Below are 226,961 nucleotides of genomic sequence, written 5' to 3'. Positions count from 1 at the left end.
CTGACGACGGGGGGCGGCCCGTCCGGCGAGTGCGGGGCGCCCGTCCGTCGACTGCCGAAGCCGTCCCCCTCAGGCGCCGGTCGCGCCCTAAGCTGGATCGGCGCCAGTCGAGGGGGAGGCAACGCGATGCATCCGCTGCAAGCGGACGATCCGCAGGTCATCGGGGCGTACCGGCTCCTGGGCCGGCTCGGCGCGGGCGGTATGGGCCGCGTGTACGTGGGGCGCACGGCGGGCGGCCGTACGGTCGCCGTGAAGGTCGTGCACCCGCATCTCACGGCGGACGAGGAGTTCCGCGCCCGGTTCCGGCGGGAGGTGGAGGCCGCCCGGCGGGTCGGCGGCGACTGGACCGCGCCGGTCCTGGACGCCGACCCGGAGGCCGCCGTCCCCTGGGTGGCCACCGGCTACGTGGCGGGACCGCCGCTGAGCGAGGCGGTCGGCGACACCGGTCCGCTGCCCGAGCCGTGCGTACGGGCGCTGGCCGCCGGGCTCGCGGAGGCGCTCGCCACCGTGCACGCCCTCGGCCTGGTCCACCGCGACGTCAAACCCTCCAACGTGCTGCTCACGCTGGACGGCCCGCGGCTGATCGACTTCGGCATCGCCCGTGCCGTCGACGGCACGGTGTCCCTCACCTCCACCGGCACCTCGATCGGCTCGCCCGGCTATATGTCGCCCGAGCAGATCCTCGGCCAGCCGGTGCGGGGCAGCGCGGACGTCTTCTCGCTGGGCGCGGTGCTGGCGTACGCGGCGACCGGTGCGGGGCCGTTCCCGGGGGACAGCTCGGCCGCGCTGCTGTACAAGGTGGTCCACGAGGAGGCCCGGCTCGACCCGCGGCTCACCGGAGACCTGCGTGACCTGGTCGCCGCCTGCCTGGCCAAGGAACCGGCCGACCGGCCGACCCCGGAGCAGATCGTCCGCGGGCTCGCGCCGACGGGCGGCGCCGCGGCGCTCGCCGGGCCGGGCTGGCTGCCGGGCCCTTTGGTGGAGCGGGTCAGCCGGCAGGCGGTGGCCCTGCTCGACCTGGAGGCGACGGCCCCGGTGCCGTCTCCTCCACCGCCGTCGTCGGCCGAGGCGCAAGGCCTGGGCCTGGACCAGAGCCGGTCCCCGTCGGCCGGGGTCCCGGGCCGGTCCCCGTCGGTGGGGGTTGCGGGCCAGTCCCCGTCGGTCGAGGCCCTGGGCCAGAGCCAGTCGCCGTCGGTGGGGGTCCCGGGTCTGGGTCAGGTCCCGTCGGTGGGGGTCCCGGGTCTGGGTCAGGTCCCGTCGGCGGGAGTCCCGGGCCTGGGCCAGTCCCCGTCGGCGGGAGTCCCGGGCCTGGGCCAGTCCCCGTCGGCGGGGATCCCGGGTCAGTCTTCGTCGGTAGAGGCACCGGGTCTGGGTCAGGTCCCGTCGGCCGATGCCCCGGGTCAGAGCCAGACCCCGGCTGCCGAGGCTCAGGCCCCGGCAGCCCAGGCCGAGGCCCCGGCGGTCGAGGGGCCGGGCCCGACCCAGCCTGCGGTGGGTCCGCTTCAGGCCCCGGGTCCGGGCTGGACCTCGTCGGCGGCAGGCTCCCTCCACGCCCCGTCGGGCTTGTCGTCGGTCCCGGGACAGGCCCCGCCGTCGGACTCCTCCGACTCGTCGGACTCGTGGGATTCGGTCCCGCCCTCGGCCCCGGCATCACCTTCGTCTTCGGCCCCGCCTTCGGGCCCGGCCTCAGCCCCTGCCCCTGCCCCTGCCCCGGCCGCGGATGCGGATGCGGCCCCCGCGCCGGGGGCGGGGCGACGCTCCGGCCCCGTGCCCGCTGCCGGGCTGCCCTCGGGGCTCATTCCGTTCACCGAGCCGACCGTCGGGGCGGAGGTGGCGTCGCCGGGGACGTTCGGGCCGCCCGATCCCTCGTACGGCGACCGAGGCCCCGGCGCCCCCGCACAGGCACCAGCCGCAGCCCAGGCCGCAGCCCAGGCCCACCCCCACACCCAGGCCGCGGACCATCCCCCGACGCAGCCCAGCGTGCCGCCCTCCTCCGTACCGCCCGGCGCGGCGGCCACCGAGGGGGCGGCTCCCCGCGGCGGCGCGAGCCGCCGTATCGCCGTCTCCGCCGCCATCGGCGGCAAGGACCGGCCGAAGGCGGTGAGCTGCAGCCTGGTGCTGTCCGTCGCGGGCGCGCTCGCCGTCGCCACGACCGGGGCGTTCGTCTTCGGCCTCCTGCCCGGCGGGGGTGAGGACGCGAAGGACCGCAGCGCCAGGCCGCCCCGGGCCAGCGCGGTGCCGTCCACCGGTGGCCCCGACAACGCGGATCAGGACGGCTCGGGGCCGCAGACCCCGGATCCGGGCTACACGGCGCCGGACGGTTCGACCGGCTCGGTGCCGAAGTCGTTCATCGGCACGTGGACGGGCGGCGTCAAGCAGCAGAACGGCACGCCCAACGGGACGATGACCGCGACCATCACCGCAGGGAACCCGGGCGACGTCGTCATCCGCACCCGCTACGAGGTGAAGGTCCAGTCCGTCGGCATCACCTGCCACGCCAAGTCCGAGCTGACGTCGGCCGACGGCAAGCGGATCCAACTCGTGGAGCGCACGGACGACTCCCAGCCGACCAGCGCGCTGTGCACGCACAACACCACCACCACGACCTTCGCGCTCCAGGACGACGGCACCCTGCTGTTCACGTCGCAGGACCCGGACGGCGGCAAGCCGTCGTCCCGCCTGACCAAGGACGGCGCCTGACCAAGGGGCCCGGGGTCCCGCCACGAACGGCCGGAAACGCTGGCGTACGCTGGTCAAGTCCGTCCGTAACCCCTCCGAAAGGGACGACCCGGTGACCGAGAACACAGACCTCCAGTCCGTGCTCGACCGCGCTGCCGCCGGTGGCCGGATCACCCCCGAGGAAGCACTCGACCTGTACCGCGGCGCGCCGCTGCACGCCCTGGGCGCCGCCGCCGACGCGGCCCGCCGCCGCCGGTACGCGGGCACCGAGCACATCGCGACGTACATCATCGAGCGCAACATCAACTACACGAACGTGTGTGTGACGGCGTGCAAGTTCTGCGCCTTCTACGCCCCGCCCAAGGACACCGCCAAGGGCTGGACCCGCGACCTCGACGACATCCTGCGGCGCTGCGCCGAGACCGTGGAACTGGGCGGCACCCAGATCATGTTCCAGGGCGGCCACCACCCGGACTACGGCGTGGAGTACTACGAGAAGCACTTCTCGGCCATCAAGAAGGAGTTCCCGCAGCTGGTCATCCACTCCCTCGGCGCGTCCGAGGTCGAGCACATGGCCCGGATCTCCGGTGTCTCCGCCGAGGAGGCCATCACCCGTATCCACGCCGCGGGCCTGGACTCCTTCGCGGGCGCCGGCGCCGAACTGCTCCCGGCGCGCCCGCGTAAGGCCATCGCCCCGCTCAAGGAGTCCGGCGAGCGCTGGCTGGAGATCATGGAGGCGGCGCACAACCTCGGCGTCGAGTCGACCTCCACCATGCTGATGGGCACCGGCGAGACCAACGCCGAGCGGATCGAGCACATCCGGATGATCCGCGACGTACAGGACCGCACGGGTGGCTTCCGGGCTTTCATCCCGTACACCTACCAGCCGGAGAACAACCACCTGAAGGGCCGCACCCAGGCCACGGTCTTCGAGTACCTGCGCATGATCGCGGTCGCGCGGCTGTTCCTCGACAACGTCGCGCACATCCAGGGCTCCTGGCTGACCGTCGGCAAGGAGGCGGGCCAACTCTCCCTCCACTACGGGGCGGACGACCTCGGCTCGGTGATGCTGGAGGAGAACGTCGTCTCCTCGGCGGGTGCCCGGCACCGGTCCAACCGGCTGGAACTGCTCGACCTCATCCGCAAGGCGGACCGGGTCCCGGCGCAGCGTGCGACGACGTACGAGCACCTGGTGGTGCACGACGACCCGGCGAACGACCCGGTCGACGACAGGGTCGTCTCGCACCTGTCCTCGACGGCCATCGAGGGCGGCACGGCCCACCCGGAACTCAAGCTGATCGGTACGAACTGACGCCGAGCACCGGATGAACCGACGTAGCGGACGAACCGACGTAGCGGCAGCGCCTCGATGCTGACGATCCACACCGCCGACCTGCTCGTGCCCGGCGCCGGGTGTGCGCCGCTGCCCGGCGGGGCGGTCGCCGTCGACGGCGACCGGATCGCGGCGCTCGGCCCGTACGAGGAGGTGGCCGCCGCGTATCCGCGCGCCCGGGTGCGGCGCTGGCCCGGCGTCCTCACCCCCGGGCTGGTCCGTGGCGGGGCGGCGGAGTTCCTGGAGGCCGCGTACCACCCGGACCCGCGGGAGGCCGACGCGCTGGGCACCGAGCCGGTCACCGGCGAGGCCCTGACGGCGCTCGGGATGACCGATGCCCGATGGGGCGAGAGCGCCCGGCGCGGCGTGCAGCGGCTGCTGCGCGGCGGCGTCACGGCGGTGGTCGGCCCGTTCACCCGGCCGGAGACGCGCACGGCGGTGGCGCGGTCCGGTATGGCACTGCTGTCTGAGGCGTCTGAGGCGTCTGAGGCGTCTGAGGCGTCTGAGGGCGCCGCGACCGGGGCGGGGTTCGCGGGGACGCTGGCGCCCGGCGCGCGGGCGGACTTCGCGGTCTTCGACGTCCTGGCGGAGGACGCCACGCCGGTGACCCTGGCGGAGGCGGGGGCGCGGAGCTGCGTGGCGACCGTCCTGGGGGGCCGCCTGCTGCACCGCCGCCGCTGAGGCGTGCCCGCCCCCGGTCTCGCGACAGGGCGGGGTGAGGGAGAGAAGCCCCGGCACCGGGCCCGCGAACCCAAGGGTGAACAATAGGGACGTGACCCGAGCGACTCTGGACAAGCAGCCCCACGAAGTAGCCGCGATGTTCGACGACGTCGCGGCCAAGTACGACCTGGTCAACGACGTGCTCTCGCTGGGACAGGCCCGTCTGTGGCGCAAGGCGGTGGCGCGTTCCCTCGCCGCGCGCGCGGGCGAGCGCGTCCTCGACCTCGCCGCCGGCACGGGCACCTCCTCGCTGCCCTTCATGGAGCACGGCGCCGAGGTAGTCCCCTGCGACTTCTCCTTCGGCATGCTGCGGGAAGGCAAGCGGCGGCACCCGTCGCTGCCGCTGACCGCGGGTGACGCGACCCGGCTGCCGTTCGCGGACGGGGTCTTCGACGCCGTCACGATCTCCTTCGGACTGCGGAACGTCCAGGACACGGACCGGGCGCTGCGCGAGATGCTGCGCGTGACCAAGCCGGGCGGGCGGCTGCTCATCTGCGAGTTCAGCCGTCCGACGTGGGCGCCGTTCCGCACCGTGTACACCGAGTACCTGATGCGCGCGCTGCCGCCCGTCGCGAGGGCCGTGAGCAGCAACCCGGAGGCGTACGTCTACCTCGCCGAGTCGATCCGCGCCTGGCCCGACCAGGCGGGGCTGGCCGCCCGGCTCCAGCAGGCCGGGTGGTCGCGGGTGGCCTGGCGCGACCTCACCGGCGGCGTCGTGGCGATGCACCGGGCGACGAAGACCGGCTGACGCCGGAAGGCAGACCGGCCGACGCCGGACGCGGACCGCTGACGTCGGCGTGCCGTACGCCCCCCATAGACTGCACTTGTCCCGTGCCCGGGGTGCCCGGCACGTCGCAGTCGTAACCGAGTTACCGATACCGAGTCCTCCGGGAGACCTTTCGTGAGCGAGTCCGCATCCGCCGAGAGCGCTTCCGCCGAGTCCCTCGCATCCGAGCGCACCGCCGACGTCATCGTCGTCGGCGCCGGGCCCGCCGGTTCGACGACGGCGTACTACCTCGCCAAGGCCGGTCTCGACGTCCTGCTGCTGGAGAAGACCGCCTTCCCGCGCGAGAAGGTGTGCGGCGACGGCCTCACCCCGCGGGCCACCAAGCAGCTCGTCGCCATGGGCATCGACATCTCCGAAGAGGCGGGCTGGCTGCGGAACAAGGGGCTGCGCATCATCGCGGGCGGCGTCCGGCTCCAGCTCGACTGGCCGGAGCTGGCCTCCTTCCCCGACTACGGCCTGGTCCGCAAGCGCGACGACTTCGACGAGCAGCTGGCGCGGCAGGCGCAGAAGGCCGGGGCCCGGCTGTACGAGCGCTGCAACGTGGGCGAGCCGCTCATCGACGACCGTACGGGCCGGATCACCGGTGTGCGGGCGAAGCTGGGCGAGGACAAGACCCCGGTCACCTTCCACGCCCCGCTCGTGGTGGCGGCCGACGGCAACTCCACGCGGCTGTCGCTGGCCATGGGGCTGCACCGGCGCGAGGACCGCCCGATGGGCGTGGCCGTGCGGACGTACTTCACCTCCCCCCGGCACGACGACGACTACCTGGAGTCCTGGCTGGAGTTGTGGGACCGGCGCGGCCCGCAGCCGCGGCTGCTCCCCGGCTACGGCTGGGTGTTCGGGATGGGCGACGGCACCTCCAACGTGGGGCTGGGCGTGCTCAACACCTCCGCGTCGTTCAAGGAGCTGGACTGGCGCGAGATCCTCAAGGCGTGGTGCGCCTCCATGCCCGAGGAGTGGGGCTACACCCCGGAGAACATGACCGGCCCGATCCGTGGTGCCGCCCTGCCGATGGCCTTCAACCGGCAGCCGCACTACACGCGCGGGCTGCTGCTCGTCGGCGACGCGGGCGGCATGGTCAACCCGTTCAACGGCGAGGGCATCGCGTACGCCATGGAGTCGGGCCAGATCGCGGCGGACGTGATCGTCCAGGCACAGGCCCGTGCCACCCCGGCGCAGCGGGAACTCGCCCTCCAGCGCTACCCGAAGGTCATCAAGGACACCTACGGCGGCTACTACACCCTCGGCCGCGCGTTCGTGAGGCTGATCGGCAACCCGAAGGTCATGAAGCTGGCCACCGAGCGCGGCCTCAGCCATCCGATGCTGATGCGCTTCACCCTCAAGCTGCTGGCGAACCTCACCGATCCGCAGGGCGGCGACGCGATGGACCGCGTCATCAACGGCCTCACGAAGGTGGCGCCGCGCTCGTAGCGTCGGGGCTCGCCGCGTTGGAGCTTGCGGCGTCGGTGCTCGTGATGACCGCGAAGGGCGCTCCGTGCGGATCGGCGAGGTGCGCCATCCGCCCGATGCCCTCCGCGGTCGCGGCGGGTGCCACGACCGTGCCGCCGCGCCGCTGGGCGTCGGCGACGACCGCGTCGCAGTCGGCCACTTCGAAGTAGGGGATCCAGCGCGGGGTACCGGCGGACGCCAGCGGCACGATGCCGCCGAAGGAGGTGTCCCGCCCGCCGCCGCCCCGGAACAGCACGGTGTAGGGCAGGTCGCCCATCGGCATGTCCGTGCTGTCCCAGCCGAAGACGGCGCGGTAGAAGGTCCGGGCGGCCTCCCGGTCGGTGGTGTGCAGTTCGGTCCAGCACAGGGTGCCCGGGTCGTTGACCGCCTCCAGGCCCAGGGTGTCGCCGGGCTCCCAGACGGCGAACTCCGCGCCGCCGGGGTCGGTGAACGCGGCCAGCCGTCCGGCGGTGAAGACCCGCATCGGCGCCACCCGCACCGTGCCGCCCGCCTGCTCGACCGTCGCGGCGGTCGCGTCCGCGTCGGCGGTGTGGAAGTACGGCGTCCAGGCCGGCCTGGCGCCCTCGTCGGCGAGCGGGCCGAGCGCGGCGACCGTCCTGCCGTCCTTGCGCAGGAACCCGTAGCCGCCCGCCTCGGGGCCCGCGGAGTGGAACGTCCAGTCGAAGAGCCCGGTGTAGAAGGCGGCGGCCGCCTCGACGTCGGGGGCGCCGAGATCGAGCCAGTTGGGGCTCCCGGGCGTGTAGTCGGTGGTGAGCATGGGCGCTCGCTCCTTCCGCGGATCGGCGGTGCTTCCGGGTACCCGCTGGCGGCCCGGTGTCACCCGTTCGGCAGCGGTCGCGTGGCGTGGCCGGGACGGCGATAGTGGGAGAGGGGCGTCGCGCGCGTCAGCCGCGGCGACACCGGGACCAGGGCCCTCGGGCCGACTTGCGCCGCCGTGGGCCCGGAGGAGGAAGACCATGACCACCGCCGCGGACATCATGCACCCGGGCGCGCAGTGGATCCCGGCCACGGAGACGCTGGACCGCGCGGCTCAGGTGATGCGGGAGCTGAACGTCGGGGCGCTGCCGATCAGCGACGTCAACCAGCGCATGTGCGGCATCCTCACCGACCGCGACATCGTCGTGGGATGCGTCGCGGCGGGGCATGACCCGGCCACGGTGACGGCGGGCCAGATGGCCAAGGGCACCCCGCGCTGGATCAACGCCAACGCCGACGTCAGCGAGGTGCTGCGGGAGATGGAGACCCATCGCATCCGCCGGCTGCCGGTGATCGAGAACAAGAAGCTGGTCGGGATGATCAGCGAGGCGGACCTGGTACGGCATCTGTCCGCCGAGCAACTCGCCGAGTTCGCCCATGAGGTCTACGCCGCGGGGTAGCGCTCCGCGCCGTGGGACCGTGCCGCAGCCGGACACGGGCCGGGGAACGGCGAGGGCCGCCGCCCCGGGTGGGGACGGCGGCCCTTCGTCGCGTACGGCCGCGCTCACGGCCGCGAGGGGGTACTGGGGGTACTACAGAACGCGCACCGCGCCGGTCGGCATGTCGTAGCTCATGTCGCGCACGACGACGCCGCTGCTCGGGTTCTGGGCGCCGATGAACTTGCCGTCGCCGATGTAGACGGCGACGTGGTAAGCGCTGCCCGAGCCGCCCCAGTAGAGGATGTCGCCGGGCTGCAGGGCGTTCAGCGAGACCTGGGTGCCGACGGTCGACTGGTCCTGCGACACGCGCGGCAGGCTGATGCCGATCTGCTTGAACGCGGTCATGGTCAGACCGGAGCAGTCGTACGCGGACGGGCCGGTCGCGCCGGACACGTACGCCTTGCCCACCTGCGCCTGGAGGAAGTTCAGCACCGTGGCGACGCTGCCGGTCGCGGTGGAGGAGGACGGCACCGAGGGGGAGCCGGTGGAGGGGGAGGAGAGCGAGGTGCGCTCGGAGGAGCGGGAGGCGCGCTCCTGCGCGGCCTTCTCCTTGGCGCGCCGCTCGGCTGCCTTTCGGGCTTCCTCGGCCTTGGCCTTCCGTACGGCCTCGGCGTGCGCCTTCTTGGCGGCGCTGCGGGCCTTGTCGGCGGCGTCGTCCTGCTGCGCCTGCAGCTCGTAGCCGAACGCGGCTTCCTCGGTGGCGGCGGCGGTCTGTGCGGCGGTGCTCGCCAGCGCGTCGCTGACGGTCGGCATCTCCAGCGTCGACTCGGCGGCGGCCGGCTCGGTCGCGTTGGCCTGCACCGAGGTGCCCGCCACCGCGAGGGTGAGGATGCCACCGGTCACCCCGGCGCGGAGTGCGCGCGTCGAGGACGCGGCACGGCGGGGCTTCCGGTGGCTGGGTATGTGTGCGATCGGGGACATGAGTACACGGCTATCAGGGCGCGAAGGTTGAGATCAACAAACGTGGCGTGCGCCACATTTGGCATGTACGCGGCCGAAAATCCCCCTCTCGGGGTCTGGCCGAGCCAGTGCCCGCCGTGTCCGAAATTCTCGATCATGTGCATACGCATGGCTTTTGGCGCCCCGAACGCACTCCGTGGCCGCCTATCACCATCCGGTGTGCGGCGCCAAGGTTTCGCCTGAAATCGAGATCGACAAGTAGTGGGAGCGTGGGATACCTCACGCCGCCGGGCCACCTGCCGGAATGCCCCTCAGGGTCCCGGGTGGCCCCCCGCGGGCTCGCGCTCCGGTTCACGAGCGGGTGATCAAGGCTCCGTCCCCTGCCTGGGTGGCGTCTCAATATCAGTTGACGGTGTCCATCGCGAATTTGCGTGTACCAGTCATTCCTTGATATGGCCAGACCCCTCTGACCAGGGATTCCGATGCGAAATGTCACCTCTCGCGATCACTCGGACACTTCACGTAGAAAGCTTGGCGCTCATCCGACTTCATGATCCTTCGTCAGGTGGTGGAGATCACAAAGACGTTCCCGTACCCCGTGTCGCAGATCACAGACCGGCGGGCATAGGATGCAGGCGAATCGGGCTTGTGAACTGCCTCACATAAACACGATCTTCGTGTGGTGGTGCGCTCGCCCGGCGGTCCGCCCCCGCCGCGGCGGGGACCCCACAGTCAGCGTCGACGAAGGGAGCGAGGACGGTGAACGCATACGCGCCCATCCTCGTACTGGGAGCCCTCGGGGCAGGCTTTGCGATCTTCTCCGTCTTCATGGGGTCGATCATCGGCCCCAGGCGGTACAACCGGGCCAGGCTCGACGCATACGAATGCGGTATCGAGCCGACCCCGCAGCCGGCCGGCGGTGGTCGCTTCCCGATCAAGTACTACCTGACGGCGATGCTCTTCATCGTCTTCGACATCGAGATCGTCTTCCTCTACCCCTGGGCCGTCACCTTCGACGCGCTGGGGCTGTTCGGACTCGTCGAGATGCTCCTCTTCGTGCTCACCGTCTTCGTCGCCTACGCCTACGTCTGGCGCCGCGGCGGCCTGGAGTGGGACTAGAGGGCGCCCGCCCACACGGATCTCAAGGGAGTGAGAGGGCACATCGCATGGGAATCGAAGAGAAGCTGCCGAGCGGATTCCTGCTCACGACGGTCGAGCGCACGGCGGGCCTGGCGCGGAAGTCCTCCGTCTTCGGCGCGACCTTCGGCCTCGCTTGCTGCGCTATCGAGATGATGGCCACCGGCGCCGGGCGCTACGACCTCGCCCGCTGGGGCATGGAGGTGTTCCGCGCCTCGCCACGCCAGGCCGACCTGATGATCGTGGCCGGCCGGGTCAGCCAGAAGATGGCCCCGGTGCTGCGCCAGGTCTACGACCAGATGCCGAACCCCAAGTGGGTGATCTCGATGGGCGTGTGCGCCTCGTCCGGCGGCATGTTCAACAACTACGCGATCGTGCAGGGCGTCGACCACATCGTCCCCGTCGACATCTACCTGCCCGGTTGCCCGCCGCGGCCCGAGATGCTCCTCGACGCCATCCTCAAGCTGCACGAGAAGATCCGCACCGAGAAGCTCGGCGTCAACCGCGAGCAGGCGGCCCGCGAGGCGGAGGAAGCGGCGCTCAAGGCGCTCCCGACGATCGAGATGAAGGGGCTGCTGCGGTGAGCGACTCCAACGGCGCCAACCCCCAGGGCAACGGCGTGAACCCCGAGAAGGACCTCAACGCCCAGAACCTGCCCGGTCAGCGCGGTGACCACGGCGAGGCGATCCGCGTTCAGCGGGGCATGTTCGGCGCGAACAACGGCGGCGACACCTCCGGCTACGGCGGCCTGGTGCGGTCCGTCCGGCTGCCGGGGGCCGCCACCCGCCCGTACGGGGGATGGTTCGACGAGGTCGCCGACGAGCTCGAAGGCGCCCTCGACGAACAGGGGCTGGTGCCGTCGAACGCCATCGAGAAGACCGTCGTGGACCGCGGCGAACTCACCTTCCACATCGCCCGCGAACACCTGCCGCGCGTCGCCCGCACTCTCCGCGACGACCCCGCCCTGCGCTTCGAGCTGTGCACCGGCGTGAGCGGGGTCCACTACCCCGGCGACAAGGGCCGCGAGCTGCACGCCGTCTACCACCTGCGCTCGATCACCCACAACCGGCTGATCCGGCTGGAGGTGACCGCGCCTGACAGCGACCCGCACATCCCGTCGATCGTCGACGTCTATCCGACCAACGACTGGCACGAGCGCGAGACCTACGACTTCTTCGGCCTGGTCTTCGACGGCCACCCGGCGCTCACCCGGATCATGATGCCCGACGACTGGCAGGGCCACCCGCAGCGCAAGGACTACCCACTCGGCGGCATCCCCGTCGAGTACAAGGGCGCCGAGATCCCGGCTCCCGACCAGCGGAGGTCGTACAGCTGATGTCCAACGCCACCCACGCAACGCCGCCGGCCTCCTCGCGCGAGACCACCGAGGGCACCGTCTACACCGTCACCGGCGGGGACTGGGACGAGGTCGCCGACGCCGCGGCCAAGGCCGACGACGAGCGGATCATCGTCAACATGGGGCCGCAGCACCCGTCCACCCACGGGGTGCTCCGGCTCGTCCTGGAGATCGACGGCGAGACCGTCACCGAGGCCCGCTGCGGCATCGGCTATCTGCACACCGGCATCGAGAAGAACCTCGAGTACCGGACCTGGACCCAGGGCAGCACCTTCGTCACGCGCATGGACTATCTGACGCCCTTCCACAACGAGGTGGGGTACTGCCTGGGCGTGGAGCGGCTGCTCGGTATCGAGGACCAGGTTCCCGAGCGCGCCACGATCATCCGGGTGCTCCTGATGGAGCTGAACCGGATCTCCTCCCACCTGGTCTACGCGGCCACGGGCGGCATGGAGCTCGGGGCGATCACCGTGATGTTCACCGGCTTCCGCGACCGCGAGGCGATCCTCGACCTGTTCGAGCTGATCACCGGCCTGCGGATGAACCACGCGTACGTCCGGCCCGGCGGCCTCGCCCAGGACCTGCCGCCGGGCGCGGTCGACCAGGTGCGCGCCTTCGTGAAGCAGATGCGCAAGAACCTCCCCGAGTACGACAAGCTCGCCACCGGCAACCCCATCTTCAAGGCCCGCCTGCAGGGGACCGGCTACCTGGACCTCGCCGGCTGCATGGCGCTCGGCATCACCGGCCCGATACTGCGCTCCACCGGTCTCCCGCACGACCTGCGCAAGTCGCAGCCGTACTGCGGTTACGAGACCTACGACTTCGACGTCCCCACCGCCGACACCTGCGACTCCTACGGGCGCTTCGTGATCCGCGTGGAGGAGATGCGCCAGTCGCTGCGGATCATCGAGCAGTGCCTGGACCGGCTGCGGCCCGGCCCGGTGATGGTCGCGGACAAGAAGATCGCCTGGCCCGCGCAGCTCGCCCTGGGGCCCGACGGGCTCGGCAACTCCCTCGACCACATCAAGAAGATCATGGGCACCTCGATGGAGGCCCTGATCCACCACTTCAAGCTCGTGACCGAGGGCTTCCGGGTCCCGCCGGGCCAGGTGTACACGGCGATCGAGTCGCCCAGGGGCGAACTGGGCGTGCATGTGGTCAGCGACGGCGGCACCCGCCCGTACCGGGTGCACTTCCGCGACCCGTCCTTCACCAACCTGCAGTCCATGGCGGCGATGTGCGAGGGCGGCCAGGTCGCCGACGTCATCGTCGCGGTGGCGTCCATCGACCCCGTGATGGGAGGCGTCGACCGGTGACAGAAGTGAGCCTGGGCATGCCCCAACTCCCCGCCCCGGACTACCCGGCCGACGTGCGGGACCGGCTGGAGGCGGACGCCGGGGAGGTGATCGCCCGCTACCCCGACAGCCGAAGCGCGCTGCTGCCGCTGCTGCACCTGGTGCAGGCCGAGGAGGGGTACGTCACCCGCACCGGCGTCCGGTTCTGCGCCGAGATGCTGGACCTGACCACCGCCGAGGTCACGGCGGTCGCCACCTTCTACACCATGTACCGGCGGCGGCCGTCGGGCGACTACCAGGTCGGCGTCTGCACCAACACCCTCTGCGCGGTCCTGGGCGGCGACGCCATCTTCGCGGCCCTCCAGGAGCACCTGCGGGTGGCCAACGGAGAGACCACCGAGGACGGCAAGGTCACCCTCGAACACATCGAGTGCAACGCGGCCTGCGACTTCGCGCCCGTGGTGATGGTGAACTGGGAGTTCTTCGACAACCAGACCGTCGAATCCGCCAAGCGGCTCGTGGACGACCTGCGCGCGGGGCGGACCGTGGAGCCCACCCGCGGCGCCCCCTTGTGCACCTTCAAGGAGACGGCGCGCATCCTCGCCGGATTCCCCGACACCCGACCCGGCGCGGTCGAGGCCACCGGCGGCGCGGGCCCCGCCTCCCTGATCGGCCTGCGGCTGGCCCGGGGCGAGGCGCCGCCCGGGAAGATCGTCGCGCCGCGCACCGCCGCCTCGGCCGACACCGGCACCGAGGAGGGGGAGTGATGACCATGGCTACCGCGGACGGCGGCGCCACCCGGCCAGAGGCCGGCGGAGGGACCAGCCCCGAGAAGCTGCTCGCCCCCGTCCTCTCGGCCTTCTGGGACCAGCCGCGCTCCTGGACCCTGGAGACCTACCGTCGGTACGAGGGCTACGAGGGCATGCGCAAGGCCCTCGCGATGGCACCCGACGACGTCATCGCGCTGGTGAAGGACTCAGGGCTGCGCGGCCGCGGCGGCGCGGGCTTCCCCACCGGCATGAAGTGGCAGTTCATCCCCCAGGGCGACGGCAAGCCGCACTACCTCGTCGTCAACGCCGACGAGTCCGAACCCGGCACCTGCAAGGACATCCCCCTTCTCTTCGCCAACCCGCACGCGCTCATCGAAGGCATGGCCATCGCCTGCCACGCCATCCGCTCCGCGCACGCCTTCATCTACCTGCGGGGCGAGGTCGTCCCCGTACTGCGGCGGCTGCACGAGGCCGTTCACGAGGCGTACGAAGCGGGTTACCTCGGCCCGGCCGAACGCCGCCGCGAGGCCCTCGGCCTGGACAGCCTCCCCGGCCTCGACATCACCGTGCACGCGGGCGCGGGCGCATACATCTGCGGCGAGGAGACGGCGCTGCTGGACTCGCTCGAAGGACGCCGCGGCCAGCCCCGGCTGCGTCCCCCCTTCCCGGCCGTCGCCGGCCTGTACGCCTGCCCCACTGTGGTGAACAACGTCGAGTCCATCGCGTCCGTTCCCGCGATCCTCAACAAGGGCAAGGAATGGTTCCGTTCGATGGGCAGTGAGAAGTCCCCCGGCTTCACGCTCTACTCGCTGTCCGGACACGTCACCAACCCCGGCCAGTACGAGGGCCCGCTCGGCATCACCCTGCGCCAGCTGCTGGACATGTCCGGCGGCATCCGCCATGGGCACCGGCTCAAGTTCTGGACGCCCGGCGGCTCCTCCACCCCGCTGCTCACCGACGAGCACCTGGACGTCCCCCTTGACTACGAGGGCGTCGGCGCGGCCGGATCGATGCTCGGCACCAAGGCCCTCCAGTGCTTCGACGAGACCACCTGCGTGGTGCGGGCCGTCACCCGCTGGACCGAGTTCTACGCCCACGAGTCCTGCGGCAAGTGCACCCCGTGCCGCGAAGGCACCTACTGGCTGGTCCAGTTGCTGCGCGACATCGAGGCGGGCAAGGGCCGCATGGAGGACCTCGACAAGCTGAACGACATCGCCGACAACATCAACGGCAAGTCGTTCTGCGCCCTCGGCGACGGCGCCGCCTCCCCGATCTTCTCCTCGCTGAAGTACTTCCGCGAGGAGTACGAGCAGCACATCACCGGCCGCGGCTGCCCCTTCGACCCGGCGGCGTCCACCGCCTGGGCCGACGGCCCGAAGACCTCTCACCTGGGGGTGAACGCATGACAGTGACCACCAATGCTCCCTCCTCAGGAGGCGAGGCCGCGGTGCCACCCGAGGACCTGGTGTCGCTGACCATCGACGGCATCGAGCTCTCCGTCCCCAAGGGGACGCTGGTCATCCGCGCGGCCGAGCTGCTCGGCATCGAGATCCCGCGGTTCTGCGACCACCCGCTGCTGGACCCGGTGGGCGCCTGCCGCCAGTGCATCGTCGAGGTCGAGGGCCAGCGCAAGCCGATGGCGTCGTGCACGATCACCTGCACCGACGGGATGGTGGTCAGGACGCAGCTCACCTCGCCGGTCGCCGAGAAGGCGCAGCGCGGCGTGATGGAGCTGCTGCTGATCAACCACCCGCTGGACTGCCCGGTCTGCGACAAGGGCGGCGAATGCCCGCTGCAGAACCAGGCGATGAGCGCGGGCCAGGCCGACACCCGCTTCGAGGGCCGCAAGCGCACGTACGAGAAGCCCATCCCGCTCTCCACCCAGGTGCTTCTGGACCGCGAGCGCTGCGTGCTCTGCGCCCGCTGCACCCGCTTCCAGCAGCAGATCGCCGGTGATCCGATGATCGAGCTGATGGACCGCGGCGCGCTGGAGCAGGTCGGCATCGGCGACGAGCCCTTCGAGTCGTACTTCTCCGGGAACACCATCCAGATCTGCCCGGTCGGCGCGCTGACCTCCGCGGCCTACCGGTTCCGCTCCCGCCCCTTCGACCTGGTCTCCTCGCCGTCGGTGTGCGAGCACTGCGCGGGCGGCTGCGCCACCCGTACCGACCACCGGCGCGGCAAGGTGCTGCGGCGGCTCGCGGGCAACGACCCCGAGGTCAACGAGGAGTGGATCTGCGACAAGGGCCGGTTCGCCTTCCGCTACGCGCAGCTTCCGGACCGGCTGACCACCCCGCTGGTCCGCGACCGGGAGACCGGCGAGCTGCGGACCGCGAGCTGGCCGGAGGCGCTGGCGGCCGCCGCCGAGGGGCTGGCCGCCGCGCGCGGCCGCACCGGCGTGCTGACCGGCGGCCGCCTCACCGTTGAGGACGCGTACGCGTACGCCAAGTTCGCCCGGACCGCCCTGTTCACCAACGACATCGATTTCCGGGCCCGCGTGCACAGCAGCGAGGAGGCCGACTTCCTGGCCGCGCGGGTGGCCGGCCGCGGCCGGGACTTGGACGGTACGGGCGTCACGTACAGCTCGCTGGAGCAGGCGCCGGCCGTCCTCCTCGCGGGGTTCGAGGCGGAGGAGGAGGCCCCCGGGGTCTTCCTGCGGCTGCGCAAGGCGCACCGCAAGCACGGGCAGCGCACCTTCGCGCTGGCCACCCACGCCACCCGCGGGCTGACCAAGGCGGGCGGCACACTGCTCCCCGCCGCGCCCGGCACCGAGACCGAGTGGCTCGACGCGCTCGCGGCCGCCACCGGTCTGGACGGTGACGGCCGGGCGGTGGCCGACGCGCTGCGCGCCGAGGGCGCGGTGATCGTCGTCGGCGAGCGGCTCGCGGCCGTCTCCGGCGCGCTCACCGCGGTGGTGCGACTGGCGGCCGCCACCGGCGCCGCGCTGGCCTGGATCCCGCGGCGGGCCGGGGAGCGCGGCGCCGTCGAGGCCGGGGCGCTGCCCGGGCTGCTGCCCGGCGGCCGGCCCGCCACCGACCCGCGCGCCCGGCAGCAGGTCGCCGACGTGTGGGGCGTCGACGGGCTGCCGCACACCTACGGCCGGGACACCGGCCAGATCGTCGAGGCCGCGGCGAGTGGCGAGCTCGGGGCGTTGCTCGTCGCGGGTGTGGAGGTCGCCGACCTGCCGGATCCGGCGCGGGCCGCCGAGGCGCTGGCGGAGATCGGGTTCCTGGTGAGCCTGGAGCAGCGGCCGACCGAGGTGACCGCGCGGGCCGACGTGGTCCTGCCCGTGGCGGCGGTCGCCGAGAAACCGGGGACGTTCCTCAACTGGGAGGGCCGGGCCCGGCCGTTCGAGACCGCGATCAAACCCGCCCAGGCCACCCGGCAGCACTTCCCGCCGGACGCCCGGGTGCTGCACATGCTCGCCGACGCGATGGCCGACGCCGCGGACGGGACCGGACCGGGCGGCCTGGGGCTGCCGGATCTGTCGGCCGTACGCCGCGAGATGGACCGGCTGGGGACGTGGGACGGCCCGTACCCGGCCGATCCCGTGGCGATCGGGCAGGTGCTGCCCCGCCCCGAGGAGGGCGAGGCGGTGCTGGCCGGCCACCGGTTGCTGCTCGACCAGGGCCTGCTCCAGCAGGGCGACGACGCCCTGGCGGGGACCCGGCACGCCGCGGTGGCCCGGCTGTCGGCGGCCACCGCCGCCGAGACGGGTGTGAAGGACGGCGACCTGCTCGCGGTCACCGGCCCGGTGGGCGCGGTCGAACTGCCGCTGCGGATCACGCCGATGCCGGACCGGGTCGTCTGGCTCCCGCTCAACTCCCCGCGCGGCGGCGCGTCGCGCTCGGTGAGCCACGACACCGGGGCCCGGCCCGGTGACCTCGTCCGCATCGGCCCGGCGTCCGCGACCGCGCCGGAGACCACCGAACCGGAGGTGGAAGCGTGACCGCCTTCGCCCACGCGACCTTCGCCCAGGGGGCCTTCGCCCACGCGGCACCGGCCCGCGGCGGTGTGCTCGCGGCCGAGGACCTGTCCATGTTCGGGGGCGACCCCTGGTGGCTGGTCCTGGTCAAGGCCGTCTTCTGCTTCGCCATGCTGATGGTGACGGTCCTGATCGCCATCGTCCTGGAGCGCAAGGTCCTCGGCTGGATGCAGCAGCGGATCGGCCCCAACCGGCACGGCCCGTGGGGCATGCTCCAGTCCCTCGCGGACGGCGTGAAGCTGATGCTCAAGGAGGACGTGGTCGTCAAGCGCGCGGACAAGGTGGTCTACGTCCTCGCGCCGATCGTGGCCGCGGTGCCCGCGTTCATGGCGGTCGCGGTCATCCCCTTCGGCCCGGCGGGCAACGAGGTCTCCGTCTTCGGGACCCGTACCGCGATGCAGCTGACCGACCTGCCGATCGCGGTGCTGTACATCCTGGCTACGGCCTCGGTCGGCATCTACGGCGTCGTGCTCGCGGGCTGGTCCTCCGGGTCGACGTATCCGCTGCTGGGGGGCTTGCGCTCCTGCGCGCAGATGATCAGCTACGAGATCGCGATGGGCCTGTCCTTCGCGGCGGTGTTCATCTACTCCGGTTCGATGTCGACCTCCGCCATCGTGGAGGCGCAGCAGGGGCGCTGGTACGCGGTGCTGCTGCCGGTGTCGTTCCTGATCTACATCATCGCCATGATCGGTGAGGCCAACCGCACCCCGTTCGACATGCCGGAGTCCGAGGGCGACCTGGTCGGCGGCTTCAACACCGAGTACTCGTCGATCAAGTTCGCGATGTTCATGCTCGCCGAGTACATCAACATGGTCACCCTCTCGATGGTCGCCGCCACCTTGTTCCTGGGCGGCTGGCGGGCGCCCTGGCCGATCAGCGCCTTCTGGACGGGCGCGAACCACGGCTGGTGGCCGCTGCTGTGGTTCCTGGCCAAGGTCAGCACGCTGCTGTTCGTCTTCATCTGGATCCGCGCCTCGGTCCCCCGGGTGCGCTACGACCAGTTCATGAAGCTGGGCTGGAAGGTCCTCATCCCGGTCTCCGCGGTCTGGGTGATGCTCGTCGCGACCGTGCGGGCGCTGCGCAACGAGGACTACGACTTCCACCAGATCGTGCTCTACGTGGGCGGCGGCATCGTGGCGCTCCTGCTGCTCTCCTTCGTCGTCGACGTCTTCCGGGAGCGCACCGAGCAGCGGACCGCGGCCGAGGCGCCGCCACCGCCCGCGTTCGACCCGATGGCCGGCGGCTACCCGGTGCCGCCGCTGCCCGGACAGACCCCGCCACCCGTACCGCGCCGCCGCCCGCGCCGCGACGGCGACCTGATTGTCAGTGGTGGCCCCAATACTGACAGTGACGGAAAGGAGGCCGACGGTGCCTGATTTCGAAAACCCGGTCGCGGGCTTCGGTGTGACCTTCCGGAACATCTTCAAGAAGCGGATCACCGAGCAGTACCCGGAGGAGAAGAAGCCGACGGCCCCCCGCTTCCACGGCCGCCACCAGCTCAACCGGCACCCCGACGGGCTGGAGAAGTGCATCGGCTGCGAGCTGTGCGCCTGGGCCTGCCCGGCGGACGCCATCTACGTGGAGGGCGCGGACAACACCGACGAGGAGCGCTACTCCCCGGGCGAGCGGTACGGGCGCGTCTACCAGATCAACTACCTGCGCTGCATCCTGTGCGGGCTGTGCGTCGAGGCGTGCCCCACCCGCGCGCTGACCATGACCAACGAGTACGAACTCGCCGACAGCACCCGCGCATCGCTCATCTACACCAAGGACGAGCTGCTCGCCGGTCTGCGGGAGGGCATGGTCGACACCCCGCACGCGATCTATCCCGGCATGGACGAGCAGGACTACTACCGGGGCCTGGTGGCCGAGGCGGCGCCCGGCACCGAGCGCCAGGTCGCGGTCTCCAAGGGCGAGCGGCCCCCGTCGGCCGACGCCGAGTCCGACGCCGATTCCGACGCGGAGAACGGCGCCGATTCCGACGCGGAGAACGGCGCCGATCACGATCCGAAGAAGGTGATCGACGCATGAGTCTCGCGGCGGTGGCCTCCACCGGGGAGGCCGTGCAGTTCTGGATCCTGGGGACGATCGCCGTGGTCGGCGCGCTGGGCACGGTCCTGATGAAGAAGGCCGTGCACAGCGCCCTCTCACTGGCCGGCACCATGATCATCCTGGCGGTGTTCTACCTCGCCAACGGGGCGTACTTCCTCGGCGTCGTACAGATCGTCGTCTACACCGGCGCGATCATGATGCTGTTCCTCTTCGTCGTCATGCTGGTCGGCGTCACCGCCGCCGACTCGCTGAAGGAGACGATCAAGGGCCAGCGCTGGCTGGCCGCCCTGTGCGGCCTCGGCTTCGGCATCCTGCTCTGCGCCGGGATCGGCAACGCCTCGCTGAACTCCTGGAACGGCCTGGCCGACGCCAACTCCGGCGGTAACGTCCAGGGCCTGGCCGAACTCATCTTCACCAAGTACGTCTTCGCCTTCGAGATCACCGGCGCGCTGCTGATCACCGCGGCCGTCGGCGCGATGGTGCTCACCCACCGGGAGCGCACGGAGGGCCGCAAGAGCCAGCGCGAGCTCGCCGAACAGCGGATCCGCGAGGGCACCCAGGTCACTCCGCTGCCCGCGCCCGGCGTCTACGCCCGGCACAACGCGGTGGACATCCCCGGCCTGCTGCCCGACGGAACCGTCTCCGACCTCACCGTCAGCCCCACCCTGCGCAGCCGCGGCCAGGTCCGCGACGTCTCGGGCAAGGCACTGGCCGCCCTCAAGGCCCTGGAGCAGCGCGCGGGCCAGTGGCGGCAGCAGAGCGGCCGGGGCGGCGGCGCGGCCGAGGAGACCGGCGAGGGCGAGGAGAGCAAGGGAACCAACGGCGCGCCGGGCGACAACCGGCCCGACGAGAACGGCAACGCGCGGGACGCTCAGCACTCAGGGGGAGCCGCCAAGTGAATCCGGTCAACTACCTCTACCTGGCCTCGCTGCTGTTCACCATCGGCGCGGCCGGGGTGCTGATCCGGCGGAACGCCATCGTCGTGTTCATGTGCGTCGAGCTGATGCTGAACGCCTGCAACCTGGCGTTCGTCGCGTTCTCCCGGATGCACGGCAACCTCGACGGCCAGATCGCGGCCTTCTTCACGATGGTGGTCGCCGCGGCCGAGGTCGTGGTCGGCCTGGCCATCATCGTGACGATCTTCCGCGCCCGCCACTCGGCCTCGGTCGACGACGCCAGCCTGATGAAGCTCTAGAAGGGTCGCGTACAAGTGGAGAACCTCATCGGATTGCTTGTCGCGGCCCCGCTGCTCGGCGCGGCCGTGCTGCTGTGCGGCGGGCGCCGTCTGGACCGTACGGGGCACTGGATCGGCACCGCGCTGGCCGCGGCCTCGTTCGCCGTCGGCGCGGTGCTCTTCGCCGACATGCTGGGCGCGGACGAGCACGACCGGGCCCTGCACCAGCATCTGTTCAGCTGGGTCCCGGTCGGCGACTTCCGGGCGGATGTCGCCTTCCAGCTCGACCAGTTGTCGATGACGTTCGTACTGCTGATCACCGGTGTGGGCACGCTGATCCACATCTACTCGATCGGCTATATGGAGCACGACGAGCGCCGCCGCCGCTTCTTCGGCTATCTCAACCTGTTCCTGGCCGCGATGCTGCTGCTCGTCCTCGCCGACAACTACCTGCTGCTGTACGTCGGCTGGGAGGGCGTGGGCCTGGCCTCGTACCTGCTCATCGGCTTCTGGCAGCACAAGCCCAGCGCGGCCACGGCCGCGAAGAAGGCGTTCCTGGTCAACCGTGTCGGTGACGTCGGCCTGTCCATCGCGATCATGCTGATGTTCACCACCTTCGGCACGTTCGCCTTCGCGCCGGTGCTCTCGGAAGCGGGGCAGGCGGGGGAGGGCAAGCTGACCGCCATCGCGCTGATGCTGCTGCTCGCCGCGTGCGGCAAGTCGGCCCAGGTGCCGCTGCAGTCCTGGCTCGGCGACGCGATGGAGGGTCCGACCCCGGTCTCCGCCCTCATCCACGCGGCGACCATGGTGACCGCGGGCGTCTACCTCATCACCCGGTCGGGCGCGATCTTCAACGCGGCGCCGGACGCGCAGACAGCGGTGGTGACGGTCGGTGCGGTCACGCTGCTCTTCGGTGCCATCGTCGGTTGCGCGAAGGACGACATCAAAAAGGCGCTGGCCGGCTCCACGATGTCGCAGATCGGCTACATGATCCTGGCCGCCGGCCTGGGCCCGATCGGCTATGTCTTCGCGATCATGCACCTGGTCACCCACGGCTTCTTCAAGGCCGGGCTGTTCCTCGGCGCCGGGTCGGTCATGCACGCCATGAACGACGAGGTCGACATGCGCAAGTACGGCGGCCTGCGGAAGTACATGCCGGTCACCTTCGTCACTTTCGGGCTCGGCTATCTCGCGATCATCGGCTTCCCCGGCCTGTCGGGGTTCTGGTCCAAGGACAAGATCATCGAGGCGGCCTTCGCCAAGGGCGGTACGGAGGGCTGGATCCTCGGCGGCGCGGCGCTGCTGGGCGCGGCCATCACCGCGTACTACATGACCCGCGTGATGCTGCTGACGTTCTTCGGCGAGAAGCGCTGGGAGCCGGCCCCCGACCCGGACAAGGTGCCCAGCGTCGAACCGGGCGTCGAGGCCCACCCCGGCGAGATGCCGCATCCCCACGAGGCGCCGAAGTCCATGACGATCCCGATGATCGTCCTCGCCTTCGGATCGGTCTTCGCGGGCGGCCTGTTCAGCCTCAACGACGCGTTCCTGCACTGGCTGGAGCCGGTCACCGGGCACAGTCACGGCGACTCGCCGCTCAGCGCCGCGACCGTCACCGGCGGTACCGTCGCCGTGCTGCTGGTCGGCGTCGCGCTCGCCTGGGCGCAGTACGGTCGCAGGCCGGTGCCCCGCACCGCGCCGCGCGGCGGCCTGCTCACCCGGGCCGCCCGCCGCGATCTGCTCCAGGACGACTTCAACCACGCCGTGTTCGTCAAGCCCGGCGAGTACCTCACCCGGGGGCTGGTCTACGTCGACCACACCCTCGTCGACGGAGTGGTCAACGGCACCGCGGCCTCGGTCGGCGGGCTGTCCGGGCGGCTGCGGAAGCTGCAGAACGGCTACGCCCGCACGTACGCGGTCTCGATGTTCGGCGGTGCGGCGGTGCTCATCGCCGCGACCCTGCTGATGAGGGCGGTCTGAGTCATGTCATTTCCTCTGCTGACGGCCACGGCCGTGGTGCCGGCGGTCGGCGCGATCGCCACCGCCGCCACGCCCGCCGGCCGGCGTACCGCGGCGAAGTGGACGGCGCTGGGCTTCTCGCTCGCCACGCTCGTCCTGGCGGCGGTCGCGCTGGTCCGCTTCGACCCGGACGGCGCGCACTACCAGCTCACCGAATCACACACCTGGATCAGGGACTTCGGGGTCCGCTACGAACTGGGCGTGGACGGTATCGCGGTGGTGCTCGTCGCCCTCACCGCCGTCCTGATCCCCTTCATCATCCTGGCGGGCTGGCATGACGCCGACCCCCTCGAAACCGACGGCGCCGAGGGGCGGCCCGACCGGCGCTGGCGGCCCACCCAGGGCTTCTTCGCTCTCATCCTCATGGTCGAGGCGATGGTGGTGCTCTCCTTCGAGGCCACCGACGTCTTCCTCTTCTACATCTTCTTCGAAGCCATGCTGATCCCGATGTACTTCCTCATCGGCGGCTTCGGGGACCGGGCGGGCGGCCGGACCGAGGAGGAGACCGCCACCCAGCGTTCGTACGCGGCCGTGAAGTTCCTGCTCTACAACCTGGCCGGCGGTCTGATCATGCTGGCCGCGGTGGTCGGGCTGTATGTGGCGACCGCCGACGACCTGGGCACCGGCACCTTCTCGCTCCAGCAGATCACCGAGGCCCGCGCCGCCGGGCAACTGGACTTCGGTACGGGGATGGAGCGGCTGCTGTTCCTCGGCTTCTTCTTCGCCTTCGCCGTCAAGGCGCCGCTGTGGCCGCTGCACACCTGGCTGCCGAACGCCATGGGGGAGTCCACCGCCCCCGTCGCCGTGCTGATCACCGCAGTGGTCGACAAGGTCGGCACCTTCGCGATGCTCCGCTTCTGCCTCCAGCTCTTCCCGGAGGCCAGCAGGTGGGCCACGCCGGTGATCCTGGTGCTGGCCGTGGTCAGCATCGTCTACGGCGCGCTGCTGGCGGTGGGCCAGCGCGACATCAAGCGGCTGATCGCCTACGCGTCGATCTCCCACTTCGGCTTCATCATCCTCGGCATCTTCGCGATGACCTCCCAGGGGCAGAGCGGCGCCACGCTGTACATGGTCAACCACGGGATCTCGACGGCGGCGCTGATGTTGGTGGCCGGATTCCTGATCACCCGCCGCGGCTCGCGGCTCATCGCCGACTACGGAGGGGTGCAGAAGGTGGCCCCGGTGCTCGCCGGCACCTTCCTCGTCGGCGGTCTCGCCACCCTGTCACTGCCCGGACTGGCCCCGTTCATCAGCGAGTTCCTGGTACTGGTGGGCACCTTCAGCCGCTATCCGGCACTCGGGATCGTCGCCACCGCGGGCATCGTCCTGGCCGCGCTGTACGTCCTGGTGCTCTACCAGCGGACCATGACCGGCCCGGTCAAGGACGAGGTGCGCGGCATGCCGGACCTGCGGGTCCGGGAACTCGTCGTGGTGACACCGCTGATCGCGCTGCTGCTCTTCCTCGGTGTCTACCCGAAGCCGGTCACCGAGATCCTCGACCCGGCGGTCGACCACACGCTGTCGGTGGTCGACAAGAAGGACCCCGAACCGGATCACCCCGTCACGGACGCGGGCTGGTTCCGCTACAGCCCGCAGAGCGACCATGCTCCCGGAGGTGCCAAGTGACCAGCGCTTCGGCTGTCCACAGCCTGTGGACGACGTCGGCCCAGGCGCCCGACAAGATCCCGACGCCGCATATCGAGTACGGCCAGCTCGCCCCGACGCTGATCGTCCTCGGCGCCGCGATCGTCGGCATCCTCATCGAGGCGGCCGTACCGCGCCGCAACCGCTACACCGCGCAGCTCTTCGTCGCCGCCCTCGCCCTGGCCGCGGCGTTCGCCGCGGTGGTCGCGCTGGCGGCCGGTGACTACGGCACCACCAAGGCGCGGATCGCCGCCATGGGCGCCATCGCCGTCGACGGCCCGGCGCTCTTCCTCCAGGGCACGATCCTGCTGGTCTCCCTGGTGGCGGTGTTCACCTTCGGGGAACGGCACCTGGACCCGGCGGTGCACGGCAAGCACGTCGACTCCTTCGCGGCGCAGGGCTCCGCCGTCCCCGGCGGCAAGGCCGAACGGGCCGCGGTCAAGGCCGGGTTCACCACCACCGAGGTCTTCCCGCTGCTGCTCTTCGCCGTCGGCGGCATGCTCATCTTCCCCGCGGCGAACGACCTGCTGACCCTCTTCGTGGCGCTGGAGGTCTTCTCCCTCCCGCTGTACATCCTGTGCGGGCTCGCCCGCCGCCAGCGGCTGCTGTCCCAGGAGGCCGCGGTCAAGTACTTCCTCCTCGGCGCCTTCTCCTCCGCCTTCCTGCTCTTCGGCATCGCCCTGCTGTACGGCTACGCGGGCACGCTCACGTATGCCGGGATCGCCGATGTCGTCGACGGCGAGGTCGCGCGGATCACCCCGGCGCTCGCCCAGACCATGGGGAACGACGCGCTGCTGCTCATCGGCGGGGCGATGGTGCTGGTGGGGCTGCTGTTCAAGGTCGGCGCGGTGCCGTTCCACATGTGGACCCCGGACGTCTACCAGGGCGCCCCGACCCCGGTCACCGGCTTCATGGCGGCGGCCACCAAGGTCGCGGCGTTCGGCGCGCTGCTGCGGCTGCTGTACGTGGTGCTGCCGGGCCTGCGCTGGGACTGGCGCCCGGTGATGTGGGGGGTGGCGATCGTCACCATGCTCGGCGGTGCGATCGTCGCGGTGACCCAGACCGATGTGAAGCGGCTGCTGGCCTACTCCTCGATCGCTCACGCGGGCTTCATGCTGGCCGGTGTCATCGCCACGACGGAGGACGGCATCTCGTCCGTGCTCTTCTACCTGGCGGCCTACTCGTTTGTGACGCTGGGCGCGTTCGCCGTGGTCACGCTGGTCCGCGACGCGGGCGGCGAGGCCACGCACCTGTCCAAGTGGGCGGGGCTGGGACGCCGTTCGCCGCTGGTGGCGGCGGTCTTCGCGGTCTTCCTGCTGGCCTTCGCGGGCATCCCGCTGACCTCGGGCTTCGCGGGGAAGTTCGCGGTGTTCAAGGCGGCGGCGGACGGCGGCGCGGGCGGCCTGGTGGTGGTCGGCGTCCTCGCTTCCGCCATCGCGGCCTTCTTCTACATCCGCGTCATCGTGCTGATGTTCTTCAGCGAGCCGCGCCCGGAGGGCCCGTCCGTCGCGGTGCCGAGCCCGCTGACCTCCGCGGCGATCGCGATCGGCGTTGTGGTGACCCTGGTGCTGGGCGTGGCCCCGCAGCCCTTCCTGGACCTCGCCGGTGACGCCGGAGTGTTCGTGCGCTGAGGGTCGTACGACGCGACGAGCCCCCCGGCGCGGTCGCCGGGGGGCTCGTACGCTCTGAGGCCGTGGTCAGCCGATGCCGCCCGCGGAGTCCGGCAGCTCGATGCCCGTCGGGAGGTCCGTGGGAACGTTGGTCGGGACACCGGTCGGCACGCCGCCGGTGGGCATGTCACCGGTCCGGGTGAACGTGTCGTTCTCGCTCAGCGCGTCCCAGTCGACCGTGACGGTCTTGCCGCCGTCGCTCACCGTCACCTTGCCCTTGGTGCGGTCCGTGTTGCCGTCGCTGCACTGCAGCATCAGCATGTTGTTGGAGTACGTGCCCTGGCAGAGGTGCGGGCCGGCGATCGCGGCCTTGTCGCCGGTGATGACCAGAGAGACCGGCCGGCTGCCCGCCGCCTGCGAGATGTAGGTGCCGGACGCGGTGCTGCCGTCGCCGCCCGCCGGGGCGTTCGACTGGCCGCCCGCGATCGGCGACTTCTTGTCGTCCTTGTCGTCATTGCTGCTGGAACAACCGGTGACCAGCACAGCGGCGATGAGCGCCGCCCCCGTGATCTGTGCTGCCTTGCGCACGTGTCTCTCCGTCCTTCGCCGAGCAGGAGCACGCCAAGTTAGCAGCCGATGGCTGAATCAAGTGCGGCGCCGGTCCGCTTGTCACACAGCTGGGACGATCTGTCCCCTTACCTCGCCGAGTTGTACGCGGACACCGTCCGGGCCGGGCGCCCAGGCCGTCAGCGTCACCTCGTCGCCATCCTCCAGGAACGTCCGCTTTCCGTCCGGCAGCTCGACCGGGTCGCGGCCCGCCCAGGTGAGTTCGAGCAGGCAGCCGCGCTCCTCGGGCAGCGGGCCGCTGACCGTACCGGAGGCGAAGAGGTCGCCGGTGCGCAGCGAAGCGCCGTTGACGGTCATGTGCGCCAACTGCTGGGCGGCCGTCCAGTACATGGCCGAGAACGGCGGGTGGGCGACCGGGTGCCCGTTGATGGCGACCTCGATCCGCAGGTCGAGTCCACCGGGCTCGGCGGCCGCGTCGTCGAGGTAGGGCAGCAGCGGGAAGTCGCGGGCCGGCGGGCTGGTCCGGGCCGCGTCGAACGCGTCCAGCGGGGTGATCCACGGCGATACGGAGGTGGCGAACGACTTGCCCAGGAACGGGCCGAGCGGGCGGTACTCCCAGCTCTGGATGTCCCGCGCGGACCAGTCGTTGAGCAGGGTGACGCCGAAGACGTGGTCGCGGAAGGACTCCAGCGGCACACGCTCGCCGAGCGCGGTCGGAGTGCCGACGACGAAACCCACCTCGGCCTCGATGTCCAGCCGCTGGGTGGGCCCGAAGGCGGGTGTGGTCGCGCCGGGGGGCATCCGCTGGCCCAGCGGGCGGATCACGGGCGTGCCGGAGACGACGACCGTGCCGGCCCGGCCGTGGTAACCGATCGGGAGGTGCTTCCAGTTGGGGGTGAGCGGGTCGCCGTCCGGGCGGAACATCCTGCCGACGTTGGTGGCGTGGTGCTCGCTGGCGTAGAAGTCCACGTAGTCGGCCACCTCGAAGGGGAGGTGGAGGGCGACGTCGGACAGCGGGAGCAGCAGCGGCTCGGTCGCGGCGCGCCGGGCCGGGTCGGTCAGCCAGCCGCGCAGCGCGGCGCGGACCGCCTGCCAGACGGGGCGGCCCGCGGCCAGCAGCGGGTTGAGGGTGGGGTGGGCGAGCAGTTCCGCGTGCGGCGAGCCGTGCGCGGCCGCGGCGGCGGCCAGGTCCAGGACATGGTCTCCGTAGCGGACGCCGATGCGTCGGTGATGCGGGGCGTCGGCGGTGCTGAAGACGCCGTAGGGGAGGTTGTGCGGGCCGAAGGGGTCGCCTTCGGGCAGGTCGAGCGGGCTCTGCTGCGGCATGGGTGCTGCCTCGCCTTCTCCTCGTGACCGTGGTGGCCGAACTCGGTGGCCGGGGCACAGACTACGACGCGGGGTCGAGCGCGCGCCGCCGTTGCGCGTATGGTCACGCGGCCACGCTGCGTAGCGAAAAGCGGCCGCGGCGCATGCCGTGGCGGACGCGGTGCGTAGTGAGGCGTACGCGCTGCGTATGGTTGCGCGGTTGGAATCCGTGCTTCGTGTGACCGGTGGCATAGCGGCGGGAAGTCGTGGGCGCGGCGCCGTGCGCGACGGGCCGCGCAAGCCGGGAAGGCGCCCACAGTGATCGATACCCGACCGGATACTCTGCCTTTTAGTGGAGACAGCGACACATCGACAATCCGCGTGATCGTAGGCAGACAGGAGTACCCCTCGTGACCGTCGTCGGGCCTATTGGGCTGAGCGTGCGGGACCTGACTCTGGAAGCCGACATCCAGGCCGGTTTGGCAGCTGTGGAAGAGGGCCTCATCGAGGCCACGAAGAGTGACGTCCCGTTCATAACGGGAGCCGCGCAGCACCTGTTGCGGGCGGGCGGCAAGCGGTTCCGGCCCCTGCTGGTGATGCTGGCCGCGCAGTTCGGCGATCCGCACGCGCCGGGTGTCGTCCCCTCGGCGGTCGTCGTCGAGCTGACGCACCTGGCGACGCTGTACCACGACGACGTCATGGACGAGGCCGACGTGCGCCGCGGGGTGCCCAGCGCGAACGCCCGCTGGGGCAACTCGGTGGCCGTCCTGACCGGCGACTTCCTCTTCGCGCGTGCCTCGCACATCCTCGCGGACCTGGGCCCGGAGGCGGTCCGTATCCAGGCCGAGGCGTTCGAACGCCTGGTGACCGGGCAGATCCTGGAGACGGCGGGGCCGCGGGAGGGGCGCGACCCGGTCGAGCACTACCTGGACGTCCTCTCGGGCAAGACGGGCTCGCTGGTCGCGGTCTCCGGCCGGTTCGGCGCGATGATGTCCGGCGCCGACGAGGCGGTCGTCAACATCCTTACCCAGTACGGCGAGCGGCTCGGCATCGCCTTCCAGCTCGCCGACGACGTCCTCGACATCGCCAGCGACAGCCACGAGTCGGGCAAGACGCCCGGCACCGATCTGCGGGAGGGCGTCCCCACGCTGCCCGTGCTGCGGCTGCGTGCCCAGGCCGAGGCGAGCGGTTCACCGGAGGACCGCGAGCTGTGCCGGTTGTTGGACGGCGACCTCACCGACGAGGGGCGGCACGCGGAGGTGTTGCGCCGGCTGCGCGCGCACCCGGCCCTGGAGCAGGCTCGCAGGGACACCCTCCGGTACGCGGCGGACGCTCGGGCGATGCTGGCGCCGCTGCCCGAGGGAGCCGCGAAGTCCGCGCTGGAAGGTCTCTGCGACGCCGTGGTGCACCGGGCCGGCTGACGTTCCCCTAGGGGAAGCCGTCGCTTTTGCTCGGGGAACTCGCCGTTCTCCGTGGGTCGTTCCACCTCTGGTCTCACTGCTGTCATACCGCAGGCGTACGGGAAGTTGATCCCGCGGGCTGACGCGGTAGACGTGCCGGTTTGGTGTGATTGACAGACCACCACACGGCGGATCGGGCGACAATGACCCGAGAGGTGGACGAGTGCGAGGCTGACGACCGCCGCCGAAGACGGAGGTAGAGCACATATGGCACGAATCCGACCGACACAGGTCGCCGAAGACGACCACTGGGACGACGAACAGCCGGTCCGGCGCCGCAAGGCCGTCCGGTACGCCGTTCCCGTCGCGGTGGCAGGAGTGGCGGCGGCGACGATCGGGCTCGTCCCGGCGCTCGCCGACTCCGGCGACCCCGACCTTCCGAAGATCTCCGCGGAGGAGCTCATCGGCAAGATCGCCGCATCGGACACCGAGCAGATGTCCGGCACGATGAAGATCAGCACCGACCTGGGGCTCCCGTCGCTGCCGTCGGGCCTGTCCCTCGGCGGCGGGGGAGACGCGGACGGCGCGAGTGCCTCTCCCGAGTCCAAGCTCCCCGAACTCGCCTCCGGCACCCACACCCTGCGCTTCGCGGTGGACGGCCCGGACCGGCAGCGGGTGTCCATCATCGAGGACGCCGCCGAGTACAGCCTGATCCACAACGGCGACGACGTGTGGGCGTACGACAGCGCAGCCAACGCCGTGTACCACGCCGAGGCCCCGAAGGGCGCGGAGAAGGGGGCCAAGGGCAAGCCCGCGCCGGAGCTGCCCAAGGACCTGCGGGACGCCACTCCGCAGGAGCTCGCCAAGCAGGCCCTCGCCGCCGTGGACGACACCACGGAGGTGAAGGTCGACGGCACCGCGAAGGTCGCGGGGCAGGACGCCTACCAGCTGCTGATCAAGCCCCGGGAGAGCGGCTCGACCATCGGCTCCATCCGGATCGCGGTGGACGCGGACACCGGTGTGCCGCTCAAGTTCACGCTCAGCCCCAAGGGCGGCGGCAAGGCCGCCGTCGAGATCGGCTTCACCAAGGTGGACTTCGGGAAGCCGTCGGCGGACCGCTTCGCCTTCACCCCGCCGAAGGGCGCCAAGGTCACCGAGCAGCGCGACGTGGACCGCAAGGCCGAGGAGTACGCGGAGGAGCACGGCCTCAAGCAGGGCTCGGAGACGGCCGAGCCCGCGGACTTCTCCGGGCTGAATGTCATAGGTGAGGGCTGGGGCTCGATCGCCCGGCTCGACCTGCCCAAGGAAGCCGCGTCCGGCCTGAACCTGTCCGACCTGAACCCGTCCGGCCAGGACGCGCCTTCCAAGGCCGAAGGGGCCGTCGCCGGCCTGATCGACGGCCTGGGTGACAAGGTCAAGGGCGACTTCGGCTCCGGCACGGTGTTCAGCACCCGCCTGGTCAACGCCCTGCTGACCGACGACGGCAAGGTCTTCGTCGGTGCCGTCGACAAGGACGCGCTGGTCGACGCCGCGAACGCGGCGAAGTAGCGCGAAGCGGAATGAGGTAGCGCAGTGGGGCGGCGGCCGTGCGGACCGCCGCCCTCTCGCGGTCCCTCCCACGGGCCGTGCCCTCACGCGCGGCCCGAACACCCGATATGAAGGGGAGCCCGTGGACAAGCCGTCCGCCGATGACGTGCCCGTGGCACCGGCGGCTGCCGCCTCCCGTGAGGCCGCGGCCGTGCAGACCCGCGGGCTCACCAAGCGCTATCGGGGCGGTCAGCTCGCGGTCGACTCCCTTGACCTGACCGTGCCGCGCGGCAGCGTCTTCGGGTTCCTCGGGCCCAACGGCTCGGGCAAGACGACGACCATCCGCATGCTGATGGGCCTCATCGAACCGAGCTCCGGCAGGGCCCGGCTGCTCGGCGAGCCGATGCCCCGCGCGGCCCGGAGCGTGCTGCCCCGGGTCGGGGCGCTCATCGAAGGCCCCGCGCTCTACGGCTTTCTCAGCGGCCGGGACAACCTGATCCGGTACGACTCGGCCGACCCCACCGCCGACCCCCGCACCCGCGCCGCACGCGTCGCGGCGGCACTGGACCGGGTGGGCCTGGGGGCCGCCGCGGGCAAGAAGGCGCGCGCCTACTCGCTGGGGATGAAGCAGCGCCTCGGACTCGCCGCCGCCCTCCTCCAGCCCCGCGAGCTCCTGGTCCTCGACGAGCCGACCAACGGACTCGACCCTCAGGGCATGCGGGAGATCCGCACGTTGGTGGGCGAGTTGGCCGACGAGGGCACCACGGTCTTTCTCTCCTCCCATCTCCTGGACGAGATCGAGCAGGTCTGCACCCACGCGGCGGTGATGACCCAGGGCAGGCTGGTCACCCAGGGCACGGTGGCCGAGCTGGTCGCGGCCACCCGGGGGCGGTTGTCCGTCACCACCCCCGATCCGGCCGACGCGGCCCGCGTGCTCAAGGAGCACGGCGTGACGGACCTCCTCGTACGGGACGACCAGGTCACCGGCGAACTGCCCGTGACGCGGACCGCTTCCGCCGCCGGTGAGGAGCCCGCCGTCGACCTGGCGGACATCAACGCGGCGCTGGTGCGCGAAGGGGTGCGGGTGCGCGCCTTCGGCACCGAACGGGGTTCGCTGGAGGACGCTTTCGTGGCACTGACCGGGGAGGGCTTCGATGTCGCGGGCTGAAGTGGACTGTGCGGCCGCGGCGTCGGCGCCCCGGCCAGGAGCCCGCCTGCTGTGGTCGCTGGCCCTGTTCCGCAACGAGTTGGGCATCACCTTCCGGCGCGGTCGGACCATCGCCTTGTTCGCGGTGCTCGCCGTGATCCCGATCCTCATCGGGATCGCCGTGAAGATCGAGACCAGCGACGGCGGTTCCATCGGCGGTGGGAGAGGAGCGGAAGGAGAAGGCCCCGCCTTCCTCAACCAGGTGACCAACAACGGCGTCTTCCTGGTCTTCGCCGCGCTCGCCGCGACCCTTCCGATCTTCCTGCCCATGGCGATAGGCGTCGTCGCGGGCGACTCCATCGCCGGTGAGGCCGGCTCCGGAACCCTGCGCTATCTGCTGGTCGCTCCGGCGGGCCGGACCCGGCTGCTGCTCGCCAAGTTCGTCGCGGTCCTGGCCTTCTGCCTGGCCGCCACCATGGTCGTGGCCGTCACCGCGCTGGCGGCGGGAGCCGTACTCTTCCCGCTCGGCGACGTCACTCTGATATCCGGCACCACCGTGTCGTTCACCGACGCGCTGATACGGGCCCTGGCCATCGTCGCCGTGGTCACGGTCTCGCTCGCCGGCGTCGCCGCGATCGGCGTGTTCGTCTCCACACTCAGCGGCAGCGGTATCGCGGCCATGGCGGCGACGGTGGGCCTGCTGATCACCGTGCAGATCATCGACACCATCCCCCAGCTGCACGCCGTCCACCCCTACCTGTTCCCCCACTACTGGCTGAGCTTCGCGGACCTCCTGCGTGACCCGGTGTACTGGGACGACCTGGTCAAAAACCTCGGCCTGCAAGGTCTGTACGTGGCGGTCTTCGGCTCGGCGGCCTGGGCGCGGTTCACGGCCCGCGACATCACGGCCTGACCGCGGCCGCACAGCGGCGGCCGCGGCCAGGGTCACGGGCAGGCCGCGGTCAGGGCCGCGGCCAGGTCAGGCGCGGGCTCAGAAGGTCAGCTTCCAGCTGTCGACGTAGCCGGTGTCCTGCGCGGCCACGTCCTGCACCCGCAGCCGCCACGTCCCGTTCGCGGCCTCGCTGCTCGCGTCCACCGTGTATGTGGTGATCACGTTGTCCGCCGAGTCGGAGCTGCTGGAGTTCTTGAGCCGGTAGGCCGTGCCGTCGGGGGCCAGCAGGTCGATGACCAGGTCGCCGCGCCAGGTGTGCTTGATGTCCACGCCCACCTTCAGCGTTGCGGGGGCGTTCCCGGTCCGGCCGGTGACGGAGACCGTGGACGTCACGGCGGCGCCGTTGTCCGGGACGGCGACGTCCGCGGCGTTCTCGAAGACCGTGCCCGGCGTCGTCGAGTCGTCCGCGCTCAGCGTCCAGATCGCGTGGGCGATGGCGTCGCTGTTGCGGTCCAGGGCGGTGTCGTCGATGTTGCTGGTGGTGTCGCAGGAGGAGTGGTAGCAGCGGTCGAAGGCCTGGCCCGCCGTACCGCCCCACTTCTGCGCCTGTGCGCTGGTCTTGCGGTTGCTCGCGCCGGTGAACAGCCCGCCCACCGGGATGCCGACGTTCTTGAACGACGCGTGGTCGGAGCGGCCGTCGCCCTCGGTCTCGATCTCGGTCGGAACGCCCTTGGCCGCGAACCAGTCCTTGAAGACCGCTTCGAGCCGCGGGTCGTCGTCGTAGACGAAGTAGCCGGGGTTGGGTGAGCCGATCATGTCGAAGTTCAGATAGCCGTCGATCTTGGCGCGCTCGGTGCCGGGCAGGTTGTTCACGTAGTGCCGGGAGCCGACCAGGCCGAGCTCCTCCGCACCCCACCAGCCGAAGCGCAGGTGCTTCGCGGGGTGGTGCCCTTCGCGGGCGACGGTGAGCGCGGTCTCCAGGACCGCCGCGGAGCCCGAACCGTTGTCGTTGATGCCGGGGCCGCTGCCCACGGAGTCGAGGTGGGCGCCCGCGAACAGCACGTTCTCGGTGTCGCCGCCGGGCCAGTCGGCTATGAGGTTGTAGCCGGTGCTGCCGCTGGTGGTGAACTGCTGCACCGACGTGGTGAATCCGGCGGCGTCCAGCTTGGCCTTGATGTAGTCGATCGACGCCTTGTAACCGGGGCGGCCGTGCGCCCGGTTGCCGCCGTTGGCGGTGGCTATGGACTGGAGCTGGGACAGGTGCGCCTTGACGTTGGCCACGGAGATGTCCGGGGCGGCGAGGGCGCCCGCGGCCGGGGCGGCGGAGGCCGCGTCGGGCTGTGCGCCCGCGGGGGCCGCGGTACCGGCGACCAGGGCCGCGACCGCTCCGGCCGCGACGGTGGCGCCGGCGGCCCGGCGTATCCAGGATCTTCGGGAGGTACGCCGGCCTGTGGCGCGTGAAAGGGCAGAAGGCATGGGGGGCTCCGGATTCCGAACGAGGACAGGACGGAACGAACGTGAACGTGGGGGTGGTGCACGTGCCCGTGGGGCGGTGGAGCTGTACGAGACGAACGGCGACGCGAATCGAGCGTGGTGCGGAGCGTCTGGTGCGACGAACCGTGCCGTGTACGACGAAGCGTGGAACAAGCCGTCACGGGCGTCGTACCCAACAGTTGTGCGATGTGAGGCCGATGGTCGGGCTGGTACTGACCTCGTGTCAAGAGCGACTGTCGGACGACGGTTGCCGGATATCGGCCGCTTCCGCCGTACGCGCGGCGTTCGCCGCCGCCGTGGCGGCGGCCTGGGCGGCCAGCCGCCCGCGGTGCGCGGTGTGCAGCGCGTCCCAGGTCAGCATGGCCAGGGCCAGCCATACGAGGGCGAATCCCGCCCACCGTTCGGACGGCATGGACTCGTGGAAGACCAGCACCCCGAGCAGGAACTGGAAGGTCGGCGCCAGGTACTGCATCAGCCCGAGGGTGGACAGCGGCAGTCGCACGGCCGCGGCGCCGAAGCAGACCAGCGGCAGCGCGGTGGCGGCGCCGGTGCTGGCGAGCAGCAGCGCGTGGCCGAGGCCCTCGGAGGCGAACGTGAGATCGCCGTGTGCGCCCGCGAAGATCAGGAAACCGAGGGCGGGCAGGATCTGGACCGAGGTCTCGGCGGCGAAGGACTCCGGTCCGTCGAGCCCGACCCGCTTCTTGACCAGGCTGTAGGTGCCGAAGGTGAACGCGAGGGAGAGCGCGATCCAGGGCAGTCGGCCGTAACCGATGGCCAGGACGACCACGGCGGCCGTGCCGACGCCGACCGCCGCCCACTGCACGGGCCGCAGCCGCTCACGCAGCAGTACGACGCCGAAGGTGATGCTGACCAGCGGGTTGATGAAGTAGCCCAGGGCCGTCTCGACCACGTACCCCGCGTTGACCGCCCAGATGTACAGGCCCCAGTTCGCGGTGATGACGGCGGAGGCCAGGACGATGGCGGCCAGCCGCCGCGGCTGTCGCAGCAGCGTGGGGATCCAGGACCAGCGGCGCAGCACCAGCAGGACGACGAGGGCCACGGCAAGGGACCAGGCCATGCGGCAGGCGAGGATCTCGCCGGCTCCGGCGGGCTCCAGGAGCGGCCAGTACAAGGGGAAGAGCCCCCACAGGCCGTAGGCGCCGAAGCCGTAGGCGAGTCCTGAACGCTGCTCACTCCGCTGCTTCATACGGGACCTCCCCTTTGCGCGTGCTGACCCTGCTGAAGGTAGCGCCGAGGGGGCCAGAGTGTCATTCCCGTACCGGCATACGGTCATGACAGTCGGTTGTGCGTGCATATGTACGGACAAAAGCGGGTGCCCGGTGGAAGGCCTGTGAGGGCTTCCACCGGGCACCCGCTCGGGCCGGCGCGCGCGGGCGGGCGGCTCAGCCGACCACCGTCCAGGTGTCGCCGCCCGCGAGCAGTGCGGCCAGGTCGCCCTTGCCCTTCTGCTCTATCGCGGCCTCCAACTGGTCCGACATCTGGGTGTCGTAGACGGGGCGGTCGATGCTGCGGAAGACCCCGATGGGCGTGTGGTGCAGGGTGTCGGGGTCTGCCAGGCGGGACAGCGCGAACGCGTTGGTCGGCGAGGCCGCGTGGGCGTCGTGGACCAGGACCTGCTGTTCGTTCTCGGCGGTCACCGGCACGACCTTGAGGTCACCGGTGGCCTGATCGCGCACCACGCCCTTGCTCCCGTCCGCGCCGAAGCGGATCGGCTGGCCGTGCTCGAGGCGGATGACCGCGTCCTGTGCCTGGTCCCTGTCCTTCAGGACTTCGAAGGCGCCGTCGTTGAAGATGTTGCAGTTCTGGTAGATCTCCACCAGGGCGGTGCCGGGGTGGGCGGCTGCCTGCCGCAGCACCTCGGTCAGGTGCTTGCGGTCGGAGTCGACCGTACGGGCGACGAACGACGCCTCGGCGCCGAGCGCCAGCGACACCGGGTTGAAGGGTGCGTCGAGCGAGCCCATCGGCGTGGACTTGGTGACCTTGCCGACCTCGGAGGTGGGGCTGTACTGGCCCTTGGTCAGACCGTAGATCCGGTTGTTGAACAGCAGGATCTTGAGGTTGACGTTGCGGCGCAGGGCGTGGATGAGGTGGTTGCCGCCGATGGACAGGGCGTCGCCGTCGCCGGTGACGACCCATACGGACAGGTCGCGGCGGGAGGACGCCAGCCCGGTGGCGATCGCGGGGGCGCGGCCGTGGATGGAGTGCATCCCGTAGGTATTCATGTAGTACGGGAAGCGGGAGGAGCAGCCGATGCCGGAGACGAAGACGATGTTCTCCTTCGCCAGGCCGAGTTCGGGCATGAAGCCCTGGACCGCGGCCAGGATGGCGTAGTCGCCGCAGCCGGGGCACCAGCGCACTTCCTGATCGGACTTGAAGTCCTTCATGGACTGCTTGGCTTCCGCCTTCGGCACCAGTGAGAGCGCCTCAGTCATCGATGGCCTCCTTAAGGGCCTGTGCGAGCTGCTCGGCCTTGAACGGCAGGCCCCGTACCTGGGTGAGGGAGTGGGCGTCGACCAGGTACTTCGCCCGCAGCAGCGTCGCGAGCTGGCCCAGGTTCATCTCCGGGACGACCACCTTCTCGTAACCCTCCAGCGCCTCACCGAGGTTCCGCGGGAAGGGGTTGATGTGGCGCAGGTGCGCCTGCGCGATGGTGCCCCCCGCGGCCCGGATGCGGCGGACGGCCGCGGTGATGGGCCCGTATGTCGAGCCCCAGCCCAGCACCAGCACCTTGGCCCGGCCCTCCGGGTCGTCCACCTCGACGTCGGGGACGTCGATGCCGTCGATCTTGGCTTGGCGGATCCGGACCATGTGGTCGTGGTTGGCCGGGTCGTAGGAGATGTTGCCCGTGCCGTCCTGCTTCTCGATCCCGCCGATGCGGTGCTCCAGCCCAGGGGTGCCCGGCACTGCCCAGGGCCGCGCCAGGGTCTGCGGGTCACGCTTGTACGGCCAGAACACCTCGCTGCCGTCGTCCAGCACGTGGTTCGGTCCGGTGGCGAACCGCACCCGCAGGTCGGGCAGTTCGTCGATCTCCGGGATCCGCCACGGCTCCGAACCGTTGGCCAGGTACCCGTCCGACAGCAGGAACACCGGGGTCCGGTACGTCAGCGCGATCCGGGCGGCCTCCAGCGCCGCGTCGAAGCAGTCCGCCGGGGTGCGCGGCGCCACCACGGGCACCGGCGCCTCACCGTTGCGCCCGTACATCGCCTGGAGCAGATCGGCCTGCTCCGTCTTGGTCGGCAGACCGGTCGACGGGCCGCCGCGCTGGATGTCCACCACCAGCAGCGGAAGCTCCAGTGAGACCGCCAGCCCGATGGTCTCCGACTTCAGCGCCACGCCCGGGCCGGAGGTCGTGGTGACCGCCAGCGCACCGCCGAACGCCGCGCCCAGCGCCGCGCCGATCCCGGCGATCTCGTCCTCCGCCTGGAAGGTGCGCACACCGAAGTTCTTGTGCTTCGACAGCTCGTGCAGGATGTCCGAGGCCGGGGTGATCGGGTACGACCCCAGGTACAGCGGCAGATCCGCCTGCCGGGAGGCGGCGACCAGTCCGTAGGACAGGGCCAGGTTCCCGGAGATGTTGCGGTACGTGCCGGGCGGGAACGCCTTGGTCGCCGGGGCCACCTCGAAGGAGACGGCGAAGTCCTCGGTGGTCTCGCCGAAGTTCCACCCCGCGCGGAACGCCGCGACGTTCGCCTCGGCGATCTCCGGCTTCTTGGCGAACTTCTTGCGCAGGAAGCTTTCGGTGCCCTCGGTGGGCCGGTGGTACATCCACGACAGCAGGCCGAGCGCGAACATGTTCTTGCTGCGCTCCGCCTCCCTCCGGGTGAGCCCGAAGTCCTTGAGCGCCTCGATGGTCAGCGTGGTCAGCGGCACCGGGTGGACGCTGTAGCCGTCCAGCGACCCGTCCTCCAGCGGACTGGTGTCGTACCCGACCTTCGCCATCGGACGCTTGGTGAACTCGTCCGTGTTCACGATGATCTCCGCGCCCCGCGGCACATCGCCGATGTTCGCCTTGAGCGCGGCCGGATTCATCGCCACCAGCACGTTGGGGGCGTCCCCCGGGGTGAGGATGTCGTGGTCGGCGAAGTGCAGCTGGAACGATGAGACACCCGGCAGGGTCCCGGCAGGGGCGCGGATCTCCGCCGGGAAGTTCGGGAGCGTCGACAGATCGTTTCCGAAGGACGCCGTCTCCGAGGTGAACCGGTCGCCGGTGAGCTGCATACCGTCACCCGAGTCGCCCGCGAACCGGATGATCACCCGGTCCAGGCGGCGGACCTCCTTGGTGCCGTCCGGCTGCCGCTGTCCCCCGACGAGTGCAGCCCCGTCCGTCGGCTCGGTGGGCTCGGCCTGTTCGGCCGACGTACTGACCTGGCTGGTCACTGCTTCGGACCTCCTTAGAGGCGGCGGTTCCTTATGTCGGCACCTACCGGTTGTCCCATGGCCATCGTACGTCGGTAAGGGTGCCCTTCCCTGGGAAGATCGCATCGTGGACGCCCTCATCCGGCCCCTTTATGTCCCGGTTCGTGGCGGCTTGCCCGTGTGTGGGTCTGTGAGTCCAGCGGCGCTCGTGTCTCGGTCTTTGGACTCACGACCGGTCTTCGAGCGCGCGCTCCTGCCCGCTGACCACCGGTGATGGCTCCACGAGCGCCGGTCAGGACCTGAGATACGTCAGTACCGCCAGCACCCGCCGATGATCACCGTCGCTCGGCGACAAGCCGAGCTTGAGGAAGATGTTGCTGACGTGCTTCTCGACGGCCCCGGGGCTGATCACCAGCTGCTTGGCGATCGCGGAGTTCGTCCGGCCCTCGGCCATCAGGCCCAGGACCTCCCGCTCCCGCGGGGTGAGCGCCGCCAGGACATCCTGCTTCCGGCTGCGCCCCAGCAGCTGCGCGACGACCTCCGGGTCCAGCGCCGTACCGCCCTCGGCGACGCGCACCACAGCGTCCACGAACTCCCGCACCTCGGCCACCCGGTCCTTGAGCAGATAGCCGACCCCCCTGCTGCTGCCGGCCAGCAGCTCCGTGGCGTACTGCTCCTCCACGTACTGAGACAGCACGAGCACCCCCAGCCCCGGGTGGTCGTGCCGGAGCCGCACCGCCGCCCGCACTCCTTCGTCCGTATGGGTCGGGGGCATCCGCACGTCGGCCACCACCACGTCCGGCAGCGCGCCCTCGTCGGCCAGCTCCCGCACCGACTTCAGCAGCGCCTCCGCATCCCCCACACCTGCCACGACGTCGTGACCCCGGTCGGTCAGCAGCCGGGTCAGGCCCTCCCGAAGCAGCACCGAGTCCTCGGCGATGACCACCCGCAACCTGTCCTCCACGATTTCTGGCCCCCATTTTCCGGTTCGTGGGGTCCAGCATTCCAGCATTCGGACGCGGGCGGCGCGCCTGTGGACAACGGCGGGTCTGTGGACAACGGGCTCAGCCCCACCACGGAAGCTCCGCCGTCACCGTGGTCGGTCCGCCCGGCGGTGAGACGACGACGAGGAGGCCGTCGACCGCGTCCAGCCGCTCGGCGAGCCCCGCGAGGCCGGACCCCTGCCCGGACCCGGCTCCCCCCTGCCCGTCGTCCGTGACCTGGAGCATCATCCGGCCCTCCGACCGCCACACGTCCACCCCCGCGCTGTGTGCCGCGCTGTGCTTGCTGATGTTCTGGAGCAGCTCGGAGACGGTGAAGTAGGCGATGCCCTCGATCGCCGGGGCCGGACGCTCGGGCAGATCCACCGTCACCGTCACCGGCACCGCGCAGCGCGCCGCCAGGGCGGACAGGGCCGGGCCCAGGCCGCGGTCGGTGAGGATCGCGGGGTGGATGCCGCGGGCGAGGTCGCGGAGTTCCTGGAGGGCGAGTTTCACTTCGCCGTGGGCTTCGTCGACCATGCGGGCGGCGGCGTCGGGGTCTTCCAGGAGCTTCTCCTTGGCCAGGCCCAGGTCCATGGCGAGGGCGACGAGCCGGGCCTGTGCGCCGTCGTGGAGGTCGCGTTCGATGCGCCGCAGGTCGGCGGCGGCCGTGTCGACCACCGTCCCCCGGTCCGACTCCAGCTCCCACACCCGCGTCTCCAACCGGGACGGACCGAGCAGCGCGGACACCATCAGCCGGTCGACGGAGGCGAGCGCCCGGATCAGCCACGGCGTCGCCAGCACGACCAGCAGCCCGATGGCGCTGGTGGCCGCGATCTCGAACGGCGTGTCGACGTAGAAGCTGTGGCTCTCGCCGTCGTCGAAGAGCTGGATGCCGGGCTCGTCGGTGTACCGGGGTATCACCCAGTGCCACAGCGGATAGGTCAGCGTCGCCCAGCCGTACGCCCAGAACGTCAGCGCGACGACGAAGGCGAAGACCGCCCAGGGGAAGTGGACGATCGCGTACAGCGCGTGCCGCCAGGACGTGCCGCTCTTGAGCAGCGTGCCCACCCAGGAGATCAGTCCGCTCCTGCCGCTCCTGCGGTGCCGGGACCGGACCGGCTCCGGCTCGGCCACCTCCAGCCGCAGCAGGCCACGGGCGCGGGCCCGCTCCACCACCCCCAGCCCGCGGCAGCCCGCGAGCGCGGCGCCGAGCACCGGCACTCCCAGGAAGGTGATCAGCAGACCGGCGCCCAGCGAGAGCATCGCGACGGCGTAGGCGAAGGTCAGGATCGCCACCGGAAGGCTGATCAGGAGATAGAGGAACTCACGCCAGGTGCGACCCTCGAAGGGGGCGCGCAGCACCGCGGGAACCGCACGGCTCCCGGCCTCCGCGCCGTATCCGTAGTCGCTGGATCCGCTGGCCATCGCTTCGCCGTCCTCCACGTACGGGGGTGGTGTCGGCGCACCGGGGTACGTCACCGGGGTGCGCCGCCCGACACCGGGGTGTTCCGGCGTCGTACATCAAGGCTCTCGGACGCGGACCGGCCGGACCATGAGGCCGGTGGGACTCTTCATAGGGGGGTTAGCCCCACCCCCCTCCGTGGGTCACTGCCGGTGCGCGGGAGGCTCCGGCGCCCGGTCCCGCCAGGGCAGCTCGGCGGTGATGGCCGTCGGTCCGCCCACGGGGGAGTCGACGACGAACTGCCCGCCGACCGAGCCGAGCCGCTCCGCCAGCCCCGCGAGCCCGCTGCCCCCCGCCGTCGTCGCGCCGCCCCGCCCGTCGTCCCGTACCTGGATCAGCAGCCGGTCCTTTGTCCGCCACAGCTCCACCGAGGCGGACTTCGCCGCGCTGTGCTTGCTGATGTTCTGGAGCAGCTCGGAGACGGTGAAGTAGGTGATGCCCTCGATCGCCGGGGCCGGGCGGGCCGCCAGTTCGACCGAGACCGCCACCGGGACCGTGCAACGTGTGGCGACCGAGGACAGGGCCGGGCCCAGGCCGCGGTCGGTGAGGATCGCGGGGTGGATGCCGCGGGCGAGGTCGCGGAGTTCCTGGAGGGCGAGTTTCACCTCGCCGTGGGCTTCGTCGACCATGCGGGCGGCGGCGTCGGGGTCTTCCAGGAGCTTCTCCTTGGCCAGGCCCAGGTCCATGGCGAGGGCGACGAGCCGGGCCTGTGCGCCGTCGTGGAGGTCGCGTTCGATGCGCCGCAGGTCGGCGGCGGCCGTGTCGACCACCGTCCCCCGGTCCGACTCCAGCTGAGCGATCCGCCGCTCCAACTCGTCGGACGGAGAGAGCAGCCCGCGCACCATCGCCCGGTCCACGTTGGTCAGGCCGCGGGCGATCCACGGAAGTACTGGCCACAGGACAAACAACCCCACGGCGACGACCGCGAACGTGGCCACGCCCCACGGCAGCCGTACGACGGCGTACAGGGTGCTCCGCCAGGCGACCGGGTCCTTCAGGCTGGTCCACAGCCAGGGGAAGAAGCCGCCGTTCTCGCGGTGCGGCAGCCGACTGGGCTCGTCCACGTGCACGCGCAGGAGCACTCGGGCCCGGCGCCGTTCGAACGCGCCGAACAGCCGGGCGCCGCCCAGCCCCAGCGCGACCAGTGGCAGGCCGACCACCGTTATGGACAGCCCCACGCTCGGAAGGAGCCATATGCACACATATATGAAGCCGATGAGGGCCACCGGCAGATTGCCGAGGAGATGCGCGATCTCCCGCCAGGTCTGCGCGGGCAGCGCGAGCGCGGGCGGTCTCGGCAGCCGATCGGCGGCGGTCCCCCCGCGGTTCTCGCCGGGGATTCTGCCGGTGGTCTCAGAGGAATGTGAGCGGGCGGTCATGCACGCAAGACTGCCTGGCCTGCGAGTTCGGCGCCATGGGGTTCGCGGGGTGCCCGAAAGGGGGGCTATCCCCACCGCCCGCGGACCGGACGGTCAGCGGGGCGCGGCGGCCCCCAGGCTGGCGGGAGCACCGCATGCCGGACAGGCGGTCCACCCGCGATCGGCAGGGCCTAGACTCCCGTGCGTACGGATCGTCGGACACCTCGTATCGACGAACAGCAGGCCAGCAGGCAAACCAGGGAGCGAGGGGCGACGTGCCGGAGGCGACGACCGTGCGCACCACGACGGGTGCCCACCATGTCCAGCTCGCGGCCGACTACTTCCACAGTTACTCGGTAGTCGGCCTGATGGGCGTCGTCGGCGTGCTCTTCGTCGCCGTGGCCTTCGGCGCCGGACGGCTGCTGCGGCCGGCTGTGCCGACGCCCGAGAAACTGCTCACCTATGAGTGTGGCGTGGACCCGGTCGGCGAGGGCTGGGCGCACACCCAGATCCGCTACTACGTCTACGCCTTCCTGTACGTGATCTTCGCGGTGGACGCGATCTTCCTGTTCCCCTGGGCGACGGTGTTCGCCGCGCCGGGCTTCGGCGGGACGACGCTGGTGGAAATGTTCCTCTTCCTCGGCTTCCTCGCCGTCGGCTTGCTGTATGCATGGAAGAAGGGCGTCCTCGCATGGACGTGAGTCCCATGAACCCCGTGAGTCCCGTGAACCCCGCGACACCGGCGACCTCCGCGTCGCCGGCGACCCCGGCCGCGCCCGAGCTCCTGCCCGAACCCAGGAGGCTCGGCGTGCTGTCCCGGCTCGCCCCCGAGCCGATGAAGGTCGTCCTCAACTGGGGACGCCGCTACAGCCTCTGGGTCTTCAACTTCGGCCTCGCCTGCTGCGCCATCGAGTTCATCGCGGCGTCGATGGCCCGCCACGACTTCATCCGGCTCGGTGTGATCCCCTTCGCGCCGGGGCCGCGCCAGGCCGACCTGATGATCGTCTCCGGTACGGTCACGGACAAGATGGCGCCCGCGGTGAAGCGGTTGTACGAGCAGATGCCCGAGCCCAAGTACGTGATCTCCTTCGGCGCCTGCTCCAACTGCGGCGGTCCGTACTGGGACTCGTACTCGGTCACCAAGGGGGTCGACCAGATCATCCCGGTCGACGTGTACGTTCCGGGCTGCCCGCCCCGGCCCGAGGCGCTGCTCCAGGGCATTCTCAAGCTCCAGGAGAAGATCGCGAACGAGTCGCTGGGGCAGCGGTACGCGGCTGGGGGCACGGCGGGCCGTCCTTCCGGCGCGGCGCTGCGCAGCGGCCTGGTCGCGCCGCCTCCGGCGCCGGGTGCTTCGGCGCCGGGTGCCTCGCTGCCGGGTACGCAGTCGGCGCCTTCTTCTAAGGAGGGCGAGCGATGAGCGCACCTGAGGAGCGACCGGAGAGAGCTGCGGCCGCCGCCGGCGAGCCGGACGCGGGTGCGGCCGCCGCCCAGCCGGACGGTGCTGCCGGCGCGGCCGCCCTCGAAGCGGACGGTGCGGCCGCCGCGCAGCCGGTCGTGGGCTGGCTGCCCGCACCCGCCGACGAGATCTTCGGCGAGGGGGCCACGGCCGACGAGTCGTACGACCTGCTGACCGTCGACGTCCCCGCGAGCGCCTGGATCACCGCCCTGGAGGCGGCCCGTGACACGCTCGGCTGCACCTACTTCGACTGGCTGAGCGCCGTCGACGAGCCGGGCACCGGTTTCCGCGTCGCCGCGCACGTGGTCGCGCTCGCGGAGCCGGGGGCAGCGGCAGGGAAGCCTGCCGTGCGCCGACTGCTCGTACGGACGACCGTGCCGCACGACGCGCCCTCGCTGCCCACGGCCATCGGCGTGTACGCGGGTGCGGCCTGGCACGAGCGCGAGACGTACGAGATGTTCGGCGTCACCTTCACCGACCACCCCCACCTCGTGCCGCTGCTGCTGCCCGAGGGCTTCGAAGGGCACCCGCTGCGCAAGGACTTCGTGCTGGCGGCGCGGGTCGCCAAGGCGTGGCCGGGGGCGAAGGAGCCGGGCGAAGCGGATCACGGCGGCCCCAAGCGGCGCCAGATGCTCCCGCCGGGTGTGCCCGACCCCAACGAGTGGGGTCCGCTCAAGGGCCAGCTGCCGCCCGCCCCGGCGCGTCCGGCCCGTGCGGCCCGTGGCCCCCGGGCGGCGGGTGCCGCCGCGGGAGCGGCGGCGGGCGACCGCCCGGTACGTCGTGCGCGCAGCGCGAGCGCGGGATCGGCCAGTCAGAGGGGCGAGGCCGACGGCGCGGCGACCGCGGCACCGGAGGCTGCTGCCGGAGCCGCTGCTGCTGCCGGAGCCGGAGCCACGGCAGTGCCCCGGCGCGCCCGCAGCGCGAGCGAGGGGTCCACGAGTCAGCGCGCCGGTGCCGAGCGGCCCGCGCGGCGGGCCCGCAGCGCGGGTGAGGGCTCGGCCAGCCAGCGGGCGGAGGGCACGGCCGCGACGCCGGACGCCGTGGTGCGGGCCGGCGCCGCCGCGCCGGACGCGACGCCGTCGGAGGCCGCCGCCACGGAGGCCGGGGCCGCTGCGGCGGAGAGCGCCGGGACCGCGGCGCCGCGCCGTACGCCCGGTGCCGGTGAGGGCTCGGCGAGCCAGGCCGCGGACGCGGCCGCCCGGCGCCCGGCAGCGTCGCGTACGCGCTCGTCCGACGCGCCCTGGCACCACGCGCGCCCGGCGTTCGACGCGAGCGAGCCGAAGCCGAAGCCAGAGGCGGACGACGCGCCCCCCGCCGCGGACGCGCCCCCCGCCAAGGAGGCGAAACCCGCGGAGGCGAGTGGCCCGGACCGTGCCACCGCCGCTGCCGGCCCCGCCGAAGCGAGCGATGCGGCCAAGGCCGCTGATACCGGAACCGGCGACTCCGCCGCGACCACCGGTACGGCCGAGAGCGACCGTACGGCCGGGGACACCGCTACCGATGACACCGGCGGCACCGTCGACAGGACCGGCACCGATGACGCCGGCAGCGCAGCCGACACGACGGCTGCCGGTGACGGCGGCGGCACCGCCGGCGAGACCGGCACCGCCGAAACCGACCGCACCGTCGATACCGCGGGCACCCCCGACGACACCGCCGACCCCGCCGATACCACCGGCACCGCCGACACCACCCGGACCCACGACGGAGGCGACACGTGAACGACGTCCTCGACGTCGCGCTGCGACTGCTCGCCGTCTTCCTCGTCTTCCTGGTGTTCCCGCTGGTCGTCGGGCAGACCGAGCACAAGGTCATGGCCCATATGCAGGGCCGTCTCGGGCCGATGTACGCCGGCGGGTTCCACGGTTGGGCCCAGTTGGTCGCGGACGGCGTGAAGTTCGCGCAGAAGGAAGACGTCGTGCCCGCCGGGGCCGACCGGCGGATCTTCCAGCTCGCGCCCGCCATCGCGCTCCTGCCGTACCTCGTCGTGCTCGTCGCCATACCGCTCGGCCCCGACAACGCCGTCGGCCAGTTCGTGGACGCCGGGATCTTCTTCGTCCTCGCCGTGATGGGCGTGGGTGTGCTCGGCTCGCTCATGGCCGGGTGGGCCTCGGCCAACAAGTTCTCGCTGCTCGGCGGCCTGCGGACGGCCGCCCAGCTCATGGCGTACGAGCTGCCGATGCTGCTCACCGCCGCCTCCGTGGCGATGGCGGCCGGTACGGTCTCGCTGCCCGGGATCCTCGACGCGTTCGAGTGGTGGTGGGTGCCCTGGCAGATCGTCGGCGGACTGGTGTTCTTCACCGCCGGGCTCGCCGAGCTCCAGCGCCCGCCGTTCGATGCGCCGATCGCCGACTCCGAGATCATCTTCGGCGCCTACACCGAGTACACCGGGCTGCGCTTCGCCCTGTTCCTGCTCGCCGAGTACGCGGGCATCGTCGTGCTGTGCGCGCTGACCAGCGTGCTCTTCCTCGGCGGGTGGCACGGTCCTTACCCCGACGGCCTGGGCTGGCTGTGGATGCTGCTGAAGACCGCCGTCCTGGCCTTCGTGGTCATCTGGCTCCGGGTGACCTACCCCCGGCTGCGCGAGGACCAGCTGCAGAAGTTCGCCTGGACCGTCCTCATCCCGCTCGCACTCGCCCAGATCGCCCTCACCGGCGTCGTCAAGGTGGTGATCTCCTGATGGCCATTCCCGGATCCGGCCTGGCCAAGGGCCTGGCCGTCACCCTGCGCACGATGACGCGCAAGACGCAGACCGTGCAGTATCCGGATGTGCAGCCCGAGCTGCCGCCGCGTACACGCGGTGTGATCGGGTTGTTCGAGGAGAACTGCACCGTGTGCATGCTCTGTGCGCGCGAGTGCCCGGACTGGTGCATCTACATCGACTCCCACAAGGAGACGGTGCCGCCCGCCGCGCCGGGTGGGCGTGAGCGCAGCCGCAATGTGCTGGACCGCTTCGCCATCGACTTCTCGCTCTGCATGTACTGCGGTATCTGCATCGAGGTGTGCCCCTTCGACGCGCTCTTCTGGTCACCGGAGTTCGAGTACGCCGAGACGGACATCCGCGACCTCACCCACGAGCGTGACAAGCTCCGCGAGTGGATGTGGACGGTGCCCGCGCCGCCCGCGCTGGACCCGCGTGCCGAGGAGCCCAAGGAGATCGCCGCGGCCCGCAAGGCGGCGGAGAAGCTCGCGGCGCAGGAGCAGGCCGCCGAGCAGCAGGCCGTCGAGCAGGAACAGTCCGCCGAGCAGCCGCGGGAGGGCGACGCGTGACCATCGCCGCCGCACAGCACGGCTTCCTCTCCCCGACCGGTGTGGAGATCGTCTTCCTGCTCGTCGCCATCGCCACCTTCGGCGCCGCCGTCATCACCGTCACCACCAGGCAGCTGGTGCACGCCGCCCTGTGGCTGGTGGTGGCGCTCGGCGGGATCGCCGTGGAGTACCTCCTGCTCACAGCCGAGTTCATCGCCTGGGTGCAGGTGCTGATCTACGTCGGTTCCGTGGTGGTCCTCCTCCTGTTCGGACTGATGCTGACCAAGGCGCCGATCGGCCGGTCACCGGACGCCGATTCCGGCAACCGCTGGGCCGCTCTGACGGTGGCCGTCGCCGCAGCGGGCACCCTGGTCTGGGTGGTCGTGGACGCCTTCCGGTCCACCTGGATCAACGTCGAGGGGGCGGTGCAGGGTTCCACCGCGGTCACCGGCGAGGGGTTGTTCCGGCACTGGGTGCTGCCCTTCGAGGCGCTGTCGGTGCTGCTGCTCGCCGCGCTGGTCGGCGCGATCGTCCTGTCCCGCAAGACCGACAAGACCGATAAGGCCGGCGAACGCGGCAAGGAGAAGCGCTGATGCACCTCGCCTACCCGGCCGTCCTCGCCGTCCTGCTCTTCTGCACCGGCCTGTACGGCGTCCTCGCCCGGCGCAACGCGATCCTGGTCCTGATGTCGGTCGAGCTGATGCTCAACGCCGTCAATCTCAACCTCGTCGCCTTCGACGTCTGGCTCCGCGACACCCTGCACGCGGGTCAGGCGCTGACCCTGTTCATCATCGCCATCGCCGCCGCCGAGATCGGCATCGGCCTGGCCATCGTCCTGCTCGTGTACCGCAACCGCGGCACGGCCGACGTCGACAAGCTCACCGACCTCGCCGAGGAGTCCGAAGCCGCGCGGGCGGCCGACGGCGACCGCGCGCAGGAGAAGGCCGAGGCCGCCGCGTGACGACCACGACCACCGCCGTCCTCGTTCCGCTGCTGCCCTTCCTCGGTGCCCTCGCGGGCCTGCTGCTGGGCCGCCGCGCTCCCGGCTTCGTGCGGCCCCTGGCCGTGCTGCCGACCCTGGCCGCCGCCGCGCTCGCGGTCGTCGTCGCCGTACGGCAGGGCGGGGGAGCGGGGATCCACGCCGCCACCCGGCTCACCGACACCGGCTCGATCCCGATCGACCTCGCCCTGCACGTCGACGGCTTCGCCGCGCTGGTCGCGGTGCTGGTCGGCGTGGTCGCGACCTGCGTGCAGATCTACTCCACCGGCTATCTGCGCGACGACCCCCGCTACCCCTCGTACGCCGCGCTCGTCTCCCTCTTCACCTCCGCGATGCTGCTCGTCGTCTACTCCGACGACCTGATGGTGCTGCTGGTGGGCTGGGAGATCATGGGCATCTGCTCGTACTTCCTGGTCGGCCACTACTGGGAGACGGCGGCCGCCCGCTCCGCCTCGCTCAAGGCCTTCCTGGTCACCAAGCTCGGCGACGTACCGTTCCTGATCGGCATCTTCGCGCTCGCCGCCGACGCGGGCACGTTCCGGATCAGCGTCATCTACACGCGGCTGACCTCCTCCGTCTCCGACTTCCAGCTCGACCACCCCACCCTCGTCGCCCTGCTGCTGCTGGCGGGGGTGGCGGGCAAGTCGGCGCAGTTCCCGCTGCACACCTGGCTGCCCGACGCGATGGCGGGCCCCACCCCGGTCTCCGCCCTGATCCACGCCGCCACCATGGTCGCTGCGGGCGTCTACTTCATCGCCCGGCTGCTGCCCGTCTTCGCCGCCTCCGCCGCCGCGCTCGTCGTGCTCGCGGTCGTCGCGGCCGTCACCATGGTCGGCTCGGCGCTCGCCGCGCTCGCCCAGGACGACATCAAACGGGTCCTCGCCTACTCGACCATCGGCCAGCTCGGCTACATGACCGGCGCACTGGCCGTGGGCGACCGCGGCGCGGCCGTGTTCCACCTGATCAGCCATGGTGCGTTCAAGGCGCTGCTCTTCCTCGCCGCGGGCGTGATCATCCACGCGGCAGGTACCAACTCGCTGTCCGCCATGGCGCGGATGGGCGGCGTCGCCAAGAAGGCCCCCGACGCGTACTGGACGCTCACCATCGGGCTGCTCGCGCTCGCCGCGCTTCCCCCGTTCAGCGGCTTCTTCTCCAAGGAGGCCGTCCTCGGCGCCGCCGAGCACACCGCGCTCGGCCATGAGCACGGCGTCCCCGCCGGGGTCGGCTGGACCGTCCTGGTCGCCGGGCTCGCCACCGCCCTGCTCACCGCCGGGTACGCCGCCCGCCTGTGGCTGCTGGCCGGCGCGCCCGGCCACCCCGCCGGTACCGGCGCGCCCGCGGGCACCGCCGACATCGCCGGGGCCGCCGTCGCGCCCGAAGAGCCACAGGCCGCGCACCCGGCCCGTATCCCGGTCGTCATGAACGCCGTGCTGTGGGTGCTCGCGCTCCCCGCCCTCGCCTCCGGCCTGCTCTTCGGCGTCCTCCCGGACTGGTTCGACGACCGCTCGCTCGCCCCGACCCTGGCCACCTCCGTCCTCGGCACCGGCCTCGCCCTGGTCGGCGCCCTCGTCACCTACGCGGCCTGGCGGCACACCACCGCCCTGGCCGCCCGTGTCCCGCTCGGCCCGGTCATGGTCCCGCCCGCCGCCGAGCCCGCCGTCACCGAGGCCGAGGCCATCGCCGGACACGACCAGGTCTACGGAGCCGCCGCGCCGCCCGACCCCGCGGACCCCGGCCGCCTCCTGCTGGGCCCGCTGCACCGGCACGCCGCGACCGGCTTCCACCTCGACGCCGTGTACGCCGCGCTGTTCGTCCGCCCCGTACGCGCGGCCGCCGGCCTCGTGCGGTTCCTCGACCGCGAGGTCGTCGACACCTACGTACGCGGCGCGGGCACCGCGCCCCGCCTGCTGGGCGAGGCCGTCCGCCGCGCCCAGACCGGCAATGTGCAGACCTACCTCAGCGCGCTGCTCGCGGGATCCCTCGTCCTGGCCGTCGCCGCCGTCCTCGTCGCAGCCGGAGCCTGACCCGTGAACCACATCGCCATGCAGCTCCTCCTCGCGGCTCTCGTCGTGCTTCCCCTGCTCGGCGCCGTCGCCGCCCTGCTCCCCGCCCCGCCCGGACTCAAGGGCCGCGACCCCGACCAGGCGGTGCTGCGGCACGGCGTCACGGTCACCGGCGCCGTACTGGCAGCGGCCATCGCGCTGGCGGTCGGCTTCGACCATGACGAGTCGTCCCGGATGCAGGCGCAGACCGACATCAGCTGGATCCCGGCACTGGACATCCGCATCCACCTCGGTGTGGACGGCGTCTCGCTCCCCCTCCTCGTGCTGACCGCGCTGCTGACCTTCCTCTGCGCGGTCTACAGCTACAGCTCACCCCCGCGCGGGCAGGGCACCAGCCCGAAGGCGTTCGTCGCCCTGCTGCTCGTCCTGGAGTCCGGCACCCTCGCGAGCTTCGCCGTCCTCGACCTGATGCTGTTCTTCCTGGCGTTCGAGATGGTGCTCATCCCGATGTACTTCCTCATCAACCGCTGGGGCGGCGAGGACCGGGAGCGCGCCGCCTGGCGGTTCATCCTCTACACGCTGCTCGGCTCGGTCGTCATGCTGCTCGGCCTCCTCCTCGTCGGCATCAAGGGCGGCACGTTCGACATGGTGGCACTCGCCACTGACAACGGGGCCGGCCTCAGCCACACCACGCAGCTCATCGCGGTCCTCGCCATCGGCGTCGGGCTCGCCGTGAAGGCCCCGATGTGGCCGCTGCACAGCTGGCTGCCGGACGCCCACACCGCCGCGCCGACCGTCGGCTCCGTCCTGCTGGCGGGCGTCCTGCTCAAGATGGGCACCTACGGCTTCGTTCGGATCGTGCTGCCCATCGCCCCGGAGGGTGCGCACACCTTCGCCCCCTACCTCGCGGCCTTCGCGGTCGTCGGGATCATCTACGGGTCGCTCGCCTGCCTGGCCCTGGCCCGCACCGGCGCCAAGGGCGACCTCAAGCGGCTCATCGCGTACTCCTCGGTCGGCCACATGGGCTTCGTCCTGCTGGGCATCGCCACCCTCACCCCGACCGGCGTGAACGGCGCACTGTTCGCCAACATCGCCCACGGCCTCATCACCGGCCTGCTGTTCTTCCTGGTCGGCGCGGTGAAGGAGCGCTGCGGCAGCACCGACCTCGACGAGCTCGCGGGCCGCACCGGCGCCGCGCTCTACGGCCGCGCCCCCCGCCTCGGCGGGCTGCTGGTCTTCGGCGCCGTCGCGTCCCTCGGGCTGCCGGGGCTCGCCGGGTTCTGGGGCGAGATGCTCGCCATGTTCGGCGCCTACGAGCCGGCCGAGGGGCTCAGCCGCCCGGCGTTCCTCACCTACCTCGCCGTCGCCGCCTTCGGCACGCTGCTGACCGCCGCGTACATGCTCGTCGTCGTACGCCGCGTCTGCATGGGCGACGCGGACGGGATCGGGGCCGGAGCGGCCGCCGGGGGCGGAGCCTCAGACGGCGGCACGCCTTCCGGACCCGCCGCTTCCGGACCCGCCGCCTCCGGAAGCGGCGCGGCCGGCACGGCACCGGCCCGCGCCCTCCCCGACGTACGCGCCCACGAGTTCGCCGCCTGGACCCCGCTCGTCGTCCTCACCGTCCTCGCCGGACTCTGGCCCGCGGCCCTGATCGGCCTCAGCGACCCGGCCGTGCAGCAGCTTCTCGCAGGAGGCCACTGATGACCGCAAGCACCGTCAGTGCCGCGAACCTCGTCCAGTCCGTCGACTGGCTCGCGATCGCCCCGCCCACCATCGCCGCCCTGGCCGGGCTCGTCGTCCTCGTCGCCGACCTGTTCCTGCCCGAGCGCAACAAGCCCCTCCTGGGCTGGATCTCGGTCGGCAGCCTGGTCCTGGCCGGGCTCGCGCTGCTGCCACTGCTCGACGGCGACCGCCGGACCTTCTGCCTGACCACCAGCGGCGACGGCGACGTGTGCTCCTATGTGGCCGACGAGTTCACGCTCGCCATCCAGTTGCTGGTGCTCGGCGGAGCCCTGCTCACGGCCCTGCTGTCCATCAACCCCGTGGCCGATCAGAAACTCCCCGCGGGCGAGTTCTGGTTCCTGCTGCTGTCGGCCGTCGCGGGCGCGGCGCTGCTGCCCGCCTCCCGCGACCTCGCCACCCTCGTCGTCGCCCTCGAAGTGGCCTCGCTGCCGGCGTTCGCGCTGGTGGGCATGCGGCGCGGCGACCGCCTCTCCTCCGAGGCCGCCCTGAAGTTCTTCCTGTCATCCGTGACCGCGACCGCCGTCACCCTCCTCGGCGTCAGCTTCGTCTACGCCGCCACCGGCAGCATGCACCTCACCGAGGTCGCGGACGGCCTCACCCACGTCGACCCGCGGCTGGAGACGCTCGCCCAGACCGGCGTCGCCCTGACCCTGGTCGGCTTCGCCTTCAAGACGGCGGCCGTGCCGTTCCACTTCTGGGTGCCCGACACCTACGTGGGCGCGCCGCTGCCCGTGGCCGCCTACCTGTCCGTCATCGGCAAGGCCGTCGGCTTCACCGGCATCATCCTGGTCACCGTCATCGCCTTCCCGGCTTACGACGACGTGTGGGGCCCCGCCGTGGCGGTCCTCGCCGCCCTGACCATGACGGCGGGCAACGTCGCAGCCCTGCGCCAGCGCCCCGAGCGCGCGCACAGCGCCGTACGGCTGCTCGCGTGGTCCTCCGTCGGCCAGGCGGGCTATCTGCTGGTGCCGGTGGCGGCCGCCGGATACGCCGACAGCTCCGGCGAGGCGACGCACGCGATCGGCTCCACCGTGGCCTACGCGCTGATGTACGCCGCCGTGAACCTCGGCGCCTTCGCGGTCGCCGCCCTGGTGGCCCGTACGAGCGCCGCCAACCGGATCAGCGACTACCGGGGCCTGTACGCGACCCGGCCGCTGGCCGCGCTGGCCCTCGGCTTCTTCCTGCTCTGCCTGGCGGGGCTGCCGCCGGGCATCATCGGCCTGTTCGCCAAGGTCACGGTGTTCTCGGTGGCAGTGGACGCGGGGCTGGGCTGGCTGGCCGTCGTGATGGCCGTCAACGTGGTGATCGCCCTCTACTACTACCTCCAGTGGACGGCGGTCCTCTTCCGCGGCAGTGAGGCGACCGAGGCGACCGAGGCCGCGGCCGGGACCGGTGCCCCGGCCGCGGAGACCGGCGCCCCCGCCCAGGTGGCCGTACGGCCGGGCATCCCCGCCCCCCTCACCTCCGCCATCGGCCTGGCGGCCGTCGTCGGCGTCGTCCTGTCCGGAGCACCCCAGCTCGTCCTGCGCTTCGCCTCGGGCACGCTGCTCTGACCCGGCACCAGGGCCTCACCCCGATGGCGTAATCGCACCCACGGTGCACAAGGGAACTAGTGCTCCTCATCTGGCGTTGACCAGATCAGGAGGGTCCACTGGAAGGTGGATGGACCAGGCAAAGGGTTCCCCTGCCGCACCATTTGGAGGGCGTACCGTGCACCGTCGGCACAATGGGCTCAAGACGGCCGTACTCCTTGGGGGACTGTCCGCGCTCATCATCGTGGTCGGCAGTCTCTTCGGCCGTACGGGCCTCGTCATCGCGGTCCTGGTAGCGCTGGCCACCAACGCGTACGCCTATTGGAACAGTGACAAGCTGGCGCTGCGCGCCATGCGCGCCCGCCCCGTGAGCGAGTTCGAGGCCCCCCAGCTGTACCGCATGGTGCGCGAGCTCTCCACCGCCGCCCGCCAGCCCATGCCCCGGCTCTACATATCGCCCACGGACGCGCCGAACGCCTTCGCCACCGGCCGCAACCCGCGCAACGCCGCCGTCTGCTGCACGGAGGGAATCCTGCGGATTCTCGACGACCGGGAGCTGCGCGGCGTCATCGGGCACGAACTGAGCCATGTCTACAACCGGGACATCCTGATCTCGTCGATCGCGGGCGCGCTCGCCTCCGTCGTGATGTTCCTGGTGAACTTCGCCTGGCTGATTCCCATAGGCCGCTCGGACGACGACGAGGGCCCCGGCATCTTCGGCATGCTGCTCATCATGATCCTCGGACCGCTCGCCGCGGCGCTGATCCAGATGGCCGTCAGCCGCTCGCGGGAGTACGAGGCCGACGCCTCCGGCGCCCAACTCACCGGCGACCCACTGGCGCTGGCCAGCGCCCTGCGCAAGCTGGAGGCCGGTACGAAGGCCCGGCCGCTGCCGCCCGAGCCCCGTCTGGAGACCGCCAGCCACATGATGATCGCCAACCCGTTCCGGCCGGGTGCCGGCATGGCCCGGCTGTTCTCCACCCACCCGCCGATGGCCGAGCGGATCGCCCGGCTCGAGCAGATGGCGGGGCCCCGGCCGTGAAGACACTCCTCAACCTGATCTGGCTGGTCCTCTCGGGGTTCTGGATGGCGTGCGCCTACGTCGTCGCCGGGCTGATCCTCTGCGTCACCATCATCGGCATCCCGTTCGGCATCGCGGCATTTCGGATCGCGGGCTTCGCGCTGTGGCCGTTCGGGCGCACGGCGGTGCCGCGGCGCGACGCGGGCGCGCCCTCCTGCGTCGGCAACGTCCTGTGGCTGGTGCTGGCGGGCTGGTGGCTGGCCCTCGGCCACGTCATCACGGGCCTCCTGCTCTGCGTCACCATCATCGGCATCCCGCTGGGGCTGGCCAACTTCAAGCTGATCCCGATCTCGCTGGCCCCACTGGGCCACGAGATCGTCAGCACCGGCGAGCGCTTCGGAAGTCGCTGACCGGGATTCTCCGCCGCGGGCGGCTCACTCCCGGTGGCGGCCTCTGGTGATCAGCCAGGTGCCGCCGACGATGAGGGCGGCGAAGACCGCGAGCCCGGCGCCCTGGGCGACGAGCAGCCACATCCGGTCGCGCAGGGGCAGCGTCCCGTTCAAGGTCACCTGGAGCGAACCGACGGCGAACGCGATGGCCGCCGTGAAGACCGCGACGAGTTCCACGGCCCGGACGGTCGATGACCGCACGGTGTGCTCCAGCTCTCTGCGGGCGGCCTCCCCACGCTCCCAGCGAAGCTGCTGCTCAGCGGCCCACACCGCGCGCAGCCGCCCCTCCTGGATGTCGTCCCGCAGCTTCCGGTACTGCTCCTGGAGCAGCTCGTGGCTCACTCGGCTGCCTATGGCGGGCAGCAGCCGCAGGGCCTTGTCGATGCTCTCCAGCGCGGCGTCGTGCTGGGCGCACTTGTGCTGTCCGGCGGCGAGCCGGAAGCGGAAGATGTGGTCACCGGGATAGGCGGCGACGGCCTGCTCCGCGTGCCGGAGCAGCAGCTCCCCGTTTCCGTCGAACGGGGAGGCGCAGGCCAGGCCGTTGAGGCAGATGTCGACCACGTGCCGGGTGCGCCGCGGGTGGTCCCATGCCTGGCCGAGCAAGTCGATGGCGTGCTCGGCGGTGATCGCCCGGCTGCCGAACGCGGCGAAGGACCGGAGCGCCGTGAAGAGGGGGTCCTCGCGGTGCGCCCCCACCGCCATGGCCGGCAGTGACGACTCGAGGAACGTGTGGAGTTCGTCGTACCAGAAGTTCGAGCGCAGCTTGCCCGCGTGGTAGAGCGTCACGAAGTAGGCGGTGTCGCAGGAGGAGCCGTCGCGCGCCACGATCTCCTCGGTCGCCTCGGCGAGTTCACCAAGGGATTCCACCGTGTGCCGGGTGATGAAGGCGTATCCGAGCGACCACTTCTCCCTGACCTCCGTACGGTGTCCTTCGGCCACATGCCCGGCCAGCCACCGGGCGCACTCGGCGGCGGTGCGGACGCCCGGGCGGTCGAGGAACCTGCGCCGCCAGTAGCGGTCGGCGCAGATGAGGTACGGGTCGGTGGCGAAGTCGGACGACGCCACGTCGAAGGGCGGCTCCGTGCCCCCGTCGATCAAGGCGGCGGCCACCTCTTCGCAGACGCGGTCCAGCTCCCGGGAGTCGGACGGTGTCACGCGGTCGAGCATTGCGGCAATCGATGCGGCGTCCATGGCTCCCCCACCTCGCGCGGCGCACTGTGCTCACTTACCTATCACGGCGCCGCTGACCCCTGGCGCATTAGGCATATCATCCGACCATGCGTGTGGATGTGGTGACGGCGGTGCATGCCCCGTACGCCGCCTTCCTGCCCACCGCCTGGGAGTCCCTCTGCGCGCAGAGCCACTCCGACTGGGGCTGGCTCGTCCAGGTCGACGGTCCGTACGACGAGGTGCTGGACGCCCTCTCCGCGTGCGGCGCGGCGCGTGACGCGCGGGTGCGCGTCGAGGTCAACCGGACCAGCGAGGGCCCCGCCGTGACGCGCAACGTCGCCCTCGGCCGCGGCACCGCGCCGCTGGTCCAGAACGTCGACGCCGACGACCTGCTCGAACCCGACGCACTCGCGATCCTCGCCGACGCCCTGGCCGCCCACCCGGCGGCGGGCTTCGCCCTCGGCCACGCCCGCGACCTGCTGCCCACGGGCGAGCTGCGAGACCACGCGCTGCCGGTGCCCGCGGGCGTGCTGGCCCGCGGCGCCCTGCTGGCCGACTGGGCGACGGAACCCGGCGCGTACCGCCTGCCCGTGCACCCCGCCGGAGTCATGTGGCGGCGCTCGCTGCTGCTCCGGATCGGCGGCTGGTCCGCACTGCGCGGCATGGAGGACACCGGAACGCTGATGGCGGCCTCGGCCATGGCGCCCGGCGTCCTCCTCGACGCCCCGACCCTGCGGTACCGCAAGCACCCCGGCCAGTCCTCGGCGCAGACCTCGGATTTCAGCGGGGGGGGGGCATCAAATCGCGCTCGTACGGCAACGGGCCGCGGCCCTGGGCGAGCTGCCAGCGTGGTCCGAGTGAGGATGCCGGCCCTGAGCGGACGCGGCGTACACGGGGCACACGGGGCACACAGCCGATACAGCAGCCAGGACCCCGTCAGCCCATGCTGACGGGGTCCTGGCTGCTGGCGGCGGCATCGCTCCGGCGCCGGTGTTCTCACCTGTAGTTCACGAACTGCACCGCGAAGTCGAGGTCCTTGCCCTTGATCAGGGCGATCACGGTCTGAAGGTCGTCCCGGCTCTTGGAGGACACCCGCAGCTCGTCGCCCTGCACCTGCGCCTTGACGCCCTTCGGGCCCTCGTCGCGGATGATCTTGGCGACCTTCTTCGCGTTGTCCTGCGAGATCCCCTCCTGCAGCGTGGCGAAGATCTTGTATTCCTTGCCGGAGGCCTGCGGCTCGCCCGCGTCCAGCGCCTTCAGCGAGATCCCGCGCTTGACCAGCTTGGACTGGAAGACGTCGAGGATCGCCTTGACCCGCTCCTCGGAGTTGGCGCGCATCTCGATCCGCTCGCCCGACCATGCGATCGAGGCGCCGACGTTCTTGAAGTCGTAACGCTGGGAGATCTCCCGGTCCGCCTGGTTGAGGGCGTTGTCGACCTCCTGCCGCTCGACCTTCGAGACGATGTCGAAACTGGAGTCGGCCATCTTGTAGTTGGCTCCTCGTGCATAGATCGGTCAGGGGTGCGGCCCGCTACGGATACGGTCCGCACGGCCAGCCTAGCCACCTCGACCCCGATCCCCCCGCGATCAACCCGGTGGCGAAGCACCCCCGGTCATCGGGTATGGTTTACGACGTCGCCAGGGAGTCCCGACGCAAGAACGGAGATCCTGGCCACGTCCCAGGCGGTGTGCCCGAGTGGCCAATGGGAGCGGACTGTAAATCCGTCGGCTTAGCCTACCCAGGTTCGAATCCTGGCGCCGCCACAGGAACGCAAAACGGCCCCTGGCCTGCGGAAACGCAGACCAGGGGCCGTTTGCGTGGGTGGTTCTCGATCCTCGACCGACTGCCGCCGAGGGGCGCGGTGTGGACGAGGCGTGGACGACGGACGGCCTGAACGGTGCTCGGCATGGGCAGTGCGGAGGGGAGCCAGGCCGCGCCGGTGCGGCCCGGCCCGGACCGAGAGGATCACCCAACGTGCCGACCTTCACGTCGCGTGCCCGCGCCGCCACCATCGGAGCGGTCTTCGCCCTCGCCGCGGCCGCGCCGGTCACCGCGTACGCCGCGCTGGACGAGGACTCCGCCCCGGCGAAGGCGGCCGTCGCCCCGCCGGGCAAGCCGTACGTCGAGACGCGGCTGTTCTTCGGTACCCAGCGGCCCGACGGGGGACCGGCCGTCACGGACAAGCAGTTCCTCGAATTCGTCGACCGCGAGGTCACGCCGAGCTTCCCGGACGGGCTCACGATCCAGAACGGGCGGGGGCAGTGGCGGGACCGGAACGGGGTGGTGGAGCGGGAGCGGTCCTACGAGCTGATCCTGCTCTACCCGGTCACCGAGGCCCGGGTGCGGAACCCCGAGATCGAGGGAATCCGGGACGCGTACGAGCGCGAGTTCGCGCAGGAGTCCGTGGCCCGCCTCGACGAGACGGCCCGGGTGGACTTCTAGGGCCGCCCCACGCGTGGGTCCGGGCGGGCGCTCCCGCGGGCTGGACCCCCGCATCTGCGGCCCGCACCCGCGGGCCCGTAGGGCCCGCCGACCCGGTAAGGCCCCGCGGATCCGTAAACCCGCGGACCCGTGAGGCTCGCGGACCCGTAAGCCCCGCGAGCCCCTCCCCGACGGCCGTCGTCAGGCCGTCGCCATCGCGCGCACCGCGTCCGTCACCGGCTCCGTGCCCCCGATCAGCTCCAGCGTGCGGCCCGCCGTACGGGGCTCGTCCAGCAGCGCGGCCAGGGTCGCGGCCACGTCGTCGCGTGTGACGTCGCCCCGCCCGGTGCGCTCGGCCAGCGCCACCCGCCCGGTGCCCGGGTCGTCCGTCAACCGGCCCGGGCGCAGGACCGTCCAGTCCAGCCGGGAGCGGGACCGTACGTCCTCGTCCGCGGCGCCCTTGGCGCGCAGGTACGCGGTGAACACCGGGTCCGCGCCCTCCGGCGCGTTCGGGTCCGCGCCCATCGAGGACACGATGAGGTACCGCGGTACACCGGCCTTCTCCGCCGCGTCCGCGAACAGCACCGCCGCCGCGTGGTCCACCGTCTGCTTCCGCTGGGCGCCGCTGCCCGGCCCGGCGCCCGCCGCGAAGACGACCGCGTCGGCGCCCTTCAGATGCCGCGCCACGTCCTCCACCGACGCCGTCTCCAGGTCGCACACGACTGGTTCGGCCCCGGCCGCCAGCAGGGCGCCCGCCTGCCCCGGCCGCCGGATGATGCCCGCGACCTCGTCCCCGCGCCCGGCGAGCAGCCGCTCCAGCCGCAGCGCGATCTGACCGTGTCCTCCAGCGATGACAATGCGCATGATCCCGACCGTACGCTGTGCAACCCTGACCGCCACTCGTGAGTCTGCTCTTGCGACCAGACGACACGAGGAGTCCCCCATTAGCGCCGTACCCGTTCTCCGCTCGACACTGACCGCCGCCGGGTGCGCCGCCGCGCTGGTCGCCGGCGCCGCCGCGTGCGGCGTCATGGAGAAGATCTCCGCCGGTAACAAGCTGGAGAACGCCACCGAGAAGCTCGGCGAGCGCGAGTCGCTCGCCGTGGAGTTCGACATCGACGCCTCCGCCAAGCAGCTCATCGCACTGTCCGGGAAGGGGCCCGACGCGGAGCCGCTGACGCCGGAGGAGGCGAAGCTGATGGCCGGGCTGCGGGTCACACTCGCCGTACAGGCCAGGAAGCCGATCGCCGAGGCGGGGGAGAAGGACATCATCGGCACCCGGCTGGCGATCGCCGGGCCTGACGGGGACCTCGCCGAGTACCGGCTGATCGGCAAGACGGCCTACTACCGGGCCGACATCAAGGCGCTCGGCGAGTTGAGCGGGCAGCCCGTGCCGAGCGCCGAGGAGATCAGCGGCCGACTGCCCGAGAGCGCCGCCGAAGGCGTACGCAAGATCCTCGACGGCGAGTGGATCAAGATCGACATCCGCAAGATGGAGTCCTTCACCGACGGCATGGAGAAGGCCCAGCGCGAGGCTGACGAGGACGACGAGGCCGGCGGGGACGCCGCGCCGTCCGGACCCGGCGACGTCGACGCCGAGACCGGCGAGAAGATGCTGAAGGCCGTCAAGGGCGTGTTCAGCCGTGAGGTCACGATCAAGGACGAGGGTAGCCGGGACGGGGCGACCCACCTGGTCGCCAGCGGCTCCGCGCGGACCCTGCTGACCGGTGTCGTCAACGAGCTGCGGCCGATCGTCGAAGACCTTCCGGGCGGCAGCCGGAGCCTGCCGACGGCCAAGGACCTCAAGGAGCTGCCGGACAAGAAGGTCTCCATCGACTTCTCGGTCAAGAACGGTGAACTGGCCGGCGCCACCACCGATATCGCGCCGCTCATCGATGAGTACGACAAGGGCGACAAGCTGCCGCTGACGTTGACGTTCGGCGACGCCGGGAAGATCGGCGCCCCCTCCGGCGCCACGGAGATCGACTTCGGCGACCTGCTGGGCCTGGCCCCGGGCATGACGCCCGAAGAGTCCATCAGCGGCGAGAACTACGAGATCGGTCCGGACGGGACGGTCGACCCGGAGGCGAACGAAGACACCGGCGGCAACGGCCTCACAGGTCTGGAGATCGACGCCGACGAGCTGGACGCCGTGGAGGACGGCGGAGTCTGACGCCGCCGATTCGCGCTGCGCTGCCTGACGGTGCCGGTATCCGCCGCGCCGCCTGGCGTTGCTGATTCGCGCCGCGCTGCCTGACGGTACCGGTACCCACCGCGCCGCCCGGCGTTGCCGATTCGCGCCGCGCTGCTTGACGGCGGCGATCCCCCGCCGCGACGCCTGACGCCGATCCCCGCCGCCCCGCCCGGCCCCGGCTGAACGCCCCTCAGGCCGCCCTGCCCGCAAGCGGTTTCGGCGTCCGCGCTCACGCGCCGGCGCCGCCCGCCGCGGCATCGCCCTCGCCGCCGTCCCCGCTCTTCGGGCGCGTCTGCCGCGGCAGGTCCAAGGCGACCGCGACCGCCGAGTCGCAGTACTCCCGCACCGCGCTGGTCCGCGCCACCACCCGGCCCCGGTGCACCACGATCCGGCTGTACGCGAGTGACAGCACCCCCGCGATGCCGTCCCCGCGTACCGCCAGCAGTTCCGCGGGGAAGCCCGCCTCCACCCGCACCTCCGGCAGCCCCATCGCCGCCCGCGTCCGCGCGGAGACCGCGGCATACGCCTCCTCGGGGCGCAGCTCCCCCCACGAGGCCAGCAGGAACGCGGCCTCCAGCGGGTCGCCGCGCCCCACCGGGTTCGCGGCGTCCCGCAGCGCGCCGCTGCCCGCCGCGACCCGTACCCCCGCCGCGCGCAGCAGCCGCACCGGTGCGCAGCGGGCCTCGCCCGTGCCGCGCGGGCCCGGCTCCTCCAAGCCGCCGCAGTCGCCCTGCGGCAGGCACACGACCGTGACGTCCCCCGCCGCGAGCTGGTCCGCCACGCGCGCCGCGATCGGGTGCGGCAGTCGGCCCAGTCCCCCGCACGGGCCGATGGTGACGCCGGTCCGCAAACCTCCCGCCATGGCGGCGAGCCGGGCCAGGCGCGCCGGGTCGGCGCCGTCGGTGTGCAGGTCGACGGCGCAGCCGTGCTCGGCGGCGATCTCCAGTACGGCCTCGGCGTGACCGGCGGGGTCCGGGTCGAGGTCGGGGCAGCCGCCGATGACCGTCGCGCCCGCCCGCACCGCGTCCCGGAGCATCGCAAGGCCGTCCGCGCCCGCCGCGCCGGTCAGCACCCGGGGGACGGCCACCGCGGTCAGGTCGGCCAGCCCGCGCAGCGCCTGGCGGGCCTGGAGCACCGCCTCGAGGGAGCGCAGCCCGTAGACGTCGCCGATCCGGACGTGGGTACGCAGCGCCGTCGCCCCGTGGCCCAACTGGAGCAGCGCCGCCTCGGTGGTGCGGCGCTGGATGTCCGTGGGGGAGTCCGGGAGCGGGCCGTCGGCGTCCGCGGTGAGCGCGGTGTCGCAGTGGGCGTGCGGCTCGGCGGGAGCGGGCAGCAGCAGATAGCCCTTGAGGTCCACCCGCGGGCCGAACGCGGTGAGGCTGCCCGCCGTGCCGACGGCCTCGATACGGCCGCCGCTGAGGCGCACGTCCACCGTTCGGCCGTCGGCGAGCCGGGCGCCGCCGAGCACCAGCACGCCGCTTTCGGGGGCTGCGCCGTCGCTCCGGGAGGGCGGGCGCGGTCGCTGTGGCTGTGGCTGGCTGTCAGGCATCGCGCTCCTGGATTTCGCGGGCGTACGCGGAGCGCGGGGGTGGCGCTGGCGGCGCATACGCAGCCAAGATCACTCAGTGTTCCCCGAGCCTAGGGCGCGGCGGGGGCGGCTTCGAGGAGGAGCCGAATAGTCGTACCGGTGTGGTGCGCGAGACGGGAGAAGGTCCCTGTTGGGGGCGGCGGCATACGGATTTCACCTTCGGCGGCCGACCGTGTAATGTCTTCATCGCTCGCCCCAATAGCTCAGTCGGCAGAGCGTCTCCATGGTAAGGAGAAGGTCTACGGTTCGATTCCGTATTGGGGCTCTGATGTGAGAGGTTTCCCGCCCGGTTCGCCGGGCGGGGGATCCGATCGCATCGCAGCGGTGTAGCTCAGTCGGTAGAGCAAGCGGCTCATAATCGCTGTGTCACCGGTTCAAGTCCGGTCACCGCTACTGACAGTAGCCGATTGCGGGCTCGGTCCTTCGATCGGCTACTCTTTTCTGCGTTAACCCATCCGTTCGTCAAGGAGCACTCACGTGGCTGCCACCGACGTCCGCCCGAAGATCACGCTGGCCTGCGTGGAGTGCAAGGAGCGGAACTACATCACCAAGAAGAACCGGCGCAACGACCCGGATCGTCTTGAGATGAAGAAGCACTGCCCGCGTTGCAAGGCGCACACCGCGCACCGCGAGACGCGATAAATCAGTCTCATTCACGAGGCCGTCCCCGACCGGGGGCGGCCTCGTGGTGTTGTGGGTTCGGGTTTGGGCGCCGCCTGCCGCCCGCGGCCGGTCCATCATGCTTTGATCACACAGCAGAACCTGTTTCCCAGGAGGTGCCGAGCCGATGGCGCTCGACCATTCGTTCGTCGGGCGGACGTACCCGCCCTCCCGGCCTTATGAGGTCGGCCGGGAGAAGATCCTCGAATTCGCCGAGGCGATCGGCGACCCGAACCCGGTCTACACGGACCCCGAGGCGGCCCGCGCGTGCGGCCACCCCGACGTGATCGCCCCGCCGACGTTCCCGTTCTCGGTCACCACCAAGGTGGCCCAGTCGGTCGTCGAGGACCCCGAACTGGGCCTGGACTACAGCCGTGTCGTCCACGGTGACCAGCGGTTCGTCTACACCCGCCCGATCCACGCCGGTGACCGGCTCGCCGTCACGGCCACCATCGAGGACATCAAGACCCTCGCGGGCAACGACATCCTGCTGGTCCGCAACGACCTGCACGACGAGAGCGGCGAGCACGTCGTGACGGCGTACGTGAAGCTGGTGGCGCGAGCCGCCGAGGGGGAGTGACGCACCGATGACGGCCAAGGTCTCCTACGACGACGTCGAGGTCGGCACCGAGCTCCCGGGCCGGTCCTTCCCCGTGAACCGCGCCACACTCGTCGCGTACGCGGGCGCCTCCGGCGACTTCAACCCGATCCACTGGAACGAGAAGTTCGCCAAGGAGGTCGGCCTGCCGGATGTCATCGCGCACGGCATGTTCACCATGGCCTCCGCGATCCGCGTGGTGACCGACTGGACCGGTGACCCGGCCGCGGTCGTGGACTACGGCGTGCGCTTCACCCGGCCGGTCGTGGTGCCCAACGACGACAAGGGCGCGGTCATCGAGGTCAGCGCCAAGGTCGCGGCGAAGCTGGACGACGACGCCCGTACGGTCCGCGTGGACCTCACGGTGACCAGCGACGGGAAGAAGGTGCTGGGCCAGTCCCGCGCCGTCGTCGCCCTCGCCTGAGGCGACCGGAGCCGGGCCGGACGCCGGGTCCCGGACACGAGGCCGAGTCCGGGACCCGGGGCCGGGCCCCGGTCTTGGCGGCCGGAACCGGGCCCCCGCCCGCCCGAAGCCCGGCCCCGCTCGCGCCCTCTCGTACTCTTGAGCGCGTGCAGGAACTCCATGACGCCCCGCTCGCCCCGCTGACGACCTTCCGGCTCGGCGGCCCGGCCACCCGACTGATCACGGCGACCACCGACGACGAGGTGATCGCCGCGGTGCGCGAGGCCGACGAGTCCGCCACCCCGCTGCTGGTCATCGGCGGCGGCAGCAACCTCGTCATCTCCGACAAGGGCTTCGAGGGCACCGCCTTGCGCATCGCCACCCGCGGGGTGCGCCTGGATGGCACCCGGCTGGAGCTGGCCGCGGGCGAGAACTGGTCGGACGCGGTGGCCCGCGTGGTGGAGGCGGGGCTGGCGGGCATCGAGTGCCTGGCCGGTATCCCCGGCTCGGCCGGTGCCACCCCGATCCAGAACGTCGGCGCGTACGGCCAGGAGGTGGCCGACACCGTCACCGAGGTCGTCGCCTACGACCGCCGGGCCGGCGAGGTCGTGGTGATCCCGAACGCCGACTGCGGCTTCTCCTACCGGCACAGCCGCTTCAAGGCCGCCCCCGACCGCTACGTCGTGCTGCGGGTCCGGTTCCGGCTGGAGGACGCGGGCGGGCTGTCCGCGCCGATCAGGTACCCGGAGACCGCGCGCGTCCTGGGCGTCGAGGCCGGCGACCGGGTCCCCGCGGCGGTCGCCCGCGAGACCGTGCTGAGGCTCCGCGCGGGCAAGGGCATGGTGCTCGACCCCGGGGACCACGACACCTGGTCCGCGGGCTCCTTCTTCACCAACCCGATCCTGACCGAGGACGAGTACGCCGCGTTCCTGGAGCGGGTCGCCGGGCACCTCGGCCCGGACGTCACCCCGCCCGCGTTCCCCGCGGGGGACGGGCTGACCAAGACCTCCGCCGCCTGGCTGATCGACAAGGCGGGCTTCACCAAGGGCTACGGCTCCGGCCGGGCCCGTATCTCCACCAAGCACACCCTCGCCCTCACCAACCGCGGCGAGGCCACCACCGAGGACCTGCTCGCGCTGGCCCGGGAGGTCGTCGCGGGCGTGGCGGCGGTCTTCGGCGTCGCGCTGGTCAACGAGCCGGTCACGGTGGGCGTCAGCCTCTGAGCCCTTCCGGCTCGCCTTGGCGGGTACGGTGCGGCGCGAGGACGTGCGGCCGGCGCGCGCTCGGTTCGTCGTGACCGGGGGCTTCCCCGCGGCCGTGCGCTCGGTTCGTCGTGACCGGGGGCTTCCCCGCGGCCGTGCGCTCGGTTCGTCATGGCCGGTGCCTCTCCCGCGAGCCGGGCGGCCCGGGCCTCCGGGCAGGGACGGCGTGTGATCGCCACCGACGGCGTTCCCCTCACCCCCGCCGGCAGCGCGCGTGAGATACCCCGGCACCGACCGGGCGCCGCACCGCGTCATGGCCGGTCACCGGCCCCGCGATGCCCGGCCGACGGCCGCCACCAGCGCCACGTCCGGCTGTCAGCCCTCCGCCCGCGGCCTCCCGTCGGCCAGCCACGCGTCGACGTCCGCCAGCAGCCGAGCCCGGACCCCCTCCGGGGCCGCGGACCCGCGGACCGACTGCCGCGACAGCTCCGCCAGCTCCTCGTCGGTGAAGCCGTGGTGCTCGCGCGCCAGCTCGTACTGCGCGGCCAGCCGGGAGCCGAACAGCAGCGGATCGTCCGCGCCCAGCGCTATCGGCACCCCCGCCTCGAACAGCGTGCGCAGCGGCACGTCCGCCGCCTTCTCGTAGACGCCGAGCGCCACATTGGAGGACGGGCACACCTCGCAGGTCACCCCGCGGTCGGCCAGCTCGCGCAGCAGCCGAGGGTCCTCCGCGGCCCGTACGCCGTGCCCCACCCGGGCCGCCTCCAGATCGTCCAGGCAGTCCCGGACGCTGGTGGGCCCCGACAGCTCCCCGCCGTGCGGGGCGGCCAGCAGACCGCCCTCGCGGGCGATGGCGAAGGCCCGGTCGAAGTCGCGGGCCATGCCGCGCCGCTCATCGTTGGAGAGCCCGAAGCCCACGACGCCGCGGTCACGGAAGCGCACCGCGAGCCGGGCCAGGGTCCGCGCTTCCAGCGGATGCTTCACCCGGTTGGCCGCGACCAGGACCCGTATCCCGATCCCGGTGTCCCGGGCGGCGGTCTCCACCGCGTCCAGGATGATCTCCATGGCCGGGATCAGCCCGCCCAGCCGGGGGGCGTACGAGGTCGGGTCGACCTGGATCTCCAGCCACCGGGAGCCGTCCGCCGCGTCCTCCTCGGCCGCCTCCCGCACCAGCCGCCGGATGTCCTCCGCCTCCCGCAGGCAGGACCGCGCGATGTCGTACAGCCGCTGGAAGCGGAACCAGCCCCGCTCATCGGTGGCGCGCAGCTGGGGAGGTGCACCGCCGCTCAGCGCCTCCGGCAGGTGCACGCCGTACTTGTCGGCGAGCTCCAGCAGGGTGCCGGGCCGCATCGATCCGGTGAAGTGCAGATGCAGATGGGCCTTGGGCAGCAGGCGCAGATCTCGGCTGACGGGAGGATTTCCAGAGGACCGCAACATTCCCAGATCTTGCCGCATCCGGGGCCCGGGCCGGTAGCTCTTTCCCTGGACGGGCGGTTGTCCGCGTGTGCGTACGACACACGCGCGCGTACGGGAAACACGCAGGCCCCCGGCCGGTGGGGCCGGGGGCCTGCGGAGAGCAGGGGCGTCAGCCGTCAGGCGCGCGCCTCGCCCAGCAGCTTCTGGATCCGCGAGACACCCTCGACCAGGTCCTCGTCCCCGAGCGCGTACGACAGCCGCAGATATCCCGGCGTGCCGAACGCCTCGCCCGGCACCACCGCGACCTCGGCCTCCTCCAGGATCAGCTCGGCCAGCTCGACCGAGCTCTGCGGCCGCTTGCCCCGGACCTCCTTGCCGAGCAGCCCCTTCACCGACGGGTACGCGTAGAACGCGCCCTCGGGCTCGGGGCACTCCACGCCCTCGATCTCGTTCAGCATGCGCACGATCGTCCGGCGGCGCCGGTCGAAGGCGGACCGCATCTCCGCGACGGCGTCCAGGTCGCCGGAGACCGCCGCGATGGCCGCGCGCTGGGCGACGTTGGAGACGTTGGACGTGGCGTGCGACTGGAGGTTGGTGGCGGCCTTGACGACGTCCTTCGGGCCGATGATCCACCCCACGCGCCAGCCGGTCATCGCGTACGTCTTCGCCACGCCGTTGACCACGACGCACTTGTCGCGCAGCTCGGGGAAGAGCGCCGGGAGCGAGACGGAGGCGGCGTCGCCGTAGACCAGGTGCTCGTAGATCTCGTCGGTGAGCACCCACAGGCCGTGCTCGACGGCCCAGCGGCCGATCGCCTCGGTCTCGGCCTCGCTGTAGACCGCGCCGGTCGGGTTGTTCGGCGAGACGAACAGGACGACCTTGGTCCGCTCGGTGCGGGCCGCCTCCAGCTGCTCCACCGACACGCGGTAGCCGGTGGTCTCGTCGGCGACGACCTCCACGGGCACGCCGCCCGCGAGCCGGATCGACTCGGGGTAGGTGGTCCAGTACGGAGCCGGGACGATGACCTCGTCACCCGGGTCGAGGATCGCGGCGAACGCCTCGTAGATGGCCTGCTTGCCGCCGTTGGTGACCAGGATCTGGGAGGCGTCGACCTCGTAGCCGGAGTCGCGCAGCGTCTTGGCGGCGATCGCGGCCTTCAGCTCGGGCAGGCCGCCCGCCGGGGTGTAGCGGTGGTTCTTCGGGTCGCGGCACGCCTCCACGGCGGCTTCGACGATGTATCCGGGGGTCGGGAAGTCCGGCTCGCCCGCGCCGAAGCCGATGACCGGTCGCCCGGCGGCCTTCAGGGCCTTGGCCTTGGCGTCGACGGCGAGCGTGGCGGACTCGGAGATCGCTCCGACACGGGCCGATACCCGGCGGTCGGTGGGGGCAGAGGCAGAAGGAGTGGCAGCGCTCATGAGGGCATCGTCCCATCCCCGCGCGAGGCCCGGCACACGGGTTTCACAGGTCGGGAAAAACGTCTTTCACGGGTCGGCAAACGGATCACGTTCGACGCCCGGCCGCTGAGCACGTACACTCATGCGTCGTTGGCCTCTGACAGAGCCGCCCGCCTCGCACACACCGTGCTGCGGGTCGGATGCGGTAAGTTGGGGGAAGCCACAAAGGGTCGTAGCTCAATTGGTAGAGCACCGGTCTCCAAAACCGGCGGTTGGGGGTTCAAGTCCCTCCGGCCCTGCTACACGCATCGAGATCAGGGTGCGTGCTCGCGTACGAATATGCACCGCTGTGCGGCCGGGCTGGACGCGGCACGGCCACGACCCGGATTCAGGTGAGGACGAGTGACGGAAGCCCTTGGCTCCACCGCGACGCCTGAAAGCGGTCGTCCCGACGATGAGGTGGCGGCCAAGAAGGCCCGTCGCGGAGGGAAGCGCGGGAAGAAGGGGCCGTTCGGTCGCCTCGCACTCTTCTACCGCCAGGTCGTGGCGGAACTGCGCAAGGTCGTCTGGCCCTCACGCAGCCAGCTGACGACGTACACCACTGTGGTGATCGTCTTTGTTGTCATCATGATCGGTCTTGTTACCGTGATTGACTATGGATTCAGTCAGGCCGTCAAGTACGTCTTCGGCTGATCCCGCGTAAGGGCGGCTCGGTGCGAGCTGCCCCTTCCGCACGTTCCACACCTCAGTTGAAGCCAGGAAGAAGCAGCCACCGTGTCTGACCCGAACGTGAACGACGCCGTCGAGTCCGTCGAGTCCGCCGAGGACGAGCTCGACATCGTCGAGGCGGCCGACGAGGACCAGGCCGAGGCTGCCGACGCCGAGGCGGGCACCCCGGCCGAGGAAGCCGCCCTCCACAGCGAGGACGAGGAGCAGCCGGCCGAGGCCGAGTCGTCCGACGAGGACGCCGAGTCCGCCGAGGCGGAGGAGGCCGAGGTAGCCGAGGAGACCACGGTCGACCCGGTCGAGGCCCTGCGCGAGGAGCTCCGCACCCTCCCCGGCGAGTGGTACGTCATCCACACCTACGCGGGCTACGAGAACCGCGTGAAGACCAACCTCGAGCAGCGCGCCGTCTCGCTGAACGTCGAGGACTACATCTTCCAGGCCGAGGTGCCGCAGGAAGAGGTCGTCCAGATCAAGAACGGCGACCGCCGCACCGTCCGCCAGAACAAGCTCCCGGGCTACGTGCTGGTGCGCATGGACCTCACGAACGAGTCGTGGGGCGTGGTGCGCAACACGCCGGGCGTCACCGGCTTCGTCGGCAACGCCTACGACCCGTACCCGCTGACCCTGGACGAGATCGTCAAGATGCTCGCCCCGGAGGCCGAGGAGAAGGCCGCCAAGGAGGCCGCCGCGGCCGAGGGCCGGCCGGCGCCGAGCCGCAAGGTCGAGGTCCAGGTGCTGGACTTCGAGGTGGGCGACTCCGTCACGGTCACCGACGGCCCGTTCGCGACGCTCCAGGCGACGATCAACGAGATCAACGCCGACTCGAAGAAGGTCAAGGGCCTCGTCGAGATCTTCGGTCGCGAGACCCCGGTCGAGCTCAGCTTCGACCAGATCCAGAAGAACTAGCCCGTACATCGCACTTCCGGCCAGGTCAGGCAGGCGTCATCGCCTTCCTGACCTGCTCGGTTTCAGGCCTCGCCGCGATACCCGTTATCGTGGTGCGGTATGCCTGCTCGCAGGCAAAAAACCTCTCACTAGGACCCGGAGAGAGCAATGCCTCCCAAGAAGAAGAAGGTCACGGGGCTGATCAAGCTCCAGATCCAGGCCGGTGCCGCGAACCCGGCTCCGCCGGTCGGCCCCGCGCTGGGTCAGCACGGCGTCAACATCATGGAGTTCTGCAAGGCCTACAACGCTGCGACCGAGTCGCAGCGTGGCATGGTCGTGCCGGTGGAGATCACGGTCTACGAGGACCGTTCCTTCACCTTCGTCACCAAGACTCCGCCGGCCGCCAAGCTGATCCTCAAGGCCGCGGGTGTGGAGAAGGGCTCCGGCGAGCCGCACAAGACCAAGGTCGCCAAGATCACCCGCGACCAGGTCCGCGACATCGCCACCACCAAGATGCCCGACCTGAACGCCAACGACCTGGACGCCGCCGAGAAGATCATCGCCGGCACCGCCCGTTCCATGGGCATCACGGTCGAGGGCTGACAGCCCCCACGCGGCGTCACCGCAGAACCGGCGCCGTAGACCTCTGTGGCAGGGCCAGGCGCTGGCCCGGACCACGACTCCACACCTGCTGTGCGGCAGAGCCGCACGGTGATACTCCACAGGAGCAGAAGTGAAGCGCAGCAAGACTCTCCGCGCTGCGGACGCCAAGATCGACCCGGAGCGTCTGTACGCCCCGCTCGAGGCCGTCCGTATCGCCAAGGACACCTCCGCGACGAAGTTCGACGGCACCGTCGAGGTCGCCTTCCGCCTGGGCGTCGACCCGCGCAAGGCCGACCAGATGGTCCGTGGCACCGTCAACCTTCCGCACGGCACCGGCAAGACCGCCCGGGTCCTGGTCTTCGCGACCGGTGACCGTGCTGCGGCCGCGGAAGCCGCGGGCGCCGACATCGTCGGCTCCGACGAACTGATCGACGAGGTCGCCAAGGGCCGTCTGGACTTCGACGCCGTCGTCGCCACCCCGGACCTCATGGGCAAGGTCGGCCGCCTCGGCCGCGTGCTCGGTCCGCGTGGTCTGATGCCGAACCCGAAGACCGGCACTGTCACCCCGGATGTCGCCAAGGCCGTCACCGAGATCAAGGGCGGCAAGATCGAGTTCCGCGTCGACAAGCACTCGAACCTGCACTTCATCATCGGCAAGGTCTCGTTCGACGAGACCAAGCTGGTGGAGAACTACGCCGCGGCGCTGGAGGAGATCCTCCGTCTGAAGCCGTCGGCCGCCAAGGGCCGGTACGTCAAGAAGGCGACCATCACCACCACGATGGGCCCCGGCATCCCGGTCGACCCGAACCGCACCCGCAACCTGCTGGTCGAGGACGAGGCCGTCTGATCGGCACCGTTCAGGTCTGACGTCGGGCCCGGAATCTCCCTGGAGGTTCCGGGCCCGACGTATTGCGCCGCCCGCGCGGTCGGCCGGACCCTGGAGTCCGGCACCACACGCCACCACGGGGTATCAGGGGGGAACTGTGCGTAGTACGCGTACCAGCGTCCGGCTCGCGGCTGTCGCGGGGGGAATCGTGCTGACCGTCGGACTCACCGCCTGCGGGTCCGAGGACGGCGGCGAGAAGGGCTCCGGCGGCGGCGGGACGGCCAAGGGCGGCAGCGTGCTGGCCGCGCTCCGGCTGGCCTCGGAGCGCACCGGCGAGCAGCACTCGGCCAAGGTCGACGGCACGACCGCGGTCGGTCCGGCCACCTCCGTCATGAAGGGGTCGATGGACTGGACCGACGGTATGCGGGCCAACATGATCATCACCCAGCGCGGCGGCCAGATCGACTCCTCGCCGCTGGCCGGCAAGCCCCTCGAGGCCCGCTACACACCGGACGCGATGTACATGAACCTGGGCGACGACTTCGCCGCCGCACCGGAGTCCGGGGGCAAGCACTGGGTGAAGTACGACTACGCCACCCTCACGAAGCAGGCCGGCGCCGCGGGCAAGTTCTTCAAGGACCAGATGCGGAACACCGACCCGGCCCGCGCGGTGCAGCTGCTGGTCGCCACCGGCAAGGTCAGGAGCGTCGGCGAGGAGCGGGTGCGCGGCGTCACGGCGACCCACTACACCGGGACGGTCAAGGTCGCCGACCTGGCCGGGATGCAGTCCGAGGAGCTCACCGGGCAGGACCTGGAGGACCTCCAGGACCAGCTGGAGCAGGCCGGCATGGAGACCGAGACGATCGATCTGTGGATCGACGGGGACGACCTGCTGGTCAAGAAGCGGGAGCAGGCCCAGGGCAGCGATGGCGCCTACGACGCCACGGTCTACTACTCGGACTACGGCACGGCCGTCGCCGTTGAGGAGCCGCCCGCCTCGGACACTCTCGGCTTCGAGGACATGCTGCCCCAGCAGAGCTGATTTGCCTGCCCTGAACCGTTCGCGTACTCTTCCACAGAAGCCAAAGACCGCTGGTCGTTGCCGTGTGCTCGCAAGAGGCGCGGTGGCCGAAGGATCCGCTGAACCGCGGACGACCCGCGCAGGTGACTGTGGATGTGCTCCCGGACAGTTCCGTAAGGATTCCGTCTGGTCGAGCCACGCCCCGAGCGCCTGCGCCGGGGCGTTTCGTTTACCCCAGCCCCTTCCGAGCGGTCCTCATCACCCGGAAGGAGGCCGACGCTCTATGGCAAGGCCCGACAAGGCTGCCGCGGTAGCCGAGCTCGCGGAGCAGTTCCGCAGCTCGAACGCCGCCGTGCTGACCGAGTACCGGGGTCTCACCGTGGCGCAGCTCAAGACGCTGCGTCGTTCGCTCGGTGAGAACGCCCAGTACGCCGTGGTGAAGAACACGCTGACCAAGATTGCGGCCAACGAGGCCGGGATCACGCTCGAGGACCAGCTCTTCGCTGGTCCGACGGCCGTCGCCTTCGTCACCGGTGACCCGGTGGAGTCGGCGAAGGGTCTTCGTGACTTCGCCAAGGACAACCCGAACCTCATCATCAAGGGCGGTGTCCTTGATGGTAAGGCGCTGTCCGCCGATGAGATCAAGAAGCTTGCGGACCTCGAGTCCCGCGAGGTTCTGCTCTCCAAGCTGGCCGGTGCCATGAAGGGCAAGCAGTCTCAGGCTGCCTCTGTCTTCCAGGCGCTGCCGTCGAAGCTCGTCCGCACCGTGGACGCTCTTCGCGCCAAGCAGGACGAGCAGGGCGGTGCCGAGTAATTCGGCTCGCACATTGACCGCCGCCTGAGGCGGCGGTCGAAGCGGGCCGAACGTACGCCCGCCGACATGTAACTCCGGCACCAGCCGAATTAGTGGAAGGATCGCCCATCATGGCGAAGCTCAGCCAGGAAGACCTGCTCGCGCAGTTCGAGGAGATGACCCTCATCGAGCTCTCCGAGTTCGTGAAGGCGTTCGAGGAGAAGTTCGACGTCACCGCCGCCGCTGCCGCGCCGGTCGTCATGGCCGGTGGTGTCGCCGGTGGCGCCGCCGCCGAGGCCGCCGAGGAGAAGGACGAGTTCGACGTCATCCTCACCGGCGCCGGCGAGAAGAAGATCCAGGTCATCAAGGTCGTGCGTGAGCTGACCTCCCTGGGCCTGAAGGAGGCCAAGGACCTCGTCGACGGCACCCCGAAGCCGGTCCTCGAGAAGGTCGCCAAGGACGCCGCGGAGAAGGCCGCCGAGGCCCTCAAGGGCGCCGGCGCCTCCGTCGAGGTCAAGTGACCTCGGTAAGTCTCTGACTTACGCCCACCGCGCCGCACAGCGGCGACGGCGGTGGGAGCACCCCCCGGCGGTGGCCGGGGGAGGAAGGGCGATCACCCGTCTGGGTGGTCGCCCTTCGGCGTTCCCGCGACGGCTGCGTTGCCTTCGCGGCACCGGGAGGTATGGTGATCTTCGTTGCCCGCCACCGCGCCACTGTGACGATCTCGCGGTGGTGGAGGGCCTTGACGAACGGCACGCAGCGCGCAATTCTCAGGACGCGACACCAGACCCGATCCCGAGTTCGAGGCATGGATCGCCGGCGGAGTGGGCAGTATCGGGATGCACCTTCCGGAGGAAGAGGTGGGAGCAGCGCACCGGTCTTGGAAGACCCTGCCCTGGACATCAGTGGGCCAAGTGGCTACACTGACCCTTTGCGCTGCCTGTTAGCTGCCCTCTGCCCGTCACCAGGGGCATGCCCACCGTTGAGCACAGCCGATTGAAATGCCCTGACCTGGGATTTCCCTCCCTGTGGTCGCGATGGGACCGGTACGCGCGTAGTGAGTCCGAGCCCTCGGAAGGACCCCCTCTTGGCCGCCTCGCGCAACGCCTCGACCGCCAATACGAACAACGGCGCCAGCACCGCCCCGCTGCGCATCTCCTTTGCGAAGATCAAGGAACCTCTCGAGGTTCCGAACCTCCTCGCGCTGCAGACCGAGAGCTTCGATTGGCTGCTCGGCAATGCCGCCTGGAAGGCTCGCGTCGAGGCTGCGCTGGACAGTGGTCAGGACGTCCCCACCAAGTCCGGACTGGAGGAGATCTTCGAGGAGATCTCCCCGATCGAGGACTTCTCCGGGTCGATGTCGCTGACCTTCCGCGACCACCGTTTCGAGCCGCCGAAGAACTCCATCGACGAGTGCAAGGAGCGCGACTTCACCTACGCCGCGCCGCTCTTCGTCACCGCGGAGTTCACCAACAACGAGACCGGTGAGATCAAGTCCCAGACGGTCTTCATGGGCGACTTCCCGCTCATGACGAACAAGGGCACCTTCTGCATCAACGGCACCGAGCGTGTCGTCGTGTCGCAGCTGGTCCGCTCGCCGGGCGTCTACTTCGACAGCCAGATCGACAAGACCTCCGACAAGGACATCTTCTCCGCCAAGATCATCCCGTCCCGGGGTGCCTGGCTGGAGATGGAGGTCGACAAGCGCGACATGGTCGGTGTCCGTATCGACCGCAAGCGCAAGCAGTCCGTCACCGTCCTGCTCAAGGCGCTCGGCTGGACCACCGAGCAGATCCTCGAGGAGTTCGGCGAGTACGAGTCGATGCGCGCCACCCTGGAGAAGGACCACACCCAGGGCCAGGACGACGCGCTGCTCGACATCTACCGCAAGCTGCGTCCGGGCGAGCCGCCGACGCGCGAGGCCGCGCAGACGCTGCTGGAGAACCTGTACTTCAACCCCAAGCGCTACGACCTGGCCAAGGTCGGCCGCTACAAGGTCAACAAGAAGCTGGGTGCGGACGCTCCGCTCGACGCCGGCGTGCTGACCACGGACGACGTCATCGCGACGATCAAGTACCTGGTCAAGCTGCACGCGGGCGAGACCGAGACGCTCGGCGAGAACGGCACCTCGATCGTCGTCGAGACCGATGACATCGACCACTTCGGCAACCGCCGTCTGCGCAACGTCGGCGAGCTCATCCAGAACCAGGTCCGTACGGGTCTGGCGCGTATGGAGCGCGTCGTGCGTGAGCGCATGACCACCCAGGACGTCGAGGCGATCACGCCGCAGACCCTGATCAACATCCGGCCGGTCGTCGCCTCCATCAAGGAGTTCTTCGGCACCAGCCAGCTGTCCCAGTTCATGGACCAGACCAACCCGCTGTCGGGCCTGACCCACAAGCGCCGCCTGTCGGCGCTGGGCCCGGGTGGTCTCTCCCGTGAGCGGGCGGGCTTCGAGGTCCGTGACGTGCACCCCTCGCACTACGGCCGCATGTGCCCGATCGAGACGCCGGAAGGCCCGAACATCGGTCTGATCGGCTCGCTCGCCTCGTACGGCCGGGTCAACGCCTTCGGTTTCGTCGAGACCCCGTACCGCAAGGTCGACGAGAACGGTGTCGTCACCGAGACGGTGCACTTCCTCACCGCCGATGAGGAGGACCGCTTCGTCATCGCACAGGCCAACGCGCCGCTGACCGACGACAACCGGTTCGAGGAGGCCCGCGTCCTGGTCCGCCGCCGCGGCGGTGAGATCGACTACGTGGCGCCCGCCGACGTGGACTACATGGACGTCTCGCCGCGCCAGATGGTGTCGGTCGCGACCGCCATGATCCCGTTCCTCGAGCACGACGACGCCAACCGCGCGCTCATGGGATCGAACATGATGCGCCAGGCCGTTCCGCTGATCAAGGCCGAGGCGCCGCTGGTCGGCACCGGCATGGAGTACCGCTGCGCGGTCGACGCCGGCGACGTCATCAAGGCCGAGAAGGACGGTGTCGTCCAGGAGGTCTCCGCCGACTACGTGACGGTGGCCAACGACGACGGCACGTACACCACCTACCGGGTGGCCAAGTTCTCCCGCTCGAACCAGGGCACCTCCTTCAACCAGAAGGTCGTCGTGGACGAGGGCGCGCGGGTCGTCGAGGGCCAGGTGCTCGCCGACGGTCCGTCCACCGACGAGGGTGAGATGGCGCTCGGCAAGAACCTCCTGGTGGCGTTCATGCCGTGGGAGGGCCACAACTACGAGGACGCGATCATCCTCAGCCAGCGTCTGGTGCAGGACGACGTCCTCTCCTCGATCCACATCGAGGAGCACGAGGTCGACGCCCGTGACACCAAGCTCGGCCCCGAGGAGATCACCCGGGACATCCCGAACGTCTCCGAGGAGGTCCTGGCCGACCTCGACGAGCGCGGCATCATCCGCATCGGCGCCGAGGTCATCGCCGGCGACATCCTGGTCGGCAAGGTCACCCCGAAGGGTGAGACCGAGCTGACCCCGGAGGAGCGCCTGCTGCGCGCGATCTTCGGTGAGAAGGCCCGTGAGGTCCGTGACACCTCGCTGAAGGTGCCGCACGGCGAGACCGGCAAGGTCATCGGCGTCCGCGTCTTCGACCGCGAGGAGGGCGACGAGCTGCCGCCGGGCGTGAACCAGCTGGTCCGCGTCTACGTCGCGCAGAAGCGCAAGATCACCGACGGTGACAAGCTCGCCGGCCGCCACGGCAACAAGGGCGTCATCTCCAAGATCCTGCCGGTCGAGGACATGCCGTTCCTGGAGGACGGCACCCCGGTCGACATCATCCTCAACCCGCTGGGTGTCCCGTCCCGAATGAACCCGGGGCAGGTCCTGGAGATCCACCTCGGCTGGCTCGCCTCCCGCGGCTGGAAGGTCGAGGGCAGCGAGGAGTGGATGCAGCGTCTGCAGGCGATCGGCGCCGACGACGTCGCTCCCGGCACCAACGTCGCCACCCCGGTCTTCGACGGTGCGCGCGAGGACGAGATCGCCGGTCTCTTCGAGTCCACGATCCCGAACCGCGACGGCGACCGGCTGGTGCAGCCCTCCGGTAAGGCCCGGCTGTTCGACGGCCGCTCCGGCGAGCCGTTCCCGGACCCGATCTCGGTCGGCTACATGTACATCCTCAAGCTGCACCACCTGGTGGACGACAAGCTGCACGCCCGGTCCACCGGCCCGTACTCGATGATCACCCAGCAGCCGCTGGGTGGTAAGGCTCAGTTCGGTGGCCAGCGCTTCGGTGAGATGGAGGTGTGGGCGCTGGAGGCTTACGGCGCCGCGTACGCCCTCCAGGAGCTGCTGACCATCAAGTCCGACGACGTCACCGGCCGTGTCAAGGTCTACGAGGCGATCGTCAAGGGCGAGAACATCCCGGAGCCCGGCATCCCCGAGTCCTTCAAGGTGCTCATCAAGGAGATGCAGTCCCTGTGCCTCAACGTGGAGGTGCTGTCCAGCGACGGCATGTCCATCGAGATGCGTGACACCGACGAGGACGTCTTCCGCGCTGCGGAGGAGCTCGGCATCGACCTGTCCCGGCGCGAGCCGAGCAGCGTCGAAGAGGTCTGACGGGAGTCCGGCGGCCTTTGCGAAAAGGCCGCCGGCCCCAAGACCCCCGTTTCAGACCCCTAAGACTTACAACCCTGAGAGGGATTGACGCATAGTGCTCGACGTCAACTTCTTCGATGAGCTCCGGATCGGTCTGGCCACCGCTGATGACATCCGTCAGTGGAGCCACGGCGAGGTCAAGAAGCCCGAGACCATCAACTACCGCACTCTGAAGCCCGAAAAGGACGGACTCTTCTGCGAGAAGATCTTCGGTCCGACCCGGGACTGGGAGTGCTACTGCGGTAAGTACAAGCGTGTCCGCTTCAAGGGCATCATCTGTGAGCGCTGCGGTGTCGAGGTCACCCGCGCCAAGGTGCGCCGTGAGCGGATGGGCCACATCGAACTGGCCGCTCCCGTCACCCACATCTGGTACTTTAAGGGCGTTCCGTCGCGGCTGGGCTACCTGCTCGACCTCGCCCCGAAGGACCTCGAGAAGGTCATCTACTTCGCCGCCTACATGATCACGTGGGTGGACGACGAGCGCCGTACGCGCGACCTGCCCTCGCTGGAGGCCCACGTCTCCGTCGAGCGCCAGCAGATCGAGCAGCGCCGCGACGCCGACCTGGAAGCCCGCGCCAAGAAGCTCGAGGCCGACCTGGCCGAGCTGGAGGCCGAGGGCGCCAAGGCCGATGTGCGCCGCAAGGTGCGCGAGGGCGCCGAGCGTGAGATGAAGCAGCTGCGCGACCGCGCGCAGCGCGAGATCGACCGCCTCGACGAGGTGTGGAACCGCTTCAAGAACCTCAAGGTCCAGGACCTGGAGGGCGACGAGCTGCTCTACCGCGAGCTGCGCGACCGCTTCGGCACGTACTTCGACGGGTCGATGGGTGCCGCGGCGCTGCAGAAGCGCCTGGAGACCTTCGACCTCGAGGAGGAGGCCGAGCGCCTCCGCGAGATCATCCGTACCGGCAAGGGCCAGAAGAAGACCCGTGCGCTCAAGCGCCTCAAGGTCGTCTCCGCCTTCCTGCAGACCCGCAACAGCCCCAAGGGCATGGTGCTGGACTGCATCCCGGTGATCCCGCCGGACCTGCGTCCGATGGTGCAGCTGGACGGTGGCCGCTTCGCGACCTCCGACCTGAACGACCTGTACCGCCGTGTCATCAACCGCAACAACCGCCTGAAGCGGCTTCTCGACCTCGGCGCGCCCGAGATCATCGTGAACAACGAGAAGCGCATGCTCCAGGAGGCCGTGGACGCGCTCTTCGACAACGGCCGTCGTGGTCGCCCGGTCACGGGCCCCGGCAACCGTCCGCTGAAGTCGCTGTCCGACATGCTCAAGGGCAAGCAGGGTCGCTTCCGTCAGAACCTGCTCGGTAAGCGAGTCGACTACTCGGCGCGTTCCGTCATCGTCGTCGGCCCGCAGCTGAAGCTGCACCAGTGCGGTCTGCCCAAGGCCATGGCGCTGGAGCTCTTCAAGCCGTTCGTGATGAAGCGCCTGGTGGACCTCAACCACGCGCAGAACATCAAGTCGGCCAAGCGCATGGTCGAGCGCGGCCGCACGGTCGTGTACGACGTGCTCGAAGAGGTCATCGCCGAGCACCCGGTGCTGCTGAACCGTGCGCCCACCCTGCACCGTCTGGGCATCCAGGCCTTCGAGCCGCAGCTGGTCGAGGGCAAGGCCATCCAGATCCACCCGCTCGTCTGCACCGCGTTCAACGCGGACTTCGACGGTGACCAGATGGCCGTGCACCTGCCGCTGTCCGCGGAGGCCCAGGCCGAGGCCCGCATCCTGATGCTGTCCTCGAACAACATCCTCAAGCCGGCCGACGGCCGTCCGGTGACCATGCCGACCCAGGACATGGTGCTGGGCCTGTTCTTCCTCACCACCGACGAGGAGCAGCGCGAGGTCAAGGGCGAGGGCCGTTCCTTCGGCTCGACCGCCGAGGCGATCATGGCGTTCGACGCCCGCGAGCTGTCGCTCCAGGCGAAGATCGACGTCCGCTTCCCGGTCGGCACCGTCCCGCCGCGCGGCTGGACCCCGCCGGTGGCCGAGCAGGGCGGCGAGGCCGACGGCTTCGGCCCGGACCTGTGGCAGCAGGGCGACAGCTTCCGGCTGCGTACCACCCTGGGCCGGGCGCTCTTCAACGAGCTGCTGCCCGAGGACTACCCGTTCGTCGACTACTCGGTGGGCAAGAAGCAGCTCTCCGAGATCGTCAACGACCTCGCCGAGCGCTACCCGAAGGTCATCGTCGCGGCGACCCTGGACAACCTGAAGGCGGCCGGTTTCCACTGGGCCACCCGGTCCGGTGTCACCGTCGCGGTCTCCGACATCGTCGTCCCCGAGGCCAAGAAGGCCATCGTCGCGGGCTACGAGGCGCAGGACGAGAAGGTCCAGAAGCAGTACGAGCGCGGTCTGATCACCAAGGACGAGCGCACGCAGGAGCTCATCGCGATCTGGACCAAGGCGACCAACGAGGTCGCCGAGGCGATGAACGCGAACTTCCCCAAGACGAACCCCATCTTCATGATGGTTGACTCGGGTGCCCGAGGAAACATGATGCAGATGCGGCAGATCGCCGGTATGCGCGGTCTGGTGTCGAACGCGAAGAACGAGACCATCCCGCGGCCCATCAAGGCGTCGTTCCGTGAGGGTCTGACCGTGCTGGAGTACTTCATCTCCACCCACGGTGCCCGTAAGGGTCTCGCCGACACCGCGCTGCGTACCGCCGACTCGGGCTACCTGACCCGTCGTCTGGTCGACGTCTCGCAGGACGTGATCATCCGCGAGGAGGACTGCGGCACCGAGCGCGGCCTCAAGCTGGCGATCGCGGCCAAGGGCGCTGACGGCGTGCTGCGCAAGACGGACGACGTCGAGACCAGCGTGTACGCGCGCTGCCTCGCCGAGGAGATCGTCGTCGACGGCAAGGTGCTGGCCCCGGCCGGTACCGACCTGGGCGACGTGCTCATCGACGAGCTGGTCCGGCACGGCGTCGAGACGGTCAAGACCCGCTCGGTCCTCACCTGCGAGTCCGCCGTCGGCACCTGCGCCATGTGCTACGGCCGCTCGCTGGCGACCGGCAAGCTGGTGGACATCGGTGAGGCGGTCGGCATCATCGCCGCCCAGTCCATCGGTGAGCCCGGTACCCAGCTGACGATGCGTACCTTCCACACCGGTGGTGTGGCCGGTGACGACATCACCCAGGGTCTGCCGCGTGTCGTCGAGCTCTTCGAGGCCCGTACGCCCAAGGGTGTCGCCCCGATCTCGGAGGCGGCCGGCCGTGTCCGGATCGAGGAGACCGAGAAGACCAAGAAGATCGTCGTCACCCCGGACGACGGCTCCGACGAGACGTCCTTCGGCGTCTCGAAGCGTGCCCGTCTGCTGGTGGGCGAGGGCGACCACGTCGAGGTCGGCCAGGCGCTGACCGTGGGTGCCACCAACCCGCACGACGTGCTGCGCATCCTCGGCCAGCGCGCCGTCCAGGTGCACCTGGTCGGCGAGGTCCAGAAGGTCTACAACTCGCAGGGTGTGTCGATCCACGACAAGCACATCGAGATCATCATCCGGCAGATGCTGCGCCGGGTGACGATCATCGAGTCCGGCGACGCGGAGCTGCTGCCGGGCGAGCTCGTGGAGCGCTCGCGCTTCGAGTCCGAGAACCGTCGTGTGGTCACCGAGGGCGGTCACCCCGCCTCCGGCCGTCCGCAGCTGATGGGTATCACCAAGGCCTCGCTGGCGACCGAGTCGTGGCTGTCGGCGGCGTCCTTCCAGGAGACGACCCGGGTGCTCACCGACGCGGCGATCAACGCCAAGTCGGACTCCCTGATCGGCCTCAAGGAGAACGTCATCATCGGTAAGCTCATCCCGGCCGGTACGGGCCTGTCCCGCTACCGCAACATCCGGGTCGAGCCGACCGAGGAGGCCAAGGCCGCGATGTACTCGGCCGTCGGCTACGACGACATCGACTACTCGCCGTTCGGCACTGGCTCCGGCCAGGCGGTGCCGCTGGAGGACTACGACTACGGTCCGTACAACCAGTAAGGCGTTTCAGCCATGACAAGGGCGGCCACCCGCGAGGGGGGCCGCCCTTGTCATACTCTGGTGCCCTGGTGTGTCCTGCCCGGGGTGCTTTTGTTTTGACCGGAGCCGGTGCTATAGGTACGCTCTGACCTTGTGCCTGGGGTGTGCCCGGGTCCTTGTGTGTGCTCCCTCGGCTGAACGCCGGGAGAGCCGGGAACACGGGATACCGAGACTGAGACGCCGCCTCCCACATACGGATGTTCCGTTCCACGGGAAACGTATGGGGACCGCGACACACCCGACCGCGTGGGTCGGAGAAACCCCAGGTTAGCTTTACAGAGACGGCACACAGAAACCGGAGAAACGGTGCCTACGATCCAGCAGCTGGTCCGGAAGGGCCGGCAGGACAAGGTCGAGAAGAACAAGACGCCCGCACTTGAGGGTTCCCCTCAGCGCCGTGGCGTCTGCACGCGTGTTTTCACGACCACCCCGAAGAAGCCGAACTCGGCCCTGCGTAAGGTCGCGCGTGTGCGTCTGACCAGCGGCATCGAGGTCACTGCTTACATTCCGGGTGAGGGCCACAACCTGCAGGAGCACTCGATCGTGCTCGTGCGTGGCGGTCGTGTGAAGGACCTGCCGGGTGTTCGTTACAAGATCATCCGCGGCTCCCTCGACACGCAGGGCGTCAAGAACCGCAAGCAGGCTCGCAGCCGCTACGGCGCCAAGAAGGAGAAGTAAGAATGCCTCGTAAGGGCCCCGCCCCGAAGCGCCCGGTCATCATCGACCCGGTCTACAACTCTCCTCTTGTCACCTCGCTGATCAACAAGATCCTGCTGAACGGCAAGCGGTCCACCGCTGAGCGCATCGTCTACGGCGCCATGGAGGGCCTGCGGGAGAAGACCGGCAACGACCCGGTCATCACCCTCAAGCGCGCGCTGGAGAACGTCAAGCCGGCGCTCGAGGTCAAGTCCCGCCGTGTCGGTGGCGCCACCTACCAGGTGCCGATCGAGGTCAAGCCCGGCCGCGCCTCCACCCTCGCGCTGCGCTGGCTCGTGGGCTACTCCCGCGCCCGTCGCGAGAAGACCATGACCGAGCGCCTGATGAACGAGCTGCTGGACGCCAGCAACGGTCTGGGCGCCTCCGTCAAGCGTCGCGAGGACACCCACAAGATGGCCGAGTCCAACAAGGCCTTCGCGCACTACCGCTGGTAGTCGCTACCCCATCGAGAACCGAGAGAAGACTGAAGCCTTATGGCTACCACTTCACTTGACCTGGCCAAGGTCCGCAACATCGGGATCATGGCCCACATCGACGCGGGCAAGACGACCACCACCGAGCGGATCCTGTTCTACACCGGTGTCTCTTACAAGATCGGTGAAGTCCACGACGGCGCTGCCACGATGGACTGGATGGAGCAGGAGCAGGAGCGCGGCATCACGATCACGTCTGCCGCGACGACCTGCCACTGGCCGCTGGAAGACGTTGACCACACCATCAACATCATCGACACCCCGGGCCACGTCGACTTCACCGTCGAGGTGGAGCGTTCGCTCCGCGTGCTCGACGGTGCGGTGACGGTGTTCGACGGCGTCGCCGGCGTTGAGCCCCAGTCCGAGACCGTGTGGCGTCAGGCGGACCGCTACGGCGTTCCGCGTATCTGCTTCGTCAACAAGCTGGACCGCACCGGTGCGGAGTTCCACCGCTGCGTCGACATGATCGTCGACCGTCTGGGTGCGACCCCGATCGTCATGCAGCTGCCGATCGGCGCCGAGGCGGACTTCAAGGGCGTTGTCGACCTGGTCCGGATGAAGGCTCTGGTGTGGTCCGCCGAGGCCACCAAGGGCGAGATGTACGACGTCGTCGACATCCCGGCCACGCACACCGAGGCCGCCGACGAGTGGCGCGGCAAGCTGCTCGAGACGGTCGCCGAGAACGACGAAGAGATGATGGAGCTGTACCTGGAGGGCCAGGAGCCCACCGAGGAGCAGCTGTACGCGGCCGTGCGCCGTATCACCATCAACTCCGGCAAGGGCGGCGGCACCACCGTCACCCCCGTGTTCTGCGGCACCGCGTTCAAGAACAAGGGCGTGCAGCCCCTGCTCGACGCGGTCATCCGGTACCTGCCGTCGCCGATCGACATCGAGGCGATCGAGGGCCACTCGGTCAGCGACCCGGACGAGGTTGTCGTCCGCAAGCCGTCCGACGAGGAGCCGCTGTCGGCGCTGGCGTTCAAGATCATGAGCGACCCGCACCTCGGCAAGCTCACCTTCGTCCGCGTGTACTCCGGACGCCTGGAGACCGGCACTCAGGTGCAGAACTCGGTCAAGGGCAAGAAGGAGCGCATCGGCAAGATCTACCGTATGCACGCGAACAAGCGTGAGGAGATCGAGTCGGTGGGTGCCGGTGACATCGTCGCCGTCATGGGCCTGAAGCAGACCACCACCGGTGAGACGCTCTGTGACTCCGCGAAGCCGGTCATCCTGGAGTCCATGGACTTCCCGGCCCCGGTGATCGAGGTCGCCATCGAGCCGAAGTCCAAGGGCGACCAGGAGAAGCTGGGTATCGCCATCCAGCGCCTGGCCGAGGAGGACCCGTCCTTCCGCGTCAAGACTGACGAGGAGACCGGCCAGACCATCATCTCCGGTATGGGCGAGCTGCACCTCGACGTGCTGGTCGACCGTATGCGCCGTGAGTTCAAGGTCGAGGCGAACGTCGGTAAGCCGCAGGTGGCCTACCGCGAGACCCTCCGCAAGGCGGTCGAGCGGCTCGACTACACGCACAAGAAGCAGACTGGTGGTTCCGGCCAGTTCGCGAAGGTGCAGATCGCGCTGGAGCCGCTCGAGGGCGATGGCTACGAGTTCGAGAACAAGGTCACCGGTGGCCGGGTCCCGCGGGAGTACATCCCGTCCGTGGACGCGGGCTGCCAGGAGGCCATGGAGTTCGGCGTGCTCGCGGGCTACCCGCTGACCGGTGTCAAGGTCACGCTGCTCGACGGCGCGTACCACGAGGTCGACTCCTCCGAGATGGCCTTCAAGATCGCCGGTTCGATGGCCTTCAAGGAGGCCGCCCGCAAGGCCAGCCCGGCCCTGCTCGAGCCGATGATGAAGGTCGAGGTCACCACGCCCGAGGACTACATGGGCGATGTGATCGGCGACATCAACTCCCGCCGTGGACAGATCCAGTCCATGGAGGACCGCAGTGGCGCCAAGCTGGTCACCGGCCTGGTTCCGCTGTCCGAGATGTTCGGCTACGTCGGAGACCTGCGCAGCAAGACCTCTGGCCGCGCCAGCTACTCCATGCAGTTCGACTCCTACGCCGAGGTTCCCAAGAACGTCGCCGAGGAGATCATCGCGAAGGCCAAGGGCGAGTAACACTTCGTTGCCATCCCCTTTAGGCTGGAGCTAAAGGCATCGGGGCATACCGTCACAGACCGCACCAGCGGTCTGTGACGGGGCCCCGGCCGCCGGCCCCCAGAAACGAATACGGCGAAGGGCATCCCCCTCGGGGTCCTGGCCGGTTCGGTAAGACCACCTGAACCCATCCGCAAAGTGTGGATGCGTACAGAACCACTCCACAGGAGGACCCCAGTGGCGAAGGCGAAGTTCGAGCGGACTAAGCCGCACGTCAACATCGGCACCATCGGTCACATCGACCACGGTAAGACGACTCTTACCGCGGCGATCACCAAGGTGCTGCACGACGCGTTCCCGGACCTGAACGAGGCTTCGGCGTTCGACCAGATTGACAAGGCTCCTGAGGAGCGTCAGCGCGGTATCACCATCTCCATCGCGCACGTCGAGTACCAGACCGAGTCGCGTCACTACGCGCACGTCGACTGCCCCGGTCACGCGGACTACATCAAGAACATGATCACCGGTGCCGCTCAGATGGACGGCGCCATCCTCGTGGTCGCCGCCACCGACGGCCCGATGCCGCAGACCAAGGAGCACGTGCTCCTGGCCCGCCAGGTCGGCGTTCCGTACATCGTCGTCGCCCTGAACAAGGCCGACATGGTGGACGACGAGGAGATCCTGGAGCTCGTCGAGCTCGAGGTCCGTGAGCTCCTCTCCGAGTACGAGTTCCCGGGCGACGACGTCCCGGTCGTCAAGGTCTCGGCGCTGAAGGCGCTCGAGGGCGACGCCGAGTGGGGCCAGTCCGTCCTGGAGCTCATGAAGGCCGTCGACGAGTCGATCCCGCAGCCGGAGCGCGACGTCGACAAGCCGTTCCTGATGCCGATCGAGGACGTCTTCACCATCACCGGTCGCGGTACGGTCGTCACCGGCCGTATCGAGCGTGGTGTCCTCAAGGTCAACGAGACCGTCGACATCATCGGCATCAAGACCGAGAAGACCACCACCACGGTCACCGGCATCGAGATGTTCCGCAAGCTGCTCGACGAGGGCCAGGCCGGTGAGAACGTCGGTCTGCTGCTCCGCGGCATCAAGCGCGAGGACGTCGAGCGCGGCCAGGTCATCATCAAGCCGGGCTCGGTCACCCCGCACACCGAGTTCGAGGCGCAGGCCTACATCCTGTCCAAGGACGAGGGTGGCCGTCACACGCCGTTCTTCAACAACTACCGTCCGCAGTTCTACTTCCGTACGACTGACGTGACCGGTGTTGTGACCCTCCCCGAGGGCACCGAGATGGTCATGCCGGGTGACAACACCGAGATGAAGGTGGAGCTCATCCAGCCTGTCGCCATGGAGGAGGGCCTGAAGTTCGCCATCCGTGAGGGTGGCCGGACCGTGGGCGCCGGCCAGGTCACCAAGATCACCAAGTGACCTGGGCCCCTCCTGCCCGATAGGGGGCAGGGAGGGATGCTCCCCGGAGCACTGCGACCTGGGCCCCGCCCGCCGGAGACGGCGGGTGGGGCCCAGGTCTTTGTCGTACTCGAATCGGTTACGCGTTCGAGGTGGGCCGCGGCCGCCAGATCCAGGGCGTGGCGGACGCCGACTGGGCCACGACGCACAGCAGGTTCGGGCCGCCCGGCAGCAGTACGGGGGTGCCGACCGGGACCAGGCGGGCGGGGGAGCGCAGCGGCCGGGTGCCCGGCGCGGTGCCGTAGCGGAGCAGGGCCTCGCCGTCGAGGGACCGGCTGAGCAGGAGCAGGGTCTTCTTGCCGTCCGGCGCCCGGACGGTGTGCGCGGAGACCGGACCGTACCCGTCGAAGTGCCGCAGTTCGGCCGGGGCGGTGGGCCGGGCGGGCGCCACGGTGTGCACGGTCGGCAGGGCGGCCGCGGGGGTGCGGTAGACCACCGCGATCCCGCCGTCGGGGGTGAGGGCGGCGCCGGGCTGGTTGCCCGCCACCGGCAGCCCGCTCCGCGGCCGTGCCAGAACCGGGCCGTTCGGCGTGTCCTGGGCCCAGTGGTGCACGCTGTCGCGGCCGCGGGCGAAGACCTGGACCCGGTCCTCGGCGTCCAGCAGCACGGTCAGCCCGTCCTGGATCTCCTCGCCGCCCAACTGCTGCCACGGCCCCCACTGACCGCTCCTGTCGCGGACGCGGGTGGCGATGCCCTTGCCCGCGGTGCGGACGAAGAGGTGGACGCGGCCGTCGGGGGTCGCCACGGCGGCCGGGGCGCCGACGCGGCGGCCGTGCTCCGGGTCCGCGTCCGGGGTGCCCAGGGACGTCCACGGCCTGAACGCCCCGCCCGGGGTGCGCTCCTCCAGGACGACGATCTCGCGGGTGTTGGGGCGCCCCTGGCCCTGCAGCTCGGAGAAGCGCAGGGCGAACAGCAGCTGGCGGCCCACGGTGTCCTTGACGGCGGCCAGCGCGGGGGCCAGCGGCCCGCCGCCGAGGTTGCGCGGCGCGCCGAACCGCCCGCTGCCCCGGGAGGTCTCCTGCCAGCGGACGGCGCGGGTGCCCAGGACGCCGTAGGCGATGAGCCGGCCGTCGCGGTCGGTCTCCGGCACGGGCAGGGCGCCGGGGTAGCGGTAGTGGGTGGAGCGGATCCAGCGCTTGCGGTTGAGCAGCGGCCGGTTGCCGCCCTGGCTGTAGTCGCCGCAGCCGGCCTGGTTGCCGCACTCCCAGTCCGGGGCGCCGCCGTAGGCCCGGATGGGGCGGGCCTTCTCGCCCACCACCTGCTTGGGCAGGTTGTCCGGCCAGCGCTGGTTGTAGTAGCCGCGGAAGGCGGTGGTGACGAAGCGCGGCGCGCGGCCGTCCCGCCGGGAGGCGTCCGCGACCCACTGCGATATCGCCTTCCAGGTGAACAGCGCGACGGGGGTGTGGTCGCGGTGGTCGGAGCAGCCCGGCTGGTCGTTGTCCCTGGGGTGGGCGGCGTCGTGGACCTGGAAGTCGGGGTCCGGGTCGAGGGTGTGGATCACGGTGGGCCGGACCCGGTCCATGATCCCGGCGAGGACGTCGACGAGGGTCGCGTGGTCGTACGTCACCGTCTCCTGGAGCGGGGAGCCGGTGGCGACCAGGGTCTGCGCGTCGACGCCCGGCACGTCCCACAGATGCGGGAGCCGGACGCCGCCCTCGGAGAGCATCGCGATGTTCAGGAAGATCAGCTGGACCTTGCGGCGGCCGTTGGCCAGCACGTTGGCCTCGGCCCGGACACCGCCGGGGAGCTCCATGACCGACCGCTGCCAGCGGGCGAAGCGGTCCAGGCCCAGCATCTCCGCGTAGGCCTGGCGCAGCCCCTGGTGGCGGGCGGAGGAGTAGCCGGCCTTGTCGGGCTCGGGTACGGGGCCGCCGTGGACCCGGTTGATGCCCGCGGCCTCGCCCGCGGTGACGTAGACGCACACGACCGGGGTGCCGGCGCGCATCAGGTGGGACGCGTCCGGGTTCATGAAGTACAGGTCGTCGTCGGGGTGGGCGAGGACCTGGAGCAGAACCGCGTCCTCTTTGCCGGTGACGGGGGTGAAGGGCTCGGCGGCGAGTGGGTCGACCGCGCGGACCGGCGCGGTGGGCTTGGGGTCCGTCCGGGTGGGGGAGACCCCGCAGCCCGCGGCGGTGGCGGCCGTCATCGCGGCCAGCGCCGCCAGGGTGTGGCGGCGGGTAAGCGCGAAACGCGGCGCGGCGCTCGGCGGCGTGGGGGCGTCGCCCCGTAGATCTTCAGCCATCTGGGTGACCCCGTCCCGTTGTGCAGCACGCAGTCCCCGGCTGCTTCCATGTGATAAAGGACGGTCCGTGATCTTCACAGGTTGCCTGGGTCCGTGATATTGATCGATCACGAAATGATCAAGGCGTCGCCCGGATGGGCTGGTTTGACAAGCGCGCCCGGGCGGGTACCTTCTTCGGCCGCGATTGGCGCGGCTTCCGGCCCGTATGGCACACTGTTCAGGTTGCTCGGTTGAGTGCCGATGCTGCGCGCCTCCCGCCGGGAGGACTGGAAGCGAGTCCCGCAGTACTCGTCGCCCCTTGTCAGGGGCGGAAGTACGGGAATCTTCCGGGAAGTGTCAGCGGGGCCCCAGCCAGGCACTCGGTGGGTGTCTTTCCCCCACAGCCCCCTTCACCAGGGAATCTCTCCAGGGAGATTTACAAGAAGGGGTGCGACACGCCCGACCGCGTGGGTCGGAGAAAGACAGCTGCTTTTCATTAAGCGCAGCGCACCGGGTTCCAGAGCGTTACGAGAGACAGGACTACGAAGTAGCCATGGCGGGACAGAAGATCCGCATCCGGCTCAAGGCCTACGACCACGAGGTCATCGACTCCTCGGCGAAGAAGATCGTCGAGACGGTGACCCGCACTGGTGCGTCGGTCGCGGGCCCGGTGCCGCTGCCCACTGAGAAGAACGTGTACTGCGTCATCAAGTCGCCGCACAAGTACAAGGACTCGCGCGAGCACTTCGAGATGCGCACGCACAAGCGCCTCATCGACATCCTCGACCCCACGCCGAAGACGGTTGACTCGCTGATGCGTCTCGACCTGCCGGCGGGCGTTGACATCGAGATCAAGCTCTGAGGTGACGCGCGAGATGGCTAAGCAGATCAAGGGCGTCCTGGGCGAGAAGCTCGGCATGACGCAGGTCTGGGACGAGAACAACCGCGTCGTCCCGGTGACCGTCGTCAAGGCCGGTCCCTGCGTCGTTACCCAGGTCCGTACCGCTGACACGGACGGCTACAACGCCGTTCAGATCGCCTTCGGCGAGATCGACCCGCGCAAGGTGAACAAGCCCCTCAAGGGCCACTTCGCCAAGGCCGACGTCACCCCGCGCCGCCACCTGGTGGAGCTGCGTACCGCTGACGCCAGCGAGTACACGCTCGGCCAGGAGGTCACCGCCGAGGTGTTCGAGTCCGGTGTCAAGGTCGATGTGACCGGCACCAGCAAGGGCAAGGGCACCGCCGGTGTCATGAAGCGCCACGGCTTCAAGGGCCTGGGCGCCGGCCACGGCACCCAGCGCAAGCACCGCTCGCCGGGCTCCATCGGTGGCTGCGCCACCCCGGGCCGCGTGTTCAAGGGCCTGCGCATGGCCGGCCGCATGGGCAACGAGCGGGTCACCACCCAGAACCTGACCGTCCACGCCGTTGACGCGGAGAAGGGCCTGCTGCTCATCAAGGGCGCGGTTCCTGGTCCGAACGGCGGCCTCGTCCTGGTCCGTACCGCGGCCAAGGGGGCCTGAGGTAACCGATGAGCACCATTGACATCCTTTCGCCGGCAGGCGACAAGGCCGGGACCGTCGAGCTCCCCACGGAGATCTTCGACGCGCAGGTCAGCGTTCCGCTGATCCACCAGGTCGTCGTCGCGCAGCTGGCCGCTGCCCGCCAGGGCACGCACAAGACGAAGACTCGCGGCGAGGTCCGTGGCGGTGGCAAGAAGCCGTACCGCCAGAAGGGCACCGGTCGCGCCCGCCAGGGTTCGACCCGCGCGCCGCAGTTCGCCGGCGGTGGCGTCGTGCACGGTCCCGTGCCGCGCGACTACAGCCAGCGCACCCCGAAGAAGATGAAGGCCGCCGCCCTGCGCGGTGCCCTCTCCGACCGGGCGCGCCACGACCGCATCCACGTGGTGACCGGCGTGGTGGACGGCGACATCTCCACCAAGGCCGCCAAGTCCCTGCTGGGCAAGATCAGCGAGCGCAAGAACCTGCTCCTGGTCGTCGAGCGCTCGGACGAGGCCGCGTGGCTGTCCGCCCGCAACCTGCCCCAGGTGCACATCCTGGAGCCGGGCCAGCTGAACACGTACGACGTGCTCGTCTCCGACGACGTGGTCTTCACCCAGGCCGCCTTCGAGTCCTTCGTGTCTGGCCCCAAGGCCGCTCAGACTGAAGGGAGCGAGGCCTGATGTCTGAGGCCACGATCACCAGCAAGACCTACTCGGACCCGCGCGACATCCTCGTCAAGCCGGTCGTCTCCGAGAAGAGCTACGCGCTGCTGGACGAGAACAAGTACACGTTCATCGTCGACCCGCGTGCGAACAAGACCCAGATCAAGCAGGCCGTCGAGGCGGTCTTCAAGGTCAAGGTCACCGGGGTCAACACGATCAACCGGCAGGGTAAGCGCAAGCGCACCAAGACCGGTTTCGGTAAGCGCGCTGACACCAAGCGCGCCATCGTGACCCTTGCCGAGGGCAACCGTATCGACATCTTCGGCGGCCCGGTCTCCTAACGGAGTCCGAGTCGTCCGGAATCGGACGAGGACTGAGAAATGGGTATCCGCAAGTACAAGCCGACGACCCCGGGCCGTCGTGGCTCCAGCGTCGCCGACTTCGTCGAGATCACGCGGTCCACGCCGGAGAAGTCGCTGGTCCGCCCGCTGCACAGCAAGGGCGGTCGTAACAACGCCGGTCGCATCACTGTTCGCCACCAGGGTGGCGGTCACAAGCGTGCGTACCGCGTCATCGACTTCCGCCGTCACGACAAGGACGGCGTCCCGGCGAAGGTCGCTCACATCGAGTACGACCCGAACCGCACCGCGCGCATCGCGCTGCTGCACTACGCGGACGGCGAGAAGCGCTACATCATCGCCCCGCGTGGCCTGTCGCAGGGTGACCGGATTGAGAACGGCCCCGGCGCCGACATCAAGCCCGGCAACAACCTGGCGCTGCGCAACATCCCGGTCGGTACGACCATCCACGCCATCGAGCTGCGGCCCGGCGGCGGCGCGAAGTTCGCCCGCTCCGCGGGTGCCTCCGTGCAGCTGCTGGCGAAGGAGGGCGCCATGGCCCACCTCCGTATGCCGTCGGGTGAGATCCGCCTGGTCGACGTCCGCTGCCGCGCCACCGTCGGCGAGGTCGGCAACGCCGAGCAGTCGAACATCAACTGGGGCAAGGCCGGCCGTATGCGCTGGAAGGGCGTCCGCCCGACCGTGCGTGGTGTCGTCATGAACCCGGTCGACCACCCGCACGGTGGTGGTGAGGGCAAGACCTCCGGTGGTCGCCACCCGGTCTCGCCGTGGGGTCAGAAGGAGGGTCGTACTCGTTCTCCCAAGAAGGCGAGCAACAAGTACATCGTCCGCCGCCGCAAGACGAACAAGAAGCGCTAGGAGCGGGTTTAGATGCCGCGCAGTCTCAAGAAGGGGCCCTTCGTCGACGACCACCTGATCAAGAAGGTGGATGTCCAGAACGAAGCCGGCACCAAGAACGTCATCAAGACCTGGTCCCGCCGCTCGATGATCGTCCCGGCCATGCTCGGCCACACGATCGCGGTGCACGACGGCCGCAAGCACGTCCCGGTGTTCGTCACCGAGTCGATGGTCGGCCACAAGCTCGGCGAGTTCGCGCCGACCCGCACCTTCCGCGGCCATGAGAAGGACGACCGCAAGTCGCGTCGTCGCTGATCTGCGGAAAAAGCGAAGACCAATGACTGACACCGAAGGGACAACCATGGAAGCCAGGGCCCAGGCGCGGTACATCCGCGTCACGCCCATGAAGGCCCGCCGCGTGGTGGACCTCATCCGTGGCATGGATGCCACGGAGGCTCAGGCGGTCCTGCGTTTCGCCCCGCAGGCCGCGAGCGTGCCGGTGGGCAAGGTGCTGGACAGCGCCATTGCCAACGCCGCGCACAACTACGACCACACCGACGCCTCCACGCTGGTCATCAGCGAGGCGTACGTCGACGAGGGCCCGACCCTGAAGCGGTTCCGGCCGCGTGCCCAGGGCCGCGCCTACCGGATCCGCAAGCGGACCAGCCACATCACCGTGGTCGTCAGCAGCAAGGAAGGAACCCGGTAATGGGCCAGAAGGTTAACCCGCACGGGTTCCGGCTCGGCATCACCACGGACTTCAAGTCCCGGTGGTACGCCGACAAGCTGTACAAGGACTACGTCAAGGAAGACGTCGCCATCCGCCGGATGATGACGAAGGGCATGGAGCGGGCCGGCATCTCGAAGGTTGAGATCGAGCGCACCCGTGACCGCGTCCGCGTCGACATCCACACCGCCCGGCCGGGCATCGTCATCGGCCGCCGCGGCGCGGAGGCCGACCGTATCCGCGGCGAGCTGGAGAAGCTCACCGGCAAGCAGGTCCAGCTGAACATCCTCGAGGTCAAGAACCCCGAGGTCGACGCTCAGCTCGTGGCCCAGGCCGTCGCCGAGCAGCTGTCCTCCCGCGTCTCCTTCCGTCGTGCGATGCGCAAGAGCATGCAGAGCTCGATGAAGGCCGGCGCCAAGGGCATCAAGATCCAGTGTGGTGGCCGTCTCGGCGGCGCCGAGATGTCCCGCTCGGAGTTCTACCGCGAGGGCCGTGTGCCCCTGCACACGCTCCGCGCGAACGTCGACTACGGCTTCTTCGAGGCCAAGACCACCTTCGGCCGCATCGGCGTCAAGGTGTGGATCTACAAGGGCGACGTGAAGAACATCGCCGAGGTCCGCGCCGAGAACGCCGCCGCCCGCGCGGGCAACCGCCCGTCGCGTGGTGGCAGCGACCGCCCGGCCCGTGGTGGCCGTGGTGGCGAGCGTGGCGGCCGTGGCCGCAAGCCGCAGCAGCAGAGTGCCGCTGCCGAGGCCCCCAAGGCCGAGGCCGCTGCCGCTGCTCCGGCTGCTGAGAGCACCGGAACGGAGGCCTGACCGACATGCTGATCCCTCGCAGGGTCAAGCACCGCAAGCAGCACCACCCCAAGCGGTCGGGTATGGCCAAGGGTGGTACGGAGCTGGCGTTCGGCGAGTACGGCATCCAGGCCGTCACCCCGGCGTACGTCACCAACCGCCAGATCGAGGCGGCCCGTATCGCGATGACCCGCCACATCAAGCGTGGCGGCAAGGTCTGGATCAACATCTACCCGGACCGCCCGCTGACCAAGAAGCCCGCCGAGACCCGCATGGGTTCCGGTAAGGGTTCGCCGGAGTGGTGGATCGCGAACGTCAAGCCCGGTCGGGTGATGTTCGAGCTGTCCTACCCGAACGAGAAGACTGCGCGTGAGGCGCTCACCCGCGCTGCTCACAAGCTCCCGATGAAGTGCCGGATCGTGCGGCGCGAGGCAGGTGAGTCGTGATGGCGGCCGGTATCAAGGCGTCCGAGCTGCGTGAGCTGAACAACGAGGATCTCGTTGCGAAGCTTCGTGAGGCCAAGGAAGAGCTGTTCAACCTCCGTTTCCAGGCGGCGACCGGACAGCTTGAGAACCACGGCCGGCTGAAGGCCGTCCGCAAGGACATCGCCCGGATCTACACCCTGATGCGGGAGCGCGAGCTCGGCATCGAGACGGTGGAGAGCGCCTGATGAGCGAGAAGAATGTGACTGAGAAGACCGAGCGCGGCTTCCGCAAGACCCGTGAGGGTCTGGTCGTCAGCGACAAGATGGACAAGACCGTCGTCGTCGCCGTCGAGGACCGCGTCAAGCACGCGCTGTACGGCAAGGTCATCCGCCGTACCAACAAGCTCAAGGCGCACGACGAGCAGAACGCCGCGGGTGTCGGCGACCGCGTCCTCCTGATGGAGACCCGGCCGCTGTCCGCGACGAAGCGCTGGCGCGTCGTCGAGATCCTCGAGAAGGCCAAGTAATTCCCGGAGGGGTTTCCCTCCAGGACAGTTCCGCCAGGCTCGGCAGGGGCTGCTGACGCAGCCCCTGCCGGGAACCGGCAGACGATCAGGAGATAGACGTGATCCAGCAGGAGTCGCGACTGCGCGTCGCCGACAACACTGGTGCGAAGGAAATCCTTTGCATCCGTGTTCTCGGCGGTTCCGGTCGCCGCTACGCGGGCATCGGTGACGTCATCGTCGCCACCGTCAAGGACGCGATCCCCGGTGGCAACGTGAAGAAGGGCGACGTCGTCAAGGCTGTCGTCGTGCGCACCGTCAAGGAGCGCCGCCGCCCCGACGGCTCGTACATCCGCTTCGACGAGAACGCGGCCGTCATCCTCAAGAACGATGGCGACCCCCGCGGCACCCGTATCTTCGGCCCCGTGGGCCGTGAGCTGCGCGAGAAGAAGTTCATGAAGATCATCTCGCTCGCGCCGGAGGTGCTGTAACCGATGAAGATCAAGAAGGGCGACCTGGTCCAGGTCATCACCGGTAAGGACAAGGGCAAGCAGGGCAAGGTCATCGAGGCCTACCCCCGCGAGGACCGGGTCCTGGTCGAGGGTGTCAACCGGGTCAAGAAGCACACCAAGGCCGGTCAGACCGCCCGTGGTTCCAAGACCGGCGGCATCATCACGGTCGAGGCCCCGATCCACGTGAGCAACGTTCAGCTCGTCGTGGAGAAGGACGGCAACAAGGTCGTCACCCGAGTCGGGTACCGCTTCGACGACGAGGGCAACAAGATCCGCGTTGCCAAGCGGACCGGTGAGGACATCTGATGACTGCCACCACCAACGCGCCGCGTCTCAAGACGCGCTACCGCGAAGAGATCACCGGCAAGCTGCGTGAGGAGTTCTCCTACGAGAACGTCATGCAGATCCCGGGTCTGACCAAGATCGTGGTCAACATGGGTGTGGGCGACGCCGCCCGCGACTCCAAGCTGATCGAGGGCGCGATCCGCGACCTCTCCACGATCACCGGCCAGAAGCCGCAGGTCACCAAGGCCCGTAAGTCCATCGCGCAGTTCAAGCTGCGTGAGGGCCAGCCGATCGGTGCCCACGTCACCCTCCGCGGTGACCGCATGTGGGAGTTCCTGGACCGCCTGCTGTCGCTCGCGCTGCCGCGCATCCGCGACTTCCGTGGTCTGTCGCCGAAGCAGTTCGACGGCCGGGGCAACTACACCTTCGGTCTCACGGAGCAGGTCATGTTCCACGAGATCGACCAGGACAAGATCGACCGCGTCCGGGGTATGGACATCACCGTGGTGACCACGGCGACCAACGACGACGAGGGCCGTGCCCTTCTGCGTCACCTCGGCTTCCCGTTCAAGGAGGCGTAAGCGAGATGGCGAAGAAGGCTCTGATTGCCAAGGCTGCTCGTAAGCCCAAGTTCGGTGTGCGTGCGTACACCCGCTGCCAGCGCTGCGGCCGTCCGCACTCCGTCTACCGCAAGTTCGGCCTGTGCCGCGTGTGCCTTCGTGAGATGGCTCACCGCGGCGAGCTGCCGGGCGTGACCAAGAGCTCCTGGTAATTCCCCCTAACAGGGAGAAATCAGGACTCTCGGTAAGCATCTGGACGGCGGGGGCCCACCTCCACATCCCGTAGGCTTGTGGGGTTGGGCGCCCGCCGCCCGAGACCGTCTTACTACGCCGTAGGTCCCCGCGCCGCACCCGTCCCGACATCGATCGGGGAGAGGGATGGCGCACATAGGAAACCCCGGCGAGAGAGGCCGAAGGCCAATTCATGACCATGACTGATCCGATCGCAGACATGCTCACGCGTCTGCGTAACGCGAACTCGGCGTACCACGACACCGTCGTGATGCCGCACAGCAAGATCAAGTCGCACATCGCGGAGATCCTCCAGCAGGAGGGCTACATCACCGGCTGGAAGGTCGAGGACGCCGAGGTCGGCAAGAACCTCGTCCTCGAGCTGAAGTTCGGCCCGAACCGCGAGCGCTCGATCGCCGGCATCAAGCGGATTTCGAAGCCGGGCCTGCGGGTCTACGCAAAGTCCACCAACCTGCCGAAGGTCCTCGGCGGCCTGGGCGTGGCGATCATCTCCACGTCCCACGGTCTCCTGACCGGCCAGCAGGCGCAGAAGAAGGGCGTGGGTGGGGAAGTCCTCGCCTACGTCTGGTAGTCGGGAACGGAGGAAAAGCTAATGTCGCGAATCGGCAAGCTCCCCATCCAGGTTCCCGCTGGTGTGGACGTCACCATCGACGGTCGCACGGTCGCGGTGAAGGGTCCCAAGGGCACCCTCACGCACACCGTCGCCGCGCCGATCGAGGTCACCAAGGGCGAGGACGGCACCCTCAAGGTGCTGCGCCCGAACGACGAGCGTCAGAACAAGGCCCTGCACGGCCTGTCCCGCACGCTGGTGGCGAACATGATCACCGGCGTGACCCAGGGTTACAGCAAGGCGCTCGAGATCAGCGGTGTCGGCTACCGCGTCCAGGCGAAGGGCTCCAACCTGGAGTTCGCCCTGGGCTACAGCCACCCGATCGTCGTTGAGGCCCCCGAGGGCATCACCTTCAAGGTCGAGTCCCCGACCAAGCTCAGCGTCGAGGGCATCGACAAGCAGAAGGTCGGCGAGGTCGCCGCCAACATCCGCAAGCTGCGGAAGCCCGACCCGTACAAGGCCAAGGGCGTCAAGTACGCGGGCGAGGTCATCCGCCGCAAGGTCGGAAAGGCTGGTAAGTAAAGCCATGGCATACGGTGTGAAGATCGCCAAGGGCGACGCCTACAAGCGTGCCGCCATCAAGCGTCGCCACATCCGCGTCCGCAAGCGGATCAATGGCACGCCGGAGCGTCCCCGTCTGGTCGTGACGCGGTCCAACCGCGGCATCACCGCCCAGGTCATCGACGACATCGCGGGCCACACGCTGGCCTCGGCGTCGCACCTGGACGCGTCGATCCGCGGTGGCGAGGGCGACAAGAGCGCCCAGGCGAAGAAGGTCGGTGCCCTGGTCGCCGAGCGTGCCAAGGCCGCCGGTGTCGAGGCCGTCGTGTTCGACCGCGGTGGCAACCAGTACGCCGGGCGCATCGCCGCTCTGGCGGACGCCGCCCGCGAGGCCGGGCTGAAGTTCTAAGCCCCGGTTCCGGAGCTAGCGGACGTAACAGAGAGAGGTAATTCCAATGGCTGGACCCCAGCGCCGCGGTGGCGGCGCCGGTGGCGGCGAGCGGCGGGACCGTAAGGACCGGCGGGACGGTGGCGCTGCCGCCGAGAAGACCGCCTACGTCGAGCGTGTTGTCGCGATCAACCGCGTCGCCAAGGTTGTGAAGGGTGGTCGTCGCTTCAGCTTCACCGCGCTGGTCGTGGTGGGCGACGGTGACGGCACCGTGGGCGTCGGTTACGGCAAGGCCAAGGAGGTGCCGGCCGCCATCGCCAAGGGTGTTGAGGAGGCCAAGAAGCACTTCTTCAAGGTCCCCCGGATCGCCGGCACCATTCCGCACCCGATCCAGGGCGAGAAGGCTGCGGGCGTCGTCCTGCTCAAGCCGGCTTCCCCCGGTACCGGTGTGATCGCCGGTGGCCCGGTGCGCGCCGTGCTGGAGTGCGCGGGCATCCACGACGTGCTGAGCAAGTCGCTCGGTTCGTCGAACCCGATCAACATCGTGCACGCCACGGTGACGGCGCTTCAGGGTCTTTCGCGCCCCGAGGAGATCGCCGCCCGTCGTGGCCTGCCGCTCGAGGACGTCGCTCCCGCCGCTCTGCTGCGGGCGCGTGCCGGGGTGGGTGCGTAATGGCTCGCCTCAAGGTCACGCAGACGAAGTCGTACATCGGCAGCAAGCAGAACCACCGCGACACCCTGCGTTCGCTCGGCCTCAAGCGGCTGAACGACGTGGTTGTCAAGGAGGACCGCCCCGAGATCCGCGGCATGGTGCAGACCGTCCGCCACCTCGTGACGGTCGAGGAGGTCGACTGACATGGCGGAGAGCAAGCCGCTGAAGGTTCACAACCTCCGGCCCGCCCCGGGCGCCAAGACCGCCAAGACCCGTGTGGGTCGTGGTGAGGCGTCCAAGGGTAAGACCGCTGGTCGTGGTACCAAGGGTACGAAGGCCCGTTACCAGGTTCCGGAGCGCTTCGAGGGTGGGCAGATGCCCCTCCACATGCGTCTTCCGAAGCTGAAGGGCTTCAAGAACCCGTTCCGCACCGAGTACCAGGTCGTGAACCTGGACAAGCTGGCCGCGCTCTACCCGCAGGGTGGCGAGGTCACGGTGGCCGACCTGGTCGCCAAGGGTGCGGTGCGCAAGAACGAGCTCGTCAAGGTGCTGGGCACCGGCGAGATCACCGTGGCGCTGCAGGTGACCGTGGACAAGGTCTCCGGCTCCGCCAAGGAGAAGATCGCCGCCGCCGGCGGCACCGTCACCGAGCTCGTCTGAGCCCGATGCGCAACCGGCCGGGGATGCCCCTGAAATGGGGCATCCCCGGTTGGTCGTTCCAAGGGGGGCATGGTCGCCGGTAAGGTGGCGTGCGTTGTTACCTTCCGCGTGGACTGTGTCCGCGCGGTTGTTGGCTGATTTGTATTCGTCGATCCTCAAGACCGTCACCTCTCGCGCTATGCACGCGGGAGCCGCAGGAGGCACCGTGCTCACCGCGTTCGCCCGGGCGTTCAAGACGCCCGACCTGCGCAAGAAGCTGCTGTTTACGCTGGGCATCATCTTGTTGTACCGGTTCGGGACGCACATCCCGGTGCCGGGAATCGACTACAAGAGCGTCCAGAAGTGCATGGACGAGGCGGAGGCCAATCAGGGCCTCTTCGGCCTGGTGAACATGTTCAGCGGTGGTGCGCTGCTGCAGATCACCATCTTCGCGCTCGGGATCATGCCGTACATCACGGCGAGCATCATCCTCCAGCTGCTGACGGTGGTCATTCCGCGCCTCGAAGCCCTCAAGAAGGAGGGCCAGGCCGGCCAGGCGAAGATCACGCAGTACACCCGTTATCTCACCGTCGCGCTGGCGATCCTCCAGGGCACCGGTCTGGTGGCCACCGCCCGCAGCGGTTCGCTCTTCTCCGGCTGCACCGTGAGCGGGGACATCGTCGCCGACCGGTCCATCTTCGCGACCGTCACGATGGTCATCACGATGACCGCGGGCACCGCGGTGGTCATGTGGCTCGGTGAGCTGATCACCGACCGCGGCATCGGGAACGGCATGTCCATCCTGATGTTCGTCGCCATCGCCGCGGGCTTCCCGTCCGGGCTGTGGAGCATCAAGCAGTCGGGCAAGATCATGGACGGCTGGCTGGAGTTCGGCCTGGTGATCGCCTGCGGTCTGGCCATGGTCGGCCTGGTGGTCTTCGTCGAGCAGGCGCAGCGCCGGATTCCGGTGCAGTACGCGAAGCGCATGATCGGCCGCCGTTCCTACGGCGGTACGTCGACCTACATTCCGCTGAAGGTCAACCAGGCGGGTGTGATTCCCGTCATCTTCGCGTCGTCGCTGCTCTACATCCCGGCCCTGATCGTGCAGTTCAGCGGATCCGACGCGGGCTGGGCGAACTGGATCGAGCGGAACTTCACCACCGGCGACCACCCGGTTTACATCGTCACGTACTTCCTGCTGATCGTCTTCTTCGCGTTCTTCTATGTGGCCATCTCCTTCAACCCCGAAGAAGTTGCCGACAACATGAAGAAGTATGGTGGCTTCATCCCGGGTATTCGGGCTGGTCGTCCCACTGCGGAGTACCTGAGCTACGTGTTGAACCGCATCACGTGGCCCGGCTCTCTCTATCTGGGGTTGATCGCCCTGGTGCCCACGGTGGCACTGGTGACGCTCAACGCCAATCAGAACTTCCCGTTCGGCGGTACCAGCATCCTCATCATCGTGGGCGTCGGCCTGGAGACCGTGAAGCAGATCGAGAGCCAGCTTCAGCAGCGACACTACGAAGGGTTCCTCCGCTGATGCGAATCGTCCTCGTCGGGCCTCCTGGGGCTGGCAAGGGTACGCAGGCCGCGTACCTGGCCAAGAACCTCGCCATCCCGCACATCTCCACGGGCGACCTCTTCCGGGCCAACATCAGCCAGGGCACCGACCTGGGCAAGCAGGCCAAGGCGTACATGGACGCCGGCGACCTGGTCCCCGACGAGGTCACCATCGGCATGGCCAAGGACCGGATGTCCCAGCCGGACGCCGTGAACGGCTTCCTGCTCGACGGCTTCCCGCGCAACGTCTCGCAGGCCGAGGCGCTGGACGAGATGCTGCGGTCCGAGGACATGAAGCTGGACGCGGTGCTGGACCTGGAGGTCCCCGAGGACGAGGTCGTCAAGCGGATCGCCGGTCGGCGTATCTGCCGCAACGACTCCAGCCACGTCTTCCACGTGACGTACTCGGCACCCAAGCGCGAGGGCGTCTGCGACGTCTGCGGCGGCGAGCTCTACCAGCGTGCCGACGACTCCGAGGAGACGGTCCGCAACCGCCTGGACGTGTACCACACCCAGACGGAGCCGATCATCGACTACTACAAGGCCCAGGACCTGGTCGTGACGATCTCGGCGCTGGGCAAGGTCGCCGAGGTGACCGAGCGGGCCATGGAGGCCCTGCCGGACAAGGACAAGGGCCAGGCGGCCTGAGCCCCTAGCCGGCCGGACGGCCGCGGTGCCCCCAGGGGCGTCGCGGCCGTACTGTTGAGAAAGGCCGCGTCCGGCGGGCGCCGGGCGGCCGAACACCAGCGAGCGTTGGAAGGCACCCCCATGGTGGAGATCAAGAACCCGGAGCAGATCGCGAAGATGCGCGCGGCCGGGCTGGTCGTCGCGGCCATCCACCAGGCGTGCCGCGAGGCCGCCGTGCCGGGGGCCACCACCAAGGACCTGGACGACGTCGCCCGCAAGGTGATCGCCGACCACGGCGCGAAGTCGAACTTCCTGGGGTACGGCGGGTTCCCCGCCACCATCTGCACCTCGGTGAACGAGGTCGTGGTGCACGGCATCCCCGACCGGGAGACGGTGCTGAAGGACGGCGACATCATCTCGATCGACGCTGGCGCGATCATCGACGGCTGGCACGGCGACGCCGCCTTCACCGCTTTCGTGGGCACCGGTCACGCTCCGGAGCTGCACGAGCTGAGCCGGGTCACCGAGGAGTCGATGTGGGCCGGGATCGCCGCGGTCCGCAAGGGCAACCGGCTGGTCGACATCTCCCGGGCCATCGAGGGCTACATCCGCCGGCAGCCGCTGCCCGCCTCCGGGAAGTACGGGATCATCGAGGACTACGGCGGCCACGGCATCGGCAGCGAGATGCACATGGACCCGCACCTGCTGAACTACGTCTCGCGCAAGCGCGGCAAGGGCCCCAAGCTGGTGCCCGGCTTCTGCATCGCGATCGAGCCGATGGTCAGCCTCGGCACGGCGAAGACCCACGTCCTGTCGGACGACTGGACCGTGAAGACGGACGACGGCACCTGGTCCAGCCACTGGGAGCACTCGGTGGCGCTGACCGAGGAGGGCCCGCTGGTGCTGACCGCCGTGGACGGCGGCAAGGCGAAGCTGGCGGAGTACGGCATCGAGGCCGCGCCCGACCCTCTGGCCTGATGAGCCGCGCCCTGTAGTGGGCCGCATCCTCTTGCTTAATGATCTTCCGATCCGGGCATGCTGCCCCGGATTCGTGTTTCGGGACGCCCTGACGTAGACTGACACGTCGGCTCACGTATGCCCTTCGGCATGCCGTGAGCTGATCAAGGTAGCCGATCCCGAAAGCAGGACATGGCCAAGAAGCAAGGCGCCATCGAAATCGAGGGCACCGTGATCGAGTCTCTGCCGAACGCTATGTTCAAGGTGGAGCTGCAGAACGGTCACAAGGTCCTCGCGCACATCAGCGGCAAGATGCGCATGCACTACATCCGCATCCTGCCCGATGACCGGGTGGTCGTGGAGCTGTCTCCGTACGACCTCACCCGCGGACGGATCGTCTACCGCTACAAGTAGATCTCACGACCCGGAGAACCTCACATCCCATGAAGGTCAAGCCGAGCGTCAAGAAGATCTGCGACAAGTGCAAGGTGATCCGCCGCCACGGCCGGGTCATGGTCATCTGCGACAACCTGCGCCACAAGCAGCGCCAGGGCTGACGCACGCCGACCGACCTGCACTTTTCGCAGTTCTTCGCGCGACGCGAGCAAACACGTACATACGCAGCGCCCGTCCAGCCACGGCTGGCGACACCTCCGGCGGGGGCCGGAGACCCGGGAGAGCGCCTCACTGCCCGTAGTGGCGGGGCGTGGCCGGGATCGGTTCTGCGGAAGACCCCCGAACACCAACAGGAGCCATTGAATGGCACGCGTTTCAGGTGTTGACATCCCGCGCGAAAAGCGTGTGGAGGTCGCCCTCACCTACGTCTTCGGTATTGGCCGCACCCTGGCCAAGGAGACCCTCGCCGCCACCGGCGTCAACCCGGACACCCGCGTTCGCGACCTGGCCGAAGAGGACCTGGTCAAGATCCGCGAGTACGTGGACGCCAACATCAAGACCGAGGGTGACCTCCGTCGTGAGGTTCAGGCCGACATCCGCCGCAAGGTCGAGATCGGCTGCTACCAGGGTCTGCGTCACCGCCGTGGCCTGCCGGTCCACGGCCAGCGCACCAGCACCAACGCCCGCACCCGCAAGGGCCCGCGTCGCGCCATCGCCGGCAAGAAGAAGCCGGGCAAGAAGTAGTCCACAGCGGACGCACTGCGGTGTTCCGGGGGCGACCTCCGGATCTCCGCACAGTTAGCGGTCCAGCTGTAGGACCGACCACCTCCACAGGAGATAGCGAAGCTTATGCCTCCGAAGGGCCGTCAGGCCGGCGCCAAGAAGGTGCGCCGCAAGGAGAAGAAGAACGTCGCCCACGGGCACGCTCACATCAAGAGCACGTTCAACAACACCATCGTCTCGATCACCGACCCGACCGGGAACGTGATCTCTTGGGCCTCTGCCGGCCACGTCGGCTTCAAGGGCTCGCGCAAGTCGACTCCGTTCGCCGCGCAGATGGCCGCCGAGTCGGCCGCCCGCCGCGCGCAGGAGCACGGCATGCGCAAGGTCGACGTGTTCGTCAAGGGTCCGGGCTCCGGCCGTGAGACCGCGATCCGCTCGCTCCAGGCCACCGGCCTCGAGGTGGGCTCGATCCAGGACGTGACGCCGACCCCGCACAACGGGTGCCGCCCTCCGAAGCGGCGCCGGGTCTGATCACCCCGCTGATCTAGGAGACAAATAAACAATGGCGCGTTACACCGGGGCCGACTGCAAGCGTTGCCGTCGGGAGAAGCAGAAGCTCTTCCTCAAGGGGAGCAAGTGCGAGAGCGCGAAGTGCCCGATCGAGATCCGTCCTTACCCCCCGGGTGAGCACGGACGCGGGCGCACCAAGGACAGCGAGTACCTCCTCCAGATGCGTGAGAAGCAGAAGGCGGCGCGTATCTACGGTGTCCTGGAGAAGCAGTTCCGTGGCTACTACGCGGAGGCGAACCAGAAGACCGGCAAGACCGGTGAGAACCTGCTTCGCATCCTCGAGAGCCGCCTTGACAACGTGGTGTACCGGGCGGGCTTCGCCAAGTCCCGGGACCACGCCCGTCAGCTGGTGCGGCACGGCCACTTCACCGTGAACGGCGTGAAGACCGACATCCCGTCGGCCCGCGTCGCCGTGAACGACATCATCGAGGTCCGCCCGAAGTCCCGGACCCTGACCCCCTTCCAGGTGGCTCAGGCCGAGGCGGGCGAGCGCACGGTGCCGGCGTGGCTGGAGGCCATTCCGTCCCGGCTGCGGATCCTCGTGCACAACCTGCCCGAGCGCCAGGTGATCGACACCCAGGTGCAGGAGCAGCTGATCGTCGAGCTCTACTCGAAGTAGTAGGGGTCACGGTCTCGGGCGGTATGGCGCGATTCCTCGTAGTCGCGCCGTACCGCCCGTACCCTTGTCAGTGCCGACGGCGTCAAATAGCGGGCGCCGCAAACTGAAGGAAAAGCAGCATGCTTATCGCTCAGCGTCCCTCCCTGACCGAAGAGGTCGTGGACGAGTACCGCTCCCGGTTCGTGATCGAGCCGCTGGAGCCGGGCTTCGGCTACACCCTCGGCAACTCTCTGCGTCGTACGCTCCTCTCCTCGATCCCCGGTGCCGCTGTCACCAGCATCCGGATCGACGGGGTCCTGCACGAGTTCACCACCGTGCCGGGCGTCAAGGAGGACGTCACCGACCTCATCCTCAACATCAAGCAGCTGGTCGTCTCCTCGGAGCACGACGAGCCGGTCGTGATGTACCTGCGCAAGCAGGGTCCGGGCCTGGTCACCGCCGCCGACATCGCCCCGCCGGCCGGTGTCGAGGTGCACAACCCCGACCTGGTCCTGGCCACGCTGAACGGCAAGGGCAAGCTGGAGATGGAGCTGACCGTCGAGCGCGGTCGCGGCTACGTCTCCGCCGTCCAGAACAAGCAGGTGGGCCAGGAGATCGGCCGGATCCCGGTCGACTCCATCTACTCGCCGGTGCTCAAGGTCACCTACAAGGTCGAGGCGACCCGTGTCGAGCAGCGCACCGACTTCGACAAGCTGATCGTCGACGTCGAGACCAAGCAGGCCATGCGGCCGCGCGACGCCATGGCGTCCGCCGGTAAGACCCTGGTCGAGCTGTTCGGCCTGGCCCGCGAGCTGAACGTCGACGCCGAGGGCATCGACATGGGCCCGTCCCCGACGGACGCCGCGCTCGCCGCCGACCTGGCGCTGCCGATCGAGGAGCTGGAGCTCACCGTCCGCTCCTACAACTGCCTCAAGCGCGAGGGCATCCACTCCGTGGGTGAGCTCGTCGCCCGCTCCGAGGCCGACCTGCTCGACATCCGCAACTTCGGCGCGAAGTCGATCGACGAGGTCAAGGCGAAGCTGGCCGGCATGGGCCTGGCCCTCAAGGACAGCCCGCCCGGATTCGACCCGACCGCCGCCGCCGACGCCTTCGGCGCCGACGACGAGGGCGACGCCGGGTTCGTCGAGACCGAGCAGTACTGACACTTCCGGCGGGCACCCGCCCGTCGGTAACTGACACCGGTACCTGACACGGCCGGTGCAGATCACAAGGAGAAACCATGCCGAAGCCCGCCAAGGGTGCCCGTCTGGGCGGCAGCGCCGCGCACGAGCGTCTGCTCCTCGCGAACCTCGCGAAGTCGCTGTTCGAGCACGGCCGCATCACCACGACCGAGGCGAAGGCCCGCCGCCTGCGTCCGGTCGCGGAGAAGCTCATCACCAAGGCGAAGAAGGGCGACATCCACAACCGTCGCCTGGTGCTGCAGACGATCACGGACAAGGGCATCGTGCACACGCTCTTCACCGAGATCGCTCCGCGCTACGCCGAGCGCCCGGGTGGCTACACCCGGATCACCAAGATCGGTAACCGCCGTGGCGACAACGCCCCGATGGCGGTCATCGAGCTGGTCGAGGGTGAGATCGCCAAGAAGGCGACCGTCGCCGAGGCCGAGGCCGCGACCAAGCGCGCGGTCAAGGAGGCCGAGGAGACCAAGGCGGACCTGACCAAGGACGAGGCCGCCGAGGCCCCGGCCGAGCCCGCCGCGGAAGCGGCTGGTGACAGCGCGAAGGACGCCTGAGCCTGAGCTGTCTCAAGGCACGAGGTACGGGCCCGCTCCCAGCTTCTGGGGGCGGGCCCGTTCCGCATGTTCCGCAGGGAAAGGATCATCACGTGAGCGACCACCCGGCACCCGGCTTCGTCCGGATCCGGCTGGACCTGTCCTACGACGGCAAGGACTTCTCCGGCTGGGCCAAGCAGCGCGGGCAGCGCACCGTGCAGGGCGAGCTGGAGGACGCGATCCGTACGGTGACGCGCTCGTCCGAGACCTATGAGCTGACGGTCGCGGGGCGTACCGACGCGGGTGTGCACGCGCGCGGCCAGGTCGCGCACGTCGACCTGCCCGAGGGGCTGTGGGCCGAGCACCAGGACAAGCTGCTGCGCCGACTGGCCGGGCGGCTCTCGCACGACGTGCGGGTATGGCGGGTGGCCGAGGCGCCGGCCGGCTTCAACGCCCGCTTCTCGGCGATCTGGCGGCGTTACGCCTATCGGGTGGTGGACCAGCCCGGCGGTGTCGACCCGCTGCTGCGCGGCCACGTGCTGTGGCACGACTGGCCGCTGGACGTGGCCGCGATGAACGCCGCCTCTCAGCCGCTGCTGGGGGAGCACGACTTCGCGGCGTACTGCAAGCGGCGCGACGGCGCGACGACCATCCGCACCCTGCAGAACCTGAGCTGGGAGCGGGGCGCGGACGGCGTCGTCACGGCGACGGTGCGGGCCGACGCGTTCTGCCACAACATGGTGCGCTCGCTGGTCGGCGCGCTGCTGTTCGTGGGCGACGGGCACCGGCCGGTGGACTGGCCGGGCAAGGTGCTGGCCGCCGGGGTCCGGGACTCCGCGGTGCATGTGGTACGGCCGCACGGGCTGACGCTGGAGGAGGTCGGCTACCCGGCCGACGACCAGCTCGCGGCCCGTAACCGGGAGGCCCGCAACAAGCGGTCGCTCCCCGGGGCCGCGGGCTGCTGCTGACCGCCGGGCCCGGCTGGATCAGCCGGGCCGGTCAGGCCTCCTCGCTGGTGATCGCCAGGTTGCTCGCCTTGGTGAAGTACGGGCGGCAGCCGCCGGCCGCCGGGTACAGGTCGGTCTTGTTGCGGTCGACGATGTCGCCGATGAGGCGGGCGACGCGGATCGGATCGGCGGGGTCCCGCGTGCCGTCAGCCAGCGTCAGGTCCCACACGGCGCGGCCGTGGAGCTCCTTGTACGGGACGGTGAACCGGAAACCCCGGTCGGCGAGGAGGGTGACCGGCGCGGTGACGGGGCCGTCAGCGCCCTTGCGCGGGGTGGCGACGGCGACGGCGCCGTCACCCAGCCGGGCGGCGGCCCCGTGCAGGGTGCCCTCCACCGTGAGCTCGTCGGCGGTCGCGTGGAGGTCGCGGGCCTCGGCGTGCGCGGGGCGGTGCCAGGTGCGGACCGCGAGGTAGCCGTCGACGGTGGGATACGGAACCCACCAGGCGAACGGGGTGCCGGGCAGCGGCTCGAGGGCCACCAGGCCGCGGCCCTCGGCGTAGCGGGAGACGACGCGCCGGCGGGCGCGGTCACCGGGGCGTACGACGTGCAGATCCCAGCGGCCCTCGGCGAGGCCGCCCTCGGCGGACAGGGCCGTGCGGTCGAGCACGGCCGTCCAGGGCGCGTCCGACCCCTTCCCGCCGTCCGGCCGCCGGAGCGGGAGGCGTATCCGGTCTCCCTGGCCCCGGCGGGTGAGGGTGAGTTCGAGGTCGGTGCCGTGCAGGCCGGCGGGCTCGACGAGGACGGTCAGGTTCCCGTCGGCGTCGGCCCGGCAGGACGCCACCGGGCGCAGCGGAGGCTGTCTGCGGATCAGCTGCTTGACGGCCGACTTCAGGGTCGCGGCCAGCGGTTGCCGGGGCGCGCGCGGCGGGCGCCGGTCGGCGGGGGCGGTCCCGCGCCGCGCGAACAGCTCGGCCAGGAGCCGCTCGTACGTGGCGGCGACCCGATCGGGCGCGTAACGCCCGGCCGCGGTGCGGGCGGCTTCGCCCATGGTGCGGCGCAGCTCGTCGTCCTCGATCAGCCTGAGGAGACCCGCGGCGATGGCGTCGCGGTCGCCGTTGGCGACCAGGAGTCCGTCCTCGCCGTCGGTGATGATCTCGCCGGGGCCGTGCGGGCAGTCGGTCGCGAGGACCGGTACCCCGCAGTGCATGGCCTCCACGATCGTCATGCCGAAGGACTCCTCGCGGGAGGTGACGGCCGCGATGGAGCCCTTGGCCCATTCGGTCTCGATGGGGGAGTGCGCTCCCATGAGGGTGATGTGCCCGGCCAGGCCGAGGGTGTCGATCTGGCTGCGCAGCGCCGCCTGCTGCGGGCCGCGGCCGTAGATCCTCAAACGCCACTGCGGGTGCCGGGCGGCGACGGTGGTCCAGGCGTCGACCAGCAGGTCGTACCGCTTGACGGGGATGAGCCGGCCGGCGGCGACGACGAGTCTCGCGCTGCCGTCGGAGGGCTCGACCGGGGTGGCGGGCACGGCGTTGGGGATGCCGACCAGCCGGGTGCCGATGTCGGGCAACTCGGCCCGGTGGGTGGCCGCGTCGGCCTCGGAGACCGAGGTGAAGGCGTCCAGGCGGGGGATGGCGGCGTCGCAGGCGGCGCGGATGTCGGCCTTGTGGGTGCTGTAGAGCCGGTGCTCCTGGCCGATCCGCAGATAGCGGTCGGTGCCGAACTCGGCGAGGTAGATCACCAGTCCGGGGCGGGTCGCGATGACGGCGTCCGCGTCGGTGGCGGCCAGATACGCGGCGACGCGTTCGTCGGTGAGGGCGTTGAAGTTCTTGGTGCCGTTCGCCTCGGCCGCGGGGACGTGGGCGGTGGGACGGGACAGCCCGGGGTCGCGGGCGTCGCTGGACCGGGCTCCCGGGCGCCGTTCGATGAGCGGGACGATCGTCACGGCCTCGTGCAGCGGGAGGCTGGGCGAGGCCGCCGTACGCATCACGGAGACGATCTCCACGGTGTGCCGGGCCGCCAGTGCGCCGGCGAGGTTGAACGTGGAGCGGATGGTGCCGCCGATGCCGTAGGCGTTGTGCAGAAGGAAAGAGATCTTCATCGTGGTGTGCCGCGCCGTGGTGCGGTGTGGCGCGCTCTCCTCTCCGGAGCCTCGGGCTGCCTGGGGTTGTCCTGATGGTTTCCGGGGGACGTCCGGGCGGGGTCGGGACGGTGTCCGGTCGGTCGGTAAGACCGGCAGGGACGGCGAAGGTTGCCTGTTTCGCCATGTGTTGGGGGAAGGGCCACATCTGGGGGCGGAGGGGCAACCTCCGGGTGTTTTCCGCCGTCACAGGGTCGGACTGGTCTGTTTCGGACAAGGCTGGGGCGTCTGGCTGGATCGTGACGGTGTCGTGATCGGGGGCCGGGCAACTTTGGTCGCCGCCGGGCTGTCCAGTAATCACTGGTCGGCAGCGTCTGCCCGCTCCTGGAAGGCGCGGACCACCTGAGTGAGAGAGCGATCTGAGATGCGCGGGAACGTGAACAAGTCGGTGGCGCGCGTCGTGCTGGCGGCCGCGGTGGCGGCGACGCTGGGTACGGCGACGGCCTGTGAGGACTCCAAGGACGAGAAGCCGGCCGGCAAGGGCTCGCAGAAGCCCGCCGTCACCGAGGCGCACAAGCCGCTGGACAAGGCCGGGCTGGAGCAGGCCACGCTGGCCGAGGCCGACGTCAAGGCCAAGGGCTACGCGATCAAGGAGATGTCGAAGGCGGAGCTGGCCGAGGGTGGCTCGGCGAAGGCGGACAAGGCCGCGTGCCAGCCGGCGGTGGCGCTGCTGGGGACGAAGTTCTCCCCGGAGCCGACCGATTCGGTCTTCCGGACCCTCGGCAAGGGGGACTTCAAGACCAAGCAGAGCTTCTCCGGCATGCTGCGGGTCTCCGCCTACGCTCCTGGCGGCGCCGAGGCGACGATCGCCGGCCTCAAGAAGGCCGTGGAGGAGTGCGAGGGCGGCTTCACCGCCACCGACGGCACCGGCGAGAAGCAGAAGTTCACGGCGGTGACCGCGCAGTCGGCGGAAAAGCTGGGCGACGAGGCGCTGGCGTTCGACATGTCCGGCGACGGCCTCAAGTTCAGCGTCAAGGCGGTGCGCTCCGGTGCCCATGTGACGGTGCTGATGGGCCTCAACATGCTCGACCCGATGAAGTCGCAGGTCCCGCAGGAGCTGGTGGCCGCGCAGGTGGCCAAGCTGGAGAAGGCGATCGCCAAGAACGAGGGCTGACGACCGCCGCGGACCGCTCTGACGCCACGTCAGTTATGTGAGCGATGCGGGTGGTTGGGCGGTGGCGATCACTGGGGTGTCCGGCGCGCGGCGGCGCGCCGGACACCCTGCGTAACTCCGGGGGTAGTCACCGAGCGTGACAGAAAGTGCGACATATCGGACATTGGCGTAGTTTCTTGTCACGTCAGCTTCGCTCGCCGAGCGAAAGTGCCGATATGAGGAGGCATTGATGCTTGCTCAGAGGACAACCCTCATCGCAGACCCCCCCGAAATGAAGGCCACTCACGCGCTGATGGTGGAGCCGGAAACCACGATCAGCGACGCTCCGCTCTACTCCCCGGAGGCCAAGGGCGCACTGCTGCTGCTCCTGCTGCTGTCGCCGAAGTCTCCCAAGGAGCCGAGGGACAAGTGAGTGCTGAGCGAGTCGGCGTCACTCGACGCCCGCACGGTAGACCGGCTCCTGCGACGGGGCGCCGCTGATGGGCTCCGCTGAAGGGACCGCTCGTGCGGTCTACGCCGAAGCGACCGCCGCCTTGGCACGTCGTGTCCTCGATGCCCTCCGGGGTGTCGGGGGCACGGCTGTGCTCGCCGAGTTCGTGGACGGCAGCGCCGATCCGAAGGCGGCGCTCGCCGCCGTGCGGGTCATCGGCGCGGACGTCCTCGCCCCGCACGCCCTGACCGGTGCGGCGGTGCACCCGCAGGACGCGACGGCCATCAGCCAGGCCGCCGCCGTCTTCCCCGCCCCGGTCTACGCGTCGCCGCCACCGCGCGGGCCCGTCGAGGACTGGGCCGTCGCCTGGCGCGACTGGGCCACCGCGCGGCTGCTCGCCCGGCACGGCGCCGCCGCGCCCCAACTCGCCCCACCCGAGAGCTGCCCCGCCCTCACCCACGCGGATCCCTGGCGGCCATGGGCGGCCACGATGGCCCGGCTGTCGCCGCTGAGCCTGCCCGGAGTCGACGGCCCCGTACGGGACGCCGCCCTGCGCAACCCGGTCGCGCTGGCGCGTGGTGCCACCCGCGCCCTGCTCCGCCGCGACTACCCGACCGCCGCCCGGCTGGCCCGGTGGCTCGCGGCGGTCCACCACGAAGGCGTCCCCTTGCCGCTCGACCCCGCGACGTATCTCGACCACATCGCGCTGCACACCGGCGACGGCCCGCGCCTGGCCCTCGACCTCGCGGTGGCACGCGAGTTGCTCGGCAACCGGATGAGGGAGGACCGATGACGGCGTCCGTCACCGCCATCGCCCACCAGGTCGCCGTCAAGGCGCTCGGCTGGCTGCACAGGCACTGCGAGTTCGGCGCGCTGCCGCCCGACACGACCGCCGACCTGGGCGACCCGAACAGCGTCTACAAGCCGCTCGGGGAGACCGCCCTGGCGGGCTCCCTCGTGCTGCGCGAGTCCGCCGCCGGCAGCGCCGAAATCCAGGCCGCGCGGGAGCTGTTGGACTTCAGCTGGGTACAGCTGCGCGAGGGCGACATGCTCTACGAACGCCAGCTGCGCCACCAGCTGATGACCGACCCGCTGGAGACGTACGCCCACTTCGCGCGCTCCGGCTACCGCCACGAGGGCATGGAACGCCTGCTGCGGCACAATGCCGGACTGCGCTCCGTACGCGCCATCGAGCACATGCCCAACCGCAAGTTGGCGGTCGCCAACGCGGCCCGTGTCGCGCGGATCGACTACGACGTCGACTGGGTCCGGCTCACCCAGGCCACCTGGCTCGGCGCCACCCCCGAGCCCTGGGCCATCGACTGGATGACCGCGTACTCCGTGACGCACACGGTCTTCCACCTCACGGACTGGGGCGCCCGTCCGGAAGGACTGCCCCGGCAGATCTCCCGCTACCTCTCGACGTGGGTGCCCGTCTGGATCGACATCTGGCGGGAGGTCGCCCAGTGGGACCTGGTCGCCGAGCTGATGATCGTCGGCTGCTGCCTGCGGGAACCCGTCTGCGACCCGGAGACCTGGGCGCTGCTGGCAGAGGTCCAGCACGAGGACGGGCTGCTGCCGCGGGACGGAGACCCGGTCTCGGAGGACCCGGAACAGCGGTTCAACGACCACCAGCACACCGCCGTCGTCGCGGCCGTCGCGGGGACCATCGCCGTCTCGCGGACCCTGGCCGGGGCACCGGCCCCGGACCGTGACGCGCCCGACCACGGGGCGGAGCCCGGCGGCCCCGCATGAGGCGGTCCGGCGCGGGTGCGCGGGGCGTCCGCGGTACGCGATCTGGTGCTGGTGCTGGTGCGGGTGCCGGGGTGGGGCCGGGGCCCGGCCGTGGAGCGGGTCCGGACTTCGCTCGCCTGGTGGGCCTGGACCCCGCCTGTGGAGCGGATCCGGACCCCTCCCGTGGGACGGCTCCGGACTCCGCCCGCATGGCGGCCCTGGACCCCTCCCGCGCGTCTGACCCGGCCGGCGGCGGTGCGGCGGGTCCGGTCGGTGCCGGCGGTGCCGGGGGGCGGTTGCTGGCCGTGCTGGCCGCCGCCGCGCCCGGGGCCAGCACCGTCGTGGTCGTCGCGCGCCAAGGCGGACGGCGGGTGGTGGCCGTCACCGGCACCACCGCGCACGACGGCGCCGCCCGGGCCGCCGACCCGCATACGCGCTTCGAACTCGGTTCCGTCACCAAGACCTACACCGCGCTGCTGCTGGCCGACATGGTCGCCCGCGGCGAGGTCCGCTACACGGACCCCATCGCCCGCTTCCTTCCGCGTGGTGCCGTGCCGCCCGGACCGGGCAGCCGGATCACCCTGCTGCACCTGGCCACCCACACCTCCGGCCTGCCCCGGCTGCCGCGGGGCTTCCTGCGGCGGGCGGTGCCCCTGTGGTGCGCCAATCCCTACGCGGGGTTCGGCACCGGCGACCTGCTGGCGGCGCTCGCCCGGACCCGGCCGGACCCGGCACCCGGCACCCGGGTGCGCTACTCCAACTTCGGGGTCGGACTCCTCGGGCTGCTCCTCGCCCGCGCCGCCGGGGCCGGGTTCCCCGAGCTCCTCACCGACCGCGTCCTGGCCCCGCTGGCCCTGAGCCGCACCGGCTGCGCCGACGACGAGAGCCAGGCGACGGGCTACTGGCACGGCCGCCCCCGCCCGAGCTGGCGCATCCCGGGCCTGGCCGCCGCCGGTGCCGTCCGCTCCACCGGTCACGACCTGCTGCGCTACCTGGAGGCGCTGCTCGCCCCGGACACCGCGGCGGGCGGCGCCCCCGGTTCACTGCGCGCCGCGCTCGCCGACGTGGCCCGCCCCCGGCTCGCCGTACGCGCCGGCGGCGACCGGATCAGCCTGCTCTGGAACGTACGGCGGCGGCCCGGCCACGACGTGTACTTCCACTCCGGCGGTACGCGGGGCTTCGTCTCGCTCGTCGGGTTCAGCCCGCAGCGGGACGTGGCGCTCGCGGCCGTGGCGAACACCTCGCCCACGCTGGACGGGAGGTTCATCCAGCGCGCCTACCTCGCGCTGCGCGACCTGGCCGCGGACCCGGCCCCGGACGGCAGCGCGCTGGGCCTCGACGACGGCGTCCTGGGCCTCGGCGGCGGCGCCCTGGCCCCGGCCTAGCCGCCCGCGGCGGCGGCCGCCGCCGACGCCTGGGCGTTGCCGCGCGCCAGGATGCGGCGGAAGGCGTAGTCGGAGACGTCCCGCCCGGCCTGGGAGGCATTGGGGTCGGTGGAGGACGCCACGTCCTTGCCGGAGGTGTAGCCGGCGATGGTGAAGTAGGCGTAGCGGCCGATGGCGTTGGCGCTGGCGATGCAGTTCGCCCGGCGGCAGAAGGTGGGCACGCCGCCGCCGGGCAGCGACGCGACGTTCGGCTTGGCGTCCTTCTTCGCCTTCTCGGCCGCCGCCTTGTCGTCGAACACGGCGATGCCGACGGTGACCGCGACGCCGTCCTTGGTGTACGTCGCGCGGAAGAACCGGCGGCAGCCGTTCTCGTTGAGCACGCCGCCGAGCGCGCCCTGCGCCGCCGTCGCACAGCTCTTGGTGGCGCTGGTGAGCCCCTTGTCGTACGAGCGGTCGTTCGCGGTCGCCTTCGCGTCGGGGAAGAGCGTGCGGTCGCTGAGCGGGGCCTTGTCCTTCTTCGCGCTGGAGAGGATGTCGACCGGGTTGGGCGGGGCGGGCGGGGCCACGTCGGAGAAGCTCGGCTCCGGCGTCCCGGGCCCGCTCGGCAGTGCCTCGGGCGTCGGCAGCCCGCTGGCCTTGTCGGAAGCGCTGCCCTGGCCGTCGCTGCTGACCACGGCCGTGGCCACGATCGCGGCGACGGCCCCCGCCGCGAGGACGCCACCGCCGATCAGCAGCCACTTGCGGCGCCGGCCGCGGCGGGCGCTGTCGTCGGCGAGCGCCGCCCAGTCCGGTGTCGGCGGCTGAGACCCCCCAGGCCCGTACGGCCCCCCTTGCCCAAAGCTCATGGCGCGCATCTTAAACCGGTTGGTTCCGGGCCGGGTGCCCCGGAAGAATCCCCCCTCATGGGGCATGTCGAGGCGGCACATCTGGAGTACTTCCTGCCGGACGGGCGGGCACTGCTGGGCGATGTGTCGTTCAGAGTCGGGGAGGGCGCCGCGGTCGCGCTGGCCGGCGCCAACGGCGCGGGCAAGACGACGCTGCTGCGGCTGATCGCGGGGGAGCTGCGGCCGCACGGCGGATCGGTGACGGTCAGCGGCGGGCTCGGCGTGATGCCGCAGTTCGTCGGGTCCGTACGGGACGAACGCACCGTGCGCGACCTGCTGGTATCCGTCGCGCCCGCCCGCATACGGCAGGCCGCGGCGGCCGTCGACGCGGCGGAGCTGGCGATCATGACGCGGGACGACGAGGCCGCCCAGATGGAGTACGCGCAGGCGCTCAGCGACTGGGCGGAGGCCCGCGGCTACGAGGCCGAGACGGTGTGGGACATGTGCACCACCGCCGCGCTGGGGGTGCCGTACGAGCGGGCCCAGTGGCGCCAGGTGCGCACGCTCTCCGGCGGCGAGCAGAAGCGGCTGGTGCTGGAGTCCCTGCTGCGCGGCCCCGACGAGGTACTGCTGCTGGACGAGCCGGACAACTATCTGGACGTCCCCGGCAAGCGCTGGCTGGAGGAGCGGCTGCGCGAGACGAAGAAGACCGTGCTGTTCGTCTCCCACGACCGGGAGCTGCTGGCCCGCGCCGCGGAGAAGATCATCAGCGTGGAGCCGAGCCCCGCCGGGAGCGAGGTGTGGGTGCACGGCGGCGGCTTCGGCACGTACCACGAGGCCCGCAAGGAGCGCTTCGAGCGGTTCGAGGAGCTGCGGCGGCGCTGGGACGAGAAGCACGCGCAGCTCAAGCGGCTGGTGCTGGACATGCGGCAGTACGCGGCGCGCAGCGACGAGATGGCCTCCCGCTACCAGGCGGCCAAGACCCGGCTGCGCAAGTTCGAGGAGGCCGGGCCGCCGCCGGAGCCGCCGCGCAGGCAGGAGATCACCATGCGGCTGGCGGGCGGCCGCACCGGCGTGCGCGCCGTCACCTGCCAGGCGCTGGAGCTGACCGGCCTGATGCGCCCCTTCGACCTGGAGGTCTTCTACGGGGAACGGGTCGCGGTGCTCGGCAGCAACGGCTCCGGCAAGTCCCACTTCCTGCGGCTGCTGGCGGGGGACACCGAAAATCCAGTCGCGCACACCGGCGCGTGGAAGCTCGGCGCCCGCGTCGTACCCGGCCATTTCGCCCAGACCCATGCCCACCCGGAACTGGAGGGCCGCACCCTCGTCGACATCCTGTGGACCGAGCACGCCAAGGACCGCGGGGCCGCGATGAGCGCCCTGCGCCGCTACGAGCTGGAGCGGCAGGGTGACCAGCGCTTCGAACGCCTGTCCGGTGGTCAGCAGGCGAGGTTCCAGATCCTGCTGCTGGAGCTGGCGGGGACGACGGCGCTGCTGCTGGACGAGCCGACGGACAACCTGGACCTGGAGAGCGCGGAGGCGCTCCAGGAGGGGCTGGAGCGGTACGAGGGCACGGTGCTGGCGGTCACGCACGACCGCTGGTTCGCCCGCTCCTTCGACCGCTTCCTGGTCTTCGGTGCGGACGGCCGGGTTCGCGAGGTCCCGGAGCCGGTGTGGGACGAGGCCCGGGTCGACCGGAAGCGGTGACGTGCGGCCGGTGGCGTACGGGGGAACAGCAGGTCGGGCGCGCTGGTGTGCGACCCGTTTTGACCCGTCCGGGGGCGGGCCGGTATTCTGCCAGTTCGTTATGCGTATTGGCTTGCTCGTTCTCACGTGAGAGGCCGTTACGCCGGTCCACCGGGCCGATGACCAGCGGCTACCACTCGGTTTGCGTCACCGAAGTGCGGCCAAGGCTGTCGTGATCGTCCGGGTGGCCTTGTCAGGACCCATCTCACTGAAGAAGCGAAGGCTACGACCGTGCGTACGTACAGCCCCAAGCCCGGCGATGTCCAGCGCCAGTGGCACGTCATCGACGCCCAGGACGTCGTCCTCGGCCGTCTGGCCTCGACGGCCGCGTCCCTCCTGAGGGGCAAGCACAAGCCGGTGTACGCGCCCCACGTCGACATGGGTGACTTCGTCATCATCATCAACGCCGACAAGGTGCACCTGTCCGGTAACAAGCGGACCCAGAAGCTGGCCTACCGCCACTCCGGTTTCCCGGGTGGTCTGCGGTCCGTCCGCTACGACGAGCTGCTCGACAAGAACCCCGAGAAGGCCGTCGAGAAGGCCGTCAAGGGCATGCTCCCGAAGAACACCCTGGGCCGTCAGATGCTCTCGAAGCTGAAGGTCTACGCAGGCTCCGAGCACCCGCACGGTGCTCAGCAGCCGGTCCCGTTCGAGATCACCCAGGTCGCGCAGTAGTCCCGGCCACCCCCTAAGACGAAAGAAATCTGAGGAGAATCGTGGCTGAGATCACCGCCGAGACCCCGGTCGAGACCCCGGTCGAAGAGTACGAGGGCGACCACACCTTCGAGTCCGAGGCGACCGAGTACTCCAGCGAGTCGCTCGCGGGCCGCTTCGGCGAGCCGCAGCCGGGCGCCGGCACCGGCCGTCGCAAGAACGCCGTGGCCCGTGTCCGCATCGTGCCGGGCAGCGGCAAGTGGAAGATCAACGGTCGCACCCTTGAGGAGTACTTCCCCAACAAGGTGCACCAGCAGGAAGTCAACGAGCCGTTCAAGGTTCTGGAGCTCGACGACCGCTACGACGTCATCGCCCGCATCGCGGGTGGCGGCGTCTCCGGCCAGGCCGGTGCGCTGCGTCTGGGCATCGCCCGCGCCCTGAACGAGGCGGACGTGGACAACAACCGCGGCGCGCTGAAGAAGGCCGGGTTCCTGACCCGCGACGACCGCGCCACCGAGCGTAAGAAGGCCGGTCTGAAGAAGGCCCGCAAGGCGCCGCAGTACAGCAAGCGCTAATCGCGGCTTCTGCTCTGCACCGACGCCCCGGCGGCACACACCGTGCTGCCGGGGCGTTCGGCTATCGGGGCCGGGGAGCGTATACCTGTACGTAAGGCCCCGGTTCACGGCACGACACCTTTCTCCCGGGGGCTACCCGTACCCCCGCGCAATTCGGAGGACAGCAGTGGGACGACTCTTCGGTACGGACGGTGTGCGCGGCGTCGCCAACGCCGACCTGACGGCGGAGCTGGCGCTCGGCCTGTCGGTCGCGGCGGCGCATGTACTCGCCGAAGTGGGCACGTTCGAGGGCCATCGGCCGCTGGCGGTGGTCGGACGGGATCCACGCGCGTCCGGGGAGTTCCTGGAGGCCGCCGTGGTGGCGGGGCTGGGGAGCGCGGGTGTGGACGTCCTGCGGGTGGGTGTGCTGCCGACCCCGGCCGTGGCCTATCTGACCGGGGCGCTCGGCGCCGACCTGGGCGTGATGCTCTCCGCCAGCCACAACGCGATGCCGGACAACGGTGTCAAGTTCTTCGCGCGCGGCGGCCACAAGCTCGCCGACGAGCTCGAGGACCGTATAGAGGAGACCTACCGGGCGCATGCCTCCGGTGAGCCGTGGGACCGGCCGACCGGCGCGGGCGTGGGCCGGGTGCGGACCTACGACGAGGGCTTCGACAACTACGTCGCGCACCTGATCGGCGTACTGCCCAACCGCCTTGACGGGTTGAAGGTCGTCATCGACGGGGCGCACGGTGCGGCGTCCCGCGTCTCTCCGGAGGCGTTCGCGCGGGCCGGTGCCGAGGTCGTCACCATCGGCACCGACCCGGATGGCCTCAACATCAACGACGGCTACGGTTCCACCCATCTGGACCAGCTCAAGCGCGCCGTCGTCGAGCACGGCGCCGACCTGGGCGTGGCGCACGACGGGGACGCCGACCGCTGCCTGGCCGTGGACCACACCGGCGCCGAGATCGACGGTGACCAGATCCTCGCCGTGCTCGCGCTCGCCCTGCGGGAGGCCGGCGGCCTGCGCGAGAACACCGTGGTCGCCACCGTCATGTCGAACCTCGGCTTCCGGCTGGCGATGGAGCGCGAGGGCGTCGGGCTGGTGCAGACGGCGGTCGGCGACCGCTATGTGCTGGAGGAGATGAAGCGCCACGGCTACGCGCTGGGCGGTGAGCAGTCCGGGCACGTCATCGTGCTGGACCACGCCACCACCGGCGACGGCACGCTGACCGGTCTGATGCTGGCGGCCCGGGTCGCCGCCACCGGCCGCCCGCTCGCCGAGCTGGCCGGGGTCATGGAGCGGCTGCCGCAGGTCATCATCAACGTGCCGGACGTGGACAAGTCCCGGGTCGGCTCGTCCGCCGAGCTGAGCGCCGCCGTCCAGGACGCGGAGCGGGAACTGGGCGCCACCGGCCGGGTGCTGCTGCGGCCGTCCGGCACCGAGCCGGTGGTCCGGGTCATGGTCGAGGCGCAGGACATCGACCAGGCCCGGTCGGTGGCCGGGCGGCTCGCCGACACGGTGAAGTCCGCGCTGGGCTAGTCCGTTTCCTCGGCCGCCGGGCGGGCTACCGCCCGTCCGGCGGCCGAGCACCGGGGCCGAGCCCGGTGAGGAAACGTCACAGCTTGCGCAGCGAGAGGCGCTGGACCTTGTGGTCCGGGCCCTTGCGCAGCACCAGCGTCGCCCGGCCCCGGGTCGGCGCGACGTTCTCCTCCAGATTGGGGCGGTTGACGGTGCGCCAGATCATCCGGGCGTAGTCCAGCGCCTCCTCCTCCGAGACCTGGGTGTACTTGCGGAAGTACGAGAACGGGTCCTGGAAAGCGGTCTCACGGAGCTTGCGGAAGCGGCCGAGATACCAGCGTTCGATGTCCTCGGTCCGCGCGTCCACGTAGACGCTGAAGTCGAAGAAGTCGGCGAGGCCGACCCGGGTGCGGCCGTCGGTGCCCGGCAGCGCGGGCTGGAGCACGTTCAGGCCCTCGACGATGAGGATGTCGGGGCGGTGCACGGTCAGCCGCTCGCCCGGCACGATGTCGTAGATCAGATGCGAGTAGACCGGCGCGGACACCTCCTCCTTGCCCGCCTTCACGTCGGCCACGAACCGGGTCAGCGCCCTGCGGTCGTAGGACTCGGGAAAGCCCTTGCGGGACATCAGCCCGCGCCGGTACAGCTCGGCGTTGGGGTAGAGGAAGCCGTCCGTGGTGACCAGCTCCACGCGCGGGTGCTCGGGCCAGCGGGCCAGCAGCGCCTGGAGCAGCCGGGCGGTGGTGGACTTGCCGACCGCGACGCTGCCCGCGACCCCGATGACGAACGGCGTGCCGGGCTGGGCGCCGCTGCCCTTCGTGGTACCGCCGAGGAAGGTGTTCAGCGCGCCGCGCAGGCTGCCGGTCGCGGCGACGTACAGATTCAGCAGCCTGGACAGCGGCAGATACACCTCCCGCACCTCGTCGAGGTCGATGACGTCGCCCAGGCCGCGCAGCCGCTCCACCTCCGCCGCGGTCAGCGGCAGCGGGGTCTTGTCTCTCAGCGCGCTCCACTGCGCGCGTGACAGGTCCACATACGGACTCGACTCGGTGCGCCGCTGCGTCGTGCGCGCTGGAGAGCTGATCACCCCTTCATTGTCGGGGCTGCGCGGACACCGCGGGGCGTGGGGTCGGTCACGCCCGGGGAGCCCGGTTCACTCCGACGGCGCAGGCCCGCTTGGCGCGCCGAATGTCAGTGGTGTGGGTCACAGTGGAGGGGTGCGGCCCTGGCGGTCGGGATGCGGGAGGTCCACCCATGACGTACGCGATACAGGCGGAGGGCCTGGTCAAGCGGTTCAAGAAGACCGAGGCCCTGGCCGGGGTGGATCTCGCGGCCCGCACGGGGACGGTGCTAGGCATGCTGGGGCCCAACGGCGCGGGCAAGACGACCGCGGTGCGGATCTTCGCCACGCTGCTGCGGCCCGACGCGGGCCGGGCGGCGGTCGGCGGGCACGACGTGCAGCGGGAGGCGGGCCTGGTCCGCTCCATGGTCGGGCTCACCGGACAGTACGCGGCCGTGGACGAGAACCTCACCGGCACGGAGAACCTGCTGATGATCGGCCGCCTGCTGGGCATGCCGCGGCGCTCCGCCCGGAGGCGCGCCGCCGAGCTGCTGGAGCGGTTCCAGCTGAGCGACGCGGCGGGCCGGGCCACGAAGACGTACTCCGGCGGCATGCGGCGGCGGCTGGATCTCGCGGCGAGCCTGGTCGGCCGGCCGCGGGTGCTCTTCCTGGATGAACCGACCACCGGACTCGACCCGCACAGCCGCGGCGAGCTGTGGGACATGCTGCGCGGGCTGGTCGCCGAGGGCGCGACGGCGCTGCTCACCACCCAGTATCTGAACGAGGCGGATCGGCTCGCCGACGACATCGTGGTGATCGACAAGGGCCGGGTGATCGCCGAGGGCACCCCGGACGAGCTCAAGCGGCAGGTCGGCGGCCAGGTGCTGGAGGTGCGGCCGCTGCACGCGGCCGATCTGGCGGCCACCCACGGGCTGCTGGCCGAGGCCGCGGGCCCGCAGACCCGGATCGAGGGCGAGCTGGTCACCGCCCCGGTGGGTGACCCCGCGCTGATGCCCGCCGTGGTGCGGCGGCTGGACCAGGCGGACATCGCGGTGGCGGAGCTGGCCCTGCGCCGCTCCAGCCTGGACGAGGTGTTCCTGGTGCTGACGGGGCACCGCCCGGAGCCGGAGAACGATGGCGGGAACAGGCCGGGCCCGGGCGGCAGGCCGGGGCAGGGAGGCGCGCGGGACGGGTCCGCCGACTCCCGGGGTGCCGACTCCGGGCGTGCCGACTCCGGGGGTGGCTACGAGGCGGTGGGGAGCGCGCCGTGACCGCCGCGCCGGCCGTGGCGGCCACCGCGCCGCTCTCGGCGGGCGGCCGGGTGCGGCCGCTGGCCGCCCTGCGCCAGACCGGCACGATGGCCTGGCGGAGCCTGGTGTCGGTCAAGCACAACCCGCTGGAGCTCGTCGACTACAGCATCACGCCGATCATGTTCGTGGGCTTGTTCGCCTTTGTCTTCGGCGGGCAGATGGCCGGGTCGCCCAAGGCCTACCTCCAGTACGCGCTGGCCGGGATCATCGTCCAGAACACCCTGTTCATGAGCATGTACACGGCCATGGCGCTCAACTCCGACCTCACCAAGGGCGTCTTCGACCGGCTGCGCAGCCTCCCCATCGCCCGGTCCGCGCCGCTGCTGGGCCGGATCACGGCCGACCTGTGCAAGCAGCTGTGGGCGATGCTGCTGATGATCGGCCTCGGCATGCTGCTGGGGTTCCGCATCCATCGGGGCGTCGGGGGCCTGCTGCTCGCGGCGCTGATGCTGGTCACCTTCGCGGCCGCGGTGTCATGGACCGCCGTCCTCATCGGCATGCTGGCGGGCGACCCGGAGAAGGTGCAGGTCTTCGCGTTCACCATCATCTTCCCGATCACGTTCACCAGCAGCGCGTTCGTGCGGGTGGAGACCATGCCGAACTGGCTCCAGGTGTGGGTGGACGTGAACCCGGTGACCCATCTGGCGGACGCCTTCCGGGCCCTGCTCATCGGCGGCGAGGTCGCGGCCCCGGTGCTGTGGTCGCTGGCGTGGGCGGCGGGGATCACCGCGGTGTTCTGCCCGCTGGCGATGCGGGCGTACCGGGCGCGGCTGTAGGCGCCGGCGCGCGGCCTTAGGGTCAGCCCGGCAGGATGCCCTGGGTCGCCTGCGCGGGGACCGTGACGGAGGCGTCCGGTACGGGGGCCTTCACCGCGACACCGAAGTCGGACAGGTCCATCGTGATCCTGAGGGTGGTGCCGCCCATGTGGCAGGACATCCGGGCCCGCACCAGCCGCCCCTGCCCGTCCACCCACGCGTCGGCGACCACCGGCAGGTCCTGGCCCTGCTTCTGCCGGAGCGCGTCCACCTTGGCGCGGACGGTGGCCGCCAGCCGCATCGACACCGTGTTGTGGTCCAGCGTGCCGGTGTAGTGGGTGGCGGTTGCCCGGCCGACCTTCTCGGTGCCGACCTTCGCCACCTCGCGCATCGTGGAGATCTGGCGCAGCACGTGCTCGGGGTCGTTGACGGGGGCGCGGAGCAGGTAGTGGGCCTCGGCCTTGTCGCGGTCGATGACCGCCCACTTCTTCTTGCCGAGGTTGCCCAGCGGCTGGAGGTACACCTTGCCGCCGCCGAAGACCTCGTCCATGTGGTCGATCGCGCCGCCGGGGAGGTCCACGGACAGCCGTCCCCTGTCCCCGGCCAGGTCGAACGGCCCCGCCACCGAGATCGTGAACTTGCTGCCCTCGCTGGCGAGCTGGATCTTCTCGGCTATGCGCGCGGTGCCCTTGCCGGTCTTCGCGGTGGCCCTGCTGACCACGGTGTCGGGCACCTTCACGGGCCGCTCGGCGAGCGTCGGCGTCCCCTTCGGCTTGCCCTCGTCCTCCGCGCCCGCGGAGCACGCCGTCGCCGAGGCGAGCACGGCTGCGGCGAGCAGAGCGCTGGTGGTGCCGGTGGTGGTGGAGCGGCGCACAATTCCCCCAGGAGGACGACGGACTCGGCCATGGGCCGCACGCGCGCATTATGCACCCCACGGATGGCACAAGGGCGGTGGCCACCGGGTCACCGGGTGGGCCGTACGCTGCCTGCATGTGCGGAATCGTTGGTTACGTGGGAGGGCAGTCCGCCCTCGATGTCGTCCTCGCCGGGCTGAAGCGGCTCGAATACCGCGGCTATGACTCGGCCGGGGTGGCGGTGCTCGCGGACGGCGGGCTCGCCGCCGCCAAGAAGGCGGGCAAGCTCGCCAACCTGGACAAGGAGCTGGCCGACCGGCCGCTGCCCACCGGCGGCACCGGCATCGGCCACACCCGGTGGGCCACCCACGGCGGGCCCACGGACGCCAACGCCCACCCGCACCTGGACAACGCCGGGCGGGTCGCGGTCGTCCACAACGGCATCATCGAGAACTTCGCCGCCCTGCGCGCCGAACTGACCGACCGCGGGCACGAGCTGGCGTCCGAGACCGACACGGAGGTCGTGGCGCACCTGCTGGCCGAGTCGTTCTCCTCCTGCGGCGACCTCGCCGAGGCGATGCGGCAGGTCTGCCGCCGGCTGGAGGGCGCGTTCACGCTCGTCGCGGTGCACGCCGACGCCCCCGACGTGGTGGTCGGCGCGCGCCGGAACTCGCCGCTCGTCGTGGGCGTCGGCGAGGACGAGGCGTTCCTCGCCTCCGACGTCGCCGCGTTCATCGCGCACACCCGCGAGGCGATCGAGCTCGGCCAGGACCAGGTGGTCGAGCTGCGCCGGGACGGGGTGACGGTCACCGACTTCGGCGGGGCGCCCGCCGACGTCCGGCACTACCACGTGGACTGGGACGCCTCCGCCGCCGAGAAGGGCGGCTACGACTACTTCATGCTCAAGGAGATCGCCGAGCAGCCGAAGGCCGTGGCCGACACGCTGCTGGGCCGGATCGACGCGTCGGGCTCGCTGTCGCTGGACGAGATCCGCATCCCGGTCTCCGTGCTGCGCGAGGTCGACAAGGTCGTCATCGTGGCGTGCGGTACGGCGTACCACGCGGGCATGATCGCCAAGTACGCCATCGAGCACTGGACGCGCATCCCGTGCGAGACGGAGCTGGCCAGCGAGTTCCGCTACCGGGACCCGATCCTGGACTCCCGCACCCTGGTCGTCGCCATCTCGCAGTCCGGCGAGACGATGGACACCCTGATGGCGCTGCGGCACGCCCGCGAGCAGGGCGCCAAGGTGCTCGCCATCTGCAACACCAACGGCTCGACGATCCCGCGCGAGTCGGACGCCGTGCTGTACACGCACGCCGGTCCCGAGGTCGCCGTCGCCTCGACCAAGGCGTTCCTCACCCAGCTCGTCGCCTGCTACCTGGTGGCCCTGTACCTGGGCCAGGTGCGCGGCACCAAGTGGGGCGACGAGGTCCAGGCGGTGATCCGCGAGCTGTCGGAGATCGGCACCCAGGTGGACCAGGTGCTGGAGACGATGGAGCCGGTACGGGAGCTGGCGCGCTCCCTCGCCGGCAAGAACACCGTGCTGTTCCTGGGCCGCCACGTGGGCTACCCGGTCGCCCTGGAGGGCGCGCTCAAGCTCAAGGAACTGGCGTACATGCACGCCGAGGGCTTCGCGGCGGGCGAGCTGAAGCACGGCCCGATCGCGCTGATCGAGGAGGACCTGCCGGTGGTGGTCGTGGTGCCGTCGCCGCGCGGGCGGTCCGTCCTGCACGACAAGATCGTCTCCAACATCCAGGAGATCCGGGCCCGTGGCGCCCGCACCATCGTCATCGCCGAGCGCGGCGACACGGCGGTGACCCCGTACGCCGACCACCTGATCGAGATCCCGCCCACCCCGACCCTGCTCCAGCCGCTGGTGGCGACCGTGCCGCTCCAGGTCTTCGCCTGCGAACTGGCCACGGCCCGTGGCAACGAGGTGGACCAGCCGCGGAACCTGGCGAAGTCGGTGACGGTGGAGTGAGGCCGGGAACGCGTACGGGGGCGGGTACGGCGTGATCATCGGGGTCGGGATCGACGTCGCCGAGATCGACCGCTTCGCGGACGCGATGGAGCGGACGCCGTCCATGGCGGCGCGGCTGTTCGTGGAACGGGAGCTGTTCCTGCCCAGCGGTGAGCGGCGCGGCATCGCGTCGCTGGCCGTCCGCTTCGCCGCGAAGGAGGCCGTGGCCAAGGCCCTGGGCGCACCGGGCGGCCTGCACTGGACGGACGCCGAGGTGGTGACGGAGGACACCGGCCGCCCCCGCCTCACGGTCCGCGGCACGGTGGCGGCACGCGCGGAGGAACTGGGCGTACGGCACTGGCACGTCTCGCTGAGCCATGACGCGGGGGTCGCGTCGGCGGTGGTGATCGCGGAGGGGTGACGCCTCCCGGCGTGGGCCTGCGGTGTCGCCTCCCGGCGAGGGGCCGTGGGGGCCCACCGGGGCGCCGCCGGGAGGGAACTCCCACCCGGCCGCAGCCGCGAGGACGGCGGGAGGGGGCGCGTCGGGGTGCCCCCGCAGCGCGGCGAACATCTTGCCGGCGACCCTGCGGATGGGCAGTAGGTTCGCCGACCGAGGAGGTACCCCTGGGGGCACCCCCAGCGGCCGCGCTGGGGGAGGTCCCGACCCAGCCGACCACCGCAGGCGCACCCGTGCCACGGACTGGGGAGGGAACCCGGCGGGGTCAGGCCGAGGCGACCTCCGCCCACGCGTCGCCGAGTGCCGTGGCCACCTCGTACGCCGTGATCGGGGCGCCCTGTCGGCCCGTGGCGCGGCGGGCCGCCAGGCCGTGCAGATACGCGCCCGCCGACGCCGCTTCGCGCGGGTTCAGGCCCGTGGCCAGCAGCGAGCCCGTCAGCCCCGACAGCACGTCCCCGCTGCCCGCCGTCGCGAGCCAGCCGGTGCCCGTCGGGTTGACCCGGACCGGGCCGCCGTCCGGGGCGGCGACCAGCGTCGTGGAGCCCTTGAGCAGCGCGGTGGCGGCGAAGCGGTCCGCCAGCGCCCGCACCGACCGCAGCCGGTTCGCCTCGACGTCCTCGCGCGAGGTGCCCAGCAGCGCCGCAGCCTCCCCGGCGTGCGGGGTGAGCAGCGTGGGCGCCGTCCGCCCCATGTCGCGCGGCAGCAGCCGCAGCCCGTCGGCGTCGACGAGTACGGGCACGTCGGAGGCCAGGACGTCGTCCAGCGCCTGCCGCGCGACCGCGTCGTCGCCGAGCCCGGGGCCGACCACCCACGCCTGTACGCGCCCCGCCTTGTGCGGCGGTCCGGCGTGGACGAGGGTCTCGGGGAACCGGGCGATCACCGCGTCCGCCGCCGGGCCGACGTACCGCACCGCCCCGGCACCACCGCGCAGCGCGCCCGCGACGGCGAGTACCGCGGCACCGGGGTAGCGCGCCGAACCGGCGACCACGCCGACCACGCCCCGCCGGTACTTGTCGCTCTCGGGCTCCGGCCGCGGCAGCAGCTCGGCGACGTCCGCATGGTGGAGCGCCTCGACGTCCGGGGCCGACGGCAGCCACGGTGCGAGCCCGATGTCGATCAGCCGCAGCGCCCCGGCGTGCTCGTGCGCGGGGTCGATGAGCAGGCCCGGCTTGTACGTGCCGAAGGTGACCGTCATATCGGCGCGGACGGCGGCGCCGGGAGCCTCGCCGCTGTCGGCGTCCACGCCGCTGGGCAGGTCGGTGGCCACGAGGATGCCGCGTACGGCCCGCACCAGGCGCTCGGCGTCGGGCCGCAGCCCGCCCCTGCCGCCGATGCCGACGATGCCGTCGACGACGAGGTCGGCGCGGCCGACGGCGGTGAGTGCGTCGAGGGAGTCCGCGGGCACGCCGCGCCCGCCCGCCGCCCGCAGGGCCCGCAGCCCGCCGCTGTGCGCCCGCTCCGGCGTGAGCAGCACGGCGGTGACCCCGGCGCCGCGGCGGGCCAGCCGCGCGCCCGCGTAGAGGGCGTCGCCCCCGTTGTCGCCGCTTCCGACGAGGAGCGCGACCCGCGCCCCGTAGACGCGGCCCAGCAGCTCGGCGCAGACGGCCGCCAGCCCGGCGGCGGCCCGCCGCATGAGCGTGCCCTCCGGCAGCCGGGCCATCAGCGCCCGCTCTGCGGCCCGTACGGTCTCGACGCGGTAGCCAGTCCTCATGGGCACCAGTGTCCCCAATGGCCCACGCCCGGTCTCGCGATTGCCGCGTTGCCGGGCGTCGCTCAGCGAAGGGGAAACACCGTGGTGGCGGGAGAAAACGACCCGCCCGGGCCCGAGGACGCCCGGGTCGGGGGTGGGTGGCCGCCGCGCCCTGAGACACTGGCTGGGATGACTACAAACTCCGGAGCTAGTGCATCCGCCCCCGCCCCCGGCGTGCCGGCCGCCTCCGGCGAGCCCGCTCCGCGTGCCCGCGCCGAGATCGACCTGGCCGCGCTGCGGGCCAACGTCCGGGCGCTGCGGGAGCGGGCGTCGGGCGCCGAGCTGATGGCCGTGGTGAAGTCGGACGCGTACGGGCACGGCGCGGTCCGGTGCGCCCGCGCGGCGCGGGAGGCCGGGGCGGGATGGCTGGGCACCGCGACGCCCGAGGAGGCGTTCGCGCTCCGGGCCGCCGGCGACCGGGGACGGCTGATGTGCTGGCTGTGGACGCCCGGCGGGCCCTGGCGGGAGGCCATCGAGGCGGACATCGACGTGTCGGTCAGCGGGATGTGGGCGCTGCGCGAGGTCATCGCCGCCGCCCGCGCCGCCGGCCGCACCGCCCGGATCCAGCTCAAGGCCGACACCGGCCTGGGCCGCAACGGCTGCCAGCCCGCGGACTGGGCGGACCTCGTGGCGGCCGCCCGCGCCGCCGAGGCCGAGGGCACCGTGCGCGTCACCGGCCTGTGGTCGCACTTCGCCTGTGCCGACGAGCCCGGCCACCCCTCCATCGACGCCCAGCTCACCGCGTTCCGGGAGATGACCGCGTACGCCGAGGGCCGGGGGCTCGCCCCGGAGGTCCGGCATCTCGCCAACTCCCCGGCGACGCTCACCCTCCCGCAGGCGCACTTCGATCTCGTACGGACCGGGATCGCCTGCTACGGCATCTCGCCGATCCCCGAGATCGGCGCCCCCGCCGACTTCGGTCTGCGCCCGGTCATGACGCTCACCGCGGCCCTCGCCCTGGTCAAGCGGGTGCCGGGCGGCCACGGTGTCAGTTACGGCCACCACTACACCACCCCCGGCGAGACCACCCTCGCCCTCGTTCCCGTCGGCTACGCGGACGGCATCCCGCGCCACGCCTCGGGCACCGGCCCGGTGCTCGTCGCGGGCAAGTGGCGGACCATCGCGGGCCGGGTGGCGATGGATCAGTTCATCGTGGACCTGGGCGGCGACGCCGCCGCGCCCGGCGACGAGGCGGTGCTCTTCGGCCCCGGCGACCGCGGCGAGCCGACGGCCGAGGACTGGGCCCGCGCCGTCGGTACGATCGCGTACGAAATCGTCACCCGGATCGGGACCCGGGTGCCGCGCGTCTACGTCGACGAGCGCTGAGACGTCCGCCGGCACGGACGTCGGGACGTCGTTCTGAGGCGGCCGCCGAAGGCACGGGCGCACGGGCACGGGCACGGGCACGCGAGCATGGGGACGTGAAGGGCATGGGCGACACCACGGCCGGAGCGCCGGCGGCGAACGGCGGCTGGCGGCGCGGCGCGGGCCTCGCCGGCGCCGCGCTGGGCGTCGTCGCGGCGGGCGCGGCGGCCGGTGTCGCGCTGGAGCGGCTGACGGTCGGCCGCGACGTACGGCGCAAGGCGCGGCTGGCGCTGGACGCGGCGGGCCCGTTCGGCACGCTCCGCGGCACCCCGGGAACGGTGCTCGCCGACGACGGCACCGAGCTGTACTACGAGGTCGAGGAGGGCCCGGCGCCGGAGCCGCCCGCGCCGTCCCTCACCTCCCGGATCTTCGGCCGCCGCGCCGCCCCCGCCCCGCCCACGGTGGTCTTCAGCCACGGCTACTGCCTCGCCCAGGACTCCTGGCACTTCCAGCGCGCGGCGCTGCGCGGCGTCGTCCGCGCCGTCTACTGGGACCAGCGCAGCCACGCCCGCTCCGGTCGCGGCCACACCCAGCTCGACACGCGCGACCCGGTGAGCATCGACCAGCTCGGCCGCGACCTGAAGGCCGTCATCGACGCGGCGGCGCCTGATGGCCCGCTGGTCCTGGTGGGCCACTCCATGGGCGGCATGACGATGATGGCGCTGGCCGCCCAGTACCCGGAGCTGGTGCGCGAGCGCGTCGCGGGCGTCGCCCTCGTCGGCACCTCGGCGGGCGAGCTCGGCGAGGTCAGCTTCGGGCTGCCGGCGGCGGGCGTGAAGGCGGTCCGCCGCGTACTGCCCGGTCTGCTCAGGGCCCTCGGCTCGCAGACGGAGCTCGTCGAACGGGGCCGCCGGGCCACCGCCGACCTCTTCGCCGGGCTGATCAAGCGCTATTCGTTCGGATCGAAGGACGTGGACCCGGCGGTGGCGCGGTTCGCGGAGCGCCTCATCGAGGCGACCCCGATCGACGTGGTCGCGGAGTTCTACCCGGCGTTCGTGGAGCACGACAAGTCGGAGGCGCTGGCCGTCTTCGACGGGCTGCCGGTGCTCGTGCTCGCGGGCGACAAGGACCTGATCACCCCCAGCGAGCACAGCGAGGCCATCGCGGAGGCCCTGCCCGGCGCGGAGCTGGTGATCGTCCCGGACGCCGGGCACCTGGTGATGCTGGAACACCCTCAGCTGGTCGACGCGCACTTGGCCGACCTGCTCGCCCGGGCGGGCGTGGCCGCCGCGCGGGCGGCGGGTGCGGGTGCGGACGGGACGCCGGGGGCGGGCGGTCAGCCGCGGTCCGGGCGTGCGGACGGCGCCCGCCCGGCCCACGGCTGATCCGGCCTTCGGCCGGTCCGGCCCACGCCTGGTCCGGCCCACGCCTGGTCCGGCCCACGGCTGATCCGGCTCACACTTGGTCCGGCCCACGGCTGATCCGGCTCACACTTGGTCCGGGTCACAGGCGACCTCACCCAACGGCCGATCCCGCCCGCGACTGATCCGGCCCGCGGCCGCCGCCCCGTCCGCCGCGGCCTCCGCGGGCCGCCGCGTCCCCGTACCATCGGCGGGTATGAACGACCCGCGCACCGCACCGACGCTCGCCACTTCCACCGCCGCGGCCGTCACGGCCCGGCTCTCGGTCAGTACGGCCGAGGAGATGCGGGATCTGGGCCGCAGACTCGCGAAGCTGCTGCGCCCCGGTGATCTGGTTCTGCTCACCGGTGAGCTCGGCGCGGGCAAGACGACGCTCACCCGCGGTCTCGGTGAGGGGCTGGGCGTACGCGGCGCCGTCACCTCGCCGACCTTCGTCATCGCACGCGTCCACCCGTCCCTGGGCGACGGTCCGCCGCTGGTCCACGTCGACGCGTACCGCCTCGGCGGCGGCCTGGACGAGATGGAGGACCTCGATCTCGACGTGTCGCTGCCGGATTCGGTGGTGGTCGTCGAGTGGGGCGACGGCAAAGTCGAGGAGCTGTCGGAGGACCGGCTGCACGTCGTCATCGAGCGCGCGGTGGGCGCGGCCGCGGGCACGGAGGCGGCGCATCTGACCGACCCGAACCCGGACGACGTACGCGAGGTGACGGTGACCGGCGTGGGCTCGCGCTGGACGGCGGCGGACCTGTCCGTCCTGGCCGGGTGACGGCCGCGCCACCCGAACAGCTCTCTCATAGTTTCCGACAAGCCGTCGGCAAGATGTTGCGCGCACGGTACCGGCCGTGGTCACATGGAGTGAGAGAGCGGGTTAGGTGTGCCTAACTCTCGACTCCGAACAGGAGGCATCTATGTCGGCGCAGAAGCCCTCCGCCGCCGTGCCGACCGGGCGAGGCGAGCAGCCGTCGATGCGTGATCTGCTGGCGTCCTGTGCGGCGGCCAACGCGGTCTCCACGCCGCCCGAGGAGCAGACGGAGCCGGTCGAGGAGTGCCGCGACCGCGATGAGGAACGGGCGCCGCGCAGCGCCGAGCGGGACGCCGCGTAGCGCTTGCGGGACGACGAGAGTCGCTTGCGGGACGACCAGGGCCGCTTAGAGGGCGACCACGGACGCTTACGGAACGACGACGACCTTGGTCTCGTTCGTCGCGAAGTCCCACATCGCCGAGCCGTCCTCGCGGCCCTGCCGGATGCCGCCCGTCTTCTTCCGCGCGTTCGGATTGGGCGTCGAGCCGTCCAGCGCCGAGCTGAACCCGAACACTATCCCGTTCGCCTGGTGGAAGATCACGACGTGCTCGACCTGCACGCCGTCCGAGCCGACGAGGCCCGCCGACCGCGAGGTGACGCCGTACGCGCCGGGCTCGGGGTCCACCGAGCTGGGCGCGACCTTGAAGGTGCGCAGCGCCCGTTCGTCAGCGCCGACCAGCCACACCCGCTTCGCGCCCACCGCGTAGACCACGCGCCGACCGGTGCCGGAGTCCGCGGGCACCTTCTTCGCGTCCCGCCCCTCCTTCCCCTTACCGCCGTCCTTGGGGCTGCTGCTGCGGGAGTCCGAGCGGGCCTGAGTGGGATGGTCCGGGGCGGTCGCGTTGGCCTGGTAGGCGAGGAAGCCGACGGCGGCTATCGCCGCTGCGGTGAGTGCGGCCACGGCGGTTCCGGTGCTGCTGCGTGCCACGGCTGTGCCACCTTTCGTACGACCGTATTCCCGTATCCCACATCTCGTCACCGCGACCGTAGCACCCCACCCCTCGCCGTTCCGGCGCCCAAGTGCCGGACGGGCCGGAAAATCCAGCCCGTTGGGGTCGCCCGGACGGCCCCGGGGGAGAGCGCGGGACCGGCGGCCCGCCGCGCGCCGTAGGCTGGTCCCGTGCTGCTGCTCGCCCTTGATACCGCCACCCCCGCCGTCACCGCCGCCCTCCACGACGGAACGCAGGTCGTCGCCGAGTCGAGTCAGACCGACGCCCGCCGCCACGGCGAGCTGCTCCTGCCCGCCGTGGACCGCGTCCTGCGGACGACGGGACACGCCCTGGCCGACGTGACCGGCGTCGTCGTCGGCGTCGGACCCGGGCCGTACACCGGGCTGCGCGTCGGCCTGGTCACCGCCGCCACCTTCGGGGCGGCGCTCGACGTCCCCGTCCACGGGCTGTGCTCGCTGGACGGCATCGCGTACGCCGCCGGGCAGGCCGGCCTGACCGGGCCGTTCGTCGTCGCGACGGACGCGCGCCGCAAGGAGGTCTACTGGGCGCGGTACGACGACCCGCGCTCGCGCGCCACCGAGCCCGCGGTGAACCGCCCCGCCGAGATCGCCGAGCGGTTCCCCGAGATCGCCGAGCTGCCCGCCGTCGGCGCGGGCGCGCTGCTGTACCCGGACTTCTTCGGCGACGTGCCGGCGGGCATGCCCGAGCACCAGTCGGCGGCCGCGCTGGCGGCCCTGGCGGCGGAGAAGCTGGCCGCCGGTGAGTCGGTGGAGTCGGGCGGCTTCCTGCCGGACCGCCCGCTGTACCTGCGCCGCCCCGACGCGCAGGTGCCGGCGAACTACAAGGTGGTCACGCCGCGGTGAGCGACGCAGCGGACGGAGAAGCGGGCACCTCCCAGCCGTCAGGGCTGGGGGAGGGCGAGGAGACACGGTGACCGTCGTACTGCGCGAGATGCGCTGGTGGGACATCGAACCGGTGCTGGTGCTCGAACACGACCTGTTCCCCGAGGACGCCTGGTCGCGCGGCATGTTCTGGTCCGACCTGGCCCACGCCCGCGGCCCGGACGCGAACCGCCGCTACGTCGTCGCGGAGGACGTCACGGAGGAGGGGGAGCGCCGGGTCGTCGGCTACGCCGGGCTCTCCGCGATCGACGGCACCGGCGACGTGCTGACCATCGGCGCCGCCCGCGACCACTGGGGCACGGGCCTTGGCGCCCGGCTCCTGACCGCCCTGCTCCAGGCCGCGACCGCCTTCGAGTGCCACGAGGTGCTGTTGGAGGTGCGCGTGGACAACACCCGCGCGCAGCGCCTCTACGAGCGCTTCGGCTTCGAGCCGATCGGCTTCCGCAAGGGCTACTACCAGCCGGGGAACGTGGACGCGCTGGTGATGCGGCTGGGGGATCCGGCGAGCGCCCCGCGACCCGCGGCACCGTCCTCCGCCGCCTCCGGCCCCACGGCGGGCCACACCCCCATCCCAGGAACGCACGGAACACAAGGAACCCACACCCATGGCTGACGAACCTCTCGTTCTCGGCATCGAGACCTCCTGCGACGAGACCGGCGTGGGCATCGTGCGCGGCCACACGCTGCTCGCCGACGCCGTCGCCTCCAGCGTCGACGAGCACGCCCGCTTCGGCGGCGTGGTCCCCGAGGTCGCCTCCCGCGCGCACCTGGAGGCGATGGTCCCCACCATCCAGCGCGCCCTGAAGGAAGCCGGAGTCGCCGCCTCCGACCTGGACGGCATCGCGGTAACGGCGGGCCCGGGGCTCGCGGGTGCCCTGCTGGTCGGCGTCTCGGCGGCCAAGGCGTACGCGTACGCGCTGGGCAAGCCGCTGTACGGGGTGAACCACCTGGCCTCGCACATCTGCGTCGACCAGCTCGAACACGGCGCGCTGCCCGAGCCGACGATGGCGCTGCTGGTCAGCGGCGGTCACTCGTCCCTGCTGCTCGCACCGGACATCACCGCCGACGTCCGCCCGCTCGGCTCCACCATCGACGACGCCGCGGGTGAGGCGTTCGACAAGATCGCCCGGGTGCTGCACCTCGGCTTCCCCGGCGGTCCAGTCATCGACCGGATCGCGCGCGACGGCGACCCGGCCGCGATCGCCTTCCCGCGCGGCCTGACCGGTCCGCGCGACCCGGCGTACGACTTCTCCTTCTCCGGCCTCAAGACGGCGGTCGCGCGCTGGATCGAGGCGAAGCGGGCGGCGGGCGAGGACGTGCCCGTGGCCGACGTCTCCGCGTCCTTCCAGGAGGCGGTCGTGGACGTGCTCACCCGCAAGGCGGTCCGCGCCTGCAAGGACAACGGCGTCGACCACCTGATGATCGGCGGCGGCGTGGCGGCCAACTCCCGGCTGCGGGCGATGGCGGAACGGCGCTGCGAGGACGCGGGCATCACGCTGCGCGTGCCGCGGCCGAAGCTGTGCACGGACAACGGCGCGATGGTGGCGGCGCTCGGCGCGGAGATGGTGGCCCGCAACCGGCCCGCGTCGTCGTGGGACCTGTCGGCGGACTCCTCGCTGCCGGTGACGGAGACCCACGTACCGGGCCACGACCACGGCCATGACCACCACGACCACGACCACTTCCACGAGCTGAGCAAGGACAACCTGTACTCATGAGGGGCACGGCATGACCGTCGCGCTGATGTGGGAGGCGCGGGCGGCGCAGGACCGGGGCGCGGAGCTCCTGGAATGGGCCAGGAGGCAGGAGCTGGCCCCCGCCCCGTCGCGCCGTGAGACGTTCCGCGCGCCCGAGGACCGGGTCCTGGTCGTCACCTGGTGGGACGCCGCGTACGACGCCGAGCTGCCGGAGCTCCCGGAGCCTCCGGAGGGACTGGCCCGCCGGGCCGTGCACCGCTGGCGGTTCGAGCAGGTCTGACGCCCCACCCGCGGGTGCGCCGGGGCCGGGGTGGACACTTGAACGGTGACCGCTCCCCTGATCGAGCCCGCACCGCGAGCACAGACCGCACCGCAGCCACCGGAGCTGCCGCAGCTGGCACGGAGATACCTGGCCCCGGGCCGGGCCCTGGGCCTGTGGCTGCTGACGGCCCTGCTGGTCCTGGGCTGCGTCCTGGCCGTGCCGGGCGTCGGCTACATGTCGGAGGGCGAGCCGTTCGGCGTCGTCGTGGGCGCGGTGTTGCTCGGCATCGCCCTGGCGCTGGCAGTCCCCTCGGTCCTCATACTGGCCGACGGGATACGCGAGGAGGCCGACGCCAGGGACCGCCTGCACGACGAGGCCGCGGCAGGTGACGCCGTGGCGGTCACCGCCTGGCACACCCCCGCCCGCGCGCTCTTCTGGTTCCTGCCGTCCTTGGTGCTGTGCTGCACGGGCCTCGCCCTGGCCGGCACCCTGGTCGTCTCCGGATCCGGTTCCGACGCGATGTACCCCGCGGTCCTGGCCATCACCGGCATACTCACCACCACGGGAGCCCTGGGCCTGCTCAAGTCGGTCGACTACTACCGCCTGGTGGCCCGCCGCCTCACCGGCTGACCGGGTGCCCCAGCAGCATGGTCGGAGCCCCCGCCACCCGGGTGAGGATGACCGTGCAGGAGTTCGCTCCGTCGAGCTTCAGCTTTCTGCGCAGCTCCTCCGGCTCCACCGCCGACCCGCGCTTCTTCACCGTCACCACGCCCACCCCGCGCTCCCGCAGCAGCGCCTTCAGCCGCTTGACGTTGAACGGCAGCACGTCGGTGATCTCGTACGCCGACGCGTACGGAGTCGGCACCAGCCCGTCCGCCGTCACGTACGCGATGGTCTCGTCGATCAGCCCGCCGCCGACCTCCTCCGCCACCTCGGCGACCAGATGCGCGCGGATCACGGCGCCGTCCGGTTCGTAGAGGTAGCGGCCCACGGGGCGTACGTCCGGGTCCGGCAGGCCGCGGCCGGTGAGCGACACGCCCTGGGGCAGCAGCGTCGCCCGGCGCGCGCCCGGCTCGGCGCCGAACCACAGGACGGCCTCCTTCACGTCCCCGCCGTCCGAGACCCACTCCGCCTCGGCGTCGTCGGGGATCGCCTCGTGCGGGATGCCCGGCGCGATCTTGATGGCACCGAAGTCGGCCGCGCGGGCCGTCTCCACGGCCCAGGACAGCGGCGGTGAGTACGCCTCCGGGTCGAAGATCCGGCCCCGGCCGCCGCGCCGGGCGGGGTCGATGAACACGGCCTCGTACTCCTTGGCCCCCGGGTACGTCGTGACGTCCGCGCACACGGCGTGCAGCAGCTCGGACACCCCGAGCGCCTCGGCGTTGGCCCGCACGACCGCGCAGGTCAGCGGGTCGCGATCGACGGCAGGGACGACGAAGCCGCGCGCGGCGAGCGCGAGCGCGTCGCCGCCGATGCCGCAGCACAGGTCGAGGACCTCCACGGGCCCGTGGTCGGCGAAGCGTTCGGCGCGGTACCGGGCGACCGACACCCGGGTGGACTGCTCCAAGCCGTTGGGGGTGAAGTACATGCGGTACGCGTCCGCGCCGAACTTCGCCTCCGCCCGCTGCCGCAGCCGCGCCTGGGTCAGCGCCGCCGAGACCAGCTCGGCCGGGTGGTCGCGGCGCAGCCGGGTCGCGGTGGCCAGCTCGCGGGCCGGGTCGTAGTCCCGGAGCGCGGCCAGCAGCTCCTGTCCCTCGGGGGAGAGCAGTCGGTCGAATGCGTCAACGTCCACCCGCCCATTGTCCCCGTCCGGAACCTTGCCCAGGACCGGGCCGTTGCCCCAGGTGGATGGGGGTCGCGGAGCGCCGAGGGGGCGCGCGGCGGCGCCGACGCGCCCAGCAGGTTGGCACTCTAGTTGACTGAGTGCTAACCGCGTCCTAGTCTCAGGGCTGGCACTCCGCACCATGGAGTGCCAACACAGCGACGGGCAGGTCCGGCACCCGCGACGACGGATCGACCTGGTCGCCACCTCAGACAGTTAACCCCGTGAGATCTCCGAAGGGGGAGGTCGGATCGTGACGACCGCCAGCTCCAAGGTTGCCATCAAGCCGCTTGAGGACCGCATCGTGGTCCAGCCGCTCGACGCCGAGCAGACCACGGCCTCCGGCCTGGTCATTCCGGACACTGCCAAGGAGAAGCCCCAGGAGGGCGCTGTCCTGGCCGTGGGCCCGGGCCGCTTCGAGAACGGCGAGCGCCTGCCGCTCGACGTGAAGGTCGGCGATGTCGTGCTCTACAGCAAGTACGGCGGCACCGAGGTGAAGTTCGATGGCGAGGAGTACCTCGTCCTCTCGGCCCGCGACGTGCTCGCGATCGTCGAGAAGTAATTCACCGAAGTTGCTTTTGAAGTGCGCCCCTGGTTCCCGCTCTGACACGGACGGGGCAGGGGCGCAGTTCGTTTCGCGCGATGCCGGCCGCTGCCAGGGCGGCCGCCGATCGCAACGAGAGGACTGAATCGCTCCCATGGCGAAGATTCTGAAGTTCGACGAGGACGCCCGTCGCGCCCTTGAGCGCGGCGTCAACAAGCTTGCCGACACCGTGAAGGTGACGATCGGCCCCAAGGGCCGCAACGTCGTCATCGACAAGAAGTTCGGCGCCCCGACCATCACCAACGACGGTGTCACCATCGCCCGCGAGGTCGAGATCGAGGACCCGTACGAGAACCTGGGCGCCCAGCTCGTCAAGGAGGTGGCGACCAAGACCAACGACATCGCGGGTGACGGCACCACCACCGCCACCGTGCTGGCCCAGGCGCTGGTCCGCGAGGGCCTGCGCAACGTCGCCGCGGGTGCCTCCCCGGCCGCGCTGAAGAAGGGCATCGACGCCGCCGTCAAGGCCGTCTCCGACGAGCTGCTCGCGACCGCCCGCCCGATCGACGAGAAGTCCGACATCGCCGCCGTCGCCGCGCTGTCCGCCCAGGACCAGCAGGTCGGCGAGCTGATCGCCGAGGCGATCGACAAGGTCGGCAAGGACGGTGTCATCACCGTCGAGGAGTCCAACACCTTCGGTCTGGAGCTGGACTTCACCGAGGGCATGGCCTTCGACAAGGGCTACCTCTCGCCGTACTTCGTCACCGACCAGGAGCGTCTCGAGGCCGTCCTCGACGACCCGTACATCCTGATCCACCAGGGCAAGATCTCCTCCATCCAGGACCTGCTGCCGCTGCTGGAGAAGGTCATCCAGGCCGGTGGCTCCAAGCCGCTGCTGATCATCGCCGAGGACGTCGACGGCGAGGCGCTGTCCACGCTGGTCGTCAACAAGATCCGCGGCACCTTCAACGCGGTGGCCGTCAAGGCCCCGGGCTTCGGTGACCGCCGCAAGGCGATCCTCGGTGACATCGCCACCCTCACGGGTGCCACCGTCATCGCCGAGGAGGTCGGCCTCAAGCTCGACCAGGCCGGTCTGGACGTGCTGGGCACCGCCCGCCGGGTCACCGTCACCAAGGACGACACCACCATCGTCGACGGTGCGGGTAACGCGGAGGACGTGGCCGGCCGCGTCGCGCAGATCAAGGCCGAGATCGAGGCCACGGACTCCGACTGGGACCGCGAGAAGCTCCAGGAGCGCCTCGCGAAGCTGGCCGGCGGTGTCGCCGTGATCCGCGTCGGTGCCGCCACCGAGGTGGAGCTGAAGGAGAAGAAGCACCGTCTGGAGGACGCCATCTCCGCGACGCGCGCCGCGATCGAGGAGGGCATCGTCTCCGGCGGTGGCTCCGCGCTCGTGCACGCCGTCAAGGTGCTGGAGGGCAACCTCGGCCTCTCCGGCGACGAGGCCACCGGTGTCGCCGTGGTCCGCCGCGCCGCGGTCGAGCCGCTGCGCTGGATCGCCGAGAACGCCGGCCTCGAGGGCTACGTGATCACCGCCAAGGTGGCCGAGCTCGACAAGGGCCAGGGCTTCAACGCCGCGACCGACGAGTACGGCGACCTGGTGAAGGCCGGCGTCATCGACCCGGTCAAGGTCACCCGCTCCGCGCTGGAGAACGCCGCGTCCATCGCCTCCCTGCTGCTCACCACCGAGACGCTCGTGGTCGAGAAGCCGGCGGAGGAGGAGGCCGAGGCGGGTCACGGCCACGGCCACGGCCACTCGCACTGACCCCCGGTCAGGGCCCGAAGAACAAGGCTGAGGCCCGGACTTCCCCTCGGGGAGTCCGGGCCTCGCCCGTGTCCGGGGACGTCAGGCCTTGTCGCCCACTTTCGCCTCGCCCGCTCTCTTGTCGCCGTAGTAGCGGCCGTGGTTGGGCGAGATGCGGGGCATCGCACCGCGCGGAGCCAGCTTGAACAGGCCCAGCATCGTCTTGTACCGCAGATCCGGGACGGACAGCGTCTTCCCGCGCGCGAAGTCCTTCAGCGCGATCCTGACGAGCCGGTCCGGCTCCAGCCACATCCACTCCGGCACCTCGGCCATGACCATCCCGGCCCGCTCGTGGAACTCCGTCCGTACGTAGCCGGGGCACACCGCCATCGTCCGTACGCCGCTCGTCGCCAGGTCCTGGGGCATGCCCTGCGTGAACTGCACGATCCACGCCTTGCTCGCCCCGTACGTGCCGCGCGGTAGGTACGCCCCCGTCGACGCGACGTTGATGACCCCGCCGCGCCCCCGCTCACGCATGGGGACGATGGCCGCCGTGGACAGCCGCAGCACCGCCTCGCAGTGCACCTTGAGCATCCTCAGCTCGTCCGACAGGGGGACGTCGAGATAGGTGCCGCGGTTCGCGAAGCCCGCGTTGTTCACCAGCAGCTCGACGGGGCGCTTGGAGTCCGACAGCCGCTTCTCGACGGATGTGATCCCGCCGTCCTGCGCCAGGTCCGCGCGCAGCACCTCCGCCTCCACGCGGTGCCGGTCATGCAGCTCGGCGGCCTGCTCCCGGAGCCGTTCCTCGTTGCGCGCCACCAGCACCACGTCGTAGCCGTCGGATGCGAGACGGCGGGCGAAGGCGGCGCCGATCCCCGAAGTGGAACCCGTGATCAGTGCAGTCGTCATAGAACGCACGGTAGCCACGTCGTCGCGCACCGGCATCCGGAGGCGGGATCAGCGCCCCGGGTCCGCCGCGTGGCCGGCCGCGTACTTCCGGGCCCGCTCCGACTCCTCGGCGGGCAGTGCCGAACCGGCCGCCAGCACCCGCGGCAGCAGCGTCCGCTCGGTCGTCAGCGCGCGGAACAGGAACGACACGGTCACCTCGTGGTCCGGCCGGTGAACGATCTCGACCGGATCCCCGGCCTGGATCTCGCCCGGCTCGACGACCCGCAGATACGCGCCGGGCGCGGCCGCCTGGGTGAACCGCTTCATCCAGCCGCGCTCGCCGAGCCAGCCCGCGAACGTACGGCACGGGATGCGCGCCGTGGCGACCTCCAGGACCACAGCGCGGCCGATCCGCCAGCGCTCGCCGATCAGCGCGCCGTTCACGTCCACGCCGAGGGTGGTGAGGTTCTCGCCGAACACGCCGTTGGGCAGCTCGCGCCCCAGGGCCTTCTCCCAGCCGTCCAGGTCCTCGCGGGCGAAGGCGTACACGGCCTGGTCGTCGCCCCCGTGGTGGCGCAGGTCGCCCACCGTGTCTCCCGCGACGCCGCTGCCGGCCGTCCCCTTGGGCCCCGGCGCGGCCACGGCCACCGGTCGGGTGACGGGGCGCTTGTCGATGCCGGTGAACTCGGCGCTGGTGTAGTCGGCGGAGTGCGGGCGGCCCAGGTTCACGGAAAGCAGCTGCATGAGGGGCACCGTAAGGGACACAGGACCAAAGGGGCGAACTGACTTTTCCGGTTGACTCCAAGCAAGGCTTATGCTCGGAGCGTGATCGAGGCTCGTCATCTCCGGGTGCTGCGCGCTGTGGCCGCCACCGGCTCCTTCTCCGCCGCGGCGCGGGAACTGGGCTGCACGCAACCCGCCGTCAGCCAGCAGATGAAGGCCCTGGAGCAATCCGCGGGCACGCCGCTGCTGGTGCGTACGGGCCGCGAGATGCGGCTGACGGAGGCGGGCGAGGCGCTCGTACGGCACGCCGCGGGCATCCTCGCCGGGCTGACGGCCGCCGAGGAGGAGGTCGCGGCGCTCGCCGGGCTGCGGGCGGGCCGGGTCCGGTTGGCCTCGTTCCCCAGCGGCAGTTCGACGCTGGTCCCCTGCGCGCTGGCCGGGATGCGGGCCGCACACCCCGGCACCCGGGTCTCGCTGGTCGAGGCCGAGCCGCCGCGTTCGGCGGAGATGCTGCGGGCCGGGGACTGCGAGATCGCGCTCGCCTTCCGGTACCCGGAGGTGCGCGGCTCGGATCCGGCGGCGGAGGCGGAGTGGGACGACCTGGTGGTGCGACCGCTGCTCGCCGACCGGCTGGTGGGCGTCGTCCCGGAGACTCACCGGCTCGCCGGGGCGGGTCCGGTGGGCATCGCGGAACTGGCCGGGGAGTCGTGGATCGCGGGCTGCCCGCGCTGCCGCCGCCACCTGGTGGAGGTCTGCGAGGGCGCGGGCTTCACCCCCCGGATCGACTTCGCGACGGACGACTACCCGGCGGTCATCGGCTTGGTGGCGGCCGGGCTCGGGGTCGCGGTGCTGCCTGAACTGGCGCTGGAGTCGGTACGGGCCAAGGGCGCCGCGACGGTGCCGGTGGAGCCCGTCGTACAGCGCGAAGTCGTAGCGCTCACGCTGCCGGACCTGGCCCGGGTGCCGGCGGTGGCGGCGATGCTGGACCGCCTGGAACACGCGGCCCGCCGCTGACCCGCGTCGCCCTATTCGTCCAGTCCGTCGGCGGGGCGGCGGAGAGGGGCGGGGCAGCGCAGAAGAAACGTTTCCTCACTCGCGCGCGTCACTCGCGCACACCGGACCGCGCGCGGCGCAGCCCTCGGCCCCCGCCTGCACGGCGCGCACCGCGCCGTCACGTCTTCTGCGCGCCGGACGCGGCGATGACCCGGTGCCGGGCGCGCCCCATGAGCTCTTCTCGCTCGTCCTCGGTGAGTCCGCCCCATACGCCGTAGGGCTCCCGTACCGCCAGCGCGTGCGCCGCGCACTGCGCGCGCACCGGGCAGCGCATGCAGACCTCTTTCGCCGAGGACTCCCGGGCGCTGCGGGCCGCGCCGCGCTCGCCCTCGGGGTGGAAGAAGAGTGAACTGTCGACTCCGCGGCACGCGGCGAGGAGCTGCCAGTCCCACAGGTCGGCGTTGGGACCGGGAAGTCGGGAGAAATCGGCCATTGCTTCTATCCCCTCGATGCGAACGGGTGTGGCCGCGGTGCTCACGACCGTACATCCGCTGTGTAAGCAGATGAAAATATGACTCATTGCGAATCTAGCCACACATGGCGTCAGATGGGAAGCAAGGTCGCCAAATGCCACTCATCGGGGCATGGCGGAGGAACGGGGCGACGCGAGTGGTGAAGCGGTTCCGTGTCCGCGCCCTCACGTAGAGTGTCGAAGGCGGCCGCCGAAGCCCGTAACTCTTTCGGGTGACCGTCGTTGAGAGTGCGAGGCGGTTGATGGATGAAGCTCTCGGACGGGCGTCCGAGGCGGTCAATCGCTCAGGTGACGATACGTACAGCCTGGAGGCACAAGGTGACGCTCATCAGCTGCGGAGGGCGGCCATGACATCCGTCCTCGTCTGCGACGACTCCCCGCTTGCCCGAGAGGCGCTGCGTCGCGCGGTCGCGACCGTGCCCGGCGTCGAGCGCGTGACGACGGCGGCCAACGGCGAGGAAGTCCTCCGCCGCTGGGGCGCCGACCGCTCGGACCTGATTCTGATGGACGTACGGATGCCCGGGCTCGGCGGCGTCGAGACCGTGCGTCGGCTGCTCTCCGCCGACCCCGGCGCGCGCATCATCATGCTGACGGTCGCCGAGGACCTGGACGGGGTCGCGCTCGCGGTCGCCGCCGGCGCGCGCGGCTATCTGCACAAGGACGCGTCCCGCGCGGAGCTGCGCGCCACCGTGACCCAGGCGCTCGCCGACCCCACCTGGCGGCTGGCCCCGCGTCGGCTGCGCTCCGCGGAGATGGGCGCCGCCCCGACGCTCACCGCGCGGGAGATCCAGGTGCTGGAAGGCATGAGCCACGGCCGGTCGAACGCGGAGATCGGCCGCGAGCTGTTCCTCTCCGAGGACACGGTGAAGACGCACGCGCGGCGGTTGTTCAAGAAGCTCGGCGCCTCCGACCGGGCGCACGCGGTGGCGCTGGGCTTCCGCTGGGGCCTGGTCCGCTGATCTCTCCGTGGCGCGCAACGCGATGCGGTCGCGGTGCGCGCCACCTTTGGTCGCGGTGGTCGCGGCGGAAAGCCGCTGCTCAACGGCCGCGGCGAACGGGCGCCGACGTGCACCACGGTGGGTGACGGAAGGGGCCGTACGCCGAAACCTCACCGGATGCCGCATCCTTGAGGTGTGACTCCTCCCCGGCTGAGACCGCGGCATCTCGCTCGGTCAGAGACCTCACGACGGACAAGCGCTGTTCGAGGCCGCGTGGCACGGGCAGAAGCTACCGGTGGAGTCGTGAGCACGGGGCGGGTATACCCGAAAGGGGGAGGCGCGGGACGTGAGTGCGAAAACACCGACACGTAACGGTTCGGTGCACAACCTTGAGGCCGGTGCCGTAGATCGTGAGCGGCCGAGGCACCATGGACCGATGCGCGACGACGAGAACCTGGGGTCGCCCACGGCCGCAGCGGGCCCAGGGGACATCGGTTCCCTCGTCCGGCGCGCAGTCGAGGGCGACGAGCGCGCCACACACGACTTGCTCGCCCGTGTGCACCCGCTCGCCCTGCGCTATTGCCGTACCCGGCTGTCCCGGCTGCCGGGTGACGCCCGGCACTTCGTGGACGACCTGGCGCAGGAGGTGTGCCTCGCCGTGTTGTGCGCGCTGCCGCGCTACCGCGACACGGGGCGTCCCTTCGAGGCGTTCGTCGTGGCCATCGCCGCCCACAAGGTCGCCGATCTGCAGCGGGCCGCCATGCGGCACCCCGGCAGTACGGCGGTGCCGTCGGACGAGATGCCGGAGCAGCCGGACGACTCGCTCGGCCCGGAGGAGCGGGCGCTGCTGAGCAGTGACGCCGAATGGGCCAAGAAGCTGCTGGCCAACCTCCCGGAGAACCAGCGCGAGCTGGTGCTGCTGCGGGTCGCGGTCGGGCTCACGGCGGAGGAGACCGGACAGATGCTGGGGATGTCGCCGGGCGCGGTGCGCGTCGCCCAGCACCGTGCGCTGAGCAGGCTGCGGGCGCTCGCCGAGCAGTGAGCCCCTGACGACCGGCCGTCAGGCTCGTGTGAACGTACGACGTCGTCGGAACGTACAAGTGACGGGGCCCTCATCAATCGTGGAATGAGCCACCGGCGGAGGCCGTTAGCATGGGAGTCCGCGCTGGGGCAAGACCATTTGGAAGGGTGTCATGACTGACAACGTCGACGGGGTGCCTGAGAAGTTCGCGATGCTCGGGCTGACGTACGACGACGTGCTGCTGCTGCCGGGCGCCTCCGAGGTGCTGCCGAACGCGGTCGACACCTCGTCCCGGATCACCCGGAACGTACGGGTCAACATCCCGCTGCTCTCCGCGGCGATGGACAAGGTCACCGAGTCGCGGATGGCCATCGCGATGGCCCGTCAGGGTGGCGCGGGAGTCCTGCACCGCAATCTGTCGGTCGAGGACCAGGCCAACCAGGTCGACCTGGTCAAGCGGTCGGAGTCCGGCATGGTCACCGACCCGATCACCGTCCGCCCGGACGCCACGCTGCATGAGGCGGACGCCCTCTGTGCGAAGTTCCGGATCAGCGGTGTGCCGGTGACGGACGCGGCGGGCAAGCTGCTGGGCATCGTCACCAACCGCGACATGGCCTTCGAGCTGGACCGCAGCCGCCAGGTCCGCGAGGTCATGACCCCGATGCCGCTGGTCACCGGCAAGGTCGGGATCTCCGGCGAGGACGCGATGCAGCTGCTGCGCCGGCACAAGATCGAGAAGCTGCCGCTGGTCGACGACGCGGGCCTGCTCAAGGGCCTGATCACGGTCAAGGACTTCGTCAAGGCCGAGCAGTACCCGAACGCCGCCAAGGACGCGGAGGGCCGGCTGATCGTCGGTGCCGCGGTCGGCGTCGGCGACGAGGCGTACGAGCGGGCCCAGGCGCTGGTCGAGGCCGGTGCGGACTTCCTGGTCGTGGACAGCGCGCACGGCCACAGCCGCGGCATCCTCGACATGATCGCCAAGATCAAGTCCAACATCTCGGTCGACGTGGTCGGCGGCAACGTCGCCACCCGCGACGGCGCCCAGGCGCTGATCGACGCGGGCGTGGACGGCGTCAAGGTCGGCGTCGGCCCGGGCTCCATCTGCACCACCCGGGTGGTCGCCGGTATCGGCGTCCCGCAGGTGACCGCGATCTACGAGGCCGGCCTCGCCTGCCAGGCCGCTGGTGTGCCGCTCATCGGCGACGGCGGTCTGCAGTACTCCGGCGACATCGCCAAGGCCATCGCCGCCGGCGCGGACACCGTGATGCTGGGCAGCCTGCTGGCCGGGTGCGAGGAGTCGCCGGGCGAGATGGTCTTCATCAACGGCAAGCAGTTCAAGTCCTACCGGGGCATGGGGTCGCTGGGCGCGATGCAGTCGCGTGGCCAGGCCCGTTCGTTCTCCAAGGACCGCTACTTCCAGGACAACGTGCTCTCCGAGGACAAGCTGGTCCCCGAGGGCATCGAGGGCCAGGTGCCCTACCGCGGCCCGCTGTCCTCCGTCGCCCATCAGCTGGTCGGTGGCCTGCGTGCCTCGATGGGGTACGTCGGCTCGGCGACGGTGCCGGAGCTGAAGGAGAAGGGCCGCTTCGTGCGGATCACGGCGGCCGGGCTCAAGGAGAGCCACCCGCACGACGTGCAGATGGTGACCGAGGCGCCGAACTACTCGCGGCGGTGACAGACCGCCTACGCGTGGCGGACCGACCGCGTGGCGGACCGACTGCGCGTGGCGGTATGCGGCGGTATGCAGCCGTTCGCGGACCGTTTGTATGACCGGAAGCCCGTGGCTGTGGACAGCCACGGGCTTCCGCACGCCCGTCGGGGATACTGGACGGGCAGACACAAGAGGGAAAGGCCACACACGTGACTGAGATCGAGATCGGGCGCGGCAAGCGCGGCCGCAGGGCGTACGCGTTCGACGAGATCGCCGTCGTCCCCAGTCGTCGTACGCGGGACCCCAAGGAGGTCTCGATCGCCTGGCAGATCGACGCGTACCGCTTCGAGCTGCCGTTCTTGGCCGCGCCGATGGACTCGGTGGTCTCGCCGCAGACCGCGATCCGCATCGGTGAACTGGGCGGGCTCGGGGTGCTCAACCTCGAAGGTCTGTGGACGCGGTACGAGGACCCCGAGCCGCTGCTCGCGGAGATCGCCGAGCTGGACGAGCGGACCGCGACCCGCCGGATGCAGGAGATCTACGCCGAGCCGATCAAGGAAGAGCTGATCGGGCAGCGCATCAAGGAGGTGCGCGACTCGGGCGTGGTCACGGCCGCCGCGCTCTCCCCGCAGCGCACCGCCCAGTTCTCCAAGGCCGTGGTGGACGCGGGCGTGGACATCTTCGTGATCCGCGGCACGACGGTCTCGGCCGAGCACGTCTCCGGCGCCGCCGAGCCGCTGAACCTCAAGCAGTTCATCTACGAGCTCGACGTCCCGGTGATCGTCGGCGGCTGCGCCACGTACACCGCGGCGCTCCACCTGATGCGCACGGGCGCGGCCGGTGTGCTGGTCGGCTTCGGCGGCGGCGCCGCGCACACCACCCGTAACGTGCTGGGCATCCAGGTCCCCATGGCCACCGCCGTGGCCGATGTCGCGGCCGCCCGCCGGGACTACATGGACGAGTCCGGCGGCCGGTATGTGCACGTCATCGCCGACGGCGGCGTCGGCTGGTCCGGCGACCTGCCGAAGGCCATCGCGTGCGGCGCGGACGCGGTCATGATCGGCTCCCCCCTGGCCCGCGCGACGGACGCCCCCGGCCGCGGCCACCACTGGGGCATGGAGGCGGTCCACGACGAGGTCCCGCGCGGCAAGCGGATGAACCTCGGCACGGTCGGCAGCACGGAGGAGATCCTCCTCGGCCCGTCGCACACCCCGGACGGCTCGATGAACTTCTTCGGCGCGCTGCGCAGGGCGATGGCGACGACCGGCTACAGCGAGCTGAAGGAATTCCAGCGGGTCGAGGTCACGGTGGCCCCGGCGGCGGACCACGGCAAGCGGTGAGGTTCTGACGGACGGTTGTCCGGAAACGGTGAGGGCCCGACCACGGGGTGGTCGGGCCCTCACCGTTGTCGGCTGGTGTGCAGGATCGTTTCTCTATAGGATCTCGCGGGTTGATCTTGAGCGGGGTGTGATGCCTCGCCCACGTGCCGTGACCAAGGCGCGTGCGTAAGAGAAGGGGGAGATCCGGCATGAAGAAGCTGGTTGTGCGAAGCGTTGGTTCGCTGTCCGTGGCTGCGGCCCTGGTCGCGGGCGCGTTGACGTTTGCGGCTCCGGCGCAGGCCGACACCTACAAGTGCCAGGAAGTGCTGAAGAGCCGTGGCTACCGGGTCGGGCAAAAGGCCACGCAGGCATGCAAGGCGGCTGAAGCTAACGATTTGGGGTTGGGTCAGATGACCTGTATCACGCAGCTCAAATGGCTCGGCGTTAAGGAGGATCACGCCAGGTTTGCTTGCTCGTACGGTGCTAAGTAACTGAGCAGCAGCAGGAGGCCGTTGTGCCCCCTCTGGTTCGTGACGGCGAGGGGCCCCGACCGCGGATGCGGTCGGGGCCCCTCGCCGTTGGTGCTGGTGCCGTGTCAGCCGCGCTCGCCGACCTTCTTGGCGACACCGAAGGCAGCGACCGGCGACAGGGCCATGAAGATCCAGGTCATGGCGTCGGCGTCTTCCTTCCACCCATCGAACAGGCCATTGGCGCCAGGGGCGTCGACCAGCGGGGTGTTGAAGTGCTCGAAGAAGAGCTTGAACGCGGACGGGGCCTCGCTGGAACCGAGGTTCTTCTCGATTACCTCCTGCGGCACACCCTGCTTCTCCGCGGCGTCCACGATGTTGGACATCCAGTCGCTGGAGACCATGGCGTAGCCGTACAGCTCACCGAAGAACACGCCGACCAGAGCCAGCACCGCGCCAAGCACCCACAGGCCCTGGTTGCGGCCGCCGAACTTGGCGACCACGAAGCCGACGAGGGCGCCGAGGGCGACACCGGCGTACGCGAACTGCGTGATCTCCGGCTGCTCGCCGTCCGTGTCGGCCACGGCGCTCATCAGGAACGCGTACAGGAACCCGCCGACGACGGCCGCGACGATGCCGAGGACGATCGCCAGACCGGCGTTGCCCTGCTGCGGGGCCGGGGGCGGGGGCGGGGGGAAGCCGCCGCCGTACGGGGCCTGCGGCTGCGGCTGGCCGTAGCCCGGCTGCTGGGGCTGCTGCGGGTAGCCGTACCCGCCCGGCTGCTGAGGCGGCTGCTGCCAGTTCTGGCTCATGACAATCCCCCGGGGATGAAGGTGATGGGCCGCGCTCCGGGGACAGATGCTGCTTGGAGGCGGCGGAAAGTGCGTACCTCAAGCTAACAGGAGGGCATGACAATCCAACAAGTCACGTCTGGCGTCCGTGACACGGCTGGGACCGGACGGAGACAAGCCGTCCCTTATATGGGGATTATGTGGGCCTATTCGGCGAGGGGCTTCGCCACCAGGTAACTCTCCACACTGGCAACGGCGTAGAACATCAGATCGTTCCTACTCGGCGCCTCCTCTTGTCAGTAGTCGGTAATCAGCCGGAAGCGCCGGGTCGGAGTGTCCGCCGCGGCGGCTCCCCGGGCGGACCGCGGGCGTGATCATGGACGCACGCTAGCAGCGCCGTAGCTCCTTGGGGTGAGGTCGTCGGTGACAGAGGGGACGCCGGGCGCGAAGTGGAACCGGGCATAAGCAATAATCTCAACTTATGGCGCAAAGTAAGTCGTTCACCGGACGGGACATGGGTATCGACCTCGGCACCGCGAACACGCTGGTGTACGTACGGGGGAAGGGAGTGGTGCTCAACGAGCCGTCGGTCGTCGCGGTCAACGCGGTCGACGGAAGCGTGTTGTCGGTCGGCTCGGAGGCGAAGGAGACGATCGGCAGGACCCCCTCGCACATCGTCGCGGTCCGCCCACTGCGAGACGGAGTGATAGCGGACTTCGAGATCGCCGAGCGGATGTTGCGTTACTTCATCAAGAAAGTGACCGGCAGTCGGCTGCTCGCCCGGCCCCGCGTCGTCGTCTGCGTGCCCTCCGGCATCACGGGCGTCGAGCGGCGCGCGGTCATCGAGGCCGCCTCACAGGCCGGGGCGCGACAGGTGCACCTGGTCGAGGAGCCGATGGCGGCCGCGATCGGTGCGGGGCTGCCGGTCGGCGAGCCGACCGGCAGCATGGTCGTGGACATCGGCGGCGGCACGGCCGAGGTCGCGGTCATCTCGCTCGGCGGGATCGTCACGGCGCGCTCGGTCCGCACCGCAGGCGACGCGATGGACGCCGCGATCACCGCGTACGTGAAGAAGCAGTACGCCCTCGCCATCGGGGAGCGCACCGCCGAGGAGATCAAGATGCGCATCGGCTCGGCCGCGCCCGGCGGGGCCTGGACGGCGGCCGGGCTGGCCGAGCAGCCGGAGTCCCGGCACGTGCGCCTGCCGGAGACGGACGGCGCGGGCGGCGACCCGGAGCAGACCCAGGGCCTGCTGCCGCCGGAGCGTTGCACGGTTCGCGGTCGCGACCAGGTGACCGGGCTGCCCAAGGTGCTCGAACTGACCGCCGACGAGGTGCGGCACGCGTTGGCCGAGCCGGTGGACGCGATCGTCGAGGCCGTCCGCGCCACGCTGGACGAGACCCCGCCCGAGCTGGCCGGCGACATCATGGACCGCGGCATCGTGCTGACCGGTGGCGGTGCGCTGCTGCGCGGGATGGACGTCCGGCTCAGCCGCGAGCTGGACATCCCGGTGCTGCTCGCCGACGACCCGTTGGACTGCGTGGCGGTCGGCACCGGCCGCTGCGTGGAGAACTACGCGGCGCTCCGAACGGTGCTGGACGCCAAGCCGCGCATGGCGGCCGGCACGGCCCGCGGGTAACCGGTCGGTGCCCCGGCGTCGCGCGCGTGCCCGACGCCGCGCGTCGGGGGCCGTCGCTCTGCCGGGTGCATCGCGGGCTGTCCCACCGCCGGGTGCATGTGCGCTGTCGCCTTTGCCGCGCGGTCTTCAGGGCTTCCCGGGCCTGCCGTCGGGCGTGGCGTGTTCGCCGTGCGCCGGGCCGCCGTTGAGGGGGTACTCCTCGTTGCCCGGGCGTGCTTCCCGCCTTCAGGGCGTGGGCTTGGTCCTCGTGCTCGTAACCCCGCCTGGGCGCGCCCGCTGGCCTTCCAGCCGGTCCGGTGCTTGAGGACAGAGACGACAGAGTGGGGAAGGGAGGGCGGGTTCGGGGGCAGAACCGTGGAGGCGGAGCAGCCGGTCGTGCGGGGCGCGTTGTCCGTGCGACGCGCTGGCGTACGCCACGCCCTGTCGGCGCGTCACCCACGGCGCGGCCCGCGCCGAGCGACACGCCGTGCGCGTTTGCCCTCGTCGGCGCGCTCTGGGGGCGAGGGGTCGGCCATGCTCGTTGCGTACGGGTCGCGGGTGGTTCCGTGCGGGACGTCCGCGGGAGGGCGAGGCCGAGGAGACAGCGTGGCGCGGGTCGGGGTGTGTGCGCGGGCCGGGGCGGTCGCCCTTGCCCTCGCCCTCACGCTCCTGGCCTGCGGGCCCGCCGTACCGGCCGCCCGGTCCGGTGTGTCCGGGGCACACATGCCGCGCGGGGGCCCGCACCCCGTGGCCGCCGCGCCCCGGGACGAGCCCCCGTATCCCGTACGCGTCGGCATCAGGGCTGTCGCGCCCGTCGTGGCGGGGGAAGGGGACGAGGTCGTCACCGTCAGCGGGACCCTCACCAACACCTCCCGCGCGGACATCGCCGGTGCCCACCTGGGGCTTCGGGCCGGTTCGGGTGGGGCGGTCGGCACGCGGAGTGGGCTTGCCGCCGTGGCCGCGCGGACCACCCTGGTCCGCGCGGACGGGGCGGAGATCAGCGGGCACACGGTTCCCGTCGACCGTTTGCGCGCCGGGGCCGAGGTCGGCTTCCGGCTCTCCGCGCCCGTCGCCGAGCTCGGCCTCGGTGCGCCCGGTGCGTACGCCGTGACCGTGGCACTGACCGGCCGCGGCGGCGCCGTACGCGGCGTGGCCCGTACGTATCTGCCCTGGTACCCGCGGGACACGGGGGCCGAGCCGCTGCGCACCACGGTGCTCTGGCCGCTCACCGACGTCCCGCACATGCAGGCGCTGAGCCTGGGGACGGGCGGTGGCGCCCAGCCGGTCTTCCGCGACGACGTCCTGGCGGACTCCCTCGCCGCGGGCGGGCGGCTGCGGCGGATGGTGGAGGCAGGAGGCGGCCGGCCGGTCACCTGGGTGATCGACCCGGATCTGATCGTCCAGGCGGAGGCGATGGCGGACGGCTACCGGGTCGCCCGTACCCCGGACACCACCGACCCCCGGGACAGCGTCGAGGGCGGCGGGGCGGAGGCGGCGGCGAGTTGGCTGGAGGCGCTGAAGGAGGCCGTGGACGGGCGGGAGGTCGTCGCCCTTCCGTACGCGGACCCCGATCTCGCCGCGCTCGCCCACCACGGGCGCGAGGACCTGGCGCGGCAGGGCGGGGAGGTCCGGCAGGGCGGGGAGGGTGAGGCGGTCGTCGACGGCAAGGCGGTCGTCGACGAGGCGCTGGACACCGATGCCCGTCAGGACCTCGCCTGGCCGGAGGGCGGCGCGCTGGACACCTCGGTGACCGCGCTCGCGCGGCGGCTCGGCCTGCGATCGGTGCTCGCCTCCGGGCAGGGGCTGATCGGCGGGCCGGACGACTTCGGCCGCACCGACGACGCCTCGGTGACGCTGAACGACCGCGCGGGTGGTGGCGTTGGCGACCGTGCGGGGGGTGGCGTTGGCGACGGCGCTGGTGGGGGCGTGGGAGACCGTGCGGGTGGTGTTGGCGACGGCGTCGGTGGTGGTGTGGGCGACCGGGCGGGTGGTCGTGTTGGCGACGGCGCTGGTGGGGGCGTTGGGGGCCGCGCGGGTGGTGGTGTTCGCGACGGCGTCGGTGGTGGTGTGCGCGACCGCGCGGGTGGCGGCGTGGGCGAAGGCGCCGGTAGCGGCGTCGGCCCGGCGCGCCCGGAGCTCACCGCGCTCACCTACGACACCACACTCACCGGCCTGCTCGCCGAAGTGCCTCCGCGCGTGGCGCCGACGGCCCGGCAGCGGCTGCTCGCCGAGTTCCTCACCGCGGTCCGGGAGGCTCCCAACGCTCCCCGCAGGCTGGTCGTCGTACCGCCGCGCAGGATGTCCGGGGCGGCCGCCCGCGCCCTGTCCGACGCCCTGGCGGACGCGGGGAAGGCCGGTCTGCTGGAGCCGGTACCGCTGGCCACCGCGTTGCGGGATCCGGCGCCCGGCCGCGCCCGCCCCGCCGCCGTCGCGGCGTATCCGGCCGCGCTGCGCGCCACCGAGTTCCCGGCCCGGCGGCTGGGGGAGGTGGCCGAGGGCGGGCAGCGGCTGCGGCGGCTCGCCCGGGTGCTGACGGACCCGTCACACACCGACACCTCCGTACGGGCCGCGCTGGCGCGCGCGGTGTCGACGGGCTGGCGCGGGAAGCCCGCCGCGAACCGGGCCTATGTACGCGGCGTGACGGGGTTCCTGGCCGCGTCGACGGCGTCGGTGCGCCTCGTGCCCAAGTCGACGGTGACCGTGGCCGGGGACTCCGCGACCATCCCGGTCACCGTCGAGAACGGGCTCCAGCAGCCCGTCGATGACATCGAGGTACGGGTGGTCTCCAGCCGTCCGGAACGGGTGACGGTGCGGGACGGGGCGGTGACGGTACAGGTGTCACGGGCGGCGAGCCGCACCGTACGGGTGGAGGTCGGCGCGCACGCCAACGGCCCCGTCCGGCTCACCGCCCAGCTCTACACCGCATCGGACGGCAAGCCCTGGGGCAGGCCCATCTCGTTCACCGCCGATGTCCGCGCGGTCGACTCCGGCGCCGTCGCGATCGTCGCGATCGGGGTGCTGCTCATCGTGCTGGCCGTGGTGTTCCAGCTGGGCAGGGCGCGCCGGCGGCGGGCCGCGGCGAGGGGAACGGCTCGGCGGTTGGCCGCCGAGCTGCGACTGCGAAGGCGGCGGGTCGCCGAACGGGGGATGTCCGGGCAGCGGCTCGGCGAACGGGGCGCGTCCCGGTGGCGGGCCGCCGACCGGGGAAAGCCGCCACGCCGCGACTGCTGAACCACTCGCCGGGTATGCCGCGATCCGTGAGTCGCTCGTCGGGTATGCCGCGATCCGTGAGTCGCTCGTCGGGTATGCCGTGACCGATGAACGGCTCGCCCGGTATGCCGCGACCGATGAACCAGTCGCCGGGTACGCCGTGATCGGTGCGTCGCTCGTCGGGTACGCCAGGACCGGTGGCCCACCCGCTCCGTACAACCCGGCAGCCGCCCCACCGCCACCCCCGCGCCGCGCCCGCCGGCGCCGGAGCGCGCCCGCCAGTAGCACCAGCAGGACCAGGAGTGCCAGCGCACCGCCCGCCGCCCACGCGGCGGTGGTGGTGCCGGAGCGCACCGCCTCCCAGCTGCCGCCGAGCTGGAATCCGGCCAGTCCGCAGCCGACGGCCCAGACGATCCCGCCGACGGCGTTCCACAGGAGGAAGCGGCGGTACGGGACGCGGGCGGCACCGCTGAGCGCGGGCACCAGGGTTCGTAGCAGCGCGACGAACCGGGCGGCGACCAGCGCGGGGCCGCTGAGCCTGCGCACCAGCGCCTCGACGCGGGCGACGTCCTCCGGTGCCACCAGGCGCCGCGGCAGCCGCGCCGCCATCGGGTGGCCCCATCTGCGGCCGATGCCGTAGCCGATGCTGGGGCCGATGATCGCGCCCAGCGCGGCGGCGAGCAGAACGGAGGCCAGTGGGGCGCGGCCGAGCTGGGCGAGTGCGCCGCCGATGAGCACGGTCGACTGACCGGGCAGCAGGACGCCGGGGAAGGCCGCGGCTTCCAGGGCGGGGACGAGGAAGACCAGAACGAGCACGCTCCACCCCGGAAGGGACAGCAGCAGATCGCTCAGCCATTCCGTGGCGCCCATGGCGGTACCTCCTCGCCCGAGGTACCTCGCGGTACCTCACTGATGGCCGATACCGATTAATTCATCTGGCACTGAATTTTACACCCGTTCGAGGGACCCGGCAACGGCACCATCCGGCCCAAGCGCGCCACCGGCTGCCTAGGCCGACTCGCGGCGCCGAAGCGGGCCGTCAGTGGGAAGCTGTCAGTGGGAAGGCGGGCTGCCCCCAGTCGTCGAAAGCGGCCGCCGGCGGCCAAGAGCGGCTTGCCCCCGGATTACCGTCTCCTCGCAGCGGAACGCCGCCCCCTCACAGCCGGTGCACCATGCCCGCCGGGGTCGTCCCCCGCGTGTCCAGCAGTAGCTGCGCTTTCACCGCGAGCCCCTGTAGGTCGTACGCGCGGTGCTGCTGGAGCAGCACCGTGAGGTCGGCCACGGCCGCCGCCTCGTACAGCGCGTCGGCGCGCGGCACCATCTGGCCGTGCACCCGCCACTGCGTCACGTACGGATCGTGGTAGCTGAGCAGCGCGCCCAGTTCCGCCAGCCGGCGGGCGATCTCGTGCGCGGGTGAGCCCTCCTGCACGTCCACGTCCGCCTTGTAGGTGACGCCGAGAAGCAGTACCCGCGCGCCGCGCGCCGACTTGCCGTGCTCGTTGAGCAGGGCCGCGGCGCGCTGGGTGACGTAGCGCGGCATCCGCTCGTTGATCTCCTGCGCCAGCTCCACCATGCGCGGCGCGTCGCCGAGGCCGCGGCCGGAGTGCGGCTGGCGGCCCGGGTCGATGGGGACGCCGTGGCCGCCGACGCCCGGTCCCGGCCGGAAGGCGTGGAAGCCGAACGGCTTGGTCTCGGCGCACCGTACGACGTCCCACAGGTCGATGCCGAAGTCGTGGCAGAACACCGCCATCTCGTTGACCAGTGCGATGTTGACGTGCCGGTAGTTGGTCTCCAGCAGCTTGACGGCCTCCGCCTCGCGCGGGCCGCGGGCCCGGACCACCTTCTCGGTGAACCGCCCGTAGAAGGCGGCGGCCGCTTCCGTACACGCGGGCGTGAGACCGCCGATGACCTTGGGGGTGTTGGCGAAGCCGTAGGCGCGGTTGCCCGGGTCGAGGCGGGTGGGGGAGTAGGCCAGATGGAAGTCGCGCCCGGCGCGCAGCCCGGAGCCCAGCTCCAGGATGCCGCGCAGGAACTCCTCCGTCGTGCCGGGATGCACGCTCGACTCCAGCACGACGGTGGTGTGCGGGCGCAGCCGCCCCGCCAGCACCCGGGCCGCCTCGCCGACCGCGCCGAGGTCCGGCGCCCGGTCCTGGCCGAGCGGGGTCGGGGCGCAGATCACGGCGGTGCGGACCCGGCCCAGCTCGGCCGGGTCGGTGGTGGCCGTGAAGCCGCCGGAGGCCATCCGGCGGACGTCGGCGGCGGACAGCGAGCCCTCGACCGGCGGCCGGCCGGCCTGGAGTTCGCCGACGGGGTGCGGATCGGTGTCGTAGCCGACGGTGGCGATGCCGACGGCGGTGGCGGCCTGGGCGAGCGGCAGGCCGAGATGGCCGAGTCCGATGACGGCGAGATCTGCGGGCATGGCGTCGTGCCGTCCTTCCCGGGGACGATTCCGGATGGCGCAAATGAAGACTAAGCGGAAATATGACTCGTATTCAGTATTGGTGGTCGGTGTTGGCACGCGTATTGGTCGGCGCGCGCATGGGTTGGCGCGCGTATTGACGGTCGGTTGCGGCGCGGGGTCACGCGGAGTCACCGCGCCCGGCGCGGGCTGGCCGCCCGTCCGGGGCGCCGCCAGAATCGACGAAGAGCTGGTGTGACCGCGATCACTACGGGAGGCAGCGGTGAGAACACCGACCCTGGGACCGGCCGAGCGCGACGCGGCACTGACCCGGATGGCCGAACGGGAGTTGGACGTCCTGGTCGTCGGCGGCGGCGTGGTCGGCGCGGGCACCGCGCTGGACGCCGCGACCCGCGGACTGGCGACCGCTCTGGTCGAGGCGCGGGACTGGGCCGCGGGCACCTCCAGCCGATCGAGCAAGCTGATCCACGGCGGCCTGCGCTACCTGGAGATGCTGGACTTCGCGCTCGTACGGGAGGCGCTCAAGGAACGCGGGCTGCTGCTGGAGCGGCTCGCCCCGCACCTGGTCCGCCCGGTGCCCTTCCTCTACCCGCTGCAGCATCTGGGCTGGGAGCGGCTGTACGCGGGTACCGGCGTGGCCCTGTACGACGCCATGTCGGTCTCCTCCGGGCACGGCCGCGGCCTGCCCGTCCACCGCCATCTCACCCGCAAGCGCGCGCTGCGCGTCGCCCCCTGCCTGCGCAAGGACGCCCTGGTCGGCGCGCTCCAGTACTACGACGCGCAGATGGACGACGCCCGCTTCGTCACCACCCTGGTGCGCACCGCCGCCTCCTACGGCGCCGATGTCGCCAACCGGGCCCGCGTCGTCGGCTTCCTCCGCGAGGGGGAGCGGGTGGTCGGCGCGCGGGTGCGCGACCTGGAGCAGGGCGGTGAGTTCGAGGTCCGGGCCCGCCAGGTCGTCAACGCCACCGGCGTGTGGACCGACGACACCCAGGCGATGATCGGCGAGCGCGGCCAGTTCCACGTACGGGCCTCCAAAGGCATCCACCTCGTCGTTCCCAAGGACCGCATCCACTCCACCACCGGCCTGATCCTGCGCACCGAGAAGAGCGTGCTGTTCGTCATCCCCTGGGGCAGGCACTGGATCGTCGGCACCACCGACACCGACTGGGACCTGGACAAGGCGCACCCGGCCGCCTCCAGCGCCGACATCGACTACCTGCTGGACCACGTCAACGCGGTGCTGGCGGTGCCGCTCACCCGCGAGGACGTGGAGGGCGTGTACGCGGGCCTGCGCCCGCTGCTGGCCGGGGAGTCGGACGCCACCAGCAAGCTGTCGCGCGAACACACGGTGGCGCACCCGGCGCCCGGCCTGGTGGTGGTCGCGGGCGGCAAGTACACGACGTACCGGGTGATGGCCAAGGACGCCGTCGACGAGGCGGTGCACGGCCTGGACCGCCGGGTGGCCGACTGCTGCACGGAGGAGGTGCCGCTGGCGGGCGCGGAGGGCTACCGGGCGCTGTGGAACACCAGGGCCCGGCTGGCGCAGAGCTCCGGCCTGCACGTCGCACGGATCGAGCACCTGCTGGGCCGCTACGGCTCCCTGACGGAGGAGATCCTGGAGCTGATCGCCGCCGAGCCCGCGCTGGCCGAACCGCTGACGGGCGCGGACGACTATCTGCGTGCCGAGGTCGTCTACGCCGCCTCCCACGAGGGCGCCCGCCACCTGGACGACGTACTGACCCGGCGCACCCGGATCTCCATCGAGACCTTCGACCGGGGCACGCGCTGCGCCCGCGAGGCGGCGGAGCTGATGGCGCCGGTGCTGGGCTGGGACCGCGACCGCGTCGAGCGGGAGACCGAGCACTACGAGAAGCGGGTGGAGGCGGAGCGCGAATCGCAGCGGCAGCCGGACGATCTGACGGCGGACGCGGCACGTCTGGGCGCGCCGGACATCCAGTCCGTCTAGCCGGTTCGGCGCGGACATCCAGTCCGTCTGGCCGGCCGGACATCCGGCCCGTCTAGCCGTTTCGGCGGGTGGACCGGGTCGGTGGGGCCGCCGCGTCGCCCGGCTCGCAGAACTCGGCGCGCAGCAGTGCCCGTTCCGCCTGGGGGCCCGCGCCTGTGTCGGTGTTGAGCCGGTAGGCCAGTACATGCCGCCCGGTGCGGTTGCTCACCACGAGCGCGGACGAGCCGTTGATGACGCCGTTGTGGCCCCACAGGATTCCGCAGGCCAGGGGGATCGGAAACAGCCCCATGCCGTACTGGTCGTATGTCCCGGTGGTGTCCAGCATCAGCTTCAGCTGCCGCGCGCCGAGCACCTCCCCGCCCAGCAGCGCGCCGTAGAACCGGGTCAGGTCGTCCAGGGTGGAGACCACCTCGCCGGCGGCCCCCGCCGAGGACGGGTTCAGCTCGGTGACGTCGCGCGGCGCGCCGCCGCCGGTCGCGGTGTACGCGCGGCCGTGCGGCGCGGGCAGGGTGCTGCGGGTGCCGGGGAAGGAGGTGCCGCGCAGGCGGAGCGGCTTGATGATCCGGCGCCGGATCTCGTCCGCGTAGCCGTGCCCGGTGACCTTCTCGATCACCATGCCCAGCAGCACGTAGTCGGTGTTGGAGTAGCGCCAGCCGGTGCCGGGTGGGGCGAACGCCGGCGGGTGCGCTAGCGCGGTCCGCACCAGCGCCTCCGGCGTACGGGTGTCGAACCGGTGCCGGGCGAAGCCCTCCCCGAACAGCTCCCGTGCCAGTGTCCGGTCCCCGGTGTAGTCGAACAGCCCGCTGGTGTGGTTGAGAAGCTGACGAATCGTGATGTTCCGGCTGTCGGTGTGCGCGCCGTTGGCGCTCGCGCTGCCAGGGCGCTCGTCGCCGGCGTTCCCGTCGCTGGTGTGGCCGCTGTCGGCGCTCCCGCCGGCGGTGTGCCCGTCATCGGTATGACCGCTGCCGCCGTGCCCGGCATCCATGCGCACGCCGTCGCCGTCATCGTCGCCCCGGCCCTGCGCGCTCGGGCCGCCCAGTACGCCCGGTAGATGGCGCCTCACCCGGTCGTCCAGCCCCAGCCGGTCCTCCGCCGCGAGCTGGAGGACGACCGTCGCCACGAACGTCTTGGTCAGACTGCCGCCGCGGAAGTGGTCCGCGCGCCGGACACCGCGCCCGCTGCCGACATCCGACGCACCGGCCGCCGTGTAGCGGGTGCGGCCGGCGGCCCGTACCAGCACCGCGCCGCCCGGTGCCCGGCTCACCGTCAGCATCCGCCGCAGCTGCCCGGACAGGTCCGCGCCGCCGAGCTCCGGGGCACGCTCCCCGTACGGCAGCGTCTGCGGCCTGGTGCCGGAAGGCCCGGCGTCGAAGCCGCACCCGGCAAGTGCCGCCGTCAGCGCCGTCGCCAGAGCCACGGTGAAGGCGGTTGTCAGGAGGGCGGTGAGCGCCGCCCGGTGCCGGATCGCCACCGCTCCACCCCCGTCTCTCGGCCCGAGGTCAATTCCCCGATCCTGCCAGGTCCTTCCGTGCCCGCTCCACCGCCCCCGGACCCGGGACTTCCGCCGGTCCGCGGATGGGGGACAATGGGCGCCCTGCCAGGGTGGGTTAGGTCGCAGAAGTTCAGAGGGGTCGCATGTCGGAGGCGGAGCAGACGCAGGACACCACCGGGCGCCTCCTCGCAGGGCGGTACCGGCTCGGGGAGGTCCTCGGCCGGGGCGGCATGGGCACGGTCTGGCGGGCCGTGGACGAGACCCTGGGCCGCACGGTCGCGGTCAAGGAACTGCGGTTCCCGTCCAGCGTCGACGAGGACGAGAAGAGGCGGCTGATCACGCGGACGCTGCGCGAGGCCAAGGCCATCGCCCGGATCCGCAGCAACGGGGCCGTCACGGTCTACGACGTGGTCGACGAGGACGACCGGCCGTGGATCGTCATGGAGCTGATCGAGGGCCGCTCGCTCGCCGACGTCGTACGCGACGACGGCCCGCTGACCCCGCACCGGGCCGCCGAGGTCGGCCTGGCCGTCCTCGACGTGCTGCGCGCCGCGCACCGCGAGGGCATCCTGCACCGCGACGTGAAGCCGTCCAACGTGCTGATCTCCGACGACGGCCGGGTCGTGCTCACCGACTTCGGCATCGCCCAGGTCGAGGGCGACCCGTCGGTCACCTCCACCGGCATGCTCGTGGGCGCCCCGTCCTACATCTCCCCGGAGCGGGCGCGCGGCCACAAGCCGGGGCCGCCCGCCGACCTGTGGTCGCTGGGCGGACTGCTGTACGCGTCGGTGGAGGGTGTGCCTCCGTACGACAAGAGCACGGCCATCGCCACCCTCACCGCCGTGATGACCGAGCCCCTGGACCGGCCGAAGAACGCCGGTGCGCTGGAAGAGGTCATCTACGGGCTGCTCACCAAGGACCCTGATCGGCGGCTGGACGACGCGGGTGCGCGGGCGCTGCTGACGGACGCGCTGGCCGCGTCGGAGAACGGGTCGGGCGAGCGGCTCGCCGCGGAGGCCACGCGGACCATGGCGTTGCCGTCCACGCCGCCCCCGCCGCCCGCGCACGCGCCCGGGCAGCCGACCGCCGGACCGGACCCGGCCGATCGGGTGCGCGGCGCCCTGCGGTCGGTCCGCAACGCGGCGGCCGCGCAGCCGAAGCCCGCGCAGCCGAAGCAGGCCAAGCAGCCGAAGCTCGTGAAGCAGCCGAAGCCGGCGAAGCAGCCGAAGCCGCCCAAGGCGGCGCCGACCGCCTCGCTGGGCGCCCCGCCTGCACCGCCGCGGGCCTCGATCACCGACGTGGTGCCGCGCCGCACCCTGGTCATCGTCGCGGTCGTCGTGGCGCTCGCCGTCCTCGGCACGGTGCTGGCCTTCGCGCTGGGTGGCGACGGCGAGGGAGACAGCGGCAAGAAGGCCCCCCAGGGCACCTCGGCCGGGACCGGCAGCACCGGCGGGGACGGGAAGAAGGACACCGGCACGTCGGGTACGCCGCAGGAATCCGGTCAGAACGGCACGGGAGCGGACGGCACCGGAGCGGACGGCACCGGGCAGGGCGCGGACGACGACGAGGGCGACGACGCCGGCGACGACGGAGCCGAGAAGGCGGACGAAGCGGCTCGCAAGAGCCCGCTGCCGGATGGCTACCGGCGGCTCACCGACGACCGGCACCACTTCGCGATGGCGCTGCCCGAGGGCTGGTCCGGGCACGCGATACCGAACTACAGCGGGGGCCGCATCTACCGCGGTGACGCCGAGTTCCCCCGGATACAGGTCGACTTCAACGACAGGCCGAAGTCGGACGCGGCCGCCGCCTGGCGCGCCGCCGAGCCGGGCGCCAAGAGCACCATGTCCGGGTACCGGGGCCTGGGGATCGACCCGCTCGACTGGCGGAAGTACCCCACCGTCGCCGACTGGCGGTTCGAGCGGAATCAGCGCGGCGAGACGGTGCGGGTGCTCAACCGCGGCTTCAAGGTGGACGACGACCACGGCTACGCCATCATGATCACCTGCGAACGGGGCAAGTGGGACGAGGAGGAGTGCCGGACCCTCCAGAAGACGGCGTTCCGCACGTTCCGGGTCGTGGACTAGCCCCCCGCGCCAACCGCGGCCGCAGCAGGGCTCGGTCGGCGGACACGCGCGGACAGGCGCGGACACTCCACTCGGCATCCCCGGCTCCGGCACGTATCGTGAGAGGCCTTGAACCGGACTCGGCCGCAATAGGCTCGCAAGAGACAGAAAACCGACCGGAATTGACGCGGTGGCCGGGAAGCGCGAGGGGGTGAGGCGTCGTGGACGACTACGCGGGACGGATACTGGCCGACCGCTACCGTCTGCCGCTCCCCCCGTCCGACGCGCACGAACCGGCCGAGACGCGCGCGTTTGACACCTACAGCGGGCAGGAAGTGCTGGTCCGGCAGATACCCCTGCCAGAGGTGGTCGAGGCGGAGGTCTTCGAGGCGGAGGTGGTCGGCGACCCGGGGCACCGCCCCGGCGGTGGCCGCTTCCCGCGGACCGTCCGCGCGGCGCGCGGCAGTGACGACCCGTTGGTACGGCGGGCCATCGACGCGGCGACCACCGCCGCCGCGATCCCCGACCATCCGCGCCTCGAGCAGGTCTTCCACGTCTTCGCCGAGGCCGGAAGCCTGTGGATCGTCAGCGAGTTCGTGGCCGGGCGGCCGCTCGCCGCGCTCCTCGCCGAGCGACCGCTGAGCCCGCACCGCGCCGCCGAGATCGCCGCGGACGTCCTGACCGCGCTGCGCGCGCTGCACGCCCACGGCTGGATCCACCGCAACATCACCGCGCGTACGGTCCTGATCTGCGATGACGGCCGCGCCATGCTGACGGGGCTGGCGGCGGGCGCCGCGCAAGAGGCCCTGTGCGGGTACGACCCACGCCCGGCCGAGCCGTTGCGGCCGCTCTCCCCACCGCCGTCCACGAGGCCTGAGCCCGCCGCCGCGCCACCCGGGCGGGCGGAGATGCCCGGCCCGGCCGGTGACGCGCGCGGGTCGCTGCACCGCGACCGGGACTCGGCGGGCGGCAGGCCCGGCGGCCCGGCAGTCGGCGGTACGGCTGTCGGCAGTACGGGCGGCGGTACGGCTGTCGGCGGTACGGGCGGCGGTGCCCCGCCGGCCCCGCGCGCCGAGGCCGTCGCACGCCGTCCCGTCGGCTCAGCCGCTGGCCGGGAGCCCGCTGACGAGCGAGCCGCCGCACGGGCTGCCGAGCGGGCCCGGGAGGCGCGGACCGTCGTCGTCGGCGCGGTCACCGAGCGCTGGGCGCCGGAGCAGGCCGGGACCCCGCACGCGAACGGAGCGCCGGTGGCCCCCGTCGGCCCCGCGACCGACCTCTGGGCGGTCGGCGCGCTGCTCTTCCGGGCCGTCCAGGGCCGTGCCCCGTACCCCGAGGAGAGCGCCGCGGAACTGGTGCGGCTGGTGGGTTCCCACCCGCCCGCGTACGCCGACGAGTGCGGCATGCTGCGCCCCGTCGTCGAGGCGCTGATGCGTCGGAACCCGGCGGAGCGGCCCGACTTTGACGAACTGCGCGGCTGGCTGTGCGCGGTGATCCGTACCGCGCCGGAGCCGGATGTCGGCAGCCGCACGGTCGTGGTCCCGGCATCGGGCGCGAGCGGACCCTCCGACCCGGGACGGCTGCCCGTCGTGCGCCGCCGCGGCTGGCTGGTGCGCCGGGGCTGGGGCAGGCGCCGGGGGGCGGCCGTACCGGTCGGCCCGCACGGGCGGCACAAGCGCGGCCGGTCGCCGCACGATGAGCGCGTCCGCGAAGAGCCTCGGGCGCACCGCGAGCCCAGGCCGCCCCACGAGCCGCGTGCGCCCCGAGTGGCGCGCGGTCCCCGCGAGCCCAGGCTGGGGCGGGAGGGCGGCCCGCGCAACCTCGGCCGGGTGCTGCTCCTGGCCATCTTGCTGTTGCTGGTCGCGGGCGTGGTGTTCGCGATGCTGTTCATGCCCAAGGCAGAGCAGGACGAGGGGAAGCGGCGCACGGGCTCGGCGGGCTCGTCGACCTCGGCCACCGCGCAGGGCCACGGCTCCACGAAGGCCGGGGGCGGCGAAAAGGCCGGGGGAGGCGAGAAGGGCGAGGGAGACGCGAAGGGCGAAGGCGCCGCCACGTCACCGCAGTCCACCCGGCGCGCCGACCTGGCCGAGGGGTTCGCCGTCCGCGAGGATCCCGCGGGCTTTCAGGTCGCGGTCCACGAGACGTGGCAGCGCCGCCCCGAGAACCCGCGCGGCCAGATCCGTTACGTCGGCGGCGCGTTCGAGCTGATCGTGGTGCCCGGACGGGACGAGGTGGCCGACTTCGGCGCCGACCCGATGGCCTACCAGCAGTCCGACGAGCCCGAACTGGCCGCCTACCGCTCCGCCTCCTGGACCTCGGTCTCCGGGCTGCGCCGGACCGACGTCGGGCAGACGGCGATGGCGGAGGGCGAGTTCCGGTGGCGGGACGGCAGCGGTCGCGAGCTCTGTGCGCGCAACGCCGCGATGCTTCTGAACGGCCGCTACCACGTCGTCCAGGTGATCGGCCCGAGCGACGAACACCGCGCCGTGGCCCGCTTCGCCGAGCAGGCGACGGCGACGTACGTCGCCGCGGACTGACCCGCGTACGTCGCCGCGGACTGACCCGCGTACGTCGCCGCGGACTGACCCGCGTACGCCCATCGCCGACTGACCCGCGTACGCCCACCGCCGACCGTCCCGCGTACGCCGACCGCCGACCGTCCCGTGTACGGGGCCCCGTCACCCCCCGAACCGCTCCCGCAGCTTGTACTTGATCACTTTGCGCAACGTGTCGTTGCGCGGCAGCCCCTCCACCACCTCCAGCCGTTCCGGAAGCTTGTGCCCGGCCAGGCCCGCGCCACGCAGATACGCGGTGACGGCGTCGAGGGTGAGCGGCGCGGCGCCTGGGGGCTGTTCGACGACGGCGCAGACCAGCTCGCCGCGCACCGCGTCCGGCAGCCCTATGACGGCGGCGTCGCGCACGTCCGGATGCGCGTACAACAGCTGCTCGATCTCCTTGGCCGAAATGTTCTCGCCCTTGCGGATGATGACGTCCTTGGCGCGGCCGGTGAGCACGAGATACCCGTCCTCGGTGACGTGCCCGAGGTCGCCGGTGCGCAGGAAGCCGTCGGCGTCGAACGCCTCGGCGGTCTGGGCGGGGTCGAGATATCCGGCGCAAACGGCCTCCCCGCGCAGCCGGATCTCTCCGTCCTCGCCCGCGGGCAGGACCGCGCCGTCCCGGCCGGTGACCCGGATCTCCATACCGGCCGGCGGCCGTCCCTCGGTGGTGGCGAGCCGGTCCGGTGGGTCGTCCGGCGCCCCCATGGTGATCATGGGTACCTCGGTCATGCCGTAGCCGTGCGTGAGCCCGCACCCCAGCTCGCGCACCACCTCGTGGTACAGCTCCGGCGGCTTCGGGGCGCCGCCGCCCGCCAGCAGCCGCAGGGCGGGCAGGACCGGTCGCCCGGGGCACTCGCGCTGCTCGGCCAGGAACATGGTGTAGAAGACGGTGCTGCCGCCCGCGATCGTGACGCCGTGCCGCCGGTACGCGTCGAGTGAGCCGGGCAGCGCGAAGTGCTCCAGCAGCATGGCGGGGAAGCCGCACAGCAGCAGCATCACGATGTAGTCGGCCCCGCCCACATGGGCGTACGGAAACGCCATCGACCCCACGTCGTCCGGCCCCGGGCGCAGTGCGCGGGCCAGGCAGGACCCCGCGGCGATGAGGCTCCGGTCGGTGTGCAGCACGCCCTTGGGGTCGGCGGTGGTGCCGGAGGTCCAGTAGATCCAGCGCGTGGCCACGCCGTCGGCCGGTGGTGGCGGCAGCAGCGCCGGATCGCCTTCGGGCAGCGCGTCGTACGCCTCGAAGACGCGGGGCGGTGCGGGCAGCCGGGCTGCGAGACGGTGGGCCATGGCGGTGTGGTCGAAGCCGCGCCAGGTGCCGGGGACGGCGAGGAACTCCGCCCGCGCCGCGCGCAGCGCGAATCCGGCCTCGTGCTCGCGGTACGAGGGGATCAGCGGGCTCTGGACGGCGCCGAGCCGTGCCAGTGCCAGGGAGAACACGACCGTCTCGATACGGGTGGGGAGTTGCCAGGCGACACGGCTGCCGGGGCGCACGCCCAGCGCGGACAGCCCGGCGGCGGTCCGCTCGGCGCGGGCGCGCAAGGCACCGAAGCTCACCCTCCGGTCGTGCCGGGCCGAGTCGGCGGCCTGGAGGAGAGCGGTGGCGTCCGGGGTGCGTTCGGCGCGGCGGTCCAGCAACTCCCACAAGGTCCCCGAGGCGTCGAATGCGGCAGCGGTGCCCTGTCCCCGCGCGCTGTCGGGCATGGCGGCCTCCAGTGAGCTGACGAAGAGTCAGATTGGGTGGGGAAGCGTAGGGCTCCGCGCCTTGTCGGTCCAGGGGTCGCGAGCTAGCCTCGAAGAAGAGAATCTGACAGATCGTCAGAATTCCTGGCGTCGCAGGTACTGGACCAGCAGTACCGGTGATCAAGAGCAGCAGCCGAAGGGATGGGCGATGAAGCAGCCGCTGCCGCGCATCGTGAGCGTCGACGACCATGTGATCGAGCCCGCGCACCTCTTCGAGACGTGGCTGCCGGCCAGGTACCGGGACCGGGGCCCGCGCCCGCTGACCGCGGGCATCGGGGAGCTGGCGTACGTCGGCGGGAAGTACCGGATCACCATGGACCCGGACGGGCGGCCCACCGACTGGTGGATCTACGAGGACCTGAAATTCCCGTACAAGCGCAACATCGCCGCCGTCGGTTTCTCCCGGGACGAGATGACCCTGGAGGGGATCACCCGTGAAGAGATGCGGCGGGGCTGCTGGGACCCGAAGGCCCGGCTGGCGGACATGGACCTCAACCATGTCGAGGCGTCGCTGTGCTTCCCCACGTTCCCGCGGTTCTGCGGCCAGACCTTCGCCGAGGCGCACGACAAGGAGGTGGCGTTGGCGTGCGTGCGGGCCTACAACGACTGGATGGTGGAGGAGTGGTGCGGTGACAGCGGGGGCCGCCTGATCCCGCTGTGCCTGATCCCGCTGTGGGACGTCGACCTCGCGGTCGCGGAGATCCGCCGGAACGCCGCCCGCGGGGTGCGGGCCGTGACCTTCAGCGAGATACCGACCTACCTCGGCCTGCCGAGCATCCACAGCGGCTACTGGGGCCCGTTCTTCGCCGAGTGCGAGGCGACGGGCACGGTGGTGTGCATGCACATCGGGTCCTCCTCCCAGATGCCCGCCGCCTCCCCCGACGCACCGACCGCCGTCCAGGCCACGCTCAGCTTCAACAACGCCATGGCCTCGATGACGGACTTCCTCTTCAGCGGCGTCCTGGTCCGCCACCCCCGGCTCAAGCTCGCCTACAGCGAGGGGCAGATGGGCTGGATCCCGTACGCGCTGGAGCGCGCCGACGACGTGTGGGAGGAACACCGCGCATGGGGCGGGGTCCGCGACCTGATCCCCGAGCCCCCGTCCACCTACTACTACCGGCAGATCTACTGCTGCTTCTTCCGCGACAAGCACGGCATCGCGTCCCTCGACACGGTCGGCGTCGACAACGTCACCTTCGAGACCGACTACCCGCATGTCGACTCCACGTTCCCCGACACCGAGCGGGTCGCGCTGGACCACGTACGGGATCTGGACGACGAGACGGTCCACAAGCTGATGCGCGGCAACGCGATCCGGATGCTGGACCTGGACCTGGACCGGAACCCAGGGCGGAACCCGGACCCGGAACGGAATCCAGGGCGGAACCCAGAACGGAACCCGGCCCCGGACCCAGAACCGGCCCCGGAACCGGACGCGGGCCGCCGATGGACCTGACGTACACCGAAGCGGAGGAGGAGTTCCGGGCCGGGCTGCGGCTGTGGCTGCGGAAGGCGCTGCCCACCCTGCCTCCCAGGCCCGCGCCCGAGGACTGGCCGGCGCGCCGGGCGTACGACTGCGGCTGGCAGCGCATGCTGTACGACGCCGGATACGCCGGACTCCACTGGCCCACGGAGGCGGGCGGGCAGGGCGCGACCCCCACCCAGCACCTGATCTTCCTGGAGGAGACCGAGCGGGCGGGTGCCCCCTATGTCGGCGCCGGCTTCGTCGGGCTGCTGCACGCCGGACCCACCGTCATCGCCGAGGGGACTGCCGGGCAGCGCGCGCGCTGGCTGCCGCCGATCCTGCGCGGCGAGCAGGTGTGGTGTCAGGGCTTCTCCGAACCGGAGGCCGGGTCCGACCTGGCGGCCCTGCGCACCCTCGCGGTGCGCGACGGCGACCACTACCTGGTGACGGGCAGCAAGATCTGGACCTCGCACGCGGAGATCGCCGACTGGTGCGAACTGCTGGTCCGCACTGACGCCGACGCGCCGAAGCACCGGGGGATCAGCTGGCTCGCCATGCCGATGGACGCGCCCGGGGTGACGGTACGGCCGCTGCGCACCCTCGCCGGGACCGCGGAGTTCGCCGAGGTGTTCCTGGACGAGGTGCCGGTGCCCGTCGCCAACCGGGTCGGTGCGGAGAACGACGGCTGGCGCGTCACCATGGTGACCCTGTCCTTCGAACGCGGCACCGCCTTCGTCGGCGAGGTGGTGGCCTGCCGGCGGGTGCTGGGCGAACTGGCGCGGGCCGCCCGGGCGAACGGCCGATGGGACGACCCGGTCCTGCGGCGACGACTGGGGCGGCTGGCGGCCGACTTCACCGCGCTGTGGCGGCTGACCCAGTGGAACGTGAGCGAGGCGCAGCACTCCGGCGGCGTACCGGGCGTCGGCGGCTCGGTGTTCAAACTGCGCTACGCCCAGGTGCGGCAGGAGCTGTACGACGCGGCGGCCGCGGTGCTGGGCCCCCAGGCGCTGGACGCGGGCCAGCCATGGACCGCGGACCGGTTGTCGTCGCTGTCGTACACCATCGCCGCCGGCACGACGCAGATCCAGCGGAACATCGTGGCCGAGCGCATCCTCGGCCTGCCGAAGGGGCGGTGAACCGCCATGGACTTCCGGCTGGACGAGGACCAGCGGGCGCTGCGCGCGGGCATGCGCGACCTGCTGGCCCGGCATGGCGTGCCCGCCGCGCGGGAGCCGTTCGGGCCAGCGGCGGAGGGCGGCGACGGAACGGTCCGCGCGTTGTGGCGGGAGCTGGGCGCGGCGGGGTTCTTCGCCCTGCGGCTGGCCGAAGCCGACGGCGGTGTCGGGCTGGGACTGCCCGAGGCGGCACTGGTCTTCGAGGAGGCGGGACGGGCGCTGCTCCCCGGCCCACTGGTCGCCACACATCTGGCGGCCGGCGCGGTGCCGGGCGCGGCCGAAGGCGACACGCTGGTCACGGCGATGGACCTGGGCCAAGCACGCGGTGATCCGGACCGGGACGTGCTCGTGGAGCACCTGAGCACCGCCGACGTCGTTGTCGCCGTGGACGGCGCGCGTGTGTGGACACTGCCCGCGTCCGTGGTGCGGAGCGCGGCGCGGCCCATACGGTCCGTCGATCCCGGCACCCCCTTGGCCGCGGTGTCACTCCGCTCCGTCCCGCCCTCCGCCACGCTCTCCGCCATGCCGTCCTCCGCCGCGCCGTCTTCCGTGTCGCGCGGGCCGAAGGAGGCCGGGGCGGCCGCGGGCCCCGGAGCCGCGGCCGGGCGGTTCCGGGCGGGGGCCGAGCTGCTGAGCGCCGCCCAACAGCTCGGCAGCGCCACCCGTACCGTCGAGACGGCGGTGGAGCACGCGCGGCGGCGCACTCAGTTCGGCCGGTCGATCGGCTCCTTCCAAGCCGTCCAGCATCTGTGCGCGGAGATGCTGGTACGGGTGGAGGTCGCCAGGGCCGCCGTGTACGCCGCCGCCGTCCTGGGCGCCCCGGAGGAGACCGCGGCGGCCGGGCTGCTCGCCGACGAGGCCGCGGTCCGTAACGCGCGCGACTGTCTTCAGGTCCACGGAGGCATGGGTTTCACCTGGGAATCGGATGTCCATCTGCACCTCAAACGGGCGTGGGTTCGGGCTGAGCTGTGGCGAACGGCCGCCGAGGCCGAAGAGCACCTCGCCGCAGCGCTCTTGACAGGGCAAGATGTCGGATTTGATAGGTAAGAGGCGTAAATGTTGCGGTGGCGGGGTGGTATCGGCGGTGTCCGTTTCTTACGGGATGCTCTCGGGCCCGCCAGGTCACCGAGCGTTGATATCGCGTTGTGTCCTAGGTGTGACTCGTTACAGGGGGGAGTCGGGGGTGGCCTCGGGTACCCTCCGTTGGGTGCGAGTGGTTCCGAGGCGCAGTGATACCGGAGTGGCCGTTGAGGTCGCGCCGGAATATCGAATGCGCCCCGCTCGCGCAGGGTGGAAGGGCGCGGTGCCCCGCTGTTCGACTCCCCGCAGTGCGCGTCGCACAGCCATCGGTGCGCGTACTCCTAAGCGCTGGTATATGCCCGAAGCGCTTGTTGGGGTGACTGTACGTCAACCATGCTGTCCCGGAAGGGAGTCACGGTCCGTGATCCTTTCGAGGCGTGAGGCGATGTGTCCGCCGGTTCGGATGGTGTGAACGGTGCAGGTGCTTCAGGTGCAGTTGGAGGTCCGGCCCGACCCCGCGGAGGTGGGGCGTGCCCGGCGGTGGGCCCGTTCGCGGCTCACCGGGTCCGGGATAGGTGCGGACGAGCCGCTCGCTGAAACGCTCATCCTGCTGATTTCCGAGTTGGTCACCAACGCTGTCGTGCACACGGGCTGCCCCGCCGTACTGCGGATGCTGCTGCCCGAGCCCGTGCCGAACGGGCGGCCCCTGCCCGCCGGAGGTACCGCGGGAGCCGAGGCTGTGGTCTGCACGGTCCGGGTCGAGGTCGTGGACGTCAGCGCCCGCGCGCCCCGGCAGCGGCACGCCGACGAGGCCGCCACCAGCGGGCGCGGCCTGGAACTGGTCGACGGGCTGGCCGACCGCTGGGGCTGGCAGCGTGAGGGCACCGGCAAGCGCATCTGGTGCGAGATCGACCGCAGCGAACCACTGCTGGCGGCGGGCGCCTACGAACCGTCCTACCCCGCCGCGAACCGCGTCTGAGCAGGCAAGTCCAGACCAGGTGTTGACGTGTGGTGCACGTCTGATCACTCTAGGACGCAGCGATTCGTCGCGAGGGGACGCCGAGGCCCCTGGGACCTCATGTCCGACAGGGCTCTTCCTCGGCGAGTGCGGGTCGCGACCCGACGCGGATACAGGGCATCGGCGTCGGGATCGGGCGGCGGCGCGCGGTGCCGTGCTCGGGGTGCGCATCGGCGTGCCGCCGCCCGACCGGCCCGCCCGCCCCCTCGGGTGGACGCTGCCCCTGCCGCGTGCCGGGGTCACAGGATCGCGACGGGGGCGACCGGGGCCCCCGCCCCTCCGGCGAACGGCTCGGGCGTGGCGGACAGCAGGAACACATGGCGCCGCTCGGCCGCACACACCTCCGACAGCTCCTCCAGATTCCAGTTCTGCCCCTGCGGCATCCCCATCTCGACGAGATGCAGCGCGTGCACGCCCAGCCACAGCCCCTCGATCTCCGGCGGGAAGATCTCGAAGGTGAGCGTGTCGTTGGCCACGGCCGCCACGTCCCGGGCGTGGAACCACTCGGGTGTGCGGATCGACAGGCCGGGGGAGGGGAACGCGTACGTCTCGCGGTCGCCCTCCAGATAGCGCTGGATCTGCCCGGTCCGCACGAGCACGATGTCGCCGGAACGCACCCGCGCCCCGGCCAGTTCCTCAGCTGCTTCGAGGTCCTCGGGGGTGACGGCACGCCCGCCCGGCAGGCGGCTGTGGCCACGCGCGCGGGCCACGTCCAGCAGGACGCCGCGCGAGACGATGTGCCGGGCGGTTTCGATCCCGCTGAACCTGGCGCGGCCGTGGGCGGTGACGGAGTCCGCGGGGCGGCCGTTGTAGATCTTCCCGGAGTGCGAGACGTGCGTCAGGCCGTCCCAGTGGGTGCCGGCCTGGAGTCCCATCGTCACCGCGTCGTCACTGGTCGCCACCGTGCCGGGGCCGAAGGGCTCGGTGTTGATCGCGATCATGGTGTGCAGGGGGTTGATCCGCCCCGGGATCATGCCGGTCTGGATGCCGTCCTGCCGGAGCGGAACGGCGAGCGGGACGCGACGGCCGCGGGCCACTGTCGCGGCGGCCGCCCGGACCGTCGCATCGGTGATCAGGTTGAGGGTGCCGATCTCGTCGTCCTCTCCCCAGCGACCCCAGTTGTTGACGCGCTTGGCGATGTCGTGGAACGCGGGCGGCAGTGACATGGACCCTCCTCGCTTCGGGTTCGGATTCCCGGTTCCCGGTTCCCGGGTTCGGGTTCGGGTTCGGGCTCGGGTTCGGTTCGGGTTTCGGGCGGGGCCGGGGGCTTGTGCTCGGCCCGGGTCTGCCCAAAAATCTAACGGACCGTCAGATACTCCGGGAGGGGACCGGACGTGGGCAGCTTCTTGGCAGGCAAGGTGGTCGCCGTCACCGGGGCCGGGCGCGGTATCGGGCGGGCCGTCGCGCTCGCCTGCGCGGCCGAGGGCGCGAAGGTCGTCGTCAACGACTACGGGGTCGCCGTCGACGGCGGCGAACCCACCAGCGAGATCGCGGCGGCGGTGGTCGAGCAGATCGAGTCGGCGGGCGGCGAGGCCGTGGCCGTCGCGGACGACGTGTCGACCATGGCGGGTGGTGAGCGTGTCGTGTCGATGGCGCAGGCCCGGTTCGGCCGCGTCGACGGTGTGGTGTGCGCGGCCGGCATCCTGCGTGAGCGGATGCTGTTCAACATGACCGAGGAGGAGTGGGACCCGGTCGTCGCCACCCACCTGAAGGGCACCTTCACCGTCTTCCGTGCCGCGGCCGCCGCGATGCGCCGCCAGAGGTCCGGCACCCTCGTCGGCTTCACCAGCGGCAACCATCAGGGCAGCGTCGCCCAGGCCAACTACGCCGCCGCCAAGGGCGGGGTCATCTCTCTGGTCCGCAGCGCCGCCCTCGGGCTGCACAAGTACGGGGTGACGGCGAACTGCGTCGCGCCCGTGGCCCGCACCCGGATGTCGGCCGGAGTGCCCATGGAACTCAAGGAGATCGGCGAACCGGAGGACGTCGCGCCCCTCGTCGTCTACCTGCTCAGCGACCGCGCCCGAACGGAAGGCATCACCGGCCAGGTCTACACGGTCGCCGGCCCCAAGATCGCGGTCTGGGCGCAGCCGCGCGAACTGCGCGCCGGGTACGCGGATGGCGCCTGGACCCCGGAGAGGATCGCCGACTTCCTGCCGGGCACGGTCGGCACCGACCCGATGCCGATGCTGGCCCGGCTCGACGCGATGGCCGCCGCAGCGGCGGAGGGGCAGCGCCCCAACGCGTAAGACCCCGGCCCGTGACCGGACCCCGCCCCTCGGCGCCCACCCCCACACGGTGGGCGGGACAGCCCGAGCCGACCCCCGCGGGGCGCACCGGGCAGCCCGAGCGGGCCGTCGAACGGCAGGCAGGGCAGCGCGAGCGGGCCCTCGCCCGCCAGGCACGGCAGGGCGCGCGGGCACCCGCGTGGCAGGTGAGGCAGGGCGAGAGGAGATGTCGTGGACTTCGCATTCGGCCCGGAGGACGAGCGGTTCCGCCACGAGGCCTGCAGTTGGCTGGAGGGACACCGCCCCGGTGAGGCGTCCCTCCAGGGACGCCGAGCCTGGGAGCGGGAACTGGGCGCCGCGGGCTGGATCGGCCTCGGCTGGGACCGCGGCCACGGCGGCTACGGCAACCGGGCCGCGACCCTGACCCAACAGGTCGTCTGGGCGGAGGAGTACGCCCGCGCCCAGGCCCCCGCCCGGCTCGGCCACATCGGCGAGAACCTGCTGGCCCCCACCCTGCTCGCCTTCGGCGACGAGGCGCAACGCGCCCGCTTCCTGCCGCCCGTGGCGCGCGGCGACGAGCTGTGGTGCCAGGGCTACAGCGAGCCGGAGGCCGGTTCCGACCTCGCCGCGCTGCGCACCACCGCCGTCCGCGACCCCGCCGACGGCGGTTACCGCGTCACCGGGCAGAAGATCTGGACCTCGCTGGCGGGCGAGGCCGACTGGTGTTTCGTCCTGGCGCGTACCGAGCCCGACTCCAGACGCCATCACGGACTCTCCTTCCTGCTCGTGCCGATGGACCAGCCGGGTCGCATCGAGATCCGACCGATCCGGCAGCTGACCGGAACGGCTGAGTTCAACGAGGTGTTCTTCGACGGCGCGGCCGCCCGCGCCGACCACCTCGTCGGCGGCGCGGGCCATGGCTGGCGCGTCGCCATGGGCCTGCTCGCGGTGGAGCGCGGAGTCTCCACGCTCGCCCAGCAGATCGGCTTCGCCCAGGAGCTGAGCCACGTCGTACGGCTGGCCCTGCGGACCGGCACCGCACACGACCCGGTGCTGCGGGACCGGCTCGTACGGCAGTGGGCCGAGCTGCAGACCCTGCGCTGGAACGCCCTGCGCACCCTCGGCGCCACCGGTGACCAGGGCGCGCCCAGCGTCGCCAAGCTGCTGTGGAGCGGCTGGCACAAGCGGCTTGGCGAACTGGCGGTGCAGGTGCGCGGCGCCGCGGCGGCCCTCGGCCCGGCGGACTGGGCCGAGGACGGGTCCTACGAACTCGACTCCCTCCAGCGGCTGTTTCTCTTCAGTCGCGCCGACACCATCTACGGCGGCTCGGACGAGATCCAGCGATCCGTCATCGCCGAGCGTGTGCTGCACCTCCCCAAGGAACCCCGCCCCGACGCGCACCGGCCGGGGCCGCCGCCCGTGCCCCCGTCCCGGTCGCCGACCGCGCACCAGAAGGGCTCACCGGCATGACCAAGACCTACGGCCTGTGGATCGACGGCTCCTGGCGCATCCCCGCCCGGGGCCACTACCCGGTCATCAACCCCGCCACCGAGCAGCCGGTCGGCCACGCCCCCGACGCCGCCCCGGCCGAGGTCGCGGCCGCCGTGGAAGCCGCCCGCACCGCCCTTCCTCTCTGGTCGCGCACCGATCCGCGGGAGCGCGCCGCCGTCCTCGATCGTGCCGCCGCCCTGCTGACCGGGCGCGCCCCTGAGCTGGTGCCGCTGCTCCAGGCCGAGACAGGCGCGACGCTGCGCCTGACGTCCCGCATGCAACTGCCCACCGCCGTCGACCGCTTCCGCCGCTACGCGCGCGGAGCCGTCGAGCCCGCCACCGTCCCACTCGCCCCGCACCCGGTGGGAGCCACCCCGCTCGCCCCGGGTGGGCTGATCGGCGCGGCCGCCGTCCGCCGCCCGATCGGTGTCGTCGCCTGTATCACCTCCTACAACTTCCCGCTCGTCAACCTCGTGGGCAAGGCCGCACCCGCCCTCGCCATGGGCAACACCGTCGTCGCCAAGCCGGCCCCGCAGGACCCCCTGGCCTGCCTGGAACTCGGCCCGATCCTCAAGGAGGCCGGGCTGCCGGACGGTGCCTTCAACGTGGTCACCGGATCGGGCCCGGACGCGGGCGCGGCGCTCGTCGCGCACCCGGACACCGACCTGGTGAGCTTCACCGGATCCACCGCCGTGGGAAAGCGGATCGCCGAGACCGCGGGGCGGTCGATGAAACGCACCCTGATGGAGCTGGGCGGCAAGGGCGCGGCCATCGTCCTGCGAGACGCCGACGACACGGTGCTCAGGTCGGCGGTCGCGGGGGTCGGCTCGGTCTGGTCCTTCCACAGCGGACAGATCTGCACGGCACCGACCCGTGTGCTCGTCCATCGATCGCTGTACGAGCGGGTCGTCACCGATCTCCGAGATTACGCTGAGTCACTGACAATCGGGGACCCTGTGGATAACTCCACGATCGTCGGCCCGCTGATCTCCGCCGCGCAGCGCGACCGCGTCGAGGGCCATGTCGCGGGAGCCCGCGAGCAGGGCGCGCGCATAGCCACCGGTGGCCACCGCCCCGACCTCAAGCCCGGCTTCTACGCCCCGCCGACCCTCATCACCGACGCCGACCCGGCGATGACCGTCGCCCAGGAGGAGATCTTCGGACCGGTCGTCGTCGCTCTTCCCTTCGACGACGAGGACGAGGCGGTCCGGATCGCCAACGGCACCCCGTACGGCCTCTACGACTACGTCTTCAGCGCCGACACCGGCCGCGCCTGGGCGCTCGCCGCCCGGCTGCGCAGCGGCAACGTCGGCATCAACACCGTGCAGCGCCACCCCGAGACGCCCTTCGGCGGCTTCAAGGACAGCGGAGTCGGCCGGGACGGCGGATCGTTCGGGCTGCACGCCTACTCCGAACTCCAGTCGGTCGTCTGGACGTCCTGACCGCCACCACCCGAGCGGTCCCGGGCCGACCCCATGGACCCCCCCGGCCAACAGGAAAGAGGAGAAAGGCCATGAGAGGAGTCGTCTTCGACGGCAGAGCGCCCCGGCTCGCCGACGACCTGGAGGTGCGGGCCCCCGGCCCCGGCGAGGTCCTGGTGGCCGTGGCCGCCGCCGGGCTGTGCCACAGCGACCTGTCGGTGCTCGACGGCGCGATCCGCTTCCCCACCCCCGTCGTCCTCGGCCACGAAGGCGCGGGCGTGGTCGAAGCGACCGGCCCCGGCGTCACCCATGTCGCCCCCGGCGACCACATCGCACTCTCCACCCTCGCCAACTGCGGCACGTGCGCCGACTGCGACCGCGGCCGCCCCACCATGTGCAGGTCCGCCATCGGCAGGCCCGGGCGGCCGTTCACCCGGCGCGGCGAGTCGCTGTACGCGTTCGCCGCCACCTCCGCCTTCGCCGAACGCACCATCGTCACAGCCGTCCAGGCGGTGCGGATCCCCACGGCCATCCCGCTGACCTCGGCCGCCCTCCTCGGATGCGGCGTACTCACCGGCGTCGGGGCCGTGCTCAACCGCGCCCGAGTCGACCGCGGTGACACCGTCGTCGTCCTCGGCGTCGGCGGCATCGGACTCAACGTGCTGCAAGGGGCCCGGATCGCCGGAGCCCTGACCGTCGTAGCCGTCGACACCAACCCCGCCAAGGCGGAGCCCGCCCGCCGCTTCGGCGCCACCCACTTCATCGACGCCTCCGCCGAATCCGACACCTTCGCCGCGGTCCGCCGCATCCTGCCGACCGGGGCCGACCATGTCTTCGAGTGCGTCGGCAGCACGCGCCTCATCCGGCAGGCCGTCGACCTGCTCGACCGGCACGGCCAGGCGGTGCTGCTCGGCGTCCCGGCGGGCACCGCCGAGGCGTCCTTCCTCGCCACGTCCCTCTTTCTCGACAAGTCGATTCTCGGCTGCCGGTACGGCTCCTCCCGTCCCCAGCGCGACATCACGCTGTACGCCGAGCTCTACCGCGACGGCCGACTGTTGCTCGACGAACTCGTCTCCGCCACCTATCCGGTGGCCGACTTCGCGAAGGCGACGCAGGACGTACGCGACGGACGGGTGCTGCGCGCGGTGCTCACGTTCTGACGGCGCCGAAGCCCCGGCCCGCGCCCCTGCCTCCGGCGGAAGCGGAACGGAACGTCCGACGGTAGGCGGTGGGGGAGACGCCGAGTGCCGCCTGCAGGTGCTGCCGCATCGACGCCGCCGTACCGAAACCGGCGTCCCGCGCCACCTGGTCCACCGACAGGTCGGTGGACTCCAGCAGATGCCGCGCCCGCTCCACCCGCTGCCGCACCAGCCACTGGCCGGGGCTGGCCCCCACCTCCTCACGGAACCGGCGGGTGAACGTCCGCACGCTCATCGACTCCTGCTCGGCCAGCTCGCGCAGGGAGATCGGCCGGTCCAGCCGTTCCAGCGCCCAGGCGCGCGCCGACGTCGTGGTCGCCAGCTGTGGTTCGGGGACGGGACGCTCGATGTACTGCGCCTGCCCGCCGTCGCGGTGCGGCGGCACGACACTGCGCCGCGCGACCTCGTTGGCGACCGCCGCCCCGTGGTCGCGGCGCACCACGTGCAGGCACAGGTCGATGCCCGAGGCGACCCCGGCCGAGGTCAGCACATCGCCGTCGTCGACGAACAGGACGTCGGGGTCGACCTTGACGGAAGGGAAGAGCCGCTGGAAGTGGTCGGCGCTGTTCCAGTGGGTGGTGGCGGGGCGGCCGTCGAGCAGCCCGGCGGCGGCCAGTACATAACTTCCCGTGCAGATCGACATCATGCGCGTGCCGGGCCGGATCCTCGCGAACGCGGCGGCCAGCAGCTCGCTCAGCCGCCCCTCGCGGTACACGGGACCGCGCTCATAGGAGGCGGGAACCACGACGGTGTCCGCGCCGGCGAGCACCTCGGGCCCCAGCTCCACCATGATGGTGAAGTCGGCGTCGGTGCGCACCGGCCCGGGCTCCGGCGTGCACGTGACCACCTCGTAGAGCCGCGTGCCCTCGGGCGACCGGGCCTTGCCGAAGATGCGGTACGGGATGCCGAGCTCGAAGGGGATCACCCCCGGCAGCACGAGGACGACGACCCGGTGCGGGCCGCCCCGGCGCGGCCCGGAGCCTGGCCGGCGCGGTGTACCGGCCTCTCCTCCGGCTGCGCTCGCCTCGCCCCTCCCCGCGCTCGCCTCGTCCCCGCCTGTGCTCGCCTCGTCCCGTGGCATACGGTCCCTCCCGCTCCGTAAGGGCCGTCCAGCGTAGCTCCTGCCGTGGCCCGATCCTGATGAATGCTGGCCCACCGGCCACTCGTCCGGGGCGTGACCGCTCCCGATCCTGGTCCGGTGACGCAGACAGCCCGGCTTCCCGAAGAGCGTGACCGCACGCCCGAACACCGCTCCCGCGCGGCGCGCCGACACCGCACATGGCCGTTGCACCGTGCCTGGTGGGTGGCGGCCGTCGCCTTCGTGACCATCATCGGCGCGGCCGGATTCGCGTCGCTGCCGGGCCTGCTGATCGAGCCGCTGCACGAGGAGTTCGACTGGTCCCGCGGCACCATCGGGTTCGCGGTCTCCGTGAACCTCGCCCTCTACGGGCTCACCGCGCCGTTCGCCGCCGCGCTCATGGACCGCTTCGGCATCCGCAAGGTCGTCGCCTGCGCGCTTACGGTCATCGCCACGGGCGCCGTCCTCACCGTCTTCATGACCGAGAGCTGGCAACTGGTCCTGTGCTGGGGTGTGCTCGTCGGCCTGGGCAGCGGCTCCATGGCACTCGCCTTCGCCGCGACGGTCAGCGAGCGGTGGTTCGTCAAACGGCGCGGCCTGGTCACCGGCATCCTCACCGCGGCGGGCGCGTCCGGACAGCTGGTCTTCCTGCCGTCGCTCTCCTGGATCGTCGACCATTACGACTGGCGCCCGGCCGCGGTCACCGTGGCGCTGGCCGCGCTCGCCGTCGTGCCCTTCGTATGGCTGCTCATGCGCGACTACCCGGTGGACGTGGGTCTGGTGGCGTACGGTGCCGAGGGGCCGCCCGCGCCGCGTCCCGAGCCCCGCCGCGGCGCCGCCAGGCGCGCCGTGCGGGCGCTCGTGGAGGCTTCCCGGACCGGCACCTTCTGGCTGCTGGCCGGCACCTTCGCCATCTGCGGCGCGACCACCAACGGACTGGTCAAGACGCACTTCGTACCCGCCGCACACGACCATGGGATGGCGGTCACGGCCGCGGCCGGGCTCCTCGCGGTCGTCGGGGTCTTCGACATCATCGGAACCATCGCCTCCGGCTGGTTCACCGACCGCTTCGACGCGCGGCGGCTCCTGGCTGTCTACTACGCGCTGCGCGGCCTGTCCCTGATGTTCCTGCCCATGCTGATGTCCGACCACGTCCACCCGCCGATGGTGCTCTTCATCGTCTTCTACGGACTGGACTGGGTCGCGACCGTGCCGCCCACCATCGCCCTGTGCCGTGAGCAGTACGGCGCCGACAGCGCGATCGTCTTCGGCTGGGTGCTCGCCTCCCACCAGGTGGGCGCCGGCCTGGTCGCCTTCCTCGGCGGTGTCGCCCGGGACAACTTCGGTTCGTACGACGTGGTCTGGTACGCCTCGGGCGGACTCTGCGCGATAGCCGCGCTGATGGCGCTGGTGATCAGGCGGCGAGACGCCGAGGAGGCGGGGGCGGTGCCGTTGGCGGCCTGACGAGAGCCCCCCCCGTTCGGCGGACTCAGTCCCGCCGGGGCGTGAAGGTGCCGAACGAGCCCCGATGGAAGAGCAACGGCCCGGGCTCCGCGGCGGCTTCGTCCGTACCGAGGGCCTCGACCCGGCCCACGACGACGAGGTGGTCGCCACCGGTGTGCACCGCGTGGATCGTGCAGTCGATCCATGCCGGTACGCCGTCGAGCAGCGGCGACCCGGTCGCGGCCGACGGCCCGTGCGCCACCCCCGCGAACTTGTCGGGCCGCCGGGCCCCGCTCACCGCGAAGGCGCGGCACAGTTCCCGCTGCCCGGCGCCCAGGACGTTGACGCAGAAGACCCCGGCGCGGGCGATCCGCGGCCACGTGGTCGAGGTGCGGGCGACCATGAACGCCACCAGGGGCGGTTCGAGGGAGAGCGAGGTGAAGGACTGGCAGACGAATCCGGCCGGACCGGCTTCCCGCGCCGCGGCGGGGGCGGTGACGACGGTGACGCCGCTGGCGAAGTGCCCGAGGACGCGCCGGAACTCGGCCGGATCCGGTGGCGGGCGCTCGTCCTCGCGCACGGCGCGCAACGCGGGCGGCGGCAGGGGAACCAGGGCCTGCGGATCGGCCGCCGCGACGCCGTACGCCGTCGGTGCCGCCGTACCGACGGACGTCAGGTAGCGCACGGCGGTGGCGGCCATTGCGGCATGTCCCATCATGCCGTCCATTGAATCTGATGGTTCGTCAGATAGGAAGCGGGTGGTGCGGGCCGGTGGTCAGTGGCCGTGGAAACGAGGGGTGCGGCGTTCGACGAAGGCCGTGACACCCTCGCGGGCGTCGGCCGTGCTCATGTTGATCTCCTGAGCCGCGGCCTCGGCGGCGAACGCGGCTGTCCGGTCCGCCTCCAGCGAGGCGTTGACCAGCTGCTTGGTGAGGGCGACGGTGCGGGTCGGGCCGGCGGCGAGGCGCTCGGCCCACGCCCGTGCCGTCTTCGCCAGTTCGCTGTCGGGGACTACGCGGTTCACCAGCCCGAGCCGCTCGGCGTCGGGGGCGGACAGCGCGTCGCCGAAGAACATCAGCTCCTTGGCCCGCTGCGGGCCGACCAGCCGGGGGAGGAGATACGCGCCGCCGCCGTCGGGCACCAGCCCGCGCCGTACGAACGCCTCGACGAACACGGCGGATTCGGCGGCCAGCACCAGGTCGCAGGCGAACGCGAGATGGGCGCCGAGTCCGGCGGCGGTGCCGTTGACCGCGGCGATGACGGGCTTCTCGCAGTCGAGTACGGCGGCGATGAGCCGCTGCGCGCCGAGCCGGATCGTACGGGTCACGTCGCCCGCGATCCGTTCCCGCCGCCCGGCGCCGCCCGTGCCGTCCCGGTCGTGGTCCGCGTCGTTCGCACCGCCCGCGGCTCCGCCGCGCAAGTCGGCACCGGCGCAGAACCCGCGGCCGGTGGCGGTGAGGACGGCCACCCGGACGGCCGGGTCCGCGGAAGCTTCGCCAAGCTGCCAGATCAGGTATTCCCGCTGGTCAGGGGTGATGGCGTTGAGGACTTCCGGGCGGTTGAGGGTGATCCAGGCGACGCCGTTGTCAGTGGCGTGCCGTACAACGGAGTCAGGCGGTTCTTCGGGGGAGGAGCCGCCGTGAGAGGGGGTGCCGGACATGGGGGAGTCGGGCATGGGGCCGCCGGTCGTGGAGCGGTTGGGCGCGATGTCGTCTGACGTGGGGCGGTCGGGCATGGGGCCGTCGGACGTGGGGCGGTCGGGCACGGAGTCGTCGGACGTCGGGCGGTCGGGCATGAGAGTGCTCCGTTTCGCGGGGCGCTGGTGGCGGAGGTGGCGGACGCGCCGCGCGGCCCGCGCGCGGGCGCCCGTCCCGTATCGGGCGGGGATCCGTCGCGGGCCGGCCGCCGACCGGCTCGGTCCGGCGGCACGACCAGGACGGGCGAGTCCGGCGTACCCTTCAGCGGCACACCGCGAGCGCATCCAGTGCCACCGCGCCCTGCCCGCGCGGCAGCACCATCAGCGGATTGACGTCCAGCTCGGCGAGGTCGTCGCCGAGTTCGAGGGCCATCCGCTGGATCCGCAGGACGACTTCCACCAGGGCGTCCACATCGGCCGGGGGAGCGCCCCTGACACCGCCGAGGAGCGCACGGCCCCGCAGCTCGCCGAGCATCGCCCGCGCCTGGTCCTCGCCGAACGGCGGCACCCGCACGGCCACGTCGTTCAGCACCTCCACGAGCACGCCGCCGAGCCCGACCGTCACCGTGGGGCCGAAGAGGCTGTCGTGGCTGACCCCGACGACCATCTCCACGCCCCGCTCGACCATCTGGCAGACCAGGACGCCGTCCAGTTCCACGCCCTCGTAGCGGGCGATGTCGACGAGCTCGCGGTAGCCGTCGCGGACCTGGCTGGCGGAGGTCAGTCCGATCTTGACCAGGCCCAGTTCGGTCTTGTGGGCCAGTTGCGGGGCCGACGCCTTCATGACGACGGGATAGCCGACGAGACCCGCCGCGCGCACGGCCGCGGCGGCGCTGGTCACCAGTTGTTCGCGGGGGACGCGGATGCCGTACGCCCGCAGCAGTTGCTTGGCGGCGTGCTCGCTGAGCCGTGTCCCCGGGCTCAGCAGCGCACGCGCCTTGCGTGCCGAGGGCGATGGGGTGCGCGGTGCGTCGTCGAAGGGCGAGCGGTATCCGGAGGCGAAGCGGTGGTGGCCGAGGTAGGCGCGGACGGCCGTCACGCAGTTGGCGAAGGTACGGAACGTGGCGACGCGGGAGGAGCCGAGCAGCGTGGTGCGGTAGGCGTCCTCCGTGCCGAGCGGCGAGCCCCACACCACGCACACCAGCTTGTCCGTCTGCTCCGCCGCGTCCACCAGATCCTGCGCCAGCTTGTCGCTCAACGGCGGGAACGGGCCGGTGATGGGGCAGACCAGCACGCCGATGCCCGGGTCAGCCAGCAGCGCGTCGATGATCTTCCGGCCGCGCCGGTCGCCCACCGGGTGCCCGCCGTTGTCCACCGGGTTGGCGACGCTGAGATCGTCTGGTATCCACTGGTGGAGCTCGGCCTGCTTGGCGGCGGAGAGCGTGGGCAGCGGGAGGCCGGCGGCCGCCGCGAGATCGGCGAAGTGGGCGCCGGTGCCCCCGGAGATCGAATAGACGGCGACTCCTTCGGCGCGCGGTGGCCGGGCGCGGGCGAGCAGGGCCGCGGTGTCCTGGAGTTCGTCCAGGCCGTCCACCCGGATCACGCCGAACTGCCGCATGGCCGCGTCCACCACCGCGTCCGAGCCGGTCAGTTTGCCGGTGTGGGAGGCGGCGGTGCGGGCGCCGGTCTCGGTGCGGCCGACCTTGACGGCGATGACGGGCACCTTGGCGCGGGCGGCGCGGTCGGCGGCCAGCAGGAAGCGGCGCCCGTCCTTGAGCCCTTCCACATACATGGCGATCGCCCCGACCTCGGGCCGTGAGGCGAAGTAGGAGAGGAAGTCGGCGGACTCCAGATCGGCCTCGTTGCCGGTGGGGGCCCAATGGCTGAGCCGGATGCCGAGCTCTTGGAGGGTGAAGACGGGGCGGCCCTGGTGACCGGACTGGGTGATGAGGGCGATTGCCGGTCCGTCCAGGTCGTTGCGGAACCGCTCGAAGGCGTTGAGGTTGGTGTTGGGCCCCAGCAGCCGCAGCCCGGAGCGGTGCACCGCGTCCGCCAGCCGGTCCTGCGCGGCGGCGCCCTCCGGGCCGGTCTCGGCGAAACCGGAGGCGAAGGCGACGGCGAACCGCACCTTGGCCTCGGCCAGTTCCTCGATGAGCGGGAGGGGGTCCTTGACGAGCAGCACGGCGAGGTCGATCTGCCCGGGCAGATCGGCGACGGACGGACGACAGGGGAGGCCGAAGACGCTGGTGCGGGTGGGATGTACGGGATGGACGCGGGCCCCGACGCGGTCGGCCCAGTCCAGGAGTTGCCGGGTGACGCCGGTGTTGGGGCGGCCTTCGGCGTCGGAGGCGCCGACGATGGCCACTGCTTCGGGGCGGAACAGCCGGTCCAGGCCGGGTACGGGGGAGTGCAGCGGGCGGCCGCTGACGTCCAGGTCACCGGTCGGCTCGGCCATGTCGTGGACGCGGACGGCGGGGCCGGGATGTTCGCCGCACGCGACGACGCGGGCATGACGGGAGTTGGTGGTGAGGGTGCCGTGAGTCGATCCAAGCATCGTTCTCGCCCACTCCTGCTGGTCGGCCGAATAGGTGACGCTTGGTCAGGTTACTGAACTGACGGCCCGTCAGGAATGGGGTGTGCGGTGTCGGTTGCCCGGCGGCCGGGGGCGGCGCGGCCTGGGAGTGAAGGCCCGAGGGGTACCTCGGGCGCAGGTGCCCCGGCATGCGCGGACGGCGGCGGCTCAGCCTCGCCCGGCGCCTGCCGCCGCCGTGCGGGCGACGGCCCTGGCGATCCTGCGGGCGTCGATCGCGAGCTCGCGCAGCGTGCCGCTCACCGGGTCCGTGTAACCAGTGAAGTGCAGTCCGGGGGCGGAGGCAACGGTGCGTGGGCCGTGTGCGCGCGGTCGGCCGTGGTCGTCCAGTACCGCCAGGTGTCCGACCAGGCCGGCCAGTCCGGGCTCGTAGCCGGTTGCCGCGATGATCGCCTCCGGGGTGATCCGCTCGCCGTCCGCCAGCAGCACCTTGTCCCCGTCGAGCGCCTCGACGGCGGCGACCACCTCCACCCGGCCCGACCTCACCGCGGCGATCAGGCCGGTGTCCAGGACCGGGTACGCGCCCTGCCGTGCCCGCGAGTGCAGGCCGGTCGCCGGCCGGGGCAGCCCCTGGGCGGCCAGGTCGGGCACGGTCGCCCTCGCCAGCGTCCGCGCTGTCCCGTCCGCGAGCCGCCTGGGCAGCCGTCGCCCCAGGGCGCAGGCGGACTGGGCGGACCAGCCGGCCGCCGACCGGCGCAGTATGTGCGGGGTGGTGCGGACCGCGAGCCGTACCCGCGCCGCGCCGCCCTCGGCGAGGTCCACGGCGATCTCCGCTCCCGAGTTGCCCGCGCCGGCCACGAGGACGTCCATGCCGCGGTACGGCCCCGGGGCGCGGTAGTCGCGGGCGTGCGCCAGGGGGCCGGTGTAGGTGTCGCGGCCGGGCCAGTCCGGGAGTCGGGGGGTGTGGTTGCGGCCGGTGGCGACGACCACGGTGGGGGAGACCAACTCCCGCCCGCCGGTGGCCCGCAGCAGCCATCCGGCGCCGCCCGGGGCCCGTTCGACGCGCGAGACGGCCACTCCGGTGACGACCTCCAGGCCGTGGTGGTCGGTGTACCGCTCCAGGTAGCGGACGAGGTCGTCGCGGGCGACCCACCGCCCGTACGACCGGGGGATCGGCAGCCCTGGGAGCGCCGACCGGCGGCGAGTGGTGTGCAGGCGCAGCCGGTCGTGGTGCCCCCGCCAGGACGCGCCGACGGCGCCGGACCGCTCCAGCACCATGGTGCGTATGCCGCGCTCGGCCAGCGCCGCCGCGGTGGCCAGGCCGCCGGGCCCGCCGCCGATCACATAGACGGGGGCGGGATACGGGTGCGATTTGTCGGCCATGGGAGTGAGCGTAGTCGGGTAATTGACGGGTATCGGTCAAAACGATTCCGAATCGGTTGCGGATGGGTCACGGGTCGTCACCCCCTTGTGTCGCCGCGCCGGCATCCGCTGAACTGACGTGCTGTCAGGAACCGTCGTGAGGGAGGTCCCCTTGAGCGCACGCCCACCCGAGTCGAGCGCACGCCCCGCCGAGCGGCCGCGTCGCGACCTGCCCGCGGCCGACGCCTTCACGCGCCGCTACTGGGACGCCGCCGCCGACGGCCATCTGCTCATCCGGCGCTGCGCGGCCTGTGCCCGCGCCCACCACTATCCGCGCCCGTTCTGCCCCCACTGCTGGAGCGACGACGTCCGCTGGGAGCGGGCGTCCGGCACGGCCACCCTCTACACCTGGTCCGTAGTGCACCGGAACGACCTTCCGCCCTTCGGTATCCGCGTGCCCTACACCGCCGCCGCCGTCGATCTCACCGAGGGGCCGCGCATGATGACCGAGGTCGTCGACTGCGCCGACGCGGACCTCCGGATCGGCATGGAGCTGCGGGTGGCGTTCCGGGTGCAGTCCGCCGACCCCCCGGTGACGGTTCCCGTCTTCCGTCCGGCCCCTGGCTGAAGGGGAGAGAGGGCGATCAGTCCCGTCCGAGGATGATCGTCCCGGACGAGCAGAACCAGCCGCCCGTGCCCGACGCGACCGCCAGCCGCGGCAGCGCGCCGTCCGCCTTCCGTACCTGCCGCTCGCCCGCCTCGCCGCGCAGCTGCCGTACCGCTTCCACCAGCAGGAACAGCCCCCGCATCCCCGGATGGCAGGCGGACAGGCCGCCGCCGTCGGTGTTCACCGGCAGGGTGCCGGTCAGGGTCAGGCGGTCCCCTGCCGTGAACGCGCCGCCCTCGCCCTTGGCGCAGAAGCCGAGGTCCTCCAGGGTCACCAGGGTCATGTAGGTGAAGGCGTCGTACAGCTCGGCCACGTCGATGTCCTCCGGCCGGACGCCCGCCCGCCCGAAGGCTGTCCGGCCCGACCGGGCCGCGGGGGAGACCGTGAAGTCCGCCCACTGGGACATCGCCGTATGGGAGACGGCGGTGCCCGAACCCAGCACCCACACCGGTGCCTTCGCCGTGTCCGGTACGCACTCCTCCGCCGCAAGCAGCACCGCGCACCCGCCGTCGGACCGGATGCAGCACTGGAGCTTGGTGAACGGATCGGCGATCAGAGGCCCACCGAGCACCTCATCCACAGTTATCGGAGTGCGGAACATCGCTTCCGGATTGCGGGCGGCGTTGGCGCGCGCTTGCACCGCGACACCGGCGAGCTGCTCCAGAGTGGTGCCGTACTCGTGCATGTGGCGGCGGGCGGCCATGGCGTACTTCGCGATCAGCGTGTGTCCGTACGGGACTTCGAACTGGAGTGGTCCGTCCGCGCCGAAGGAGAGGTCGGCGGTGCGGCGGCCCGCCTTGAGGTCGGCGCGGGCGGTGGAGCCGTAGACCAGGAGGACGGCACGGGCGTGGCCGGCGGCGATGGCGTCGGCCGCGTGTGCGGCCATCACCTCCCAGGTGGCGCCGCCGAGGGAGGTGGAGTCGGCCCAGGTGGGCCGCAGTCCCAGGTAGTCGGCGACGTCGGCGGGCGCCAGGGTGCCGAGTCCGGCCGACGCGAACCCGTCGACGACCGACCGCTCCAGGCCGGAGTCGGCGAGGGCGCGGCGGGCGGCCTGGGCGTGCAGGGCGTAGGCGGTGGTGCCTTCGACGCGCCCGCAGTCCGCGAGGGCGACGCCGACGACGGCCACGCGCCGCTGCCCGCCGCCGCTCCCGCCCCCGGCGTCGCCGCGCCGGTTCTCGACGCGCCTCCGGCCGCCTCCGGCCGGGCTCCCCGGCATGCCGTCCTCTGTGGTGTCCGCGTGTATGGCGTCGGCGTCAGGCATGAATCTGACGGTACATCAGTTCCGTTGTGGGTGAGGGCTGGGAAAGCGCGGTCCACCTCTCTAATATGACGGTCCGTCAGGTACCGGAGGTCGGTCGGGATCGGGAGGAGCTGCCGATGGACGCCGCGTTCACCGAGGAGCAGGACGAGATCCGCCGCACCCTGCGCGAGCTGCTCGCCAAGCGCTGCGGCCCCGACGACGTCAAGGCGGCGGTCCGTACCCCCGCCGGATATGACACCGCGCTCTGGCGGTTGCTCGCGCGCCGGCTCGGCCTGCCCGGGCTGGCCGTCTCCCAGGAGTACGGCGGGGCGGGCTGCGGCCCCACTGAGCTGGCGCTGGCCTGTGAGGAGACCGGGCGGGCGCTGCTGCCGTCCCCGCTCCTGGCCACCGCCGTCCTCGCCGCGCCGCTCGTCGCCGCCCTCGGCAGCCCGGCGCAGCGCGCCGCGCTGCTCCCGGGAATGGCGGACGGCACGCTGACGGCCACGCTGGTGGTGTCCGGCGCCACGCTGCCGGAGGCGCTCGGCCTCGCGGGACCGCGCCCCGAGGACTGGGCGGGCGGCGGACGCGCGGGAGGCGTCCAGGCCCGCAGGACGGCGGACGGCTGGCGGCTGTATGGGCAGGCGGACCAGGTCCTCGACGGGCACAGCGCCCAGCTGCTGCTCGTCGCCGCGCGTACGGGCGGCTACACCCGTGGCCGGACATCCCTGTTCGCGGTACGGGCGGGAGCCCCCGGACTGGTCCGCGTGCGGCGGACCGCGCTGGACGAGACCCGGGCGCAGGCGCGCGTCGAACTGCGGAACGTCCCCGCGGAGCCACTGGGCGACAGCGCCGCGTGCGCCTCGGCGACCGGCGCCGCCGCCCTGGCGCCCGCTCCCGGGACGCCCTCGGCCGGCCCGACGCCCTCGACGGGCCAGGCAGGCGCGACAGACCCGGCTGACGCGACGGGCCCGACGGACGCGGCAGGCCCGGCGGGCGCCACGGGCCCGGCGGCCGCGAGGGGCACGAGGCACGCGAAGGGCCCGGAGGCGGCGTACGGCACGGCCACGGCGGACACGGGGGTGGCCGCGGCCCTGGCCCGACTGGGCGGGACCGCCGGCGCGGCGCTCGCGGCGGAGGCCGTGGGCGCGGCGGACCGGGCGCTGGCCCGCACCGTCGAGTACGTACGGGTCCGTCGGCAGTTCGGCCGCGCCATCGGGTGCTTTCAGGCCGTCCAACACCGTCTGGCCGATCTGTACGTCCAGGTGGAAGCAGCCCGCTCCGCGGCGTATTACGCGGCGTGGTCGGGCACCGCACCGGCGGGCGGCCTCGCGCTCGCCCAAGGGCTGGAAGCACTGCGCGCGGTGGCGGCCGAGACCGTGCAGTTGCACGGCGGCATCGGCTTCACCTGGGAGCACGACGCGCACCTGTTCTTCAAACGCGCGGCGTCCGACGAGCTGCTGTTCGGGCCCGTACACCGGCTGCGGGGCTGGGCGGCGGAGCGTGCGGGACTGTTCGCGGGGGGCCACGGAGGCGACGAGGACCGGACCGCGGTGGTGGTGGTCTGATGGCGCGCACAGGGCATACGCCGCGTCCCGGGGCCACGGGACGCAAGCGCCTGCTGGGGTTGGTGCAGCGGATCTCGGCGAGCCGGGCGTTCGCGAAGGTGGCGCCGTACGTCGTCCCGGCGGTGGACCGGACCGTGCACCGGCTGACGCGGGGCCGGGTGCTGCCCGCCGCCGCCCTGCTGCCGGGAGTGGTGCTGACCGCGACGGGAGCGAAGAGCGGGTTGCCCCGGCGGACGCCACTGGCCTGCATGCCGGAGGAGGACGGTACCTGGGTGCTGGTCGGCAGCAACTTCGGACGCCCGGGCGAACCCGCGTGGACCGGCAATCTGCTCCGGCACCCGGACGCGGAGATCAGCTGGCGGGGCCGCGACATCCCGGTGCGGGCGCGGCTGCTGGAGGGCGCGGAACGGGAGGCGGTCTGGGCCGAGGTGCTGCGCTTCTGGCCGCCGTACGGGATGTACCAGGCGAGGGTGGAGCGCCGGATCCGGATCTTCCGGCTCACCCCGCGTGACGGCCACCCCGCGTAGGCGACGGGTTCCGGTCTGTACGCGGTGGGGCGAGCCGGGCAGTACTGCGGTGCACGCGGTGGGTGACAGGGCTGTCCGCGCTGGGCGATCCGCAGCCGTGATGACAGGACTTGGAGCTGCGGGAGATCGCCGATCGAGGTGTCGGGGTCGTCCGTGCCGGACCGTGCCGCGAGCTGCGCCGGGCCGACCCCTACCCGCCCCCCGGCATACGAAGTCAGCGCGTCAGGCGGTCACTTCGGCTACTTCGTCGGCTTCCTGCCGGTGATCCCCAGGTGCACCAGGAGTGCCAGGCTCGGCTTGAGCTCCGCCTGCTTCACGCCCCAGCTCTGGAAGCCCTTCTGGTGCGAGGCGACCGCGGCCAGCATCGCCACCAGCGAGCCCGCGACCGCGGCCGGGCTGACGTCCTTGTCGACGCGCCCCTTGGCCTGGAGCTCCTTGACGGCGTCCGTCAGGGAGTTCGTCACGGCGTTGAGGATCTTCATGCGGATCTTGTAGAACCGCTTGTCGCCCTCGGCCGCGCCGAGGTCGACCACCCGCAGGATCGCGTCGTGCTTGCGCCAGAAGGCGAGGAAGCCGTCCACCAGCTCCTCCGCCGTCTGCGAGCCGGACTTGCCGGCCCACGAGCGCCCGGCGACCAGATCGGTGAGCGCCGCGCCCTCCTTCGCCATCTCCTCCGCGAGCTCGAGGACCGCGCCCTCGACATCGGGGAAGTACTGGTAGAAGGTCGCGGGCGACGTACCGGCCTTGCGCGCGACATCGATGACCTTCACGTCGCGGTACGGGGACGAGCTGAGCATCTCGCTGAGGCAGTCGAGCAGCTTCTGCCGCGTCGCCTGCCCGCGACGCCCGGCGACCCGTCCGTCGACGGTTCGAACTTGTCCTGTCATGTCGTCAGCTTACCGAGGGGTGATCAGAGCGCTATTCGACTGCGTGCAAATGGGGTTCGGGGCCCGGGCCCCGGCTCGCACCGCTGTGAACAGGCAGTTCCGGGTGGTGTACGGAGCGGGGTCGGGCGCGGTGTTTCGGCGGTGGCCGGGCGGCCCCACGCGCGTCGCGTGCCGAGGAAATCCGATTATCCACAGCCTGTGGACAGCGTCGGTGGACAAGGTCCTTACGGCACGGCTCCACGGCCACCCCGACCGGGCCGCAGAAATCCCCACCGAAAGGCCGCGGAATGGCTGCAGAAAGGCCGAGGAGGCGCCGCGGAAAGGCCGCAGAGGGCCGCGGCGGGGCCGGGCAGGGCCTGCGGAAGGGCGGAAACCGCCATCCCCCATTAGCGTGGCGACCAGGAGCATCCTCGCGTACGGGAGGGCCGGACCCATGGCGGCATTCCAGGAAGGCGTGCCCTGCTGGACCGATGCGACGCTTCCCGACGTCGAGGCGGGCAAGCGGTTCTACGGGGAGTTGTTCGGCTGGACCTTCGAGCCGGGCGAGGTGTCGCACGGCTTCTACGTGCAGGCGTTCCACGAGGGCAAGAACGTCGCCGCGCTCGCCCCCAAGCCCGACGGCCGGATGCCCACGGTGTGGAACATCTACCTCGCCGCCGACGACGCCGCCGCGACCGCCGCCCGGATCCGCGACGCGGGCGGCCAGGTGATCATCGCCCCTGTGCCGGTGGGGGACTTCGGCACGATCGCGACGGCCGCCGACCCCGGCGGAGCGGTGTTCGGCCTCTGGCAGGCAGGCAGCCACGGCGGCTTCGAGAAGCAGGGGGAGCCCGGCTCGTACATCTGGACCGAGGTCTACACCCGCGACAAGGGGGCCGTGGACGCCTTCTATACGGAGGTCTTCGGCTACGGCACCCAGTCCGTGGCGCCGTCGCGGTCGCAGCCGGAGTCCCCGCCGGAGGGCGCGGGCGGTGGATTCGACTTCCTCATCTGGTCCCCGGCCGGGCAGCCTGTGGGCACGGACACCGCGATCGGCGGCCGCGCCGTCCTCGGCGGCGACGTTCCGGCCGAACTTCCCGCCCACTTCCTGGTGTACTTCGCCGTCGCGGACTGTGACGGCGCGGTGCAGGCGGTGCGGCGGCTGGGAGGCCGTCTCGTCGCCGGGCCGCAGGACACGCCGTACGGCCGATTCGCGATCGTGGTCGACAATCAGGGCGCTGATTTCGCCGTTGTCGAGACTCCCAAAGCCGCATAGCATCACGGATCCCTACGAACCGAACGCGTCCGGGTCCGGTACGTATCCACTGCGTATCCGCCGATGACATGACGAATCGGCCCCGGGTTCGCAACCGTCGCCTTCGCCAGAGAGAATGCAGGTTGCGTGCCGCCGGTTGGTTTGTCGGTGAGACGCGGCATGGGGCTGTTAATTTCGAGCCCTACGGGGAGGTGGCAGGCAAGTGGTGGAGCAGCTGACGCAGCACGACCCGAGGCGGATCGGCCCTTTCGAGGTGCTGGGCCGGCTCGGTGCGGGCGGCATGGGTCTGGTCTATCTCGCGCGTTCGGCGTCCGGCCGGCGGGTCGCGATCAAGACCGTGCGGACCGAGCTCGCCGAGGACCAGCTGTTCCGGGTCCGGTTCACGCGTGAGGTCGAGGCGGCCCGCGCGGTCAGCGGTTTCTACACCGCGGCCGTGGTCGACGCCGATCCCCGGGCTCCCGTCCCCTGGCTCGCCACGGCCTACGTGCCCGCGCCCTCGCTCGAAGAGATAGTGAACGAGTGCGGGCCCCTGCCCGCCCAGGCGGTGCGCTGGCTGGCGGCCGGGGTCGCCGAGGCGCTCCAGTCCATCCACGGCGCGGGCCTGGTCCACCGCGACCTCAAGCCCTCGAACGTCCTCGTCGTCGAGGACGGGCCGCGGGTGATCGACTTCGGTATCGCCTCCGGTGTCTCCAACACCCGGCTGACGATGACCAACGTCGCCGTGGGCACCCCTGCGTACATGTCACCCGAGCAGGCCCGTGACTCACGCAGTGTGACCGGCGCGAGCGATATCTTCTCGCTCGGCTCCACCCTGACCTTCGCCGCCACGGGGCACGCCCCGTACCACGGCGCGAACCCCGTCGAGACGGTGTTCATGCTGCTGCGCGAAGGCCCCGACCTGTCCGGCCTCCCGGACGAGCTGCGGCCGCTGATCGAGTCCTGTATGCAGATGGAGGCCGACCGGCGGCCCAGCCCCGCCGACCTCCAGTCGCAGCTCGCACCGCACCTCTTCTCCGGGAGCGACGACAGCGGCACCGCCTCCGCGTGGCTGCCTCCGGGCGCCGTCGCGCTCATCGAGAGCCGCAGGGGCGGGCGGTCCGCCGCCCCGCGCCCCGCGCCGCGCTCCGGCGCCGCGGGTCCGCGCGCCGGAGGCTCCGGCAGCGACCGGCCCGCGCCGCCGCAGCGCCCGCCCAGTCACCCGCAGGGCCCCGACGGCGGGCGGGGTGGACGGCACGGCGCCGGGGCGCCCGCGGGCGGCTCGGGCTGGGAGCCGGCCGCCGCTGACCCGCGCGGCGGCCTGCGCCAGCCGGCGGCCGCGAGCCCGGCGAGCCAGGTCAGCTCCGCCAGCCCGCCCGGCCGGCACGCGGCGCAGCCCGCGGCGCACGGCCCCGCGTCCCACGGCCCGGGGGCGCCCGGACCCGGTTCCCACGGTCCGCACTCCCACGGCCCGGGCTCCCAGGGGCCGCACGCGCAAGCCCCGCACGCGCACGCCCCGGGCCCCCACGGCCCCGGGCCGCACGGTTCCGGTTCCCACGGTCCGGGGCCCGCCGCGGCCCCGGTACCGGCGGCCGCGGCGGCCGACTCCGCCGTCCGGCTGGCAGGCTCGCAGGTGTCGATCGGCCCCGGTCCGCGCGTCGCCGACACCCACGAGCCGCAGTCCCGGCACGAGCCCCCCGCGCCCGGTACCCACTGGGTGCGCCCGCCCGACGGAGGCGGCCCCGCGGCCTCGGGTGTGCCGCCGCAGCCCGCGCCCCCCGGCCCCATGCCGGACGCCGCTCCGGCGGAGCCGCCGGGACCGGCACGCTGGCGCCCCTGGCGGTTCCGGATGTCCAACGACGTCTGGGGCACCCCGGCCGTCGCCGGCGATCTGCTGTACGTGACGTCCTTCGAGGTGCACGCGCTGGACGTGGCCACCGGCCGCCGCCAGTTCAAGACCCGCGACGTGGCGTGGGCCATGGCCGTCGCGGACGGCCGGATCCACGCCTCGGACGGCCCCACGCTGTACGCGCTGGACGCGGCGGACGGCGCCGAGCGCTGGCGGCTGTCGATGGACGGCTGGGTGTACTCCCTGAGGGTCGACCGCGGCACGGTCGTCACCGGCACCCGCGGCGGCGGCGTCCAGGCCTGGGAGGCGGCCAGCGGCGAGCTGCTGTGGGAGATGCAGGGCGCGCAGACCGACTTCGAGACGCCCGAGTCGGGTCCGGCCATCCACGACGGCACGGTGTTCGTGTGGTCGGACGCGCGGCTCCGGGCGCTGGAGGCGCGTACGGGCGCCGAGCGCTGGTCCTATCCCGTGGGCGACGCGGCGTCCTGCGGCGGCGTCCCGATCCGGCTGCTCGCGGCTCCCGACGGCGTGGTCTACGTCGCCGCGGGAACGCGCGTGCTGGCGATCGACATCGCGCGCGGTGACGTGCGCTGGAGATTCGAGGCGCCCGCGGTGTTCCTGTGCGCCCCGGCGTACGCGCCGGGCCCGGCGGTCACCGGCGGCGGCGTCTACATCGCCGACTACCTGGGCACGGTCTACGCGCTGGACGCGGCCAACGGGCGCGACCGGTGGCGGATCGCGACCGAGTCCCGGCAGTCGATCGAGCCGGTGCTGGTCGCCGACGGATCCGTGCACCTGGGCAGCGGCAGCGCGCTGTACACGCTGGACGCGGTCACCGGCACGCCCAGGTGGCGCTTCGCGGCGGGCGGCGAGGTCATCGGAACGCCGGTCGTCGCGGACGGCCGACTGCACTTCGGCTCGGCCGACCACTGCCTGTACACCGTGGACGCGGCGGGCGGGCAGCTGCGCTGGAAGCTGGCGACCGGCGGCGAGATCACCGGCTCCCCGGTGGCCTCCGGGGGCGTGGTCTACGCATGCAGCAAGGACCGCTGCGTGTACGCGCTGGACGCGGCGAAGGGCACCGGTCAGTCCCGCCCGGCGCGTCCGTAACACGGATCAGACATCCGTCCCAGTACCGCGGACGTGACTTGGGGGTAGGGAACCCCGTTGGCTAGGGTGGCGTGCACTCGTCAACTGGATCGCGGTTGGCCTGATCATGCCTGTACAACGGGGGGAATTCCATGCGAAGCCGTGCTCTGCGCCTGTCCGCCGCCACCCTGGTCGGCGTGCTCGCCGTGACCGGTCTGGCGACTGGCTGCAAGAAGAGCCGAGGCGGTGACAGCCACGGCTTCGGCGGCGGGGACCACGGGGGAGTCAGCGAGGGCGTCACCGGCGGCGACATCCCCACCGGCATGCCCACCGGCATTCCCACCGATCTGCCCAGCGGCGTGCCCACGGGCATGCCGAGCGACGTCCCGCCCTACACGCCGTCGCCCAGCTACTCCCCGCCCGCGACCTACAACCCGGACGCCATGTCCGAAGTGGACGCCAGCAACTGCGACTACGACGAGTCGAGCGGTCAGCTCAAGTACGACGTCACCATCACCAACACGGACACCACGCGGAGCTTCACGTACAGCATCTCGGTCAGCTGGACCCAGGGCAGCGGTCTCGTCGGCTACTACAGCAAGACCATCACCGTCCTGCCGGGGTCGACCAGGACGTTCACGGCGGCGGACACCTCCACGTCCTACGACAAGTACAAGTCGTCCAGCTGCGAGGTCAGCACCGCGACCAAGTCCCCGGCCTGATCCTCACCGCACCCTGAACTCCCGGCGGCGGGCGGCGAACAGCTCCGCCTGCCGCTCCGGCGGCAGGTTCCCCAGCGCGATCAACTGCGGGGCGTGCGCCAGCGCCTGCGCCCGCGCCGCCTCCCGAGCCGCCCACGCCGCGCGAACGGTCCCCTGGACCGCCTCGGTCGGGTATCCGGCGATGACGGAGGCGGCGCGCACCGCGGCCGGGAGCGCCTCGCCCGCCGCCGTGACCTCGCTGACCAGGCCCGTCTCGTACGCCCGGCGGGCGGAGATCCGCTCGGCCGTGCCCATCAGGGCCATGCGCGCCACCTCGCCGATCGGCATGCGCTGAGCCATGGCGACGGCCTCGTACGCGCTGACCATCCCGTAGCTGGTGTGCGGGTCGAAGAAGGTGGCGTCCTCGCCCGCCACGATGAACTCCGACTCACCCAGCAGATAGAACGCTCCGCCGCAGGCCATCCCGTCGACGGCGGCGACCACCGGCTTCCACAGGTCGTTCGCCTTCGGGCCGATGGCCAGCAGCGGGTCGTCGATCGCGTACGGGGACGGCGGCTGGGGCACGGACGCGGACCGGTCCAGGCCGGTGCAGAACGCCCGCTCACCCGCGCCGGCCAGCACCACCGCGCGCACCGCCTCGTCCCGGCGCAGCCGCCGCCACACCGCCGCCAGCTCCTCGGCCGTCTCCAGATCGATCGCGTTGAGCCGCGCGGGCCGGTCGAGGGTGACGACCGCGACGCCGTCGGCCGCCTCGCAGGTCACGGTCACGGCCGCTCCAGCAGCCAGCGCGGCACGGTCACTCCGCGCGGCGGCGTGTGGAACACGACCTTCACCGGGGCGCCGATCCGGATCCGCGCCGGGTCGACCGAGTCCAGCGGCGCGTCGGGCGCGGCCACCAGGTTGCCGACGAGCCGGATGCCCGCGGCGTCGGCGAGCTCGACGAGGACCACGGGGTACGGCGCCTGTGCGGCGTACGCGGGCAGCAGCGGTGGATGGGGCACCACATACGACCAGATCCGGCCGCGTCCGCTCGTCCGGCGCCAGGCGCTCGCGAACGACTGGCAGCGCGGGCAGCAGGGCCGGGGCGGGAAGCGCGGCACCCCGCAGCCGGCGCACGCCTGGACGCGCAGCTCGCCGCGGGCCGCGTACTCCCAGAACGGCGCCCCGTCCTCGTCGGGGACCGGCGACAGCAGGGCGTTGTCAGTGGGGTCGGTCACGATGGTGGTCATGAGCGCTCAACTCCTCAGCAGCAGGGCCGAGGTGGGGACCCCCTCGCCCGCGGTGACCAGGCACGTGGCGGCGTCCGGGACCTGCGCGGTGCTGGTGCCGCGCAGCTGCCGGACGCCTTCGGTGATGAGGTTGAAGCCGTGGACGTACGCCTCGCTGAGCCCGCCGCCGCCGGTGTTGAGCGGCAGCCGCCCGCCGATCTCCAGGGCGCCGCCCTCGGTGAAGGCCGCGCCCTCGCCGCGCCCGCAGAAGCCGTAGCCCTCCAGGGAGAGCGGGATGAGCGGGGTGAACGCGTCGTAGATCTGGGCCACGTCCACGTCCTGCGGCCCGAGGTCGGCGGATTTCCACAGCTGCCGGGCGGCGGTCCACGCGGGGCCGGTGAGCGGGTCGTCGGACCAGTAGTTGACCATCCCGTGCACCTGCGCGGGCAGGCCCTGGGCGGCGGCGTGCACGTACACCGGCTGGTGGCGGCAGTCGCGTGCCCGCTGGGCCGAGACCACGACGCAGGCGAGCGCCCCGTCAGTCTCCAGGCAGTTGTCGAACAGGCACAGCGGCTCGCTGATCCAGCGCGCCGTCATGTACATCTCGCGGGTCAGCGGCCGCTCGTACATGACTGCGGCGGGGTTCTGGTTGGCCCGGTTGCGGCAGGCCAGCGCGACATTGAACAGGTGGTCGCGGGTAGCGCCGTACTGGTGCATATAGCGGCGGGCCAGCAGGCCGATCTCGTCGACCGGGCGCAGCAGCCCGAAGGGGCGGGTCCACTGGGCGGGGGTGGGCAGCTGTGCGCGGGTGTCGGTCCAGGGCCGGGGGCCGCTGCCGCGCTTGCGGGACCGCCAGGCGACGCCGACCCCGGCCTGTCCGGTGGCGATGGCGGCGGCGAGGTGGGCGACGGTCGCGCAGGAGCCCCCGCCGCCGTAGCCGACCTTGCTGAAGAAGGTGACGTCGCCCGCGCCGATCGCCTTGGCGAGCTCGACCTCGTCGGTCTCCTCCATGGTGTACGAGGCGAGGGCGTCCACCTCGGACGGGGGGATCCCGGCGTCGTCCAGCGCGGCCAGGACCGCGCGGCAGGCCAGGGTCTTCTCGGACTCGGCCAGGTGCCGGGCGAATTCGGTCCGGCCGATGCCGACTATGGCTGTCGCGTCCTTGAGGGCTGCCCCCATCGCCCACCTCCGTGGTCGGGCCGCAGGTGCTGACAGCCGGGAAGGCTACCGCTAATCTGACGGTCAGTCAGCTAGTGTGTCGCGGCGGACCCGGGGAAGCTCCCGATGGGGACGCCGCGGGCCGAGGGGAGCCACCGGTGGGGGAACACGCGGCACCGAGGACCGTTCCGCGCCTCGTCCGCTGGGCCGCGCGGCGGTACGGCACCGCCGAGGCCGTCGCCGAAGGCCGCGGCCGACTGACCTACGCGGCACTCGGCGAGCGCGTGGACCAGGCCGCCGCGGGCTGCGTCGCCGCCGGGGTGCGGCCCGGCGACCGGGTCGCCGTCTGGGCGCCCAACACCACCGACTGGATCGTCTGCGCGCTCGGCGCCGTGTCGGCCGGAGCCGTGCTCGTCCCGGTCAACACCCGCTTCAAGGGCGCCGAGGCGGCCGAGGTGCTGCGCCGTACGCGAGCCACCGCTCTCTTCGTCACCGGCACCTTCCTCGGTGCCTCCTACGTGGCGTCGCTGCGCCGGGCGGCGGGGGAGGGGCCCGGCCGCGGCCCGCTGCCCGGGCTGCCCCATCTGCGCGAGGTCGTCGTCCTGTCCGGTGACGCGCCGGAAGGCTTCCGCACCTGGAAGGAGTTCCTCACGGCGGGCGCGCGCGTGCCGTCCTCCGCCGTGCGGGCCGCCGCCGACGCCGTACGGCCCGAAGACCCCTCCGACATCACCTTCACGTCCGGCACCACCGGCCACCCCAAGGGCGTGGTCATCACCCACGGGCAGACCCTGCGCGTGTACGCACAGTGGAGCGAACTGGCGGGCCTGGAGCGCGGCGACCGCTATCTGATCGTCAACCCCTTCTTCCACACCTTCGGCTACAAGGGGGGCGTGATCGCCTGCCTGCTGCGCGGCGCGACGATGGTGCCGCAGCCCGTCTTCACGGCGGAGACGGCGCTGGCCAACATCGCGGCCGAACGCGTCAGCGTGCTGCCGGGGCCGCCCACCCTCCACCAGTCCATCCTGGACCATCCGGCCCGCGGCGCCCACGATCTGTCGACGCTGCGGCTGGTGGTCACCGGCGCGGCCGTGGTCCCACTGGAACTGGTCAGGCGCCTTCGCTGCGAACTGGGTGTGGCCACCGTGCTGACCGCGTACGGATTGACGGAGGCGTCCGGCACCGTCACCATGTGCCGCCGCGGCGACCCGCCCGACGTCATCGCGCGCACCTCCGGGCGGCCCCTTCCGGGTACGGAGGTGAAGGTGACCGCACCGGACGGCCGGGAGGTCCCGGCAGGCACCCCGGGGGAGGTCCTGGTCCGGGGCTACCACGTCATGTCCGGCTACTTCGAGGACCCGGACGCCACCGCGCGGGCCGTCACGCGGGACGGCTGGCTGCGCACCGGCGACATCGGCGTCCTGGACGAGCACGGCAATCTGCGGATCACCGACCGCGTCAAGGACATGTTCGTCGTGGGTGGGTTCAACGCCTACCCGGCCGAGATCGAACGGATGCTGGCCCGCCACCCGGACATCACCGACGTCGCGGTGGTGGGGGTTCCCGACCCCCGGCTGGGCGAGGTGGCCAAGGCGTACGCCGTGCGCCGGCGCGGCGCGCCGCTGACCGCCGACGACCTGATCGCCTGGGCCCGGCGCGAGATGGCCAACTACAAGGTGCCCCGGCAGGTGGAGTTCGTCGCCGAGCTGCCGCGCAACGCGAGCGGAAAGGTGCTCAAGGCACGGCTGCGCACGCTCGGCTGACGGCACCGTCGAAGCCGAGCGGGGCCCATGCCGCTCTGCGTCTGCGAACGCGCACGGGGCCGGGGGATTCCCCCGGCTCCGGCTGCGCTGTGCTCCCGAACCTAGGCGGCGTGAGCGTCCTGCGGGGTGGCTGCGGCGCCGTCCGCGTGGTGGTCGTTCACTACGTACGTTCCCGTCTCTGCGTGGCTGTCGGCCAGTGCGGGCGCTGCCGAACCGGCGGCGAGCGCTGCCGCGAAGGCTATGGCGACCAGGGCTTTTTTGGGGCGAGTCATTCCAACTCCTAGGTGGGGAGCAAACATATGGTTTGCGAATCGAAACCAAGGCCAATGGTATGGGAGTTAGTGCGTGAGCGCTCCTGATTGGAGCAATTCGTGCGGTGTGCGTACCAGAGCAGTTCGATCCCCCGAGGGGACCGGCTGCGGTGACTCCCCCTCCAAGTCACCGTCGCCGGTCCCCGGCTCCCCCGGTGCGATGCGGTTCCGCGGCGGCTACGCCTGGCCGCTGTCCGCGTGGCTGTCCTGCGTGACGGCCGTGCCGTCGGCGTGGCTGTCCGCCGGCTTGGTGGTCACCCCGTCCGCGTGGCTGTCCTTCGGCTTCACGACGGGCTTGTCGGCGAGCGGCTTGACGCCGATCCCGTCGGCGTGGCTGTCGAGCGGCTTGATGGTCGCCCCGTCGGCGTGGCTGTCCAGCGTGGCGAGGTTGGCGCCGTCGGCGTGGCTGTCCAGCGGCCGGTAGGCGTCGGACGAAGGCTTCTTGTCCGTCATGGGGCTCAACTCCTGTGACTGTGGTTGTCAGGGCGCAGAACCCGCCCGGCGACTCCCCCGTGGGTCGCCGGACGGGCTTATTTTCAGGGCCGCTCACCCTAACGGTGGGGCCTGACAACCGACCCGTCTGCCCCCCGCGGGGACGGATCGACTGCCTTAAGGCTGCCGGGTGGCGATAAACGATTGATGAACGCTCCGCTCGCGTTCCGCTACGCGGCGGCCGCGGGCGTCAACAGCAGGCGGACGTCTTCCGCCTCTGCCGCGTTCAGGCGCTCGTGGATGGCCAGCGCCTCGCGCCAGCAGGCCCGGGCGCGGTCGGGCTGCCCGAGGGCGTCGAGCGCCTTGCCCAGCACCGTCAGCACCGTGCCGCGGCGCCATTCACCGCCGATGAACCGCAGTGCCAGGGCCTGTTCGGCGTGGGTCGCCGCCTCCGCCGGGCGATCCGCCGCCAGGTGGACCTCGGCCAGCCGGGCGTGCGTGGACCCCTCCCAGAGGCGCTGCCGGTTGTCGTGGAACAGCGCCAGCGCCTCGGTCAGCTGGACCATCGCATCGGCGTGCCGGTCCGCGTGCAGCAGTGCGAGGCCGAGCGCGTAACGGCCGTTGGCGACCCGCAGCGCCATCCCCAGGCCGCTGTAGATCTCCGTGCCCTCGGCGGCCAACTCGATGGCGCTGTCGGTGCGGCCGGTCGCCGCGTGCACCCTGGAGGTGTTGCAGAGCACGCTCGCCACGCCGGGCAGGTTGCCGTCGGCGCGGAACGCCTCGAGCGCCTGGCCCAGGTACTCCTCGGCGTCCTCGTACCGCTTCTGGTACAGCGCGATGATGCCGCGGTCGTTCGGCGATTCGCAGGCGGGAACGGGATCTTCCGCCGCCAGCGCCAGGAGCATGGCGCGCCGGGCCTCCTCCTCCGCTTGCTCGAAGCGGGAGGCGAACCGGTTCATGTGGGCGATCCTCAGCCTGGCGCGGCCCTCGGCACGCGGGTCCTCGGCGGCGTGCGCCGCGTCCCTTACGGCCAGTGCCGCCACCTCGTACTGCCGGGAGTTGGAGCCCGACTCGGCCAGGTCCGTGGCGGCGAGGAGCAGATCGACCGCGCGCCGCAGTGTGGCGCCGCGGGCGCACTGCTTGACGCATGCCAGCAGGCAGTCGGCCTCCGCGAACAGCCAGTCCAGGGACTCCTTGCGGTCGGCGAAGTCCAGCCCCGGGTAGCTGGTGGGCTCCAGGTGGTCCACCAGCCGGTCGCCCGGCCGCTCCAGAGCGAACACCCGGGCCGCGCTGGCCAGATAGAAGTCCAGCAGCCGCGACCGCGCGGCGTCCCGCTCCGCGGGGGGCTGCTCGTCCCGCTCGGCGCAGGCGCGCGCGAACAACCGCACCAGGTCGTGGTAGCGGTAGCGGCCCGGCGCGGCGGACTCCAGCAGGCTGGTGTCCACCAGCGACTCGAGCAGGTCCTCGGTGTCCGCGACGCCCATGTCGAGTACGGCAGCGGCGGCGGCCAGCGAGATGTCGGGACCGTCCGCCAGCCCCAGCAGCCGGAAGGCGCGGGCCTGCTGCGGTTCCAGCTGGCCGTAGCCGAGTTCGAAGGTGGCCTTGACGGCGAGGTCGCCGGCGCGCAGCTCGTCCAGCCGGCGCCGCTCGTCCGCGAGCTTGCGGGCCAGGACCGACACCGACCAGGTGCGGCGGGACGCCAGCCGGGAGGCGGCGATCCGGATCGCCAGCGGCAGGAAGCCGCAGGCGGCCACTACGTCCATGGCGGCGTCCCGCTCGGCGTTCACCCGCTCCCGCCCGACGATGCGGGTGAACAGGACGAGCGCCTCCTCCGGGCTCATCACGTCCAGGTCCACCAGATGGGCGCTCTCCAGGTCCACCATGCGGTTGCGGCTGGTGACCAGGGCCGCGCAGCCGTCGGCGCCGGGCAGCAGCGGACGCACCTGGGCGGCGTCCCGGGCGTTGTCCAACAGGGCCAGGATGCGGCGGCCGTCCAGGAGGGAGCGGTAGAGCGCGGCGCGCTCCTCGACGCCGTCGGGGATGGCGTTGTCCGGGGTGCCGAGGGCCCGCAGGAAGGAGCCCAGGACGGCCTCCGGCTCGGCGACGACCGGGCCGGTGCCCTGGAGGTCGACGTAGAGCTGGCCGTCCGGGAAGTGGTGCCGCGCGGCGTGCGCCACATGCACGGCCAGGGTGGTCTTGCCGACGCCGCCGATCCCGGCGACCGCCGACACGGCCATGACGCTGCCCTCGCTGCTGCCCAGCTGCTCGCTGAGCTCCTGTACGAAGGCGGCCCGGCCCGTGAAGTCCGCGACGGTCGCGGGCAGCTGGGCGGGGCGCACGAACGTCGCCCCGGCGCCGGAGTGCTCCGCGACGGCGCTGGCGGGCGCGGCCAGCTCGGCGTCCGCCTGCAGGATGCGCTGCTGGAGCTCGGAGAGCTCCGGGCAGGGATCCACCCCCAGCTCGTCCGCCAGCAGCCGGCGGGTGTCGGCGTAGACGGCCAGCGCCTCCGCCTGCCGCCCACTGCGGTACAGCGCCAGCATCAGCAGCTCGCGCAGCCGCTCGCGCAGCGGATGGGCGGCGGTCAGCGCGGTCAGCTCCGAGACCGCCTCCGCGTGGTGGCCGAGCTCCAGGTCCAGGTCGAGCCGGGTCTCGATGAGCGAGCGGTGCCACTCCTCCAGACGGGCGCGCTGGGTCTCCGCGTACGGGCCGGAGAGGCCGGCCAGCGGTTCGCCGTCCCACAGCGCCAGTGCCTCGCCGATCAGTTCGCGGGCCCGCTCCCGGTCACCGGAGTGCCGTGCCTTGTCCGCCTCGGCGGCCAACTGCTCGGCCACTTCGGTGTCCAGGGCGCCCATGCCGGTGCGGATGGCGTAGCCGCCGGACTCGCTCACCAGGGCCTCCGCCTCCGCCCCGAAGGCTTTGCGGAGCCGGGAGGCGTACGTACGCAGCGCCGCCACCGCCGCCTGCGGCGGCTCCTCGCCCCACAGCCCGTCGACCAGTTCCGGGGCCGTCGCGGTGCGCCCGCCGCGCAGCAGCAGGGCCGCGAGCAGCGCACGCTGCTGCGGTGAGCCGAGGCCCAGCGGTTCCTCGCCCCGCCAGGCCCGGACCGGTCCGAGCACGGCGAAGCGCAAACGCGGCCCGTGCCCCTTGTCGCCGGTCATGGTCTCCCCCTGCCTGTGCCTGCCAGTCGCACCGGTCAGTTTGCCTTGTCCATGCCCCCTGCGTCAGTAGGGGCCGGTGCTCTCCACAAGGCCCGCCAGAGTTGTCCGAACTCACACAGCTGGCGGCTCGTCAGTTTTATGCCAGGAAATCGATTCTGTTCCGTTTAGCAGGCGCGGGTACGGCGGTTGGGGCCGTCCGGAGGAGCCGTCCGGCGGGCGGTCCGGGGCCCTCGAAGAGCCGGTGCCGGTGGCCGTGCCGGACAGCAGTTCCCGCACCTCGTGCTGCTCCGGCGACCCCAGGTGCTCGTAAATGGCGAGCGCTTCGTCCCAGCATGCGCGCGCTCGGTCGGTCTGTCCGATGGCGTCAAGCGCTCTGCCGAGCAGTGTCAGGAAGGCGCCACGGCGCCACGCGCCGCCCATGCCGCGCAACGCCAGTGCGCGCTCGGCGTGTTCCGCGGCGAGCGCCGGACGGTCCGCCAGTAGAAGGGTTTCGGCCAACCGGTAGTGCGTCATGCCCTCCCAGAGCTGCTGGCGGCACACTCTGAAAATGCCCAGAGCGCCGGTCAGTTGGGTCACGGCCTCGTCCGGGCGGCCCGCCCGGGTGAGCGCGATGCCCAGGGCGTACATGCCGTTTCCGAGCCGCAGTGAGACCCCAAGCCTCCGGTAGATGGCCAGCGCCTGCTCGATCATCTCCAGCCCGTCCTGGGTGCGTCCGGTGTTCAGCCGGGTCCTGGCCAGGTTGGACAGCGCGCTCGCCTCGCCGGGCTCGTCGCCGATGGCGCGGAAGGCGCGGAGCGCCTGGGCGAAGCACTCGGCGGCGTCCTGCTGCCGGTTCTGGTTCAGGGCGATGATGCCGCGCTGGTTGTACATCCGCCCGATGAGCGGATCGGCGGCGGCGCGCCCCAGCTCGATGGCCCCGCGCAACTCGCGGTCCGCCTCCTGGAACCGCCCGCCGAAGTTGCACAGGTGCCCCAGGGTGGAGCGGGCGCGCCCCTCGGCGCGGGCGTCCCGGGCGGCCTGCGCCGCCTCGCGGACGGCCCGGGCCGCGGCCTCGTACTGACGGGACTTCGCGCCCGACTCGGCGAGGTCGAGGGCGACGATGAGCAGGTCGGCGGTCCGGCGCAGCATGGGTGCGCCGACGCACTGCCGGGCGCACGCGATCAGGCTGTCGGCCTCGGTGAACAGCCAGTCCAGGGCCTGTGCGGGGGTGGTGAAGGCCGGCCCGCGCCGGGCGGTGGGCGCCAGATGCTCCACGGTCGGGTCGCCGGGGCGCTCCATCGCGTGCACCCGGCCCGCCGTGGCGAGGTAGAAGTCCAGCAGCCGGGAGAGCGCCGCTTCCCGCTCGGCGGGCCCCTGGTCGCGTTCGGCGCACGCGCGGGCGTACAGGCGCACCAGGTCGTGGAACCGGTAGCGGCCGGGCACCGCCGACTCCAGCAGGGAGATGCCGACCAGGGAGTCCAGCAGCCGCGCGGTGGCGTCGGTGTCCATGTCGAGTACGGCAGCGGCGGCGGCGAGCGAGATGTCGGGGCCGTCGGCGAGGCCGAGCAGCCGGAAGGCGCGGGCCTGCTGGGGTTCCAGCTGGCCGTAGCCGAGTTCGAAGGTGGCCTTGACGGCGAGGTCGCCGGCGCGCAGCTCGTCCAGTCGGCGCCGCTCGTCGGCGAGCTTGCGGGCCAGGACGGAGACGGTCCAGGTGCGGCGGGCGGCCAGCCGGGAGGCGGCGATCCGGATCGCCAGCGGCAGGAAGCCGCAGGCGGCCACCACCCGCCTGGCCTCCTCGCGTTCGACGTCGGCGCGCTCCTGCCCGACGATGTGCGCGAAGAGCGCGTACGCCTCCCGTGGGCTCATCACGTCGAGGTCGACCAGGTGGGCGCTGTCCAGGTCGGACATCCGGGCCCGGCTGGTGACCAGCGCGGCGCAGCCGTCGGTGCCCGGGAGCAGCGGGCGGACCTGCGCGGCGTCGCGGGCGTTGTCCAGCAGCGCCAGGACGCGGCGGCCGCCGAGCGCGGAGCGGTAGAGCGCGGTGCGCTGCTCCACGCCGTCGGGGATCGCGGCGTCGGGGGTGCCCAGGGCGCGCAGGAACGAGCCGAGGACGGCCTCCGGTTCGGCGGGCGAGGAGCCGGTGCCCCGCAGGTCGATGTAGAGCTGGCCGTCGGGGAAGTGCGCGCGGGCCTCGTGCGCGACATGGACGGCCAGCGCCGTCTTGCCGATGCCGCCGGTGCCGGCCACGGAAAGGACCGCGGGCGTGCCGCCGCGCACGGAACCGAGCCGGGCGCTGAGCTCGCCGACGACGTCCGTGCGGCCGGTGAAGTCGGCGACAGTGGCGGGCAGCTGCGCGGGCCGTACGGGCGCCGCGGGGGAGGGCGGCGCGGCGGGCGCGCCGGCGGGCCGGGCCAGGTCCGGGTCCCGGCGCAGGATGCGCTGCCGGGTCTGGGTGAGCCGCTCGCCGGGGGCGATGCCGAGTTCGGCCGCGAGCAGCCGGCGGGTGTCGGCGTAGACGGCCAGGGCCTCCGCCTGCCGCCCGCTGCGGTACAGGGCCACCATGAGCAGCTCGCGCAGCCGCTCGTGCAGCGGGTGCGCGGCGGTGAGCGCGGTGAGCTCGGAGACGGCGTCGGCGTGCCGGCCGCGCTCCAGCGCCAGGTCGAGCCGGGCCTCGGCCAGGGCGAGATGCTCGTGCGGGTGCTCCCGCGTGTGGGCTTGAGGGCGGTCCTGCGGGCGGTCCTGGGCGCGTTCGGGCGCGTGGGCCGCCGCGTGGTCTTCCGCATGGTCGCGTCGGCGCGCCTGGAACGGTCCGGTGCCGGTGTGCGCCCCGGTATCCCCGTGCGCCCCGGTCCCCTCGTCGGCCCCGTCGGCCCCGGGGGCGGCATGCGCCCCATGGTCCTCGCCGTCCGGGTGGCCGCCGGCCGGGCCGAGCGCCGTGGAGTGCGGCGGTCGCCTGTGCCCCTGCCCCTTGTCCTGGGCCATGGTTTCCCCCTGCGCGTACTTTCTCGCTGCGCTGGCCAGTCTGCCCTGCCGGGCCCGTCACGTCAGCACGGATGCGCGTGAGTACGTACCGGGAAGGGGTGGCGACTCAGAGCTGACGCATCGTCAGATCGGCGCTACGGTGGCACCCATGGAGAGCTTCCCGGAGATCATCTCGGTGGACGACCACACGGTTGAGCCCCCGCACGTCTGGCGGGACCGCCTTCCGTCGAAGTACCGCGACGTGGGCCCCCGCGTCGTCCGCGCCCCGCTGAAGGACCTCACCTTCGTGGGCGGCAGGTTCGCCCCCGTCATGGGCGGCCCCGGGGACGAGGGGCCGCTCGCGGACTGGTGGGTCTACGAGGACCTGCGCCGCCCCCTCACCCGGCTGGACACGGCCGTCGGCTACGACCGGGACGAGGTCAGGCTCGAAGCGATCACCTTCGAGCAGATGCGGCCGGGTTCGTTCTCGGTACCGGAGCGACTGGCCGACATGGACCTCAACCATGTCCGCTCCGCCCTGTGCTTCCCCACCTTTCCGCGTTTTTGCGGACAGACGTTCACCGAGTCCAAGGACCGCGAACTCGGGCTGCTGGGGGTGCGGGCGTACAACGACTGGATGGTGGAGGAGTGGTGCGGGCCGCAGGCGGGCGGGCGCCTGATACCGCTGACCCTCATCCCGCTGTGGGACCCGGAGCTGGCCGCCGCCGAGGTGCGCCGCAACGCCGCCCGCGGGGTGCGGGCCGTCTGCTTCTCGGAGATCCCGCCGCGCCTGGGACTGCCGTCGGTGCACACCCGTGCCTGGGACCCCTTCCTCGCGGCCTGCGAGGAGACCGGCACCGTCGTCGCCATGCACATCGGCTCGTCCTCGCGGATGCCGTCCACCTCGGCGGACGCGCCCCCGGCGGTCGGTTCCACCATCACCTTCGCCAACTGCTGCTTCTCGCTGGTCGACTGGCTGATGTCCGGGATCTTCGACCGCTTCCCCCGGCTGCGGATCATGTACGCGGAGGGGCAGATCGGATGGATCCCGTACATCCTCGAGCGCGCGGACGTGGTCTGGGAGGAGAACCGCGGCTGGGGCGGGGTGGCGGACAAGGTGCTGCGACCGCCCTCGGAACTCTTCGCGGAGCACGTCTACGGCTGCTTCTTCGACGACCCGGTGGGGCTGCGCAACCTCGACGCGATCGGGGTGGGAAACGTGCTGTACGAGACCGACTATCCGCACTCCGACTCCACCTGGCCCCGCTCCCGGGAGGTCGGCGAGGCGCAGATGGCGCACCTGCCGCCCGAGACCGTGGAGCGGATCGTCCGGGGCAACGCCGTCGAACTCCTGGGGTTGACCGAGGACGGGCTCTGGGCGGGCCCCTGACCTGACCGGCCCGTACGCCCGTCCGGGTGGCGGGCCGCGGTGGTGTCCTCCGCGCGGGCGTGGCCTTCGGCGCGTGCCCGTCCCTGGCGTCCCATGATGGCCGTATCGGACATACGTAGCCATCTGGAGGCGTCCATGGGCTGGTCGGCACGGCGGGGAAGGGGGGCCGCGCTGTCCGCCTGCGCGCTGCTCATGGCGCTGGCGCTGACGGCCTGCGGCGACGGAGACGGAGACGGCGAGGAGCCGGAGCGGACCCCGACGAAGACGGCCACCCCGTCGCCGTCCCCGACCGGGACCCCGGACCCCGCGGACTTCGTCGCGAAGATCGACAACCCGTATCTGCCGCTCGCGCCCGGCACCACGTTCCGCTACCAGGGCGTCGGTGACGAGGGGCAGAAGGAGGAGGGCGTCGTCGAGGTCACCCGGCAGACCAAGGAGATCCTCGGGGTGCGCACCACCGTCGTACGGGACACCGTCCGGGAGGACGGCGAGGTCGTCGAGGACACCTTCGACTGGTACGCCCAGGACCGCGACGGCAACGTCTGGTACTTCGGCGAGGCCTCCAAGGACTTGGAGGGCGGCAAGGTCGTGAGCACCGAGGGCTCGTGGCAGGCGGGCAAGGACGGCGCCGAGCCCGGCATCGTCATGGAGGCCCACCCCAAGGCCGGGGACGTCTATCGCCAGGAGCACGCCAAGGGCGTGGCCGAGGACATGGGCGAGGTGCTCGGTCTGGACGAGGAGGTCACGGTGGCGTACGGCAAGTTCGACCGCGTGCTGAAGACCAAGGACTTCACTCCGCTGGAGCCCGACGTGGTCGAGCACAAGTTCTATGCCCGGGGCGTGGGTCTCGTGCGCGAGGAGGCGGCCGAGGGCGGCAAGGGGCACCTGGAACTGGTGGAGGTCACCCGCCCCTGATCCGGGTTCGCCCGCCCCGCCTATTGTCTGATGGTCCGTCAGATACCACGATGGCGGACGTCGGGCGCGACCGAGGGAGGCTGCGTGGGCGGCAAGGGCAAGGGCAAGGGCAAGGGCAACGGCAGCGGCGGCCGCGGCGGTAGCGGCAGCGGCAGCGGCAACCGCGGTAGTGGCGATAGCGGCGACACCGGCAGCGGTGACGGCGGCGGCATACGGGTTCTGCCACGGGACCGGCTCAGCTACGGCATCCAGCTCCCGGTCCAGTCGCAGAGCACCCTCTACGCCGAGTCGTGGGAGGCCGGGGCGGGGCCCGCCGACCTGGTCGCCGTCGCCCGCGCGGCCGACCGCCTCGGCTTCGCCTACGTCGCCACCTGCGACCATGTGGGCGTGCCGCGGCGGCTGGCCGCCGCCATGGGCACCGTCTGGTACGACCCGGTGGCCACCCTGGCGTATCTCGCCGCCGCCACCGAACGGGTGCGGCTGCTCAGCCACGTCGCCGTCGTCGTACTGCGCCACCCGCTGCTCACCGCCAAGCAGTACGCCACCCTCGACCGGCTCTCCGGCGGGCGGCTGATCCTCGGGGTGGGCGCCGGGCACGTGGCGGAGGAGTTCGCGGCGCTGGGGGTGGACTTCGACCGGCGCGGAACGCTGCTGGACGAGACGGTCGACGCGCTCAAGGCGGGACTGGGCCCCGAGGAGTTCTGGGAGTTCCACGGCGAGCGCCTGGACGTCTCCGGCCTGGGGCAGGCGCCCCGCCCCGCCCAGCTGCCGCGGCCCCCGCTGTGGGTCGGCGGATCCTCGCCCGCCGCGCTGCGCAGAGCGGCGGTGCGCGGTGACGGGTGGCTGCCCCAGGGGGACCCGCGGGACCGCCTGCCGGAGCTGATCGCCCGGCTGCGCGCCCTGCGCGAGCGGGCCGGGATCGCCGAACCCGCCGAGATCGGCGCCATCGCCGAACCCTGTTACGTCGGGGCGCCGCGCTGGCGGGTCGGCCGCCGGACCCTCGCCGGACCCGGCGAGCGGATCGCGGAGAGCCTGCGTGCGTACCGGGCGATGGGCGTGGACCAGGTCCAGGTGCGCTTCCGCAGCCGCGACAGGGGTGAACTGACCGACCAGATGGCGGCGTTCGCCGCCGAGGTCGCCCCGCACCTGACCGACTAGGCGGAGACCTGGGGGCGGCGCCCCCAGGGCACATCCAAGGGCCGCAACCTCAGGGAGGCAACGGTGGGCAAGCTCGAGGGACGCGTCATCCTCGTCACGGGCGCGGCGCGCGGCCAGGGCGCGGCGGAGGCACGCCTGTTCGCCGCGGAAGGCGCACGAGTCGTACTGACCGACGTCCTGGACGGCCAGGGCGAGGCGCTGGCCGCGGAGCTCGGCCCGGACGCGGCGGCCTACGTCCACCTCGACGTCGGCGCGGAGGACGACTGGGCGGCCGCCGTCGCCGCCGCCAAGGCCCTCTTCGGCAAGATCGACGGACTGGTCAACAACGCCGGCGTGCTGCGCTTCAACGAGCTGGTGAACACCCCGCTGGAGGAGTTCGAGACCGTGGTGCGGGTCAACCAGGTGGGCGCGTTCCTCGGGATGCGGGCGGTGGTCCCGGAGTTGGCCGCGGCGGGCGGCGGGACGATCGTCAACACCGCCTCCTACGTCGCGCTGTCGGGCATGGCCTTCCTCACCGCGTACGCCGCGACGAAGGCCGCCGTCGTCGGGATGACCCGGGTGGCGGCGATGGAGCTGGCCGGGCGCGGCATCCGGGTCAACGCGATGTGCCCGGGAGCGGTGGACACGGCCATGACCAACCCGGCCCTGCTGGACCCGGGTGCGGGCCCCGCCGTCCCTGCCGACGCGGCCGAGGCGCCCCAGGCCGCCGAAGCCGCGGACGGGCTGTACCGCAAGCTCGTGCCGCTCGCCCGGATCGGCCGGCCCGAGGAGGTCGCCCGGCTGGCGCTCTTCCTGTCCTGTGACGACTCCTCGTACATCACCGGCCAGCCGTTCGTCATCGACGGCGGCTGGCTCGCGGGCGTCTCCGTACTCTAGAATCTGACGCATCGTCAGATTAGGCTCGGTTGTCAGACCGCTTCGCGTCACTCGTAACCCCCAGGAGCGACCGTGGAATTCGGGATCTTTGTCCAGGGATACGTACCGGAGAGCCGGCGGCGGGCCGACCCGGAAGCCGAGCACCACGCGCTGATCGAGGAGACCGAGTACGTCATCCAGGCCGACCGGTCCGGCTTCAAGTACGCCTGGGCCTCCGAGCACCACTTCCTGGACGAGTACTCGCACCTGTCGGCCAACGACGTCTTCCTCGGCTATCTGGCGCACGCCACCGACCGCATCCACCTCGGCTCCGGGATCTTCAACCCGCTGCCGCAGGTCAACCACCCGGCCAAGGTCGCCGAGAAGGCCGCGATGCTCGACCACCTGTCCGGCGGGAGGTTCGAGTTCGGCACCGGGCGCGGCGCCGGCAGCCACGAGGTCCTCGGCTTCCTGCCGGGCATCACCGACATGGACCGCACCAAGGAGATCTGGGAGGAGACGATCGCCGAGTTCCCCCGGATGTGGCTCCAGGAGGAGTACGAGGGGTTCTCGGGCACGCACTGGTCGCTGCCGCCGCGCAAGGTGCTGCCCAAGCCGTACGGCCGCGCGCACCCCGCCATGTGGTACGCCGCCGGGTCGCCGTCCTCGTACGCCATGGCGGCCGAGAAGGGCCTCGGCGTGCTGGGCTTCAGCGTGCAGAAGGTCTCCGACATGGAGTGGGTGGTCGACTCGTACAAGACGGCGATCGAGCGGGCCCGGCCGGTCGGCGGCTTCGTCAACGACAACGTCATGGTGACCTCGACGGCGATCTGCGCCGAGACCCATGCCAAGGCCGTGGAGATCGCCGTCGGCGGCGGACTGCACTACCTCCAGTCGCTGCTCTTCCGCTACCACGACACCTTCCCCCGCCCCGACGGCATCCCCGAGTGGCCGCAACTGCTCCCCGAGTACACCGAGGAGGTCGTTGAGCTGCTGATCGCGGAGGAGCTGATGATCTGCGGCGATCCGGACGAGGTGTTCCGGCAGTGCGAGCGCTGGGAGCGGGCGGGTGCGGACCAGCTGTCCTTCGGGCTGCCGATCGGCATCGGTTACGAGGACACGCTGAACACCATCAAGATCATCGGCGAACACGTGATTCCGAAGATCGACACCGACCCGGTGCACCGGACGACCCGGTTCCGCCAGACGGCGGGCTGACCGGGGCCGGCGCGGCGGGGCCGGGGTCATCAGGCGCGAGAAGGGAGTCCGGCCATGCTCGACCACCTCATCCGCGGAGCGACGCTCGTGGACGGGACGGGCGCACCCGCCCGGGTCGCCGATGTGGGGCTGCGCGGCGGGCGGGTCGCGGTCGTCGCGGCACCGGGCGAGGTGGGAGAGCCGGCCCGCGGCGCCGAGGACGCGACCGGGCTGGTGCTCGCCCCCGGCTTCGTCGACCCGCACACGCACTATGACGCCCAGCTGTTCTGGGACCCGTACGCCACCCCCTCCATGCACCACGGCGTCACCACCGTCGTGGGCGGCAACTGCGGCTTCACCCTCGCACCGCTGCATCCGGACCGCCCCGAGGACGCCGACTACACCCGCCGCATGATGAGCAAGGTCGAGGGCATGTCGCTGGCGGCGCTGGAGCGGGGCGCCCCCTGGAACTGGTCCTCCTTCGGCGCGTACCTCGACGCCCTGGAGGGCCGGATCGCCGTCAACGCCGGGTTCATGGTCGGGCACTGCGCACTGCGCCGCCATGTGATGGGCCCGGACGCCGTCGGCGGCCGGCCGGACCAGGCGCAGCTGGAGCAGATGCTGGCACTGCTGCACGAGGCCATGGACGCCGGGGCCTGGGGGCTGTCCACCACCCAGTCGGGCACCCACTCCGACGGCGACGGCCGCCCGGTCGCCTCCCGGTACGCGGGGCCCGACGAGCTCATCGCGCTGTCCCGGGCGGTCGGCGAACACGAGGGAACCCAGCTGGAGGCCATCGTCCCCGGGTGCCTGGACCGGTTCGCGGACGAGGAGATCGACCTGCTGGTGGCGATGACCGCGGCCGCCGGACGCCCGCTGAACTGGAATGTCCTCACCATCGACGCGGCCGTGCCGGAACGGGTGCCGCGCCAACTGGTGCCCAGCGAGCGGGCGCGGCGGGCGGGCGGGCGGATCGTCGCGCTGACCATGCCGATCCTCACTCCCATGAACATGTCGCTGGGCACCTTCTGCGCGCTCAACCTCATCCCGGGGTGGGGCGAGGTCCTCGGGCTGCCGGTGCCGGAGCGGATCGCCCGGCTCCGCGACCCGCGGGTGCGGGCGGAGCTGCTGCGGCGTGCCCGGGGCCCCGAGGCCGGGGTGTTCCGGCGGCTGGCGGACTTCGACCGGTACGTCATCGGCGACACCTACACGCCCGCCAACGCGGGACTGACCGGCCGGGTCGTGGCGGAGATCGCCGCCGAGCGGGGGCAGGACGCCTTCGGCACCCTGGTGGAGATCTGCGCCACCGACGAGCTGCGCACGGTGCTGTGGCCGATGCCGACCGACAACGACCCGGACAGCTGGGAGCTGCGGCGGCGGACCTGGGAGCACCAGGACGTGCTGCTGGGCGGCTCGGACGCCGGGGCGCACCTGGACCGGATGTGCGGGGCGCCGTACACGACGCGTTTTCTCGGCGACTGCCTGCGGGGGCGCCGGCTGGTCGGCCTGGAACGCGCCGTACGGATGCTGACCGACGACCCGGCGCGGCTGTTCGGGCTGCGTGGGCGCGGCCGGATCGCCCCGGGCCGCCACGCCGATCTGGTGCTCTTCGACCCGGAACGGATCGACGCGGGCCCGGCCACGCTGGTGCACGACCTGCCGGGCGGCGGTCCGCGGCTGGATTCGCGGGCGGTGGGCGTGGTGAGCGTGCGCGTGGGCGGTGTGGAGACCGTACGGGACGGCGCGGTGACCGGCGCGATACCGGGCCGGGTGCTGCGGTCGGGCCGCGACACGGCGACAGGAAAAATTTGATTCAGGGCAAAACGGGCAGTGCTGCGGTTCTCGTATCGCGGAAGAATGCGGGAATGCCTTGCGAAGGTGTGGCCGTCCCGTCCATTTCCTTTGCATTGCTTGATCGAGTGCCGGTTTCCCTGGGTAATTCAAGGAAAAGCTTTTCGGATTCAAGTATTCCGGATGTGGAAACCGCAGCATTTAACGTCCTGTTCATGGTTGATGTGGAAGCGCGGCCGCAGGCTGGAGACGCGGTACCGGGAGTCGGCGACGGTGCCGGCGATGTGCGTGCCAAGGGGCTCAGCGGCAACTCGGTGGGACTGGTCGGCAGCGCCGTCATCGGCATCTCGACCGTGGCCCCCGTCTACTGCCTCACCTCGACGCTCGGCCCGACGGTCGGCGAGGTCGGGCCGCAGATGCCCGCCGTCTTCCTCGCCGGGTTCCTGCCGATGCTGCTGGTCGCCTTCGCGTACCGCGAGCTGAACAAGGCCGTGCCGGACTGCGGCACCTCCTTCACCTGGACGGTGAAGGCGTTCGGCCCGCGTGTCGGCTGGATGTGCGGCTGGGGCCTGGTGATCGCCACGATCATCGTGCTCTCCAACCTCGCCGGCGTCGCCACCTCCTTCTTCTATCTGCTGCTCGGCGAACTCACCGGCAGCGGTTCGGTCGCCGCGCTGGACGACAACAAGCCCGTCCACGTCCTCACCACCCTCGTCTTCATCGCCGTCGCCACGGCGATCAGCTACCGGGGCATGACCGTCACCAAAGGCGTGCAGTACGCGCTGGTCGGACTTCAGCTCGCGGTGCTCGCAGTCTTCGCCGTGCTCGCCGTGGCCAAGGCCCGCTCCGGCGACTTCGCGGGGTCCATCGACTTCTCCTGGACCTGGCTGGACCCCTTCGCCATCGAGTCCTTCTCGGCGTTCACCGCCGGCCTGTCACTCTCGATCTTCATGTTCTGGGGCTGGGATGCCTGTCTGACGGTCAACGAGGAGACCCAGGGCAGCGAGAAGACCCCCGGCCGCGCCGCCATGCTCGCCATGGCCGTCCTGATCGCCTCGTACCTGCTGACCGCCGTCGCCGCCCAGATGTTCTCCGGCGTCGGCACCAAGGGCCTGGGCCTGGGCAACCCCGACACCTCCGGCAACGTCTTCGCCGCCCTCGCCGACCCCGTCATGGGCACCGCCCTCGGCGTGCTGCTCTTCGTCGCGGTCCTGGCCTCCGCGGCCGCCAGCCTCCAGACCACGTTCATCCCGGTCGCCCGCACAGTCCTGGCGATGAGCGCCTACCAGGCGCTGCCGCCCTCCTTCGCCCGCGTCCACCCCCGCTTCAAGTCCCCCGGCAGGGCCACCGTCGCGGCGGGCATCGCCACCGGCGTCTTCTACGCCGTGATGACCTACCTCAGCGAGAACGTGCTCATCGACACGATCTACGCGCTGGGCCTGATGATCTGCTTCTACTACGCCATCACCGCCTTCGCCTGCACCTGGTACTTCCGTGCCGAGCTGCGCCGTTCCGCACGCGACCTGTTCCTCAAGGGCGTCCTCCCGGTCCTCGGCGGACTGCTGCTCGCGGCCGTCTTCTTCAAGACGCTGATCGACATCCGGGATCCCGCGTACGGCACCGGAAGCTCCGTCCTCGGCGTCGGCTCGGTCTTCGTCATCGGCGTCGGGCTGCTGCTCCTCGGCCTGGTGATCATGCTGGTGATGCAGCGCCGCAGCCCGGCGTTCTTCCGCGGCCAGGTGCTGGCCCGATCCACCCCGGCGCTCGTCGTCGAGGACTGACGCCGGACCGGCGGACGGGCCGGACCGGCAAGGGGCCCAGGGCCGCACCGCCACCCGGCGGTGCGGCCCACGGCCCGCCCGCCGCCCCCGCTACGCCTCACCCAGGAAGATCGGGTTCGTCAGCGCGGCCATCGGACCCGGTATCCCGGACGCGCCGCCGTCCGCCGCCGCGTGCCGCACCTCCGCTCGCACATACGCCGCGTACGAGGCAGTGGTCCGCCATTCCACCGCGCCGGACCCGGACGGCGGCAGGGCCGCGGTGAACAGCTGGCCCTGGTCGGTGACGAAGCGCACCGAGCAGTCCGCCCCGACGCCGGAGACCTCCAGCCGGACCGTCACCGCCTCGTCGCGCCCGACCCTCAGGCGTCCGCCGATGTCCGCGTGCCGCCCCGGGCCACCGGTCGCCGAGAACGCCAGCCCGACCGCGGCGGACTCCGCTATCCAGCACCGGCCGGCCCGGATGCCGTCCTGGATCGCGGTGCGCGACAGGTCGTCGGCGAGCACCACGGTCTGCGGCATCCCCACCACCTGCGGTTCCCGGTGGGCGTCGCTGTGGCCCACGGCCGGCAGCCAGCGACCGCCCGAGCGGACCGAGGCCACCAGGGTGTTGTCCCACTCCGCGATCGTCACCTCGTCATCGGGAGTGAACGTGCTGTTCCACACCTCGACCGCGTCGGCCTCGTTGAACCCGAACTTCCAGTTGCAGCCGACGCAGGTGCCGTGCGGGTGCGCCGGGATCACCAGCCCGCCCGCCTGCCGGATCTTGCGCGCGTACCGCCCGAAGGCGTTGTCCCGGGCCCGGTAGCGCCAGTCGATGAAGACCCCGGGATCGGTGCCGAGCGCCACCACGTGGCCGTTGCGCGTGGTGACCTCCTCGCCGGTGAGAATCAGCAGGTCATCGCCCCACAAGCCCTCGAACGCGCCATGGCTGGAGGTGGTGTTGTGCTCGGTGGTGGTGATGAAGTCCAGCTTGGCGGCGCGCGCCGCGGCCACCAGCTCGGCGGGGGTGCGCTTGCCGTCCGAGTGCACCGTGTGCAGATGGCTGTCCCCGCGGTACCAGGCACGCCCCCGCCCCCTCGCGCGCTGCGGCGGATACACCGGCCTCGGGGTCTCGCCCTGTTCCCCGAACCGCAGCGTCACCGTCACCTCGTACGCCAGACCCTGCGGCGCGACCGTGTACGGGCCGAGCACGACATGCCAGGTCCCCGCGTTCACCGGACCCGCCAGATACCCGGGCGTCGCCTCCTCGGCGCTGATCGCGAACGCCGTACGGGCCCCGCCGGACCAGCCGCGGAAGCCGCGCCCGCCCAGCTCGTTGCCCCGCTCGTCGAATATCCCGATGTCGCAGGCGTTCCCCTGGGTGCCGGGCGGTACCACGGGCTTGTCGTAGCTGTAGGAGACGGCGATCTCCCGGACCCCGCGCGGCACCTCGACCGGCAGATAGACGAAGTCCGGCGACCCGGTCGGCAGATGCCCGCGGACCGTCCGCGTCCGCTCGTCCCGCGCCCCCGCGCCGTCCTGGTCCTCGGCGTGGGCGAACGTCACCGGGTCGAGTGTCAGCGCCCCCGCCGCACCCGCCAGAGCCGAAAGCCTGAGTACATCGCGTCGTCGCATCCGTGCCCCCCAGAGTCGGAAGTGCCGCGTGACACTGTTGTACGCCCACGCGACGCGAAGCGAAACGCCTGTGGATAACCGGGTGACGGTGCGAGAACATGCCCGGACCGGTGCGAGAACATGCACGCGACCAGCACCGTCCCGCTCCATCAGGCCCCTCGCGGAGGTGTCCACCCGGCATGCGGATCTCCACCACCATCTTCCTCACCGACGAGACCATCCGGCCCGTCCGACTCGCGCACGAGCTGGAACAGCGCGGCTTCGCCGCCCTCTACCTCCCCGAACACACCCACATCCCCGTCAGCCGCGACACCCCCGCCCCCGGCGGGGGACCGCTGGCCCGCGCCTACGGCCGCACCCTCGACCCCTTCGTCTCCCTCGCCCAGGCCGCCGCCGTCACCACCCGGATCGGCCTCGCCACCGGCATCACCCTCGTCGCCCAGCACGATCCCATCGCCCTCGCCAAGCGCGCCGCCACCCTCGACTTCGTCTCCGGCGGACGGTTCACCCTCGGCGTCGGCTTCGGCTGGAACGTCGAGGAGGCCGCCGACCACGGCGTCCACTGGCCCGCCCGCCGCCGCCTCGTCCGCGACCGCATGGCCCTGATGCGGGCGCTGTGGGCCGCCGAGCCGACCGCCTACGAGGGGGAGTTCGACTCCGTGAGCGCCAGCCACGCCCACCCCAAACCGGTACGGAACCGGCAGCCCGGCGACCCGCTCACCGGCCCCCGCACCCTCCTCGGCGGCGCCGCGGGGCCGAGGCTGTTCGCCGACGTCGCGGCCCACGCCGACGGCTGGCTCCCCGTCGGCGGCCGCGGACTGACCGAAGCCCTCCCGCGGCTGCGCCGGATCTGGGCGGACGCCGGCCGCGACCCGGCCGCGCTGGAGGTCGTCCCGTACGCCGTACTGCCGTCTCCGGGCAAGCTCGCGCACTACCGGGACCTCGGCATCGCCGAGGTGGTGCTGCAACTCCCGCCCGGCGACGACACCGAGGTCCTGCGCACGTTGGACGCGTACGCGCAGTACCTGTGACCGGGGGTGGGTTGCGGCTGCCGGGCCGCCGCGCCCCTATTCCCGGACAGGGCCCGGTCACGCGTGATCAGTCGCACAGATCCGCCGCCCCGGCGGAGCCGCCCGTGTCACAGGCCGCTCGTATCCTCGGAGGATGACCACGAGCGCACAGGGACCCCACACGTCCGCCCCCACCGCCAACGCCATGCGGCGTGCGCTCAAACGCGCCCGTGACGGAGTGGCGCTGGACGTCGCCGAGGCCGCGGTGCTGCTCCAGGCGCGCGACGAGGACCTGGTGGACCTGTGCGCGTCCGCGGCCCGGGTGCGGGACGCGGGCCTGGAGGCCGCGGGACGCCCCGGCGTCATCACGTACTCCAAGAGCGTCTTCATCCCGCTCACCCGCCTCTGCCGCGACAAGTGCCACTACTGCACCTTCGCCACCGTCCCCGGCAAGCTGCGCCGCGCGGGCCACGGAATGTTCATGTCCCCCGACGAAGTCCTCAGCATCGCCCGGCGCGGTGCCGAACTGGGCTGCAAAGAGGCGCTGATCACGCTCGGGGACAAGCCGGAGGAGCGCTGGCCCGAGGCGCGCGAGTGGCTGGAGGCCGAAGGGTACGACGACACCATCGCGTACGTACGGGCCATCTCGATCCGGATCCTGGAGGAGACCGGACTGCTGCCGCACCTCAACCCCGGCATCATGTCCTGGACCGACTTCCAGCGGCTCAAGCCGGTTTCCCCGTCCATGGGGCTGATGCTGGAGACCACGGCGACACGGCTGTGGAGCGAGCCCGGCGGGCCGCACTACGGCTCACCCGACAAGGAGCCCGCCGTCCGGCTGCGGCACCTGGAGGACGCGGGCCGCAGCTCCGTCCCCCTCACCAGCGGCCTGCTGATCGGGATCGGCGAGACGTACGAGGAACGCGCCGAGTCGCTCTTCGCGCTGCGCCGCGTCTCCCGCGCTTACCACGGCATCCAGGAACTCATCATGCAGAACTTCCGCGCCAAGCCGGACACGGCGATGCGCGGCATGCCGGACGCGGAGCTGGACGAACTCGTCGCCACCGTCGCCGTCGCCCGGCACATCATGGGCCCCTCCGCCTGCCTCCAGGCACCGCCCAATCTCGTCGACGACGAGTACGCGCGGCTCATCGGCGCCGGCATCGACGACTGGGGCGGGGTCTCCCCGGTCACCCCGGACCACGTCAACCCCGAGCGCCCCTGGCCCCAGATCGAGGAGCTGGCCGAGCGCTCCGCCGCCGCCGGCTTCGAGCTGCGCGAACGCCTGTGCGTCTACCCGGAGTTCGTGCAGCGCGGCGAGCCCTGGCTGGACCCCCGCCTGCTGCCGCACGTCCGCGCCCTGGCCGACCCGGAGACGGGCCTGGCGCGCGAGGACGCCGTGGTCGAGGGCCACCCCTGGCAGGAGCCCGAGGATGTGTTCGTCGCCTCGGGACGTACGGACCTGCACCACACCATCGACACCGAGGGCCGCACCGGCGACCGCCGCGACGACTTCGACGCCGTGTACGGCGACTGGGACGCGCTGCGGGAGGCGGCGGCCCCCGGCATGGTCCCGGAGAGGATCGACGCGGACGTCCGCGTCGCCCTGGCCCAGGCCGCCGACGACCCCACCAAGCTCACCGACCCGCAGGCCCTGGCCCTGCTGCACGCCGAAGGACCGGCGCTCGACGCCCTGTGCCGGATCGCCGACGACCTGCGCCGCGCGACCGTCGGCGACGACGTGACGTACATCGTCACGCGCAACGTCAACTTCACCAACGTCTGCTACACCGGCTGCCGGTTCTGCGCGTTCGCCCAGCGCAGGACCGACGCCGACGCCTACAGCCTGTCCCTGTCCCAGGTCGCCGACCGGGCGCAGCAGGCGTGGGACGTGGGCGCCGTCGAGGTGTGCATGCAGGGCGGCATCCACCCGGACCTGCCCGGCACCGCGTACTTCGACATCGCGCGCGCGGTGAAGGAACGCGTCCCGGGGATGCACGTCCACGCCTTCTCCCCGATGGAGGTGGTCAACGGCGCGACCCGCACCGGGATGTCCATCCGCGAGTGGCTGACGGCGGCGAAGGAGGCGGGCCTGGACACCATCCCGGGGACCGCCGCCGAGATCCTGGACGACGAGGTGCGCTGGGTCCTCACCAAGGGCAAGCTGCCGACGGCCACGTGGGTCGAGGTGGTGAAGACCGCCCACGAACTGGGCATCCGCTCCTCGTCCACCATGATGTACGGCCATGTGGACCAGCCCCGCCACTGGCTGGGGCACCTGCGCCTGCTCGCCGAGATCCAGCAGGAGACCGGCGGCTTCACGGAGTTCGTGACGCTGCCGTTCATCCACACCAACGCCCCGGTCTACCTGGCGGGCATCGCCCGCCCCGGCCCGACCACCCGGGACAACCGCGCGGTCACCGCGATGGCGCGGCTCCTCCTCCACCCGCACATCACCAACATCCAGACCAGCTGGGTGAAGCTCGGCGCGGACGGAGCGGCGGAGATGCTCCGCTCCGGTGCGAACGACCTGGGCGGCACGCTCATGGAGGAGACCATCTCCCGCATGGCGGGCTCGTCGTACGGCTCGTACCGCTCGATCCGGGACCTGATCGCCATCGCCGAGGCGGCGGGCCGCCCGGCCCGACCCCGTACGACGACGTACGGCGAGGTCCCAGCCGAACGCCGGCAGGCGGCACTGGCCTCGGACGGACATCTGCCGGAGCTGCTGCCGGTGCTCGACTGACGCCTGGTGGCTGGGAACCCGGATGCCGGTGCCGGACAGGAGGGGGGTGACGCCCCCTCCACCAGCCAAAGGTTGACGCTTTGCCAGACACCGTCATACGTGGCCACGCGCCGCGCACGACCGACCGCGCACGCCCGGCGGCCCGCACGACCGACCGCGCACGCCCGGCGGCCCTACCGTCCCGGCTGCCCTCGCTCACCGGCCTCCGCTGGATCGCGGCAGCGACGATCTTCGGTTACCACGTGATGCTGGAGTCCGGGTTCTTCGCCGACAAGCAGGCGCGGGGCGTACTGGAGGTGCTTTTCTCCGGCGGACGCTCCGCCGTCTCCTTCTTCTACGTACTGTCCGGATTCGTCCTCACCTGGTCGGCCGGCTCCACCGTCGCCAAGACCGGCTTCTGGCGCCGGCGGTTCGCCAGGATCTACCCGAGCCACTTCGTCACCTTCCTGGCGGCGGCCGCGTATCTGTCGTGGGCGGGCAGGGACCTCGATCCCCAGCAGGCGATCGCCAACCTCACACTCACCCAGTCGTGGCCGGACGACCGCACCTATTGGTGGAGCTACAACGGCGTGTCCTGGTCGCTGAGCGTGGAGTTCTTCTTCTACCTCACCTTCCCCTTCCTCCTGCCCTTCCTCTCACGTCTGCGCCCGGCGTGGTGGTGGGCCACCGCTGCCGCCTGCGTCGCCGGCGTCATCTGCCTGCCCGTCGTCGCCACGTGGCGGAGCGAACCGACCGTTGGCGGCGACGCCTTCTACGCCGTCTACCAGTTCCCGCCCGCTCGTCTCCTGGAATTCGTGCTGGGCATGGTGCTGGCTCTCCTCGTACGGGACGGACGCTGGCGCGGCCCCGGGATCGTCTGCTCGACGGCGGTATGGGTGGCCGGGCTGCTCCTGACCCGGGAGATCGTCCGTGTCACCGACGAGCCCCTGCTCGCCTGTGCGGCCACCGGCATCGTCGGATGCGCCCTGCTCATCCCGGCGGCCGCCCGCGCCGACGCGGAAGGTTCCGTCTCGGTGTTCCGAACTCCGCGGCTGGTCCGGATGGGCGAGGTGTCCTTCGCGTTCTATCTGGTGCACGAACTGGTCCTTTCACCGCCGTCACCCTGTTCGGCGGCCACCCCGGGCTCGCGACGACACCGGCGCTGGCACTCACCGCGGCCTGCTTCTGCACTGCCCTGGTGCTCGCGGTCCTGCTGCACGACCACGTGGAGAAGCCGTGTGTGCGGTTGTTGACGCGGAAGCGGCGGTGACGACGCTGACCCCGTCCACACGCTCATGGTGCGTGCCCAGGCACCCGAGTAGCGTGCTCGCTGCGAAGAGACCGGCGGCGCACCGAGGCCAGCCAGTCCTCCACGCGCGCGGTGTCGGGGTCCTCCGGCAGGGGGCTGTGCGCGAGGGCCTGGTCGAGGCGCGTGGCGAGCTCGTCGCGCCAGGCGCAGACCTCGTCCCACGGCGTCTCGCCCCGGCGCACGGCGAGCAGCCGGTCGCGGTGCGGCCCGACGTCGACTTGGACGGTGCCGCTCTCAAGGAGCGTGGCGCCGCTTGCCAGCAGGCGCAGCAGATGCATGACGTGCTTCCAGCGCGGCTCGCCCTCCCGTTCCCGCCGCGCCCGCGCCTTGGCGAACTGGGACTGCGCGTAGCGGGCGTAGGTCTGGTGGGCGCGGCGGGAGAGGAAGGCGGGGGAGAGCTCCCGCAGTTCGGCACCGAGCGACGTGCACCGTTCGACGAGAGGGCTGTGCAGGACTTCGAGAAGGTTGGGATTCGCGGACAGGGCCAGCTCGCAGAACCGCTCCACCTCCCAGCTGAACTGCTCGGGCAGCGGGCCGTCCACATGAGTGGGCGGCTTGCTGATGCGCCAGAAGTCCTCGGTGGGCGCGACGTACACCCCGCGTCGATCGACATCCGATGCGGCAGTGGCGAGCCCGAACGCCCGCGAACCCACGACCACCGACAGGATCGTGTGCCGCTCGACCAGGTGCTGCTGCCGCCGTGACATGCGGATCATCTTCGGCGAGGTCGGGATCGCGGGGCCAATGGATTTCGTACGACCTCTCGATGTGTATTCCGTACGAGACCTCTCGATCTGGCTACACGCCGCAGAACTCCGCTTCCAGGAGCGGCGTCGTGTCCGTGCGCCAGGTCATGTCACCGTTCACATTGGCCGCGAAGGAGTGGCGGCCGTCCGGTGTCGCCATCGCGACGGTCGAGGAGCCGTGGACGCCACCGGTGTGCCCCATGACCCTCACCCCGCAGGACAACTCGCGCTCCATGACGCCGAGTCCGTAGCGCAGCTCCGGCAGCTGCTCGTGGACCGGGACCGTCGTCCTCATCTCGTCGAGCTGCTTCGGCGGCAGCAGCTTGCCGCGGAGGAGGGCCGAGTAGAAGCGGTTCAGATCCGCCGAGTCCGAGATCATCTCGCCCGCCGCGCCGGCGAAGGACGGATTGAGCTCCGTCACGTCGTACCGCGTGCCCGCCGGATCGCCGGACAGCCTTTCGTATGCTCGGCTGCTGGGTGCCGGGACGGTGGTCGAGGTGCCGGGCACGGAGGTGCCGCGCAGTCCGAGCGGCCTGATGACGCGGTCGCGGATCTCGTCGGCGTACGGGTTGCCCGTCACCTTCTCGATGATCATTCCGGCGACGATGTAGTTGGTCTTGGAGTAGTTCCAACCCTTGCCGGGCTCGAAGGCCGGGCTGTGGCGCATGGCCATCCGCACCATCTGTTCCGGGGACCATGTGTCGTAGCGATGCTGGAGGAAGCCTTCGCTGTAGACCTTCTCCTGGAACTCTGGATCGGTGTTGAGGTCGAACAGCCCGCTGGTGTGGTTGAGGACCTGCCGAACAGTGATCTTGTCGCCGTCGTTGCCGTTGCCCTCGACGACACCGGGCAGCCACCGCCCGATCGTGTCGTCCATGTCGATACGACCCTCGGCCTCCAGCTGAAGGAGCACGGTCGCGATGAACGTCTTGGTGACGCTGCCGACCCGGTAGTGGTCCCGGTCGCCGCGCGGAGTCCCCTTGTCGAGGTCGCCGAGCCCCGAAGCGGCGTTCCACGTCGCGTACTTGCCGTGGCCCTTGGCCTGCGCGGTCACACCGACGGCTCCAGCCTTGACGATGTCGTCCATGGCCGCCTGAGTCCGCTCGTGATGCGTGGCTCCCGGCGGTGCCGCCAGGGCTGGACTCGTTAACGCCACCGCCATGACCGTTGCCGCGACGGCCGCTGCCGCCAAACCCCTGCGTATGACCATGTGTTGCCCCCCGTTGATGAATGCCGACTGCCGACTGGTTGACAGACGTAACTTACGTGCCCGGTGGCGCTGACCGGCTGGAGATGGCGATGTTGATCAATGTGGAGAGAGTAATGAGGACTGCCCGTGTCCTAGTCCCGCCGTAGCGTCTGCTCCATGAGTACGGCAAATACCTCCGCACCCACGTTCCGCTACTCGGCCGTCACCTTCGACTGCCCGGACCCCGCCGACCTGGCCCGCTTCTACGGCGAGGTCCTCGGCCTGCCCGTCGTCTTCTCCACTGACGACTTCGTCCTGCTCGGCCAGGAGGGCGGGGCCGGACTGGGGTTCAACCGGCTGACCGACTACCGCCGTCCCACCTGGCCGGCTCCTTCCCAGGAGAAGCAGGCCCACATCGAACTGGGCGTCGATGACTTGGATGCCGCCCAGGCCCGACTGCTCGCCTTGGGAGCCGTCAAACCCGAATTCCAGCCGGACCCCAACCGGTGGCGAGTCCTGCTGGACCCGGCAGGCCACCCGTTCTGCATCTCCACCCTGGTCTGAGCGCGATCCGCACCCCCATGACCAGGGTCTGTCCGACGGATCACGCGGTCGTAGGCTCCAGGGCATGCACAGCACCCTGACGGAGCACGCCCGGTGTCTCTACGGAGACGAGCACCGACCGACGCCGGAGTGCGGCCTCGAACACGATGAGCACTCCTTCGTCGAGGCGCTGACCTTTGCTGATGCAGATTCGATCCTCGCCATGCTGCGTGAGCTCTGACCGCAATTGGTTGACGGCTATCTGCCGGTCCGGATCCGGAATCTGGCCTATCGACTGGTGCTCTTGCAGCGGCCGGACGAGCCGGCACTGATGCGAGAGGCCGCCCAGAGTCTGTGGCTGCACGACCCGGACTGGGATGGCATCGCAGCGGACCTGACGAAGCGGGCCGCCGCCCTGGAAGCGGGCTGACCTCGCGGCTGCGCGCCAAGATGCCGCCCGTACCGGACCGTACGCCTCCGCGCCGCGCGCCCCGGCTCATGGAGTGCGCCGTCTGCCGGGCGCCCGGCCGGGCCGAAGCGCTTCCCGGTGGTGTGTGCCGGGAGTGCCGTGGTGAGGTGGCCGGTCCGTACCCGACGCCCGGTGGCCCGGCCGCCGTCGACGTGCGTCGGTACGCGGCGGGTATCCGCGCCGGGATGCGGGGTCGGCCCAAGGAACTGCTCAAGGAGCTGCCCAAGGAGTTGCCCGGCCCCCACCGGCCCGAAGGCCGCCGCCGCTCGGCGACGGTCCAGACGGTCTAGGGGATGGTGAACGTGCTGCCCGGCGCCGCGTAGTCGATCGGGCCGTCGTAGCGCTTCGCGGCGCGGGACACCGCTTCCTCCGGTGTGAGGAAGGGGCCGACGTGCGTGACGATCAGGTGCCCGGCGCGGGCGGAGTGTGCCGTCTGCCCGGTGTCCTCGGGCGTGTGGTGGACCTGTTCGCCGTCGTCGAGGGCGGCGGCGCTCTCCGCCTCGCACAGCAGGACGTCGCAGTCCTCCGCCAGGGTCGTCAGGTTCGCGCAGGGGGCCGTGTCGCCGGAGTAGACGAGTGAGGCTCCGTGGCCCTCGACGCGCACCGCGAAGGCCGGGATTCCGTGGGCGACCGTCCTGCTGGTCAGCGTGAGGCCGCCGACCTGGGCGCGGTGCCCGTCGTGCAGCTCCTGGACGGCGAAGGCCGACTCGATGGGGCTGCGTACCGACGTGTTGGTGAGGAAGTGCGCCAGCCGGTCGGCGATGCCCGGCGGGCCGTACAGCGGGATCGGTGCCGTGAGTTCCACATCGGCGTACAGGGCGCCGTAGTAGGCGGTGAGCAGATCCGCGCTGTGGTCGGCGTGCAGGTGGGAGATCCAGATCCCGTCGAGCCGGTCCAGGGTGGTGTGCCGCAGCAGCGCGGCCAGGGTCCCGGTGCCGGCGTCCAGCCACAGCCTGGTGTCCGCGGTCGACACCAGGTAGCCGGAGCACGGGTTGTCCGGCGCGGGGTAGGGCGTGGCGCTGCCGAGAACGGTGAGGTCGAAGGCGTGATTTCTCATCGGCGCAGCCTAGGGGCCGCTCATCGGCGCAGCCTAGGGTTCGCTCGTTGGCGCAGCCCAGGGTCCGCGCGGCGGCCCGCGTCATGACGTCATTCACATTCATCGCCGGGCTCTGGCCCGTTCTCCTCGGTCCATTACAGTGCTCGCCAGTTCGAGACCGTACGAAGGGCTACGGAGAGGAGCGGGGTCGTGACCGCAAGCGCCGGCGCTGCGGCCGCCGTGTGGGGCCGTGCCGAACAGCAGGACTTCCGCAGCCGGGTGCGTGGCTGTCTGCTCGGCGGGGCCATCGGGGACGCGCTCGGCGCGGCGATCGAGTTCCTCTCACTCGCGGACATCCGGCAGGGCCACGGGCCCTCGGGCGTCACCGACTTCGTCCCGGCGTACGGAAGGCGCGGCAGCGTCACCGACGACACCCAGATGACGCTGTTCACCGTCGACGGGCTGATACGGGCCCAGGTTCGGCGCGACACCGGCGCCTGGCATCCACCCACCGACGTCCACTCCGCGCACCGCCGCTGGTACGCCACTCAGCGCGACTGGGGGCCCGACGAGCGCAAGGAGGACGACGGCTGGCTGGCGCGCGAGGAGTGGCTGTACGCGCAGCGCGCGCCCGGCCGGGCCTGTCTGTCCGGGCTGGCCGACGCGGCCATGGGCACCCTCGACAGTCCCAAGAACCCCGACTCCAAGGGCTGCGGCGCGGTCATGCGGTCCGCGCCCTTCGGCCTGCTGGTGGGCTGGGAGCCCCAGTTGGTCTTCCAGCTCGCCATCGAGTGCGCGGCCCAGACCCACGGGCATCCCACCGGCTATCTCTCGGCCGGTGCCTTCGCGCTGATCGTGCACGGGCTCGCGCGCGGCGAGGACCTGGACGGCTCCGTTCAGCGCGCCCTGGTGCACCTGGCGACCCGGCCGGGGCACGAGGAGACGGCGGACGCGCTCAAGCACGCCCTCGGCGCCGTACGGCAGGGGCTGCCGACGCCCGAGCGGGTCGAGTCCCTGGGCGAGGGCTGGACGGGAGACGAGGCGCTGGCGATGGGCGTGTACTGCGCGCTGGTCGCCGAGGACGTACGCCACGGCCTGCTGCTCGCCGTCAACCACGGCGGGGACAGCGACTCCACCGGCTCCATCTGCGGCAATCTGCTGGGCGCGCTGCACGGCGAGACCGCGCTGCCGCCGGCCTGGCTGGCCGAGGTGGAGGGGCGCGCCACGATCCTCGAACTCGCCGACGACTTCGCGATGGAGATGACCCAGGGGCCGGCGCTGCACGGGCCCGCGTCCTCCGCCCCGGCCTGGCTGGCCCGCTACCCGCGCGCTTGATCCGGAGCCCGGACGGTCAGCGCAGCGCCCTCGCCAGGCGGCGCAGCCCCTCCCCGATCTCCTCCGGGGTGTGCGTCACGAACGACAGCCGCAGTGCCGCCGGGTCCGGGTCGCCCGCGAAGAACGGCGCCCCCGGCACGTACGCCACGTCATGCCGCACGGCCACCCGTAGCCGGTCCGTCGCGTCGTGCCCGTGCGGCAGGGACGCCCAGACGAACATGCCGCCTTCCGGTTCGTTCCAGCGCGAACCCTCCGGCAGCGCCTCGGGCAGGCCCGCGAGCAGCGCGTCGCGGCGCTCGCGGTACGCGTCGCGCACCCGCCCCAGGTGCGCCCCCAGGTCGGCGTCGGCCAGATAGCGGGCGACCGCCAGCTGCACGACGGTCGGGGTGTGCAGGTCCGCGGCCTGCTTGGCGACGACGCAGGCGCGGCGCAGCGCCGCCGGGGCGCGCAGCCAGCCCACCCGCAGTCCGGGGGACATGGTCTTGGAGTAACTGCCGATCAGGACGGTGCGGTCGGCTGCTTCCGGGTACGAGGCTATCCAGGGCTGCGGCTCGCCGCTGTACCGCAGCTCCCCGTACGGGTCGTCCTCGACGATCCACAGCCCGTGCCGTTCCGCGACCGCCGCGACCGCCCGCCGCCGCTCGGCGGGCAGTGTGCGACCGGTGGGGTTCTGGAAGGTCGGGATCGTGTAGAGCGCTTTGGGCCGGTGGGCGGTGACCAGCTCCGCAAGCGCCACAGGGTCCAGGCCGTCGTCGTCCGACGGCACCGGCACGACTCGCGCGCCCGCGAGCCCGAAGCACTGCAACGCCGCGAGATAGCTGGGGTTCTCCACCAGGACC

At 71.6% G+C, this 226,961-nt stretch carries 205 protein-coding genes, 4 tRNA genes and 1 pseudogene (1 of these 210 cut by a window edge); 157 read left to right on the top strand and 53 right to left on the bottom strand.

Features of this window, described 5'->3' with window-relative positions:
* Positions 1-126 precede the first annotated feature (126 nt).
* The 5 genes from ACQUSR_RS13670 (at position 127) to ACQUSR_RS13650 (ending at position 6,950) form a co-directional block, all read left to right on the top strand.
* Positions 127-2,700, top strand: coding sequence for a serine/threonine-protein kinase (locus tag ACQUSR_RS13670; RefSeq protein ID WP_431042839.1), 2,574 nt, complete (start codon positions 127-129; stop codon positions 2,698-2,700).
* Between the two features lie 91 nt (positions 2,701-2,791).
* Complete coding sequence (gene mqnC / locus ACQUSR_RS13665) at positions 2,792-3,991, top strand: cyclic dehypoxanthinyl futalosine synthase (protein WP_431042838.1); 1,200 nt, start codon at positions 2,792-2,794, stop codon at positions 3,989-3,991.
* A 57-nt stretch (positions 3,992-4,048) separates the two neighbouring features.
* Positions 4,049-4,693 (top strand): imidazolonepropionase-like domain-containing protein, encoded by a 645-nt coding sequence (locus tag ACQUSR_RS13660; RefSeq protein ID WP_431042837.1) that lies wholly within the window; start codon positions 4,049-4,051, stop codon positions 4,691-4,693.
* Between the two features lie 91 nt (positions 4,694-4,784).
* Positions 4,785-5,480, top strand: a complete 696-nt coding sequence (locus tag ACQUSR_RS13655; RefSeq protein WP_431042836.1) for a demethylmenaquinone methyltransferase — start codon at positions 4,785-4,787, stop codon at positions 5,478-5,480.
* Positions 5,481-5,633: 153 nt separating this feature from the next.
* Positions 5,634-6,950: a geranylgeranyl reductase family protein gene (locus tag ACQUSR_RS13650; protein WP_431042835.1), complete on the top strand. Its 1,317-nt coding sequence runs from the start codon at positions 5,634-5,636 to the stop codon at positions 6,948-6,950.
* Here the strand turns inward: ACQUSR_RS13650 and ACQUSR_RS13645 are convergent.
* Positions 6,925-7,746, bottom strand: a complete 822-nt coding sequence (locus ACQUSR_RS13645; RefSeq protein ID WP_431042834.1) for a VOC family protein — start codon at positions 7,744-7,746, stop codon at positions 6,925-6,927. The two genes, ACQUSR_RS13650 and ACQUSR_RS13645, sit on opposite strands and share 26 nt — an antisense overlap.
* A gap of 199 nt (positions 7,747-7,945) precedes the next feature.
* Between ACQUSR_RS13645 and ACQUSR_RS13640 the strand changes: the two genes are divergently transcribed.
* On the top strand, positions 7,946-8,365 hold the full coding sequence (locus ACQUSR_RS13640) for a CBS domain-containing protein (RefSeq protein WP_431042833.1): 420 nt from the start codon (positions 7,946-7,948) through the stop codon (positions 8,363-8,365).
* 132 nt (positions 8,366-8,497) lie between these two features.
* Here the strand turns inward: ACQUSR_RS13640 and ACQUSR_RS13635 are convergent, their stop codons facing one another.
* Positions 8,498-9,325 carry a C40 family peptidase gene (locus tag ACQUSR_RS13635; protein WP_431042832.1) on the bottom strand — a complete coding sequence of 276 codons (828 nt, stop codon included), beginning with the start codon at positions 9,323-9,325 and terminating at the stop codon, positions 8,498-8,500.
* 738 nt (positions 9,326-10,063) lie between these two features.
* Between ACQUSR_RS13635 and ACQUSR_RS13630 the strand changes: the two genes are divergently transcribed.
* The 14 genes from ACQUSR_RS13630 (at position 10,064) to nuoN (ending at position 26,365) form a co-directional block, all read left to right on the top strand.
* Positions 10,064-10,423, top strand: a complete 360-nt coding sequence (locus ACQUSR_RS13630) for an NADH-quinone oxidoreductase subunit A (RefSeq protein ID WP_431042831.1) — start codon at positions 10,064-10,066, stop codon at positions 10,421-10,423.
* Positions 10,424-10,470: 47 nt separating this feature from the next.
* Entirely contained in the window at positions 10,471-11,025 is a 555-nt protein-coding gene (locus ACQUSR_RS13625; protein ID WP_304463304.1) for a NuoB/complex I 20 kDa subunit family protein, read from the top strand.
* Positions 11,022-11,777 carry an NADH-quinone oxidoreductase subunit C gene (locus tag ACQUSR_RS13620; RefSeq protein WP_431042830.1) on the top strand — a complete coding sequence of 252 codons (756 nt, stop codon included), beginning with the start codon at positions 11,022-11,024 and terminating at the stop codon, positions 11,775-11,777. Before ACQUSR_RS13625 ends, ACQUSR_RS13620 begins: the two co-directional genes overlap by 4 nt.
* Entirely contained in the window at positions 11,777-13,114 is a 1,338-nt protein-coding gene (locus ACQUSR_RS13615) for an NADH-quinone oxidoreductase subunit D (RefSeq protein ID WP_431042829.1), read from the top strand. Before ACQUSR_RS13620 ends, ACQUSR_RS13615 begins: the two co-directional genes overlap by 1 nt.
* 17 nt (positions 13,115-13,131) lie before the next feature.
* Positions 13,132-13,860 (top strand): NADH-quinone oxidoreductase subunit NuoE, encoded by a 729-nt coding sequence (gene nuoE, locus ACQUSR_RS13610; RefSeq protein ID WP_431047563.1) that lies wholly within the window; start codon positions 13,132-13,134, stop codon positions 13,858-13,860.
* The gene (gene nuoF, locus ACQUSR_RS13605) at positions 13,860-15,269 is read left to right on the top strand and encodes an NADH-quinone oxidoreductase subunit NuoF (RefSeq protein ID WP_431042828.1); all 1,410 of its coding nucleotides are present in this window, start codon (positions 13,860-13,862) and stop codon (positions 15,267-15,269) included. The genes nuoE and nuoF overlap by 1 nt, the downstream gene beginning before the upstream one ends.
* Complete coding sequence (locus ACQUSR_RS13600) at positions 15,266-17,812, top strand: NADH-quinone oxidoreductase subunit G (protein WP_431042827.1); 2,547 nt, start codon at positions 15,266-15,268, stop codon at positions 17,810-17,812. The genes nuoF and ACQUSR_RS13600 overlap by 4 nt, the downstream gene beginning before the upstream one ends.
* A gap of 89 nt (positions 17,813-17,901) precedes the next feature.
* Positions 17,902-19,224, top strand: a complete 1,323-nt coding sequence (gene nuoH / locus ACQUSR_RS13595; RefSeq protein ID WP_431047561.1) for an NADH-quinone oxidoreductase subunit NuoH — start codon at positions 17,902-17,904, stop codon at positions 19,222-19,224.
* The gene (gene nuoI, locus ACQUSR_RS13590; RefSeq protein ID WP_431042826.1) at positions 19,217-19,879 is read left to right on the top strand and encodes an NADH-quinone oxidoreductase subunit NuoI; all 663 of its coding nucleotides are present in this window, start codon (positions 19,217-19,219) and stop codon (positions 19,877-19,879) included. The genes nuoH and nuoI overlap by 8 nt, the downstream gene beginning before the upstream one ends.
* Positions 19,876-20,799 carry an NADH-quinone oxidoreductase subunit J gene (locus tag ACQUSR_RS13585; RefSeq protein WP_431042825.1) on the top strand — a complete coding sequence of 308 codons (924 nt, stop codon included), beginning with the start codon at positions 19,876-19,878 and terminating at the stop codon, positions 20,797-20,799. The genes nuoI and ACQUSR_RS13585 overlap by 4 nt, the downstream gene beginning before the upstream one ends.
* Positions 20,796-21,095, top strand: a complete 300-nt coding sequence (gene nuoK / locus ACQUSR_RS13580) for an NADH-quinone oxidoreductase subunit NuoK (RefSeq protein WP_304463312.1) — start codon at positions 20,796-20,798, stop codon at positions 21,093-21,095. Before ACQUSR_RS13585 ends, nuoK (ACQUSR_RS13580) begins: the two co-directional genes overlap by 4 nt.
* Positions 21,096-21,110: 15 nt before the next feature.
* On the top strand, positions 21,111-23,051 hold the full coding sequence (gene nuoL, locus ACQUSR_RS13575; RefSeq protein WP_431042824.1) for an NADH-quinone oxidoreductase subunit L: 1,941 nt from the start codon (positions 21,111-21,113) through the stop codon (positions 23,049-23,051).
* 3 nt (positions 23,052-23,054) lie between these two features.
* Positions 23,055-24,716 carry an NADH-quinone oxidoreductase subunit M gene (locus tag ACQUSR_RS13570; protein WP_431042823.1) on the top strand — a complete coding sequence of 554 codons (1,662 nt, stop codon included), beginning with the start codon at positions 23,055-23,057 and terminating at the stop codon, positions 24,714-24,716.
* Entirely contained in the window at positions 24,713-26,365 is a 1,653-nt protein-coding gene (gene nuoN, locus ACQUSR_RS13565) for an NADH-quinone oxidoreductase subunit NuoN (RefSeq protein ID WP_431042822.1), read from the top strand. The genes ACQUSR_RS13570 and nuoN overlap by 4 nt, the downstream gene beginning before the upstream one ends.
* 66 nt (positions 26,366-26,431) lie before the next feature.
* Here the strand turns inward: nuoN and ACQUSR_RS13560 are convergent, their stop codons facing one another.
* Both ACQUSR_RS13560 and fahA read right to left on the bottom strand, forming a co-directional pair.
* Positions 26,432-26,932: a hypothetical protein gene (locus ACQUSR_RS13560; protein ID WP_431042821.1), complete on the bottom strand. Its 501-nt coding sequence runs from the start codon at positions 26,930-26,932 to the stop codon at positions 26,432-26,434.
* 81 nt (positions 26,933-27,013) lie between these two features.
* The gene (gene fahA / locus ACQUSR_RS13555; protein ID WP_431042820.1) at positions 27,014-28,237 is read right to left on the bottom strand and encodes a fumarylacetoacetase; all 1,224 of its coding nucleotides are present in this window, start codon (positions 28,235-28,237) and stop codon (positions 27,014-27,016) included.
* Positions 28,238-28,626: 389 nt separating this feature from the next.
* Here fahA and ACQUSR_RS13550 point away from each other — a divergent pair, with 389 nt between their 5' ends.
* From ACQUSR_RS13550 to ACQUSR_RS13535, 4 genes are all read left to right on the top strand, one after another.
* Positions 28,627-29,637 (top strand): polyprenyl synthetase family protein, encoded by a 1,011-nt coding sequence (locus ACQUSR_RS13550; RefSeq protein ID WP_431042819.1) that lies wholly within the window; start codon positions 28,627-28,629, stop codon positions 29,635-29,637.
* A 246-nt stretch (positions 29,638-29,883) separates the two neighbouring features.
* The gene (locus tag ACQUSR_RS13545; protein WP_431042818.1) at positions 29,884-31,164 is read left to right on the top strand and encodes a LolA family protein; all 1,281 of its coding nucleotides are present in this window, start codon (positions 29,884-29,886) and stop codon (positions 31,162-31,164) included.
* A gap of 145 nt (positions 31,165-31,309) precedes the next feature.
* Positions 31,310-32,311: an ABC transporter ATP-binding protein gene (locus ACQUSR_RS13540; protein WP_431047559.1), complete on the top strand. Its 1,002-nt coding sequence runs from the start codon at positions 31,310-31,312 to the stop codon at positions 32,309-32,311.
* On the top strand, positions 32,298-33,203 hold the full coding sequence (locus tag ACQUSR_RS13535) for an ABC transporter permease (RefSeq protein WP_431042817.1): 906 nt from the start codon (positions 32,298-32,300) through the stop codon (positions 33,201-33,203). Before ACQUSR_RS13540 ends, ACQUSR_RS13535 begins: the two co-directional genes overlap by 14 nt.
* Before the next feature lie 78 nt (positions 33,204-33,281).
* On the opposite strand, the gene ACQUSR_RS13530 is transcribed toward ACQUSR_RS13535, so the two are convergent.
* The 7 genes from ACQUSR_RS13530 to ACQUSR_RS13500 all read right to left on the bottom strand — a co-directional run bounded on the left by ACQUSR_RS13530 (position 33,282) and on the right by ACQUSR_RS13500 (position 42,877).
* Positions 33,282-34,658: a M28 family metallopeptidase gene (locus ACQUSR_RS13530; RefSeq protein WP_431042816.1), complete on the bottom strand. Its 1,377-nt coding sequence runs from the start codon at positions 34,656-34,658 to the stop codon at positions 33,282-33,284.
* Between the two features lie 241 nt (positions 34,659-34,899).
* Complete coding sequence (gene rarD / locus ACQUSR_RS13525) at positions 34,900-35,883, bottom strand: EamA family transporter RarD (protein ID WP_431042815.1); 984 nt, start codon at positions 35,881-35,883, stop codon at positions 34,900-34,902.
* A gap of 196 nt (positions 35,884-36,079) precedes the next feature.
* Positions 36,080-37,129, bottom strand: a complete 1,050-nt coding sequence (locus ACQUSR_RS13520; RefSeq protein ID WP_431042814.1) for a 2-oxoacid:ferredoxin oxidoreductase subunit beta — start codon at positions 37,127-37,129, stop codon at positions 36,080-36,082.
* A complete protein-coding gene (locus ACQUSR_RS13515) occupies positions 37,122-39,074 on the bottom strand; it encodes a 2-oxoacid:acceptor oxidoreductase subunit alpha (RefSeq protein WP_431042812.1) in 1,953 nt (650 codons plus the stop codon). Before ACQUSR_RS13515 ends, ACQUSR_RS13520 begins: the two co-directional genes overlap by 8 nt.
* Before the next feature lie 271 nt (positions 39,075-39,345).
* Positions 39,346-40,005 (bottom strand): response regulator transcription factor, encoded by a 660-nt coding sequence (locus ACQUSR_RS13510; RefSeq protein WP_431047558.1) that lies wholly within the window; start codon positions 40,003-40,005, stop codon positions 39,346-39,348.
* Positions 40,006-40,117: 112 nt separating this feature from the next.
* Positions 40,118-41,461: a sensor histidine kinase gene (locus tag ACQUSR_RS13505; protein WP_431042811.1), complete on the bottom strand. Its 1,344-nt coding sequence runs from the start codon at positions 41,459-41,461 to the stop codon at positions 40,118-40,120.
* Positions 41,462-41,641: 180 nt separating this feature from the next.
* On the bottom strand, positions 41,642-42,877 hold the full coding sequence (locus tag ACQUSR_RS13500; RefSeq protein WP_431042810.1) for a sensor histidine kinase: 1,236 nt from the start codon (positions 42,875-42,877) through the stop codon (positions 41,642-41,644).
* A gap of 254 nt (positions 42,878-43,131) precedes the next feature.
* Here ACQUSR_RS13500 and ACQUSR_RS13495 point away from each other — a divergent pair, with 254 nt between their 5' ends.
* The 12 genes from ACQUSR_RS13495 (at position 43,132) to ACQUSR_RS13440 (ending at position 55,270) form a co-directional block, all read left to right on the top strand.
* The gene (locus ACQUSR_RS13495; protein WP_431042809.1) at positions 43,132-43,557 is read left to right on the top strand and encodes an NADH-quinone oxidoreductase subunit A; all 426 of its coding nucleotides are present in this window, start codon (positions 43,132-43,134) and stop codon (positions 43,555-43,557) included.
* Positions 43,558-43,562: 5 nt separating this feature from the next.
* Positions 43,563-44,273: an NADH-quinone oxidoreductase subunit B gene (locus ACQUSR_RS13490; protein WP_431042808.1), complete on the top strand. Its 711-nt coding sequence runs from the start codon at positions 43,563-43,565 to the stop codon at positions 44,271-44,273.
* Complete coding sequence (locus ACQUSR_RS13485; RefSeq protein ID WP_431042807.1) at positions 44,270-46,033, top strand: NADH-quinone oxidoreductase subunit C; 1,764 nt, start codon at positions 44,270-44,272, stop codon at positions 46,031-46,033. The genes ACQUSR_RS13490 and ACQUSR_RS13485 overlap by 4 nt, the downstream gene beginning before the upstream one ends.
* A complete protein-coding gene (locus ACQUSR_RS13480) occupies positions 46,030-46,992 on the top strand; it encodes a complex I subunit 1/NuoH family protein (protein WP_431042806.1) in 963 nt (320 codons plus the stop codon). Before ACQUSR_RS13485 ends, ACQUSR_RS13480 begins: the two co-directional genes overlap by 4 nt.
* Positions 46,992-47,582 carry a NuoI/complex I 23 kDa subunit family protein gene (locus ACQUSR_RS13475; protein ID WP_431042805.1) on the top strand — a complete coding sequence of 197 codons (591 nt, stop codon included), beginning with the start codon at positions 46,992-46,994 and terminating at the stop codon, positions 47,580-47,582. The genes ACQUSR_RS13480 and ACQUSR_RS13475 overlap by 1 nt, the downstream gene beginning before the upstream one ends.
* A complete protein-coding gene (locus ACQUSR_RS13470) occupies positions 47,579-48,154 on the top strand; it encodes an NADH-quinone oxidoreductase subunit J family protein (RefSeq protein WP_431042804.1) in 576 nt (191 codons plus the stop codon). The genes ACQUSR_RS13475 and ACQUSR_RS13470 overlap by 4 nt, the downstream gene beginning before the upstream one ends.
* Positions 48,154-48,522 carry an NADH-quinone oxidoreductase subunit NuoK gene (nuoK, locus tag ACQUSR_RS13465; RefSeq protein WP_431042803.1) on the top strand — a complete coding sequence of 123 codons (369 nt, stop codon included), beginning with the start codon at positions 48,154-48,156 and terminating at the stop codon, positions 48,520-48,522. Before ACQUSR_RS13470 ends, nuoK (ACQUSR_RS13465) begins: the two co-directional genes overlap by 1 nt.
* On the top strand, positions 48,519-50,585 hold the full coding sequence (locus ACQUSR_RS13460) for an NADH-quinone oxidoreductase subunit 5 family protein (RefSeq protein ID WP_431042802.1): 2,067 nt from the start codon (positions 48,519-48,521) through the stop codon (positions 50,583-50,585). Before nuoK (ACQUSR_RS13465) ends, ACQUSR_RS13460 begins: the two co-directional genes overlap by 4 nt.
* Before the next feature lie 18 nt (positions 50,586-50,603).
* Complete coding sequence (locus ACQUSR_RS13455) at positions 50,604-52,265, top strand: complex I subunit 4 family protein (RefSeq protein ID WP_431047556.1); 1,662 nt, start codon at positions 50,604-50,606, stop codon at positions 52,263-52,265.
* A complete protein-coding gene (locus ACQUSR_RS13450; RefSeq protein WP_431042801.1) occupies positions 52,265-53,860 on the top strand; it encodes an NADH-quinone oxidoreductase subunit N in 1,596 nt (531 codons plus the stop codon). Before ACQUSR_RS13455 ends, ACQUSR_RS13450 begins: the two co-directional genes overlap by 1 nt.
* Before the next feature lie 157 nt (positions 53,861-54,017).
* Positions 54,018-54,881 carry a zinc metalloprotease HtpX gene (gene htpX / locus ACQUSR_RS13445; protein ID WP_431042800.1) on the top strand — a complete coding sequence of 288 codons (864 nt, stop codon included), beginning with the start codon at positions 54,018-54,020 and terminating at the stop codon, positions 54,879-54,881.
* Positions 54,878-55,270 carry a YccF domain-containing protein gene (locus ACQUSR_RS13440; protein ID WP_431042799.1) on the top strand — a complete coding sequence of 131 codons (393 nt, stop codon included), beginning with the start codon at positions 54,878-54,880 and terminating at the stop codon, positions 55,268-55,270. Before htpX ends, ACQUSR_RS13440 begins: the two co-directional genes overlap by 4 nt.
* A 24-nt stretch (positions 55,271-55,294) precedes the next feature.
* On the opposite strand, the gene ACQUSR_RS13435 is transcribed toward ACQUSR_RS13440, so the two are convergent.
* Positions 55,295-56,464 (bottom strand): hypothetical protein, encoded by a 1,170-nt coding sequence (locus tag ACQUSR_RS13435; protein ID WP_431042798.1) that lies wholly within the window; start codon positions 56,462-56,464, stop codon positions 55,295-55,297.
* A gap of 122 nt (positions 56,465-56,586) precedes the next feature.
* On the opposite strand from ACQUSR_RS13435, the gene ACQUSR_RS13430 reads away from it, so the two are divergent.
* Positions 56,587-57,429, top strand: a complete 843-nt coding sequence (locus ACQUSR_RS13430) for a glycosyltransferase (RefSeq protein WP_431042797.1) — start codon at positions 56,587-56,589, stop codon at positions 57,427-57,429.
* Between the two features lie 46 nt (positions 57,430-57,475).
* On the opposite strand, the gene ACQUSR_RS13425 is transcribed toward ACQUSR_RS13430, so the two are convergent.
* A complete protein-coding gene (locus tag ACQUSR_RS13425) occupies positions 57,476-57,964 on the bottom strand; it encodes a YajQ family cyclic di-GMP-binding protein (RefSeq protein WP_431042796.1) in 489 nt (162 codons plus the stop codon).
* Positions 57,965-58,161: 197 nt separating this feature from the next.
* Between ACQUSR_RS13425 and ACQUSR_RS13420 the strand changes: the two genes are divergently transcribed.
* Both ACQUSR_RS13420 and ACQUSR_RS13415 read left to right on the top strand, forming a co-directional pair.
* A tRNA-Tyr gene (locus ACQUSR_RS13420) sits at positions 58,162-58,243 on the top strand.
* A gap of 211 nt (positions 58,244-58,454) precedes the next feature.
* The gene (locus ACQUSR_RS13415) at positions 58,455-58,922 is read left to right on the top strand and encodes a DUF3574 domain-containing protein (RefSeq protein WP_431042795.1); all 468 of its coding nucleotides are present in this window, start codon (positions 58,455-58,457) and stop codon (positions 58,920-58,922) included.
* Positions 58,923-59,102: 180 nt separating this feature from the next.
* On the opposite strand, the gene ACQUSR_RS13410 is transcribed toward ACQUSR_RS13415, so the two are convergent.
* The gene (locus tag ACQUSR_RS13410) at positions 59,103-59,765 is read right to left on the bottom strand and encodes an NAD(P)-binding oxidoreductase (protein WP_431042794.1); all 663 of its coding nucleotides are present in this window, start codon (positions 59,763-59,765) and stop codon (positions 59,103-59,105) included.
* 166 nt (positions 59,766-59,931) lie between these two features.
* Here ACQUSR_RS13410 and ACQUSR_RS13405 point away from each other — a divergent pair, with 166 nt between their 5' ends.
* Complete coding sequence (locus ACQUSR_RS13405) at positions 59,932-61,074, top strand: hypothetical protein (protein WP_431042793.1); 1,143 nt, start codon at positions 59,932-59,934, stop codon at positions 61,072-61,074.
* 250 nt (positions 61,075-61,324) lie between these two features.
* On the opposite strand, the gene ACQUSR_RS13400 is transcribed toward ACQUSR_RS13405, so the two are convergent.
* Entirely contained in the window at positions 61,325-62,644 is a 1,320-nt protein-coding gene (locus ACQUSR_RS13400; RefSeq protein WP_431042792.1) for an amidohydrolase family protein, read from the bottom strand.
* 231 nt (positions 62,645-62,875) lie between these two features.
* Between ACQUSR_RS13400 and ACQUSR_RS13395 the strand changes: the two genes are divergently transcribed.
* The 6 genes from ACQUSR_RS13395 to ACQUSR_RS13370 all read left to right on the top strand — a co-directional run bounded on the left by ACQUSR_RS13395 (position 62,876) and on the right by ACQUSR_RS13370 (position 65,567).
* Positions 62,876-62,948: transfer RNA gene (locus ACQUSR_RS13395), tRNA-Thr, on the top strand.
* A 55-nt stretch (positions 62,949-63,003) separates the two neighbouring features.
* Positions 63,004-63,076, top strand: a tRNA-Met gene (locus ACQUSR_RS13390).
* 84 nt (positions 63,077-63,160) lie between these two features.
* Positions 63,161-63,325: a 50S ribosomal protein L33 gene (gene rpmG / locus ACQUSR_RS13385; RefSeq protein ID WP_087927546.1), complete on the top strand. Its 165-nt coding sequence runs from the start codon at positions 63,161-63,163 to the stop codon at positions 63,323-63,325.
* 145 nt (positions 63,326-63,470) lie between these two features.
* Positions 63,471-63,923, top strand: coding sequence for an FAS1-like dehydratase domain-containing protein (locus tag ACQUSR_RS13380; protein WP_431042791.1), 453 nt, complete (start codon positions 63,471-63,473; stop codon positions 63,921-63,923).
* 7 nt (positions 63,924-63,930) lie between these two features.
* Positions 63,931-64,365, top strand: coding sequence for a MaoC family dehydratase (locus tag ACQUSR_RS13375; protein WP_431042790.1), 435 nt, complete (start codon positions 63,931-63,933; stop codon positions 64,363-64,365).
* 146 nt (positions 64,366-64,511) lie between these two features.
* Positions 64,512-65,567: a UDP-N-acetylmuramate dehydrogenase gene (locus tag ACQUSR_RS13370; RefSeq protein ID WP_431042789.1), complete on the top strand. Its 1,056-nt coding sequence runs from the start codon at positions 64,512-64,514 to the stop codon at positions 65,565-65,567.
* A 354-nt stretch (positions 65,568-65,921) separates the two neighbouring features.
* On the opposite strand, the gene ACQUSR_RS13365 is transcribed toward ACQUSR_RS13370, so the two are convergent.
* Together ACQUSR_RS13365 and ACQUSR_RS13360 are read right to left on the bottom strand one after the other, a co-directional pair.
* Complete coding sequence (locus ACQUSR_RS13365) at positions 65,922-67,001, bottom strand: adenosine deaminase (protein ID WP_431042788.1); 1,080 nt, start codon at positions 66,999-67,001, stop codon at positions 65,922-65,924.
* A 137-nt stretch (positions 67,002-67,138) separates the two neighbouring features.
* A complete protein-coding gene (locus ACQUSR_RS13360) occupies positions 67,139-68,377 on the bottom strand; it encodes a pyridoxal phosphate-dependent aminotransferase (RefSeq protein WP_431042787.1) in 1,239 nt (412 codons plus the stop codon).
* Positions 68,378-68,582: 205 nt separating this feature from the next.
* Between ACQUSR_RS13360 and ACQUSR_RS13355 the strand changes: the two genes are divergently transcribed.
* The 14 genes from ACQUSR_RS13355 (at position 68,583) to tuf (ending at position 86,558) form a co-directional block, all read left to right on the top strand.
* Positions 68,583-68,655, top strand: a tRNA-Trp gene (locus ACQUSR_RS13355).
* A gap of 103 nt (positions 68,656-68,758) precedes the next feature.
* The gene (gene secE / locus ACQUSR_RS13350) at positions 68,759-69,049 is read left to right on the top strand and encodes a preprotein translocase subunit SecE (protein ID WP_431042786.1); all 291 of its coding nucleotides are present in this window, start codon (positions 68,759-68,761) and stop codon (positions 69,047-69,049) included.
* 81 nt (positions 69,050-69,130) lie between these two features.
* Positions 69,131-69,988 (top strand): transcription termination/antitermination protein NusG, encoded by an 858-nt coding sequence (nusG, locus tag ACQUSR_RS13345; RefSeq protein WP_431042785.1) that lies wholly within the window; start codon positions 69,131-69,133, stop codon positions 69,986-69,988.
* A 147-nt stretch (positions 69,989-70,135) separates the two neighbouring features.
* Positions 70,136-70,570 (top strand): 50S ribosomal protein L11, encoded by a 435-nt coding sequence (rplK, locus tag ACQUSR_RS13340; protein ID WP_030412999.1) that lies wholly within the window; start codon positions 70,136-70,138, stop codon positions 70,568-70,570.
* Between the two features lie 130 nt (positions 70,571-70,700).
* Positions 70,701-71,417 carry a 50S ribosomal protein L1 gene (rplA, locus tag ACQUSR_RS13335; protein WP_431042784.1) on the top strand — a complete coding sequence of 239 codons (717 nt, stop codon included), beginning with the start codon at positions 70,701-70,703 and terminating at the stop codon, positions 71,415-71,417.
* 136 nt (positions 71,418-71,553) lie between these two features.
* The gene (locus ACQUSR_RS13330) at positions 71,554-72,438 is read left to right on the top strand and encodes a hypothetical protein (RefSeq protein WP_431042783.1); all 885 of its coding nucleotides are present in this window, start codon (positions 71,554-71,556) and stop codon (positions 72,436-72,438) included.
* A 262-nt stretch (positions 72,439-72,700) separates the two neighbouring features.
* A complete protein-coding gene (gene rplJ, locus ACQUSR_RS13325) occupies positions 72,701-73,231 on the top strand; it encodes a 50S ribosomal protein L10 (protein ID WP_304463354.1) in 531 nt (176 codons plus the stop codon).
* Positions 73,232-73,341: 110 nt separating this feature from the next.
* Positions 73,342-73,731 (top strand): 50S ribosomal protein L7/L12, encoded by a 390-nt coding sequence (rplL, locus tag ACQUSR_RS13320; RefSeq protein WP_431042782.1) that lies wholly within the window; start codon positions 73,342-73,344, stop codon positions 73,729-73,731.
* Positions 73,732-74,297: 566 nt separating this feature from the next.
* A complete protein-coding gene (gene rpoB / locus ACQUSR_RS13315; protein ID WP_431042781.1) occupies positions 74,298-77,783 on the top strand; it encodes a DNA-directed RNA polymerase subunit beta in 3,486 nt (1,161 codons plus the stop codon).
* A 94-nt stretch (positions 77,784-77,877) separates the two neighbouring features.
* Complete coding sequence (locus tag ACQUSR_RS13310; RefSeq protein ID WP_431042780.1) at positions 77,878-81,798, top strand: DNA-directed RNA polymerase subunit beta'; 3,921 nt, start codon at positions 77,878-77,880, stop codon at positions 81,796-81,798.
* A 345-nt stretch (positions 81,799-82,143) separates the two neighbouring features.
* A complete protein-coding gene (gene rpsL / locus ACQUSR_RS13305) occupies positions 82,144-82,515 on the top strand; it encodes a 30S ribosomal protein S12 (RefSeq protein ID WP_003948652.1) in 372 nt (123 codons plus the stop codon).
* A gap of 2 nt (positions 82,516-82,517) precedes the next feature.
* On the top strand, positions 82,518-82,988 hold the full coding sequence (gene rpsG / locus ACQUSR_RS13300; RefSeq protein WP_431042779.1) for a 30S ribosomal protein S7: 471 nt from the start codon (positions 82,518-82,520) through the stop codon (positions 82,986-82,988).
* A gap of 39 nt (positions 82,989-83,027) precedes the next feature.
* Positions 83,028-85,148, top strand: a complete 2,121-nt coding sequence (fusA, locus tag ACQUSR_RS13295; RefSeq protein WP_431042778.1) for an elongation factor G — start codon at positions 83,028-83,030, stop codon at positions 85,146-85,148.
* Positions 85,149-85,364: 216 nt separating this feature from the next.
* Complete coding sequence (gene tuf, locus ACQUSR_RS13290) at positions 85,365-86,558, top strand: elongation factor Tu (RefSeq protein WP_431042777.1); 1,194 nt, start codon at positions 85,365-85,367, stop codon at positions 86,556-86,558.
* Positions 86,559-86,676: 118 nt separating this feature from the next.
* Here tuf and ACQUSR_RS13285 read toward each other — a convergent pair whose 3' ends face one another.
* Positions 86,677-88,839 (bottom strand): PIG-L family deacetylase, encoded by a 2,163-nt coding sequence (locus tag ACQUSR_RS13285; protein WP_431042776.1) that lies wholly within the window; start codon positions 88,837-88,839, stop codon positions 86,677-86,679.
* Between the two features lie 532 nt (positions 88,840-89,371).
* Here ACQUSR_RS13285 and rpsJ point away from each other — a divergent pair.
* From rpsJ to truA, 32 genes are all read left to right on the top strand, one after another.
* Complete coding sequence (gene rpsJ / locus ACQUSR_RS13280) at positions 89,372-89,680, top strand: 30S ribosomal protein S10 (RefSeq protein ID WP_003948644.1); 309 nt, start codon at positions 89,372-89,374, stop codon at positions 89,678-89,680.
* Between the two features lie 13 nt (positions 89,681-89,693).
* Positions 89,694-90,338: a 50S ribosomal protein L3 gene (gene rplC, locus ACQUSR_RS13275; RefSeq protein WP_135338449.1), complete on the top strand. Its 645-nt coding sequence runs from the start codon at positions 89,694-89,696 to the stop codon at positions 90,336-90,338.
* Positions 90,339-90,346: 8 nt separating this feature from the next.
* Positions 90,347-90,997: a 50S ribosomal protein L4 gene (gene rplD / locus ACQUSR_RS13270; RefSeq protein ID WP_431042775.1), complete on the top strand. Its 651-nt coding sequence runs from the start codon at positions 90,347-90,349 to the stop codon at positions 90,995-90,997.
* Positions 90,997-91,320: a 50S ribosomal protein L23 gene (gene rplW, locus ACQUSR_RS13265; RefSeq protein ID WP_431042774.1), complete on the top strand. Its 324-nt coding sequence runs from the start codon at positions 90,997-90,999 to the stop codon at positions 91,318-91,320. Before rplD ends, rplW begins: the two co-directional genes overlap by 1 nt.
* Before the next feature lie 39 nt (positions 91,321-91,359).
* On the top strand, positions 91,360-92,196 hold the full coding sequence (gene rplB / locus ACQUSR_RS13260; protein WP_431042773.1) for a 50S ribosomal protein L2: 837 nt from the start codon (positions 91,360-91,362) through the stop codon (positions 92,194-92,196).
* 12 nt (positions 92,197-92,208) lie between these two features.
* Positions 92,209-92,490, top strand: a complete 282-nt coding sequence (rpsS, locus tag ACQUSR_RS13255) for a 30S ribosomal protein S19 (RefSeq protein ID WP_014178772.1) — start codon at positions 92,209-92,211, stop codon at positions 92,488-92,490.
* A 46-nt stretch (positions 92,491-92,536) separates the two neighbouring features.
* Positions 92,537-92,884: a 50S ribosomal protein L22 gene (rplV, locus tag ACQUSR_RS13250; protein WP_009997296.1), complete on the top strand. Its 348-nt coding sequence runs from the start codon at positions 92,537-92,539 to the stop codon at positions 92,882-92,884.
* The gene (rpsC, locus tag ACQUSR_RS13245) at positions 92,884-93,717 is read left to right on the top strand and encodes a 30S ribosomal protein S3 (protein WP_431042772.1); all 834 of its coding nucleotides are present in this window, start codon (positions 92,884-92,886) and stop codon (positions 93,715-93,717) included. Before rplV ends, rpsC begins: the two co-directional genes overlap by 1 nt.
* A 5-nt stretch (positions 93,718-93,722) precedes the next feature.
* Positions 93,723-94,142 (top strand): 50S ribosomal protein L16, encoded by a 420-nt coding sequence (rplP, locus tag ACQUSR_RS13240; protein WP_014178774.1) that lies wholly within the window; start codon positions 93,723-93,725, stop codon positions 94,140-94,142.
* Positions 94,142-94,366: a 50S ribosomal protein L29 gene (gene rpmC / locus ACQUSR_RS13235; RefSeq protein WP_055470928.1), complete on the top strand. Its 225-nt coding sequence runs from the start codon at positions 94,142-94,144 to the stop codon at positions 94,364-94,366. Before rplP ends, rpmC begins: the two co-directional genes overlap by 1 nt.
* Positions 94,366-94,647 (top strand): 30S ribosomal protein S17, encoded by a 282-nt coding sequence (gene rpsQ / locus ACQUSR_RS13230; protein ID WP_109281737.1) that lies wholly within the window; start codon positions 94,366-94,368, stop codon positions 94,645-94,647. Before rpmC ends, rpsQ begins: the two co-directional genes overlap by 1 nt.
* A 98-nt stretch (positions 94,648-94,745) precedes the next feature.
* Positions 94,746-95,114, top strand: coding sequence for a 50S ribosomal protein L14 (gene rplN, locus ACQUSR_RS13225; RefSeq protein ID WP_055718836.1), 369 nt, complete (start codon positions 94,746-94,748; stop codon positions 95,112-95,114).
* A gap of 3 nt (positions 95,115-95,117) precedes the next feature.
* Positions 95,118-95,441 (top strand): 50S ribosomal protein L24, encoded by a 324-nt coding sequence (gene rplX, locus ACQUSR_RS13220; protein ID WP_304463371.1) that lies wholly within the window; start codon positions 95,118-95,120, stop codon positions 95,439-95,441.
* Complete coding sequence (rplE, locus tag ACQUSR_RS13215) at positions 95,441-96,001, top strand: 50S ribosomal protein L5 (RefSeq protein ID WP_431042771.1); 561 nt, start codon at positions 95,441-95,443, stop codon at positions 95,999-96,001. The genes rplX and rplE overlap by 1 nt, the downstream gene beginning before the upstream one ends.
* 5 nt (positions 96,002-96,006) lie before the next feature.
* Positions 96,007-96,192, top strand: coding sequence for a type Z 30S ribosomal protein S14 (locus tag ACQUSR_RS13210; protein ID WP_003956452.1), 186 nt, complete (start codon positions 96,007-96,009; stop codon positions 96,190-96,192).
* A gap of 212 nt (positions 96,193-96,404) precedes the next feature.
* Positions 96,405-96,803, top strand: a complete 399-nt coding sequence (gene rpsH, locus ACQUSR_RS13205; RefSeq protein WP_304463373.1) for a 30S ribosomal protein S8 — start codon at positions 96,405-96,407, stop codon at positions 96,801-96,803.
* Positions 96,804-96,824: 21 nt separating this feature from the next.
* The gene (rplF, locus tag ACQUSR_RS13200; protein WP_431042770.1) at positions 96,825-97,364 is read left to right on the top strand and encodes a 50S ribosomal protein L6; all 540 of its coding nucleotides are present in this window, start codon (positions 96,825-96,827) and stop codon (positions 97,362-97,364) included.
* Positions 97,365-97,368: 4 nt separating this feature from the next.
* Positions 97,369-97,752, top strand: coding sequence for a 50S ribosomal protein L18 (rplR, locus tag ACQUSR_RS13195; protein ID WP_304463375.1), 384 nt, complete (start codon positions 97,369-97,371; stop codon positions 97,750-97,752).
* A 46-nt stretch (positions 97,753-97,798) separates the two neighbouring features.
* Positions 97,799-98,404 (top strand): 30S ribosomal protein S5, encoded by a 606-nt coding sequence (gene rpsE, locus ACQUSR_RS13190; RefSeq protein ID WP_431042769.1) that lies wholly within the window; start codon positions 97,799-97,801, stop codon positions 98,402-98,404.
* Positions 98,404-98,586, top strand: a complete 183-nt coding sequence (gene rpmD, locus ACQUSR_RS13185) for a 50S ribosomal protein L30 (protein ID WP_030890715.1) — start codon at positions 98,404-98,406, stop codon at positions 98,584-98,586. Before rpsE ends, rpmD begins: the two co-directional genes overlap by 1 nt.
* A gap of 1 nt (position 98,587) precedes the next feature.
* Positions 98,588-99,043, top strand: coding sequence for a 50S ribosomal protein L15 (gene rplO, locus ACQUSR_RS13180; RefSeq protein WP_304463377.1), 456 nt, complete (start codon positions 98,588-98,590; stop codon positions 99,041-99,043).
* Between the two features lie 205 nt (positions 99,044-99,248).
* Positions 99,249-100,562, top strand: coding sequence for a preprotein translocase subunit SecY (gene secY / locus ACQUSR_RS13175; protein ID WP_431047554.1), 1,314 nt, complete (start codon positions 99,249-99,251; stop codon positions 100,560-100,562).
* On the top strand, positions 100,562-101,230 hold the full coding sequence (locus ACQUSR_RS13170; RefSeq protein WP_431042768.1) for an adenylate kinase: 669 nt from the start codon (positions 100,562-100,564) through the stop codon (positions 101,228-101,230). The genes secY and ACQUSR_RS13170 overlap by 1 nt, the downstream gene beginning before the upstream one ends.
* Positions 101,231-101,350: 120 nt before the next feature.
* Positions 101,351-102,187 carry a type I methionyl aminopeptidase gene (map, locus tag ACQUSR_RS13165; RefSeq protein ID WP_431042767.1) on the top strand — a complete coding sequence of 279 codons (837 nt, stop codon included), beginning with the start codon at positions 101,351-101,353 and terminating at the stop codon, positions 102,185-102,187.
* Between the two features lie 171 nt (positions 102,188-102,358).
* Positions 102,359-102,580 carry a translation initiation factor IF-1 gene (infA, locus tag ACQUSR_RS13160; protein ID WP_003956442.1) on the top strand — a complete coding sequence of 74 codons (222 nt, stop codon included), beginning with the start codon at positions 102,359-102,361 and terminating at the stop codon, positions 102,578-102,580.
* A gap of 29 nt (positions 102,581-102,609) precedes the next feature.
* Positions 102,610-102,723 carry a 50S ribosomal protein L36 gene (gene rpmJ, locus ACQUSR_RS13155; protein ID WP_003956441.1) on the top strand — a complete coding sequence of 38 codons (114 nt, stop codon included), beginning with the start codon at positions 102,610-102,612 and terminating at the stop codon, positions 102,721-102,723.
* Positions 102,724-102,925: 202 nt separating this feature from the next.
* Entirely contained in the window at positions 102,926-103,306 is a 381-nt protein-coding gene (rpsM, locus tag ACQUSR_RS13150; protein WP_304463381.1) for a 30S ribosomal protein S13, read from the top strand.
* Between the two features lie 105 nt (positions 103,307-103,411).
* Positions 103,412-103,816, top strand: coding sequence for a 30S ribosomal protein S11 (gene rpsK, locus ACQUSR_RS13145; RefSeq protein WP_014144338.1), 405 nt, complete (start codon positions 103,412-103,414; stop codon positions 103,814-103,816).
* A gap of 31 nt (positions 103,817-103,847) precedes the next feature.
* The gene (rpsD, locus tag ACQUSR_RS13140) at positions 103,848-104,474 is read left to right on the top strand and encodes a 30S ribosomal protein S4 (RefSeq protein WP_304463382.1); all 627 of its coding nucleotides are present in this window, start codon (positions 103,848-103,850) and stop codon (positions 104,472-104,474) included.
* 119 nt (positions 104,475-104,593) lie between these two features.
* A complete protein-coding gene (locus ACQUSR_RS13135) occupies positions 104,594-105,616 on the top strand; it encodes a DNA-directed RNA polymerase subunit alpha (RefSeq protein WP_304463383.1) in 1,023 nt (340 codons plus the stop codon).
* A gap of 77 nt (positions 105,617-105,693) precedes the next feature.
* On the top strand, positions 105,694-106,209 hold the full coding sequence (gene rplQ, locus ACQUSR_RS13130) for a 50S ribosomal protein L17 (RefSeq protein ID WP_431042766.1): 516 nt from the start codon (positions 105,694-105,696) through the stop codon (positions 106,207-106,209).
* A 92-nt stretch (positions 106,210-106,301) separates the two neighbouring features.
* The gene (gene truA, locus ACQUSR_RS13125) at positions 106,302-107,156 is read left to right on the top strand and encodes a tRNA pseudouridine(38-40) synthase TruA (RefSeq protein ID WP_431042765.1); all 855 of its coding nucleotides are present in this window, start codon (positions 106,302-106,304) and stop codon (positions 107,154-107,156) included.
* A 31-nt stretch (positions 107,157-107,187) separates the two neighbouring features.
* On the opposite strand, the gene ACQUSR_RS13120 is transcribed toward truA, so the two are convergent.
* Entirely contained in the window at positions 107,188-109,236 is a 2,049-nt protein-coding gene (locus ACQUSR_RS13120; protein ID WP_431042764.1) for a glycosyltransferase family 4 protein, read from the bottom strand.
* Between the two features lie 403 nt (positions 109,237-109,639).
* Here ACQUSR_RS13120 and ACQUSR_RS13115 point away from each other — a divergent pair, with 403 nt between their 5' ends.
* The 5 genes from ACQUSR_RS13115 (at position 109,640) to ACQUSR_RS13095 (ending at position 113,938) form a co-directional block, all read left to right on the top strand.
* Entirely contained in the window at positions 109,640-110,389 is a 750-nt protein-coding gene (locus ACQUSR_RS13115) for a hypothetical protein (RefSeq protein WP_431042763.1), read from the top strand.
* Between the two features lie 271 nt (positions 110,390-110,660).
* Positions 110,661-110,801, top strand: a complete 141-nt coding sequence (locus ACQUSR_RS13110) for a hypothetical protein (RefSeq protein WP_304463388.1) — start codon at positions 110,661-110,663, stop codon at positions 110,799-110,801.
* A gap of 67 nt (positions 110,802-110,868) precedes the next feature.
* Positions 110,869-111,612 (top strand): hypothetical protein, encoded by a 744-nt coding sequence (locus tag ACQUSR_RS13105; RefSeq protein ID WP_431042762.1) that lies wholly within the window; start codon positions 110,869-110,871, stop codon positions 111,610-111,612.
* Positions 111,609-112,574, top strand: coding sequence for a DUF6895 family protein (locus tag ACQUSR_RS13100; protein WP_431042761.1), 966 nt, complete (start codon positions 111,609-111,611; stop codon positions 112,572-112,574). The genes ACQUSR_RS13105 and ACQUSR_RS13100 overlap by 4 nt, the downstream gene beginning before the upstream one ends.
* A 188-nt stretch (positions 112,575-112,762) precedes the next feature.
* A complete protein-coding gene (locus tag ACQUSR_RS13095) occupies positions 112,763-113,938 on the top strand; it encodes a serine hydrolase domain-containing protein (protein WP_431042760.1) in 1,176 nt (391 codons plus the stop codon).
* Here ACQUSR_RS13095 and ACQUSR_RS13090 read toward each other — a convergent pair.
* A complete protein-coding gene (locus ACQUSR_RS13090) occupies positions 113,935-114,783 on the bottom strand; it encodes a hypothetical protein (protein ID WP_431042759.1) in 849 nt (282 codons plus the stop codon). The genes ACQUSR_RS13095 and ACQUSR_RS13090 overlap by 4 nt on opposite strands.
* A 57-nt stretch (positions 114,784-114,840) precedes the next feature.
* On the opposite strand from ACQUSR_RS13090, the gene ACQUSR_RS13085 reads away from it, so the two are divergent.
* From ACQUSR_RS13085 to glmM, 4 genes are all read left to right on the top strand, one after another.
* Positions 114,841-116,469 (top strand): ATP-binding cassette domain-containing protein, encoded by a 1,629-nt coding sequence (locus ACQUSR_RS13085; protein ID WP_431042758.1) that lies wholly within the window; start codon positions 114,841-114,843, stop codon positions 116,467-116,469.
* A gap of 270 nt (positions 116,470-116,739) precedes the next feature.
* Positions 116,740-117,183: a 50S ribosomal protein L13 gene (rplM, locus tag ACQUSR_RS13080; protein WP_304463394.1), complete on the top strand. Its 444-nt coding sequence runs from the start codon at positions 116,740-116,742 to the stop codon at positions 117,181-117,183.
* Positions 117,184-117,224: 41 nt separating this feature from the next.
* On the top strand, positions 117,225-117,737 hold the full coding sequence (gene rpsI, locus ACQUSR_RS13075; protein ID WP_431042757.1) for a 30S ribosomal protein S9: 513 nt from the start codon (positions 117,225-117,227) through the stop codon (positions 117,735-117,737).
* A gap of 166 nt (positions 117,738-117,903) precedes the next feature.
* Entirely contained in the window at positions 117,904-119,262 is a 1,359-nt protein-coding gene (glmM, locus tag ACQUSR_RS13070) for a phosphoglucosamine mutase (protein WP_431042756.1), read from the top strand.
* Between the two features lie 76 nt (positions 119,263-119,338).
* Here glmM and coaA read toward each other — a convergent pair whose 3' ends face one another.
* A complete protein-coding gene (coaA, locus tag ACQUSR_RS13065; protein ID WP_431042755.1) occupies positions 119,339-120,328 on the bottom strand; it encodes a type I pantothenate kinase in 990 nt (329 codons plus the stop codon).
* Positions 120,329-120,495: 167 nt separating this feature from the next.
* Here coaA and ACQUSR_RS13060 point away from each other — a divergent pair, with 167 nt between their 5' ends.
* Positions 120,496-121,572 (top strand): ATP-binding cassette domain-containing protein, encoded by a 1,077-nt coding sequence (locus ACQUSR_RS13060; RefSeq protein ID WP_431042754.1) that lies wholly within the window; start codon positions 120,496-120,498, stop codon positions 121,570-121,572.
* Positions 121,569-122,387, top strand: a complete 819-nt coding sequence (locus tag ACQUSR_RS13055; protein ID WP_431042753.1) for an ABC transporter permease — start codon at positions 121,569-121,571, stop codon at positions 122,385-122,387. Before ACQUSR_RS13060 ends, ACQUSR_RS13055 begins: the two co-directional genes overlap by 4 nt.
* Before the next feature lie 22 nt (positions 122,388-122,409).
* Here ACQUSR_RS13055 and ACQUSR_RS13050 read toward each other — a convergent pair whose 3' ends face one another.
* Positions 122,410-123,240 (bottom strand): hypothetical protein, encoded by an 831-nt coding sequence (locus ACQUSR_RS13050; RefSeq protein WP_431042752.1) that lies wholly within the window; start codon positions 123,238-123,240, stop codon positions 122,410-122,412.
* A gap of 116 nt (positions 123,241-123,356) precedes the next feature.
* Here ACQUSR_RS13050 and glmS point away from each other — a divergent pair, with 116 nt between their 5' ends.
* Positions 123,357-125,204 (top strand): glutamine--fructose-6-phosphate transaminase (isomerizing), encoded by a 1,848-nt coding sequence (gene glmS, locus ACQUSR_RS13045; protein ID WP_431042751.1) that lies wholly within the window; start codon positions 123,357-123,359, stop codon positions 125,202-125,204.
* 31 nt (positions 125,205-125,235) lie between these two features.
* Positions 125,236-125,604 (top strand): holo-ACP synthase, encoded by a 369-nt coding sequence (locus ACQUSR_RS13040; protein WP_431042750.1) that lies wholly within the window; start codon positions 125,236-125,238, stop codon positions 125,602-125,604.
* A 301-nt stretch (positions 125,605-125,905) separates the two neighbouring features.
* Here the strand turns inward: ACQUSR_RS13040 and ACQUSR_RS13035 are convergent, their stop codons facing one another.
* Positions 125,906-127,351 carry an NAD(P)H-hydrate dehydratase gene (locus ACQUSR_RS13035; RefSeq protein WP_431042749.1) on the bottom strand — a complete coding sequence of 482 codons (1,446 nt, stop codon included), beginning with the start codon at positions 127,349-127,351 and terminating at the stop codon, positions 125,906-125,908.
* A 168-nt stretch (positions 127,352-127,519) separates the two neighbouring features.
* Between ACQUSR_RS13035 and alr the strand changes: the two genes are divergently transcribed.
* The 4 genes from alr (at position 127,520) to ACQUSR_RS13015 (ending at position 131,219) form a co-directional block, all read left to right on the top strand.
* Positions 127,520-128,716, top strand: coding sequence for an alanine racemase (gene alr, locus ACQUSR_RS13030; protein WP_431042748.1), 1,197 nt, complete (start codon positions 127,520-127,522; stop codon positions 128,714-128,716).
* Between the two features lie 104 nt (positions 128,717-128,820).
* Complete coding sequence (locus ACQUSR_RS13025) at positions 128,821-130,080, top strand: alpha/beta fold hydrolase (protein WP_431042747.1); 1,260 nt, start codon at positions 128,821-128,823, stop codon at positions 130,078-130,080.
* A gap of 232 nt (positions 130,081-130,312) precedes the next feature.
* Complete coding sequence (gene tsaE, locus ACQUSR_RS13020) at positions 130,313-130,882, top strand: tRNA (adenosine(37)-N6)-threonylcarbamoyltransferase complex ATPase subunit type 1 TsaE (protein ID WP_431042746.1); 570 nt, start codon at positions 130,313-130,315, stop codon at positions 130,880-130,882.
* A 142-nt stretch (positions 130,883-131,024) separates the two neighbouring features.
* Complete coding sequence (locus ACQUSR_RS13015; RefSeq protein WP_431042745.1) at positions 131,025-131,219, top strand: hypothetical protein; 195 nt, start codon at positions 131,025-131,027, stop codon at positions 131,217-131,219.
* Between the two features lie 66 nt (positions 131,220-131,285).
* On the opposite strand, the gene ACQUSR_RS13010 is transcribed toward ACQUSR_RS13015, so the two are convergent.
* The gene (locus tag ACQUSR_RS13010) at positions 131,286-131,846 is read right to left on the bottom strand and encodes a hypothetical protein (RefSeq protein ID WP_431042744.1); all 561 of its coding nucleotides are present in this window, start codon (positions 131,844-131,846) and stop codon (positions 131,286-131,288) included.
* A gap of 192 nt (positions 131,847-132,038) precedes the next feature.
* Between ACQUSR_RS13010 and tsaB the strand changes: the two genes are divergently transcribed.
* The 5 genes from tsaB (at position 132,039) to ACQUSR_RS12985 (ending at position 135,359) form a co-directional block, all read left to right on the top strand.
* Positions 132,039-132,731: a tRNA (adenosine(37)-N6)-threonylcarbamoyltransferase complex dimerization subunit type 1 TsaB gene (gene tsaB / locus ACQUSR_RS13005; RefSeq protein ID WP_431042743.1), complete on the top strand. Its 693-nt coding sequence runs from the start codon at positions 132,039-132,041 to the stop codon at positions 132,729-132,731.
* A gap of 88 nt (positions 132,732-132,819) precedes the next feature.
* Positions 132,820-133,383 carry a ribosomal protein S18-alanine N-acetyltransferase gene (rimI, locus tag ACQUSR_RS13000; RefSeq protein WP_431047552.1) on the top strand — a complete coding sequence of 188 codons (564 nt, stop codon included), beginning with the start codon at positions 132,820-132,822 and terminating at the stop codon, positions 133,381-133,383.
* Positions 133,376-134,488, top strand: a complete 1,113-nt coding sequence (gene tsaD, locus ACQUSR_RS12995; RefSeq protein ID WP_431042742.1) for a tRNA (adenosine(37)-N6)-threonylcarbamoyltransferase complex transferase subunit TsaD — start codon at positions 133,376-133,378, stop codon at positions 134,486-134,488. The genes rimI and tsaD overlap by 8 nt, the downstream gene beginning before the upstream one ends.
* A gap of 10 nt (positions 134,489-134,498) precedes the next feature.
* Entirely contained in the window at positions 134,499-134,747 is a 249-nt protein-coding gene (locus ACQUSR_RS12990) for a hypothetical protein (RefSeq protein WP_431042741.1), read from the top strand.
* Between the two features lie 45 nt (positions 134,748-134,792).
* Positions 134,793-135,359: a hypothetical protein gene (locus tag ACQUSR_RS12985; RefSeq protein ID WP_431042740.1), complete on the top strand. Its 567-nt coding sequence runs from the start codon at positions 134,793-134,795 to the stop codon at positions 135,357-135,359.
* Here the strand turns inward: ACQUSR_RS12985 and ACQUSR_RS12980 are convergent.
* A complete protein-coding gene (locus ACQUSR_RS12980; RefSeq protein ID WP_431042739.1) occupies positions 135,349-136,521 on the bottom strand; it encodes a class I SAM-dependent methyltransferase in 1,173 nt (390 codons plus the stop codon). The two genes, ACQUSR_RS12985 and ACQUSR_RS12980, sit on opposite strands and share 11 nt — an antisense overlap.
* Before the next feature lie 283 nt (positions 136,522-136,804).
* Between ACQUSR_RS12980 and groES the strand changes: the two genes are divergently transcribed.
* Together groES and groL are read left to right on the top strand one after the other, a co-directional pair.
* Positions 136,805-137,113: a co-chaperone GroES gene (gene groES, locus ACQUSR_RS12975; protein WP_431042738.1), complete on the top strand. Its 309-nt coding sequence runs from the start codon at positions 136,805-136,807 to the stop codon at positions 137,111-137,113.
* A 136-nt stretch (positions 137,114-137,249) separates the two neighbouring features.
* Positions 137,250-138,878, top strand: coding sequence for a chaperonin GroEL (groL, locus tag ACQUSR_RS12970; RefSeq protein ID WP_431042737.1), 1,629 nt, complete (start codon positions 137,250-137,252; stop codon positions 138,876-138,878).
* Between the two features lie 81 nt (positions 138,879-138,959).
* On the opposite strand, the gene ACQUSR_RS12965 is transcribed toward groL, so the two are convergent.
* On the bottom strand, positions 138,960-139,766 hold the full coding sequence (locus tag ACQUSR_RS12965; RefSeq protein WP_431042736.1) for an SDR family NAD(P)-dependent oxidoreductase: 807 nt from the start codon (positions 139,764-139,766) through the stop codon (positions 138,960-138,962).
* Between the two features lie 48 nt (positions 139,767-139,814).
* Positions 139,815-140,489 (bottom strand): MOSC domain-containing protein, encoded by a 675-nt coding sequence (locus tag ACQUSR_RS12960; protein WP_431042735.1) that lies wholly within the window; start codon positions 140,487-140,489, stop codon positions 139,815-139,817.
* A gap of 81 nt (positions 140,490-140,570) precedes the next feature.
* On the opposite strand from ACQUSR_RS12960, the gene ACQUSR_RS12955 reads away from it, so the two are divergent.
* Positions 140,571-141,482 carry a LysR family transcriptional regulator gene (locus ACQUSR_RS12955; protein ID WP_431042734.1) on the top strand — a complete coding sequence of 304 codons (912 nt, stop codon included), beginning with the start codon at positions 140,571-140,573 and terminating at the stop codon, positions 141,480-141,482.
* 157 nt (positions 141,483-141,639) lie between these two features.
* Here ACQUSR_RS12955 and ACQUSR_RS12950 read toward each other — a convergent pair whose 3' ends face one another.
* Positions 141,640-141,954, bottom strand: coding sequence for a WhiB family transcriptional regulator (locus tag ACQUSR_RS12950; RefSeq protein ID WP_431042733.1), 315 nt, complete (start codon positions 141,952-141,954; stop codon positions 141,640-141,642).
* 386 nt (positions 141,955-142,340) lie between these two features.
* Here ACQUSR_RS12950 and ACQUSR_RS12945 point away from each other — a divergent pair, with 386 nt between their 5' ends.
* The 5 genes from ACQUSR_RS12945 to ACQUSR_RS12925 all read left to right on the top strand — a co-directional run bounded on the left by ACQUSR_RS12945 (position 142,341) and on the right by ACQUSR_RS12925 (position 147,413).
* Positions 142,341-142,952, top strand: coding sequence for a response regulator transcription factor (locus ACQUSR_RS12945; protein WP_003948568.1), 612 nt, complete (start codon positions 142,341-142,343; stop codon positions 142,950-142,952).
* Positions 142,953-143,367: 415 nt separating this feature from the next.
* A complete protein-coding gene (locus ACQUSR_RS12940) occupies positions 143,368-143,973 on the top strand; it encodes a sigma-70 family RNA polymerase sigma factor (protein WP_431042732.1) in 606 nt (201 codons plus the stop codon).
* 151 nt (positions 143,974-144,124) lie between these two features.
* Positions 144,125-145,627, top strand: a complete 1,503-nt coding sequence (gene guaB / locus ACQUSR_RS12935) for an IMP dehydrogenase (protein WP_431042731.1) — start codon at positions 144,125-144,127, stop codon at positions 145,625-145,627.
* Between the two features lie 185 nt (positions 145,628-145,812).
* On the top strand, positions 145,813-146,943 hold the full coding sequence (locus tag ACQUSR_RS12930) for a GuaB3 family IMP dehydrogenase-related protein (protein ID WP_431042730.1): 1,131 nt from the start codon (positions 145,813-145,815) through the stop codon (positions 146,941-146,943).
* Between the two features lie 188 nt (positions 146,944-147,131).
* Positions 147,132-147,413, top strand: a complete 282-nt coding sequence (locus ACQUSR_RS12925) for a hypothetical protein (protein WP_431042729.1) — start codon at positions 147,132-147,134, stop codon at positions 147,411-147,413.
* Between the two features lie 104 nt (positions 147,414-147,517).
* On the opposite strand, the gene ACQUSR_RS12920 is transcribed toward ACQUSR_RS12925, so the two are convergent.
* Entirely contained in the window at positions 147,518-148,201 is a 684-nt protein-coding gene (locus tag ACQUSR_RS12920) for a hypothetical protein (RefSeq protein ID WP_431042728.1), read from the bottom strand.
* Between the two features lie 460 nt (positions 148,202-148,661).
* Here ACQUSR_RS12920 and ACQUSR_RS12915 point away from each other — a divergent pair, with 460 nt between their 5' ends.
* Positions 148,662-149,819 (top strand): rod shape-determining protein, encoded by a 1,158-nt coding sequence (locus ACQUSR_RS12915; RefSeq protein ID WP_431042727.1) that lies wholly within the window; start codon positions 148,662-148,664, stop codon positions 149,817-149,819.
* A 585-nt stretch (positions 149,820-150,404) separates the two neighbouring features.
* A complete protein-coding gene (locus ACQUSR_RS12910) occupies positions 150,405-153,029 on the top strand; it encodes a DUF6049 family protein (protein WP_431042726.1) in 2,625 nt (874 codons plus the stop codon).
* A gap of 426 nt (positions 153,030-153,455) precedes the next feature.
* Here ACQUSR_RS12910 and ACQUSR_RS12905 read toward each other — a convergent pair.
* Both ACQUSR_RS12905 and ACQUSR_RS12900 read right to left on the bottom strand, forming a co-directional pair.
* Positions 153,456-153,878 (bottom strand): annotated as a pseudogene (locus tag ACQUSR_RS12905) (DedA family protein); the annotation flags it as partial.
* Between the two features lie 286 nt (positions 153,879-154,164).
* Entirely contained in the window at positions 154,165-155,427 is a 1,263-nt protein-coding gene (locus ACQUSR_RS12900; RefSeq protein ID WP_431042725.1) for a nucleotide sugar dehydrogenase, read from the bottom strand.
* Positions 155,428-155,689: 262 nt separating this feature from the next.
* On the opposite strand from ACQUSR_RS12900, the gene ACQUSR_RS12895 reads away from it, so the two are divergent.
* Positions 155,690-157,396, top strand: coding sequence for a glycerol-3-phosphate dehydrogenase/oxidase (locus tag ACQUSR_RS12895; protein WP_431042724.1), 1,707 nt, complete (start codon positions 155,690-155,692; stop codon positions 157,394-157,396).
* A 52-nt stretch (positions 157,397-157,448) separates the two neighbouring features.
* Here the strand turns inward: ACQUSR_RS12895 and ACQUSR_RS12890 are convergent, their stop codons facing one another.
* On the bottom strand, positions 157,449-158,867 hold the full coding sequence (locus tag ACQUSR_RS12890; RefSeq protein ID WP_431042723.1) for a serine hydrolase domain-containing protein: 1,419 nt from the start codon (positions 158,865-158,867) through the stop codon (positions 157,449-157,451).
* A gap of 164 nt (positions 158,868-159,031) precedes the next feature.
* On the opposite strand from ACQUSR_RS12890, the gene ACQUSR_RS12885 reads away from it, so the two are divergent.
* Together ACQUSR_RS12885 and ACQUSR_RS12880 are read left to right on the top strand one after the other, a co-directional pair.
* Complete coding sequence (locus ACQUSR_RS12885) at positions 159,032-160,975, top strand: serine/threonine-protein kinase (RefSeq protein WP_431042722.1); 1,944 nt, start codon at positions 159,032-159,034, stop codon at positions 160,973-160,975.
* Between the two features lie 200 nt (positions 160,976-161,175).
* The gene (locus ACQUSR_RS12880; protein WP_431042721.1) at positions 161,176-163,488 is read left to right on the top strand and encodes a protein kinase; all 2,313 of its coding nucleotides are present in this window, start codon (positions 161,176-161,178) and stop codon (positions 163,486-163,488) included.
* Positions 163,489-163,629: 141 nt separating this feature from the next.
* On the opposite strand, the gene ACQUSR_RS12875 is transcribed toward ACQUSR_RS12880, so the two are convergent.
* A complete protein-coding gene (locus ACQUSR_RS12875; protein ID WP_431042720.1) occupies positions 163,630-165,213 on the bottom strand; it encodes an AMP-binding protein in 1,584 nt (527 codons plus the stop codon).
* Positions 165,214-165,400: 187 nt separating this feature from the next.
* Between ACQUSR_RS12875 and ACQUSR_RS12870 the strand changes: the two genes are divergently transcribed.
* The 4 genes from ACQUSR_RS12870 to ACQUSR_RS12855 all read left to right on the top strand — a co-directional run bounded on the left by ACQUSR_RS12870 (position 165,401) and on the right by ACQUSR_RS12855 (position 169,891).
* Positions 165,401-166,708, top strand: coding sequence for an amidohydrolase family protein (locus tag ACQUSR_RS12870; RefSeq protein ID WP_431042719.1), 1,308 nt, complete (start codon positions 165,401-165,403; stop codon positions 166,706-166,708).
* Complete coding sequence (locus ACQUSR_RS12865; RefSeq protein WP_431042718.1) at positions 166,699-167,853, top strand: acyl-CoA dehydrogenase family protein; 1,155 nt, start codon at positions 166,699-166,701, stop codon at positions 167,851-167,853. The genes ACQUSR_RS12870 and ACQUSR_RS12865 overlap by 10 nt, the downstream gene beginning before the upstream one ends.
* A gap of 6 nt (positions 167,854-167,859) precedes the next feature.
* The gene (locus ACQUSR_RS12860; RefSeq protein WP_431042717.1) at positions 167,860-168,939 is read left to right on the top strand and encodes an acyl-CoA dehydrogenase family protein; all 1,080 of its coding nucleotides are present in this window, start codon (positions 167,860-167,862) and stop codon (positions 168,937-168,939) included.
* A gap of 448 nt (positions 168,940-169,387) precedes the next feature.
* Positions 169,388-169,891 (top strand): ATP-binding protein, encoded by a 504-nt coding sequence (locus ACQUSR_RS12855; RefSeq protein ID WP_431042716.1) that lies wholly within the window; start codon positions 169,388-169,390, stop codon positions 169,889-169,891.
* A gap of 278 nt (positions 169,892-170,169) precedes the next feature.
* On the opposite strand, the gene ACQUSR_RS12850 is transcribed toward ACQUSR_RS12855, so the two are convergent.
* Entirely contained in the window at positions 170,170-171,096 is a 927-nt protein-coding gene (locus tag ACQUSR_RS12850; RefSeq protein WP_431042715.1) for a cyclase family protein, read from the bottom strand.
* Between the two features lie 168 nt (positions 171,097-171,264).
* Here ACQUSR_RS12850 and ACQUSR_RS12845 point away from each other — a divergent pair, with 168 nt between their 5' ends.
* The 4 genes from ACQUSR_RS12845 to ACQUSR_RS12830 all read left to right on the top strand — a co-directional run bounded on the left by ACQUSR_RS12845 (position 171,265) and on the right by ACQUSR_RS12830 (position 176,227).
* On the top strand, positions 171,265-172,176 hold the full coding sequence (locus tag ACQUSR_RS12845) for an SDR family oxidoreductase (protein WP_431042714.1): 912 nt from the start codon (positions 171,265-171,267) through the stop codon (positions 172,174-172,176).
* A 210-nt stretch (positions 172,177-172,386) separates the two neighbouring features.
* A complete protein-coding gene (locus ACQUSR_RS12840) occupies positions 172,387-173,625 on the top strand; it encodes an acyl-CoA dehydrogenase family protein (protein WP_431042713.1) in 1,239 nt (412 codons plus the stop codon).
* Complete coding sequence (locus ACQUSR_RS12835) at positions 173,622-175,088, top strand: aldehyde dehydrogenase family protein (protein WP_431042712.1); 1,467 nt, start codon at positions 173,622-173,624, stop codon at positions 175,086-175,088. Before ACQUSR_RS12840 ends, ACQUSR_RS12835 begins: the two co-directional genes overlap by 4 nt.
* Before the next feature lie 71 nt (positions 175,089-175,159).
* Positions 175,160-176,227 carry a zinc-binding dehydrogenase gene (locus ACQUSR_RS12830; RefSeq protein ID WP_431042711.1) on the top strand — a complete coding sequence of 356 codons (1,068 nt, stop codon included), beginning with the start codon at positions 175,160-175,162 and terminating at the stop codon, positions 176,225-176,227.
* Here the strand turns inward: ACQUSR_RS12830 and ACQUSR_RS12825 are convergent.
* The gene (locus ACQUSR_RS12825; protein ID WP_431042710.1) at positions 176,217-177,347 is read right to left on the bottom strand and encodes a GlxA family transcriptional regulator; all 1,131 of its coding nucleotides are present in this window, start codon (positions 177,345-177,347) and stop codon (positions 176,217-176,219) included. The genes ACQUSR_RS12830 and ACQUSR_RS12825 overlap by 11 nt on opposite strands.
* A gap of 117 nt (positions 177,348-177,464) precedes the next feature.
* On the opposite strand from ACQUSR_RS12825, the gene ACQUSR_RS12820 reads away from it, so the two are divergent.
* The gene (locus ACQUSR_RS12820; RefSeq protein ID WP_431042709.1) at positions 177,465-178,808 is read left to right on the top strand and encodes an MFS transporter; all 1,344 of its coding nucleotides are present in this window, start codon (positions 177,465-177,467) and stop codon (positions 178,806-178,808) included.
* A 25-nt stretch (positions 178,809-178,833) separates the two neighbouring features.
* Here ACQUSR_RS12820 and ACQUSR_RS12815 read toward each other — a convergent pair whose 3' ends face one another.
* The 4 genes from ACQUSR_RS12815 to ACQUSR_RS12800 all read right to left on the bottom strand — a co-directional run bounded on the left by ACQUSR_RS12815 (position 178,834) and on the right by ACQUSR_RS12800 (position 184,336).
* Positions 178,834-179,514, bottom strand: a complete 681-nt coding sequence (locus tag ACQUSR_RS12815) for a flavin reductase family protein (RefSeq protein ID WP_431042708.1) — start codon at positions 179,512-179,514, stop codon at positions 178,834-178,836.
* Positions 179,515-179,562: 48 nt separating this feature from the next.
* Positions 179,563-180,447: an enoyl-CoA hydratase/isomerase family protein gene (locus ACQUSR_RS12810; RefSeq protein WP_431047550.1), complete on the bottom strand. Its 885-nt coding sequence runs from the start codon at positions 180,445-180,447 to the stop codon at positions 179,563-179,565.
* Between the two features lie 298 nt (positions 180,448-180,745).
* On the bottom strand, positions 180,746-182,977 hold the full coding sequence (locus ACQUSR_RS12805; protein WP_431042707.1) for an acetate--CoA ligase family protein: 2,232 nt from the start codon (positions 182,975-182,977) through the stop codon (positions 180,746-180,748).
* 186 nt (positions 182,978-183,163) lie between these two features.
* Entirely contained in the window at positions 183,164-184,336 is a 1,173-nt protein-coding gene (locus ACQUSR_RS12800) for a flavin-containing monooxygenase (RefSeq protein WP_431042706.1), read from the bottom strand.
* A 151-nt stretch (positions 184,337-184,487) separates the two neighbouring features.
* On the opposite strand from ACQUSR_RS12800, the gene ACQUSR_RS12795 reads away from it, so the two are divergent.
* The gene (locus ACQUSR_RS12795) at positions 184,488-184,943 is read left to right on the top strand and encodes a Zn-ribbon domain-containing OB-fold protein (RefSeq protein WP_431042705.1); all 456 of its coding nucleotides are present in this window, start codon (positions 184,488-184,490) and stop codon (positions 184,941-184,943) included.
* Between the two features lie 16 nt (positions 184,944-184,959).
* Here ACQUSR_RS12795 and ACQUSR_RS12790 read toward each other — a convergent pair whose 3' ends face one another.
* Entirely contained in the window at positions 184,960-186,243 is a 1,284-nt protein-coding gene (locus ACQUSR_RS12790) for a thiolase C-terminal domain-containing protein (RefSeq protein WP_431042704.1), read from the bottom strand.
* Positions 186,244-186,359: 116 nt separating this feature from the next.
* On the opposite strand from ACQUSR_RS12790, the gene ACQUSR_RS12785 reads away from it, so the two are divergent.
* On the top strand, positions 186,360-187,787 hold the full coding sequence (locus ACQUSR_RS12785; RefSeq protein WP_431042703.1) for an acyl-CoA dehydrogenase family protein: 1,428 nt from the start codon (positions 186,360-186,362) through the stop codon (positions 187,785-187,787).
* Positions 187,787-188,314 carry a nitroreductase family deazaflavin-dependent oxidoreductase gene (locus ACQUSR_RS12780; RefSeq protein WP_431042702.1) on the top strand — a complete coding sequence of 176 codons (528 nt, stop codon included), beginning with the start codon at positions 187,787-187,789 and terminating at the stop codon, positions 188,312-188,314. The genes ACQUSR_RS12785 and ACQUSR_RS12780 overlap by 1 nt, the downstream gene beginning before the upstream one ends.
* Before the next feature lie 239 nt (positions 188,315-188,553).
* On the opposite strand, the gene ACQUSR_RS12775 is transcribed toward ACQUSR_RS12780, so the two are convergent.
* Positions 188,554-189,201, bottom strand: a complete 648-nt coding sequence (locus ACQUSR_RS12775; protein ID WP_431042701.1) for a TetR family transcriptional regulator — start codon at positions 189,199-189,201, stop codon at positions 188,554-188,556.
* A gap of 433 nt (positions 189,202-189,634) precedes the next feature.
* On the opposite strand from ACQUSR_RS12775, the gene ACQUSR_RS12770 reads away from it, so the two are divergent.
* The 3 genes from ACQUSR_RS12770 (at position 189,635) to ACQUSR_RS12760 (ending at position 194,092) form a co-directional block, all read left to right on the top strand.
* A complete protein-coding gene (locus tag ACQUSR_RS12770; protein WP_431042700.1) occupies positions 189,635-190,456 on the top strand; it encodes a VOC family protein in 822 nt (273 codons plus the stop codon).
* Between the two features lie 202 nt (positions 190,457-190,658).
* Entirely contained in the window at positions 190,659-193,391 is a 2,733-nt protein-coding gene (locus tag ACQUSR_RS12765) for a PQQ-binding-like beta-propeller repeat protein (protein ID WP_431042699.1), read from the top strand.
* 131 nt (positions 193,392-193,522) lie between these two features.
* Positions 193,523-194,092: a hypothetical protein gene (locus ACQUSR_RS12760; RefSeq protein ID WP_431042698.1), complete on the top strand. Its 570-nt coding sequence runs from the start codon at positions 193,523-193,525 to the stop codon at positions 194,090-194,092.
* A 3-nt stretch (positions 194,093-194,095) separates the two neighbouring features.
* Here ACQUSR_RS12760 and ACQUSR_RS12755 read toward each other — a convergent pair whose 3' ends face one another.
* Genes ACQUSR_RS12755 through ACQUSR_RS12745 form a run of 3 tightly spaced genes read right to left on the bottom strand, consistent with a single transcriptional unit; the run spans position 194,096 to position 196,479 of the window.
* Positions 194,096-194,860: an enoyl-CoA hydratase/isomerase family protein gene (locus ACQUSR_RS12755; RefSeq protein ID WP_431042697.1), complete on the bottom strand. Its 765-nt coding sequence runs from the start codon at positions 194,858-194,860 to the stop codon at positions 194,096-194,098.
* Entirely contained in the window at positions 194,857-195,321 is a 465-nt protein-coding gene (locus ACQUSR_RS12750; protein WP_431042696.1) for a Zn-ribbon domain-containing OB-fold protein, read from the bottom strand. Before ACQUSR_RS12750 ends, ACQUSR_RS12755 begins: the two co-directional genes overlap by 4 nt.
* A gap of 6 nt (positions 195,322-195,327) precedes the next feature.
* A complete protein-coding gene (locus ACQUSR_RS12745; protein ID WP_431042695.1) occupies positions 195,328-196,479 on the bottom strand; it encodes a lipid-transfer protein in 1,152 nt (383 codons plus the stop codon).
* Positions 196,480-196,616: 137 nt separating this feature from the next.
* Between ACQUSR_RS12745 and ACQUSR_RS12740 the strand changes: the two genes are divergently transcribed.
* Positions 196,617-198,218 carry a FadD3 family acyl-CoA ligase gene (locus ACQUSR_RS12740; protein ID WP_431042694.1) on the top strand — a complete coding sequence of 534 codons (1,602 nt, stop codon included), beginning with the start codon at positions 196,617-196,619 and terminating at the stop codon, positions 198,216-198,218.
* 101 nt (positions 198,219-198,319) lie between these two features.
* Here ACQUSR_RS12740 and ACQUSR_RS12735 read toward each other — a convergent pair whose 3' ends face one another.
* The 4 genes from ACQUSR_RS12735 to ACQUSR_RS12720 all read right to left on the bottom strand — a co-directional run bounded on the left by ACQUSR_RS12735 (position 198,320) and on the right by ACQUSR_RS12720 (position 205,080).
* Positions 198,320-198,490, bottom strand: a complete 171-nt coding sequence (locus ACQUSR_RS12735) for a hypothetical protein (protein ID WP_431042693.1) — start codon at positions 198,488-198,490, stop codon at positions 198,320-198,322.
* Positions 198,491-198,706: 216 nt separating this feature from the next.
* The gene (locus ACQUSR_RS12730; protein ID WP_431042692.1) at positions 198,707-198,982 is read right to left on the bottom strand and encodes a hypothetical protein; all 276 of its coding nucleotides are present in this window, start codon (positions 198,980-198,982) and stop codon (positions 198,707-198,709) included.
* Between the two features lie 209 nt (positions 198,983-199,191).
* The gene (locus ACQUSR_RS12725; RefSeq protein WP_431042691.1) at positions 199,192-202,119 is read right to left on the bottom strand and encodes a BTAD domain-containing putative transcriptional regulator; all 2,928 of its coding nucleotides are present in this window, start codon (positions 202,117-202,119) and stop codon (positions 199,192-199,194) included.
* 111 nt (positions 202,120-202,230) lie between these two features.
* Positions 202,231-205,080, bottom strand: coding sequence for an ATP-binding protein (locus ACQUSR_RS12720; RefSeq protein WP_431042690.1), 2,850 nt, complete (start codon positions 205,078-205,080; stop codon positions 202,231-202,233).
* A gap of 148 nt (positions 205,081-205,228) precedes the next feature.
* Between ACQUSR_RS12720 and ACQUSR_RS12715 the strand changes: the two genes are divergently transcribed.
* From ACQUSR_RS12715 to ACQUSR_RS12685, 7 genes are all read left to right on the top strand, one after another.
* On the top strand, positions 205,229-206,449 hold the full coding sequence (locus ACQUSR_RS12715) for an amidohydrolase family protein (protein ID WP_431042689.1): 1,221 nt from the start codon (positions 205,229-205,231) through the stop codon (positions 206,447-206,449).
* Positions 206,450-206,584: 135 nt separating this feature from the next.
* On the top strand, positions 206,585-207,364 hold the full coding sequence (locus tag ACQUSR_RS12710) for a hypothetical protein (RefSeq protein WP_431042688.1): 780 nt from the start codon (positions 206,585-206,587) through the stop codon (positions 207,362-207,364).
* Positions 207,365-207,574: 210 nt separating this feature from the next.
* Positions 207,575-208,522: a TIGR03619 family F420-dependent LLM class oxidoreductase gene (locus ACQUSR_RS12705; protein ID WP_431047548.1), complete on the top strand. Its 948-nt coding sequence runs from the start codon at positions 207,575-207,577 to the stop codon at positions 208,520-208,522.
* 63 nt (positions 208,523-208,585) lie between these two features.
* Positions 208,586-209,398: an SDR family NAD(P)-dependent oxidoreductase gene (locus ACQUSR_RS12700; RefSeq protein WP_431042687.1), complete on the top strand. Its 813-nt coding sequence runs from the start codon at positions 208,586-208,588 to the stop codon at positions 209,396-209,398.
* Positions 209,399-209,470: 72 nt separating this feature from the next.
* Complete coding sequence (locus ACQUSR_RS12695) at positions 209,471-210,595, top strand: LLM class flavin-dependent oxidoreductase (RefSeq protein WP_431042686.1); 1,125 nt, start codon at positions 209,471-209,473, stop codon at positions 210,593-210,595.
* 54 nt (positions 210,596-210,649) lie between these two features.
* Positions 210,650-212,386 carry an N-acyl-D-amino-acid deacylase family protein gene (locus tag ACQUSR_RS12690; RefSeq protein ID WP_431042685.1) on the top strand — a complete coding sequence of 579 codons (1,737 nt, stop codon included), beginning with the start codon at positions 210,650-210,652 and terminating at the stop codon, positions 212,384-212,386.
* A 194-nt stretch (positions 212,387-212,580) separates the two neighbouring features.
* The gene (locus ACQUSR_RS12685; RefSeq protein ID WP_431042684.1) at positions 212,581-214,146 is read left to right on the top strand and encodes an APC family permease; all 1,566 of its coding nucleotides are present in this window, start codon (positions 212,581-212,583) and stop codon (positions 214,144-214,146) included.
* Positions 214,147-214,236: 90 nt separating this feature from the next.
* On the opposite strand, the gene ACQUSR_RS12680 is transcribed toward ACQUSR_RS12685, so the two are convergent.
* On the bottom strand, positions 214,237-215,760 hold the full coding sequence (locus tag ACQUSR_RS12680) for a CehA/McbA family metallohydrolase (RefSeq protein ID WP_431042683.1): 1,524 nt from the start codon (positions 215,758-215,760) through the stop codon (positions 214,237-214,239).
* 179 nt (positions 215,761-215,939) lie between these two features.
* Between ACQUSR_RS12680 and ACQUSR_RS12675 the strand changes: the two genes are divergently transcribed.
* The 3 genes from ACQUSR_RS12675 to ACQUSR_RS12665 all read left to right on the top strand — a co-directional run bounded on the left by ACQUSR_RS12675 (position 215,940) and on the right by ACQUSR_RS12665 (position 220,748).
* A complete protein-coding gene (locus ACQUSR_RS12675) occupies positions 215,940-216,791 on the top strand; it encodes a TIGR03619 family F420-dependent LLM class oxidoreductase (protein WP_431042682.1) in 852 nt (283 codons plus the stop codon).
* A 133-nt stretch (positions 216,792-216,924) separates the two neighbouring features.
* Positions 216,925-219,516 (top strand): bifunctional FO biosynthesis protein CofGH, encoded by a 2,592-nt coding sequence (locus ACQUSR_RS12670; RefSeq protein WP_431042681.1) that lies wholly within the window; start codon positions 216,925-216,927, stop codon positions 219,514-219,516.
* 80 nt (positions 219,517-219,596) lie between these two features.
* On the top strand, positions 219,597-220,748 hold the full coding sequence (locus ACQUSR_RS12665) for an acyltransferase family protein (RefSeq protein WP_431042680.1): 1,152 nt from the start codon (positions 219,597-219,599) through the stop codon (positions 220,746-220,748).
* 40 nt (positions 220,749-220,788) lie between these two features.
* Here the strand turns inward: ACQUSR_RS12665 and ACQUSR_RS12660 are convergent, their stop codons facing one another.
* The gene (locus ACQUSR_RS12660) at positions 220,789-221,511 is read right to left on the bottom strand and encodes a nucleotidyltransferase domain-containing protein (RefSeq protein ID WP_431042679.1); all 723 of its coding nucleotides are present in this window, start codon (positions 221,509-221,511) and stop codon (positions 220,789-220,791) included.
* A 91-nt stretch (positions 221,512-221,602) separates the two neighbouring features.
* Positions 221,603-222,760 carry a serine hydrolase domain-containing protein gene (locus ACQUSR_RS12655; protein WP_431042678.1) on the bottom strand — a complete coding sequence of 386 codons (1,158 nt, stop codon included), beginning with the start codon at positions 222,758-222,760 and terminating at the stop codon, positions 221,603-221,605.
* A gap of 156 nt (positions 222,761-222,916) precedes the next feature.
* Between ACQUSR_RS12655 and ACQUSR_RS12650 the strand changes: the two genes are divergently transcribed.
* From ACQUSR_RS12650 to ACQUSR_RS12640, 3 genes are all read left to right on the top strand, one after another.
* Positions 222,917-223,303, top strand: coding sequence for a VOC family protein (locus ACQUSR_RS12650; RefSeq protein WP_431042677.1), 387 nt, complete (start codon positions 222,917-222,919; stop codon positions 223,301-223,303).
* A gap of 64 nt (positions 223,304-223,367) precedes the next feature.
* Entirely contained in the window at positions 223,368-223,523 is a 156-nt protein-coding gene (locus ACQUSR_RS12645) for a hypothetical protein (RefSeq protein ID WP_431042676.1), read from the top strand.
* Positions 223,524-223,636: 113 nt separating this feature from the next.
* Positions 223,637-224,041: a hypothetical protein gene (locus tag ACQUSR_RS12640; protein WP_431042675.1), complete on the top strand. Its 405-nt coding sequence runs from the start codon at positions 223,637-223,639 to the stop codon at positions 224,039-224,041.
* Here ACQUSR_RS12640 and ACQUSR_RS12635 read toward each other — a convergent pair.
* The gene (locus ACQUSR_RS12635) at positions 224,038-224,808 is read right to left on the bottom strand and encodes an MBL fold metallo-hydrolase (RefSeq protein WP_431042674.1); all 771 of its coding nucleotides are present in this window, start codon (positions 224,806-224,808) and stop codon (positions 224,038-224,040) included. The genes ACQUSR_RS12640 and ACQUSR_RS12635 overlap by 4 nt on opposite strands.
* A gap of 189 nt (positions 224,809-224,997) precedes the next feature.
* On the opposite strand from ACQUSR_RS12635, the gene ACQUSR_RS12630 reads away from it, so the two are divergent.
* Positions 224,998-226,122 carry an ADP-ribosylglycohydrolase family protein gene (locus ACQUSR_RS12630; protein WP_431042673.1) on the top strand — a complete coding sequence of 375 codons (1,125 nt, stop codon included), beginning with the start codon at positions 224,998-225,000 and terminating at the stop codon, positions 226,120-226,122.
* 16 nt (positions 226,123-226,138) lie between these two features.
* Here the strand turns inward: ACQUSR_RS12630 and ACQUSR_RS12625 are convergent, their stop codons facing one another.
* Positions 226,139-226,961, bottom strand: partial view of a PLP-dependent aminotransferase family protein gene (locus tag ACQUSR_RS12625; protein ID WP_431042672.1) — the 3' portion only. It continues 359 nt past the right edge of the window; 823 of the gene's 1,182 nt are visible here — the last part of the coding sequence; the start codon falls outside the window, past its right edge; its stop codon occupies positions 226,139-226,141.

This window comes from Streptomyces sp. P1-3, from assembly GCF_050613155.1.
In the GTDB taxonomy this organism is placed as follows: Bacteria; Actinomycetota; Actinomycetes; order Streptomycetales; family Streptomycetaceae; genus Streptomyces.
The sequence above is the reverse complement of the archived record's forward strand: the minus strand, read 5'-3'. Positions and strand labels throughout refer to the sequence as shown.

What these genes read in the sequence shown, in the direction of transcription:
- ACQUSR_RS13670 (WP_431042839.1), top strand. Translation starts at nt 127, where the DNA reads ATGCATCCGCTGCAAGCGGACGATCCGCAGGTCATCGGGGCGTACCGG.
- ACQUSR_RS13660 (WP_431042837.1), top strand. Translation starts at nt 4,049, where the DNA reads ATGCTGACGATCCACACCGCCGACCTGCTCGTGCCCGGCGCCGGGTGT.
- ACQUSR_RS13645 (WP_431042834.1), bottom strand. Translation starts at nt 7,746, where the DNA reads ATGCTCACCACCGACTACACGCCCGGGAGCCCCAACTGGCTCGATCTC.
- ACQUSR_RS13640 (WP_431042833.1), top strand. Translation starts at nt 7,946, where the DNA reads ATGACCACCGCCGCGGACATCATGCACCCGGGCGCGCAGTGGATCCCG.
- ACQUSR_RS13635 (WP_431042832.1), bottom strand. Translation starts at nt 9,325, where the DNA reads ATGTCCCCGATCGCACACATACCCAGCCACCGGAAGCCCCGCCGTGCC.
- ACQUSR_RS13625 (WP_304463304.1), top strand. Translation starts at nt 10,471, where the DNA reads ATGGGAATCGAAGAGAAGCTGCCGAGCGGATTCCTGCTCACGACGGTC.
- ACQUSR_RS13615 (WP_431042829.1), top strand. Translation starts at nt 11,777, where the DNA reads ATGTCCAACGCCACCCACGCAACGCCGCCGGCCTCCTCGCGCGAGACC.
- nuoE (WP_431047563.1), top strand. Translation starts at nt 13,132, where the DNA reads ATGCCCCAACTCCCCGCCCCGGACTACCCGGCCGACGTGCGGGACCGG.
- nuoF (WP_431042828.1), top strand. Translation starts at nt 13,860, where the DNA reads ATGACCATGGCTACCGCGGACGGCGGCGCCACCCGGCCAGAGGCCGGC.
- ACQUSR_RS13600 (WP_431042827.1), top strand. Translation starts at nt 15,266, where the DNA reads ATGACAGTGACCACCAATGCTCCCTCCTCAGGAGGCGAGGCCGCGGTG.
- nuoH (WP_431047561.1), top strand. Translation starts at nt 17,902, where the DNA reads ATGTTCGGGGGCGACCCCTGGTGGCTGGTCCTGGTCAAGGCCGTCTTC.
- ACQUSR_RS13585 (WP_431042825.1), top strand. Translation starts at nt 19,876, where the DNA reads ATGAGTCTCGCGGCGGTGGCCTCCACCGGGGAGGCCGTGCAGTTCTGG.
- ACQUSR_RS13570 (WP_431042823.1), top strand. Translation starts at nt 23,055, where the DNA reads ATGTCATTTCCTCTGCTGACGGCCACGGCCGTGGTGCCGGCGGTCGGC.
- fahA (WP_431042820.1), bottom strand. Translation starts at nt 28,237, where the DNA reads ATGCCGCAGCAGAGCCCGCTCGACCTGCCCGAAGGCGACCCCTTCGGC.
- ACQUSR_RS13545 (WP_431042818.1), top strand. Translation starts at nt 29,884, where the DNA reads ATGGCACGAATCCGACCGACACAGGTCGCCGAAGACGACCACTGGGAC.
- ACQUSR_RS13535 (WP_431042817.1), top strand. Translation starts at nt 32,298, where the DNA reads ATGTCGCGGGCTGAAGTGGACTGTGCGGCCGCGGCGTCGGCGCCCCGG.
- ACQUSR_RS13530 (WP_431042816.1), bottom strand. Translation starts at nt 34,658, where the DNA reads ATGCCTTCTGCCCTTTCACGCGCCACAGGCCGGCGTACCTCCCGAAGA.
- rarD (WP_431042815.1), bottom strand. Translation starts at nt 35,883, where the DNA reads ATGAAGCAGCGGAGTGAGCAGCGTTCAGGACTCGCCTACGGCTTCGGC.
- ACQUSR_RS13520 (WP_431042814.1), bottom strand. Translation starts at nt 37,129, where the DNA reads ATGACTGAGGCGCTCTCACTGGTGCCGAAGGCGGAAGCCAAGCAGTCC.
- ACQUSR_RS13505 (WP_431042811.1), bottom strand. Translation starts at nt 41,461, where the DNA reads ATGGCCAGCGGATCCAGCGACTACGGATACGGCGCGGAGGCCGGGAGC.
- ACQUSR_RS13500 (WP_431042810.1), bottom strand. Translation starts at nt 42,877, where the DNA reads ATGACCGCCCGCTCACATTCCTCTGAGACCACCGGCAGAATCCCCGGC.
- ACQUSR_RS13490 (WP_431042808.1), top strand. Translation starts at nt 43,563, where the DNA reads ATGAACCCCGTGAGTCCCGTGAACCCCGCGACACCGGCGACCTCCGCG.
- ACQUSR_RS13485 (WP_431042807.1), top strand. Translation starts at nt 44,270, where the DNA reads ATGAGCGCACCTGAGGAGCGACCGGAGAGAGCTGCGGCCGCCGCCGGC.
- ACQUSR_RS13475 (WP_431042805.1), top strand. Translation starts at nt 46,992, where the DNA reads ATGGCCATTCCCGGATCCGGCCTGGCCAAGGGCCTGGCCGTCACCCTG.
- nuoK (WP_431042803.1), top strand. Translation starts at nt 48,154, where the DNA reads ATGCACCTCGCCTACCCGGCCGTCCTCGCCGTCCTGCTCTTCTGCACC.
- ACQUSR_RS13455 (WP_431047556.1), top strand. Translation starts at nt 50,604, where the DNA reads ATGCAGCTCCTCCTCGCGGCTCTCGTCGTGCTTCCCCTGCTCGGCGCC.
- ACQUSR_RS13450 (WP_431042801.1), top strand. Translation starts at nt 52,265, where the DNA reads ATGACCGCAAGCACCGTCAGTGCCGCGAACCTCGTCCAGTCCGTCGAC.
- ACQUSR_RS13430 (WP_431042797.1), top strand. Translation starts at nt 56,587, where the DNA reads ATGCGTGTGGATGTGGTGACGGCGGTGCATGCCCCGTACGCCGCCTTC.
- ACQUSR_RS13425 (WP_431042796.1), bottom strand. Translation starts at nt 57,964, where the DNA reads ATGGCCGACTCCAGTTTCGACATCGTCTCGAAGGTCGAGCGGCAGGAG.
- ACQUSR_RS13410 (WP_431042794.1), bottom strand. Translation starts at nt 59,765, where the DNA reads ATGCGCATTGTCATCGCTGGAGGACACGGTCAGATCGCGCTGCGGCTG.
- ACQUSR_RS13405 (WP_431042793.1), top strand. Translation starts at nt 59,932, where the DNA reads ATGGAGAAGATCTCCGCCGGTAACAAGCTGGAGAACGCCACCGAGAAG.
- ACQUSR_RS13400 (WP_431042792.1), bottom strand. Translation starts at nt 62,644, where the DNA reads ATGCCTGACAGCCAGCCACAGCCACAGCGACCGCGCCCGCCCTCCCGG.
- ACQUSR_RS13380 (WP_431042791.1), top strand. Translation starts at nt 63,471, where the DNA reads ATGGCGCTCGACCATTCGTTCGTCGGGCGGACGTACCCGCCCTCCCGG.
- ACQUSR_RS13375 (WP_431042790.1), top strand. Translation starts at nt 63,931, where the DNA reads ATGACGGCCAAGGTCTCCTACGACGACGTCGAGGTCGGCACCGAGCTC.
- ACQUSR_RS13365 (WP_431042788.1), bottom strand. Translation starts at nt 67,001, where the DNA reads ATGCGGCAAGATCTGGGAATGTTGCGGTCCTCTGGAAATCCTCCCGTC.
- ACQUSR_RS13360 (WP_431042787.1), bottom strand. Translation starts at nt 68,377, where the DNA reads ATGAGCGCTGCCACTCCTTCTGCCTCTGCCCCCACCGACCGCCGGGTA.
- rplK (WP_030412999.1), top strand. Translation starts at nt 70,136, where the DNA reads ATGCCTCCCAAGAAGAAGAAGGTCACGGGGCTGATCAAGCTCCAGATC.
- rplJ (WP_304463354.1), top strand. Translation starts at nt 72,701, where the DNA reads ATGGCAAGGCCCGACAAGGCTGCCGCGGTAGCCGAGCTCGCGGAGCAG.
- rplL (WP_431042782.1), top strand. Translation starts at nt 73,342, where the DNA reads ATGGCGAAGCTCAGCCAGGAAGACCTGCTCGCGCAGTTCGAGGAGATG.
- rpsG (WP_431042779.1), top strand. Translation starts at nt 82,518, where the DNA reads ATGCCTCGTAAGGGCCCCGCCCCGAAGCGCCCGGTCATCATCGACCCG.
- fusA (WP_431042778.1), top strand. Translation starts at nt 83,028, where the DNA reads ATGGCTACCACTTCACTTGACCTGGCCAAGGTCCGCAACATCGGGATC.
- ACQUSR_RS13285 (WP_431042776.1), bottom strand. Translation starts at nt 88,839, where the DNA reads ATGGCTGAAGATCTACGGGGCGACGCCCCCACGCCGCCGAGCGCCGCG.
- rpsJ (WP_003948644.1), top strand. Translation starts at nt 89,372, where the DNA reads ATGGCGGGACAGAAGATCCGCATCCGGCTCAAGGCCTACGACCACGAG.
- rplC (WP_135338449.1), top strand. Translation starts at nt 89,694, where the DNA reads ATGGCTAAGCAGATCAAGGGCGTCCTGGGCGAGAAGCTCGGCATGACG.
- rplD (WP_431042775.1), top strand. Translation starts at nt 90,347, where the DNA reads ATGAGCACCATTGACATCCTTTCGCCGGCAGGCGACAAGGCCGGGACC.
- rplW (WP_431042774.1), top strand. Translation starts at nt 90,997, where the DNA reads ATGTCTGAGGCCACGATCACCAGCAAGACCTACTCGGACCCGCGCGAC.
- rplB (WP_431042773.1), top strand. Translation starts at nt 91,360, where the DNA reads ATGGGTATCCGCAAGTACAAGCCGACGACCCCGGGCCGTCGTGGCTCC.
- rpsS (WP_014178772.1), top strand. Translation starts at nt 92,209, where the DNA reads ATGCCGCGCAGTCTCAAGAAGGGGCCCTTCGTCGACGACCACCTGATC.
- rplV (WP_009997296.1), top strand. Translation starts at nt 92,537, where the DNA reads ATGGAAGCCAGGGCCCAGGCGCGGTACATCCGCGTCACGCCCATGAAG.
- rpsC (WP_431042772.1), top strand. Translation starts at nt 92,884, where the DNA reads ATGGGCCAGAAGGTTAACCCGCACGGGTTCCGGCTCGGCATCACCACG.
- rplP (WP_014178774.1), top strand. Translation starts at nt 93,723, where the DNA reads ATGCTGATCCCTCGCAGGGTCAAGCACCGCAAGCAGCACCACCCCAAG.
- rpmC (WP_055470928.1), top strand. Translation starts at nt 94,142, where the DNA reads ATGGCGGCCGGTATCAAGGCGTCCGAGCTGCGTGAGCTGAACAACGAG.
- rpsQ (WP_109281737.1), top strand. Translation starts at nt 94,366, where the DNA reads ATGAGCGAGAAGAATGTGACTGAGAAGACCGAGCGCGGCTTCCGCAAG.
- rplX (WP_304463371.1), top strand. Translation starts at nt 95,118, where the DNA reads ATGAAGATCAAGAAGGGCGACCTGGTCCAGGTCATCACCGGTAAGGAC.
- rplE (WP_431042771.1), top strand. Translation starts at nt 95,441, where the DNA reads ATGACTGCCACCACCAACGCGCCGCGTCTCAAGACGCGCTACCGCGAA.
- ACQUSR_RS13210 (WP_003956452.1), top strand. Translation starts at nt 96,007, where the DNA reads ATGGCGAAGAAGGCTCTGATTGCCAAGGCTGCTCGTAAGCCCAAGTTC.
- rpsH (WP_304463373.1), top strand. Translation starts at nt 96,405, where the DNA reads ATGACCATGACTGATCCGATCGCAGACATGCTCACGCGTCTGCGTAAC.
- rplF (WP_431042770.1), top strand. Translation starts at nt 96,825, where the DNA reads ATGTCGCGAATCGGCAAGCTCCCCATCCAGGTTCCCGCTGGTGTGGAC.
- rplR (WP_304463375.1), top strand. Translation starts at nt 97,369, where the DNA reads ATGGCATACGGTGTGAAGATCGCCAAGGGCGACGCCTACAAGCGTGCC.
- rpsE (WP_431042769.1), top strand. Translation starts at nt 97,799, where the DNA reads ATGGCTGGACCCCAGCGCCGCGGTGGCGGCGCCGGTGGCGGCGAGCGG.
- rpmD (WP_030890715.1), top strand. Translation starts at nt 98,404, where the DNA reads ATGGCTCGCCTCAAGGTCACGCAGACGAAGTCGTACATCGGCAGCAAG.
- rplO (WP_304463377.1), top strand. Translation starts at nt 98,588, where the DNA reads ATGGCGGAGAGCAAGCCGCTGAAGGTTCACAACCTCCGGCCCGCCCCG.
- ACQUSR_RS13170 (WP_431042768.1), top strand. Translation starts at nt 100,562, where the DNA reads ATGCGAATCGTCCTCGTCGGGCCTCCTGGGGCTGGCAAGGGTACGCAG.
- map (WP_431042767.1), top strand. Translation starts at nt 101,351, where the DNA reads ATGGTGGAGATCAAGAACCCGGAGCAGATCGCGAAGATGCGCGCGGCC.
- infA (WP_003956442.1), top strand. Translation starts at nt 102,359, where the DNA reads ATGGCCAAGAAGCAAGGCGCCATCGAAATCGAGGGCACCGTGATCGAG.
- rpmJ (WP_003956441.1), top strand. Translation starts at nt 102,610, where the DNA reads ATGAAGGTCAAGCCGAGCGTCAAGAAGATCTGCGACAAGTGCAAGGTG.
- rpsM (WP_304463381.1), top strand. Translation starts at nt 102,926, where the DNA reads ATGGCACGCGTTTCAGGTGTTGACATCCCGCGCGAAAAGCGTGTGGAG.
- rpsK (WP_014144338.1), top strand. Translation starts at nt 103,412, where the DNA reads ATGCCTCCGAAGGGCCGTCAGGCCGGCGCCAAGAAGGTGCGCCGCAAG.
- rpsD (WP_304463382.1), top strand. Translation starts at nt 103,848, where the DNA reads ATGGCGCGTTACACCGGGGCCGACTGCAAGCGTTGCCGTCGGGAGAAG.
- ACQUSR_RS13135 (WP_304463383.1), top strand. Translation starts at nt 104,594, where the DNA reads ATGCTTATCGCTCAGCGTCCCTCCCTGACCGAAGAGGTCGTGGACGAG.
- rplQ (WP_431042766.1), top strand. Translation starts at nt 105,694, where the DNA reads ATGCCGAAGCCCGCCAAGGGTGCCCGTCTGGGCGGCAGCGCCGCGCAC.
- ACQUSR_RS13120 (WP_431042764.1), bottom strand. Translation starts at nt 109,236, where the DNA reads ATGAAGATCTCTTTCCTTCTGCACAACGCCTACGGCATCGGCGGCACC.
- ACQUSR_RS13115 (WP_431042763.1), top strand. Translation starts at nt 109,640, where the DNA reads ATGCGCGGGAACGTGAACAAGTCGGTGGCGCGCGTCGTGCTGGCGGCC.
- ACQUSR_RS13110 (WP_304463388.1), top strand. Translation starts at nt 110,661, where the DNA reads ATGAAGGCCACTCACGCGCTGATGGTGGAGCCGGAAACCACGATCAGC.
- ACQUSR_RS13105 (WP_431042762.1), top strand. Translation starts at nt 110,869, where the DNA reads ATGGGCTCCGCTGAAGGGACCGCTCGTGCGGTCTACGCCGAAGCGACC.
- ACQUSR_RS13100 (WP_431042761.1), top strand. Translation starts at nt 111,609, where the DNA reads ATGACGGCGTCCGTCACCGCCATCGCCCACCAGGTCGCCGTCAAGGCG.
- ACQUSR_RS13095 (WP_431042760.1), top strand. Translation starts at nt 112,763, where the DNA reads ATGGCGGCCCTGGACCCCTCCCGCGCGTCTGACCCGGCCGGCGGCGGT.
- ACQUSR_RS13090 (WP_431042759.1), bottom strand. Translation starts at nt 114,783, where the DNA reads ATGAGCTTTGGGCAAGGGGGGCCGTACGGGCCTGGGGGGTCTCAGCCG.
- ACQUSR_RS13085 (WP_431042758.1), top strand. Translation starts at nt 114,841, where the DNA reads ATGGGGCATGTCGAGGCGGCACATCTGGAGTACTTCCTGCCGGACGGG.
- ACQUSR_RS13060 (WP_431042754.1), top strand. Translation starts at nt 120,496, where the DNA reads ATGACGTACGCGATACAGGCGGAGGGCCTGGTCAAGCGGTTCAAGAAG.
- glmS (WP_431042751.1), top strand. Translation starts at nt 123,357, where the DNA reads ATGTGCGGAATCGTTGGTTACGTGGGAGGGCAGTCCGCCCTCGATGTC.
- ACQUSR_RS13035 (WP_431042749.1), bottom strand. Translation starts at nt 127,351, where the DNA reads ATGAGGACTGGCTACCGCGTCGAGACCGTACGGGCCGCAGAGCGGGCG.
- alr (WP_431042748.1), top strand. Translation starts at nt 127,520, where the DNA reads ATGACTACAAACTCCGGAGCTAGTGCATCCGCCCCCGCCCCCGGCGTG.
- ACQUSR_RS13025 (WP_431042747.1), top strand. Translation starts at nt 128,821, where the DNA reads ATGGGCGACACCACGGCCGGAGCGCCGGCGGCGAACGGCGGCTGGCGG.
- tsaE (WP_431042746.1), top strand. Translation starts at nt 130,313, where the DNA reads ATGAACGACCCGCGCACCGCACCGACGCTCGCCACTTCCACCGCCGCG.
- ACQUSR_RS13015 (WP_431042745.1), top strand. Translation starts at nt 131,025, where the DNA reads ATGTCGGCGCAGAAGCCCTCCGCCGCCGTGCCGACCGGGCGAGGCGAG.
- rimI (WP_431047552.1), top strand. Translation starts at nt 132,820, where the DNA reads ATGCGCTGGTGGGACATCGAACCGGTGCTGGTGCTCGAACACGACCTG.
- tsaD (WP_431042742.1), top strand. Translation starts at nt 133,376, where the DNA reads ATGGCTGACGAACCTCTCGTTCTCGGCATCGAGACCTCCTGCGACGAG.
- ACQUSR_RS12990 (WP_431042741.1), top strand. Translation starts at nt 134,499, where the DNA reads ATGACCGTCGCGCTGATGTGGGAGGCGCGGGCGGCGCAGGACCGGGGC.
- groL (WP_431042737.1), top strand. Translation starts at nt 137,250, where the DNA reads ATGGCGAAGATTCTGAAGTTCGACGAGGACGCCCGTCGCGCCCTTGAG.
- ACQUSR_RS12965 (WP_431042736.1), bottom strand. Translation starts at nt 139,766, where the DNA reads ATGACGACTGCACTGATCACGGGTTCCACTTCGGGGATCGGCGCCGCC.
- ACQUSR_RS12960 (WP_431042735.1), bottom strand. Translation starts at nt 140,489, where the DNA reads ATGCAGCTGCTTTCCGTGAACCTGGGCCGCCCGCACTCCGCCGACTAC.
- ACQUSR_RS12950 (WP_431042733.1), bottom strand. Translation starts at nt 141,954, where the DNA reads ATGGCCGATTTCTCCCGACTTCCCGGTCCCAACGCCGACCTGTGGGAC.
- ACQUSR_RS12945 (WP_003948568.1), top strand. Translation starts at nt 142,341, where the DNA reads ATGACATCCGTCCTCGTCTGCGACGACTCCCCGCTTGCCCGAGAGGCG.
- ACQUSR_RS12940 (WP_431042732.1), top strand. Translation starts at nt 143,368, where the DNA reads ATGCGCGACGACGAGAACCTGGGGTCGCCCACGGCCGCAGCGGGCCCA.
- guaB (WP_431042731.1), top strand. Translation starts at nt 144,125, where the DNA reads ATGACTGACAACGTCGACGGGGTGCCTGAGAAGTTCGCGATGCTCGGG.
- ACQUSR_RS12925 (WP_431042729.1), top strand. Translation starts at nt 147,132, where the DNA reads ATGAAGAAGCTGGTTGTGCGAAGCGTTGGTTCGCTGTCCGTGGCTGCG.
- ACQUSR_RS12920 (WP_431042728.1), bottom strand. Translation starts at nt 148,201, where the DNA reads ATGAGCCAGAACTGGCAGCAGCCGCCTCAGCAGCCGGGCGGGTACGGC.
- ACQUSR_RS12915 (WP_431042727.1), top strand. Translation starts at nt 148,662, where the DNA reads ATGGCGCAAAGTAAGTCGTTCACCGGACGGGACATGGGTATCGACCTC.
- ACQUSR_RS12900 (WP_431042725.1), bottom strand. Translation starts at nt 155,427, where the DNA reads ATGCCCGCAGATCTCGCCGTCATCGGACTCGGCCATCTCGGCCTGCCG.
- ACQUSR_RS12885 (WP_431042722.1), top strand. Translation starts at nt 159,032, where the DNA reads ATGTCGGAGGCGGAGCAGACGCAGGACACCACCGGGCGCCTCCTCGCA.
- ACQUSR_RS12875 (WP_431042720.1), bottom strand. Translation starts at nt 165,213, where the DNA reads ATGCCCGACAGCGCGCGGGGACAGGGCACCGCTGCCGCATTCGACGCC.
- ACQUSR_RS12870 (WP_431042719.1), top strand. Translation starts at nt 165,401, where the DNA reads ATGAAGCAGCCGCTGCCGCGCATCGTGAGCGTCGACGACCATGTGATC.
- ACQUSR_RS12865 (WP_431042718.1), top strand. Translation starts at nt 166,699, where the DNA reads ATGGACCTGACGTACACCGAAGCGGAGGAGGAGTTCCGGGCCGGGCTG.
- ACQUSR_RS12860 (WP_431042717.1), top strand. Translation starts at nt 167,860, where the DNA reads ATGGACTTCCGGCTGGACGAGGACCAGCGGGCGCTGCGCGCGGGCATG.
- ACQUSR_RS12850 (WP_431042715.1), bottom strand. Translation starts at nt 171,096, where the DNA reads ATGTCACTGCCGCCCGCGTTCCACGACATCGCCAAGCGCGTCAACAAC.
- ACQUSR_RS12835 (WP_431042712.1), top strand. Translation starts at nt 173,622, where the DNA reads ATGACCAAGACCTACGGCCTGTGGATCGACGGCTCCTGGCGCATCCCC.
- ACQUSR_RS12830 (WP_431042711.1), top strand. Translation starts at nt 175,160, where the DNA reads ATGAGAGGAGTCGTCTTCGACGGCAGAGCGCCCCGGCTCGCCGACGAC.
- ACQUSR_RS12825 (WP_431042710.1), bottom strand. Translation starts at nt 177,347, where the DNA reads ATGCCACGGGACGAGGCGAGCACAGGCGGGGACGAGGCGAGCGCGGGG.
- ACQUSR_RS12815 (WP_431042708.1), bottom strand. Translation starts at nt 179,514, where the DNA reads ATGGACGGCATGATGGGACATGCCGCAATGGCCGCCACCGCCGTGCGC.
- ACQUSR_RS12810 (WP_431047550.1), bottom strand. Translation starts at nt 180,447, where the DNA reads ATGTCCGGCACCCCCTCTCACGGCGGCTCCTCCCCCGAAGAACCGCCT.
- ACQUSR_RS12805 (WP_431042707.1), bottom strand. Translation starts at nt 182,977, where the DNA reads ATGCTTGGATCGACTCACGGCACCCTCACCACCAACTCCCGTCATGCC.
- ACQUSR_RS12800 (WP_431042706.1), bottom strand. Translation starts at nt 184,336, where the DNA reads ATGGCCGACAAATCGCACCCGTATCCCGCCCCCGTCTATGTGATCGGC.
- ACQUSR_RS12790 (WP_431042704.1), bottom strand. Translation starts at nt 186,243, where the DNA reads ATGCCTGACGCCGACGCCATACACGCGGACACCACAGAGGACGGCATG.
- ACQUSR_RS12785 (WP_431042703.1), top strand. Translation starts at nt 186,360, where the DNA reads ATGGACGCCGCGTTCACCGAGGAGCAGGACGAGATCCGCCGCACCCTG.
- ACQUSR_RS12780 (WP_431042702.1), top strand. Translation starts at nt 187,787, where the DNA reads ATGGCGCGCACAGGGCATACGCCGCGTCCCGGGGCCACGGGACGCAAG.
- ACQUSR_RS12775 (WP_431042701.1), bottom strand. Translation starts at nt 189,201, where the DNA reads ATGACAGGACAAGTTCGAACCGTCGACGGACGGGTCGCCGGGCGTCGC.
- ACQUSR_RS12770 (WP_431042700.1), top strand. Translation starts at nt 189,635, where the DNA reads ATGGCGGCATTCCAGGAAGGCGTGCCCTGCTGGACCGATGCGACGCTT.
- ACQUSR_RS12760 (WP_431042698.1), top strand. Translation starts at nt 193,523, where the DNA reads ATGCGAAGCCGTGCTCTGCGCCTGTCCGCCGCCACCCTGGTCGGCGTG.
- ACQUSR_RS12750 (WP_431042696.1), bottom strand. Translation starts at nt 195,321, where the DNA reads ATGACCACCATCGTGACCGACCCCACTGACAACGCCCTGCTGTCGCCG.
- ACQUSR_RS12745 (WP_431042695.1), bottom strand. Translation starts at nt 196,479, where the DNA reads ATGGGGGCAGCCCTCAAGGACGCGACAGCCATAGTCGGCATCGGCCGG.
- ACQUSR_RS12735 (WP_431042693.1), bottom strand. Translation starts at nt 198,490, where the DNA reads ATGACTCGCCCCAAAAAAGCCCTGGTCGCCATAGCCTTCGCGGCAGCG.
- ACQUSR_RS12730 (WP_431042692.1), bottom strand. Translation starts at nt 198,982, where the DNA reads ATGACGGACAAGAAGCCTTCGTCCGACGCCTACCGGCCGCTGGACAGC.
- ACQUSR_RS12725 (WP_431042691.1), bottom strand. Translation starts at nt 202,119, where the DNA reads ATGACCGGCGACAAGGGGCACGGGCCGCGTTTGCGCTTCGCCGTGCTC.
- ACQUSR_RS12720 (WP_431042690.1), bottom strand. Translation starts at nt 205,080, where the DNA reads ATGGCCCAGGACAAGGGGCAGGGGCACAGGCGACCGCCGCACTCCACG.
- ACQUSR_RS12715 (WP_431042689.1), top strand. Translation starts at nt 205,229, where the DNA reads ATGGAGAGCTTCCCGGAGATCATCTCGGTGGACGACCACACGGTTGAG.
- ACQUSR_RS12710 (WP_431042688.1), top strand. Translation starts at nt 206,585, where the DNA reads ATGGGCTGGTCGGCACGGCGGGGAAGGGGGGCCGCGCTGTCCGCCTGC.
- ACQUSR_RS12690 (WP_431042685.1), top strand. Translation starts at nt 210,650, where the DNA reads ATGCTCGACCACCTCATCCGCGGAGCGACGCTCGTGGACGGGACGGGC.
- ACQUSR_RS12685 (WP_431042684.1), top strand. Translation starts at nt 212,581, where the DNA reads ATGGTTGATGTGGAAGCGCGGCCGCAGGCTGGAGACGCGGTACCGGGA.
- ACQUSR_RS12680 (WP_431042683.1), bottom strand. Translation starts at nt 215,760, where the DNA reads ATGCGACGACGCGATGTACTCAGGCTTTCGGCTCTGGCGGGTGCGGCG.
- ACQUSR_RS12675 (WP_431042682.1), top strand. Translation starts at nt 215,940, where the DNA reads ATGCGGATCTCCACCACCATCTTCCTCACCGACGAGACCATCCGGCCC.
- ACQUSR_RS12670 (WP_431042681.1), top strand. Translation starts at nt 216,925, where the DNA reads ATGACCACGAGCGCACAGGGACCCCACACGTCCGCCCCCACCGCCAAC.
- ACQUSR_RS12660 (WP_431042679.1), bottom strand. Translation starts at nt 221,511, where the DNA reads ATGTCACGGCGGCAGCAGCACCTGGTCGAGCGGCACACGATCCTGTCG.
- ACQUSR_RS12655 (WP_431042678.1), bottom strand. Translation starts at nt 222,760, where the DNA reads ATGGTCATACGCAGGGGTTTGGCGGCAGCGGCCGTCGCGGCAACGGTC.
- ACQUSR_RS12650 (WP_431042677.1), top strand. Translation starts at nt 222,917, where the DNA reads ATGAGTACGGCAAATACCTCCGCACCCACGTTCCGCTACTCGGCCGTC.
- ACQUSR_RS12645 (WP_431042676.1), top strand. Translation starts at nt 223,368, where the DNA reads ATGCACAGCACCCTGACGGAGCACGCCCGGTGTCTCTACGGAGACGAG.
- ACQUSR_RS12635 (WP_431042674.1), bottom strand. Translation starts at nt 224,808, where the DNA reads ATGAGAAATCACGCCTTCGACCTCACCGTTCTCGGCAGCGCCACGCCC.